We start from the raw sequence: 230686 nt of genomic DNA on the forward strand, positions 1-230686 counted from the left end.
TTGTATTGTGCTGCATTACCTTAAAGTTCGCCAGTGTCGACTGGGTATTCAATACAGTGTCGTTACGAAAGAATAATTGATGGTGATCGCTGGCGTATTCAATGTCGCAATTAAAGTATCTATGCGCTTCTTCACAAGGAGTTGGCCGGCTTAAACACACTTTTGTGGGCTGCCAATTTTTATCTGCAACGGTGCGCGCTACTTTGACGCAAAATGCCATTGCGGCTTCATAGCTTTGAATCGAGATTGCGTTTAGATCATTGGCGAAATTAAACCGCATCTCCACCATCTGATCATCATGTTCAATGAGTCTTGCGTTAGTGTTCCCTCCCATCAGCTTTTGATAACGAAGCATCAACTCAAATGCATCAGATACCGACTCCATTTGCAATAAGGCAAAACCAATCACTGGCAGCGCGCGAACGTCTACACTTTTTCCTACTTCAATGGCGATATTCAAGTGAGGACATAAGGCTTGTGCCTCTCGCCATAATACACTGACGTTGGCCTGAGGATAGCGGTTGTGCGCAGACGCGAGCGACTCCAACGAAATATTCGCTTTAGCAAAGAGCGGATGCAAAGCTAAGCCCTGCCACTTGAACGTTTCGGCCATCGCCGCAACCCACCACGCAGAAATTGTACGCATCTGAATGACCTAAAATAACAAATATACGTCCAATACTAACAAGCACAATCCTAATTTACAGCATATGTTAGTAGAGTAAATTTAATCAGGAGTTACTTATGGGCCACGTCAACGACAAAGACGGCTTTTCAAGCTTTAAGGAGTTTTACCCTTATTACTTACAAGAACATAAAAACAAAGTATGTAGACGCTTGCATGTTATTGGCAGCTTTATTGTCTTAGCGATTCTGGCCTATGCCATTGCCACCAGCCAATATATGTTGTTGTGGTTTATCCCCTTCGCTGGATACGGCTTTGCCTGGGTAGGTCATTTCTTTTTCGAGAAAAACAAACCTGCGACCTTTACATACCCGCTGTATAGCTTCATTGGTGATTGGGTGATGTTCAAAGACATCCTCACTCGCAAAGTACCTTGGTAAGGAGTCACAATGAAAGACCAAGTATCGCCGCAAGAATGGCAAGCGCGAGTCGAGTTAGCTGCGGCTTATCGCCTCATCGCACATTTCGGCTGGGATGACCTTATATTCACCCATATCTCTATGCGAGTTCCAGGCACGAAAGACCAGTTTCTAATTAACCCTTACGGCATGATGTTCCATGAAATCACAGCCTCATCTCTCATCCGTGTGGACCAAGACTGTAATATGCTTCACCACAGCGACTACCCAGTTAACCCTGCAGGCTTCTTGATTCATAGTTGTATTCATGAAGCGCGTGACGACGCACATTGTATTATTCATACACATACCTCAAATGGGGTGGCAATTTCCGCTTCTAAGCATGGATTACTGCCTATTTCACAGCAAGCAGTCGTAGTCCATAGCGGGTTGAGTTACCACGATTACGAGGGTATTGCGCTCAACCCAGAAGAGAAGGCAAGACTTGTGAATGATTTAGGGGCAAATAACTTTTTTATATTACGAAATCACGGACTACTCACGACAGGGGCAACCGTGGCGGATGCATTTCTATTTATGTATGCATTGGAATCAGCATGCGCAGTGCAAGTGCGTACATCGCAAGACCCTGAACAATTAATTCATGTACCACAGCCCATTATCGACGGCATAAAAGGACAAACAGCTGCGGTTACAAAAGGGTTAGGTGGTGCGCTTGCGTGGCCAGCCTTACTGCGCCTACTCGATGCCAAAAACCCAGGGTACGATAGCTAATAAAGGTGGCATACAGCAGTATAGAAAAAAGCCCGTGATTAAACGGGCTTTTTTGACTTAATTACGCGCTTCTTAATTCTCGTCGTAGGATTTTACCTACTGTCGATTTCGGCAGCTCATTTAACACGTGAATGTGCTTTGGAACTTTGTAGTTTGTTAAGTGTTCTCTACAAAAATCCTGAACGTCTTTGGCATCCACATCTTCTTTTAGCGTGATAAATGCGTGCACCGCTTCACCTGTGCGCTCATCTGCTTTACCCACAACCGCAGCTTCAAAAACCGCAGGGTGGCTAACCAGTACTTCCTCAACTTCATTGGGGTATACATTAAAACCGGACACAATAATCATATCTTTGAGACGATCAATGATTTTGATTGCTCCATCAGGCAAACGAATCCCGACATCACCGGTTTTAAAATAACCATCAGGCGTCATTGCTTTTGCAGTTTCATCAGGACGATTCCAATAACCGGTCATAACCTGAGGCCCTTTAACCACGATTTGCCCGCTTTCACCGTCTTCTACTGGTTTGTCGTCTGCATCCCATAACTGCACATCCGTATCACGAATAGCAAATCCAACGGTGCCGATCTGCTCGTCACCGGGTTTGTTAAACGTCACCACGGGTGATGTTTCTGATAGGCCATAGCCTTCAGAAATTGTGCAACCCGTTACCTTCATCCACATGTTCGCAGCCGTTGTTGTTAATGCCGCACCGCCGGATACCGTGAGATGCAAATTCGAGAAATCCAATTCTGCAAAAGATGGCGTCGCACACAAACCCATAAACAGGGTATTGATACCTGCAAAGGCTGTGAACTTGTGATCTTTGGCAGCGGCAACGAAACCTTCCAAATCCCTTGGATTAGGGATCAGCACAGTGTGGTTGCCGTAGCCCGTTGAAATCAGCAAACTCAACGTAAACGCATAGATATGATACAGCGGCAATGGGCAGACAAACACTTCGCTCATCTCGTTGCAGCGATCAGCAAATGCCTCTTTGGTTTGAAAGGTGTTCGCTAACAGGTTGAGATGTGTCAACTGAGCACCTTTCGATACACCTGTTGTGCCGCCGGTATATTGCAACACCGCCACATCATTCAAAGCAGCTTGAGAACGAGGGTAGCTAATTCCTGCCCCTTGCTCTAACGCATTGCTAAACAGAATACACTCGCCATCAATAGGGTCGGTATGCCCTTTAAGCAAATCTGCGGCGCCAGTGCAAATCACATGCTCTATTGATGTATCCGCAATTACATTGTGCAATTTAGGATACAAATCAGAGAGAATCACGATAGCTTTAGCGCCCGAATCGTTAAATTGATGCTGCATTTCACGTTCTGTATATAGCGGGTTCGTGTTAACTAACACCAGCCCCATTTTTAATGCTGCGTAAACAGCGATTGGGTATTGGTTAATGTTTGGAAGTTGCACCGCCACACGGTCACCGGCTTGCAGTCCAATGTGGTGAAAATAGCCCGCCAGATTATCCGCAAATTCATCAATTTGTTTAAAACTTAAGGTTTGACCAAGGCAGGTAAACGCGTCGTGTGAAGCGTAACGCGCTGCCGCTTGGTCAATAAAGTCAGCCAAATTCTTATATTGTTGTAATTGTTCAATCATATTGACTCCAACTAGTGTGTTACTGGTCGGAAAAGTCATAGCATGCCTTTGGTTTGATATAGCGAGGGGTAATTCCTTGCTCTTTGGCTGCCGCTAACATCACTTGCTCAATCCAACCGGCGTCCATAATGTTGACATAATTTCCGTCCGCGTCGAAATTAATATTAGCACCTTGCACAACCATAAAGGTGTCTGTGATTTCGCTGTTACTTTCTGGTGTGTGAAACGTATGAATAGAGCCACCTGGCTCAAACAGGTAACTTCCCGCTACTTGCTTATCTTCTGGGTATTCAATGTAATGCCAGCACCCACTCATGGTGTACAAATGCACGACCCCTGTATGAAAGTGCTTCGGCAATGTAACACCTGGCTCAAACTGCACGCGCAGCACCCAAAGGCCATTTTCGACATCCAATACCAATGGATAAAGGTGTACGCCCGGTAGAGCGTCTTTGATAATTTGTTGTTCGTTTGTGTGCACACATAGAAGGTGCTCCAAATGATTTGCCATTTCTGGTAATGCCATAGTGTGTTCCTCTACTTGCTGTATATTTTGACACCTAAATATAGGCGCTTTTATTATGCTGAGTTGTTCGCTTCAGCGCATGTTCGCCCTGAAGATTAATCAGGCTTAAACGGGGTTAATTCTCCGTTACGCCACGGCTCGATGATGACTTTAATATGGTTATTTTTTCCCAAGAGCGTGTTAAATGCATCTGGTACACCATCCATCCCAACCGTCGCTGTGCACATACGCTGCCAAGGCACTGCGCCAGAAGCGATTAATGACAGAGATTGAGCGAATTCTTCTGGCGTGTAGTAATAAGAGAAGTGGATATCCATCTCTTTCACGGTAGCAAAGCCAAAGTTAACCTGCGTCATTGCGGTATGGATACCTGTAATAACCAATGTCGCTTTTGCTGGAGCTCGCTCTATAAAACTATTAATAAGCTGATGAATGCCAACACATTCAAAAATGACTACACGTCTGCCATTGGCAATCTTTGCAGCCAGAGCCACTTCATCCTCTGCACTGGGGTCAACTGTCACACTAGCACCGAATTCGTTAGCGATTTCGCGATTATTAACTTGTAAGTCAGACGCGACGATATCTGTTAACCCTACGTGCTTTAATGCTGCAATGGTTGCCAAACCAATTGCACCGCACCCAGCTACCAACGCGACACAATCTGTGGTCACATTCGCACGATTGACTGCATGCATGCCGACAGCGAGAGGTTCTGTCACAGTCGCTGCCAGTGATGACAGGTGTGCTGGCACCTCAAGTAACAAATCAGCATCCACGATAAAGTATTCGGAATATGCGCCATGAATGCCAGGTGTAACACCAACCCCTGCACCACCTTGGCTCAACAGCATAGGCACACACGTTACTCGGGTTCCTTCAGAAAAACGCTGTTGCGTGTCAGGTCCATAGCTCACCACTTCTGCACAGAACTCATGACCCAGCATCATCGGTGTGCTAGCCATAAGCTCTTTTGGCATTACGCCTAGTTTGTCATAGATATCAGCAACTTCCTCTCCATGACGAACAATGTGTAAATCAGAACCGCAAATACCACACGCTAGACTTTTTACTAAGACTTGCCCCGGACCAGGTGTTGGAATATCAATTCGCTCATTCTCAAGTTGGCCGTTACGGACAACCACTGCTGCCATTTGACTCATAGATGCTCCTAAAGCCCATGTCACATTGGGTGAACTAAGGCAATGCTAAAACTAATCTGACTTAACATACTAGTTACAACGGTGTAGGATCATCTTGACAAAATACGACAACCATATGACCAATTAAGACAACCGAGCAAATGACTATGCAAATAGTAATACCGCTTTTTATACGGCCGACTTCACAAACTGACTTGGAGGCATGCCTGTCCAGCGCTTGAAGCTGCGGCTAAAAGCTGAAAAGTCAGCATAGCCCAAGTTCAGCGCTAAAGTGGTCATAGTCATGTTGTTCATCTTTAAGGTGCGCATTGCGATTTCCTTGCGCGTATCTTCGAGTAGTTGACGATAGGTAATACCTTGCTCATTGAGTAAGCGTTCCAACTTCTTTGGGTGCATACCTAAACTAGCCGCAATGTTTTCTTTACTGCAGTCACCAGTAGGTAGAAGTACATTAATAGCGTGGCGCACTAATCGAGAGTTATCGACGAAGGCCAGTTGTCGCTGCTGGAATTGTTTTTCGATGATGTTGTTGAGCAAGTTTTCAGGTTGACTAGGAGTGAGGGACAATGTGTCTGTATCGAAAACTAGGCTGTCATGCATGCAACCTGTTTTGACTTCACAACCGTAAATAGTCGCTAGGCGAATCGCAACATGCGCCGGTAATTGTTGGCGTAAACAAATCCTGTGGGCATGCCAGCGATTACCAACCATATCGCCAATAACACCTTTAAGCAGTCCCAAGCTCATTTGCACAAGTTGTGCATACTGTTGCCTGTCGTTTACACGCATATTCAAAACCAGTTCGCATAAAGGTGACTCATCCTTGATCAGCGTCAGCTCGGCGCCTTGCGCATGCATATCAGCAAACTTTTGCGCGCACGTAAGAGCAGTTCCAATATTGGCTTGTTGTGCCATGTACGCGCCGACAAGACCAATTGTAGCCAAGCCTTGTTCACGACTAACTCTCGCCCCGAAACAAGGTTCGTTTAGGGTCTCTGCGCTTAACTCAAGTAATTTGGCAACGGTTGAATATGGCACCATCAAATCTGGATTTGCATTTTGCCCAGGTAAAATGTTGACGCGCTCCATCAATGAATAAGGTGCTTCTCCTAGCTGCTCAACGAGCTCTGTAAAGCCATCCAACGCCCCCATTCGAACATAATATTGCATTAAGACCCCCTTATTCATTTTGGTGCAACTGCACCATCTAGTCGCATTATGACACCTAGCTGTCTTAATATGTCAAGAATTAACACCAACCTGTTACTAGTATGTTAAATATCAACCTATAACTCAGGGGCTAACACTACATGGATATAAGGACATACATGTGGGTATTGGCTCAAAGGCAAGTGAAATGAAAAATGCATTTATCACCGGTGCAGGTGGATTTATCGGGCGTCATCTTGTTGCTGATTTGCTCGAAAAGAACATCACTGTAAAGGCGCTGTTATTGCCTACAGAGGCGATACCTGAATCATGGGATGGCGCTGTTCAGATCATTCGTGGAGATATTAGGAATCTGACTGATTTAGCGGATGAAATTGGTGAGTTTGATACGTTATTTCACCTTGCCGCGATCGTTAGCGACTGGGGTGGCAAGCAAGAACATGTAGACATCACCGTTCATGGTACAGAGCAAGCAATTGCATTGGCACTGAAACACAACGCCCGTTTTATAGTCACTACGAGCATCGCCGCATTTGGCTCCAAAATGGGCAGTGGTTTATTAGACGAGACGACTGAACGTGGCGCACCTGCTTCAAACTATGAGTACGTCAAACAATTACAAGAGGATGTGACGTTAACAGCAGTCAAAGAACACGGGCTGCATGCAACTTTGATTCGCCCTGCCAATGTGTATGGCGTTGGCAGTGTATGGGTCAATCGATTTGTCGACAAATTATCTAAACAAGAGCCCGCGTTAATGGGTGATGGTAACTGGGATGCAGGACTTGTGCATGTGCGTCACGTTGTTCAAGCTATGCTGCTAGCTGCCCAATCGCCAACGCTTCCCTCCGGTGAAGTGTTTGTGATTGCTGATAACCCTGGTGTCACATGGAAACAGTATCTTGAAACGCTGGCCACAACACTGGATTTGCCCAAAGCCAAATCAATACCTAATTGGTTAGCACGCGGCTTAGCACCGGTTCTCGAAGGAATTGGTAAATTAATCGGTCAAAAGAATCCGCCACTGGTGACTAATTTAGCTTATCGGCTGACTGGTGTAGAGAGTATTTTCAGTAATGAAAAAGCCAAAAGTCTGCTTGGATATGAACCAAACATTTCGCTAGAACAAGCGATGCAAGAAATTAAAACCCACTTCGAACAGCGCTAAGTAGCAGAGCGTTTTTTGCCACCCGATTGGGTGGCATTTTTTTAGCTTTAAACTTTTTGAATTTAGTTTTCCACAACAACCTTACCCATAGCCTTGCCACTTGCCAACCGTGCGTGGGCTTGCCCAACTTCTGTGAGGGTAAAGCGCTGTTCATCAAGTACCGGTTTCAAAGCACCCGCATCCACAATTGCCGCTAGCTCTTTGAGTATTTCGCCATGCTCTGCACGCTTAGTATTATGCAACATGGGGATTAACATAAACACGACGTGCAAAGATAAGCCTTTAAAATGTGCGGTGCTTAAGTCAAGTTCAACAAGCGACACTGTAGAAGCAACTTGACCATTCAGTGCAGCGGCTTCGAAAGAGTTCGACATATTCGCGCCGCCTACCGAGTCGAATACGACATCAAAACCCTTTCCATCCGTGTGTTTGGTAACATAGTCATCGACAGATTCGGTTTTATAGTTAATAGCGATTACGCCCAGTTGCTCAATCAAAGCGAGCTGCGCTTCACCGCCCCCCGTCGAATATACATTCGCACCAAAATGGTTTGCCAGCTGCAAAGCCACATGACCCACCCCACCAGAACCACCATGTACCAGTACATTTTGGCCTGCTTTGGTGCCAGCACGCACCAAACCTTCATATGCAGTGATCCCAACAAGTGGCAACGCAGCCGCTTCGCGCATTGATAATGTCTTTGGCTTAAGAGCGATAAGTTGTGTATCGACCACCATGTAATCGGCTAACGAGCCCTGCAAGTCAGCCAAGCCCCCCGCGCAACCATATACCTCATCACCGATACTAAACTGAGTTACTCCCTCCCCAAGGGCTTCTACTGTTCCTGCAAAGTCCATACCTAGAATAGCTGGCAGCGCGGGGGCGATAGGTAAATCAGTGCCCATTTGCCTGATCATCGTGTCTACAGTATTCACACTACTGGCGGCAACTTTGACGCGCACATGTCCGGGCTTCAACTCTGGCATTGGTTGCTCTGCAAGTTCGAAATTTTCTGTACCACCGAATTGATTGATCACCATTGCTTTCATATTTGTTTGCTCCTCGTTTGCAATGGAATTAGTTTATTTATAAAGTTAATGAATGATAATAGTGATTGATAATGAATCAGTTTAAGGATTTTCCTTATAATGAACATCGAGCATTTACAGCTTTTTGTCCGTGTTGCTGCGCTCAGTAACATTAGCCAAGCAGGCAAGGAGCTGGGACTGTCGGCGGCCGTATCCAGTGCCCAATTGAATAAATTGGAACAGGATTTAGGTGTAAGACTTATTCATAGAACCACCCGCAAAGTTTCGTTAACCGAAGATGGTCATGCGTTTCTTCCTTACGCGGAAGACGTGCTGGCAAGTTTGGAGGCAGCAAAAGCGGCGGTGGGTGTGGGAAGCACCATGCCTAAAGGCAACTTACGCATCTCGGCGCCTGCATCTTTTGGGCGCATGCATTTAGTGCGTGCAATAAAAGAATTTATGAGCCTTTACCCTGATATTTCTGTGGACATGCGTTTGAGCGACAACATTATTGACCTTGTGGAAGGCGGGTTTGATGTGGCCATACGCGATGCGGCATTGAATGATTCATCTCTCATCGCAAGAAAGTTGGCTAAAGATACACGCTTAGTTGTTGCCTCTCCTCAATACATTGCTCAATACGGCGTACCAAAAACCCCCGAAGGCCTAATGGAACATCGCTGTCTCACACTCATTGGGCTTGATACTTGGCGCTTTACGGACGATAAAAAACCAATAAATATCAAAGTGAAGGGGCAATATCGCGTTGATAATGGCGAGGCCGTGCGCGACGCCTGCGCGCAAGGTTTAGGGGTCACAATTAGCTCACAATGGTGCGCCTACAAACACCTAGAAAGCGGCGAACTCGTGCCGATTTTAACGGACTACCCGCTCGCGTCGGATACTTCGATTTGGGCCGTTTATCCAAGCTCTCGTCAGTTAGCCGCTAAAGTGCGCGTCTTTATAGATTTCTTAACCGACTACTTTGGCGACACCCCCTATTGGGAGCAAGAGTAACCATGCGGGGCTTTACGGCACTAGGCTAATTCATCCTTGCCTGCGATTAGGTAATGATTACTTACTGATCCGGTCGTTCTTGCTTGCAGATGCGGTTGATACTCGGGGTCATTCATAAAGTTAATAGCGGCTTGCTTTGATGGCCACTCAATCACAATTCGCATGCCCACAGGCTCACCACTTCCTTCTAGTTGCTCGTGCTCAACTGTACGAGCAAGGTACTTGCCACCGTGTTTTGTTATCAATCGATTTGCTACAGCAACATACGGCTCTACCCAAGTTTGTTCTGTTGGGGTCACATCTAATACGGAGTAAAATATCATAGTGCATTCCTTCTTTATTTAACGGTTACATTGTGGTGAATTCGATTAATTTAACGCATGTAGGGTTGGATAATCTTATCGAGCACCAGAGCGAGTTGCTCACACTGAGCCAAATTCTGCCCCGCTGGATGCGGTTCACAAAAACGTTGTGTGTCGTTGTCATAATACCTGCCCGACGCATCTGCAAACTCATCAGACTGTGCTGCACGGCAAAGAATATCGGCGCCAACACGTAAATCGCCGCCTTGAATTCCATAGGCTTGCTTCACCATTTTACTACCGAGTAAAGATTTGGGATTCACGGAAATAACGCTCGGTTGATTTCCCGACTGCTTGCTCTGATTGTCAAACTGATGCGCTATAAATCGACTCCACATAATCAGTGCGAGTTTACTTTTGGCGTACACTTCGCCGTCACTCGCCCCGCTAATATGTGCCAGTTCTTGCGGGTCCAAAGGGGCCTGTGCTGCGGACGCTACATTAATAACACGACTTTGCGCGCTCATCATTGGTCGTAACAAGTGCGTCAATAAATAAGGAGCGATGGTGTTAACAACAAAGCGAGCATCTAATCCATCACTCGCAGGACTAACTGGCTTTGCATACACACCCGCGTTGTTTATCAATACATCCAATGAGTTACAGTGCTCTTTTAGCGTGTCAGCGAGTTCTTTAACCTCATTGAGGTTACTCAAATCAGCGCGCACACATTGCCAAGCCTGTGTAGGAAATTCTTCTTTTAATTGCGCATTAAGGTCTTGCAACTTTTGTTCACTGCGACCGTGAACGAGCACAAAATGCCCTTCCTCGAGCAACCGTTTGATGGTCACCAGACCAATCCCGTCCGTTGCGCCAGTCAACAATATCGTTTTCTGCATTTACCCAGCTCCCATAACTATCTTTCGACACACATTGAGATAGGCACACTATATCAATTGGTAGATTATTTATAATTAGAGCAAACACTGAATCAGTTTTTACTTATTTTTGATAAAGATTGTGAAGTAAGGGTCAACCGCCCTAGGGACGTTTAACGCGTTTCACCAAGCGTGTGATCTCTTCGATGACCATGTCAGGTTCGTTATTTTGAGGGTAGTGGTAGCTTTTGTCAGTGAGTACAGCCCGCCCCTGAGGAAAAGACTTTGCCCATTGAGAGTGCAGCTCTCCCCACATTTTTCGTGCTTCATCAGTAAAGAACAATAACGGTGGATCATCGTATTTTTTCACTGAAGCAATTACTGTAACGGGGATATCTGGGATAGCGGGATAATCAGGCAAAGGACGTTTTGCCCAAAAATCTAAATACTGATTGGACATGCCACCGCGCATGTCATCTAATTTTACTTGGGCAATTTCTTTCTCGGCCTGCACCAGATCGATAGCGCGCATAATATCCACATCGTGCTCAGATGCAGGCTCAACTAGCATGAGCGCAGCAACGTCTTGCGGGTAACGTGCTGCAAAAACGCGAGCAATGTAAGCGCCATAAGAATGTGCGACATAAACCACAGGTTTATCAACCTTGAGTGCCTGCAATAAGGCTTTAGCTTCGTCAGCGTATTCTTCACTGCTGTAGTTTTTTTCGATGGCTGCCGAGTGACCATTTCCCAGACGTGAGTAACGGATTACGCGATACTGCTTAGCCAATGCGGGATAAATACTGTGCCAGTCATCCATACCCGCAGAGCCCCCAGCTTCGAGGAGTAAGATGGGGCCTTCACCACCTGAGTCTTGGTATTCCATTTCGAAATTGTTTATTAATACCTTTGCTGGTTGCGCTGCATTGAGCGCTGAAACAAACATCAACAAAATGCTAAACACGACGACTTTCATAAAAATCCTTGTTAACTACAAATCGGCATGACTAACAAGCATATTTTCATGCCGGATGAATCTGTTTTGGTTCGCGAAGCACAAGCACAATCGCAAAAATCAACAACAAGTAAACACTGACTGAGCTGCCAGAGCCACTTTTACTGACAACTTTGGCTACGTTTTCTTCTTTTACCCGCTTTTCGAATTGACTGAGTTCAACATCGAGGTTTGTGATCATATCAGCAAATGCTAATTCAAAACCCTCGTACGACTTGTCCGACAGGGTTTGGGCAATATCCACTGCAGTCGTACTTTCATTTAATTTGCTCAAACCTGGAGCACGTAACAACATTTTTCGGCTTTTCACATCAAACACAGCAGTATCAACGAATGTCTGCACGGTATTTTCATTACCCTCAATCACGTACATACCAACAATGGTCAGGTACCAAATCGCAGCCTTATTCTCGTATGTGTTTGCCACCTGGTCATAGGACACCAACGCCATGACATCGACGTCATACAATCTCGCCACTTGTTCCAACGTTGTAAACCCCTTCCCTCCTTTAAGGTAAGTATCTGGGATCACTTCGATGCGATTGATGTATTCGTGCTGTAAAAAAGATTGTTTCACTTTATTGAGCAATTCGATTTTATTTTGATTGTGAAGCGCATTTGATTGCCAGTTATCGGAAGGGACGAATGCCAAACCAACGTTAACAGGCAAGCTTAAAACAGGCACTTCGGGTGAGTGCTGAGCACGATCACCTTCGTTGGGGTAAAGATAGTCGACGAGGCTACTGGATTGGGTTGAACTTTGGGTGTTTTGACTCATCAATGCACTACAGGAGGCTAATAAAGTAGTACATAAAACTATTAATAACGAACGAATAAACATACAAATTCCTTTTACATTAGAGGATTACAACAGGTTTGACCAGAGCATTTCCCCTTGGTTCCCATTTAGCAATACAACAATGAATTATCGGGATAATCATACTTTTTTATAAGGTGTACGGAAATGGAAAGTACTGTCCATAAAACGCTGTGTTTTAGGCGCAAAACAACTTCAACACAAACGTAATTTTTAACACAAACTATTGAACTTCATGCATAAAATTATGTGCTAAAATTTATTTATTGGCCACTAAAAAGTGCATACCGCTTCAATGGACAAACTCATACAAACACGAAAAATAACCCAACAAGAAAAGCGCAGGCGTGTGCTGCGGAACCCATCGCGCACATTGGCTCAATTCAACCTCACGGTTTTCAAATTGTTGCTGATTCCAAAACTGGGCGCATTGTCCAATATTCGCAAAATATAACTCACTTTTTCGCTTCTCACGAGCAAGCTCAAACGCCCCTCAATACTCGCTTAGATGATTGGATAGGCACCTTTGACAACAATTCAATAGCCAGTGCTTTGACTCAGGAGCGAGGCGTTAAATATGTATTCCAAGGTGGGATCATTTCCCCAAGCCAATGGGAATGCTTCGCCTTCATGACAGGCCCATACATCAGTTTAGAATTCACACCTGAAGGCTCCAAATTATCAGCAGAATGTATCACCGCTTACATCAGCGATTTGATGGAAGACATCCATCACAGTGAAAATTTTGAGAATATGATGCAGCGGGTCAGCATGCGACTACAAAATCTCATAGGATATGACCGCGTGATGGTGTATCGCTTTGCTCCTGAAGGCTCGGGAGAAGTAATCGCAGAAGCTGTGTCACAAAGAGAACACCCCAAATTTTTAAACTTACGATTTCCCAAAGAAGATATTCCTGAGCAGGCGCGTAAGCTCTACCTAAAAAATGCGGTACGAATTCTCTCAGATGTAGACAGCGAACCTGTCCCCCTTGTTCCAAACCTTCTTCCATGCGGTGAACCTTTGGACCAGTCCAACTCGACTATTCGCTCCTTGTCGGAAATGCACCGAATTTACTTAAGGAATATGGGCGTGAAGGCCACGGTGACCCTTTCACTTATTACTGAGGGTAAACTTTGGGGCTTGCTAGTTTGCCATCACAACGAAACGCGCATTCCTCCGCATCATATTGACCTCGACGTGCAAACACTCATGGTGAACATAGCTGCGATTCTTAATGGCTTCTTAACCCCGCGGCTGGAAGTAGATGCCGTAAAGTATTATGCCGAACAGCGTGCTGAAATCAGTCATGTATTTGCACGGCTCAACATAGATAGTTTAAGTAAAGAAAACTTTCATAAATTACTGACGATGCTATACCAAGCAACGGATTATGACTTTATCGGCGTCGGCTTTGACAATCATTGCCATGTCATAAGTGAGCAAGGGTACGTCAAGCTCAGTGATAAAGGCTGCAAGCAAATATTATCTTTCATGAGTCTTCCAAAAGCAGGAGAAACAAGTTTCCACAGCGATGCATTGATTCAGCAGTCGCAGACCATAGATGGGCTTGAGTCGATGGCGGGGATTAACCTTGTTTTCTCAGCACTGCGCAAAGATATTTTTGTTTTTCTTGGTCGGTTGGAAATTGAAAAATCCATTACTTGGGCGGGCAAGCCTGAAACCGTCAATATCGTGGTGAAAAACGGAGAGCGATTTTTAGAACCTCGAAGTTCTTTTGCGCTATGGCGAGAAAACCTCTCTGGACAAAGCGCGCAGTGGATTGATAAAGATAGAAAACTGGCCACGCATCTCATGCGACTTTATCACGACTTTGTTGCCGCGAAGCACACTGAATTTTTAGTCAATAGCTTGGAATACAAAGGCTTTCACGATGAATTGACTGGGCTTGCCAATAGAGCTTATATCAAAACCGCGTTCGCCGAGCTTTCACTAGTAGAGCCGGTTCAGTTCGTTACGCTTTATTATATTGACCTCGATAGTTTCAAAGACATAAACGACACCTTAGGGCACGACTTTGGGGACCGGCTGTTAATTGAAGTGACCAGGCGCTTAAAACTGATAATGAGTGACAGCGACACACTGTTTCGAGTTGGAGGAGATGAATTTTTAATCGTAATGACAAGTGCTAATAAGCAGAATTTAAAGCAAATTTACGGTATCACCCAAAGAATACTGGAACAAATTACCTTGCCTTACACATTTTACGAGCAGCTTATTTCTAGCACCGCATGCATTGGTGTTCTAGCCGATAGCATCAAGCACTTTGATATTAATGAGGGATTAAAAAAGATAGATATCGCCTTGTATAAAGCAAAAAGCCAAGGCATAGGCAACACACATGTATTTGATGAAAGTGACCAAACATCCTACTTGCGAGAAATCACTCTCAAAAACGACTTTGAGCACCATGTAACTCAAGGCGATGTGCTGGTGTATTTCCAACCTCAACTCAACGAACATAGAGAAGTAATCGGATTAGAGGCGTTAGCTCGGTGGCACCATGATGAGTTTGGCTTCATCAACCCTGAATACTTTATAGATTTAGCTGAACGCAATCGGCTTATCTTCGAGTTAGGTACTAAAATTTTTGATACGGCCATTGCTACATTTGCTGAGTTACGCAGCGATTCCCCTAGTTCGTCGTTGAAAAGTATTTCTGTCAACATAACACCTACACAGTTAATCGACTGTAGATTACAACCTACCTTCGAAGAAATTTGTAAACGCTACGGGGTAAACCACACGCATGTCATTTTAGAAATAACTGAGTCGGTATTTTTAAACGATATGGATAAAGCCGTCACCTCGATGGCTAACTTCAAAAAGTCTGGCTTCAAAATTTCATTAGATGATTTTGGTTCAGGTTACTCGTCATTAAACTATCTTTGTAACTTACCCATCGATGAAGTAAAAATTGATAAGGTATTCATTCAAGATGTAAATGACGATCGGTCGCTCAAGGTTATGCTTGAAGGCATCATACAAATCTGCAAAAAGTTGAACTTCTCAGTTGTCGCGGAAGGTATAGAAACGAGCGAGCACTTTGATTTGTTAAAGAATCTTGAGTGCGAAATTTTTCAAGGTTATTTATTCAGTAAACCACTCCCCTATGATGTACTGCTTATATTCCTAAACGATACAGATGCAAATAAGCAGCAATCGATGAAAGAGGATAAATAATGGTGGCGGAACAAAACTTATTACTTCACATTCGCCAAGCAACAAAAGCACTCCATGAACAACTCGATTCATGTTACCCATTTATCACGATGCAATCCTCCGAGATTAATCCCAATTCTTACCGTACTATGCTCGAGATACTTTATTTTTGGCATCAAAAAGTATCACCTCACTTATCGGTTTCATCAGAGTTTCTACGTCTTGGTGAAACAAACTTCCTCTGTTGCCGCAACGATTAGAGTCCGATTTGGGTTACACAATAAGCACGAGTAGTCACAACCAATATTCACTGCCTCATGCGAGCATAAGCTACAGTATTGGAGTTTTGTATGTATTTTTGGGATCGGCAAATGGTGCTTGCCACATACTTAAAACTTTAAAGGACAAAAATGCGAACGTACCGCATCTTTATTTTATAAATCAGGCCCGACGCATCCCGCTTTGGAGAGAGTATTCAACCCAAATAGCGTCGTACGATCTCAGTCAAAAGATAGAGCAAACAGCAATGCAAAAAGGTGCATGTGATGCCTTTAATCTATTGCTTGAACTAACAAAAGTGCAAACTTCCATCGTTACTGAGTAACTTATTTTAGTCATTATCGGATAAAAATATTCTTTACTAACAACACGCTATCGTTTCTTCATTTCATTCTTAGAAATTACAGTTTTGGCGCTCTGTCCCTCACACCGAATCGTACAAAAAACAAACTATTGCAATTCACCTTAAATTTTGGCTCAATGAGGCACGACAGAATTTTTATCTTTGACGATCAGGAAAACTGTTATGGCACGTAAAGAGAAGTTAGTATTTCGAATGATGGTGTCTCATGCGCTCAACGAAGCAACTAATGAAGTGTCACTTGAGCACATAAAGCTCAATTGTGGCATCTCAGATACAGAACTATCACCGATTATCGATGAGCTCGAACTCAATAATGTCATCGAACGCCGTGAGAATGGATCAATAACCATCAGCCCTGATCTTGGTTTCCAATCTAGCGAATAACCTACTTGTACATAATTACTCGCCAAAACTGGCTTTGTTTCTGCCAGACTTTTTAGCAATGTACAGTGCCTTATCTGCCATAACAAACACCTCTCGTGCGTTTGTTGATTCATCCGGCACTGTGCACACAGCACCGACGCTGATAGTCACTTGCTGATACTTGGATGCTTCGTGCTCTATGTTCAGGGCGACGACTTTACCCAGTAAGTCGGACACCCATTGCTGAACCTCAGTAATGCCCATATGCGTTAAAATAATCGCGAACTCCTCCCCTCCGTATCGCGACACTAACTTGTTGGTTGCGCTGCAATGAGCTACTGTTTGCTCAAGTAAATGAGCGACTTTTTTTAAACACATATCGCCCTGGTCATGACCATATAAATCATTGAATTGTTTAAAGTAATCTATATCACACAAAATAAGCGTAAAGGGCTGTTGATTCTGAGCTGTGTATGCGATTTGCGCATCGAAGAATGTGTCAAACTTTCTGCGGTTGGCTACGCCGGTTAAGGCGTCAGTATGGGCAATTAATTCCAGCTTTTTATTCGCCGCTTTCAACTGTTGAGTTCGTTCATTTACTGTGTGCTCTAACGACACTGTGTGATCTTGAATCTTTCTCGCCATCTCTTCGATGGCAACACTGAGACGCCCAACTTCCCCATCTTTGTGCACAGATAGACGCACGTCATAATTACCTTTGGCTATATTCTCTACTTCACTCGTCAAATCTGCGACAGCCTGAAGTTTAGGCGATATTGTTTTTGAGATAATCAGGTAACAAATAAACAGCGATATCACAATAGAAGCCGCATGAAGATAGGTAAAATGCAACATGCCGGCCTCAATTGAAGCCATTTGCGTAGTCAACACAACAACCCACCCTGCCGCTTCAATATACTGATAACTCGCTATATGGCGCGCTGGGGTCGCCGTACCGGAGTGTTGCACTGTGTATGTTGTAATGCCACTAAACTCGCCTTTATTGTTTTGTGCTATCGCTCTTTTGAGCTTTTCTAGCGGTTGTGCAATAACAGGCTCTCCCGTCTGCGCATCTTTAATTACAAACGCACTTTGCCCTTGTAGTTGGGAATGCACTACAAACATTCCCTTCATATCGATTACATACGGGGTGAAACTAGCATTAAGTTGCAGCTCATCGAGCGCCCTTTTCACAGCCTCAAAACTGTAGAGTTGGTCATATTCATTTTTGAATGGTGACACCCCCACAACCCAGTTCCATGGTGCGAACTCTGTAAGCCAAATTGATTTATCAACAACCCCAAACTCAGGTAATGCAACTTGAAATTCATAAAAGCCATTTTTGATAGCACACTCTTCAACCATAAAAGGAAATCGAGTTTTGTCAGCACCTAAGAGCGAAGTGTTTGGGTGAGCAACCAGAATAGGATGGTTTAAGTCGGTACAGTCGATTGCGACCAAATAACCACTGTGTTCGAATTCGAGACTGGCAATATAGGATGCAGCCAATGCCTTAGCGTCGCTTTGGGATAATTCTCCTGTCACATAGCGTTTAAAAATCCGCTCCACTACTTGAATACTGGATTCAGATACCCCCTTTAGATAGCTCTCTACAGAGACTTGAACAGAACTTTCTATTAAGCCATTTAAGACTTGTGTTGTTTGTTCAAGCTCTTTTATTTTTTGACTTTTTAGCTCGACGTATAACATTTGATGAACAAGCATACCGCCTAAGCCAAACACTAAAATAATAGCCACGAGTATCCTTCGCAGCAGCCTGTGCCGAAACGAATTTTTAGTGATGGAAGAAGTGCGCTTTGACTCACCAGAGTGCGGCATAGTTAAACCTTTCACAATGGATATGCATGAAGCCTTTACACGGCCATTGGACTAAGCTTAGACCACGGAGTCGTCTGCGGCTAGAACATAAAGTTAATAGGGACAGTAAGTTGCGAACATATATGTAACCCATGTACTGCAGGTTACTTTGAGTGATGTTTCAGTCTGCAACCACCAAATTTTAGGCATACAAAAATGTCAGGAACATTTTTGAACGGCCGCAGGTCGGCCCATAGGGTAAGTGCAGGGATTGCACGCATAAAAAAACCCTAGCCAATCGGCTAGGGTTATCAAATATCCTGCGCTATGTAATAAGCAAAGGGCTTATTAATCACCCTTATTTAATAAAATACTTGAATTAATTCGCTGGGCCGCCGTCGAGGATTATCCATTTAGCGCCTAGAATTCCTCTAGCCGCTGCCGATGCCTCTGAATATTTACTGTTCCCTGCACCAAAAGTCACATTTTCCTTCACATTTAGCATACTCCATTTTTGCAAAATGGCATCGTAGTTCGATGTGCTTAATGTAACACCACGGAACATATCACGCATTCCAGTTTGAAGTTCACTATGCGGCGAGCCGTAGATATTGGATACATCCCAGTTGCTAATATCACCATTGAAACTTGATGCATCAGCAAACATCTCACTCATGTAGCTGACATTAGACACATTCCATCCACTAACATCACCGTTGAAGCTGGTTGCGCCAGAGAACATTTCTATCATTGAGGTTACGTTTGGAAAACTCCAATTATTAAGACTTTGATTAAAACTGGATGCTCCTGAAAACATTCTTTCAATAGAGTTCACTTTAGTCATATCCCAATTATTGATATTTTGGTTAAAGCTCTCTGCGTTAAAAAACATGTCCTCAGCAATCTTTAGCTGCGATGTATCCCAATCGCCAATATATTTATTGAATTTAATGGCTCCTTTAAACATGGCCTGCATTGTGCCCACATTTGACACATCCCAGTCACCAATATCTCGGTTAAAAGACACCGCACCTTCAAATAAGCTGGACATATAAATAACTTGAGACACATCCCAACTACCAACACTGCCATTAAATGAGACTGCGTCTCTAAACATACCACTCATTTTCGGACTGGATACATCCCACAATCCTAAATCTTGGTTAAATGATGACGCCTCAGAAAACATCTCTTCCATGTCTTCAACATTTGAGACAACCCAATCTCCGATGTATTGATTGAATTTTGTGTTGCGATAGAACATACGCTTCATGTTGGTGACGTTTGATACATCCCAATTGCCAATATCTTGATTATATTCGGAGTTTGCAAACATCCCCTCCATATTAGTGACATTGGATACATCCCATTCACCTATGTATTGCGTGAATGCGCTGGTAGCGTGAAACATATACTCCATATTCGTGACATTCGAGACATTCCAACTCCCGATAGGTTGATTAAAGCTGCTATTGTTGAACATTCTATTCATGTTCGTCACTTTAGAGACGTTCCATCCACCAATATCTTGATTGAAGTTCTTCGTACTAGCAAACATAGAATCCATATCAGTGACATTAGACACATCCCAACCGCCAAGATCTTGATTGAAAACCTTCGAACCAGTGAACATGAGGCCCATATCGGTAACATTTGAGACATCCCAGTTACTAATGGATCGATTAAAGTTGGAAAATGCGAACATCCTTTGCATATTCTCAACGCTAGAGACATCCCAATCACCAATGTTTTGATTGAATGCTGTAGTAGAGGAAAACATTAGGCTAGTGTCTTTTACGCTAGATACATTCCAGCTACTGATATCTTGATTAAAGAACTCAGCAAAATAAAACAGACCTGACATATTCGTTACATTGGACACATCCCAATCACTGATGTCTTGATTAAAAGGTAACCCACTGAATAAAAAAGCCATATTGTTAACGTTAGAGACGTTCCAATCTTCGATGTTAGGAATGGCACGTAGCTCATCGTAGTTGTCACTTTCGAACTTATACGCACCAGCGAACATGTAGCTCATATCAGATACGTCGGTAAGGTCAGGTATATCAGTTGCGTTAACGACCAGATTATATGTATCTTGAAAACTTGAGTGCATTGATTTCCACTCAATATCCCCCCATTGCTCCACAGAAAGAAGCTTCCTATTATCACTTTCGAATCGTTCAGAGCCAGCACGCCTTTGCTCTTTCGCCATATAAAAGTGTGGAAAGTCACCGCTTATTGAAACGGTATATACACCGCTTGAGTCGTATGAGTGCGTAATATCGCCGGTTACATTGTGATCAACATGCCCATCACCCCACTCTACGCTGTAGTTAAAACCTGTTCCCTCTGTGTCAATTTTTATCTGGTAATCTTCACTCACACCGAGCTGTTGGGTGTCCCAAATTGTTATAAAAGGTTTAGGTTCAAAAACAACAACAGTACGAGACTTGCTAGACTGATTACTTGCGTTGTCTGTTGCAGTGTAAGTAACAATATAGCTACCTGCTGTAGCCGTATCGACCTGACCAGATATGGTAACAGTCACATTACCATCAACTGCATCGGTGGCCTCTGCGCCTTTTTCAATATAATCTTCGCCTAACACAACGCGCATTTCTGACGGACCATTAAGGCTAATTTCAGGACCCGATAAATCCGATACTTGAACTTGCCTTGTCACGGATGCAGTATTACCCGCAGCGTCAGAGGCAGTATATGTAACGGTGTAATCACCCAAATTGCTTGAGTCTATCGCTCCCGTGATACTTACAGCTACCGTTCCATCCACATTATCGACTGCGGTTGCTCCTTGCTCACTGTAAGTCTCTTGATAATCCAGGTTGACAACAGACGGGCCAATTAATGTGATGACAGGCGGAGTTGTATCAGGTGTTGAAGATGAACCACTGCCGCCACACCCCACGAGTGAACCAATTACGGCAAACATGGCAACGGACTTACTAAAAGTACGAAGATGCATATAACTAACTTCCTTGTCTGAAAGAATGAAAAAACAAATATTCAATTAATAATATCTTGATGTAAAACCCTAACATGCATCATGAATGACTGTCATTCAGAATAAGTTAACTAGCTGGAAGTGAATGAACTTATCGCTGACAGGTTATGCCCGACGTTAAAACTTCTTTGAGCATATTCGCCACTGTAAATTGCTACAGCAACGCAGCATTACGAGTTCTACTCATTAAATAATACCTAGAGTATTTTTGAATGTTCGCAGGTCAGCTCGGTGGCTGGCCAGAAGAGCAAGTGCAGGGATTGCACGCATAAAAAACCCCAACCAATCGGCTAGGGTTATCAAATATCCTGCGCTATGCAGAAAACAAAGGGCTTATTAATCACCCTTACTCTATAAAATACTTGGGTTAATTCGCTGGGCCGCCGTCGGTGATTATCCATTTAGCGCCTAGGCGCTCTCTTGCTGCTACATCTGAATATTTACTGTTTCCTGCGTCAAACTTTACGTTTTCATTGACGTTTTGCAAGCTCCACCCTCGTAATATCGCATCATAGTTCACTGTTTTTAGTGTTACACCTGCGAACATTTCTTCCATAGACTTTATACTTGTGACGTTCCATCTCCCAATGTTTTGGTCGAAAGCCGAATTATCCTTAAACATACGTACCATAAATTTAACATTTGAAACGTCCCAACTTCCTATATCTTGATTAAATGCTGTATTGTTCTCAAACATATATCTCATATGGGTGACACTGGAAACGTCCCAATTCCCGATAGCACTATTAAATGAATTGGCCGTGTAAAACATTCCTACCATACTAGTAACGTTAGATACATCCCAATCGCCTATATATTGATTAAACTGCTCTGCTTGGCTAAACATCCATGCCATATGAGTAACGTTAGATACATCCCAATCGCCTATATATTGATTAAACTGCTCTGTTCCGCTAAACATGTGAGCCATACGGTTGACATTAGAGACGTCCCAATCGCCTATGTCTTGGTTAAACCGCTTAGCATCCGCAAACATGGCATCCATATCAGTAACATTGGAGACGTCCCAGTGCCCAATTGCTTGATTAAACTGCTCGGTTTCCGAAAACATGGCTTCCATATCAGTAACATTAGACACGTCCCAATTACCTATTTCTCGGTTAAACTGCTTTGCTCCCGAAAACATGGCTTCCATATAAGTAACATTAGACACGTCCCAGTCGCCAATATAACTGTTAAAGGCTGAAGTAGACTCAAACATAGCCGCCATATGAGTCACGTTCGATACATCCCAATTACCGATATTCTGATTAAACAGCGTTGTATGCCCAAACATACCTGTCATCCCAGTGACATTTGAGACATCCCAGTTGCCAATGTCTTGATTAAACAGCGTTGCAAATCTAAACATAAGTGACATGTCAGTAACATTTGATACATCCCAGTTGCCAATGTCTTGATTAAATAAACGTGCTCGCCTGAACATGTAGCTCATATCCGTGACATTGGATACGTTCCAACTACTAATATCTTGGTCGAATTGTGTTCCGCTAAACATACTGGCCATATTGGTCACACTCGACACATCCCAACGCTCAACGTTAGGAATATAAGACAATGAACTGTTATTACCAAACATTCCTTCCATGCTGATAACATTCGATAAATCGGGCATGTCTGTCGCATTGATAACTAGATTGCTTGCTGCCCAAAAGCTATATTCCATTGAGCTCCATTTAATATCGCCCCACTGCTCTATAGAAAGAAGCTTTCTACTGTCACTACTGAGAGGTCCCATAGATAAATGTGGGAAGTCGCCGCTTATTGAAACTGTGTATACACCGCTTGAGTCATATGAATGTGTAATATCGCCGGTTACATTGTGATCAACATGCCCATCACCCCACTCTACGCTGTAGTTAAAACCTGTTCCCTCTGTGTCAATTTTTATCTGGTAATCTTCACTCACACCGAGCTGTTGAGTGTCCCAAGTTGTTATAAAAGGTTTAGGTTCAAAAACAACAACAGTACGAGACTTGCTAGACTGATTACTTGCGTTGTCTATTGCAGTGTAAGTAACAATATAGCTACCTTCTGTAGTAGTATCGACATGACCAGATATGGTAACAGCCACATTTCCATCAACTGCATCGGTGGCCTCTGCGCCTTCTTCAATATAATCTTCGCCTAACACGACGCGCATTTCTGACGGACCATTTAATGTGATGACAGGCGGAGCTGTATCAGGTGTTGAAGATGAACCACTGCCGCCACATCCCACGAGTGAACCAATTACGGCAAACATGGCAACGGACTTAATAAAAGTACGAAGATGCATATAACTAACTTCCTTGTCTGAAAGAATGAAAAAACCAATATTCATTAATAATATATTGAAGTGAAACCCTAACATGCATCATGAATGACTGTCATTCAGAATAAGTTAACTAGCTGGAAGTGAATGAACTTATCGCTGACAGGTTATGCCCGACGTTAAAGCTTCTTTGAGCGTATTCGCCACTGTGCAGTGCTACAGCAACGCAGCATTACGAGTTCTACTCATTAAATAATACCCAGAGTATTTTTGCATGTTGGTAGGCCAGCTTAGGTCAGCTCGGTGGCTGGCCAGAAGAGCAAGTGCAGGGATTGCACGCATAAAAAACCCCAGCCAATCGGCTAGGGTTATCAAAAGTGGTACCAGTGGGCGGACTTGAACCGCCACGCCCGAAGGCAACGGATTTTGAATCCGTCATGTCTACCAATTCCATCACACTGGCATCTTTTTTCTTTGACCTTCTCAGCGAGAAGATAAAGAAAAACCACTTCAGAGCAAAGGCTTTGTTTATCTGCCCTCATCTCTATGCCCTGCATTATACAAAGAATGTTTAGCGCGGCAAGCGTTTTATGTTAGAAATCTGTCAACTGCCCACTATTCGAACAAATCCAGACTTTTTATGGGGTTTATGCTCACTTACTCATCGCATCGTATAGGCACCTAAAGTGAAATAATCGCCTTTGCCAATCGCCTTTGTTACACTGTCGCCGATTTTGATTGAGAGAAAACTAACCATGTCGTCTTCGAAACCTTTATCTGCTGGCTTTGGTCGCCGCCTTGCGTCCCTCATCTACGATGGTCTTGTCGTCATCGCTTTTGCCATGCTTACAACGGTTGTTTACCTTCTATTGGTTCAAGGTGCCGTGTCTCTCGGGTGGGTTGCCCTAGGCGACGCCCAAGATGTTGCCGACCTCATTCAGCAAAACACTGTCTTATATGTCTTACGTGACGTGCTACTAGTTATCGTAAGCATTTGCTTTTTCGGCTACTTTTGGAGCAAGAGTGGTCAAACTATTGGCATGCGTGCTTGGCGCTTACAGGTTCGCCGTGTAGATGGTTCACTACCAACCTTTTGGCAAGCTGCATGGCGCAGTTTAGCGTCACTGTGCGGGCTTGGAAATTTGCTGGTTTTAGTGGATTTTAAAAATCAGCGAGCACTGCAAGATCACCTTTCCGGCTGTCACGTAGTCACTCTGTCCAAAGAAGATAATAAGCAAATATATCGCTCTCTAGATTAATGAATCTTCGCGCTGAGCGGCCAACTAGTCGCTCACGCTATCTTCTATTAGGCCTTCGTCCTCACTCACCCTATATAAGTAACCCATTCACACAAAGCAAAGAGGCTGTTATGCAGGCTTAATGCTCACAAAACGGCATATGCCATGATGTATCTGCCATGCTCTGATGTTTTAAACTCGTTATGAAGTAATTGGGCTCATTTTGCGTGAATGTATGAGCCCCAAAGTGCGGTTTTTAGTTTCGGCGCTTAAGTAGATAACTTGCGAACACAATGAATAACACGCTCGGCAGTACGGCGCCTATAAACGCAGGTATCTGGTACACAGAGACTATCGGCCCGAAAATGCGATCGGTGAGGTGGAATACAATACCGGTGATCACGCCCATGACGATACGTGCACCCATGGTCACTGTACGCAATGGACCAAAGATGAAAGATAACGCCACCAACAACATGACTCCCAAGGCTACGGGCTGCATTATTTTACGCCACAATGCGAGTTCATACGTGGATGTGTCCTGGTCGTTCTGACGTAAATACTGCAAATAGGACCATAATCCAGTGAACGATAAAGTTTCAGGCTTAACAGATACAACACCGAGTTTTTCAGCGGTTAATTCTGAGCGATAAAACATCTGCTTTTGCTGTTGCTCAGTGACTTGCTGCTCGTCCATGTCTAACGTGCGTACACCTTGAAGTAACCATCCACCCGGTTGATTAAAGGCTCTATCTGCGAATGTAACTTGATCGAGCTGCAACTTGTCATCAAAATGGTACATGCGTACACCATTAAGTTGGCCCTGTTGATCGACGTCTTCGATATTAATAAACACGTCGCCGTCCTTCGCCCAGACGCCCTGTTGTGCACTAAACACATCACCACCGAAGATAGCGTTAGAGCGAAGTTGCTTTGCTGTTTGTTCAGCTCTAGGCACTCCCCACTCGGCAACGGCCATCATCACGAGTGCCATTACAATGGCGGTTTTCATCACCGAAGTGATCACTTGCAAACGTGACATACCCGCAGCTTGCATAACCACCAGCTCACTGTTTGAGGCGAGCGCCCCTAAACCTGTAAGGCCACCGATCAAAGCTGCCATAGGGAAAAACACCACAATGTCACCTGGCATGCTATAGAACGTATAAAGCATTGCATCCATCAAATCGTAACTGCCACGACCAACAGATTTAAGCTGCTCAATAAATTTGATTAAGGTGCTAATGCCGACCAATACGAGCAAGGCAAACCCAGTGGTTTGCATGATACTGCGACCTAGATACCAGTCGAGAGTTTTCATCATACTGCACTTCCTCGACGCAAGAATGTCGCTCTGAGCCAAGCACCCACAGGTCGACCTTTAATAATCAAAAATGCACCAATAAATAGAGCACTCAAATGCACCCACCATAATCCAGCAGATACTGGGATCTTACCGTCTTCTAGTGCGAATTCAGCTGCTTTGAGCAAGATGAAATAACCTAGGTACAAGCTGATTGCTGGAACAAGTTTGGCAAATTTGCCCTGACGCGGATTAACCACACTCAAAGGCACCGCAATTAGCGTCAATAACGGAATAGACAATGGGATAGCCATACGCCATTGCAACTGAGAAACCGCTTCATTGGTATCTTGCTTCAACAATTCAGAAGTCGGCACAGCCTCTAATTTGCGGCGTTGATGTTCAATGGCTTGTTCGCGAATTTGCACTTGATAAGTATCGAATTCAGTACGCTGAATATCCAATGCATCATCTTTCACTTCAACGCGCTGACCATTACTCATAATAAGCTGCTGCTCGCCGTTGTCGCGTTCTTCAACCCGCCCCATATCAGCGTATACTATTTGCGATTTCTGCGGGCCTTCACCACGTTGTAATTGCGCAACAAAAACACGATTGAGTGAGCGACCACCATCATCAATGTTATGGATAAACACCACGGCTTTTTCATTACCCGTTTCTTGGAATCGACCAGCTCGCAGCGCACTGAGTCCGGCTTCAGCCTCTGCGCGCTCTTTCAATTGATATTCTTTTTCACTGGCCCACGGTGCAAGGTACAATGTCATTGCTCCAGCCAGAATTGCCAGTACGGTACTCGAAATAAGCGTAACTCGCACCACATACCATTCACTCACGCCGCAGGCTTTGAGTACTGTCATTTCGCTATCTGCATAGACACGACTGTACGCAAGGATAATTCCCAGAAAAATACTCAAAGGGAGAATAAGAGAAGCGAGTTGCGGCAGCTTAAGTGCCACCACAGAAAGCACAAGTTTTGCGGGGATACTTCCTTCAGAAGCATCACCTAATATCACGACGAACTTTTGACTTACAAATATCGTCATGAGTGTAAGAAAAACAGCCACCTGCGACTTAAAAACTTCAGCGGTTAAGTATCGAAAAATCAGCAATGTCCGCCCCTAAAAACGTCGTCTTTCACTGGCATAGTGGGAAAATTTGAGTAAACTAGTTATTTTAGTCACTTTATTATATGCCAAGCGCATTAAATATCATACCTAAGGTATGCAATTGTCTACACTTTAGTTTAGTGGATAATGAATTGCGCAAATAGTTCACTGGCAAATTAAAAGTACTTTCACAGCGACTTCATGGTAAAAATTAATGAAGAGCTGATATTTCCTCAATTAGGAGTCACAATGGAATTTAGCGTAAAAAGTGGTAGTCCAGAGAAACAGCGCAGTGCCTGTATCGTAGTCGGTGTATACGAGCCACGCCGTCTATCCCCCATTGGCGAACAGCTGGACCAAATCAGTGAAGGCTATATTTCTAATCTATTGCGTCGCGGTGATCTCGAAGGTAAGCCGGGCCAAACGTTATTACTGCACCATGTGCCAAATGTGCTAAGTGAGCGCGTGCTACTTGTGGGCTGTGGTAAAGAACGTGAACTGGATGACAAACAATACAAACAAATCATCTCCAAAACGATCAACACGCTGAACGAAACAGGTGCGATGGAAGCCGTTTGCTTCTTAACCGAACAACACGTTAAGAGCCGCGACACGTATTGGAAAGTGCGTCAAGCTGTTGAAACAACACAAGATTGCTTATACACCTTTAACGAGCTAAAAAGTAAAAAGAGCGACCCACGTCGCCCTCTACGTAAAATTGTATTTAACGTCCCTACTCGCCGCGAATTGCCTATCGGTGAAAGCGCCATTGAGCATGGTCTAGCAATCGCGTCAGGTGCTAAATTATGTAAAGACGTTGCCAACATGCCACCCAATATCTGTAACCCGCGTTACTTAGGTGAGCAAGCCAAGTCACTGGAAACAGAATTCGATAAAGTCACCGTAAACTTGGTTGGCGAGCAAGAAATGGAAGAGCTGGGTATGCATTCCTACCTCGCTGTTGGCCGTGGCAGTGCGAACGAATCTGTAATGTCGGTTATTCATTACAATGGAGGTGTTGAAGATGCTGCACCAATCGTACTTGTGGGTAAAGGTTTGACATTCGATTCAGGCGGTATTTCTATCAAGCCAGGCGAAGGCATGGATGAAATGAAATACGACATGGGCGGTGCAGCGGGTGTTATCGGCACCATGCGTTCGATCGCAGAGATGAACCTGCCGATTAATGTGATTGGTGTACTGGCTGGTTGTGAAAACATGCCGGGCAGCAATGCGTATCGTCCAGGCGACATCCTCACAACGATGTCAGGCCAAACTGTGGAAGTGCTCAACACGGACGCCGAAGGCCGTTTGGTACTATGCGATGCGCTCACCTATGTAGAAGCATTCGAACCAGACACAGTAATCGATGTGGCAACTCTAACAGGTGCCTGTATCATCGCACTGGGCGCGCACGCGACAGGCATGCTTTCAAATCATAACCCACTGGCGCATGACCTATTAAAAGCCGGTGAGCAAAGTGGCGACCGTGCATGGCAACTTCCATTATGGGACGACTATCACGAGCAACTAGAAAGTCCGTTCGCTGATTTCACCAACTTAGGTGGTCGTGCTGCGGGAACTATCACTGCGGCATGTTTCTTGTCTAAATTCACCAAGAAATATAACTGGGCGCACTTGGATATCGCTGGGACTGCATGGCGCAGCGGCGGTAAAAACAAAGGAGCAACAGGCCGACCTGTGCCTATGCTTACCCAATACTTGATTAATCGCGCTGGTGTTTCAGAAAGCCCGCAAGACTAATCTTCGCAAGAAACTCATAGAGTGAACGATAAGCCCCTTTTTTAAGGGGCTTATTCATTGATGCAAACTGCCGATTGTGTCAAAATTGGCGGATTAACGAGCCGCGTAGAGGACGCAATGCACGCGTTATTTTACCTGCTAGAACATGCTGATGAGCCGGGCAATCAAGTGCCGGCTCATTTTGATCTTGGCGCTCGCCTTGCGGCTGAGCAATATCGCCAAGGCAAAAGAGTGTTTATTTTTGTTGATAATCGTGACGATGCACATCTGATCGACCAGCATTTATGGGCGTTTGACGCCGACAGCTTTGTGCCTCACAACCTTCAAGGCGAAGGTTCCCGAGGTGGTGCCGCCGTGGAGATTGGCCAAACGCCGCCAGTCGCCAAGCGCACTGTGCTAATTAATTTAGCGTCAACAGTGCCGGATTTCATCCGCCGCTTCGACACCATTTTAGATTTTGTGCCTGCCGATGAGCAGCGCAAACATGCGGCACGAGCAAAATACAAGCAGCTTCGCGACATTGGCGCGCAGCTAAGCACACAAAAAGTTTAGACAGAATTTAGTGAAGGTCCTGGGCAATGGATAAAACCTACAATCCGCAAGATATTGAACAATCTCTCTACCAAGAGTGGGAAGAAAACGGTTACTTTAAACCAAGTGGCGAAGGCGACTCGTACTCGATTATGATCCCGCCTCCAAACGTCACTGGTAGCCTACACATGGGCCACGCGTTCCAGGATACCATCATGGATACCCTAATCCGCTTCAAGCGTATGCAAGGCAACAACACGCTTTGGCAAGTGGGTACTGACCACGCAGGTATCGCAACACAAATGGTTGTAGAGCGTAAGCTTGCCGCTGAAGAAGGTAAAACACGCCACGACTTGGGCCGCGATGCATTCATCGATAAAATCTGGGAGTGGAAAGAGCAATCAGGTGGCACGATCACCAAGCAGCTTCGCCGCCTAGGTGCATCAGTGGATTGGGATCGTGAACGCTTCACCATGGACGAAGGTCTATCAGAAGCAGTAAAAGAAGTATTTGTTCGTCTTTACAAAGATGACCTAATCTACCGCGGTAAGCGCCTAGTTAACTGGGATCCAAAACTACACACGGCCATTTCAGACCTAGAAGTAGAAAACAAAGACAAGCAAGGCCACATGTGGAACTTGCGCTACCCGCTTGCCGACGGCGTTAAAACGCAAGACGGTAAAGACTACATCGTAGTTGCAACTACGCGCCCTGAAACTATGCTAGGCGACACAGGTGTTGCAGTAAACCCTGATGATGAGCGTTACCAAGACCTTATTGGTAAAGAAATTCTATTACCTATCGTTAATCGTCGTATTCCTATCGTTGCCGATGAGCATGCGGATATGGAAAAAGGCACAGGCTGTGTGAAAATCACTCCTGCGCACGACTTCAATGATAACGAAGTAGGTAAACGCCATCAATTGCCGATGATCAACGTATTCGATAAAGATGCGGCGATCTTAAGCGTTGGTGAAACCTTCACATTCGACGGTAAGCCACTTGAATTTGATGCGCCAATTCCAGAGCGTTTCCATGGTTTAGACCGCTTCGATGCACGTGCCAAAGTTGTGGAAGAGTTTGAGCAAGCTGGTTTGCTTGAGAAAATCGATGACCATAGCCTAACCGTACCTTACGGTGACCGCTCAGGTGTAGTTATTGAGCCACTACTGACCGACCAATGGTATGTGCGTGTTGCACCACTGGCTGAGCCTGCAATTAAAGCGGTTGAAGACGGTGATATCCAGTTCGTACCGAAGCAATACGAAAACATGTACTTTGCATGGATGCGTGATATCCAAGATTGGTGTATCTCGCGTCAGTTATGGTGGGGTCACCGCATTCCAGCTTGGTACGACAACGAAGGTAACGTGTACGTTGGCCGCGATGAAGCAGAAGTGCGCCGTGACGATAACCTAAGCGACGATGTCGCACTAAGCCAAGATGACGACGTACTTGATACGTGGTTCTCATCGGCATTGTGGACTTTCTCTACACTAGGCTGGCCAAACAACCTTGAAGACCTAAAAGTATTCCACCCGTCTAACGTGTTGGTCACCGGCTTTGACATCATCTTCTTCTGGGTTGCGCGCATGATCATGATGACCATGCACTTCATCAAAGACGAAGACGGCAAAGCACAAGTACCATTCAAAACCGTGTATGTGACTGGCCTTATCCGAGATGAGAACGGCGACAAGATGTCGAAGTCTAAAGGTAACGTCCTAGACCCACTCGACATGATTGACGGTATCGACCTTGAAAGCCTTGTGACTAAGCGTACTGGCAACATGATGCAGCCACAGCTGGCGAAGAAGATTGAGAAGAACACCCGTAAGACATTCGCCGATGGTATTGAACCACACGGTACAGATGCGTTGCGCTTTACCCTTGCGGCAATGGCATCAACAGGCCGTGATATCAACTGGGATATGAACCGTCTTGAAGGTTACCGTAACTTCTGTAACAAGCTTTGGAACGCTAGCCGCTACGTGCTAATGAATACAGAAGAGCAAGATTGTGGCTTCAATGATGCACAGCGTGAATACTCGCTTGCAGATCGTTGGATCCAAGGTCAATTCCAGCAAACAGTGAAAACCTTCACTGAGCACTTGGACAACTACCGTTTCGACCTTGCTGCTAATACGATTTACGAGTTCACTTGGAACCAATTCTGTGACTGGTACCTAGAGCTGACTAAACCAGTATTATTCAAAGGTAACGAAGTACAGCAACGTGGCACACGTCATACGCTTATCACTGTATTGGAAGGCCTACTTCGCCTCATGCACCCGTTGATGCCTTACATCACAGAAACAATCTGGAAGCGTGTAGCACCGATTGCGGGTATTGAAGCTAACACCATCATGCTGCAAGCGTTCCCGCACTTTGATGAGAGCAAAGTCGATGCCACCGCAATGGCTGATCTTTGAATGGGTAAAACAATTCATCGTCGCTATTCGTAACATCCGTGGTGAAATGGACATTAGCCCAAGCAAGCCACTGAATGTGCTTCTTGCTCATGCCGGTGATGAAGATATTCGTCGTCTGGAGCAAAACCGTAACTTCCTAAGCTCGCTTGCTAAGCTAGAAGAAGTAACAGTGCTTGCCAGCGCGGATGAAGCACCTGCATGTGCAACGGCGATGGTTGGCAAACTTGAAATCATGATCCCAATGGCAGGCTTGATTGATGTTGAAGCTGAACTTGCTCGTATCGCCAAGCAACTTGATAAAGCGCAAAAAGGTTTAGAGCAGGTGGAGAAAAAGCTTGCGAATGAAAAGTTCGTAAGCAACGCACCTGAAGCGGTGCTTGAAAAAGAAAAGTCTAAGCTTGCTGAATTCAGTGACGCGAAAGCGAAACTACTTGAGCAAAAAGCAAAAATCGAAAGCTTGTAATAAAGCCATTTGATGACACTAAAAAACGCGAGCCTGGCTCGCGTTTTTTATTAGTACTTATCGTTTAATACCAATCCGCTTAAGGATGTGACCCTACATTACGACAAAGCTATGGCGTGCTAGTAAGGCGGAAATTTTTGTATGTAGTTATTCTCGGCTTTGACTCCTGCGCCGCTCTACCACCTACATCCATGTAGGCGTACAGAGAAAGATTTCAACGCAATTAGCGCGTCATTGAACTCGCTAGATTGACCAGATATTTATGCGGGTTGGTATAAGTCAGTGCAATGGTTTAAGCTCGTCAATCAGCGCATCTAATTTACGAAGCTCTGAGCCATAAAACACGTTCACTTCTTTTAAGTAAAGTGCCCGAGCAGAAACGGCAATGAGTAATGTTGAAATCCCACCAAAAATAAGTACTTCGAGAGGTAACCCTATATAAACAGGCGAACCATCCGCGATTAAGTCATTTAAAAAATACACCCCCCCAGTACTCGAGAAAAACTCAACGAGCAATGCGACGTACAGACCTGGGTAGATGACTCTGTAAATGTTGCCATAGTGTCTTTTCGCGCGTTCCATATAGGCTCGATAACCTTGAAGGTAGTCGTAGCAAGACATTGCTTTATCCAGCTCGGATAACTCCTTGATTTGGGCCCGACCTAATAAAAACACACCGAAGAAGGTGAAACCCAGTGCCAACGCGAGATAAAACATACCGAACAAAGGCAATAAGCAAAATGATAAAATTGCCCCTAACCCCATCCATTTGTTGTTGAGCTGATATTTAATACATAACTGATGTAATAAATCCTGTGACTCAGATTCTTTGCGATGCAAATACTCGGATAACGTACTTTGTTCTTCGTAACTTGCTTGCTGCCAAATCTCTTCGATGCTTTTAGTCATTTTTATCAAGCTCCTTTGCCACATTATCTTTTAAGCGTTTCACCCTCACAGCAAGACTGTTAGCATTTCCCCCTACCACGGCGGCGATTTCCTCGTATGAAAACCCCTCTAGATACATTACCAATAATGCCCTATCCACTTGCTGCAGTTTTCTTAGCCCCTTATAAAGAAGGTCTAAAGCCTCAATACTGTGCGAGACTTGATGTTCTCCTAAATCTATCTCATCAAGTTGTGATGTTTGCTTCTTATCACGGTTAAACGTTAAACATACATTCAGTGCAACTCGGTAAATCCACGTGCTCCAGCTTGCCTCACCTTTGAAGTTTTTGTGGCTAATGAATACTTGTAAGCAAACTTCCTGCATCAAGTCGTCTAAATCAGCTTGATTGTCACTGTAGGCGCGGCAAAGCTTGAACAAAATGCTTAGGTAGGGTTCAATTTTCAGACTGTAAAAATATTCGGGCATAGCGCGTTTTTATTGGTGTTTTTATAGTTAGTAGCAACAGAATGTAAAATCTTACATTCTGTTTTGAAAAAAGCTCGACACACCCAAGCGGCTTCTCTTTGATTTACTATCAATCAGATTTCATCAATACAAACATGTGATAACCAAATTCACTCGCATACTCAGTGCAAATAGTGATTTCTCGCTTAATTGCTTTTAGCGCTGCTGAATCGGGCATGCTCGGCTCTAGTGCCATTACGCGTTCACGCAAAGGGCCATAATAGCTTTGCCAAGCATGCTCGCTCTGAGGAAAGTGAGCAACCAAACGGTATCCTAACTGTTGCACCTGTGCAATACGCTCATCAACACTCACCATATCTGGGTACTCGCGTTGCCAAAAATCGATCGCTTCCTCACTGGCTGAGTCGCTTTGCCATACAAGGTCGCTAATCACAAGGTAACCATCATTCTGCAGCAAGGGACGCCACTGACGCAGCGCCTTTTCAACACCCATGATATACGCACTGCCTTCAGACCAAATCAGTTCAACACTGCCTTGAGCTATAGGTAGCTCAGTCATACTCGCACATAGGGTTTCTAGCCTGTTTGCCATCGAAAGCTGTTCGAATCGGCTGCACAGAGCATCTAAAGCCGCCTGCTCGTTGTCTACTGCAAGAATTGCAGCCTCAGTATGATTAGCAAGCACTTCGGTTGCTAAACCTTTGCCACAGCCAACTTCTAAAATACGCTGCGTATGCTCAGGTACAAATGCTAATGCCTTTTTGGTATCGGCTTCACTGCCGGGTGCCCAGCGTTCGAGTGCCGAAGACTGTCATAAAGTCAGCCATATATTGTTCATGTTCATTCATATCTTTTGATAACCATTTCAAGCGCAGCGCTTCTTTTTCGCTGAAGCCCTGCGTTATTAACCAATCTAAATGCGCATCGGGCGCGCTGCACTCCAATTCTTGGTGCCAATGCGTAAGGTCGCCTTGACCTAACATTGCACTGAGTAGCGCATGCGCCTGCTGCTTTTGCTTTATTTCTTCATCAAGGGTAATGAGCCGACTTTGCAACAACTGCTTGTCTATTTTGGCATCAAGACACGCTTTGCATTCCTTGAGCGTAAGTCCGCCAGCATGTAGCTGAAGAACCAAACGCATTCGCTGCAGGTCTTTGTCGCTGTATATGCGGTAACCATTGTCCAATCGAACACCCGATATCAGTTGCAGCTTTTCATAATGCAACACGGCGGTGCGAGATAGCCCTAACGCAGCTGCAAATTCAGAGATTTTATACATGCGTTGCCCATGTATGATTGAAGATGGTTAAGTACTTTAAAGTGTAAGGCAGTAGACAGGTCAAGTGAAATAGTGGTGGCTATTCACATTTGTATCGCTTGTGCATATCAGCGACAACGTTTCTCAGTAGACTTTCTAATTTATCCAAATCGATATCACTGAGCTTATTGATATAGAGACACGACTTAGCATGCTTTGTCTTCCCTAATGCCGCGACTTCCTCATTAAAATGCTCAAATCCCTGCATGATGTACAAAGAAAGGTTGCTTTTGCGTGGAGAAAACCCGGTCATCAGCCATGTATACTCGCCCTTAGAGTTAGAATAGCTATAGCGACCAAAGCCAATAATGGAATCCCCCCACATTACGGCTTCACGCCCTGTCACCTTAATAAACAAATCAAGCAATACAAGTGCATCCGCCTTTCTAACAGGGTGTTCGATGGTTTCGAGAAATGTAATTACATCAGCATCATTTGGTCGCGTTTTAAGTTCACTCAAAGTCGTACTCACAAAACAATTTGGTTAATTGTAATTTCTAATTACTTTATATCTAGCCCAGTGCAGATTTTACGATATGCATTTGCTTCTGTGCCTCGGCGATAATGTCATCGGCACTTTGCTGTTCACCAAGAAACACCGTAACCCCAGCATGTGCAATTCCAGTATAGGTAACACCTTGAATTACATATTCTCGGACGATAGCCGATTTGATTTTATCCGCTATATCAACAACGCTTTCTCGCGCTTTATGCTGATTAGGGTTTAAGCCCTCGACTAAGACAGCGAATTCTCCATTACCCAAACTAGCAATACTGTCTGCTTCACGCATTATTTGACGTAAGCGTTCAGCCACTTCAATAAGGTAGGCGTCGCCTGCAGCGTGACCAAAATCGTAGGCGATCGTCTTAAACTTGTCAGTGTTGATATAGATCACCCCACCGGAACTTTGGTAACGCTTACTCAATTGCAAAGCATGGGTTAATCTATCGAAGAAATAGCGACGATTTAACAAACCTGTGAGAGGATCAGTGGAAGCAGCGTGTTTTAATAGCTCTTCTAAATTTCTTCTTTTCGTAATGTCGGTAGATACGCCGAGAATACCCACTATTTTTTCAGGTTCAGCAACACTGTATAAAGGTGTTTTGACTTCCCAATATACCGCTTCCCTACCATCAGGATAAGAAACGGTTACTTCCTCCTTGGTGCGCTCTCCCAATAATACTTGTGAGTCAGAATCGCGAATATTTTTGACCGTATCAGCAGGAAAGAAATCGTGGTCGCCAAATTGTTCTAACGTATCTTCAGTGCACCCAAACAAATCAAGTGTTTGTTTGTTAGCATAAACATATAAAGAGTGTTCATTTTTGATGTATACGTATGCTGGTACATTATCAAGCGCAAATTTGAGTTGCGCTATTTGCGCAGCAAGTTTGATCCGGCTTTTCCTCATCCACAACTATCAGCTCCTAGCAAATACTTTGATTTTGATAGTGAACCATAATGTGCAATTCCTCAAGGTGAGGCCGTGAAACAATGTAATCCATAGCCAACAAGTTGGGAGTTGAGAAGCAGGTGATCTTGGGTTGTTCGGCGCTTGATAAGACAAGTTGAAACCTGTCTTTATTTCATCCACAAAAAAGCCAAGCAAAATGCAGGCATTGAGCTTGGCTTTCAACGCTTATAATAGCTGGCTATTAAAAGCTGTAGTTATATTGTGCACCGAATAAGTATGCATTACCTTCTGACTCAAAACCCCACTGTTGTTGGAAGTTATCGCCTTCAACAAAGTTTTGTGTCTTACCACGAAGAATACTTGCACCTAGGTCTACACTTGATACGTCATCTAGCTGCCACTCGGCACCGAACGACAACCAAAAACGATCTGTGTCTGGGATAGAAATCGAAAGGTGCTGTTGTGATACCGGTGATTCATCAAAAGCGATACCTGCACGCAGTTTCCATTGCTCATTTAGCTGATAGTCACCGCCCACTGATACACGAATTGCATCTGAGAAATCTTCAGTTTTTGAGAATACGGGTGTTTCACTCACTGGCACGAATGCTTCCAATTTATCGAAGCTGCTCCAGCCAGTCCAAAGCACACTGTAGTGTAAACCATACTCTTTCGTTAACTGGTGTGAACCAGAGAACTCAGCGATAGCAGGAAGCGTTAGCTCTAATGTACCAGGAAGAGTCTGACCTTCAAGACCACCTAACGCTGCTGGTAATTGATTGCTGTATTCACCATCAAATGTTAGGTCAGTTTCACTGCGGTAGTGGAAACCAAAACGGTTGTGTGCATCAAGGGTGAAAGCCACACCCGCATTCCAACCAAACCCTGAATCATCGCCTTCAAGATGCGCAGCTTGCAAACTATTAGGAGCACCAAATGGATTTGCACCTAATGTACGTATTACTTTCGCATCTGCATAAACGTGGTTTAAACCAAGAGCAACCGTCCATGCATCATTTAACTGATAAGAAACAGACACATTTGAGTTAATAGTTACAATTTCTGTTTCACCGGCGATTTGGCCCGCAGCATAGTCACCGTTAAACTCAGTTGCTAAACCAAAGTTTGAAAACACACCAAAGCCAACATTCACTTGCTCGTTTACAGGCATAGTGAAATAACCGGCAGGGATCACTGCACTTGGCGCAATGCTGCTGTCGTTTAACACGCTAGCATCAAGACCATTGTTTGTGCTTTCACCCTCTAAGCTTACATCTGGCAATACATAAATTGCCGCAACTGACAGCTGTGCTTTATCGAATTGTGACATAAGGGCTGGGTTACGAGCGACGACTGACGCGTCATCAGCAACTGCAGCTTCACCCGCATACGCACGGCCAAGACCTGAAACATTTTGTTCCGCTAGTTGGAAGGCAGCGGCAAAAGATTCTGTTGATAGTAGCGCCAATGATGCCGCTAGTAGTGTCTTTTTGAATTGCATACTTCAATCTCATTGTTGTCTTTTTTAACCTGCATACACTAGCCTATTTAATGCTAAAAAGCTGTTAATTATGGTTAACAACGCGTAATTTAAGCGCAAAGTTGCGTAATTTTTAGTTAAAAACACAACTGGTATGTCCTCACCACACCCACTTGATAATAATTCTTATTAGCATTGACTAACCAAATCATCCCTTTAAACTAACCACATATCTAATTAAGGGAATAACGCATGTTAATAACGATTTTACTCATTATGGTCGCATTGCTGTTTTGTGCGATGGGTGCGTTCTGGTTTTTAAAAGCGAATTACTGTGCGTGTCATCGTCAAGGACAATGTGACAATCCCGTAACACACTATTGGTTGGCAGCGATGCTTTGCCAAATGGTCAGCTTTGCAAGTTGTTGCATCGCGTTGCATACCGCTTACGGCACTTTTCTATGGATGGTATTAATCACAAGTTGTATGGGGGGAGTGATCTAGGAGCGAAGCTCAGCAATAAACAAACGTGTACTAAGGCAACAAATGTTCTTTTAGTAGGCGAGATAAATTAAGTTCGAACTCGGCTCCTTGCGTGCTACCGACAATTTTAACATCGTCCTTGCTCACACTTAAGTCCACATCTTTGGCAGTAATGTGATGTCTGTGCAGGGTGTTATAAAATACGCGAACCTTGGGCTTTATCGGATTATCTTCATTTCCCTGCACCACCATTGCCAGTCGCTCGTTGGTTAGGCGCACTAAGGTACCAACAGGATGAATTCCCACACACTTAATAAAACGTTGCACTAACGCTTGGTCAAACGCACTCTTTTGCGATAGCAAAAAGCGCAGAGCAACTAACGACTCCTCACCTTTTTTATAAGGTTTGTCAGCTATCATGGCTGAATACACATCAACGATGTTGAGAATTCGCGCTTCGCGAGAGAGTTTATCTCCATCAATCCCACGTGGATAACCACTGCCATCAATTCGCTCATGATGATTGACTATCATCTCCAGCATCATGTTGGTAATGTGCTTTTGACCTTTTAGCATACCAAGGCCCAGCGCAACATGGCGGCGTACTGCCTTGAGCTCAAGGTCCGTTAGTTTCCCTGGCTTGGTCAATATACCCTGAGGCACTTTTGCCAGACCAATATCATGCAACAACGCAGCTAAAGCCATCTGCCTGACTTTATTAATCTCATACCCTAAATAGCGAGAGAAAATTGCGGTGAGAATGGCGCAATTGAGCATGTGGCGCCAAGTATAACTCTGCTTATCGCGCAACAAAGTCAGCGCGGCCATCGCATCTGGATTGCGAAACACCGAATCAACGATAGCATCAGCAACCTCACTCAACAGCTCCATATTGACTTGCATACCCGATGTCAATTCATGATACATCGTGCGCAATTTCACCATACTTTGCTCATAACAGGTATTCGCTATGAGAAATTCTTGTTCTAAAGTGGCCTGCGCTAAGTCTCGATTACTTAATTTTGGTTTCGCTGCTACACCTTGTTCTAACGATGTAGTGTGCTCTTTATTAGTTTGTTTTGCAGGTTGCAAATGCCGCGGGATGGGTACATCACTTTGAGAAAAGTCAATGATCAGTTCCTCAACCCCTTCTTTAACTAGGCGTTGAATGATAGCTGGTTCGCGGACCATACCACGCGTTTTGATTTTGATTGATGCACCTTGAGATTGCCTATTTACCCGTTCAACAAACATACCGGGCTTTAACTCACTAATAGGTAAGGAGATCAACATAAGAAGAAGTGTACAGAAACTAAAAAATGAAGTTGGAAATTACCATTAACTAGTAATAAAAGTCTAGAAAAGGTGGTTAAAACCACCCTTTAGTCTTGGAAGTAAGTACCCCAACCGTCATATTCAACGTTATTTTGCTCAGCAATAGACACTAACTTATCAACGTCTTCAATGATTGCCTCAGCGTTTAATTCACATTCAACAACGACGTCAAAGCCCCAGATTGTGCCGCCCTCTTCCAGCTCTAACTCTGCTGGTTCCTCAACATCATAACCAAGCTTGAACGCAGCCAGCGCCGCATTTTCCAATGCCGCAAAGTCTTCACATACGAAATGATGCTCAACTTCATACAGTAATTCAGGGTTTGAACCGTCTTCTAATAACGACTCAACAATCTCTTCGCTTATCTCGCGCCAGTTTTCCATCTAGGTTCTCTCATTCAATTGCGCCAACGTTTCATTCATAACTTCATGAAAGTGATCGGCATACTGACGGGCACTCATAGAAGCATCAAGCAATTGTGGCGCTAACATTTTGATGTAAATAGTACCATTATCCCACCGATTTAGCTTAATGCATTTATTCGTATCGCTCATAATTACGGGAATTACAGGTATGTTGGCATTTATCGCGGTATGAAATGCCCCCGTTTTAAACGGAAGCAGACCACGGCCGTAGCTTCGCGTACCCTCAGGAAACATCCATAACGACAAGCCACCTTGCTTGAGCTTTTCGGTCGTTTTATTGATGGTCGCCATGGCTTTTTTACGATTCGCACGGTCGATCAAAATATTGCCCGATAACCAATATAGTTGACCAAAAAACGGGATCCACTTCAGGCTCTTTTTACCAAGGCTGACTGTATTTCGCTGCAGTGCACCCGGTAGGAAGAAAATATCGTAATTGTTTTGATGGTTGGCTATATAAACGGCTGGTTCACCACTGACAATCGCTGGGTCTTTTTCAATAACAACTTTGACCCCCCACAAAGGTGACATGCGAGCATACCAACTACCAATCACGCGCACGTTGTCGCCATGAAAAGGTCGCACAATACACAGTACAAACCCTGCAAGAAAACTAAATGGTATAAATACTGCGACTACTAATAAACGTAACAATGCCAGCACAACAAACTCTCCACATCGACAATGCAGGGCATTATACATAGGCATGTTGGTTTTAGCGAACACTTGTAAGCTACGGTACTAATGCGCCCAAAAAACATATCGAATCGAGTGCATATAGGAAAAAATTACCAAATTAGGACTCTCCTGTCTCGGTAAAAAAATCGATGATAGACATCGATTTAATTTCCCTAAATTGGGCATAAAAATTCATTTTAATAGGCTACACTTTGGTTAAATAAAATACTTCATCTAAGAAAGTTGTTGGATGTGACTAATTCTTTTGACCTAGAGTCAACACTTTTGACCTATCAAGGAGCACATAATGGCAAAATGCCCAATCATGCACGGTGGCCTAACCAAAACAGAAAAGTCCAATACAGACTGGTGGCCAAACACCCTTAATCTCGACATTCTCCATCAACACGATACCAAGTCGAATCCATACGGCAACGAATTTAATTACGCCGAAGAATTTAAGAAAATCGACCTTGAAGAACTGAAATCCGATTTAAAAAATTTAATGACCGACAGCCAGCCTTGGTGGCCGGCAGATTGGGGTCACTATGGTGGCTTAATGATTCGTATGGCGTGGCATGCAGCCGGATCATATCGTATCGCGGACGGTCGTGGCGGCGGTGGCACAGGTAACCAACGATTTGCCCCACTAAACTCATGGCCAGACAATGCCAACTTGGACAAAGCCCGTCGCCTATTGTGGCCGATTAAGAAAAAATATGGCAATCGCTTGTCTTGGGCCGACTTGATGATTCTAGCAGGCAACATGGCTTATGAATCAATGGGATTAAAAACCTTTGGCTTTGCCGGTGGTCGTGAAGACATTTGGCATCCAGAGAAAGACGTCTATTGGGGGGCTGAAAAAGAATGGCTAGCACCCAGTGACGAGCGCTATGAAAGCGTTGATAAGCCAAACACGATGGAAAACCCTCTCGCTGCCGTGCAGATGGGTCTCATTTACGTCAACCCCGAAGGTGTCAATGGCAATCCTGATCCTCTAAAAACAGCACAGCAAGTTCGCGAAACGTTTGCGCGTATGGCGATGAATGATGAAGAAACCGCTGCATTAACGGTCGGTGGTCACACTGTTGGTAAAACCCATGGTAATGGTGATGCTGATTTATTAGGCCCTGAGCCAGAAGCCGCAGACATTAGTGAGCAAGGGTTGGGCTGGAACAACCACCAAAAACGCGGAGTTGGACGTGATACGGTGACATCGGGCATTGAAGGCGCGTGGACCACTTACCCAACAAAATGGGACAACGGCTATTGTCATTTGCTGCTGAGCTATGAGTGGGAATTGAAAAAGAGCCCTGCAGGTGCATGGCAGTGGGAACCTATCGACATCAAAGAAGAAGACAAACCTGTTGATGTTGAAGACCCAAGCATTCGTCACAACCCAATTATGACTGATGCCGATATGGCCATGAAGATGGATCCGAGCTATCGCCAAATCATTGAGCGTTTCCAGCAAGATTTTGACTACTTTTCAGATGTCTTTGCTCGCGCTTGGTTTAAGCTCACTCACCGTGATTTAGGACCAAAAGCACGTTACATGGGTGCGGATGTGCCTAATGAAGATCTCATTTGGCAAGACCCTATCCCTAAGGTGAACTACATTCTCAGCAACAAAGAGATTGAGGATTTAAAAGCAAAACTGCTGAACTGCGGTATTGCCCCTGCGGAGCTCATCAATACAGCTTGGGACAGTGCGCGTACTTATCGCGGTTCTGACCATCGTGGTGGCGCGAATGGTGCCCGAATTCGTTTAGCACCGCAAAAGGATTGGCAAGGTAATGAACCAGAACGTTTAAATCGCGTGCTATCCGCCATTGGCAAAGTGCAAAAAGAACTGAGCAAACCTATCAGTATGGCTGATTTGATTGTGCTCGGTGGCAGCGCCGCAGTAGAACAAGCTGCGCGCGATGCCGGTGTGTCCATCACAGTGCCCTTCTCACCAGGTCGCGGGGACGCAACAGCCGAAATGACAGACGCGGAGTCATTTGCACCACTGGAACCTCTTGCAGATGGCTACCGCAATTGGTTGAAGCAAGAATACGCGGTATCTGCTGAAGAGATGTTACTTGATAGAACGCAGCTTATGGGCTTAACAGCACCAGAGATGACTGTTCTGGTCGGTGGCATGCGAGTGTTAGGCACCAACCACGGCGGCAGTAAACACGGTGTGTTTACCAATCGTGAGGGACAACTCACCACCGATTTCTTTGTCAATCTAACTGACATGGCCTATCGCTGGGAGCCTAACGGCGATGGTACTTACAACATTGTTGAGCGTGATTCAGGCAACACAAAATGGACTGCTACGCGCGTAGATTTGGTATTTGGCTCCAATTCAATTCTCAGAGCCTATGCCGAGTTCTATGCACAAGATGACAATAACCACCGCTTTGTTCATGACTTTGTAAAGGCATGGGTAAAAGTAATGGACGCTGACAGGTTTGACTTGTAAGCAAGATGAAACCATGCACTAAGCCGGAACCATAAATGTTCCGGCTTTTTTATGTACTGCATAATTCACGTCCACGCTATATCTGTAATACACCTTGAATAGCGCATAACTTAATCGAATAAGAAATTTAGCTTCTCGCACTGGATTTATGGACTCATTTCGTGTACAAACACTACATGCTCGTGCTTAGAAAATTAGATTGTTTAATCTAATAACTACAATAAACAATAACTTTCTAAATAAACCTTTCTCTTGATGCGTAAATCAGGGATGAAAACGTCATTCTAGTCGGCAGTGTTACTTGCACCAAATTCGCTACCTGACCGTTCTTATGAATTACACCGCTAAGCACCCAAAACAAAATTCTGTGCCTTGGTTGTTACCTATAACAACCGAGCACTAACTTTTTGGGCTTACCCACAACGCCTGTGCGGTCAGCTTATTCGTCGTCATAATAATCATTAGGAAAGCAATATATGAAATCGACAGATTCTTATTTCCCCATATTGAAGCGTTCTACAATCGCAGTCGCTGCGGTATGTGGCTCGTTACTTTCAGTCAGCCAAGTAGTAATTGCTGAAGAAAATGCCGGCGCTCAGGACGCCAATATCGAAACAATTAGCGTCGTGGGTTCGCGCCGTATCGGCCGTACAATTAGTGACTCTCCCGTGCCTATCGACGTGATTGATGCAGCATCGATTCAAGCGACAGGTTTGACTGAAACCAACATGATCCTCAATACCTTGCTGCCAAGCTTCAACTTCCCTCAGCCTTCGATTACCGACGGTACTGACCACGTCCGTCCTGCACAGCTACGTGGTCTTGCACCGGACCACACTCTGGTGCTGGTAAACGGTAAGCGTCGCCACACCAGCGCATTATTGAATGTCAACGGCTCAGCAGGTCGTGGGTCATCAGCGGTAGATTTGAATGCAATCCCTGCCAATGCCATTAAGCGCATTGAAGTATTACGTGACGGTGCAGCTGCGCAATATGGTTCTGATGCCATTGCAGGCGTCATTAACATCGTGCTTAAAGACAATGATGAAGGCGGTGAGCTATCAGCTACTTATGGCGCAAACGTCACAAAAATGGACGGCGTGCCTGATTTAAAAAGCGTGAGCACCGATGCTAACGGTGATCTTGCCTTCACCACTGGTGGGGATCGCAAACGTACAGACGGTCAAACACTTACTGTACGCGCCAATACGGGATTTGCGTGGGGTGATGATGGGTTTGTTGCTGTGGCAGCCGAGTATCGTGACCGCAACGCGTCAAATCGCGCAGACTTCGACCCGCGCGAGAACTATGCGCGCCAAGAAGATGGCAGCATCGACCCACGTGAGCTAACCGTCAATCGTTATAATCACATCTTTGGTAACGGCGCTGTTGAAGATATGGCGCTGTTCGTAAACGCCGGTAAATCTATCAACAATGACCTAGAATTCTATGCCACTGCAGGCATGAGCAGCCGTGATTCTGAGGGCTCAGGTTTCTATCGCCGCGCGTCAGACTCGCGCAACATTTTGGCGATTTACCCAGACGGCTTCCTACCCGCTATCACCACTGACATTAAAGACCAATCACTAGTAACCGGTCTAAAAGGTGTGTATGGAGAGTGGAATTATGACGTGTCATTTAACTATGGTGGCAACGAACTTGAGTACGGTGTCGTCAACACACTGAATACCTCGCTAGGCCCAACAAGCCAAACGGAATTTGATGCTGGTGCGTTAGAATACGACCAATACATTCTTAACTTCGATGCCTCGCGCTTAATCACCGTTGATGCCTTCGCCAGCGATATGAACCTTGCATTTGGTCTTGAGTTTCGTGAAGAAAATTACAAAATCACCGCCGGTGAAGAGAATTCGTACATTCAAGGTACCTTTGGTCCTGGTGGCACAGAGACCGACCCGGTTGATGGCCCATTCGGTGCAGCAGGTGCACAGGTATTCCCTGGTTTTACGCCAGAATCGGCAGGTGACAACGACCGAAATAACTGGAGTGCCTATATCGATTTGGAAGCGGATGTGACAGATATCTGGAACGTTGCGATTGCAGGTCGCTACGAAGACTACTCTGATTTTGGCAGTACGTTTAACTGGAAATGGTCAAACCGTGTCACTGTAACGGATGATTTTGCACTACGAGGCTCTATTTCAACTGGCTTCCGTGCGCCATCATTACAACAACAATACTTTACCTCTATCTCGACGGTATTTGTCGACGGCGTGCCAACAGAAACAGGCACCTTTGCACCTTCTAGTGACGTTGCCCAAGCGCTAGGTAGCCCAGGTCTGGATGCGGAAGAGTCTGAAAACTACAGCCTCGGTTTCACATACTCACCCACTGCCGACTTTAACTTGGCCATCGACTTCTACCGTATCGATATAGACGACCGCATCGTGTTATCGAATAACCTGTCCGGTGATGCGATTGAAGCACTACTCGCAGGCACAGGCGCAACACGTGCTCGCTTTTTCTTGAACGCGATAAACTCACGTACCGAAGGTGTTGATGTCGTGACGTCATATACGCTGCGCACCAACGACTACGGCAGTGTGTTATTCAACGCGGGTTTAAACTTTAACGACAATGAAGTCACTGACATTTTGCCACCACCTGACGTGCTACAAGGCGCCGGATTTGACCAAGATAACTTGTTCTCTGACGTGGAACTTCGCCGCTTTGAAGTGGGTTCACCAAAGAGCAAAATCAACTTAAGTGCGAGCTGGAGCTATGATGCTTATAACGTCACCCTACGCACAACACGCTATGGTGAAACGCAAGACCCCAGCTCAATCGCTGAGCGTAACGAGGTCATACCTGCAGAGTGGATCACTGATTTAGACACTAAGATGATGCTCACGGATAATTTCGATGTATCCCTCGGTGTGAACAATCTATTTGATGTATACCCTAAGCCTACGCGTGAGCTAGTGGATGATGTAACGACTTTCTCGAACATCTTCCCGTACTCAGGCTTCTCACCTTACGGCTTCTCAGGCCGATATGTGTACGGTAAAATTAGCTATACCTTTTAGTAAAAAAGCCCCAGCACATGCTGGGGCTTTTCCTAAATAAGCTCATTAATGAGCATGGCAGCTATTACAAACATCATGAATGCAACGGCTATATCTATCCCTTGTCGCACTTTCACTTTTGACAATAGCGGCGCTAATTTGGCAGCCCCAACAGAAAGCGAATAAAACCACACGAATGACGCAGCAATTGTGCCCACTGCAAATGAAGTGCGATCGAGCCCTTCAAATTGCCCACCGATGGATCCCAATATCACTACGGTATCCAAGTACAAGTGCGGGTTTAGTACGGTAACCGCTATGGCTCCGAGCGCTACAGCGGTCATGCTACGCATGGCAATTGCTGTATTTTGAGATTGCGGTTCGGCTCTAGAAAATGCACTTTTCAACGACACCAGTCCATAAAAGGTTAAGAAGACAATCCCTGCTACTGTGATTCCAGTAAGCAAAGTTGCATTGCTTGCTACCAACGCGCCCCCGCCAAAAATGCCTAGCGAAATAAAGAACACATCCAACAAAGAACAGATTGTCGCTGTTGTTAAATGATGATTGCGATTGATCCCTTGATTCAACACATACGCATTTTGCGCGCCGATGGGAATGATCATACTTAAGCCAAGGCCAAAACCCTGAAGCATCAACAAAAAGTTCAACTCAGTAATCCTACAATTCTTTTAATTATCATCAACACAGACAGCTATATTTGTATCTGCCTCCTTTTCTTCTTGTTCACGCTCTTCCGCAGACAGTGTTCGATAAGCCCGCGTGACAGGAATAATAATCTGTAAAAACAATGCCGAGCCCCATACTAAATTACCCACAATAGCTGGCACATAAGGAATTATTAATAGAGTAACAAGGGCAAGGAACACCCCCAAAAGTTGCACGCTTGTAGTCGCAAAGCGGTGCGCCACGCGCGGTTCAATTATGTGTTTTATCCACAATAGTCCGAGCAAATAGCTAGCAAGGCCAATGCAACCAATCACACCGTACTTATATGGGTAAGGGTCTAGGAATCCAACTTTTACCTCGCCAGCCAAGGCAACCCCCATCATAACCGCGGAAGCCATGACAATGAGATGTGCCAGCCACCAACTAACCATACTTTTCTTAGAGGTGTCTTTAGGTTTGCCATTGCCGACAAAATCAAAATAAATCCAACAGGTCACAAATACGGCAATTCCACCGATTATGAAGTTGAACAACACACTGGGAGAGACCTTATAAATACCTTTTTCTGAGAGTGTAATTACCAATTTGAAAAAGCCTTCGCCAACAACAATAAGCAGTAACAGTGAGAAACGCTCAGCCATGTGACCCATGCGAGGAATAAAACGAGGGCTTTCCAACACTCCCAACTTTGGCAACATATAAGACAGTTGAATACACACTACGCCCGCAGCAAATAACCAATAGCTGTATGGCGCTGGCAGGAATGCACTGATGGCAAACACCACGCCCAATATTAAAAAGTTATGGCAAGCTCTATCCGCTAAGCAGGTTTCTTCTACACCTAAACGTTTGGTACGGTAGTACAAATAAGCGGTAATTAATCGATTAGCGGCGTAGGCCAACGCGAAATATACCCAGCCTTTCGCATGTATTGATGGAATTGATGCCGCCATCACCATAGATGTGACTATCTGCATTGCCATTATCAAACGGTGATTTATATCTGTGCTGACGTATAAAGAGTTAAATACACTAGAATCTCCCCAGGCATACCAAATTGCAGTAAATAGTCCCAGAAAGACAAAAAAGCCTTGTGGGCTTAGGTGGTCACTTAAGTAGTTGCCAAGGAGAAATATAATGACAACGTGGATGAGGTCATAAAATAGCTCGACCCAGTGCACGTGGTCATGAGCATGTTTAAGATCTTGATGATGTTGTGGCAAACGCCACATCGGATGTTTTTCTAAGGCCATAGTAATTCGAGCTCTGATTGTTGCCATCAGTTGGCGTGTTTTTTCAAGTATGGAACAACGAGCAAAATTCGCTGTAGACCACCTGCACATTTAACTATGTACCCAATAACAAAACAATCAAAGGCTTAAATTTATTATTTATTCAGGCGCAGTAACTTATTTTATTCTCAGCTCATAGCAAAAGAGGGCTGGCGCCCTCTTTTTATTCTTCTGTAGCTTCTACCACTTCGGGTTCAGGTGTACTCCCTGAAAGCTCCACTTCGCAGCCATCAACACGCTGCAAACCGCGCGGTAACTTATTACCACGACGACCACGCTCACCATGATAGTGCTCTAGATCGCTCGGCTTTAATGTCAGCTTACGCTTACCCGCGAGCAAAGTAACACTGGCGCCGTCTGGTACAACTGCAAGCAATTTCACATATTCCTCACGCGCTTGGACCTTGGCACTTGGAATAGAGATGATCTTATTGCCTTTGCCTTTCGCTAATTTAGGTAAATCACGCAGTGGGAACAACAGCATCCGCCCTTCGCTTGATATCGACATACAGTAGTCAGTCGCAATATCATTCACAGCAATTGGCTGCATTAACAAGCCGCCTTTTGGCAAGCTCACTAATGCCTTACCGTTTTTGTTCTTGCTCACTAGGTCATTGAATTCAGCGACGAAGCCATAACCCGCATCACTGGCCATTAATAACATTTGTTCATTATCGGCCATGACTGCATATTCAAGGCTCGCACCTGCGGCAATGTTGAAACGACCAGACATAGGCTCACCTTGGCTTCGAGCCGACGGTAAACTATGTGCATCGGTGGCAAACGCACGACCGCTTGAGTCTAGGAACACGGCAGGTTGGTTACTGCGGCCTTTGGCACTGGCTTTGAACTTATCACCCGCACGGTAACTGAGGCCTTCAGAGTCAACATCATGACCTTTGGCAACACGCGCCCAGCCTTTTTCTGAGAGCACAACAGTGACAGATTCAGATGGGATCAGATCTTTCTCGCTCAGCGCTTTCGCTTCTTCACGCTCAACAACAGGAGAGCTTCGGTCATCACCGTACATTTCGGCCGCTTCTTGAATCTCTTTTTTCATCAAGGTCGACATACGGCGCTCTGAACCCAACGTCATTTCAAGCTTGTCGCGCTCTTTGGCAAGTTCATCCTGCTCGCCGCGAATTTTAATTTCTTCTAACTTAGCTAAGTGACGAAGTTTTAAATCTAAAATAGCTTCTGCTTGGGTTTCCGTTAAACCGAAACGTTCCATCAATACAGGCTTAGGCTCATCCTCATTACGGATGATGGCAATCACCTCGTCGATGTTGAGGAAGGCGACCATCAAGCCTTCTAAGATGTGTAAACGCGCCAGCACTTTGTCTAGGCGGTACTGTAAACGGCGACGCACGGTATCACGACGGAACACTAACCATTCATTCAAGATACTGTGTAAATCTTTCACTTGTGGTCGACCATCAAGGCCAATCATGTTCAAGTTTACGCGGTAGTTCTTTTCCAAATCTGTGGTCGCAAACAAGTGCGCCATTAACGGCTCGACTTTGATGCGATTTGAGCGCGGAATAATCACGATACGCGTGGGGTTTTCGTGGTCAGATTCATCACGTAAATCAGCCACCATAGGCAGTTTTTTTGCTGTCATTTGGCTGGCGATTTGCTCGAGCACCTTGGCACCTGAGCACTGGTGCGGCAACGCAGTGATCACCACCTCGCCTTGCTCAACATGGTATTTAGCGCGCATTTTCAGCGAGCCTCGACCTGTGGTGTAAATCTTCTCGATATCCGCTTTTGGCGTAATAATTTCCGCTTCAGTTGGGTAATCTGGCGCTTTAACTATCTCTAGTAGTTCTTGAAGTTCAGTTTTAGGTTTGTCCAGCAACAAACAACATGCTTCGGCCAATTCGCGCACGTTGTGCGGTGGAATGTCCGTTGCCATACCTACGGCAATACCGGTTACGCCATTGAGTAGGATATGCGGTAAACGCGCGGGTAACACCTGCGGCTCTTTCATCGTACCGTCGAAGTTAGGTGTCCAATCAACTGTACCTTGACCGAGTTCCTTGAGCAGAACTTCAGAGAACTTCGACAAACGAGCTTCGGTATAACGCATCGCCGCAAACGATTTAGGGTCATCCGCAGCACCCCAGTTACCCTGACCATCCACCAGCGGGTAGCGGTAAGAAAATGGTTGTGCCATGAGCACCATGGCTTCATAACAGGCACTGTCACCATGCGGGTGATATTTACCGAGCACGTCACCTACGGTACGCGCAGATTTCTTGTATTTTGCCGCAGCCGATAGACCCAGCTCACTCATGGCATACACAATACGGCGCTGAACTGGCTTCAAACCATCACCAATGTGCGGTAGCGCGCGGTCCATAATCACGTACATGGAATAGTTTAGATAGGCGTCTTCAGTGAAGCGCCCCATAGTAAGCTGTTCTATGCCTTGTTGCGACAAGGTCGTTGTTTGTGTCATTGCTTCTTATCCAAACTTACTTTTTATTATATTGGATGCGATAGACAGCGTTCGCGAAGTCGTCTGAGACGAGCAAACTACCGTCTGGCATTTGCACCATAGCTACCGGGCGTCCGAAGGTTTCTTCGTTCTCCATAAAACCCGTAATAAAGGGTGTGTAACCGGTTACTTTGTCGCCTTCAACGTTTGCAACCATGACGCGATAACCCGCCTTTTTAGAACGGTTCCACGAGCCATGCTCAGCGACGAACAATTGGTTTTTGAACTTGCTTGGGAATTGTTCACCGGTATAGAAGTGAATCCCCAGCGGCGCTACGTGCGCACCCAAATTCAAAGCTGGCTGAACGTAATCGGTGAGTGCTTTACCTTCACCAAATTCAGGGTCAGCGATAATACCGCCATGGAAGTATGGGAAACCAAAGTGTTGTCCAGGCTCGGTGATAACATTGATTTCACACGGTGGCATATCGTCACCCATCATGTCACGACCATTGTCGCTGAACCACAGGTTGCCCGTTTTTGGGTGGTAATCAAAACCTACTGAGTTGCGCACTCCTTTGGCGATAGTAGATACTTTTTTAGTATCCATATCCAAAGAATAAATCAGGCCAAATTCTGGATCTTCGGCACAAATGTTACATGGCACGCCCACAGGGATAATCAAATCACCTTGTGGTGAGAAACGAATAAACTTCCAGCCGTGGTGGCTTTTATCAGGCAACTGGTCAAACACCACTTCCATTTGTGCTTTATCAAGGTTTTTGTCGATGTCTTTAAAGCGCACAATACGCTGCACCTCAGCAACATAGAGATCGCCGTCTTTGAAGGCGATGCCAGAAGGCATATTAAGGCCTTCAGCTATAAGCACTTTGCGCTCCGCTCGACCGTTGTTGTCAGCGTCGATTAACGCGTGTACCTTGCCCGCCTTTCGCGAGCCCGCATAAACGATACCTGAGTCAGACAACGCTATCTGACGCGCATTTTCAACATCCAATGCATACGGCTCGATAGTAAATCCTTCAGGTACCACTAGACGCTCAGTGATATCAGCAGCGTGAGTACTACCAACGAATGCTAAGCCAATCAAAGTACTAAGAATTTTATTACGCATGTTAACCCTTTTAAATCTTTAACGTGCACAACACGACGCATGTGTGGGCACGAGTTATTTTGCAGCACCCTGACTAAAACAGCTTTCACACTCAGGATGCTCTGTTTGATTATTATTACAGTTCGACTTCGGCCTTGTCGCCGTGATCTCTAGCCACTGACGACGATCGCCAGAGCGTTTTTTCGCAAGAAGCATGTCCATCACTTCGATCGTTTTTTCTATCTCATCCAAAGTAAGTTGTACGAGACGACGGGTATTTGGATCCATGGTTGTCTCACGTAATTGCAATGGGTTCATTTCACCCAAACCCTTAAAGCGCTGCACGTTTACTTTGCCACGCTTTTTCTCGGCTTCAATGCGATCGAGTACCCCAGTTTTTTCGTCTTCATCGAGGGCATAAAACACTTCTTTGCCGACATCAATACGGTACAGTGGCGGCATCGCCACATATACATGGCCTTGGCGCACAAGTGTTGGGAAGTGCTTTACAAATAACGCACATAACAAGGTAGCAATGTGTAATCCATCCGAGTCAGCATCGGCGAGGATACACACTTTGCCATAGCGCAGCCCGCTTAGGTCTTCGCTATCTGGGTCAATACCCAGAGCGACAGAAATATCATGGACTTCTTGCGACGCCAAAATTTGCCCTGACTCGACTTCCCACGTGTTGAGGATTTTACCGCGCAGCGGCATGATTGCTTGGAAGTCACGATCTCGTGCTTGCTTTGCTGAACCGCCCGCAGAGTCACCCTCTACAAGGAAAAGCTCAGTACGGTCAATTTCGCTGCTGCTACAGTCAGTGAGTTTGCCCGGCAGTGCAGGACCTTGTGTGACCTTCTTACGCACCACTTTTTTGGCCGCGCGCATCCGACGCTGCGCGTTACTGATACACATCTCAGCCAGTAATTCGGCAACATCGGTATGTTCGTTTAACCACAAGCTAAATGAATCTTTTACCACGCCAGAAACAAACGCAGCGCTTTGACGCGAAGACAGCTTTTCTTTGGTTTGCCCAGCGAATTGTGGGTCTTGCATCTTAACTGAGAGTACATAGGAGCACTTGTCCCAGATATCTTCGGGCGTTAAGCGCACACCGCGAGGCAATAAATTGCGGAATTCACAGAACTCACGCATGGCCTCTAGCAGACCTTGGCGCAATCCATTTACGTGCGTACCACCTTGCGCTGTTGGGATCAGGTTTACATAACTCTCTGTAATTGACTCACCACCTTCAGGTAACCAAAGTAGCGCCCAATCACACCCTTCAGTGGCACCACTAAACTCACCTGTGAACGGCTCACTCGGTAGAGTTTCATATCCCTTAGTGGCGTCTTTTATGTAATCTTTTAGGCCCGCTTCGTAGTACCACTCTTGCGTTTCTTTGGTTTGCTTGTTGACGAAGCGAATACGCAAGCCAGGGCAAAGCACCGCTTTCGCTTTGAGTACGTGATTGAGTTTGCTCAAAGAGAAGTTGGCGGAATCAAAATAGCTAGCATCAGGCCAAAAACGTACCGAAGTACCTGTGTTGCGTTTACCAACTGTGCCAGTTACTTCAAGGTCTTGTACTTTGTCGCCATTGGCAAAGGCGATGTCATACACTTGCCCATCGCGACGCACAGTGACTTGCACGCGGGTAGATAACGCATTTACAACGGAAATACCTACACCATGCAAACCACCTGAAAATTGGTAGTTCTTGTTCGAGAACTTACCACCGGCATGCAGCTTAGTGAGGATCAATTCAACCCCTGGAATACCTTCTTCAGGATGAATATCCACCGGCATACCACGGCCATCATCAATCACTTCTAGAGAATTATCTTCATGAAGTATCACATCAACCTTGGTGGCATGACCCGCAAGGGCTTCATCCACACTGTTATCGATAACCTCTTGACCAAGGTGATTTGGGCGGGTGGTATCTGTATACATGCCCGGACGGCGTTTTACTGGGTCCAGACCATTTAATACTTCAATCGCTTCGGCGTTATAGTTCTGTTGGCTCATATTCTTATTCGTAAATAGCCTTTATTATTGAGGGTCTGTTGACCCCAGAGTGATATTCAAGAATCGCGCGATGGCGCCAAAATAGCGCTCAAATCCTACAAAACGGTGATCGCCTCCCGGCTCCACCACCTGCTGACAGTTTTGGTAATAGTCAACAGCCTGCTTATAGGGTAACACTTCATCACCTTCTTGTTGTAACAAAAACAATAGCTCGGGGGAAGATAATTGCTTTAAATAAAGTTGCTCCAGCGCAAGCAAATGCGTTTTATCGAGCACGTAATGAATGTCTTGGTACGGGTTGTATTGCTCGCCGAGATAATCCACGAACATCGTAGATGGATTAACCGCTGGATTGACCAACACCGCGGGTAAGTGGTGCTTCTGTGACAAGTAGGTTGCATAAAAACCACCGAGCGAACTGCCAATCAACGCAGTCTCTTTATCAATGATTGATTCCAGCTGTTCTATTGCTGTGGCGGGGTTATGATGTAAACGTGGCACCACGTATTCTCCAGACCACAGGTCTAGATACTCGCCTAGCTGCACCGCCTTTTGTGATAATTCCGAACTGTTAAAGCCGTGAATATAAATTAGTTTTGTAGCCATTTTACCTGTGTCGTCAATGTGCCAGACTCGTCGATAAGTACTGTTCGATAGGCAGGCCCAAGCTGCTGTTGCTGCCAATCACGGGTGTGTTTGGTAAATTGAATGGATGTGGCTGGCGTACCGAGGATTTGAACACCTTCATAGTTCAACTCGTAATTGTTGTGCGCATGACCATGAACCACCGCTTTAACGTTGTGGTGCTCACTGTTGATCAATTCGAGTAATTGCGCGCCATTATCAAGAATGTGCTTATCAATATAACCCGCTACCGGCATAGGGTGATGATGACCGATGAGGATTTGAGCAACCTGGGTATTCTTCAAGCTGATGTCGATGTCAGATAAGTGGGCTGGTTGAATCCACCCTGCTGGCGTCGTGCCTTTGGTATTAATGAGCAACACGTGGGCAAACGGATGAACTATGTGCTTTGCCGCCTTTATTTGCCCGTTGCTGATACTGTGTAATTGCGCTATTTCATCGTGATTGCCAGGCACCCAAAAAACAGGGCACGAGAGCTCACTTTGGTTGATGAGTTCGGCAAACACTTGGTATGACTCAACGCTGTGGTCCTGAGTAAGATCGCCACCGAATACCACAAAATCAAAATTCTCTCGCGCCATCGCTGTCAGTGTTGCACGCAAGTTCTGCGCACAATTTACATGGAAGTATTCACCATCTAAGTCAGCAAACAAATGGCAATCCGTAAAGTGGCCAAAATATAAAGGCTTGGCCTTTGAAAATTCGAATTGATTAAACCAAGTCACTGCCACAATCCCAATCCAGCACGGCTTCGCCGTGGGTCATACAGAACGTTAGCCAGTCATGCAGAAACGCATTCACCTGATATTTTTCATCTTTTTGATGCATCTTCGGGTTTGGGTAACCATATGCTGGTTTAATGCGTTTGTGATAATCAGGGTGCACCACCTCAGCAACCCGAGCATCGTGGTATATACGCACATTCATCGGCGGCGTAAACATGCCGTCAATGGCCCCTTGCACTTGGGTGATGCAAATATCTGTTGTGTACTTGGCCGTGTGCTCAATCTTTACCTGATAACGTTCGTGGGTAATATCCAACAATTTCGTCGCGCCCACGCGCTGCTCTTGCGGCAAAATACGAATCACATTGGTGTAATTGCGCTCACACAAAGTCAGGTATTTTGGTAATGATTGAATGTATCCGGCCTTTCTAACCACCCTTGTCACTCTTTATTCCACTGCTGTTGTAGTCGCTGCTCGTTAAGTGCTAACCATTGTAGACTAATGACCGTAGCCGCGTTATCGATTTCACCTGATGCGAGTCTATCAAGCGCTTCATCAAGGTCCATCACATGCACTTTTATATCTTCGCCCTCTTCGTCTAGACCATAAACTCCACCCACATCTGTGTTGCTTAAATCTGTCTGCGCCAAATAGAGATAGAGTCGTTCTGTTGTGCCGCCTGGGCTTGATAAATAAGACAACATAAATTCCAATTCGCCCAACTCAAGACCTGCTTCTTCTTTGGCTTCTTTGCGCACAACATCAGGGTAATCTTCACTGCCATCAGCCATTCCTGCAATGCACTCCAATAACCAAGGATTGTCTTTGCTAGCGAGTGCACCAATTCGAATTTGTTCAATCAACACAATGTGTCGAGTTTTTGGATCATAGGGCAAAACGGCCACAGCATGACCACGTTCAAGGATTTCACGTTGAATCGTTTGGCTACGGCCGCCGGCAAATAATGCATGGTTAAATCGGTACAAATCTATTTTAAAGAAGCCTTGAAAGACTCTTTGCTTACTCTCAATTTCAACATCATTACTTTTGAAACTGTTGATTTTATTCATATAAAACAAGCCGATTACGTAAATTAACAAAAACAAGAATAAACGCTACCGTTTACCCTTCCGCAAAATATAAATTCTGTTACACTTAAGCATACCTTATTTACGCTTTTACTTTTCAAAAGCGTGCCTAAACACGGTAACATGCAGATAATTCGCTACAAATTCTAAGGACTGTACTGATAATGAAAAAGACACTGTTGACTACCTTGCTTGCGCTAAGCTTTAGCTCTTACAGTCATGCCGAAGACCTATTACAGGTTTACCAAATTGCCCTTGAAAACGATCCGGTTGTTCTTAAAGCTAAGGCAACTGCAGAAGCACAACAGCATAACACAGACCGTGCTCTAAGCGCTTTGTTACCGCAAATTGGTTTCACTATGGGCTACACCAAGTCTGACAGTGATGGTTTCGACATCGATTCAGATACAGGCATGTTGCTCGATGTGAACACTGAACGTGATACATTCACGCGTAACATCAGCCTAAACCAAGCTATTTTCGATTTAAACGCATGGCGCTCACTGGACATTGCCGACAAACAAGCTCTGCAACAAGAAACTGCGTATAACCTAGCTCAGCAATCTTTGATTGTCCGTGTTGCACAAGGTTACTTCGATGTGCTGAGCGCAATCGATACGCTTGAATTTGTACAAGCAGAAAAGCGTGCAATTGAACGCCAGCTAGAGCAAACAAAACAGCGCTTTGCGGTGGGCTTAACTGCAATTACCGACGTACACGAAGCTCAAGCACAGTTCGACAACTCAGTTGCCCGTGAAATCGTCGCAACAAATGACGTTGAAACAGCGCGTGAAACATTGCGAGAAATCACAGGTAAGTATCACGCGAAACTCGATACGTTGAATACAGATACATTTTCAACAGTGAGTCCGAGTAAAGCGAATAATGATTTCGTTGAATCAGCTAAAGCGAACAACTTAGAGTTACAAGTTTCAAAAGCAACTGTAGATATTGCTAAACAACAAATCGATTTAGCGCAGGCAGGTCACTACCCTAAACTAGTGCTTAATGCATCATACGGCGACTCGCTAACCAATACTGAAATCGGTGTTTCTGGCAACACGATTAACCGTGATTATATCCCTCGCGAAGACCAAGCAAGCATTGGCTTAAACTTCAGCTTGCCGATCTACTCAGGTGGCGCAACGGTTGCCTCTACAGATCAAGCGCGCGCATTGTACGTTGCTGCCAGCGAAGACTTAGAAGCAACACTTCGTAGCATCACGCGCCGCACAATCACATCATACAACCAAGTTGTGTCAGACATCGCAACGTATAAAGCGCTTGAACAAGCTGTAATCTCAGCAGAGAGTGCATTGCAAGCAACAGAAGCGGGTTTTGAAGTGGGCACGCGTACTATTGTTGACGTGTTGATCAGCACACAAAACTTGTATAACGCGAAACGTAACTTAGCTAACGTACGTTATCGCTATGTAGTTTCGACGCTGTCATTGAAACAAGCAGCAGGTACGCTAACAGCACAGGATCTTGAAGCTATTAACCAAGGTCTGACGCCACAAAACTAACCAATTCGGTAAGTTTTAACCCTATTCGCTAAGTAAAACAGCGACCTCCAAAGCCAGCTTAATGCTGGCTTTGTCGTCTCAATGACGTATACTGAGCGCCATTAGTAACGTTAAAACTTACGCTCGTGGTAAACAAAACTTCCTTCCAACTCGCCTTTTTTGCTCCGAAGTATTGGCCTAGCTGGCTCTCTATTTTTCTTCTGTACACATTGAGCTGGTTACCGCAGTCATGGCAATTAGCAATGGGTAGAGCGCTCGGCCGGCTGGTACACCGTTTTGTGAAAAAGCGTCGCAAAATCGCTGAAGTTAACGTGGCGCTTTGTTACCCAAGTATGAGCAAAGAAGAACAAGCCAAGTTAGTGTTACACAACATGGAAAACACCGGCATGGCGATTTTTGAAAGCGCTATGGCATGGTGGTGGCCGCAATGGCGTATCAACCGCATAGTGGGTTCAATCACCGGGTTGGAACACATAGATAGCGCCAATAACGAAGGATGCGGTGTATTGTTGATGGCACCCCACTATTTACACCTAGAAATGTCTTCACGCATTATGGGCACGCAACGCCAAGCCGTTGGCTTTTATAGACCACACAACAATGCATTGATGGACTACTTCACAACGAAAGGTCGGTTGCGCTCAAACAAATACCTTGTGGGTAAACGTGATGTCAAAGGCTTGCTCAAAGCTATCAAAGACAAAAATTTCTGCTATTACCTGCCTGATCAAGACTATGGCAGAAAACGCAGTGTGTTTGCCCCTTTCTTTGCAGTAGAACAGGCTGCGAGCACCACGGGCACACTCATATTTGCCTCGGCCAGCTATTGCAAAACTCTCAGTGTTGAGAGCCGCCGAGATGAACAAGGCAAATACCATATAGCTATTCAGCCTGCGTTGGAAAATTTCCCAAGCGGAGACGAGGTTGCAGATGTCACTGCGGTGAACAAACGCATGGAAGACGCAATCAAAAAGTCACCTGAACAATACATGTGGCTGCATCGTCGCTTTAAAACGCGTCCAGATGAGAACGCCCCCTCGTATTACCGATAAAGTAGTCAGTTACAACAACTCCATCTATGCTTAATAATAATAAAAAGGAAGGCACCGCAATGTGGTTTTGGATCAAGCATTTATCTTTGGCATTTATTTTAATATTTGCCGCAGCCTATTTTCTTCTGGGCGACGGCCCTATGTTCAAAATTCAAGAAAATAATGCTGCCGCGTCTGGCTTATCGCAATTTTATGCCAACATTAAAAATTCTGTGCGTAATGCTACGGAGCGCGAAAAGTATGTGATTGATTTGGGTGAGCCAACTGATGACTTAACGGCGTTATTGGAACAGCGTCTGGGCAAAGTACAAGAGACGGATATTCGCTGGAAAGGAACGGTCAAAGCACGCCGTTTTAGTGCCGGCGCAACACTAAAAAAAGCGATGAGTGATTACGCAAAAGAAGAAGGCGTAGCATTTTACTGGTATCTAGGTAAAGACTATGTAGTTAAGCACCCGTTCCGTGTTGATGACTCCTTTGTGTCGACGCTCTATCAAGTTGGTCAAGCGATCGACAGTGATTTTGAGTTCGAGGTGCAAACCTTTTACTGTAATCGCGAGCGCGCAGCCATCATCACTGAGCGCCCTTCACCTTACATTAGAGAAAACTGCCTCAAGGTTTCACGTTCTTAATGCTCAGTTGGGAGGCACAAATACGCTTCCCATACTTGTTGCACCGATGAAATCTCTTCTTCAAGCTCCACTTTTGCCATTACTTTATCTTGATTACGTAAGCTTAGGACATGATACAAACCGCGATAATGACAATAGGCATGGATCAATTGCTTAGCTTGTTCTTCGCTGATACAGCCACACTGTGCCGCCATTTCTAGAATGCGGATATTGTCGGAGTAAGTCACTAATTCTGGGAATTTTCTAGCGTTTGCAAGCACGAGGTACTGCGTTATAAATTCGATGTCCGTCATGCCTCCAAATCCTTGTTTTAAGTCGAACATCATTTCACTGTCTTGACTTAAATGGACACGCATTTTCTCACGCATTTGCACTACGTCATTTAGCAACTCATTATGGTCGCGTTTTTGTGTCAGAACGTGTTTGCGAATTTCATCAAACCGATTGGCGAGATCGTCAGTGCCATAAATAACACGAGCTCGAGTGAGCGCTTGATGCTCCCATGTCCACGCTTGTGTTAATTGATAATGTAAAAAGCTTTCAATGTTAATAGCCAATAACCCTGATGCTCCCTCTGGACGAAGACGCGTGTCTAATTCGTACAAGATCCCCGAACTCGTGCGAGTGTTAAACAGGTGCATCAGGCGTTGAGCGAGTTTTAAATAAAACTGCCGAGCGGATATTTGCTTTTCGCCATCAGTGGTCGTATCGCCCTCATGGTTGTGCACAAACACCAAATCCAAGTCTGAGTCATAGCCCAGCTCTAAACCTCCCGCTTTACCATAGGCTATAACCGCGAAGCCCTTATTCTCGATATCGGTGCCTTCAGGGCACCCAAAACGTGCAACCATTTGTTGCCACGCAAGGTTTACCGCTTGCTCAACAATCGCTTGAGCGAGCGCTGTAAGGTGATCACTGACTTTCATCAGTGCCAACACACCAGTGGCATCAGCGGCGGCAATACGTAATTGCTGAGTTTGCTTAAACTGGCGAAGCGCTTCCATTTGCAGCTCTAAATCATCTTCGTCGATGCGCAAGAAGTATTGACGAACTTCACTGGCATACGCATCCAAAGGCAATGGTTTGTACAAAGCCGCTGGGTCAATCAAATCATCCAGTAAGATAGGATGATGGGCTATTTGCTCACCAATCCAACGGCTATGGGCACACAAACGCACCAGCTGTTGCAAAGCCCCTAAATTTTCCAGCAAGAGCTCAAGGTACGCTGTTCGCGACATGATTTTGTCGAGGACATTGGTCACCAACGAAAACACTTCTCCACTGGCATGCACTTTTTGTAGTTGTGCCAGTACTTGCGGCATCAACTTATCGAGGGTGTCTCGCCCACGTTTACCAATCGGCTTTTTACTGACTCTGTCTTTGAAGTGACTTAGCGGGTTTTGCCAACTTTGCCGTTGCTGTGCATCTACCATCACATCACTCAGCGCCTCACTGTCGCCATGCTCCCACGCCAACACATAGCTCGTTTGCACCGGCGCACTCTGCTCCGGTTCAAAACCTATTACATGTTCAAACTCTTCACGAATACGGGCCATTGCTGCATCGATTTTGACCCTGCAAGCTTGCTCAGACTCCTCACCTAATAGATAACTGAGCCTGCACCAACCAAGGTCATCAACTGGAAGTTGTTGTGTTTGCTCATCATTAAATATCTGCAGGTACTGCTCAACGGTACGTAGCAGTGCATAGTCATGCCATAGTTGTTGATATTGAGTCTGATTGAACACTCCAAGCCCAGTTAGCGCCATCAATGCCGCATGCAAACCTTGCGTTTGCAACTTAGGCTCTCGCCCACCCCGAATCAGTTGTAAAGCCTGCACCACAAACTCAACTTCACGAATACCACCAGCGCCTAATTTGATGTTATCGACCAGCCCTTTGCGGCGAACTTCTTGTGCTATCAATGATTTCATTTTACGCAGAGATTCAATCACCGAAAAATCAATGTAACGTCGGTATACAAATGGACGCAGCATTTGGTAAAAATCATCTTGATGTTTGGTTTGCGGCCCAATTAAACGCCCTTTAAGCATGGCGTAGCGTTCCCACTCTCTCCCTTGCTCTTGGTAATAATCTTCCATCGCCACAAAGCTCATTACCAGTGGGCCACTATCCCCAAATGGTCGTAAACGCATGTCAACACGAAACACGCGACCGTCCACTGTATGCTGGTCCAAAGCGGCAATGACTTTTTGCGCCACTTTAGTGTAAAACACCTGCGCTTCGATACTGCGTCGCCCCCCCTGAGTGGACACCATGCGCGGATAGGTAAAAATAAGGTCGATATCAGAGGAGTAGTTAAGTTCAAAACCACCCAGTTTGCCCATCCCTAAAATCATCATCGGCATAGGTGTTCCTTGTTCATCCAAAGGTTCACCATTGACCTTGCTCACTTCAGCATAGGCCCAACAATTTGCAGCATCAATCAGTGCATCACTTAGTTCTGATACATACCGCATGGAGTCAGCGATCTCGTTATCGCAAACTAAATCCAAGTACGCGACATGCAGCCAATACTTTTGACGATACAATCGCAACTCACGAAAACATGTTTTTTCATCTATGTCGGCCAGGGGCGCCGAAAAAACCTGGCAGGGTGTGTTTGACTGCTGCTGTTCATTCTCTAACAGCCACTCACCCCACTGAGGATGAGCACTTAACACCTTGTAGGCAAAGTCACTGAGCGACAATAGGGTTACCAAAGCAACACTAAAATCCTGATGATGATAAATTTCTTGAAAGCGTGTTTCACCAAGTTGTTGTAATGACGTGGGAATACTCTTTGATGCTGGCATGAATAGCTCTCTTTTAAGTTACGGCCAACCGTACTAGAATGAATACAAAAGTTACTCTAATGTTGCCAGTATGACGTATTTTTCCTTGTCAAACGAGTCCCTGTATACCTTTGCGATTAGCTTTGTGGCGATTGCGTTAGTGCTCTTTGCGTTACGCATATACACACAGGTCAAAGCCCGCCAAGCACTCGATGTTGAGTTAGCACATAGAGATAATTTTGCATTGGGGATCAGTTACGCCAGTTATCTTCTATCCTTGGTACTGGTGATTGGCTATTTGATTGACGATTTCTCCCTCGCTGTTATGAAACAAACACCTTGGAAAGTCCCGCTGCTACTGGTGTTAATGTTACTGTTCGTCAAAGTGGGCCAAGCAATCCATCGAAAATGGATACTCAGTCGCTTTAATGAAGAAAAAGCTATTTTAAAGCAAAATGTCTGCGCTGCTTTGGTCGATTCAGGCATGTTATTGGGAAATAGTATTGTTGTTATTGGATTAGTTAACTGGTCGCAAACCAATAGCCTATACTCTCTATTGGTCGTGTTCGTTAACTTTTTAATGATTCAGGGAATATTTGCCCTCGACAGCAAGGTTCGCGAAGCGCGATTTGCTAAATTTAACCAAGGTGCTTCCTTGCAAACAAATTTCAATTTAGAGAATACATCCATCGGGATTCGCTACGCAGGAAAGTCATTGGGGTTAGCGTTGGCCTTGTACGCTGGGCTTGCAAGTGCGGAGTATTACAGCGGTAAGATGGTGGAAAATGTCTTTACATTGGCAGTTCACTGCGGTTTTATGTGGTTAGCTGTAAAAGCCATGACTCGAATTGTTTTAAAGATTGTGCTTTTCAAAGTAAACACGGGTGTAGAAGTCGACCAACAAGACAATGTGGGAATTGCAGCCGTGGTTTTTTGTGTTTATTGCGCAATGGGCTACTTATTAATTCAATTTTTTACCTAAGAATGAGGTAGTGAATGGACTTAAGCAACTTTCTATTAATAGATAGCGATCCGCTTCTGAGCCGTGCCTTTTGTGCGCAGGTGAATAGCGAGGAGCTAATTGTTGCCGGTGCAAACACGCGTCATATGGTAAAGCTCATGTTTGATCACAATGCTAAAGACTACTGCTATTGTGATTTTGAAAACGAAATAAGCGTAGCAGAACTCTCTAGTTACATGTCTCGCCATCACAAAATTGAAGGCGTGTTAATATTTGCTGAAATCTACGAGTCCGCCGGCAACACTCTCAAATGGATCATTGACTCCTTGCATGAGAATCGTGTTCTCATTGTTAAACATCCAACGCATTATGAGTTCAAAAAATTAGACACCGTGTTTCGCAAGAACCACTTAAGCTGCAATCAAGACCCCGAGACACTTGCGCATTTAGGCGACTAGTTTAGACTGTCGGCAAAGCCCCGATAGAGCAAGTTTATGAGAATTCCACACATTTATGAGCCAATGCCATTGAGCTTAGGTACCGACGTTGAATTGGGTGACGATGCCGCAGGTCATGTCGGTCGCGTACTGCGTATGCAAAGCGGCGATCAGGTTAGCTTATTTAATGGCGAAGGTGGCCAATACCTTTGCGAAATAGTGCAGACGAGCAAAAAACAAGTCATAGTAAAGCCAATAGAGTTCAGTGAATTCGAATGTGAATCGCCACTGTCAATTCACCTCGGCCAAGTCATTTCTCGCGGCGATAAAATGGATTTCACTATTCAGAAATCGGTCGAGTTAGGCGTGAGTGAAATCACCCCTCTTTTCAGTGAACGTTGTGGCGTAAAACTCGCCGCAGATAGACTCGAGAAAAAGCATCAACAGTGGCAAAAAATCGCGATTGCTGCGGCAGAACAATGTGGTAGAAACCGCATCACGACCATTCACCCACCCATTTCCTTAGAACAGTGGCTGGCTCAATCAAGTGATGAAACTAAGCTTACGTTGCATCCACGTGCTGAACACAGTATCAAAACACTCGCGGCGCCGAGCACTGGTGTGCGCTTTCTAGTGGGTCCAGAAGGCGGGTTTACTGACGAAGAAATCGCTGCAAGTCACAGTAATGGCTTTACTGATATTCGCCTAGGCCCTCGAGTTCTTCGAACAGAAACAGCGGCATTAACGGTCTTAAGTGCATTGCAATTAGAGTTTGGTGATCTAGCTAATTGATTTTTTAGCGCGCCAACCCCATAACACAATTAGATATTTATTAAGCGAGCAAAGCAATGGCAATAAAACTCGGCATAATTAGCGACCCAATCTCTGGATTTAACATCAAAAAAGACACTGGCTTTGCCATGATGTTAGAAGCGCAAAAACGTAACTACGAACTGTATTACATTGAAATGGATGATTTGTTTTTACGCCAAGGCCAAGCGTATGCACATGCTGCTCGCGCGCAGGTGTTTAATGACGTAAATAAGTGGTATGAACTTGAGCCACAGCAAGATGTTGCACTTGCCGATCTTGATATTATTTTGATGCGCAAAGACCCGCCATTTGATACTGAATACATTTATGCGACCTATATTCTTGAGCGCGCTGAAATGTCGGGAACGCTGGTCGTAAACAAGCCTCAGAGTCTGCGTGATGCCAACGAAAAACTGTACACCGCATGGTTCAGTGAATTTACACCTGACACACTAGTCACTCGCTCAGCAAAACAGATTCGCCAATTCTTAGCCGAACATGGTGACATTATCCTTAAACCACTCGATGGTATGGGTGGCGCGTCGATTTTTCGTGTAAAGCATGATGACGCCAATATCGGTGTCATTATTGAAACGCTCACCGAACACGGCAGTCGCTTCGCTATGGCTCAAAATTACATCCCAGCGATCAAAGACGGTGACAAACGCGTATTGGTTGTTGATGGCGAAGTCATCCCTTATTGCCTTGCACGCATTCCACAAAATGGCGAAACAAGAGGTAATTTGGCAGCAGGTGGGCGCGGTGAAGTGCGTCCGTTGAGCGATGATGAACGCCGTATTGCAGAAGCGCTAGCACCGACGCTCAAAGCCAAAGGCTTGTTGTTTGTCGGGCTCGACATCATCGGCGACAAGCTGACTGAAGTGAATGTAACAGCGCCTACCTGTGTTAAAGAAATTGAGGCTGAAACCGATATTTCTATTACAGGCCAATTTTTTGATGCCTTGGAGCGCAAGCTCAAAGACGCCTAATAAGAGGTTTATGCCTATGCAATCATTAACAAACCACTTTTTGGTGGCGATGCCATCACTACAAGACCCGTTTTTTAAGCATGCAGTGGCGTATATTTGTGAACATAATGACGATGGTGCAATGGCGTTGGTGATCAATCAACCTATTGATGTCACAGTCGGTGAGCTGCTGGATAAAGTTGAAATTGATAACGATAAATCAGTACAAGCTGCTGACTATCAAGTCTTTGCCGGTGGCCCGGTGAAAACTGACCGGGGTTTTGTATTGCATACCCCGAAACCCGGCTATTCATCATCGCAAAGCCTTAGTTCTGATATTATGATCACCACGTCCAAAGATGTGCTAGCAAGTCTAACCACGAGTGATGCACCACAGGATTTTATCATTACGCTTGGGTATTCCGGCTGGTCAGAAGGCCAACTAGAGAAAGAGTTGTTAGAAAACTCTTGGCTCGTTATCGAGGCAGACCCAAAAATCATATTTAATACACCCATTAATGAGCGGTGGCACAAAGCCTTAGCCTTAGTGGGTATAGATGCAGACAGGCTAAGCCTAGAAGCAGGACACGCATGAGTAATTCAACAAAAGAAGTCGGTCAACGCAGCGTAATGGGCTTTGACTTTGGCACCAAAAGTATTGGTGTGGCCATTGGCCAGGAACTCACGGGCACAGCCAGTGCACTAAAAGCTGTGAAGGCCAAAGACGGCATACCCAATTGGGAAGATATCAAAACTATGGTGCGGGAGTGGCAGCCTGATTTACTGGTTGTTGGCTTACCATTGAATATGGATGGCACTGAGCAAGATTTGACACATCGTGCGCGTAAGTTCGCAAATCGCTTGCATAATCAAACAGGTTTGCAAGTACAGACTCAAGATGAGCGACTCACAACCGCGGCAGCGAAAGAACAATTATTTGCTCAAGGCGGCTACAGAAACCTTCGCAAAGATAATATAGACAACGCATCAGCTGTGCTTATTCTTGAGAGCTTTTTCGCTCATACTCTGGGCTATTAACTACAGTAATCTTTGTTAAATCAGGAATAAAGCCTGCTTCTTTGTAGGCTTTGCTAATCCTTCCCTGCTGACGCAATATAGCCAGTCCCTTTTGTAATGCGAAAAAGGCCCGCTCCCCATGAGGGTGCTTCTTCGAGATCACAAAATGACGACTGTCTTCAATTAATACGACCAAATTTGGATTCGCTTTAAGTGCGATGTTCTCAAGTTGATAATAGTTGTCGTACTGAGGCATCATCGGCATCAACATAAAATCGACCCACTGCATCGACACCATACGCGCCTGTGCCAGCCACTCGTCTTCTCGCACTAACTTTTTCAGCGGCAATTGCTCAAGCGTCTGCCAATCGCTGCGCCAACGTGGTGTCGAGACCGCGCTGAGCGACTGGAAATCTTCTAGGCTGAGGCTTTGTTGTACCCTCGTGTTATCTGGATGACTGTATACTCCTGCGTAATACTCACCCACTCTGATCACAGGGTCAGAAATATAAACATGTTCCGCAATAGCTTGTGCATCTTTTTGCCAATAACTATCGAAGCTAATCAGTAGTTTCCCCTGCTCTAGCATACGGGTATTACGAAAGTTAATCTTGCCGCTGTGGTACTTAAAACGCGGTTCAAACCCACCTAATTGCAACGCTTGTTGCGCTATGATCATATCAACAACGTCACGTCGAATACGTTTGGTGGAAAACTCAGAGATGGATAAAGGCGAGCGACCATCTAAAAATGCCACATAATCTGTGAGCACATCGTCGCGAATGTAGATATCAACCTTGGGCTCAGCAGCCTTAGTGATGGGTATAGCAAAGAGGATAAGCAACAGGCAGAGCATTGCTCTGCCTGCCACACTTAGAGACTTATTCGTCAATGTCGCCGTCGTTAAGACCATCAACAGTAACACCTTGCAAAAAACCAGAACCCTGCTGCTCGTTATTGCGCAGTTTAATCATCAAGCGTAAGTCATTTGGTGAGTCAGCATGATGCAGTGCATCTGCATAGTTGATACGCTTTTCTTGATAATGTTTGAATAAGGCCTGGTCGAAGGTCTGCATCCCCATCTCAGTAGATTTTGACATCACTTCTTTAATCGAACCAATTTCACCTTTTTTGATTAATTCAGACACCATAGGTGAATTTAGCAATACTTCAATTGCCGCTACTCGACCTTCACCATCAGATGTTGGAATTAATTGCTGAGCGATAATCGCGCGCAGGTTCAATGCTAAGTCATACTTAAGCTTTTCGTGCTTTTCTTTTGGCACAAGGTGCATGATACGGTCGATTGCTTGGTTAGCGTTGTTGGCGTGCAGTGTAGCCACACACAAGTGACCCGTTTCTGCAAAGCTCAACGCATATTCCATCGTCTCTTGCGAACGAATCTCACCGATAAGAATCACATCAGGTGCCTGACGTAACGAACTTTTCAGCGCCGCCTCAAAGCTTTCAGTGTCTAGGCCGACCTCACGCTGAGTAATGATACTCTTGTTGTGCTCGTGGACGAATTCGATTGGGTCTTCGATTGTTAAAATATGCCCTTTTTGATGGCGGTTACGATAACCCAATAACGCCGCTAATGAGGTCGATTTACCCGTACCAGTACCACCTACGAACAGTACTAAACCACGTTTTTTCATGATGACATCTGTCAACACCGAGGGTAAACCCAAGGCTTGAACATCAGGAATGGTCGTCACGATACGACGAATAACCATCCCTGCCTGGTCACGTTGCCAAAAGGCGGAAATACGGAAACGGCCTTCGTCAGTTGCAATCGCAAAGTTACATTCTTTTGAATTGTGAAACTCGTTGATTTGCTTGTCGGTCATTGCTGACTCAACCATGGTAAGCGCTTCATCATCGCTTAAGACATAATCGTCAAGTGGCGTCAGTTCACCATTTATTTTTGCACTCACAGGAAGGTGAGTGGAAACAGAATAAGTCTGATGCCTCAAGGACAATCATCTGCTCTAGATAGTTTGATAACGGCTGTAACATCTTTAACCTATTCTACTACTGGCTTGAAGCGCCAAATTGTGATTTATCGTGTGCTTTTGCTTGCGCTGACTGCGTACTGATAAGCCCGCGGTTAAGCAAGTTTTGTAAACACTGATCCATTGTTTGCATGCCATGTGCTGCACCCGTCTGGATTGATGAATACATTTGCGCAATTTTATCTTCACGGATCAAGTTACGGATCGCAGGTATACCGATCATGATTTCATGTGCCGCGATACGACCACCGGAAATCTTTTTCAACAGTGTTTGTGAAATAACCGCCCGCAGTGATTCAGAAAGCATAGAACGTACCATGTCTTTTTCTTCACCTGGGAATACGTCGATAATACGGTCGATAGTTTTTGGCGCTGAGGTGGTGTGCAGCGTACCAAATACAAGGTGACCGGTTTCTGCGGCAGTCATCGCGAGTCGAATTGTTTCCAAGTCACGAAGCTCACCCACCAGAATAACGTCGGGGTCTTCACGCAATGCGCTTCGCAGCGCCGCATTAAAACTGTGGGTATCGCGGTGAACTTCACGTTGGTTAATCAAACTTTGTTTGTTTTGATGCACGAATTCTATGGGGTCTTCAATCGTCAAGATATGGTCATGACGTGTATTGTTGATGTAATCAACCATCGCAGCCAAGGTCGTTGATTTACCCGAACCTGTAGGCCCTGTAACCAGCACTAGACCACGGGGGTTATCTGAGATGCTTTTAAAAATCTCTGGCGCGCCCAAGTCCTCAAGCGTCAGTACCTCATTCGGGATGGTACGAAATACAGCAGCAGGACCGCGGTTAGTGTTAAATGCGTTGACACGGAAACGTGCAAGGTTTGGCACTTCAAACGAGAAATCCACTTCGAGATTTTCTTCGTATTCTTTGCGCTGTTTATCGTTCATAATGTCGTAGACAAGCCCATTTACTTCTTTGGCTTCCAGCACAGGTATATTAATGCGGCGTACGTCACCATCGACACGGATCATCGGCGACACACCAGCAGAAAGGTGTAAATCCGAGGCCTTGTGTTGGACACTAAAGGCCAGTAATTCGGTAATATCCATAATAGGACTCCACAACTAACTGATAACTTTATGGTTACAATAGCAGAACGACTCGATGCCGCCTATGACAGAATAGCCCAAGCGGCAAAAAAATGTGGGCGTGATTACAAAGACATCAATTTAATTGCTGTATCTAAGAAAAAACCCTTAGAAGATATTTTAGCGGCTTTTGCGCATGGTCACCGAGAATTTGCAGAATCCTATGTGCAAGAAGGAGTTGAAAAAGTACTCCTACTTAAAGAACATAAGAATATAGTATGGCACTTTATCGGTCCGATTCAGAGTAACAAGACCAAAGCCATCGCTGAAAACTTCACTTGGGTGCAAAGTATTGACCGTGAAAAAATAGCTAAACGCTTGAACGAGCAACGTCCAACAAACCTGAAACCACTACAAGTGTTAATTCAAGTTAACATTGATAATGACGAAAATAAGTCCGGGTGCAGTGTTGAAGAACTCCCCAAGCTCGCAGAATTTATTCATAACTGCCGTCAACTTGAGCTTCGTGGCTTAATGGCAATCCCCGCAAAATCGGTCAGTTTCGATGAGCAATTTCAATCTTTTGCGCAATTACGCGCTTGCTTTGATAAACTAAAGACCCAATATCCACAACTAGATACCTTATCTATGGGTATGAGTGCAGATGTGGATGCGGCGATTGCCGCAGGCTCAACGATGGTTCGCGTTGGCACTGCCATCTTTGGTGAGCGTCAACAATAATTAAATTGAGTCGCACATTCGAATAACACAACAATTTGAGGATTCTATGTCACAAAAAACCATCGCGTTTATCGGTACTGGAAATATGAGTTACGCCATTATTGGCGGTATGGTAAAGAGTGGGTTTGCCAAAGAGCAAATCATTGCCACCAATCGTAATCAGGAAAAACTCGCGAAGGTCGCTGCTGACTTTGGTGTACAAACCACCTCAGACAATATTGAAGCGCTACAAAAAGCAGATGTGATTGTGCTGTCTGTCAAACCTCAAATGATGGCAGAGCTGGCACAAACCTTCACCGACGCTGGCGTTGATGTGAGCGACAAAGTCTTTATTTCGGTGGCTGCGGGCATCACCGTAAAACGTCTTCAGGAAATGCTTGGCCAACCAGTGAAAATGGTTCGCTGCATGCCAAATACACCGTCTCTGCTTGGTCGCGGTGTGTCAGGCTTATTTGCCCATGGTACCGATGAACAAGAAAACCAGTTCATCCAAGAAGTATTCGAAAGTACCGGCATTGTAGTCTGGGTAGAAGAAGAGTCACAAATCAATGACATTATTGCCGTGACCGGCTCTTCACCGGCGTATTTCTTCCTGTTTATGGAAGCTATTGAACAAAAAGCCATTGAGTTAGGCTTTAGCGCAGAGCAAGCTCGTACACTGGTTCAACAAACAGCACTCGGTGCGGCTGAAATGGCGCTATCACAAACAGATATTAGTATTGCGCAATTACGTGCAAACGTAACATCAAAAGGTGGCACAACCAACGCGGCGGTTGAACACCTTAAAGCCCAAGGCTTAATTGAAGACGTTGCGGGTGCAATGGATGCGTGTATTGCACGTGCCCAAGAAATGGAAAAAGAAATTTAATTTTTACTGAGGCTTACTAAATGAATGCCATGCATTTTCTAGTTGGAATAGTGTTTGATCTATTCCTTATGGTTGTCTTATTGCGTTTTTGGTTACAGGCTGTGCGCGCTGACTTTTATAACCCATTGAGTCAGTTTGTGGTGAAAGCCACCAGCTTTGCCGTGAATCCACTGCGTAAAGTGATCCCTGGTTTAGGCGGATTAGATCTTGCTTCCCTTGTGCTGGCATTCATCGTTGCTTTTGCGAAAGTCGCCACATTACTTTTGTTGTTTAGTAATGCTTTCAGCATACAAGTAGTGCTGATTTCTGGCGTATTTACGCTCGTGAAAGAAGCGCTACAGCTGCTATTTTGGGTGCTTATCATCCGCGCAATCCTGAGCTGGGTGAGCCAAGGCTACAACCCTGTTGAAGCAATTTTCCACCAATTAACTGAACCTATGCTACGCCCTATCAGAAAAATCATTCCGCCAATCGGTGGCTTAGATTTGTCGATTCTAGTTCTGATTATTGGTTTACAGTTCTTACAGTTTTTATTAATGGATTTAATCGCATAATCACGCTGGGCAAGCACTCGCTTGCCCACTTTCTGATACAATTAAAGAGTTCCACTCACAAAGGAGTAGCTGCTATGAAAGCTTTGCTAACTGGTCTTTTTTTAATTGCTCTGTGGGCATTACCAAGCCACGCTGAACAGCCTAGCGAGCAAGGTGGCCAATATAAAAATCTTGGCAACTGGCAAGTGCACTATATTGCTTTCCCTTCAACATCTATTCCAGCTCAGGTAGCTCGTAGCTACAAGCTTGAACGCGCTGGCGATAGAGCGCTAATTAATATTTCTGTTTTACAAGACAACGAAGCCCAAGCTGTTGAAATCAACGGTGTAGCAAAGAACCTTGTAGGACAAACTGAGAAACTGAAGTTTCAAGAAATCAAAGAAGGCGAGAGCATTTATTACATCGCGCAAATGCGCTTTGATAACGAAGAAGTGTACCGCTTCGAAATTACCTTAACGCAAGGTAATACCGTTGAAGTACTGCGCTTTCACCAAAAACTATACGAAGATTAAGGCGAATTCATGACAACTTGGGTGCTTGCAACAGGCAACAAAGGCAAGGTTGCCGAGCTTAGCGCGCTATTGAGCGATTTGGATATTAGTATCAAACCGCAAAGCGATTTTAATGTCCCTGACGTAGCTGAAACAGGCACTACCTTTGTAGAAAACGCCATTATTAAAGCACGTCACGCCAGTGCACAAACAGGGTTACCAGCCATTGCTGATGATTCGGGTTTGATTGTTGATGCACTTGATGGCGCACCGGGTGTGTATAGCGCTCGTTTCGCAGGCGCTGGCGCAACAGACGCCGACAACATTGATAAACTGCTACAGCAAATGCAAGGGCAGTCAGTGCGCAGCGCACGTTTTTGTTGTGTGTTAGTGCTAATGCGCCACAAAGATGACCCATTACCACTTATCTGCCAAGCAACGTGGGAAGGTGAGATCACCGAATCTCGCAGTGGCTTGGAAGGATTTGGTTATGATCCAGTATTTAAAGTCGCAGGTATGGACAAAACCAGTGCAGAGTTAACCAAGGAAGAAAAGAACGCCATTAGCCATCGTGGTCAGGCGTTACAGCTGCTACTTTCGCAATTGCAGGGTTAACACGTGACCCTGCCTCCTCTTAGTCTTTACATTCACATTCCGTGGTGTGTGCAAAAGTGCCCCTACTGTGATTTCAATAGCCACGGTCAAAAGGGCCAAAAAATTCCCGAGCAAGAATATGTTCAACATTTGCTGAGTGACTTACGCAATGACGCACACTTGTGTTCGGGTCGTCCAATCAAGAGTATCTTTATTGGTGGTGGCACACCGAGCCTACTGTCTGGTGAAGCGATGCAAACCCTGCTCGATGGTGTGCGCAAGCTAACTCCCCTAACTGATGATGCTGAGATCACCCTTGAGGCGAATCCCGGCACAGTAGAAACTGGGCGCTTTAGTGAATATGTGCGGGCTGGCGTCAACCGCATTTCCATTGGTGTGCAGTCAATGCAAGAGGATAAACTCAAAGCACTGGGACGCATACACAGCAGTGATGAAGCAAAGAATGCCGCTCAACAAGCTCATGAAGTAGGCTTGCGCAGTTTTAATCTAGATTTAATGCACGGCTTACCGGGGCAAAGCATTGGTGATGCCCTGAGCGACCTACGCCAAGCCATTGCCTTGAATCCACCGCATTTATCTTGGTATCAGCTGACCATTGAGCCCAACACCCAATTCTACTCCAAACCGCCAACACTGCCGGAAGATGACACCCTGTGGCAAATTCAAGAGCAAGGCCAAGCTATGCTACGCGAGGCAGGATATGACCAATACGAAATATCTGGTTACGCAAAACCTGGCCATCAATGTCAACATAACTTGAATTATTGGCGTTTTGGCGATTATATAGGCATTGGTTGTGGTGCTCATGGCAAAATAACCAAGCCTGATGGCACCATAATGCGTACCGAAAAGGTCAAACACCCGCGCGGCTACATGGATTTAACCAAGCCTTATTTATATCGTGATTGGACCGTCAGTGAAGAAGAGCGTCCATTCGAGTTTATGATGAATCGTTTACGCTTGGCAGAACCCTGCCCAATAGATGATTTCCAAAAATTCACTGGGCTACCCCTGAGTCACATAGAACAACAACTAACAGATGCACAGCAACAGGGACTGCTGAGCCGCAATGACACTCATATTTGTGTCACAGAACGTGGCCATCGTTATTTAAACGAGCTGTTGGAAATGTTTGTATAACAACTAGGAATAACAATAATGAAAATGACCGGCTTACTTCTTACTTCGGTATTACTTTCTCCATTTGCACACAGCGAAGAAGCTAAGCCCGTCATCAACGGCTTTGGCAATTACTTTGATGTACCAAAGCATGCGCCCATCGCTGCGGATACCCAATTTAAAATAGTCTTCGATGTTGCCCCTGCAGCAAAAGCCGGCCAACAAAATAATCACATAAATTCCTTGGCGCGCTTTATCAATATGCATGTGGCGCATGGCGTTAAGCCAGAGAATATCGAGCTAGCTCTTGTGGTACATGGCGATGCCTCGGTGGATGTACTTGCCAATGAGTACTATCAACAACGCTTTGATGCTCAGAATAAGAATCAGGATTTAATCACCCAGTTATTGAAATACAACACGGTGGTGTATGTGTGTGGTCAGTCGGCGACATATCATCAAGTGAAGCCAGAGCAACTGATACCCGGAGTACAAATGGCGCTTTCAGCGATGACGGCCCACGCTCAGCTGCAACAACAAGGCTATACACTGAACCCATTTTAACAATGCGCGTGACTGCGCACAGAAGTAACCCATTAATTTTGTGGTGCGCTTTGCACCACACAACTACAACAAGCGAAAGGATAGGTAATAAACTATGCGTAAGCTAACACTTATCGCGGCTACAATCAGTGCCGCACTTTTGGCAGGCTGTCAAAATACGCAAAGCACAAGCGCGACAGCAGAAGCACCAGCAACGGTGCAACAAGTAGTGCAAAGCGAAGTAGAAAAAGCCAATGCGTTTTTCGAAGAAGTATTTATGCGTAACGTCATGCGCAGCCCGACTTACCAAACCTATATGGGCATTAAAACAGATTACGATAAGTGGGATGACGAAAGCGAAGAGCGCGCATTAGAAGACCTAGCCCTTACTAAGGCCGACCTTGAAACGCTAAAAACCATTAACCGTTCAGCACTTGATGCAACCACACAAGTTAGCTACGACCTGATGCAGCAGAACCTTGAGCAAAATATTGCTGATTTCAAATGGCGCTACCATAACTACCCAGTGAACCAAATGTTTGGTACTCACTCTATGGTTGCCGCGTTCTTAATCAACCAACACACTATTAGCAACGTTGAAGAAGCAAATGCCTACATATCACGTTTAAACGGTGTACCTAAGCTTTTCGAACAACTCAAAGAAAATTTAAAAATACGTGCGAAAAAAGGCATTATTGCACCTAAGTTTGTCTTCCCACACGTCATTGAAGCAAGTCAAAACATTGTCAAAGGCGCCCCTTTTGAAGGCGATACAGATTCAACGCTTCTCGCTGATTTCAAACGTAAAGTGAGTAAACTGGAAATATCACCTGAGCAAAAAGAAGCACTGATTGAAGAAGCGACTTTAGCTTTAAAAGTATCGGTAAAACCTGCATACAGCAGTTTAATTAACTTCTTAAAACGCCTAGAGCAAGTAGCTGATAACCGCGATGGGGCGTGGAAATTTCCAGAAGGTAGCACTTTCTACAACACCATGCTGGAGCGCACCACAACGACAGACCTAACCGCTGATCAAATCCATGCAATCGGTCTTTCTGAAGTCGCACGTATTCACGATGAGATGCGAGCTATCAAAGAAAAGGTTGGCTTCAAAGGCGACCTTAAGGCGTTCATGGAATTCATGAAAACTGACAAGCAGTTCTACTATCCAGACACTGAAGCAGGTCGTGACGCATACCTTGCAGAAGCTGTGCGCGTAATTGACGATATGAAAGGCCGCCTAGATGAGCTGTTTATCGTTAAACCTAAAGCAGATCTAAACGTAAAACGCGTTGAAGCGTTCCGCGAGAAATCAGCAGGTAAAGCCTTCTACCAGCAGCCAGCTCCTGATGGTTCCCGCCCAGGCATTTACTACGCAAACCTTTACGATATGGAAGCGATGCCAACGTATCAGCTAGAAGCACTTGCATACCACGAAGGTATTCCGGGTCACCACATGCAACTGGCTATCTCACAAGAACTTGAAGGAATTCCAAGTTTCCGTAAGTTTGGTCGCTTCACAGCCTACACCGAGGGTTGGGGACTTTACTCTGAGTTACTACCTAAAGAAATGGGCCTCTACCAAGACCCGTACTCTGATTTTGGTCGTCTAGCCATGGAGCTATGGCGCGCATGTCGTCTTGTAGTTGATACCGGCATCCATGCTAAGCGTTGGACTCGCCAAGAAGGTATCAATTTCTATGTAAACAACACCCCTAACGCAACATCTGACGCAGTGAAGATGGTTGAGCGTCACGTGGTAATGCCTTCACAAGCCACCGCTTACAAAATCGGTATGCTGAAAATTGTTGAGCTACGTGAAGAAGCGAAAAAAGCGCTCGGTGATAAGTTCGATATTCGTGAGTATCATGATGTAGTGCTTAAAAATGGTCCTGTGCCATTGAACCTACTTGAAGAAATGGTTGCTCAGTGGGTTGCTAAGAAGCAAGCTGCTTAACACGACTCCAAGTTAAATTAAACGCCGGTCCAAGACTGGCGTTTTTGTTTATAAGATTTAAATTATTGTTGAGCGGGCTATTGTCTACCGCGCCACATGACAATACCTGAAATCACAAAAAACACCGGAAGCAAACACAGCAACAACCACATAAACTGCACTATCGGCCCAGCAAAATCACCGATATGAAACTTGTATTTGAAATTCCAAACCTGAGTAGCCGCATTAGCATTCGCGCCATCGTAGAAATTAATAATCTCAGCGCTATATGGGTTCACCCACACCCAACTATAGGCGTGACTTTCCGAGGGCTGCTGCAAGCGCAGCGCTAATGGTTTATGTTCACCCTTCGGAAAATAAATACGCTGCAAATGGGCATCGGGGAACACAGTTAAACCCACTTCAATTGCTTGTTGTAACTGCCATTGTCCCGCTGCTTCAAGGTCATCAATACGAGGACGAGACTCTACCTCACCTGACATCAAAGCATTCACCACTGCTTGAGTGGGCGCTTTCCAATTAAAGGCGATGCCTGAAAACGCAATCAGCAGCAAAGGCAAAGTCGCATACACCCCAAGCACGTGGTGCACCTGACGGTTAATGACCTTCGCTTTGGCGCGCTTGTTGATTTTCAAACGTTTGAGTCTGTGTTTGGGCTTCACCCACATGTAAAAACCAACCAGCATCACCACAATAAAGCCCAATGCCATAGTCGAGACTATATTTCGTAATGGCATCTTGCCTTTATCATCACGCCAGAGCAGCCAACGGTGTAAGCCCATAGTAAATCCATACAAGGTGCTGTAATAATCATACTGATACAGTACCTGCGCTGTGCTCGGGTCTATGCTAGCGTAACTGCCATCGGACAATTGCGCCTGCCACGCCCAATGTGGGTTCTTCTCCATGCTCACTAGATTCACATCAAGACCCGTTTGCTCCTTAACGCGCGTTCTGAGCGTTTCGCTGTCAATCATAAACTCTGTTGATTGAGCGCGCCACAACTGTGGATTAAATGCCAGCTGGATGTCCTTGGCATATATGAGTACTGCACCAGAAACAGACATAATGACAAGGAAAACACTGATCACCAGGGCAAAGGTCAGGTGTATTTTTCGGGCGAGGCGTTTCAAACCACAAATCCATTTAGCAAACTTGCGGACAATACTAAATGATAATCAGTATCATTTAAACCATTTATCGTTATTTAACGGTTATCTATACGAGTTAGGAAGCTTACAAAACTTCCCTGACAATGGGTTATGTGCGCATAATTAACCTTATTAAAGCGTTGGGGATGCACATGACAACAGATAACAAACCTGTGTACTACTATGGCAAAACACGCGCTCAGCGAGCCCTGAAGTTTATAGCTATGGCTACTGTGTCATTGCTTTATATTGTCATTTTATTTGGTTATGAACACTACACAGGCGAGCAACTCCCGCAGGACTTTCGCAGCGAATGCATTTGGGCATTTTGCATCAGCGCCTTAGTATTTTTTTTCGTGGCTCTTTGGCATATTAAGCATCCAGCAAAATTTGAGGCCATACTTACCCCACAGCGGCTTATTGTGCGTTACCCTAGCCAAGATACGTGGAGTTTTAATGTTGCTGTTGCCGATATAAAGCGATTTGAACATCGGCAATCGCTTAGCCACGCGGGCAAAAGTATAGGGCAACAAGGCATTGTGCTAATTGATGGTACTTTCCACCACATTAGCATGAATTATGACTTAAATATCAACGAACTATTTAAACATGTACGCAAAATTAAAGCGGATATAACTTATCCCAAAAAGGTTAATACGCGCGTTGAGGGGCTATTGGAGCGGGACTATAAAAAATAATCGTTCAGTGCGATGAAAAGACTTTGCTGGGGTAATTGCAAAGGCAGCGTGTCGATATTGGGCAAACATTATTACGTAACATTCAAAGGGAGGTTATTTATGAGTAAACAAATTACAGGTGGCTGCTGTTGTGGTGAAGTCACTTTCACAGTTGAAGACGATTTTAAAATGTTTTTCTTTTGTCATTGTGAGCAATGCCGAAAACTTACTGGTTCAGCGCATGCATCTAACCTATTTACCGCACCTGACAATATCGAGTGGACTAAAGGACAGGATAAAACCAAGCGTTACGAGCACCCTACTCGCGCGTTTGCCCGTGTTTTTTGCACCCATTGTGGTTCTGGGCTGCCCTTTTTGACTCAAAACGGAAAATTTCTCATTGTTCCTGCGGGCAGTTTAGATGAAGAACCCACTAAATCGCCTGACGCGCAAATCTTTTGTGATGAGCAAACGCAGTGGCATCAAAGTGGATTGGCGGCAAACAAAGTTGCTGGATTTCCAAAGTAACCGCTCAGGTAAATAATATCGCCATAAAAAACAGGAAAAGACATTGAGATATCAAGGAAAGTTGACGAATTGGCAAGATGATAAGGGCTTCGGTTTTGTTGAACCTAATGGCGGTGGGCAACGCAGTTTTGTGCATATAAAGTCTTTCACGCAGCGCAGCCGCAGACCAATGAACGGCGACATTATTGCCTATGAGCAAATCAAAGAGCGTAATGGCAAATTCAAGGCGGTCAATGTCAGTCTAGCCAGTGATAGAAAGCGACAAACAAAGACAAAAAGTGGCCATAAATCGGGGAGTTTTGCAGGCGTTGTGGCAGCCATATTTTGGCTATCGCTAGGCGTCTTGGTGTTATTGAACTGGCTACCGATTGAGATTGCATATCTTTATGTTGGCACCAGCGTTATCACCTTTTTTATGTATGTATTCGACAAGTCAGCAGCCAAAAAAGGCCGTTGGCGAACACCAGAAGTTCAACTGCATGTTTGGAGTGTGATAGGTGGTTGGCCCGGCGCACATTATGCACAAAGCAGGCTACGCCATAAATCCAGTAAAAAGGCGTTTAGGCAGGTGTATTGGCTGACCATCGTCGTTAACCTATGTGCATTTGCCTGGCTGTTAACCGTGCAAGGGCAAACATTACTCGCCACAGTCATTGGCTAGTGGCTTCAGAAGCTAACAATGATGCAAACGCCAACGAACAAACTCAAAATAGGTCTGCACATTTAAGTAGTGAGCGCGTGCATTAAAGCACATGAAATGGTGGGCGAGTCAGCCTGTTTATCACGGGATTGGCGTCGCTATTTTTGCTTTGTGCAAAGCTTGTGTGTAGCCAACCTATTTATTTTTTCTTCACTAGCAACCACTCACCAGCGCCAGTATTCCACATATACAATCTTCCTAGCTAGGCTTTAGTAGAGAAGTTTATTGGCTTTACCAATTCGGTGCACATGGGTCAAAGTTGGGATTCAGCTGAGAGCACATAAGCTTCTTGAACCACATATTCCATCGTTTGTAGCTCACCTAGTTCCTTAATCTTTGTGAACATGTCTCGCGTACGGCGCTCATTTTGCAACATCAATAGCTGCGCTTGTGCAAAATCTTGATTCAGACGCATAAGCGCACTTCCTTTTTCCTGTACCCGCTGCAACAACACGTCATCATTGAAGTGTTCATACATTCGCTCCTGAATGGCCAAACCAATAAGCTTGGAGAGTGCGGTGTTCTCCCCGTCTCTAATCGCTGACCAACTTGAATACAGACTTCTTTAATATCCAGCCGATTTAAGCCCGCCCCCTTGCATAGCGCCATGATCTCGTTATAAGGCATATTTGTCGACGCGGCCATCAAGCCCATGACTGTCATTTGTTGGCCGATGTCAGATTGTACTGGAGTCGCACGCACCGCCTCTTCAAATAGGGCGAAATGCTCGCCCCAAAGCTCGTCGTAAACGGGGGAAAGTGCAGCCTGTCGCAACGCAGAAATGGCCATTTCTTCACGTTGATGATTAATATGGTCAATCGCGGATAACAGCCAAAATGCACCGTTTTGCCCATGTATTTCAGTGCCGCGGGCAAAGATGCTCGGCGCACATTCAGCGTCTGAACTCAAACATGAAAGCATCAAGTCGTAGTACACCACTTGATTACTGGGGTTATCGTTTGCTAATTGTGCCAGCGTCTGTGACTTCCTCTTTGGCGTCAGCTCAGCAACACTGCTGTACGCCCACTGGCTGGCTAATGCATTGGATTGCTTAAACTGCTGAACAAAATCAACATCTTTGGCTTGCAGTATCTTTTGTTCGAGTGCTGCATTAACGCCATCAGCCTTGTCACATAGGCGTATTTCATGTGTTTGAGCAGACTCCTTGCTTGCAAAGTCCAAGTTGGCCGAGGCTGCTTCGACTCTCTCCTGCGCTTCGCTCTCTTTGTCTGTAAATGGAACAGTGAGTTTTGGGGGTTCCGCTACAGGTGTTTGTTGCGTCTGCAAGCCACTTGTTATATCTGTACCCAGCCAAAACACGAACAATACAGCACCTATAAGCAACGCCAAAGTACCGACGACGAACTTCCTTGTCATATTCCACACTCCACTCAGTATTATGCGCTTTAAAGCTCAGCAATTGAGGTCTTACTCACTTTCACGCTACCCCAATTTGTACCTTTAATCTACCAAGTAATATTCAATAGTGCTCACCACCCTGACTTTTTTAAGGTGAGGCGAGTTGGAATCTCTATCGAAAATACTAAATTGGCCTTGGCGCGCAGATTTTATCTTGCCCAGTGTGGAATCAGAATCAGATGCAAACTTTTGTGCCACCTCGCGAGCATTGTGTGTTGCTTGCTCTATCATTTGCGGCTTGATGTCATTCAGACCTGTGAACAAATATTCGATACGATTAGTATAACGGTCACCGCCAACAGCAATGCCCTGCTTAGCTAACTCACTGATTTGGCTGCTGGCATGGCGTACCTTTGTTGGGTCATCACTGTACACCGACATATTCGCACTCACTAAATAGCGCAGGCCAATCTGCTCGGGGCCATATTGCTGAGCCTTTTTATCGATAACGGTAACTTGGCCAACGGATATTTCATCCTCATTGAAGCCGTGCAGCTTCAAAAAGGCCACCACCGCATTTTGCTTTTCTTCCAACGCACTGGTGACTTCATCCAGTTGATTACCCGCCTCAGTGAACACGATGGGCCAAATTGCCGTGTCTGCTTCTACTTGAATTTCGGCCAATCCTTTTACTTCGACAGTCCTGTCCATGGCTTTAAATTCGATGATGGCGCTGTTAATCAAAATGCCAATTGAGGCAAGCCCCAACGCCAGTAAAAATGCAGGTAAAATATTGATGTGCGTTATACTTTTGTGCATTGGTGCTTCCTTTTTGCAACAAGTGTGAGACTATGATTCGGTATTCAGTGTACCAAAAAGAGTGAGCTATGAGCGTAAAACGCATTAGTCAGTTCTTCAACCCCAAATCTATCGCCGTTGTTGGCGCATCAAATAATGCCTCCCGTCCGGGTTATATTGTCATGCGGAATTTGCTTCAAGGGGGCTTTAATGGGCCAATTATGCCCGTTACCCCCAAATACAATGCCGTGCACGGGGTACTTGCCTACCCAGACATTGCTTCGTTACCGCAAACACCCGATATCGCGATTATCTGCACCAACAAATCAACCATTTTGCCACTTATTTCCGCCCTTGCTGAGCAGGGCTGTAAAAATATCATCGTGATAGCTGCAGGATTAAACGAACAACAAAAAGATGCCCTCTCCATACACTGTAAAACACACAAAGTGAACTTATTAGGCCCTAACTGCTTGGGCTTGATGATCCCCCACTTAGGCGTCAATGCCAGCTTTTCTCATACCGTAACGCGCCCAGGCAAGGTCGCCTTTATCTCCCAGTCGGCGGCGGTATGTTCCACCATTTTGGACTGGGCCCAACACAAAGACATCGGCTTCTCTTATTTTATTTCTGTGGGCGATTGCGTCGATATCGATTTTGGTGAACTGCTGGACTTTTTGGGGCGTGATTCGAAAACCAAAGCCGTACTGCTATACATAGATAATCTCAAAGACATTCGGGGCTTTATTTCCGCGGCGCGCGCAGCTGCCTTCTCTAAACCTGTGATTGTGATTAAAACCGGTCGCACAGAGGCTGGTGCAAAAGCGGCACATGCCCACACCGGCGGCGCCAGTAGCTCGGACGCGGTGTATGATGCGTTGATTCAACGTGCAGGGATGCTTCGCGTAAACGATTTACGTGAGCTTTTCGCCGCCACGCAAACGCTGGCTTTGCACCCCAAACTACTCAAAGTTGAACCTTTATGTATTCTCACCAATGGCGGCGGCCCTGCGGTGATGGCTGTTGATAGCCTAGTGCAAAGCTCTGGTAAGCTATGTGAGTTAAGTGAGCACACACTGACAGCGTTAAACCATGTCATTCCACAATCCGATAGTACCGATAACCCAGTTGATATCTTTGGCGACTCCGCGCCTGAGCGCTACCAAAAAGCACTCAAAATATTACTCAATGCACCAGAAGTTGAAAATTTATTAATTATTCACACTCCTTCAGCCTTAGCACCCAGCACTGAATACGCCCGAATCATCGTCGAGACCTTATCGAAAATTGATGTCCGTAAGCGACCGTTTGTAATGACCAATTTCATGGGTGAGGAAGCCGCATACGAAGCACGCAAAATTTGTGCTCAAGGAGGTATCCCCACCTATCGCACCCCTGAAGGCGCGGTGGGTGCATACATGCACCTTATTAACTATCGCCGTAACCAAAAACACCTAACACAAACGCCTGAATCGATTGTTGATGAACTCAACATTGACCACAAGGCAGCACAAGCCAGCATTGCAGCTCATTTGAGCCGTAAAGAGAATTACTTAAGTACTCACCAAGCGGCGCCTATTTTGGCTCATTACGGCATCGAAACAGTTACAACTTACATTGCCACTACACCAAGTGAGGCTGCGGAAGTCGCCGCAGAGTGCGGCTTCCCTGTGGTGTTAAAGCTTATTAGCCCTGACATTGCCAGTAAATCGGAAGTGGGTGGTGTCGTGCTTAATCTCAGCGACGAGCACGAAGTAGAGCAAGCCGCGTTTGCTATCTTACTGCGCATCAACAAGGTCTATCCTGACGCTCGTATCGATGGCTTTTCAATCCAACCCATGGCACCGCGGGCGGGCGCGCATGAGTTAAGAATTGCGATTAAAACCGACCCACAGTTTGGGCCGGTTATTTTACTCGGTGAAGCAGGCAGCGCCCTTGATTACTCCCAAGCAGCTGTCGCATTACCGCCTTTGAACATGAACTTGGCGAAGTACCTGATTGCTAATGCCCAAGACAAAGGCGTGCTCAAAGAACGCACCTTGCCGGATAAAGTCGACAAATACCGTTTATGTGCGCTGTTGACGCGTGTTTCGCAACTGATTGTCGACCAACCTGACATTTCTAGTCTAGAGCTCAACCCTCTTCTGGCAACACAAGGACAATTTTTGGTGCTCGATGCCTGTATTGAAATCACAGCCTATCAGCGCCTCTCTTACCGAAAACGTTTGGCGATTCGCCCCTACCCTAAGGAGTGGGAGAAGACCATCACTCTCAAAGATGGGTCGCAGGCTCTATTACGTCCTATTCGCCCCGAAGACGAACAGGCGCACAAGCGATTCGATGAATCTCTCAGTAAAGAAGACAGATACAGCCGCTTCTTCGGTGAGATGCCGCAATTTACGCATGATCAACTCGCGAAGATGACACAAATTGATTATGACCGAGAAATGGCGTTTATCGTCAGCAAAAAAATTGACGGTGAAGATGTGACATTAGGAGTATCACGCGTGTTAATGGACCCAGATAACCTCGTCGCCGAATTTGCGATTGTTGTTGGCTCAAACCAACAAGGACTGGGGCTTGGCCGGATTTTGATGAATGCAGCGATAGATTATTGCCAGCGCCAAGGGGTGGGCAGTATTGAGGGGATGACGCTGTTTGAGAACTCAGGCATGATAGAACTGGCACGTAAGTTAGGGTTTACTATCAAACGTGACTTTGAGGAAGGAACCATACATATGAGCAAACAGCTAAATTGAAGAAACTATGAAAACACTAAGATTAAAACTAGCGGATGTATTTGACGCTCGAGGTCAGTCAAAACGTTGGGGCTATTTGTTCGATGGCTTCTTAATGATCCTCATTTTTGCTAACGTTATCGCTATTGTCATAGAGTCAGTGCCACACATTGCACAACAACACATGCGTTTCTTTGTGTATTTTGAACTTGTTTCTGTGGCTATTTTCACAGTGGAGTACCTTGCCAGGGTATGGGCAAGCGTTGATTTGGACTGCTTCAAAGACACCAATTACACCCACACCCAACGACGCCTTCGTTACATAGTGTCACCACTTGCGTTAATCGATTTATTGGCTATTTTGCCTTCGCTGCTAACCTTCTTCGTGTCATTCGATTTACGTTTTTTACGCGTTTTACGATTGTTGCGTATTTTCAAGCTCACCCGTTATTCGCGAGCAATGCAATTGATGCTAAACACGATTCGCGAAGAAGCAAGTTCGCTCACTGCTGCGTTTTTCATCATGACGGTGATCTTAATCATCGCTGCAAGTGGCATTTATTTGCTAGAACACGATATTCAACCGGATAAATTTGGCTCGATCCCCGCAGCTATGTGGTGGGCACTTATCACTCTGACTACAGTAGGTTACGGCGATGTAGTGCCAGTGACGATGCTCGGTAAGATATTCGGTGGCATTATAACAATTCTCAGTATGGGCATGGTCGCGATTCCTACCGGTATTCTCGCCTCGAGTTTCTCTGACCAGCTGAGGCAAAGACGCAGAACCTATAGCGAAACTGTATATCAACTCATGGAAGATGGGGTGATTTGTCACGATGATCGTACTCACCTAGAGGAGTTAAGACTCGAACTAGGATTAAGTACCCAAGAAGCCGCACAAATCGAAAAACAAGTGCGCACAACACACCCAGTGTTAAAACGCTTCTGTCCGCAGTGCGGCCATCACTTAGAGTAATACGCGCGTTTACGCTTCCACCAGCAATTGTGCGATGTTATCACCGTGGCACGGTGCGTGAACTGCTTCCCCTTGCATTAAATTACAACCTAGACTCAGCAGTTTACGCTGTTGAGTCGCACTCTGTACTCCCACAGCAATGACATCAATGCCCATAGCAGAAAAAATAGCCATATAACGTCGAACCTTAGGATTGACGCTATTGTGGTTACAAATTTCAGCCGTAATCGTCTCGCCCAGCTTCACCTGCCCAAACAGCTCTTCCGCAAACTCAGGAATGCATAAGTCTTCGATGTCTTCTATGTGTAAGGAGACCCGCACACCTTCGCTTACGAGATCTTGCAACACCCTTTTACAACGCTCTTCCATACGTTGCCAATCCTTTACTGTTATCTCCAGGGTTAGGTAAGGCAACGGGAAGTCATAACTGTGCAGTAAGTGAATGACATCGCCCATGCTGCCAGGCTGCGAAAATTCGCGACCACTGATGCTCAAACACAGACTTAACATAGGTTGCTGACGATGCCATACCCGACACTCTATCACCGCTCGCTCAAGGGTTTGGATAAGCAGCTTGGTCCATAATTCAGGCTTGCGAATATGTGGTAAGAACTCTTCTGGAGGCACAAGGTTATCTCCCTTTTGCCAGTACAAAAGCACAGAAAAGGCGCTAAGATGCGACCCGTGCATCCCATAAACACCTTGATACATATTAATAAAATCAAATTGCTCACACGCTTTGATCACATCTCGTTCGGTGTCAATGCTACGTTGCACCGCAGCATTTATTTCTCCTTGAAAGAAGTGGCATTGATTCACACCAGAACGTTTCGCCTGATATATAGCAAGATCTGCGCATTTCAATAATTCTTCGCTCGAACGCGCGTCTTGTGGGAATAATGATACCCCTAAACTCACCGTGACACTGTGCTCCATCATGCGCTGTTTAAAGGGCTGCACGAGCACATCTCGTACTTTTGTAAACACCGTTATAACTTGCTCGACGTCATCAATATCTTCCAACAGCAAGGCAAATTCATCACCATGAACACGCCCCAAACTATCTTGCGCACGCACTGTTCTTTGTAGTCGGTAGGCTAAGCTCAATAACAACTGATCGCCACTATCAAAACCTTTCTTATCGTTGATTGCTGCTAAGTTAGTCAGGTTGATAAGAATTAAGGCGCAACCACTGCGATTGCGTGCAGCTTGTTCCAGCGCGTGTTCTACTCTGTCCATAAACAAGGCGCGGTTTGGAAATCCAGTTAAACTATCGTAGTGGACGCGTTCACGCTTACTTAGTAATGCACTTTTCGGTTCACTGATGTCAGTCATCATCACAATGAAGCTGGTCGCATGTTGTTCGTTGTCAGCTACAGCACTCATTTTTAGCAATACAGGTACATGTTCACCATTTTTAATAACCACGACCTCTTCGCATTGATAATGCTCCCCCACCCTTAAGCCACTGAGGATACGCAAGTAATTAATTCGGGTATTTTTCGACAACCCTAACGTTAAACGGCGTGAAGAACGACAACTCGGTGTGTAATTGAAATGTTGTCGCAACGCCTTATTGGTCGCGGTGATGCGCAATTTGTGATCGAAAATGATGACCCAATCACTGGTTTGTTCAAATGCAGCGCCAAATAATCGGGCATTTTCTTCAAACACCAATTCACGTGTCATGTTGGTGTAGGTGCCTGCAACCTTGATAGGATGCGCCCCATCCCACTCCATCACCTTGCCAAAGTCTTTATACCAGCGCCATAAGCCAGAGCGGTGACGCAAACGATAAACGCAGTTGAAGTACCCTTTATCGGTTGAAAGGAATTCCAACCATTCAATCCTGAATTTTTGCCGCTCGTCAGGATGAATTAAGGCAAGATAATCATCAAGTTGGCAATGCTCATAATCATACCCCAACTCTTCACGTAAACGCGGTTGATATATTTTACTGTCATAGCTATGCCAATCCCATACCCCAGAATGGCTGCCTTCTAGTGCCAATTTCAAACGTGCCGCTGATTCTTGGCTTTGCTTATGCGCCGCCATCAGCATGCGCTGCATAAAGTTGCGACGATACAGCCATGCACTAAACAAACTAATGATGATAATAATATAGAGAGTAATGTATCCAGGTGAACTCCAAGGCGGATACGCGACATGTATAGCGAGTCTAGCTGGCGTGGTGAGCTCTCCTGTGAGCGGGTCTTGCGCCCACACTTTAAGTATATGCTCGCCGGGGTTTAGCTTTGAGAAAACAACTCTATTGTTATCTCGGGTAAAACTCTTTTGTGAGCCATCCAATTGGTATTCATAAATAATTCTATCTTGGTAATTAAAAGCCATCGCACTGAATGAAATTTCCAAGCCCACATCATCATGCGCTAAATACACCTGCTTCAGCGGTCCTAATACCGGCCTTTGTAGCTCTTTATACATCAGTTCAGCGGAGGTGAAATTAACTTGTTGCAGCAAGGGTTGATTTGGTTTGTTTTGCTCCGGATAAAAAAGCGTCGCACCATGAACGGAACCGAATAACAAGCGACCATCAATTAAGTCACTCACAGAACTTGGGTTAAACTCGTTGGTTTCGAGCCCCTCTTCTTGGGTGTAGTGCATGAAGTGTTCGGTCATTGGATTAAAGCGCCACAAACCTGTGTGACTACTCATCCATATTTGGCCCTGTCGATCGCGCACTAAATCGTACATCAGGTTACTTAAACCACGCCGTTGCAAATCCAAATGTTTAATAAATTCAAAAGTAGAGGCGTTAAGTGCGACCAATCCGAAGTTAGAAAACGACAACCACAGTACATTGTTATTATCTATTGCATATCCATTGAGATTGATGGCTAGATTTTCATTTGTTTTCGGTACCTCAAATAACAGCTCTAAACTGCGCGGCTCTGGGTCAAAGCGCATTAAACGGCCGTTTGCGAAAAATATTGGCGAGTTGGGTTTATCTGGTAAAGGTGCACTGAACCCCAGTGCCGAAAAGGGTGCGTAGTTAGCTAAATCGCCTTCAAGTGGGGTTAGCGTTGTCGATTCAATATCATATTGGAAATAGCCATGATTCTGATTAACACCGTATAAAGCTCCGTCTTCACTTACGTACAGTCCATGTAGCCACCCTTCCAAGAACCCCTGCATTTGTGGGTCTCGTGTAACTAACTTGCTTAATTGCTGTGACTGCAAATCATAAATAAACAAACCACGAGTGGTATTCATCACCAACTGCTGTTTATGCAAGATTAAGGTGAAAATACTAAATACATTATCAAGCTCATCACTTAAGAAATTTTTAAATTTCACTTCACTGTTCAAGCTAGCAACATCAACAAGCGTCAACCCATTGTGAGTGCCCAAAAACACAGTATCGGCATTTTGCGCTGTGCTCCACACGTTAGTATGAGATAACCCATCGCCTTTGAGTGTATCTGGCGATAAGTTACTAAAAGCAAATTGTTTATTCGGTAAGAAGAATGCCCCATCGCGTTTGGTTCCCACCCACAAATCGCCTTGTGGTGTTTGCTTCACTGTGGTGATACTGGCGTCAGATAAACTGAATGGACTGTTATCGAGTTGACGATGACGCTCCAAAGCATGGGTGTTAATATTATATACAAATAGTCCTTTATCCGTTGCCAGTAACAACGATGATTTATCTCTGCGTACTACCTGCCATATATTGAGATCGGGCAGTAACGTTTGCGCGGAGAATTCGCTATCTGGCTCAGCAAAACGTTGCGCAATATCGGTAATATCAACCTGATAAAGACCTTTGACCGTGCCGACAAGGAGCGTGCTGTCATCTGCCAAAATGAAGGATTTCACGTTGTCTTCATGTATGCCCTGAACGTGACTCGGTAGATGTTGCAAACGCCTCACAGACTCGGTATTCAAATCATATACATAGGCGCCACGGCTGGTCCCAACAAACACATAATCTCGATACCGAAAGAGTGTACGAACGAGCGCTCTACTTTGCGCGTTACTGACTTTGAAGAGGCTAGTGACTCTGCCACTAAGAGGGTTGAGCAATGCTACGTCTTCGCCACGCCCTAACAGCATCTTATTTGGTGCAATAGACAACATTGAAAAAATGGCTGTGGCAAAACTACTGTCCGTTTCTTCATCAGGCACGAGTACTTGTTCGAGTAAACCGGCCTCAACGCGATATCTAAACAAACCACTGAGAATAGATGAAACCCAAATATCCCCGCTTTTATCGATATACAGAGTGTCAATCATGGCATCTTCAAGACGCACAATGTCGCTCGATACAGGTTCAATAGTGTAGCCGTCATACTTATTTAAGCCTCTCTCTGTGGCAACCCACAAAAAGCCCTGCTTATCGATAACAAAATTGCTGACTGTGTTGTGAGAAAGTCCCTCGCTGACAGACAGTCGTTGGACTTTAGCCCATGCATTGTTGTGCATCACTAAGACGCAGAACAGCAACACGAGCAGCCTAGCCATGAGCAACCTCATCAAAGCGATAAGGAAGTATTTTTCGCCCTTGGTTTTGGTAAGTTAATAGCTTACTTGTTAATGCGCTAGGAAGCGTTTGGGGCACAGGAATGAACCCCAACTTGGTGTAGAATTCTGTGAGATGTTGATAAATAAAGCTATAAATTGGCCCCGTGTGTTCGGCACAAATTTGCCGAATAAGTGCGCTAGCTTGTCCTTGGTTACGGTGCTGAGACGCAACGTACACGCCACATAAAAAAGAATTATTATCAATGTTGGCGACTCTAGCCGCCGCAATAATCGTGTTGTTACAACGAGTCACCCATACTTGGTCTTGCTTTGTAGCTCTCCCTCTCGCGCCAACTTCATCATAAAATTTGTTGACCAAGGGTGTTGCAAGTGGCGGAAGTCGTTGTACCAACACAGATGTCATCGCGCCGCACTCATCATCGCAAGATAGTGCTCAAATTGTTGTTTCAAATAACCTTGCTCAGATATGGGGCGAATATTGATGGCCTCATAAACTTTGTCACGCCCATTCTTCCCGCGCATAATTTGATACGCCCAAAACGACGCTTCGTAATCTAGCTGAATACGGTATTTGTCTTCTCTGGGAAGGTGGCACAAATTGTAACTCATGGCTTTCACACTATTTATCTACGAATACACCACATACTATACCAGAAGCGCTTTTGATTGAATGCACACAAATGGCTTATGATAAAGATAGTATTTCACAACCTATTTTCCTAGAATAGGAAAAAATATAGACTGATTCATATATGTTTTTTCGTAAACTTAAAGTCGCATCGCACATACCCAGCGTATAGTGCTTAATAAGGATATAACAATAACTTACAGGTAGTTATGCAACAATCAATTAGCCGATTAAGGCTGTGTGTTATCACCTTGATATTAGTGTTAGCTGCATCGAATCACGCTCAGAGCTTTGAGCGCCCGAGTGTGTCTTTTAATAAGCCAATGGATACTGCACAAGCCAGATACGTCATAGATTTAATGACACGCGTATATGATCAGCTAGGTTACACGTTAGACATAGTTGATTATGCTCACCCGCAAGCATTAGAAGCGGCAGACCAAGGCATATTTGATGGCCAATTAGCGCGTATTGCCAACATCGAATCCCAGTACGAAAATCTGCTCAGAGTTAACTATCCACTGTTCAATTTTGAGCTTTTCATCCTCACTCGTTGCCAAGAGTGTGGCCTCGAAGAGTTAAATAGCATCGCCATGCGTAATGGCTATCCAGTGACTGAACAATACCTGGATGAACATCATTATCAAGGCCAGCGAATAAAAATTGAAAACGTCGCAGCGCAATTAAACCTGCTTGCCCAGAAACAAGTGGATGGAGTTGTTTTGTTGGATTTTCACCTGCAAAGTGAGATGAATTCAGGTATTGATTCACGCTTCCAGCGCCACCATCTAGCCAATTACTATAGTTATCACTATGTCCACAAACGACATGAACAGAGAATTCCGAAAATTCTGGCGGCATTAAAACAGTTAGAAGAACAAGGTGTGGTCAGTGAGCTCAAGGAAAAGTACGGTTTATAGGTCTAATTCACCTTGCTGAGATAGCGGAGGTGGAGCAGCTTGCTCTTGTTGTTGCTTTTGCAAAAAGCGTTTGTAACGTTGATGACACAACATACTGACGTGTCGCTTTTGCTCATCTGAAAACTGATTCCAGCCAAAGCGCTCTTCGCGAGAGCGATAACACCCCCGACAATAACCTCGATTATTGACTTCACACACCCCTTTGCAGGGGCTATCAATGGAAAATATTTCTAGCTGCTGCATCGGCACTTCTCACATAACCCTGTATTAACGTTAATGCGAGTCGCACCGAATTGCCAGCTAAAAATGGTCCTTACTGGTCCATCTCTTCCTTACGCAATACAGGTTTAGCATAAATAGCCATAACGAGGTCGCGTAAATGGTCAGGGATTGCGCTCATGCGTCTATCAAATTCTTTTACATCTTGGGATTCTGAATTAACGATGGCTTCGGCGTGTTGCGCCGCAATATAGTTCCCTGGGTGCAAATAAAACGACTCAAGGATTTGTTTATCGATAGTTTTAGCCAGATCTTCCGGTGTATCACAGTCATGATTGATCGGCTGCCCAAATGCTAAATGCACGTGCCCCTTGTCGGTGGTAAAACCATCAACAATGCTTTCAATATCCTCACCTGCTTGTTTCACATATTCACCATGGTGTTTCTTATGGTACAGCTCTTTAGCCTTCGCTAATGCACATGGTTCATATTGATAAGAAATTGAAACTGGAACAATTTTTAGCTCACGCACATAATCGGCAAATTCTTTCTTTTGCTTGCGCCCGTTTAGCTGCAACATTTTAAGTAAGGCTGGATCTGTTTGGTCGAAACCATCTTTAGTGCGCCCTTCTCGTTGCGCTATCCAAATACTGTGGCCGTCTGCTAGCGAGTCATATATGTATGCCGACAACTGCGTCAAAGCACGAAGCATTTCTTTTGGTGCTTTCGCTGAACGCTTCACGATGAAGCTTTTATTTAGACGCATCAACTCCGTGATATAGGGGATCTGTAGCAGGTTATCACCAATGGCAATACGTACTGTGTTCATATCGTATTGATGTAATCCAAAATTTACCAGCGCAGGGTCGAGTACGATATCTCTGTGGTTGGAAATAAACAGGTAAGCCTGATTCTTGTCCAATTCATCTAAACCTGAAAAGGTGACTTGGGATGTCGTGTTATTGATAATGCGCTCAAGGTAATGCACGACTTCCAGCTGCACTTGGCGCACCGTCTTAACTGAGCCCCATTTTCGTTTGAGTCCAGAACGCACAAGCGGGCGCGATAAAAAATGCACTTTCGCCAGCCAACTCGGCAAGTTATGCTTAGCTATCAAGTCTACAAACGCATTGTCGGCAATTAGCCTCGCAACCGCATCTGCTACTTCGTCATCATTGTAAGGTCTTATATCTGCATACTTATCCACGGCGTTCACCTTATTACTACAGGCAAAAAAACGGCGCTTATTGTATCGCGCCGTTGAGTTATTCGCTAAGTTTATCAACTCTTACCAGTGGACGGTACCATATTTGGTTGAAATTTAAGCCAAACTAAGCGCAACAGAAGTAATGCTAAAATGACTGCAGAACCCTGCGACAGCCAATGCGGTAGCACTTCATTATGATGCCCAGCCAACGGAATAACCTCAATACTGTATTCACCGACCAAAAAGTCAGTTAAGAAACCAAACAACAAGGCAACGCCAATCACGGCACTCAGATATGCAACAATTGCTCTGCGCCCTAACTCTTTACCGACCACACCCAAGGTTGCAATGTTTGTTGCGGGGCCGGCAAGCATAAACACCAATACTGAACCCGGTGACACACCCGCGAGCAACAAACCTGCAGCAATTGGTGTTGATGCTGTGGCACAGATATACATAGGAATACTGATCAACACCATCACAGTCATAGCGAGTAGGCCACTGCCCCACTGACTGAGATAAGATGTAGGAACATAGGTTTGTACCAAAGCTGCGAAAAAGAGACCAATCATTAACCATACTGCCGTGTCACTGAGCAACTTTGTAGCGCTAAAATGCAATGCCCGTTTAAGTTTAGCCAGTGCTGATTCTGTAGGCAGCGAGTTTGCTTTGGTGCTACAACAACTGCTTTGCTTTGCGTCCACTTTCGGTGTGCAACAGCTCGAATTCGATTCCGATATATTCGTTGCTTGGTCGGGCTGTTGTGTGGCTGTGTCCGCGTTTGAAGCACTTGCACAACACGATGTGGGCACGGGCTCTTGCTCCTCAGAACGACTCGAGCAACAAGTTTCAGCGCGCGATTGAGATGCACAACTGCTTGGTTTTTCTTGCGTGGTCTGAGCCACAGACCCTTTTTGTTCCGGCGCGCTTTCTTTGCCCACCAGCAACCCCGCGGTAATAGCACTACAGATGGCCGCTATTGGCCTGATCACCGCCATGAATGGCCCCAGTAGCACATAGGAAACCGACACCGAATCAACGCCTGTTTCAGGGGTCGACACTAAAAATGAGGTCGTGGCACTTTTTGACGCACCTGCCCGTCTGAGACCCACAGCCGCAGGGATCACACCACAAGAACACAGTGGCATTGGCGCACCAATTAACGCCGCTTTAACGGTTGTCCAAAATCCTTCTTTGCCGAGGTGTCGATGCAAAAAGTTTGCAGGTAGATAGACGTTCAGCAACCCGGCTAACGCTAAGCCGAGCATCAGCCAAGGTGCAGACAGTACAAACAGTTGCCAAAAGTTAATGATTAAGTCCATCGATATCCTCCAACGCAGTCAATATTGAACAATGCTCAGCCGGAGCTGTGGTACCACAGCAGTCTTTCGCGAGTTGAGATAACGACGCATGAAAACGTTGCAACTCAGCAATGCGTTCAGCCACCACATCACGCTTACGCAGGGTTAACTCTTTGACTTCTTGGCAGCTATGCTGCGCCTTTTCGAAATTGATTTTCAATAACTCAGCCACTTCTTCAAGGCTAAAACCAACGTCTTTAGCGCGACGAATAAAATTGAGCTGCGCTACATGCTTATCTGAATATTGACGATAGCCACTGTGATTTCGCTGTGGCTCGCTTAACAATCCTTGTTGTTCGTAATAACGCAACGTATCTGTGCTCATAGATACCTTTTTCGCTAATTCACCTATTCGCATATTTCATCCTTTTCGGCTGTTTTCGCTTCGATAAATTGATTATAAACCTTAGAGTAGACTCCAAGGTCAAGGATTTAATTTTGCTCTCAAGCACGGTCCATGAAAAACTAGACGCAAGTTTGAATATTGGAAAACGTCATGAAAATAGTCATGTTGGATATGGACACTTTAGGAGATAACTCTCTCGCCCCTATTGAATCTCTTGGGGAGTTTATCGCTTACCCACTTACCGATTCGCAAGAAGTGGTACCACGCCTTAAAAAAGCGCAAGTAGTGATCACCAACAAAGCAAAAATTAATCGTGAACACATGTTGGCACTACCAGACTTAAAGCTCATTTGTGTCGCAGCAACAGGCACCAATAATATAGATATCGCAGCAGCGAATGAGCTCGGCATCAGCGTGTGCAATGTGGCTGGTTATTCAACCTCGAGTTTAATTCAACACACTTTCACTATGATGTCGCTTCTATTAGGTAACATGCATCGCTACATCCAAGATACAGCTCAAGGCGCATGGCAACGCAGCGAGATGTTTTGTCGCTTGGATTACCCGATCAACGAACTGGCTGGAAAAACGCTGAGCATTGTTGGCTTTGGCGAACTAGGACAAGGGGTTGCCAAGGTAGCCAGCGCATTCGGTATGGAAGTACTCATCGCTGAACGCCAAGGACAAGCACCACGAGCAGGACGCGTGAGTTTCGAAGATGCACTACAGCGTGGTGATATTGTTTCTATCCATTGTCCTCTAACGGCCGACACCACAGGGCTTATCAATAAACAGACACTGGCAACGATGAAACACTCTGCGGTGCTCATCAATACCGCTCGCGGACCAATCATTAATGAAGCCGATTTGGCTGATGCACTGACAAACGATGTCATTGCGGGGGCAGCACTTGATGTACTCAGTGAAGAGCCTCCGCAATCGAGCAACCCGCTTATCCAGTATCGAGGCGACAATTTGCTTTTGACTCCGCATACTGCATGGGCTTCATCACAAGCACGAGATCGGTTAATCGCCCAATTGGCACTTAATATTCGTGCCTATACAAGTGGTAAAATTCGCAACCAAGTTAGTTAAATACACTAAAATTTTCCTAAAAAAGCTATACCAAGCTTTTTATGAAACAGTTAACTTATTGAAATATTTAAAATTTAAATTATTGGCATTGAACTTGAAAAGTAGTGGGTAAATAGACCAAACAACTAAAACGGAATCTAAAATGAAAAAAGTATTACTTTGCGCCCTTGTAGCCCTACCTATGTTGGGTGGTTGTGTTATTTCAGTGAACGATGGTGAAGCAGATGCTCATTGGGGTTCAAGTGATTGGCAAAAACAACAACGTGATAACCGCGAATTCATTACCAATCTAGACCTTAATAGTGCAGCCATGACAGTGAAAGATGCGCTTGGTACGCCAGATTTCAGCGAGTCTTTCAGCCATCAGGGTGAAACATACCAAGTGTTATTTTACGCCACACAAAGTGTAAAATCAGATGGTAAAATTAGTAAAAATGAATGCACGCCTTTGGTGTTTAAATCAGGCCGCTTGGTCAGTGTCGGTGAAAGTGCCTACCAAGCACTCGTAGGTAGCCTTTAATATTTATATATGAAAAAACAGCGCCTTGTGGCGCTGTTTTTTTATTCATATGAAGCAAAGCCATTGCGGCCGAGTTGCTTCGCTTTGTACATTGCTTTATCCGCTTGCTCCACCAACTCCATTTCGCAACTATCATCGCAACCATCAACAAAGGTAGTGGCCCCGATACTCACTGTAATACGATCGGCAACAGGCGAGTCTATGTGCGTGATGCTTAAATCGCGCACAACGTTACATAATTTATTTGCAAGCGCCATTGCGGTTTCATTCTCACTACCTGGTAGCACAGCGACGAATTCCTCTCCACCGTAACGAGCAACGAAGTCACTGCCACGTTGACAATTATTCACTAGAGCTTGCGCCACTCGTTTTAGACATTCGTCACCCTTCTGGTGTCCGTAATGATCGTTGTAGCGCTTGAAGAAGTCGATATCTATCATCAACACAGATAAAGGCAATCCGGCACGTGCACTGCGACGCCATTCTCGCGCAAAATGTTCATCGAAGTAACGTCGATTCGGGATTTCGGTAAGGCCATCAATGCTTGCCAACATTTCCAGCAAATCATTTTTTTGTTTAATGGTTAATTGATTCTTCACACGTGCTCGAACAATCGCGCTACCAAATGGTTTGGTTATGTAGTCCATAGCGCCTAGCTCTAGACCCTTCGCTTCGTCGTCATTGGAATCATTCGCAGAAATGATAATAACTGGAATAGCCTGTGTGCGTTCACCATGCTTCAACTGCTTAAGTGCCTCATAGCCATTCATTTGAGGCATGATGATATCAAGAAGAATGAGGTCGACCGTATTGTCTTCAAGCCAAGCGAACATCTCAATAGCACTGCTCACACAGTGAACTTGATATTTAGGAGTAAGGGTTTTTGTTAAAATTACTTGGTTTAATTCATCATCATCCACGACGAGAATTTTCGCTGACTTCATGAGCCTTCCTGTTTGCTATACCTTGTTCAACACCCATTACTAATCAGCAATATGTTGACATGTACGATTCAATTATTTAATCCGCTACTCGGGTCTGTTTATTTTTTCGGTTTACTTCATCTTCAATCTAAACGGCTGCATCTAAATTACAAAAAAGCAGTAAAGGTCAACAGACCCTAACATCAGTTTAGACTGGCCTGCCAGTGTTTACGTTATATTTGTCAGCCGTTTTTAGTGCGATGCTACAAAGATAATACCTAGCAGCTTAGAAGTGTTTGCTGAGTTTAACCTGAATATACCAGAGTGAATTTCAGACAACACCGAACTTCCATAAATCATACGCAAATTATATGCGTACACCAACTATGTTGTTGGTGTAGCTCAAAGTAATTCTGACTGCCCCTGCTATTTTAGGGCAAGAGCAGCCTTTCAAATTACAGATTTTCTTCTGCAAACGAAGCAAGACGACTGCGTACAACCCCATTGAGGTTAACGGTAGCACTGCCTTCAAAATCTTTGAATCGTTCGACAATATAAGTCAAACCTGATGTAACAGGAGTCAAATAGCTGCTGTCAATTTGCGCTAAATTCCCTGAACATATCAACTTAGTGCCACTCCCACATCGCGTGATGATAGTTTTCAATTGTGATGCTGTTAAGTTTTGGCTTTCATCAAGCAACACCACCGCATTTTGAATGCTACGACCACGCATAAAGTTCACAGACTTAAATTGGATATTGGCTTTTTCCATAATGTAGTTGCGACTGGAAATCGGGTTTTCATCACCTTTATGTAATACCTCTAAAGAATCAGTAATAGCAGCTAACCAAGGCGCCATTTTCTCCTCTTCCGTACCCGGTAAGAAACCAATAGATTCGGCTATTTCAGGCGTGTTTCGCGTGACGATAAGCTTATCGTAGGTTTTCTTTTCGATAATCATCTCTAACGCACATGCCAATGCCAATATAGTTTTACCACACCCAGCAGGCCCGGTAAGCAGCACCAGTTCCACATCAGGGTCGAGCAAGGCATCCATCGCCATCCCTTGATAGACATTTTTGGGTTTGATACCCCATGCACTGCGCGACATCAGCCGCTCTACCCCTAAATCTTTGAGGGTAATGTGCTCTTCATCATAACCCACAACACGCGCTGCAAAATGGCCACTGTCATCGAGTAGATATTCATTGGCAAACACATCCGGTACAAGGTTACGCGAGACATGGTGCAGCGCATCACGACCTTGCTGCTCTGTTTCACACTCGCCGACGTGCTGCCAAAAGTCACCCTCTACTTTTTTGTAGCCGGAAGTGAGTAAGGCTATGTCATCAATCAACTGGTCAGTACGATAATCTTCAACATAATGCAGCCCAGCACCTTTGGCTTTTAATCGCATGTTAATGTCTTTGGTGACTAACACCACTTTTGCCGTGCTGTATTGCTTTTGTAAGTACACGGCACAGTTAATAATGCGATGGTCATTTTCATTACCCGGCAAGCCAGAGATACTGTCCGCAAACAGGTGGTCGTTAACGATTATAAGCTTTCCTCGCGGTTGCTCTGGAGTGCGTTTATTGCTTGGCAATGTCACTCCCTGAAGCATTTGCTCTGGACTTGCATCGCGTAACACTTCATCCAAAGAACGAATCGCCACTCGCGCATCACGACTAACGTCACGTTTGCGGTCTTTGATATGGTCGAGTTCTTCGAGTACCGTCATCGGGATGATGACATCGTGTTCTTGGAAGGAGAGGAATGCAAGGGGTTCGTGGAGCAATACGTTAGTATCAAGGACGTACATCTTACTACTGTTAGCGTGGCGGTCTTTATCCATAGCGCAATCCTATTTGTCTTTATTATATCTGCACCTTTACGACTACAATGACAAGGTGGTGATGCCTTTAGGCATATTTCAAGTTTAGTCTATGAGCTGGAAAAGACGCTTTTATGACAATAAAAAATGTAAGAAAAAGTGCAAATTTACATTTGCAAAAATGACCGTCTTTTGCTGCTGTATATAATCTAAACAAGCGTTGCACTATTTATCAGTTTTAAGGTGATAATCGTAAATTAGCACGCTAATATAGCCGCCTTTTTTTGCTCGGGCACATGCGCCCTAGTTTTGGTATACAAAAAGTCGAGATTGAGCACGCAATGAATTTTTCCTTAGGCCAACGTTGGATCAGTGACACCGAATCAGATTTAGGATTAGGTACCGTAGTTGCATTGGAAGGACGCCAAGTAAACATATTGTTCCCCGCAAGTGGCGAAAGCCGCGTTTACGCGCAAGCGGAAGCGCCCGTCACCCGTGTGCTATTTAATCCCGGTGATGTAATACGCAGCGCTGACGAGTGGGAACTGACCGTTAGCCAAGTGACAGAAGAAAACGGCTTATATACCTATGTAGGTACGCGCGTTGATAATGACGAACCCACTGAACTAAAAGAAACGTTTCTCGATCACTTTATTAAGTTCAACAAGCCTCAAGACAGACTTTTTGCTGGCCAAATCGACCGTTTCGATTGCTATACTCTGCGCTACAATACGTGGCAACACAGATTCAATCGCGATCAATCACCACTAAAAGGCTTGATTGGTCAACGAGCGAGCTTGATTGAGCACCAGCTGCACATCGCCCGAGAAGTCGGTCAGCGTTTTGCGCCGCGCGTGTTACTAAGTGATGAAGTAGGTCTGGGTAAAACCATCGAAGCCGGCATGATTTTGCACCAACAACTACTGACGGGAAGAGCTTCTCGCGTCCTTGTGGTGGTTCCGGAGAACTTGCAACATCAATGGCTTGTGGAAATGCTGCGCCGCTTTAATCTAAAGTTTGCTATCTTCGACGAAGAGCGTTGTGCTGAAGCATTCGCAGACAGCCCGAACGTGTTTGAAACAGAACAGTTAGTGCTTACTAGCCTAGAGTTTTTAACCAAGAAAAAACGCTGGTTCGAACAAGCAACAATGGCGGATTGGGATCTCCTCGTGGTAGACGAAGCGCACCACTTGAGCTGGTCGGTAGATAAGCCAAGCACTGAATATTCACGCATAGAGGAATTAAGCCAAGACATCGCAGGCCTTATTCTCCTAACAGCAACGCCGGATCAATTAGGCCATCAAAGCCACTTTGCACGCCTAAAACTACTCGATCCAGATAGGTTCTATGACTACGACGCATTTGTTGAACAAGAGCGTCACTACAATGACATTGCCGATGCAGCCAATAGCATCATGCAAGAACAGGCATTAACAGAGCAACAAGCTCAGGTTTTGACAAACTTACTCGGAGCCCAAGGAGAAGCCTTGCTGGCTGATTTTAATGCCGGTGAGCAGCACGCCAAAGAACAGATTTTGGAGCAACTACTTGATCGCCACGGCACTGGGCGAATTCTCTTTCGCAACAGCCGCAGTGGTATCAGCGGCTACCCGCAGCGAATTTTGCATGCCTACCCAATGACCATGCCGAGCCAGTACAAAACGGCGATGAGTGTAATGGGTAACTTAGGCGGTTCGGCGCCAGTCGAACTCAGCGCTGTTCGCGCCCTATTCCCAGAAAAAATCTTCCAAGAATTTGAAGGCAAAGACGCAAGCTGGACGCAGTTCGACCCGCGTGTGCAGTGGTTAATCGACACCCTCAATGCTAATAAGCCCCAGAAGATGTTGGTGATCTGTGCCAAAGCAGAAACAGCCTTGAGCTTAGAGCAAGCCTTGCGTGAGCGTGAGGGTATTAAAGCCGCAGTGTTCCACGAAGGCATGAGCATTATAGAGCGTGACCGAGCTGCCGCATTCTTCGCTGATTTGGAAGACAGTGCCCAAGTACTGATTTGCTCTGAAATTGGTTCAGAAGGTCGTAACTTCCAGTTTGCGCATCATATGGCCTTATTCGACCTACCGCTAAACCCTGATTTGTTAGAGCAGCGCATCGGTCGACTTGACCGTATTGGCCAAACACAAGACATTAAAATACATGTGCCCTACTTCGAAGACAGCGCGCAGCAAACTCTGTTACGTTGGTACCACGAAGGTCTAAATGCGTTCGAGCACACGTCAACCACGGGCCATATGCTCAATCAGGAGTTTGGCGATGAGTTATTGCAATTATTGGCAGCAAAAGAATACCAAGATGAGTCATTAAGTGAGCTCCTAGAGCGCGTTAGCACGCGCTATCAAGCACTTAAGGCACAGATGGAATCAGGCCGTGACCGCTTGCTGGAATTGCACTCAAGTGGCCAAGGTAAGTCAGAGCACTTGGTGCAAGACATCAGCGCAATGGACGACGACTTCACCCTTCCTACATACATGATTAACGTGTTTGATACCTGGGGCGTAAATCAAGAAGACAAAGGTGAAAATAGCATCATCTTGAAGCCGACTGAGCACATGCTGGGCGCGAACTTCCCATTTCTAAAAGATGAAGGTATCAGTGTCACCTTTGACCGTGATACCGCGTTGGCACAAGAAGACTTACACTTCCTAAGCTGGGATCACCCCATGGTCGAAGGCGCCATGGACATGATTTGCGATGACGACTTTGGTACTGCGTCTGTAGCTTTGTTAAAAAACAAAAAGCTACCAGCAGGCACCTATTTTGTAGAGCTCATTTATATCGCTGAAGCCATGGCACCGAAGGCACTGCAATTAGGACGCTACTTGCCACCAACACCGATTCGCGTGCTGCTAGATAAAGGCGGCAATAACCTCGGTGAAAACGTGGCTTTTGATGCCTTCAACCAACAACTCAACGCTGTTGGCCGCCAGACAGCATCAAAACTCGTAAATGCCTTACAAAGTGCGATTCACCCGCTAATTGAACAAGGCAACGAACTGGCGCAAACCACCATGGAGACCTTACGCGTCAATGCCAAAACAGCGATGCATCAGGCTGTAGACAGTGAGCTTGAGCGTTTGACGAGCTTGAAGGAAATCAATCCAAACATTCGTGATGAAGAGCTGACTCACTTCCAGAAAAGTCGCACGCAAATGGATGAATACATTGATAAAGCCAAAGTAAAGCTCGACGCTATCCGCTTAATCGTTGTCAGCCACTAGGCATTTCATTAAAATGGCCGGCCTTAATTGATGAGGCTGGTCATGCTGTTAAACTACAATCCCCCGCGATTTCCTTACCTGAATATTATTTATCAAGACGATGATTCTGCTGATCCTTGATAAACCAAGCGGATTGCTGACCGTCCCAGGTAAAGACCCGAAACATGCAGACTGCTTAATCCGTCGCGCCAACTTAGTATTTCCGACTGCGAAAATTGTGCATCGCCTAGATATGGCCACATCTGGGGTTATCTGTTTAGCCTTAAACAAAGAAGCACATCGCAATTTGAGTATGCAGTTTCAAGAGCGCCACACAGCCAAAGAATACATAGCTATCGTCGAAGGTTACCTCGAGCCGAAGCAAGGGTCGGTTGATTTACCGCTGATTTGTGATTGGCCAAACCGCCCAAAGCAGATGGTGGATATGGAAAACGGTAAGCCTTCACTCACACACTACCAAGTATTAAGTACACTAAACAACGCCTCTCGTGTGCAATTAACGCCTGTGACTGGGCGCAGCCATCAATTAAGAGTACATATGCTGTCACTCGGTCATGTGATTTTGGGCGACAGACTTTACGCTCACCCCGAGGCGAAAGCGCGCGCACAACGCTTACAATTGCACGCTCATTGGTTGACGATTGCCCACCCAAGTACGGGAGAATCGCTTACCTTTACAGCGCCGTGTCCGTTCTAAGCACTGCGCAAAAAACTCAGGTCAATATCCGCTAAACTTTTATCTGTGTTGGCCGATGTAAACTCATGATATCTATAATTTCACGCTGGGTTCGTTGTGAGTTTTTATATGCGTAATTGGGTTTTTGCAATCAGTGTTATAGCCACTTTGTCAGGCATTGTGCCTGCAACCGATGCGCACGCAATGAGCTTAGATGAACCTGTGAGTTTGCTGGCACAGGGAGAGGAATTTGAAGTCGTGCACCGCCCTTACATGGCACCGGTTCACCGCGGTACCTTGATTTTTTTTGCTCCCCTACTGGACCCCGTTGGCGCCAAAGCTGGCTTTACTCAGTTGCGCAACGCATTAAGTCACAAAGGCTACGACAGCTATTTGGTGATCACCCGCGCAAGCTTTACTATGTCAGATGTTGAAGACGTCGCAGCTGCAGCTGAAACTCCAACAGCGCCAGCCGATGAAAATTCAGCACCGGCAGACACTGAGACTCCCGCACAAGCGAATGCCCCTTCAGCGTCAGAGCAAAGCTATGTGCCGCCCTTTCAAGTACCTACACAAATTGTGGATTTAGATACGTACAAAAGTCAGTTACTCGCACAACTCGAATCCGTGATGGAAAAAGCACAGGAATCTGAAAAGCCGATTAGTCTATTTGCGGTTGGCCAGAGTGCAGGTCTACTGAGTGAGTATTTCACCGAATATCCAGATTTGCCTTTGCAGGCGATTGTAGCATTTAACACTTATTTGCCAGATCCAGAGCGCAACCGACACATCAGTGCCAACTTCTCAATAATCGCGCCTGCGGTATTTGATATCAGAGACACTCATGCTTCAAATTGGTCACAAGCGCTTGTGGAGCAAAGTAATATGTGGGCGCAAAGGAATCAGAAACTCGACTATCGCCAGGTTAACTTACTTGATGAAATTGATAATCCGCAGCAAACAGCACGGATATCACAAGAAATCGACGGCTTTTTACGCCGCCTTTTTTAAATATTCATACGCTGCCTGAATATCTTGGCTTTTCTTCTGTGCTAATTTCATCATGTGCTCAGGCAAGCCCTGAGAAACCAGTTTATCTGGGTGATGTTGTGACATCAGTTTTCGGTAAGCTTTTTTGACCGTTCGTTCGTCAGCACCTTCTTCCAGACCAAGTATATTCAACGCCTGAGCACGACTCATACCGCTGCTCGCTGTGTTTTGTGAGCCTCGACTATGGCTCCCTTGTTGATGAAAGCGTTGCTGCTGCTGGCGAAAAGCAAACTCAGCTTGATAGCGTTTTAAAATAAAACTGAAGTGGGTTTTGCTCACTCCCAATCCTTTAGCAACTTGCTCTAACAACGCTTTTTCTTGAGGTGCTAAATGGCCATCACTAAACGCCATTTGAATTTGAATTTCGAGAAATAATTGAATCAGGTCAAAACGCCCGGCAAAATGCTCTCGGAACTCACGCAGCGTGCTGTTCATTGAAAAATCAGCTTCTTTACCGGCTCGAAAGGCATGTTGAGCTTCCTTTTTATCCTCGCCAGTCAGCCCCATTTCATCCATAAATTGAGTAGCGGCGCGAATATGTAGTTCATTTACACGCCCGTTAGACTTGGCAATGTGTCCCATAACGGCAAAGCAACTGGAAAAAAATAAAGCTTGTCGTTGAGAGATGGATTCGTTATCAAAAAAACCGCGGAAGCCGCCCGCTTTATCGAAGTCTTGCTTCAGACTTTTATCGAACATGTGGCCGATAAATAAACCTAACAAAGCACCAAATACCTTGCCGAACATAAAGCCGAAACAGGCACCGAGAATTTTACCCCACATTACTGCTTTTTCCTTGATCTGACCGAGCCCTCTCATAGTGACCAAAAATACGCTAAGTAACAAGGGCTTTAGCACGGCTTTAAGATATTGCCGTGAAGATAAAAATGGCCATTTTGTCAGCACATGGCAGATGTAATTAATACAAAATTGCTTTATTATGTCATGCTTAGTTCCAAGGGCTATTCACCCCTTGATGTATGGATTTTTATTGTTACCTAAGTATTTGCACACGCAAATAACAGATATGACAAATACTGTGAGTGCAGCAAAGCAATTACGCTTTATTAGGTGACAGGTTAAGGGCAGCGAGCAAAGTAATCGCTGCAAACAAATTTAGCAAAGGTTTGCCAAACCTCATGCTATTGGCAAGTAAGCTAAGGTGAGTCGATGAATAAATTATGGGGCATGATAGCGATAGCCCTATATGGAACCCAAGCCAGTGCCGCATCTTCGGCGACTGAGCAGCAAGCGGATGCCAACAACCAAATCAATTCAACGGTTAATGCCGTTGCTTTTCCTAATGATGCAAGCAATGCCCCACACTGCCTTGATGTGTCTCGCCAAGCAACATGGTTAGCACCCGATCTGCCATTTGGCACAATTGAAATAGTGGCCGACGACGTAGAGTTAATCGGCCAAGACAGCGCACATTTTGTGGGTGATGTGGATATCAGTACCCGCACGATGAGTTTATCCGCACAATCGGCGTTAATTGATAAACAACAAGGTTTACTGAACGCAAAAGGGCCGCTGACTTATCAAGATGGTGCCGCCATTATTACCAGCCGTGGTTTAAAAGCAAACCTAGATGATTCCAACGTTAATTTGCTCGGCGCTGATTATAAACTAACGCAACAACAGGGTCGCGGTGGCGCAGAGCAACTTCAGGTTTCTGAAGAGGGATTGTTTTTAACGAACGCCAGTTTCACGACCTGCCCTGTCGACAATGAAACGTGGTCGATCAGTGCCAACAAAATTATTCTTTCTCAAGAGGAAGGATGGGGTGAAACCTATGGCACAACATTACGTATCTACGACACTCCCGTGTTGTACTTGCCGTATTTTACTTTTCCAATTAACGATCAAAGAAAAACGGGCTTTTTAGCACCTCAGCTATCAAGTTCAAACCGCTTTGGTCTAGAAACCGTAACGCCGTATTACATCAACCTTGCTCCCAATTACGACCTGACTTTGACACCGCGCTACATGTCTGAAAAGGGCTTGCAGCTGCAATCAGAGTTTCGCTATCTGACTAAAACTAGCCAAGGTCTCTTGGGATTGGAGTATTTAGATTCCGACGACTCTGATCCTGAGCTAGGAAGTCGCTATTTGTATCATTGGACACAACAAAGCTATTTTAGTGACTCATGGCGCGCCGGCGTTGATATTACTAATGTGAGTGATGACAACTACCTGACGGATCTGAATTCCAATTACGCCACAAAAACCGACACGCATTTGGCGCGTTCAGCCATTTTAACGCACTTAGGCGAGCGTTGGCGTACCGATATCCAGGTGCAAGATTACGAAGTACTGGGCGATCACTTAGAATCTTACACTGCTTTGCCTCGTGTACAGTTTTCACAAATTTTACCCTACCAACTAGGTTGGTTTGATGCGTCAATTAACGGTGAAGTGAGCCATTTTCGTAATAGCACGCGAGCAATAGACGAAGCCACTCGGATTCACTTAGAGCCGAAATTACGTTTCAGCGAAGAGCGCTATGCGTGGTCATTTTTATCTGAATTAAGTGTGTTGCACACATATTACGACCAACAAGGTGATTTAACTGGCACGACGTATGAAGAATCGGTGAGTCGTACACTGCCTAAGCTACGTTTATACAGCCAACTAAACTTCGAACGTGATACCAGCTTATTTGTTGATGATGGTATCCAGACATTCGAACCGCAGATTCAGTATTTGTATACACCGAACAAGGACCAAAACAATATTGGTCTGTACGACACGACCAAACTGCAAGACGACTTTTTTGGTTTGTTCCGTGATCGTCGTTTTTCCGGTGTTGACCGTATTGCGGCTGCAAACCAAATCACTTTGGGTGCCACAACACGCGTATTCGACAAAAGTAATGAAGAAGTTTTCAACTTAAGTGCAGGTCAAATTTTCTATCTATCAGAGTCGGCAAAGCCAACAGCACAAGACTTCGCAACAGAAACAACCTATAACTCATTGTTTGCCAGTGAAGCCATGTGGCATTGGCACCGCCGTTGGTACCTTTCTGGGGGTATCCAATATGACATCGATGGTAGTCAAATGATCCAATCTCATCTGACGCTCGATTACAAAGGTGACGATAACGAGTTAGTCCAATTGAACCATCGCTATGCAAACGATGTCTCAGGGAATACAATTGAGCAAGTCGGTATGTTTACCAGTGTGCCCATAAACGACAATTGGCAATTTGTTGCAAGCTATCATCGCGACATCGAGTCTGGTCGTAGTATCGAGGTCATCTCTGGGGTACAGTACGAATCATGCTGTTGGGCCATTCAAGTAACAGGCCGCAGGCAAATTGAAACGGACTTGAATCAAAGTATTAACCAAGAACAAGCGGTCTTCGACTCGGGGATCGGCATCAAATTTGTCCTAAAAGGGCTTGGAGGCAAAAGCAGTTATGATGCACAACAGATACTCAAAGAAGGCATTTTTGGCTATCGTCGCCCCTATTTCCTTACCAATTAAAGCAATAAGAAATATGAATTTAAAACAGATTTTAGCTACCAGTTTACTTGCCCTTGGCCTATGCCAAAGCGCAATTGCAAAACCACAAATGATTGACCAAGTAGTTGGTATCGTAAACGAAGGTGTGATTCTACAAAGTGAAGTTGACACCATCGTTAATCGCGTTAAAGCGCAAGCCGAACTAAGCGGCCAAGAATTACCAAGCGACAGTGCACTTCGTGTGCAAGCAATTGAACGTTTGATTGAACAAACCTTATTGCTGCAAATGGCAGAACGTATGGGTATGGATATTTCGGATGGTCAATTAGATGGCACACTTGCCAATATGGCGCGTGAGCAAGGCGGTACTATCGCCGATATGCGTCGCTCTGTCGAAGCTTCTGGTGAGAATTTTCAGCAATTCCGCGAAGACATGCGTAAAGAAATCACGACCCAACAGGTACTGCGTGCGAATGTCGACCGTCGTATTTATATCAGCTTACAAGAGATTGATAACCTGCTGAAAATCATGGATCAGCAAGGTGGTAACAGTGAAGAGTACGACATCGGCCATATTCTTATCGATATTCCAAGCGGTGCGACTGCAGAAGAAATTGCCAGTGCGCAAGATCGTGCGACCCGAGTCATTGAGATGTTGGGTGAAGGCCAAGAATTTAAGCGCATTGCCATTGCTTCTTCGAGCGGTTCAAAAGCACTGGACGGTGGCCAACTCGGTTGGATGAGTACTAACGAAATGCCATCACTTTTTGCTGAAGCTGTAAAAGGTAAGAAGAAAGATGACGTTATCGGTCCACTGCGCAGTGGCGCGGGTTTTCACATCATCAAAGTACAAGATGTACGTGGTCGCCAAGTTGTAGAGACTGTAGAAGTTCGTTCTCGTCATATCTTACTTAAGCCATCCATTATCTTAAGCGAAGACAAAGCACGTTCAATGCTTGAAGGCTTTGTTAAAGATTTACGAGCAGGGTCGGCAGATTTCGCTGAGCTTGCAAAAGAATACTCAGAGGACCCTGGTTCTGCACTGAAAGGGGGTGAATACGATTGGACGGATCCAACGACTTATGTACCCGCCTTCCGTGACACACTTATGTCTCTCGAAAAAGATGAGAATCAGTGAGCCGTTTCGTTCAACATTCGGCTGGCACATTGTACAGCTATTGGACAAGCGAGTAGCCGACAAAACGGATTTGGCGAAACGAAACCGCGCGCAACAAATGTTGTACAACCGTAAGTTCAAAGAAGAAAGCTTTGCGTTCCAGCAGGAAATACGTGAGCAAGCGCACATCGATATTTTCGCTGAGGAATAACAGTTATGACAATGCGTATCGCAGTCACACCGGGTGAGCCGGCAGGCGTTGGCCCTGATTTACTTATCGAGTTAGCGCAATCTGGTTGGGATGCGCAATTGGTTGCGATTGCTGATGCGCAATTATTACGTCAACGCGCAGCTGTTTTAGGGTTAAATTTGACGCTTGTTCCATTTGATGACCAAGCAGATGCACAACCCACGCCACCTGGCACTTTGTATTTGCATCAAGTTGATCTAGCGACTGAGGTCGTCGCAGGTGAATTGAATGAGCAAAATGGCGAGTACGTGCTCGACACCTTGCGCATCGCTTGTGAAAAAAACATGGATGGGACTTTTGATGCGGTGGTCACCGGCCCTGTACACAAAGGTATTATCAATAAAGCGGGGATTTCCTTCAGCGGTCACACTGAGTATTTTGCTCAGCAATCCAATACCCCTGATGTAGTGATGTTACTGGCTACTGAGGGTCTACGTGTCGCACTCGTTACTACTCACATTCCGCTGGCGTATGTGGCCAAAGCCATTACGCCTGAACGTCTTGAAAAAGTAATTGGTATTCTTGATCATGACCTACGCACCAAGTTTGGTTTGGCCTCCCCACGCATTCTAGTCTGTGGTTTGAACCCACACGCAGGTGAAGGTGGTCATTTAGGTCGTGAAGAAATCGATGTAATTACACCGACACTTGACGCGTTGAATGCACAAGGCATGAATTTAGTGGGCCCACTGCCTGCTGACACCCTATTCCAAGATAAATACCTCAATGATGCGGATGCCGTGCTCGCAATGTATCACGATCAAGGTTTACCTGTGTTAAAATATAAGGGTTTTGGTAATTCAGTTAATATCACCCTTGGCCTTCCATTTATCCGGACCTCCGTAGATCACGGTACAGCACTCGAATCTAGCGGCAACAGGCCAAGCTGATGCTGGCAGTTTTAGAGTCGCCTTGAGTGAGGCGATCAAACTGGCAAGCAAAAAAGCGCAGAGACAATGACAGATAAAGTACACTTAGGGCACCGAGCGCGTAAACGCTTCGGGCAAAACTTCCTCAATGATGACACCATTATTGACAAAATCGTAACCGCTATCGACCCGCGTGTGGGTGATAACTTGGTTGAAATTGGTCCAGGTTTGGGTGCAATCACTGAGCCTGTAACCGAGCTGACTGACCATCTGACGGTGGTTGAGCTCGATAAAGACCTTGCAGAGCGATTAATCCATCACCCATTTATGGCACCAAAATTAACGGTGCATCAGGGTGATGCCATGAAGTTCGACTTCTCGAGCTTACTTAAAGGCGACAAGAAACTAAAGATTTTTGGTAACTTGCCTTACAACGTATCAACGCCGTTGTTATTCCACTTGTTTGACTACGTAGATGACGTTGAACACATGCATTTTATGTTGCAAAAAGAAGTTGTGAATAGAATGGTTGCTTCACCAGGCAGCAAAGCATTTGGGCGCTTAAGCGTGATGACACAGTATTATTGCCATGCCATCCCAGTCATTGAAGTGCCACCGACTTGCTTTAAACCGGCGCCTAAAGTCGATTCAGCAGTTGTAAGATTGGTGCCTAAAAACCCAGATCAACGCACAGCTAAAAGCACTAAATTGTTAAACACAGTATGTTTAGAAGCGTTTAACCAACGTCGCAAAACGTTAAGAAACAGCTTAGCCAATTTACTGGATGCTTCGCAGTTGGAAGCATTAGGCATCGACCCAAGTGTTCGTGCCGAAAGCCTTAGTTTGAAACAATTTATCGATATCGCGAATTGGTTATATGACAACAAGCAGTAGTTCAGACTCAGCCATCAAAGTTATGGTTGAGACGTTTTATGTTGAAGGCCAGTCTGAGCCAGAAAAAGATAAATACGTATTTGCTTACAACATTACGATTAAAAACCACAGTTTAAGCAGCGCTAAATTGCTCAGCCGTTATTGGTTGATCACCGATGCAAATGGCAAAGAAGTGGAAGTAGAAGGCGAAGGTGTTGTCGGCGAGCAGCCAATTATTGGCCCCGGCGAAAGTTACAGTTACACCAGTGGAGCTGTACTCGATACGCCGGTAGGTACAATGCAAGGTTATTATGTGATGCGCAGTGAATTCGGCAATGAGTTTCAAGCACCCATTGATGTTTTTCGCTTAAGCTGTCCAAATATTCTGCACTAAAATACCATGGCAAAATACGCTATTGGTGACCTTCAAGGTTGCTATCAAGAATTCGATGCGCTGTTACAGCGTATCGACTTTAATCCCAGCAAAGATCATCTTTATTGCGTCGGTGACATCGTTGCTCGTGGACCTGACTCGCTGTCTTGTTTGCGTCGCCTTTACGATATGGCGCACGCAGTAACCATAACGCTGGGTAATCATGATTTACACTTACTGGCAACGGCATCTCTAAATAAGCAACCGAATCCAAAAGACAAACTCGGGCCAATTTTTGCCGCACAAGACAAAGCTGAGCTCCTTTTATTTCTTCGACAGCAACCCCTCGCGGTGTGGTTGGAAAAGCACAACACGTTAATCAGCCACGCAGGATTGTCACCGATGTGGTCTTTAAAACAAGGTTTAAAGTGGGCAAAAAAAGCGCAAAAATGCTATCAAGGCGAAGATGCGCACTACTATTTTGCCAATATGTATCAAAATACCCCCGCTGTTTGGCAAGAAAGCGACAGCGAGATGGATAAGTTTATCTATACTATCAATAGCTTTACTCGAATGCGTTTTGTAGACGAGCAAGGTAGATTAAATTTAAAGGAAAAAGGGACACCAAGCCAGTGTGATAGTTTATTGCCCTGGTTTAATCACCCCCATCGGGCGAATGATGATTTCGACATCGTATTCGGACATTGGGCGGCATTAGAAGGACAAACAGGAAGACAACGACTTTATGCGTTAGATACTGGATGTGTTTGGGGAGGGGCTATGACCTGCATGAACCTCAAAACCAAGAGTAAAGTATTAGAGCCAAGCAGAATTACAACGTAATTAGCTGCGAATGTTGCAAAAAGTTGTTACATTTTATCAATAGATGCCTTAACTTTTCCGGCCATTGGTCGATAAGTTACGTAATTATAAGTAGTTAGGAAACTCTATGAAGCTTACTGTGAGTCAACGTATCTGGGGTGGTTTTATTTTCATCACCCTACTGCTGCTAGCCATTGGCGGCAATTCACTGATCCGTATCGCCAACATTGATAACTCTACGCAAAGCGTAAATCAATTATCATTACCTGCTTTAGAAAAAAGTTCTGAATTACAGATTGAATTCACTTTGATGAGTAAAGCGGCAATTGGTGCTTATTACAGCGATGACGCTGCGGAACTCACTGAGCTTGAGCAAAAGTACCGAAAAGAGCAAAAAGCGTTTGATAAGTCGATGTCTGAATTGCGAACTGTTGTGCAAAACGAAGCCAAGCTCGCAAACATGGCCAGCAGCGTTGAAAAAGCCTACACCGAGTTTGAACCTCAGGTCGATCAGCTGTTTAGTAATAAGAGCCGTGCCTTAACGCTAAGAAAAACGCTACGTGAACAATTCGACACCATCGATTTGAACGTTGAAGATGCAGTATCAGTTGTGCTCGACATTTCTGATTCTAGACGGTCTTGAGCAAGACGATGCTCGTGCCTATCAAGCAGTCACACAACTCGAGAACAACCTTACTTCAATAGCAACGACCAGCAATGACATTCTGACAGTTAACAATGCACAAACCCTAGACATTGTGAAAAACGATCAATTGTTTTATTTGGGCGAATTAGAACGCTCTATGGCCTTAATTGGCCCCGCTGTTGCAGCAAAAGATTCTGGCTTATTAGATGATTTAACCAATTATGTTGGCGCCATTACAAACACAGTGAAAGGTTCTACTTCGTTAGCGAATAACAAAGCTGAACTACTTGCTACAATTGAGAAAACCAAAGCAAACCTAGCGTCTTCTGAAGCAACTAACGACAAAGCATTAGCCTCATTAACAACGCTTGTTTCACAAGTGAAAGACATGGCATTTGCCCAGCAGCAAGGTGTACGTAAAGACGTAAGTAAAGCAAATTTATGGACTTGGTTAGGTATGATTTTGGCGACTATCATCGCGATTATCGTGGCCTTCTTTACAGTGAGCCGTATTACTAAGCCTCTAAGCGAAGTGAACCGTGTGCTGAATATTGTTGCTTCTGGCGATATGACACAGCGACTAGACGACACTGCTCAAGATGAATTTGGCGAGCTTGCGAAAAGCTGCAATACCCTAATCGACAGTCTACGTCAGTTGATTCAAGGCATTATCTCACGTTCAACCCAACTTGCTGCAGCTTCTGAACAAACATCTACTATCACAACTGAGTCAAGCCAAGCTATTCAGTCTCAGCGTGCGCAAGTAGAACAAGCGGCCACAGCAACGACTGAAATGAGCAGCACATCACAAGCGGTTAATGAAAGCGCGCAGCTTGCACTGAATGAAATAAAAAATGCGGATAGCGAAGCGAATCGCGTCAAAGGCATTTCTAATCAAAATAAAGCGACCATTGAACAACTGGCTATCGAAGTAGATAACGCATCTCAGGTTATCAACCAGTTACATCAAGACAGCGCCTCTATCGGTGGCATTCTTGATGTGATTCGTGGCATCGCTGAGCAAACAAACCTCCTTGCACTCAACGCGGCAATTGAAGCAGCACGTGCAGGTGAACAAGGCCGAGGTTTCGCTGTGGTAGCGGATGAGGTGCGCTCACTTGCAAGCAAGACGCAAGAGTCGACACAAGAGATTCAAAATATGATTCAATCACTGCAAAATGGCGCACAGGCGGCCGTTGAAGCGATGTCCAAGGGTCGTCAGCAAGCTGAATCATGTGTGGAACAAAGTGAGCACGCCAGTGCCGCGCTGGACTCAATCACCAACGCAGTTGCAGCAGCGAATGACGTCAGTGAGCAGATTTCCTCTGCCGCGATGGAACAGCAACAAGTGTCACAGGAGATCAGTGAGCGCTTGGAGCAGATTGTTTCTATTGCAGAGCAAACTGCAGAAGGTGCGAATCAAACCTCTGAATCGAGCTCTGAGGTGGCAAAACTGGCTGAGGAGTTACGCCAATCAGTCGATCGCTTCAAAGTGTAATAGACACAGAAACAGCAAAGGCCGCATCACGCGGCCTTTTTTTTAAAATTAACGACAAAAACTAAAGGCGTGTCGCCTGCCCCGTTTGCTCAATCTCAACGTGTTGCGCTATCTCACTTTTAATCAACAATCCACAACGCACGTTAGCTTCAGTTTGCGTAACGGCATAAGTGTTGACACCAACTTGTGGCACATCAAAAACACCGTACCTGCACCTTAGCTGGGCCTTCGCTAATGGTTCTTGTGTCTTTATTTGAACACGGTAGCGACTAAGCCCTAATAACTTTGATTTATTGGGCTCTAACGCATAGCTGTAGTGCAGTTCAGGGCTTGCATTCAACTCTTGGATGACTTGCTTTTTAGCTTTATGCAATATTGCTTCATCCATATTAACGTCTCCTAAGCCATAGAATGAGTTAATCACAGTGTTAGCATTGAGGTATTCACGCGTATACATAAACCAGTGTAAGGTGTTTTGATGAAGCTTGATTCGGTACTCTGTAGGCAGCTCTTTACTCAACGCATAAGCGCTCTGCAAGTGATGCCCATATTGATGCCAATCCTCTACGAAATAATAGTATTGCGTTTTGAACCAATGATTTAAAGATTGTTCGGCATTATTCTTAGTGTGTTCATCGAGCTTATTCAAAAGTGTTCGTACCACATTGAAATCTTTATCTGAGAGTGCAGTTTGAATCTGTTCCCCTATAGATAAAAAGCCCCTTTTAATCGTGCCATTATCAACGCCATCAAACATCTTCTTTCTTTGCACGGTACGCAACCACGAAGCTTCAATGGGTTCCCCATTCAACATCGCAGGCTCAAATTGCCACATTTTGATTAACCGCTCGAAGTCGTCCGCATCAAACCTCACTTCAGAATGAGACAACACCTCAACATCAGTGACTTCCCCTTGTTTGTCTATAACAAAAGACAAGCTTGCCCAGCTTTCGGTACGAGAACCATCGACTCTGTCGAATGGCTTTATTGGCCACGCCTTAATCAGTTTTGCAGGTGTACTTTCGTTTGCAGCGAGCGCCGTTGTATAGCCACCTAGTAGGGCAATCACGGGAAGTGTGCTAATGATTTTACGTCTATTCATCCTTGACCTTTGTCGATTTGAGTTTGTCCTATAGCCCAGTTCTTTGCTACAGTCATTTGAGCTTGCTAATAAGGAAAATAATATGAAAAACAAGCTCTTTGCATTAGTTATGGCGACTGCACTCGCGCCATTATCAATCTGGGCCAACACTACAGTAGTGCATAATATAAATGGGTACACCCCTACAAACAACGGAGACTTAGCAAAATTTCAAACTCTGGTGTTTAAAGATGGTCGGGTGATCAACCGCGGCACTGAGTCTCTTGTTAGCAGCTATCCTGATGCAACGGTCATTGACGGCCAAGGAAAAGTGCTTCTTCCTGGCCTAATAGATGCCCACGGTCATATTATCGGACTTGGGCAAAACTTGATGCGTCTTGACCTTCGCGGCACAAATTCCGTTGAGGAAATCGGCGAAAAACTCAAAACATTCGCGGCACACGCTGACCAAGAGTGGATCATTGGCCGCGGCTGGAACCAAGAAAACTGGCCAGTAAAAGAATTCGCTACCGCAAAAGACTTAGATAAATATGTCAGCGACAAGCCTGTTGTATTATCGCGCATTGATGGTCATGCAGTGTGGGTAAATAGCAAAGCGATGGAACTTGCAGGGTTAAAATCAGACACTCAAAGTCCTGATGGTGGTGAAATTATTCGCACTGAAAATGGTATGCCATCGGGTGTATTTATTGATAAAGCTGAAAACTTAATTACTACGGCCATCCCCAAAACCTCCATGAAGAGTCTGTCCACTGCTTTAGATAAAGCGGGTGAGCATCTATTGAGTCTGGGCATAACCAGTGCTCATGATGCAGGTATCGATAGAGATACTTGGCAACTGTATAAAGACCGCGCAGAAAAAGACACACTACCCGTGCGCATTTATGCCATGCTCAGTGCCGCAGATCCGCAACTAGAATCCATGCTCAAAGCAGGCAAGGTTCACGATAACCAAGACATGTTGTCGATACGCAGCGTCAAAGTGTATGCAGACGGCGCACTAGGCTCGAGAGGGGCTGCTTTGTTGGCAGATTATGCTGATCGAAAAGGCCACAAAGGCTTGATGCTAGAGAGCCAAGAGCAGCTTCAAGATATCTTTAAACTGTGTTTTACCCATGGTTTCGCAGCACATACCCATGCTATCGGTGACCGTGCGAATAGAGAAGTGCTCGACGCCTATGAAGCGGTGTTTAAAAGTACTGGCGGCAAGCTATTGCGTAATCGTATAGAACACGCACAAATTGTCGATCCCAGTGATATTCCTCGTTTTAAAGAGCTTAAGATCATTCCATCAATGCAGCCTGTGCACGCGACATCAGATATGCATATGGCCCAGCAACGCCTAACAGATACGCAATTACAAGGCGCATATGCGTGGCAAACATTCTTAGCACAGGGCTCACGGGTCGCTGCGGGTTCAGACTTTCCTGTTGAACTGGCTAATCCATTTCATGGTCTTTACAGCGCGATTACCCGTCAAGACCATCAAGGTCAACCAGAAGCAGGATGGCGACCAGAAGAATTGCTCACACGCGAACAAGCACTCCGTGCCTTTACCCTGGATGCCGCTTACAGCGCGCAACAGGAGTTTAAATTAGGCAGTCTTGAAAAAGGTAAGTGGGCTGACTTTATCTTGGTGGACACGGATATCATCAGCGCACCGGTTCAAGATATTTGGCAAACACAGGTATTACAAACTTGGCTGGGGGGAACTAAGCGTTATGAGCGCGATGCCCCAGCGTCGCAATGAGTAAGCTTTAATTTGTGTAAGTGGTATAAATTAACCAACGCCAGCAGCGCGTTGGTTAACGCCACTGGCCAAGCTTCAATAGCTAACCCATAAAAAGTAAATGCCACACACCCGGCAAGATTAAACCATCGCAGTTTGTACACATCACTCATCGCCAGAGAAGTAACCAATAAAGCTGAAGCGAAATAACCTAAATATTCCCAACTCATTTGTCCTCTCCTTCTGTTTCAGTTAGCATTAATAAACCGCTGTAAATTACCAGTTATACACTGGGTTTAAGCGGACTATGATAATAAAAAAGCCAATTCACACCGCTAGGCAATAAACCGACACAGTAAACACGGGAAAGGTTACCCTTAAGGAAAGCCCTGCATTTATGTGCGAATTGACGTAAAAACACGCTAGAGTGTCATGCTAGCGTCATGTAGTTGTAACAAAAAGGACAATTGTCCCAGCAGGCTTTGACAATGTTTCAGTATCATTTTTCGACCGATCTCGTTGAGCAACTTCTCAAGTTCACTGGCAACCATTACCAACAAGAAAAAAAAGAAGTTTTACTTCACCAAGAATCAGCCATTGCAGAAGCTTGTATTAGTGCGCAGTGGTACTGTGTCATTCAGCTATGACGTAGGTAATGGCCGACGCCTTCTGCTGGGTCAATTAGACTGCAACAATACCCTAATTGGTGAAATCGAAGCGCTTAATAACCAACCCTGTATTTATACGGTGACGTGTTTTAGTGATGTCAGCTATGACTTAATTGAATTGAAACATTGGCGCCAAGTACTATTGGAAAACCCACAGCTGAGTTTGTACACAGCGCAAACGATTGCAGCAAAGTTCCAAGAAAATCAGAAGGTAAACTTAGACAAGTTGCTTCTACCGCTTAGTTACAATATTGCCAAAGATTGTCTCATGAGGGCGCAAAATACAAATCCAACGTTACTTCGTGCCTACCCTACTGTCAGTGCCGAGGCCGAGCGTTTTGCCACAACAGAGCGTGCTTATCGTCGTGTAGTCACTGAGCTTGTGGACAAAGGGCTGATTGTTCGCTCAAAAGACGGCTTACAAACCATAGACGAAGAGGCGTTGAGTGAGTTTGTTGATAGCTTTATCTGAGCTAGCTGGCCTAATACCAGCCCGCACAAATATCTGCTCAACCTAGCGAGTTCAATGACACGCTAACTGCGTTGAAATTTTTCTATGTAGAATCACTACATACAAAAAATTCCGCCTTACTAGCACGCCATAGCTCTGTCGCTATATAGGATCACATCCTTAAGCGGATTGGTATGATACCAATTCGCAAAAATACTTAATCATTTTGAGGGTTCAAAATAGATCACTTAATTACGCGCATTGGTTTGGCATAAAAAAAGCAGCGAATGCTGCTTTTCTAAAGTGAATTGGTTAGATAAACAAATCCTTGATATTGGCAAGATCAGACTTGCCCTCTTGTAGCTCTTCAGGTGTTAAACCTGATAATTCGTGCGGGAACACCAACCACTCATCTGAATTGTGGATGTAGTAGTCTGGTTTCATCGGTACTTTAGTGTTCTTCGGCTTGTAATATGGGCAGGCTACACGCACATCTTTAGGCATGTTTAAACGCATCAGTTCCGAAAGCTTCTCTTTTAATGCATAGATACTGCGACCAGAATCAAACACGTCATCAACAATAAGCAAAGAGTTGTCAGCGTTCGCATTTTCAATGATGTAATGCAAACCGTGAACTTTGATCTCTTTAGATTGTTGACCAATACCATAATAAGATGAGGTACGAACTGCAATGTGGTCTGTTTCGATACCTTTAAAATCGTAATACTCTTGCACTGCGATACCAATAGGTGCACCACCGCGCCAAATACCAATGATGAAGTCTGGACGGAAGCCGTCTTCGTATACTTGCGCCGCTACGCGGAACGAGTCTTCCAGTAATTGCTGTGCGGTAATATAACGCTTATCTGACATAGGATTGCCCCTAATATTAATACGGCTGAAATGCCTCAGTGATCGGTACCGCCATCTCACGATGGTCGAAGGCGGCCGATCTTACCTTATTTCTGGACTAATTGCTCTAATGTCTTTTTAAAATTGAATGCCTGTGCATTTGAAGACTCAGAGCAAGCTGGTTAGTCCTTCAGTTCTGCTTCTACAGGTGGAAGAATGAGGTTTAGTAAAATACCAAAAATAGCACAAAGGCTCACACCTTGGAGTGCAAACTCATTGCCGCCAATTTGCATTCCGCCGATGCCCAGTACAAGGATCAACGAAATTATCACGAGATTACGTGGCTCACTGACATCAATATGCGCTTTGAATAACGTCTTTAAACCCACAACGGCAATCGAACCGAATAGCAAAATCATGATCCCCCCATCACAGGTACAGGGATAGTTTGTAGTACAGCTCCCATCTTACCGATGAAGGCAAGTACCACAGCAATGATAGCTGTCCATGTCATTACGCGTGGATTAAAGTTTTTGGTTAACATCACAGCCCCTGTAACCTCTGAGTAAGTGGTGTTGGGTGGACCACCCACACTGGCAGCGAGTGTTGTCGCAATACCATCGCCCATTAAGGTACGGTGCAAACCCGGCTTTTTAAGAAAATCCTTTCCTGTAACATGGCTTATCGCCATCATATCGCCGATATGCTCGATTGCCGGGGCAATCGCGACAGGTATCATAAATGCGATCGCTTGCCACTTAAACTCAGGGGCGGTGAATGCGGGAGCTGCAACCCAAGATGCTTCTTGTACAGCGTTAAATTCCACGACACCCAAGAACAATGCACTTATGTAGCCTACGAATACGCCAGCAAGAATAGGCACTAATCGCCAAATTCCCTTACCGAACACTGCAACTAATAGTGTTGCACACAATGCTGCCATTGAAATCCAAATAGCATGGTCATAAGCCACTAACTGTACTGAGCCATCGCCACTTTTACCCATCGCCATGTTTACTGCAACAGGAGCCAAAGCCAAACCGATCACCATTATCACTGGACCTACGACTACCGGTGGAAGTACGCGGTGTAGCATGTCAGTCCCCTTTAGACGTACTAACACGCTCAATACCATGTAGGCGCCGCCTGCTGCCATTAATGCCCCCATTGTTGCCGCAGTGCCATAAAGTTGATTACACGCGATAATAGGCGCAATAAACGCAAATGAAGATGCCAAGAACACAGGCACTTGACCACGGGTAATCCACTGAAATGCCAAGGTTCCTAAACCCGCAGTAAATAACGCAACATTCGCATCTAAGCCCGTAAGCAAAGGGACCAATACCAAAGCACCAAAGGCTACAAACAGCATTTGTGCCCCGGTTAAGATTGTTTTGGGAGAAAACGCAGCGCTCATCAAACAGTACCGAAGATTTTGTCACCCGCGTCGCCTAATCCTGGCACAATGTATCCTTTTTCATTTAAGTGACTGTCTAAAGAAGCGGTGTAAATATCAACATCTGGGTGGGCTGCTAAGGTCTTGTCTACGCCTTCAGGCGCTGCAACAAGCACGATAACTTTGATATGTTTACAGCCAGCCTTCTTCAACATATCCAACGTCGCAATCATTGAGCCACCGGTTGCTAGCATTGGATCAATAACCAAGCTCAGGCGCTCGTCGATATTACCGACTAATTTCTCAAAATATGGCACTGGCTCGAGTGTTTCTTCATTTCGCTCTAAACCAACAACACTTACTTTTGCACCAGGTACGAGATGTAACACACCATCAAGCATGCCTAAACCGGCACGTAATATTGGCACAACAGTAATCTTCTTCCCTTTAATACTCTTTACTGTCAGCTCATCTCCTTGCCAACCTGTAATTGTTGTATCTGCTAACTCTAAATTCTTTGTCGCTTCATATGTCAACAATGTGCCAACTTCCGATGAAAGCTCGCGAAAACTTTTTGTGCTGATACCTTGTTGGCGCATTAAGCCAAGCTTGTGTTGTACGAGAGGGTGATCGATTACGTGAATTGCCATAGATAAGCCTAGTTAAAATATTTGCGCTATTTTAACTAGTATAGGGCGGGAACTGAATTAGAAATAAAAGCGAAAACAAAAAAACCACGGTAATTACCGTGGTTTTTACAATTTTAATGCGGTTATAGGCCCGCGCGCTCTTTAATAGCTGCTACTAGAGGAGAGTCGCCATAACCATTACTGGTGGCCCAATTAAGGTCTGCACCGTCTTCTAGGGAGCTTTTTGGCAAGCTTTTAATAATATACTCACCTGTATCCACAGCTTGGCTAGCCAAGGCGTGACGCACAAGATTGTTACCATTACATTGAACGCTGTCTGCAATATCACGAAGTTTGATACGTGCGTCGCCCAAAGTTTTACGTAATCGATTTTTATCATTAGCAGCAATGTACTCACAAATACTCACTGCCAAGCGGTCATTAGCACTCGCTGGAGCCGTGTATAAAACACTGCCTGCCAACACTGCCGATGCGATAGCCACGGATAATAATTTCATTAGTTGCACCCTTTAATACTTTTTCATTACAAAGTAGACTTACAGTTTACCAACTAAATCAAAAATTATCAAATCTCTCACACTTCCTTACTAAGTGTGACAAATTCGTAATCATAGGGATTTTTATCATCTTTTCGGTACTGTTCGCGTGACTCACAACGCCACACACCTATGGATTCATAATCGGGAAAACGCGTATCCCCTTCCACTTCAAGATCGATAAAAGTTAAGTATAAAGTACTAGAAATGGGTAAACATTGCTCATAAATATTGCCGCCACCAATGATCATCACTTCGTCAACGTCACTCACACAAGCAAGTGCTTCTTTGACTGAAGTTACCGTTTGCGCCCCTTCAAATTGATATTCTGCGTTGCGACTAATGACTATATTTTTGCGACCAGGTAACGCTCTACCAATCGATTCGAGTGTTTTTCGCCCCATGATAACGGGCTTACCTAGGGTGACTGCTTTAAAGTGCTTAAGATCAGCAGGTAAATGCCATGGCATATCGTTATCTTTACCAATAACTCTGTCATGCGCCATCGCAGCAATCATAGAAACTTTCACTTTAGGTCCTTATTTATACACAAAAAAAGGGCGCAAGCGCCCTTTACATTATTCTTAACGTTCGTAGATGACTTCAACGTCGTAATCGTCATCATCCCAATCGTCCCAATCGTCGTCATCTTCTTTTTCTTTCGTTGCATGACGATGATAAGTATCCCATTTAAATTCGACTTCTTCTTCAACCTGTTGTTGTTCGAATTTGTCTTTTGGCATCGACTCAAGTAACTGCATGATATCTTGACACAATTCTTGTGTATTCAATTTACTTGCAGCACTGATTTTATAAATATCGTGATCAATACCCATTTCTTCAGCAATGCGCGCACAAATCTCTTCGACTTCATCTTGTGGCAACAAATCAATCTTGTTGAACACCAACCAACGCGGTTTATCAGCAAGCTTTGGGCTGTATTGATGAAGCTCATTAATGATTGCAAATGCATTGTCTACAGGATCTGAACCGTCAACTGGCAGCACATCGATAATGTGTAATAACACTCGACAGCGCTCAAGGTGTTTCAGGAATCGAATACCCAATCCAGCGCCGTCTGATGCGCCTTCAATCAAACCAGGAATGTCTGCAATAACAAACGATTGTCCAGATGCAGGACGTACAACACCTAAGTTCGGCACAAGTGTGGTAAACGGATAGTCTGCTACTTTAGGTTTTGCAGCTGAGACACTGCGGATGAAAGTTGATTTACCCGCATTTGGTAAACCTAATAGACCTACATCAGCAAGTAGCATCAATTCTAATTTAAGGTTGCGTACTTCACCTGGCGTGCCGAGTGTCTTCTGGCGAGGTGCACGGTTTGTGCTCGACTTAAAGCGCGTGTTACCCAAACCATGGAAACCACCTTTAGCCACAACTAACTTTTGACCGTGTTTGGTCAAATCACCGAGGCTTTCTTGGGTGTCTACGTCAGTTACACGTGTTCCCACAGGCACTTTAAGAACTAAGTCTGTGCCTTTCTTCCCCGTACAGTTACGGCTTTGACCGTTTGTGCCACGCTCAGCGCGGTGAAAACGCTCAAATTGATAATCGATTAGGGTATTTAAGTTATCGTCTGCTTCTAAGTAGACGCTGCCGCCGTCACCGCCGTCGCCGCCATCCGGGCCACCGTCTGGTACGTATTTTTCGCGTCGGAAAGAGACAACACCACTGCCACCATCTCCCGCTTCTGCACGGATTTCGACTTCATCAACAAATTTCATCTTTATTCACTTAGCGGATCTGCGATTGAATGTTTCTATTATATCAATTGCTTCGCATTAATGCCCACGATCAATGCATTTAGATTTCAGCAATTGAAAACAAAAAACCCCGCAGGTGCGGGGTTTTTCAGTAAGTCTGTTAACTGATTACTCAGCTACGATGCTCACGTATTTACGGTTTAAAGGACCTTTTTGTTCGAACTGAACTTTACCAGTTGCAGTTGCGAATAATGTGTGGTCTTTACCCATACCTACGTTTGAACCTGCGTGGAACTTAGTACCACGTTGACGTACGATGATGCTACCCGCTAGAACTGATTCGCCACCGAAACGCTTAACACCTAGGCGTTTGCTTTCTGAATCACGACCGTTACGAGTACTACCAGCTGCCTTCTTATGTGCCATCTTTCTGTACCTCTAAATTAAGCGCTAATGCCAGTGATTTTAACTTCAGTGAACCACTGACGGTGGCCCATCTGCTTACGAGAATGCTTACGACGTCTAAATTTAACAATCTTAACTTTCTCGCCACGACCGTGAGAAACAACCTCAGCTGTTACTTTGCCACCGTTTACGAACGGTGTACCGATCTCGATTTTCTCACCATTAGCAACTAAAAGTACTGTGTCAAATTCAACTGCTGCACCAGTTTCAACGTCTAGTTTCTCTAGACGAATCGTTTGACCTTCAGTCACACGGTGCTGTTTACCACCACTTTGGAAAACCGCGTACATAATTAACTCCGTCTGTGCGCCCTCAAATCGACGCAACTAAATATTCTTCAATAGGGCGCGAAGTCTACGCTAAAACACCCTTATTGACAAGCGTATTTTTCAATTAATTGATTGAAAAAATGGCGCCGACGAGGACATAAAAAAATTTTCCTTATTTTATCTTTTTTTAACCGCTTGCCAAGGGGATTAAGCACTTTTTAGACAATTAATTTGCCTTTCATTATTTTTTTACTACGAAACCAATAAAAACGTCGGTTTCGTGCGAAAGAGTCGAGCAATGCTGAAAATTCATGTACAATTCACCGCGCAATTCCCCGAACAATCGACGTGGCACGGAACGGAGTTAAATGGATATAAAAGCTATCCAGACGCTTATCGATGATGATATGAACAGCGTCAACAAGTTAATATATGCACAAATGCAATCAGACGTTGCACTGGTTAATCAGCTAGGGCTCTATATAGTCAATAGTGGTGGTAAGCGTGTTCGTCCTATGCTTGCTTTGCTAGCTGCCCGCGCTCTGGGATACCAAGGTGACAAGCACATTACCCTGGCAACGATCGTTGAATTCATTCATACCGCTACCTTACTTCATGATGATGTCGTCGATGAGTCAGCTCTACGCCGTGGTGAACCAACTGCTAACGCCGAGTTTGGCAACGCAGCAAGCGTCCTAGTTGGCGACTTCATTTATACTCGTTCTTTCCAACTTATGGTTGGCCTTGGACAAATGCGTATTATGGACATTCTAGCCGATGCTACAAACGTGATTGCCGAGGGCGAAGTGTTACAGCTGATGAACTGTAACGACCCAGATACCACCGAGCAGAGCTATATGCAGGTGATATATTCGAAAACTGCAAAGTTATTTGAAGCTGCAACGCAATTAGCCGCTGTCATTACAGAACAGAGCAGCGATATCGAAGAAGCCATGCGTTTATACGGTATGCACTTAGGTACCGCATTCCAACTGGTTGATGATGTATTGGACTACAGCGCTGACGCTGAAACTCTGGGTAAGAATATTGGCGATGATTTAGCAGAAGGGAAACCTACCTTACCGCTTATCTATGCCATGACAAAAGCACAGCCTGAACAAGTCGCTCAGATCCGCTCAGCAATTGAGCAAGGCAATGGCCTTGAACATCTCGATGATATTCTTGAGACACTCAAACAAACAAAGGCGCTGGAAATCACGATGGAGCGCGCCCAGCAAGAAGCTGATAAAGCCATTGCGGCGCTATCTTTCCTTGCTCCGAGTGCTGAAAAAGATGCGCTCATCGCACTTGCGAATATCGCAGTTAAGCGCGATCACTAAGCTTCACTGATAAGTGAGCACAAAAAAGGCCAGCTGTTGCTGGCCTTTTTCGTTACTGTCTTTTCACCCATTACGCCATCGCGTTCTGAAGCTTTTTCATTGCGCTTTTCTCTAGCTGACGTACACGCTCTGCTGAAACATCATATTTCTGTGCCAACTCTTGCAATGTTGCCTTTTCATCAGCCAACCAACGAGACGTCACGATATCTTGTGAACGCTCGTCTAGCGTTTTAAGCGCTGAGAATAAACGAGTATGCGATTGCTCTTGCCACTGCTCTTGTTCGACTGACTCTGCCAAGTCTGAGCTATTATCAGTTAAGTACTGCACTGGGGAATAGGTTGTGCTAACGCCGCTATCATCGTCATCGTTAGTTAAGTCGAAGCCCATGTCCTGGCCGCTCATGCGCGATTCCATTTCACGTACTTCTTTTTCACTCACACCCAGCTCATTAGCAACTGTTGTTACTTCTTCTTGGTTAAACCAACCAAGACGCTTTTTGTTCTTTCGTAGATTGAAGAATAATTTGCGCTGCGCTTTCGTTGTCGCAACCTTAACAATACGCCAATTTTTTAATACGTACTCATGGATTTCAGCTTTGATCCAATGAACTGCAAAAGACACCAAACGTACACCGACGCTTGGATCAAAGCGTTTCACCGCCTTCATCAAACCAATGTTACCCTCTTGAATCAAATCAGCTTGAGGTAAACCGTATCCACTGTAACTTTTAGCAATGTGTGCAACAAAACGTAGATGCGACATGATCAACTGCTTCGCAGCGCTTAAGTCACCCTCTTCTTGAAGCCTAGTCGCCAACCGGCGCTCTTCCTCGGCCTCGAGCATAGGAATGGTGCTAACCGCTTGCAAGTATCCTTCGATGCTCGCGCTCTGCTGACCAACTGTTAATGCGAGTGCATTTAAATTTGTGCTCATTATTCACCTCGGATGATTTATTCTTCATCAAAATTTAGCACTCTAAAAGCGAGAGTGCTAAAGCATTGTAACCTTTGACTGCATGCATATCAAGAAGTTCTCAACACTTGACAAATAACACCTAACTTAATGTTTTAATTGAAAATAAATAAAAAATGAAACATTTAGAAATATTAAAGTTTAATTAAATTAGGTATTAATTTAGAGACAAGCTAGCAAAGTGGGTCTGAATAATTCGTGAACTTTAGCAGCCGATAATGAGCATAGCAGCTCATTATCGAAGTCGCTGATATTTACACCTTGTCAGGCTCGATTTCTTTGATATAACGGCGCACTGAAAGATACGAGCCACTGAAACCTAAGAATCACAGCAAGTGAAATTAAAATTAAAAACTCTTGCGCATTAAGACCTTGGAGAATGAAGTTTGATTGATATATGCCAGTCACTGTTTCTACTGCAGATTCTAACCACCACATCATGAGTAGGTTACAAATCAGTGCCACAAAGCCACCTACGACACCATACCAAATACCTGTCCATAAAAAAGGTGACTGAATGAAGCCGTTGGTTGCTCCAACAAGTTTCATCACCTGTATTTCAGTACGCTTATCCATAATCGATAAACGTATTGTGTTTCCTATGATCAAAATGACAGAGCTTAATAGCAACATTGCTATTGCAATGACACTTTCTTTTAATAAGTTGAGTATGGCATTTAGGCGTTCCAGCCACTCAATATCGAGCTTACCAAAATCAACCTCACGCTCCTGTTGCAACTTACGAAGTAACGCTTTAGCTGACTGCGGGTTTCGGTGGCGTTCAGTGGGCGTGACGAGAACGACATCAGGCAAAGGGTTATCGTCGAGGTAATCTAGGGCGTTGGCAAAGCCAGATACCTGCTTAAATTCTTCTAATGCTACATTCTTGCTTATATAGCGCACGTCTTCCACTTCACTAAATAATGCAAGACGCTTAACCAGAGATTGCGTTTGCTGCTCACTCATTCCTTGTTTTACAAACAAAGAAATTTCAGCTGCATTATCAAATCCACTGCTGACTTTTTGAACGTTTTTAACCACCAAATATAACGTAGATGGCAAGGTTAAACTCAACCCAAGTACTAAAATAGTCATCAAAGACGCTGTGGGCGTTCGCCACATTTCACCTAGACTTTGGACTCCTTGACGGATTGTATTAAAAACAGCGAAGTACTTACGCGCAAAAAAACCGTGCCCTTTGCGTTGGAACTCAGTTTCCCTACCTTTGAATAACAAACTCATAATGCGGGCTCCTGAGCTAGTGGATCCGTCAATAAACGGCCATTTTTCAATGTCAGACTGCGATACTTCATTCTCGCTATCAAGCCCAAATCGTGAGTTGCAATCAACACAGAGGTACCATGCTTATTGAAATCTTCGAACAGTCGCAAGATTTCCATCGACAGCTCGGGGTCAAGGTTACCCGTTGGTTCGTCCGCGAGTAAAATAGGCGGTGAATTGACAATGGCTCTGGCGATCCCGACACGTTGCTGCTCACCACCAGACAAAATTTGCGGGCTGCAACGCGCTTTATCTGCTAGGCCGACTTTGTCTAGCGCCGCAGACACACGTTTCTCTATTTGTTTACGATGTGCACCTTCGATGATCAGTGGTAAGGCAACGTTGTCGAATACAGAATAACGGTCGAGAAGACGGTGATTCTGGAAAATAATACCAATATCACGTCGTACATAAGGGATTTGGTTTTGTTTGATAGCACTTAAGTCGACACCATTAATTGCAACACTCCCCGTTGAGGGACGTTCCATCAAACTAATTAACTTGAGCAGCGTACTTTTACCTGCGCCACACTGTGGCCAGTTAGAAAAGCCAACTCACCTTTGCCAATATGAAAGCTGACCTTCTCTAACGCCATGTGCCCACCGGGGTAGGTTTTGCTCACCTCTTGGAATTTTATCATTATTATTATTTCCCAATGTGAAGTGCTAGTTATTGCTCACCACTAAATAGCGCTTCAATAAAGTCGTCGCTTTTAAATGTGCGCAAATCGTCAATACCCTCACCTACACCAATATAACGGATCGGTGTTTTAAACTTGTCTGCTATGGCAAAGATGACTCCACCTTTGGCAGTACCATCGAGCTTGGTTAAGGTAATCCCTGTCAAACCAACGGCTTTATCAAACAAATTAACTTGGCTAATTGCATTTTGACCTGTTCCAGCATCAATGGTCAACATCACTTCGTGAGGCGCATCGGGGTCAATCTTTTTCATAACTCGGGCAATTTTTTCAAGCTCTTGCATCAAGTTATCTTTGTTTTGCAAGCGACCCGCTGTATCTGCAATTAAGACATCTACATTACGTGCTTTAGCTGCTTGGAATGCATCAAATACTACCGATGCACTGTCCGCACCTGTGTGCTGTGCAATTACGGGAATATTGTTACGCTCACCCCACACTTGTAGCTGTTCAACAGCCGCTGCACGGAAAGTGTCACCAGCAGCAAGCATGACTGACTTGCCTTCATTTTGATATTGCTTGGCAAGCTTACCAATGGTGGTTGTTTTCCCCACGCCGTTTACACCGACCATTAGAATGACAAACGGGCCGTCCTTTTTATCAATTTCTAACGGCTTTTCTGCGGTTGCCAACATGTCAGCCATTTCTTGTTTTAACAAGTCATATAATGCATCACCGTCTTTAAGTTGCTTTCTATCTGCTGCATCCGTCAGGCTATCGATAAGCTTCACAGTGGTGTCTACACCTACGTCGGCAGTGAGCAATTGCGTTTCTAATTCTTCAAACAGTTCATCATCGATTTTCTTACCGACGAATAATGAAGCGAAACCAGAGCCGATATTTGATTTGGTTTTAAGCAGGCCTTGCTTTAAGCGAGAGAAGAAACCTGATTTTTTAGGGGTCTGTTGCTCTTGGGCTTGACGTTCTGCCTCTAGACGCGCTTCTTCTGCCGCCTGCTCTTGGGCCTGACGTTCTTCTTCTAGACGCGCTGCTTCCGCAGCTTGCTCTTGTGCCTGACGTTCAGCTTCTAGACGCGCTTCTTCTGCCGCCTGCTCTTGGGTCTGACGTTCAGCTTCTAAACGTGCTGCTTCAGCAGCTTGCTCTTGTGCCTGACGCTCTGCTTCTAGACGCGCTGCTTCAGCAGCTTGTTCTTGCGCCTGACGTTCAGCTTCTAATCGTGCTGCTTCAGCAGCTTGCTCTTGTGCCTGACGTTCAGCTTCTAGACGCGCTTCTTCTGCCGCCTGCTCTTGGGCCTGACGTTCAGCTTCTAAACGTGCTGCTTCTGCAGCTTGTTCTTGGGCCTGACGTTCTGCTTCTAGACGTGCAGCTTCAGCAGCTTGTTCTTGGGCCTGACGTTCTGCTTCCAGACGCGCTGCTTCTGCAGCTTGTTCTTGGGCTTGACGCTCAGTTTCTAATCGTGCAGCTTCAGCAGCTTGTTCTTGGGCTTGACGCTCAGCTTCTAGACGCGCTTCTTCTGCAGCTTGCTCTTGAGCCTGGCGTTCTGCCTCTTGACGCGCTTCTTCTGCAGCTTGCTCTTGAGCCTGGCGTTCTGCCTCTTGACGCGCTTCTTCTGCAGCTTGCTCTTGTGCCTGACGTTCAGCTTCTAATCGTGCTGCTTCAGCAGCTTGCTCTTGCGCCTGACGCTCTGCTTCTAATCGCGCTGCTTCGTCAGCTTGTTCTTGCGCCTGACGCTCAGCTTCTAAACGCGCGGCTTCTGCAGCTTGGTCTTGCGCCTGTCGCTCAGCTTCTAAACGCGCGGCTTCTGCAGCTTGTTCTTGCGCCTGACGTTCAGCTTCTAAACGCGCAGCTTCTGCGGCTTGTTCTTGCGCCTGACGTTCAGCTTCTAATTGCGCTTCATGCTCTTGTTGTTTCGCTTGCTCGTCTTTTTTACCTAAGCCAAACCACGATAAAAACTTACTTTTCTTAGCCATAATCTAAAACCGTAAAACTCATCTAACTTGCGCACTGAAACTGAAAAGGAGCCTTTGACTCCGTTAAGCAGCCACCATCATAACGATGATCGCTGTTGCTAGCCGCGAATATTATTTATAATTGCGCGTTATATTATCATTTTCCAAGCATATGGAAAAAGCATAAGTGAGTAAAACCATGCGCGGTAGAAAAAACCTACAAAAAGTGCCAATAGAGGCGCGGCACCTTCTGGCCAAATCAGAATTATTGGTGGTCAACATAGAGGAAGGAAGCTACCCGTGCATGACGTTGTCGGTTTGCGGCCAACAACTGACAGAGTCAAAGAAACCGTTTTCAACTGGTTAATGATGGATGTGCGTGACGCAAAAGTACTTGATTGCTTTGCTGGTGCTGGAAGCTTGAGCTTTGAAGCTCTGTCACGCTTTGCATCACACGCAACGATTATCGAACTAGACAATAGAGCAGCGCTGCAACTGAAAAGCAATGCCGAATTACTCAGTTTGGACAATGCTTCTATTATCAACACCGACGCCTTGTCTTTTGTCGGCACGGCAGCGACAGAACGATATGATTTAGTTTTCGTGGATCCACCCTTTAATAAGGGATTAGCTGGCCTTTGCTGTGAAAAGTTAGAAGCAAATGAGTGGCTTGAAAGCAATGCGCTCATTTATGTAGAGGTTGAAAATGATAATCAAGAATTTTGTGCACCGAGTAATTGGCACGTCTTAAAAGAGAAGAAAGCGGGTCAAGTTTGGTGCCGACTGTATCAGCGCAAATAATGTTTGCAGCTCGCTAAGGAGCTGCTTGAACAAGGTGTTACTCGATTTCAACACCAATGTTAGTCTGGCCGTCGGCAATAGCCAATTTGCGCAGCGCTTTAGCGTTGTCTTTATCTAGGCGTCCCATCTTTTCGACGAAATCAATCAACTCAGATAACACGCCAATTTCATATTCCATGAGCGGATGCTGATTCACATCTTTCGAAGTATACGTTTGTTCATCAAGTTCAAATTGGTACTCAACTAAACGCGCAACAGTGCCTTGTGCAATTTTGCACACATTAACGAACTCTTGATTTCTTTACTTTGCAAACCTTGTAACAAGGTCAATAAAGCTGTTGCTGCGTCAATTGCTGGGTATACACCAAAAACGTCAAAGTCATTTACTTCAGGTACGTTCGGCTCAACCTTTTCAACTAATTTTTCAATGCTAATTTTACTCTTTGGAAGAAGAATCTTCTCCCAACACAGCGCTAAAGCGTTAGTTAATACTTCCGCGTCACCAAATTCCAATGCTTCGCTAAACAATGCGTAGTTCGGCAGCATGCGTTCGAGTAACGCAGCCGCTAGCGAGGCCTTCTGAACTGTGTTCAAATCTCTGATACGCTGAAAGTTATTAGGCTTATTCATCATGCTCTTTCATACAGGACCAGCACAAATCAAAGGTTGCAGGATTCCACTGTTTACAGGAATCACACTGCCATTTTTGCGCTGATGATTTCGATTGGCGGTATTCTAGCAAGATTTCTTGAGCTACGGGCAGTTTTATGTTGTAAACCCAAACGCTCACAGAGGCTTCAGTGAAGGGGATTTCACCCAGCGCACCTTGCAGTGCTTCTCCTTTAAGTTGGCATTGTATTCCAGCATGTTCAAGCATGCCTTTTACAATGTTGGCCTCGACGCTGTGTTCTGCGTTGAAGGCCTTGACCCAAGCAAAATTCATTAAGAATCGCTTTGCAATTGCTTCTGGGCGTAGTCAAACTTAAGTTTGTATTCCATCATTTTTTCTTGGGCTTGCTCGAGCTCATCTTTTAATTCCAGATGTTCCGAACGTAAGCTATCGAATGCCTGACGGGCCTGTTTAGAGTCATTATCGATACGAGAGCGTAAACTTTCATTACGTTGCTGCTCATCACGATGACGAGATACTAACTCTTCGACCTTGCCTTTTAAGTTTTCAATTTCATTCGCTTCATCAGCGACACGTGCCTGAGCTTGCTCGAGTTCAGTAGTTAGAGCGGCTTTTTCATCACCCAATTGCTGATTCTGTTGTGCTAATTCATTAAGGTGTTTTTCAAGTTGAGTATGCTGTTGCTGCCACTTTTCTTGTTCTTTTAAAAACTCGGTTTGTTGCTTTTTACCTTGTTCAACTAACGCTTTTTGATGCTGCTCTGCTTGTTGCGCTATTTGCGCCTGAAGCTCATCAATTTTTGCTAGTTGCTCCTGCAAAGAAGCGACCTCTTGTTGAGAGTGTGTATACTGCTGCTCCAAATCCTCTTGTTGGATATGATAAGAAGCAACTTTTTCTTCCAGTGCTGAGTTCGCCTGCTTTTGCTCGTCCAAGTCAGATTTAGACTGAGCAAGCTGCTTGCTCAAGTCTTCACCCATTTGCTTCAAACGCTGAACCATCATTTGCTGGTTTTCACCTTGTTCTGATGACTCATTTAATTGTGCAGATAGATCTGAAAGTTGTTGGTTTTGGCGGCTGACTAATTGCTCATAATGAGCAAGCTGCTCAGCATAAGCTTCATTCTCTTTTTGTAAGTCGTCTAATTGTTGCTTAGCCTGTTCACTGCCTTGTTGTTGCTCAGACATTTCTTTAAGCTTTTCTTGCCATGCTTCGTTGCTTTGTCTTTGCTTTTCTAGGGCTTGCTTAAGAGATTGATTCTCTTTATCTAAGGCATTCTTTGCATCTCGTAATTCAGATACTGTCGAATGCAACTCATCGTGTTCACCCTGAGAATTGAAATGATTGCTTTCTAACTCAGTGATTCTATGCTTAAGCGCTGCTAGTTCATGTTGTTTTTGTTTTAATTGAACATGCTCATCGGCATACTGTGCATTTTCTTGCTGTGCTTCTAGTAGCTGTCTATTTTGTTTTGCATAACGCTCTTTTAGTGCAGCCAGCTCACCTTGCAATTCCTCAAACTTGAGCACCTTGTTGTGATTGGTCTTGATTGCTTGCTAATTGCGCAGCGATAAGTGCAACGCTCAATTGCTGACTTAGCTGTGACACCAATTGCCCCAACTGAGGATTGCTTGAAGAATTAGCCAGGGCTTTCGTTAACTGCTCTGGCTCAACATGAAATAAATCTGCACAGCGCTGTGCGAACTCGTGCGCCAATTTATCTGGTGCCTCATCGTGGTGAGGCTTACCATTGTTGATAGCCATTGTTCCCCCTATTGCATAAGCGCATTGCGTTATTTTTATGTTTCAACAAAGCACTTATAGGCATATACATATGCTTGATTAATCTCGCCTTTTACCTTAATTTTTAGGTAGGCGAGCCAAATTGTTAATATTAAGCCTGTAATTTGTAAAAATGTCTAGCTCATAGTTAACAATCTATAAGTATATACCTAAATAATGGAAAAAAGATGACATTAACAACCCCAGCACTGCTTTTTCCCGCTATATCTCTACTACTTTTAGCGTATACAAATCGTTTTTTGGTGCTAGCCCAATTAATCAGAGAATTAAATGCTAGAGAGGGTGAGCAAGTTAGGCCATTCGTCATTAAACAAATTGATAATCTTAAAAAAACGCATTCGCCTTATACGTACCATGCAAGGTTGGGGGGTTGCGTCATTTTTACTCTGCACGCTCGCAATGTTTGCACTGTTTATTAATGTCACATTAGTTGGCACGATTCTGTTTGGTGCGAGTCTGATTGCTCTCATCATTTCACTGCTCACTTCATTATATGAAATTCACATTTCATGCGATGCAATTGCGATTGAACTTGAATCCATTGGCCAAAAGAATAAATGAACACAAAGTCGTACCTATAACAGGTTCGGTACTTTTATTTTTAGGCTATACGCTTACATAATAATCTCTTAAACCCATCAAAATAAACTTCCCTCATAACCATTAACGCCTTATAAAACGAAGCATTAAACGTTCACGACTAACTAAGACAAATAGCTTATAAACCGTTTAACGACTTTTTCTATTTATTTTGGGAACAATGTAATAGTATTAGCAACGCATTTATAATACGACCTATATACTTACTTTAAGGGAATAAAAAGTGAGATTTGAACAACTAAAACAATTCTTAGCACTGGGTTCACTACGTCATTTCCGTCAAGCTGCAGAGCAAACAAATATCAGTACGTCTGCTTTAACTCGAAGTATTCAAACGTTAGAAGAAGAAGTAGGACATCAATTAGTCAAACGCTCGACCCGTTCCGTTGTATTAACGCTTGAAGGTGAAATGTTCCTGCAATTTTGCCAGAGCACCTTGGAAGATTATCAGAAGACCAAAACGCAGTTGGATAAAGTTAGCGGCAAATCAAATAACTTACTCGTTGTTGGCTATACAAATTATGCCAGTGCTGTCGTGCCTATTTCCTGTGGTCAATTTATGGCTCGTCATCCAGAAATAAAGATAGAAATGCAAATGCAAGAAAGTGACGCTTTGCATACTATGCTCAAGCGTGGCGAAATTGATGTGTTTGTCAGCGAATACACCCCCAATTCAAATAACGTGGACGTTCAGCTGCCAGACCAGTTACTGCTGTTTGCACGACGAGACCACCCACTCGCAAGCAAAGGCCACATAACAATGACCGACCTCGCCCCCTATTCATTGTTGGGATGCTTTTCTCAGAGTTTGCACTTGCAAGCAATGATTGATGAAGCTGCTCAATCTATGCATAAGTCCAGTGATATTCGCTTAGGTAGCATTGATGAAGTAATTAATTCAGTCCGCCAAGGGCAAAATATCGCTTTAGCTGCCATCGAACATTCAGGACAGATACATAGTCACGCTGACCTCGTACAGATTGCAACTAACTTTCAACAACCTAACCATGAACGTCTGGTAGTGAAAACTCACGCCCAAACAGCGCATCAAAGTCACGTTGATGAGCTACTCAATGTGATAACTCAAACAGCAAAGAGTCATGGCTTAAACGCCTAAAACATTCATTGAATTTTATGAAAAAAGCGTAACATAGACCTTTAATATGCCTTTGAATACAATTGTCTGTTCTCAAAGGCATATTTAAATTCTTTATTTAACGCGTTGAGAAAGTACTCACTGCTTTTGATTTTCGGCGGTATACTTGGCCACCCTTAATTACCCTTCGACCCATGTGAACACAGAATTGTTATTCGGCCGTATTCTTGATGATATTTACCAGCAAGGTTACGCTGTTATTGAGAACGCCCTCTCTCCTGCGATCATCGAGCAACTATATGTAGAAGCTGCGAACCAAGTTTGTGACTTTTTACCCGCAGCTATTGGCCGCCAGTCAGACCTTCAACTCAATGAAGAAGATCCGCAAAGATAAAACACTTTGGTTCAGTGGTGAATCTACCGCACAGAGAGATTATTTAGGTGTAATGGAGGCGCTGCGTACGCAAATAAACAGGCATTTTTACCTAGGTTTGTTTGATTACGAGTGCCATTTTGCATGTTACCAAGTCGGCGACTTTTATAAAAAACACTACGACGCATTCAAAGGTCGCTCGAACCGTGTGATGACTACAGTTCTGTATTTAAATACACCGTCAGAGGGCGGTGAATTAGTCATTTACCAACCGCGCTCAAAACAAGTTGCTCAACGTGTCGCGCCAAAAGCCGGTACACTCGTGGTGTTTGAAAGTGAACGCTTTATGCACGAAGTATTGCCCGCAAAAGAGGAAAGGTTTTCGATAGCGGGATGGTTCCGTAAAAACGCCTCCATCGGTGGTGTTATCGACCCACCAAAGTAAGCTGCAGCGCCAAGTAACTTGGCGCCACACCTCAAAGCAGGCTCACAGCCAAGCCTAAGAAAATAATTAAGCCAACATAATGATTATTTAGAAATGCACTAAAACATGCATCTCTATCACGATTGCGGCATAGATAAAGCTGTCGAATCAATAAGCATATGGCCAAGACTAAGCCCAGCCAGTAAGGCCAGAACAACGCCATCGTAACGCCAATATAGGCCATAATGGCAATAAATAAGGCATTAAGTAGTGCAACGATGGCCAAGTCGTATCGACCAAAGAGAATTGCCGTCGACTTCACTCCTATTTTCAAATCATCGTCTCTATCGACCATGGCATATAAAGTGTCATAAGCGACTGTCCACACTAGGTTGGCAAAAAACAACAACCAAGCTTGCATAGGCACCGTTTCTAAAATAGCCATATAGGCCATAGGAATCGCCCAACTAAACGCGGCTCCCAACACCACTTGTGGTAAATGAGTGTAACGTTTCATGAACGGATAGCACGCCGCTAAGCCAAGCGCAGCGAAAGACAAAGCAATGGTTTGCCAATTAAGCAGTAGCACTAACAAAAAAGCGATGACGATGAGCAACGTAAATAAGCTCAACGCCTCTCCTGCACCTACCTTGCCCGCAGCTAATGGTCGCGATTGAGTCCGCTTCACTGCTGTGTCTACTTTTCTATCCGCAAAATCATTGATAACGCAGCCTGCGCTGCGCATAACAAATACACCTGCCGCGAAAATCAGTACCAATTCAATTTCTGGCCAATCAGCTCCAGCTAACCATAATGCCCAAAATGTGGGCCAAAGAAGTAAGTATGTACCTATGGGTTTGTCCATACGCATCAGTTGCTTGTAATAGGGCCAATGCTGTGATTTCAGTGCTGCAAGTTTCATAGGTATGGGTAAGATCCGGGTAAAAACACTTCACATACCATGATGTGTTGATCAGTTAAGTCAAAACGACTGCGACGCCCCCACAAAGGTTGCTGCGGCAAGTTAAAGCTATCACATAAATCGGTAATATTTTGATTAGTGCTAAAGTCAGCGACCTGTAGTTGTTGACGACAAAGATGAGGGTCTCGAAATATCACTTCTCCCAAAGGCTGGGAACCCAAGTGAGACAAATCAACATTTGAATGTGGTTGTGAATATTCAGGGATCCAGCTTTGGGCATACACCATAGGTTTGTTATCACAAAACAAGATGACTTCTCGCACCCGCACGTGTGCAGATTGCTTGTCAAAAAGCTCGTTGTGATAGCCTTGCACTGGCAAAACCTGCTCACTTATAACCTCAACTGCAAACTGTTTACAATGAGTTTTAAGCCTTTTAGTTAGTGAGTTAGGCTCTATAAGCCAATCTAGAAGAGAATGGGCTACAGAAACGTTATCAACGTTTTGCCAATTTGCTTCCAGCGACAAAGGATAGGTAGGCAAAAGAACGACTCAATCATTAAATGTACACGGCGCGATCATACCACTGCTCCAGCTCACGCTAAAGTCATCTCCTTAAAGTTGTGCAAATACAGGGAGTTCTTTGGCCCACAAACTATACCTATGCGGAAATTCGCTTGTATTTACAATAAACCTAGACGATAAATCACCAAGCAAGCTAAGATAGAAATAACACAACTAATCAGAACTTACTGTCATTATGTCTTTAGCTTTTAAATCATTGGTCACGTTGATGTTGTTAGGCTTTTCCTTTGCGCCACTAAAGGCCTCAGCCGATGTTGGGTATTACGGATTCGAGCCAGATATCGTCGCTAATTACATCAGTCAATCTAGCCGTAAACTGGGATATGTTCGGGTAACCGTTGATTTAATGTTAGAAGACGTCAACAACATCACCGTTGTAGAACACCATATGCCATTACTACGCGATGCTATCGTTGAAATCTTGTCGCAAGAGCCTGAAGAGAAAATAAAAAGCTTAACTGGCCGAGAGGAAATTCGTCAAAAGTGTATTGACCGAGTTAAAAACTTACTACAACAAGAAACGGGCAAAGACATTGTTCGTGATGTGCTATTTACCAAATATCTATATCACTGATAGCTTTTGCAGTGAAGTAACCTGCAGATTTACAATAAAAAAACCAGCTCATTGAGCTGGTTTTTTTGGCTTACTTTCAACGAATTCTAAGGTTATTCCGTTTCTTCTTCAGCAAGTGACGCTACTTCACCTTCTTCAGGTTTGATAGTTGCTTTTAGTAGCAACATGTCTCGTAGCTTACCTTCAATTTCATTTGCAATTTCAACATTTTCCTTGAGGAACTTGATTGAGTTTGACTTACCTTGACCCACTTTAGAGCCATTGTAGCTGTACCATGCACCTGACTTTTCTATAAGCTTGTGCTTCACACCTAGGTCAATGAGCTCACCTTCTTTAGAAATACCTTCACCATACATAATGATGAACTCAGCCTGTTTGAATGGCGGCGCCACTTTGTTCTTAACTACTTTTACGCGCGTTTCGTTACCGACAACCTCATCACCATCTTTCACAGAACCTATGCGGCGAATATCTAGACGTACCGATGAATAGAATTTAAGCGCGTTACCACCTGTGGTCGTTTCAGGGTTACCAAACATGACGCCAATTTTCATACGAATCTGGTTAATGAAGATACACAAAGTGTTTGAACGTTTGATATTACCCGTTAGCTTACGTAGTGCTTGTGACATCAAACGTGCTTGTAAACCGACGTGGCTATCTCCCATGTCGCCTTCAATTTCAGCTTTAGGTGTCAAAGCCGCAACTGAGTCAACAATCACTACATCTACAGCACCTGAGCGCACTAGCATGTCACAGATTTCAAGTGCTTGTTCACCTGTGTCAGGCTGTGAAACAAGTAAATCATTTACGTTTACACCCAGTTTCTCGGCATAAACTGGATCGAGCGCGTGCTCTGCATCAACGAACGCACAGGTTTTACCTTGGCGCTGCGCTTGTGCGATCACTTGTAAAGTGAGCGTCGTTTTACCTGATGATTCAGGACCATAAATTTCAACTACACGACCCGTTGGCAAACCACCAATACCCAGTGCAATATCGATACCGAGTGAACCTGTAGAAATTGCTTCAACGTCCAAAGCTTGACTATCGCCTAGCTTCATAATCGAACCTTTACCAAACTGGCGCTCGATTTGTGAAAGGGCTGCACTCAAAGCTTTTTGTTTGTTATCGTTCATTATTCTCTCCAAAATCATTGACCGCTAAGTTCGGCTTTTGCTCGGTTAAAGACTTAGCTTAATGACATCTAGTATACTGTATGAAATTACAGTATCAAGCAGATTCTAAAATTTTTAATGTCATCTGTAATGCATGGTCTATTGCCTGCTCTCGTACATGTGCTCGATTGCCACTAAACACCTGCTTTTGCACCTCTAGCTGCTGATCAAAATAAACGGCGAACCACACCAGGCCAACTGGCTTTTCAGGGGTTCCACCATCGGGGCCAGCAATCCCAGAGGTCGCTATAGCCACATCAGCGGCCGCTGAATTAGCCGCACCAGTGGCCATTTCACTCACGGTTTGTTCGCTCACAGCCCCATATTGTTTGAGAGTTTGTGGACTGACCCCTAGCAAAGAGCTCTTAACTTCATTACTGTATGTAACCGCACCTTGTGCAAAATAACGCGAGCTACCAGGCGTGTCTGTGATCGCATAAGCAACACCGCCGCCCGTACATGATTCAGCGGTAGTGATCATCATCTGCTTATCCGTTAAAATACGCCCCAGTTGTGCAGCAAGGGTTTGCGTGTTCGCAGCTAACTTCTGTTTTGAATTCATAACCATCCTTAATCGAGTGAGTGCATGTCAGCTAGTCTCTACAGTGAAGATAATATAAAACAACAAACACCCATGATGCAGCAATACCTGCGCATTAAAGCTCAGCATCCTGATATTTTATTGTTTTATCGGATGGGTGACTTTTATGAAGTGTTCTTTGATGACGCCATACGCGCAGCAGAATTACTCGATATCTCGCAAACATTTCGAGGCAAAGCCGGTGGCGACCCCATCCCTATGGCGGGTGTACCATATCACGCGGTCGAGAATTATTTGGCGCGTTTGGTTCAACTCGGTGAATCTGTAGCCATTTGTGAGCAAATTGGTGACCCAGCTACCAGCAAAGGGCCGGTGGAGCGCAAAGTTGTGCGTATCGTCACCCCAGGTACCATCACCGATGAAGCCTTACTTAAAGAACGCCAAGATAATTTACTAGTCAGTGTCTACGAAGGTAAGAACGACCATTTCGGCGTGGCCTACCTCGACATTAACTCGGGGCGCTTTAACATCGTTGAATGTGCTGATATAGATGCGTTTAAATCAACGTTGCAGCGTCTCAATCCTGCAGAACTCCTCTACCCAGAAACCTTTGCTAATTTGGCGCTTATCGAATACCAAAACGGAACGCGCCGACGTCCAGAGTGGGAGTTTGACTTAGATACTGCACTCACTTCATTGTGCCAGCAATTTGGTACGCAAGACTTGATTGGTTTCGGAGTTCACGATGCAACATTAGGGCTTGTAGCAGCAGGTTGCCTACTACAGTACGTAAAGGACACGCAACGTACCGCTTTACCACACTTAAAGGCAATTAGCCTAGAGCAAGACGCGCAAGCCGTGGTACTCGACAGTGCAACACGAAAGAATCTAGAACTTACACAAAATCTCAGCGGAGGCATTGAAAATACCCTCGCTGCAGTGTTGGATAAAACGGCGACGCCGATGGGTTCACGCTTACTCAAGCGTCGTATTCATAACCCTATACGCTGTCGTGAAGAACTAAACTTACGATTGTCAGCTATCAGTGAGGTGATCGAAAATAACTGGCACATGGAACTGCAGCCCTTACTTCGTAACGTGGGTGATGTAGAGCGTATCGTTGCTCGTTTAGCGCTGGGCAACGCGCGTCCTCGCGACTTGTCTCGCCTTCGCTCGGCTTTACAAGTGTTGCCTGAACTACAAGATATCATCGGCACCAGTGCACAAAGACGCATGACGCAAATTAGCACAGCCTGCCAACCAATAGATGAGCTCGTCGACTTACTCGAGCGCGCCATCATTGATAACCCACCTGTGCTCATTCGCGATGGCGGTGTCATTGCCGAAGGTTACAACGATGAGCTCGATCATTGGCGCAATCTATCTCAAGGGGCCACCAACATTCTAAGTGAGCTCGAAGAACGTGAGCGTGAAGCAACCGGTATCAGCACCCTAAAAATTGGTTACAACAAGGTGCATGGTTTTTATATTGATATCAGCCGTGCCAACTCGCATCTCGTACCTGAGCATTATATCCGTCGACAAACGCTCAAAAATAACGAGCGCTATATCATCGCCGAACTTAAAGAGCATGAGGATAAAGTGCTGAAAAGCCAGTCTCAAGCGCTGGCGCTCGAGAAACAGCTGTATGAAGAGCTATTCACATTAATCTCGCCATACTTAGCGCAATTACAACATCTTGCTGGCGCACTCAGTGAGCTTGACGTACTAAACAACTTAGCCGAACGTGCACTGACGCTCAATTACTGTAAACCAGAGCTCAGCGAAAATGACACTATAAACATCAGTGAAGGCCGTCACCCCGTTGTTGAACAAGTGATGAAAGACCCCTTCATAGCCAACCCTGTGTCGCTTAATGCACAGCGCCGCATGCTAATGATCACGGGCCCGAATATGGGCGGTAAATCGACCTACATGCGTCAGACAGCATTGATAGTACTTATGGCTCATATCGGTAGCTATGTACCGGCCGCACAAGCGCACATTGGTCTTGTTGATCGTATTTTCACCCGTATAGGCGCTAGCGACGACTTAGCATCTGGTCGTTCAACGTTTATGGTAGAAATGACTGAGACTGCAACAATTTTAAATAACGCCACCCAGCATTCGTTGGTATTAATGGATGAAATTGGCCGTGGTACGAGTACGTATGATGGTCTTTCATTGGCGTATGCGACAGCGGATTATTTGGCGCACAAGATCAATGCTAAAACCTTATTTGCGACCCACTATTTCGAGTTAACAGAGTTAGCTGAGCAGGAGTCAGGCTTGGTCAATGTGCACCTCGATGCCATCGAGCATAACGACACCATTGCCTTTATGCACAAAGTCTTAGAAGGGCCCGCAAGCAAGAGTTTTGGTTTACAAGTAGCAGCCCTTGCAGGTGTGCCAAAAACGGTGATCAGCAACGCTAAACGTAAGTTGAAGCAACTAGAACAGCAACCGACTATAGGCAACGCAGCACAGGATGGACAAATGGACTTGCTAGCTGTTGAAGCACAGCCTAGCGCTGTTGAGTTGGAGCTGGAGCATATCAATCCTGATGACTTATCACCTCGCGAAGCACTTGATATCTTGTATAAGCTCAAAGCCTTAGCGAACTAAAAAACGCCGCCCAAAAGGGCGGCATTTTTGTGTAATCTTTATTGATTTACAGCTGCTCGAATAAGCTTTCAGTATTGAGGCCTTCATGTTGCAACATGTCTTTGAGTCTGCGCAAAGCTTCTACCTGAATTTGTCTCACTCGTTCACGAGTAAGGCCTATCTCACGACCTACGTCTTCAAGCGTTGAAGGTTCATAGCCCAATAAACCAAAGCGACGAGCAAGCACTTCACGTTGTTTAGGGTTTAGTTCGTCTAACCAGTGCACGATATGACTGTTAATATCGTTGTTCTGCACTTCACCTTCTGGACCACGGCCTTTTTCATCAGCAATGATATCCAACAACGCTTTGTCGTTATCGCCACCAATAGGTGTATCCACTGACGAGATTTTCTCGTTTAATCGCAGCATTTTTGACACGTCCTCAACAGGTTTATCAAGACGTTCTGCAATTTCTTCTGCGGTAGGTTCGTGGTCAAGCTGTTGTGTCAATTCACGCGCGGTGCGTAAATACACATTCAGCTCTTTAACAACATGGATGGGTAAGCGGATAGTGCGCGTTTGATTCATAATTGCACGCTCTATCGTTTGGCGGATCCACCAGGTGGCGTACGTTGAAAAACGGAATCCTCGCTCCGGATTCAATTTTTCAACGGCGCGAATAAGGCCCAAGTTTCCTTCTTCAATCAAATCAAGTAGGGCTAATCCACGGTTATTGTATCGTCTTGCGATTTTGACGACGAGTCTGAGGTTACTCTCAATCATTCGCTTGCGTGATGCTTCGCAACCACGTAATGCTTTGCGCGCAAAATAGACTTCCTCTTCCGCACTTAATAGCGGAGAAAAACCTATCTCGCCGAGGTAAAGTTGTGTGGCGTCAAGATTCTTGACGTTGTCATCCTTGGCGAAGATTTCATCCTCCGCACTATCTTCCTCAACTTCTTCTAAAAGCTCTTCTTTTGGTTCATCCAAAACTTCTAGATCATTACTGTTGTCATGCGTGGTTTCAAGTTTTGCGGTTCGACCCATCCGAGTACCCTCCCATGTAATCTGGAATAATTCCGTATACCCAAATTACTGCTGTTGCCCGTCTCGCTATGGTAAAAAATTAGCTGGGTTTACCGCTTTGCCCCTATATCGTATTTCAAACCGAAGTGCCGTTATAGAAGACTCAGTATTACCCATTTCCGCTATTTTTTGCCCAGCTTTGACATCCTGTTTTTCTTTCACTAGTAAACGCGAGTTGTGCGCGTATGCACTTAGATAATCATCGTTGTGTTTCACAATGATTAAATTACCGTATCCTCTTAGTGCATCCCCGGCATAAACAACCACACCATCTGCCGCTGCCAAAACTGACGTTCCTGTTTTATTCGCTATTTGCAATCCTTTGTAGCCGTTTTCACGGTTGGAAAAACCTTGAGTTATTTTTCCTTTGGTGGGCCATTTCCAGGTTATTTTGTTAGCGCTATCTGATGATTTGCTAACATTTTTTTTACTAGCTTGTTTCTGAACATACTCCCGTTGTATCGGCTTAGCAACTTCTTTCTTTACATTTTTATAAGGTTTTTGCTCTATTTTTCTAGGTTTTTTACTCGAATTAGTGTATCGTTCGGCCTTTTTCTTTTTTAGCCACTGAGATTCTAAGTAAATGAGTTGGTTAGGATAGATGGTGTAAGGTGGCTTGATACCGTTTATTTTCGCGACTTCGCGAACATCTTTCTTGGCACTGAAAGCAATGGCGTACAGGGTATCGCCTTTTTGTACTCGGTAGTGTTCGCCTTGAATATTAATTTTTCGTGAAACTTTTGCACGTTCAGTATCGAGTGATGACACAGGTGCAGGAGCATTTCTTGAAGAGCAGGCGCTGAGAACACATGTAGCCAGTATGATGATACTGGTATATTTCAGATGCATGCAGCGCCCTTCCATTAGCTAGCGATAAATTAAATATAAAACGATTGCGAGGCCAACTACAAGCCAACCTAATACTTCAACATATTGACGCAACTTTTCTTCCATTCTCGCGCCACCAAATTTCATCAATGCCGCAACCAAGAAAAAGCGCGCTCCTCGCCCCACAGCAGAAGCCAGCAAGAAGGGTAAAAACGCCATGTGTAGTAGACCAGCCCCAATCGTAAACACCTTGTAGGGGATTGGGAAAAGCCAGCTAAAAAGACAATCCATACTCCATAGTCTTTGAACCAAGTCAGAGCATGTTCGAACTTATCTTGCCAACCCATGGATGCGATAACAGGTTCAACAATCGGTTCAAAAAGCCAAAAGCCGAGCGCATATCCTAAGATCCCACCAATCACCGACGCTAAAGTTGTTAACAAAGCAAAGTACCATGCTTTATTCGTATTCGCCAGACACATAGGTGCCAACATTACATCTGGGGGAACAGGAAAAATAACAGATTCTGCGAAACTCATGCCTGCGAGGTATCGCTGTGCATGACGATGGCGTGCCCAACGCAATGCGGCATCGTACAAAGGGGTAAATAAACGCAAGGGGTTTCCTTAAATTATATCGCCAGGGACCAAAGGCACAAATCGAACATCGGCCATGACTTGTTGTTTAAACTCATTTTTTTCGCGAGTATACAGCATCAACTTTTGTTCGACATCTCCGATAGGAACGATCATCACACCACCATCGTCAAGCTGCTCAAGCAGTTGTTGAGGTACCGACGCAGCTGCAGCTGTAACAATGATCCCTTGGAATGGCGCCTGCGATGCCCACCCTTGCCAACCGTCTCCATGCTTCATTGTCACATTGTACAAATCCAATTGATGTAGACGTCTTTTCGCTTGCCACTGCAGGGCTTTAATACGCTCCACTGAATATACTTTGTCGAATAGTTGCGCCAGAATTGCACTTTGATAGCCTGAACCTGTGCCAATTTCTAGCACTTTAGATGTGACGCCATGAGCGCGCAAAATTGCGGTCATATGTGCAACGATGTAGGGTTGAGAAATAGTCTGCCCTTGCCCAATTGGTAACGCCGTATTTTGATAGGCTTTATGTTTGAGTACTTCATCAATAAATAAATGACGAGGTGTTTTCGCCATAACCTCGAGTACACGCTGATCGATGATCCCTTCTTGAGCTAACAACTGGGTCAATGAACCTGCGCTGCGTTGGAAGTTACTGATCATTATTTACTCCGCTAACCATTGCTTTAGGGGTTCAATACTCTCTTTCGCGGTCATATCCACACTCAGGGGAGTAACGGAAGCATACCCTTCGCGTATAGCTGCAAAATCAGTCCCCTCTCCTGCATCTAACTCTGGCCCAAGTGATCCATACCAGTATACTTTTCTGCCCCATGGGTCTCGTTGCGCGGTCATGGTTTCCGCTTTATGGCGTGCTCCCAAACGCGTTACCTTAATACCTTTGAGCTCGGTGTAAGGAACATCAGGAACATTGATATTCAAAATTTGGTCTTTGGGCAATGGGTGACTCTTGAGCTTATTAATAATATCCACAGTGACCTGCGCAGCTGTTTCAAAATGATTACACTCTCTACTTGCCAGAGACACCGCGATTGCCGGCAGCCCCATATGTCGACCTTCGGTGGCAGCTGCCACTGTGCCAGAATACAATGTATCGTCACCCAAATTAGCACCGTGATTTATGCCTGCCACCACTAAATCGGGCTGATCAGTAAACAACGCGTTCAATGCCACATGAACACAATCTGTCGGAGTGCCATTAACACTATAAAAGTCGTTGTCGAGTTGCTGAGCACGCAGTGGATTCATCAGTGTTAGCGAATTACTTGCTCCGCTACAATTTCTATCTGGCGCTACCACATCAACGGTGGCTATTCTTTTCAATGCATCATGCAAAACTGAAATGCCTTTCGCATGGACGCCATCGTCATTACTCAGCAGAATCTTCATCATCACTCCTTGCAATACTTTGTTCACTGGCACGGTAATTCACCAGCTCTCGCAACAATGCGGTCGCGAAACACCCTTTTTTTAGAGAAAAGCTTAATTCAATGGTATTTTCGTGGGGCATACTCACCGTTAAATTTTCTGGGTACAGACGCAGCATACGTCGCTCTGTTTTCAAGCCAATATCCGCTAATCCTAAACACCACTTGTTATACGGTTCAAGCCAAATCCGCTCTTCTTCAACTAAACCTTTGTCACCTTTACCTACCATAGGAGCTGAGAGCTCTATGTCTCCTTCCACCAGTCTGGTAATGTTCTCAGGTGTTATTGCGTCAGTAAAAAACGCATTGCTGCCACTTAACATAAACACTTCATGTTTCAGGGTTTTTGCAAGCCCATGCTCGGCAACGCGCAAGCTCACTAATTGGTTAAAAATATAAGAGCGTGCCGCAGAAATCACCATAGACCTTAGTTTACGGTCGCGAATGGCTTCGCCATTGAACATGCGCTCGGCCATTTCTAAATTATGCCCACCATGACCAAATCGCTGCTCGCCAAAATAGTTAGGCACCCCTTGGCGCACGGCGTTAATACGGCTCAACACCTCTAATGGCTCACTGACGTCGCGCAGCACAATAGTGAAGCGATTACCTTTATGACAACCAATACGTAACTTGCGACCATGGCGCACTTGTTTGGATACAAAAATGAAATCGTCGTTTAAGGCGCTAAAATCAACATTTTTCTTTATTGGTACTGGCACACTGAACCACTGAGAACACACACCTTGGCGGTCTTTTTGGCCTGCATAACTCACATCGCGGGGCGCTACATTGGCAAGTTTTGCGATAGCTTTAGCTACGGCAACCGTATTGATACCGCGCTTGATGATGTGTAAACACACATGCTCACCACTGCCATCAAGCTCAAACCCCAATTCCTCATCAACGATGAAATCTTCTGGATTTTGCTTAAACACGGCGGTGGCACTGGGTTGGCCATAAAGGTACTCAAGCCCTTCTAGGGGGTAAATATTAGTGGTCATGATTGCTGAACCAACACCGCTACCGCATGGGCAGCGATCCCTTCTTTGCGCCCAGTGTAACCCAACTCCTCAGTTGTTGTTGCCTTGACATTGACCTGCTCCATCGCAACCTGCATATCTTCTGCTAGACACGCTCGCATGGTATCAATGTGCGGACGCATTTTGGGGGCTTGCGCGACAATGGTTACATCGATATTACCCACCTTATAGTTTCTCGCGTGTACTTCACTCATCACTCGGCGCAACAATATACGGCTGTCGATACCTGCAAACTCAGCACTGGTATCAGGAAAGTGTTTACCAATATCACCGAGCGCCAGTGCTCCTAGAAGAGAGTCGCACAGCGCATGAATTGCGACGTCACCATCTGAATGCGCAACAAAGCCTTGGTCGTAATCAATTTTAACGCCACCTATGGTTAGTGGCCCTTCGCCACCAAAACGGTGCACATCAAAACCATGGCCAATTCTAATCATAAAAACTCCGTAACTTGTTGTGCTAATAGGAAATTAGCCAATTGCAAATCTTCAGGGGTCGTTATTTTAAAGTTATCGCTACGTCCACAGACCAAACGCACTTTGTGCTGAGCCCACTCCATCGCTGAAGCTTCATCGGTAATGGCAACCCCTTGGGCGAGCGCTTGGGTTAACGCTTGGCGCAATGCCTCATATGGAAAAAACTGTGGCGTGAGCGCTTGAAATAAGTGGTCGCGAGGCACAGTTTCATGCACGTAGTCATCGCCGCGTTTGATAGTGTCACGCACTTTAGCGGCTAATATGCCACCTTCACCACTTTGCAGACATTGTTTAACAAGGTTATTGATATCCGCAACATCCACGAGTGGACGCGCAGCGTCGTGTACTAGTACCCACTGTGGAGGATTATCAGCAAGTGCATCCAATGCCGCCAATACGGAATCAGCGCGCTCTTTACCACCGATCACTGTGTTTACTATGTTGGTGTTCAGGGCTAAAGAATGGAAATAATCATCCGTGGCGCTAATAGCCACTAAGATATGATGCACATCATCAACTCGAGAGAGTTTATTTAAGGTGTGTTCTAAAACGGTTTTACCTTGCAATTCAATATATTGCTTTGGCAGCTGCGATTGCATCCTGGAACCAACACCTGCGGCTGGGACGATAGCTACAATGCCATTTGGGTTAGTCATATAACTTCTTTATATCGTTATTTTGATTCATTTTGTTTACTAGGGAGAACGCGATAAAACACTTCATTAGGTTTTATCATTCCGAGCTCATGACGAGCGCGTTCTTCGACCCCTTCAAGATCAAGTTTGAGATCTTGAATATCTGCTTCAAGCAACTTGTTTCGCTTACTCAGTTGCTGGTTGGTTTGTATGTGAGACTCAACCGCTTTACTTAGGCGCGTGTAATCTTCTACACCATTGTGCCCAAACCACAGTAAATACTGCAGATAAGAGAGTAAGACAAACAAGCCAAGTTGAAATAAACGCATTAGCTATCCTTCATTGGCAGCGGTTGCTTAAAGTTTTTCCAATTAATCCGCGTAGTCAGGAGCATTTCTCTGAGGCTCAGCGTCCGCGGGGAACTCACTTTATTTTGCTGCCATCTATGCCCACAACATGCAGGCGTAAAATTCTTTTTATTTGGCACCAGTAACTGCGCGTGTAGAGCAACACTGAGGCGCGAATCTTTGTAATGCCCGTCTAAGTCAAACCAGCCAGCCTGATTACAGTGCACGCGATTACTACTGACCTGATCTAAGGTATCAATCGTAACGAATTGCATATGCCCTTGCGTAACGAGCAAGGGGACTAAGATCCCGACGTGAGCATTAGCACTGTAAAATGTGCGATTGGCGTCGCAATCAATACTGGGTGGCTTGGTAGATTGCTTCGCGATCCAACTGCCATTTTGCCCATCTAAGGTTAACGGGCAATGACCATGGACGATATGAAATGCAGCGCGCTCCACGTAATAAGGCAAACTATCTAACAAACGGGAAACTCGCTTGGGATCAGGTTGCGTGGCACATTGTTGACTCAAACGATGCAATTCACGGGCATAAAACGCATTACACAACTCGGCATACAGCACCCGCTGCTGGTCAAGTGCAAATAAGTCTGCTTGCTGCGATGATTCTTGCCGCACGTTGCCTCCCAATCGTTGTGCTTAAGTTTATACCATAGTTGCACAAAATTTGAGAAGCTACGCGCATACAAATAGCGCTATTGTGGCTGTATTCCTAGACGCGCAAATCCTGATTCCATAAATTGCACCACTTGCTTGCGCTTTTTACCTACCAAAAAGCTGCCATCCGCCAAAAACATAAAGTTTTGCCAATGTGCTTTAAACACATCAAAGCGAGTTTCAATGACGTCATCTTTGCTCAAACAAAAATACACTGTGGTGTTATCTTGCCAGTCTAAGTGAGCAAGAATTTCTTCAGGGATAGCCTTGCCATCTTCAAACGCACGCTCCCAAAAGACGTCATCGGCAGCAAAGTTTTGCGCTTGCTTAACCCAATCTGCGTCGGTGAAAAAGTCGGGATGATCTTTGTCACGGCTAATAAAGGTCGTCCACAGCACGGCTGAACGTACAGGCGTCATTGGTTTTATATGCGCCAATTGCTCTGTTGGGATTGTTAATTCTCGGTGCCTAAACACCCATGCCTTCGCGTATTCATCCAAAGATAAGTAATTCATTCGTGCTTATGCCTACTGCACCGCAATTTATGGCGCCTAGTATACCTTTCTAGAACCGCGCTGTCACAAGGCTAACTTGGTCAATACATGTAAATATGGCAGACTGGGGTCAGACCAGTATTAGGAGATGTGTCGTGCACTTTGATTCTACCCAAAACTACATCGCCAGCGCAGCCTTAAAGCAAGCCGTAAACGCCGCTATTGCGCTACAAAAACCGCTTCTCATAAAGGGTGAACCTGGCACAGGTAAAACCTTACTTGCTGAAGAGCTTGCCACCAGCCTGGGCAGCGAACTTATCCAATGGCACATCAAATCGACCACCAAAGCACAGCAGGGACTTTATGAGTACGATGCAGTATCACGTCTGCGCGACTCGCAACTTGGTGACGCGAAGGTGCATGACATCAGCAACTACATCGTAAAAGGGAAGTTGTGGCAGGCATTTATTAGTGATGAAAACCAACCTCGCCCGGTACTACTGATTGATGAGATAGACAAAGCAGATATCGAATTTCCCAATGACCTACTGCTCGAACTCGATAAAATGGAATTCTTCGTTTATGAAACGGGTGAGCGGGTGAAGGCAACACAGCGCCCTATCGTAATCATTACTTCAAACAATGAGAAAGAATTACCCGATGCGTTTTTACGCCGCTGCTTCTTCCATTACATTGACTTCCCAAACGCGCAAGAGATGCAACAAATCGTCGATGTGCATTACCCAGACATCAAGCAAGCGTTATTGAGACAAGCACTGGATGTATTCTTTGGCCTGCGCCAAGTAGACGGTTTGAAGAAAAAGCCTTCCACCAGCGAATTGTTAGATTGGTTAAAGCTGCTGATGGCTGAGGACATCGATCCTAAAGTACTGCATAACAGCGCGGAAAAAGGCGGATTGATGCCATTATTTGGTGCGTTATTGAAGAACGAGCAAGACGTGTCACTTATTGAAAAACTCGCTTTTATGAGTCGTCGTTAATGCTCATCGAATTCTTTTTCACGCTCCGCAAATATCGACTCCCAGTGAGCATCAGAGAGCTCTTGGATTTGCTTGGCGCCCTCAATGCGGGTGTGGTCTTCGCCGATACCGAGGCGTTTTATCATCTTGCTCGTACCGTGATGGTAAAAGACGAAACGCACTTTGATCGTTTCGACAAAGCGTTTGCTGATTATTTCCAAGGCATTGAAGACATCGACTTGTTAGAAGCACTCAAAAATGAGTATCAGCTGCCTTCTGATTGGTTGCGTAAAGAATTCGAAAAACACCTCAGTGCCGAAGAAAAAAAACAACTCGAGGCCATGGGGGGGTTGGACAAGCTCATGGAAGAATTGCGCAAGCGATTTGAGGAGCAACAAAAACGCCATGCCGGAGGCAATAAGTGGATTGGTACCGGCGGCACGTCACCTTTCGGCGCCTTTGGCTATAACCCTGAAGGTGTACGCATTGGCCAACCCGACTCTCGTCAACGGCGTGCTGTTAAGGTCTGGGATAAGCGCCAATATCGCAACCTCGATAGCGATGCAGACATCAGCTCTCGCACTATAAAATTAGCGCTGAAAAAGCTGCGTAAATTTGCTCGTTCAGGTGCCAGCGATACGTTGGATCTCGCCGAAACTATCCGTGCAACCGCTAAGCAAGGCGGGATGCTGGATGTGAAAATGGCGCCAGAGCGTCACAACGCCGTCAATGTCCTCATGTTATTTGATATTGGTGGCTCGATGGATGACCACATTCAATTATGCGAGCAGCTATTCAGCGCTGCTCATGGAGAGTTTAAACACCTAGAGTTTTTTTATTTTCATAACTGTGTGTATGAGCACCTTTGGCAAGACAATAGCCGCCGGTGGGATAAAGTCATTGACACCCATAGCTTGATGCAAAGGTTCGGTCGTGACTACAAAATTATTTTTGTCGGTGATGCCACCATGGGGCCCTATGAAATCGCCTATCCTGGTGGCAGTGTAGAACACTGGAATGAAGAAGCGGGTGCTGTATGGCTGCAACGCCTCACCCATCATTTTGATAAGGTGGTGTGGCTCAACCCACAACCTAAATCCCATTGGCGTTACTACCACTCTATTGAAATGATTGATCAACTCATGGCCAAGGGGGAGCAAAGTCGGATGTTCCCATTGACGCTCGATGGCATCAGCGCAGCGATAAAAGAACTCAGCTAGTAAATTTCGAAAATGGGCACTTAAAAATGTGCCCATTTTCTGGTCTACCACAGCTGCAATACAACAAACGCAACGCTGAAGCCTACCAAGTAGATTAAACCCACCCAAGTCAGCAGCTTTAACCACGAAGGTTGCTTAATTTGGGCTTGTTTGACTAAGCGCATGTTGAGCCACGCGAATACCGGTGTAGTAAGAAATGCTAAGGTCATCGCAAATGTGAGCATCTCTTTTAAATTACTTTTGAAGAACAAAATCACCGCCATTCCAGGCACAGCCTGCAGCAATAACCACACACTGAGTTTCTTTGGCAAAGGTAAACGAGGCAATAAGTTCGCACTGGCCGTTAAGGTGCGAGCGTACCCATCCAGCACAGTGAGAGTCGTTCCGAGCATACATAAGAACGCAACTGTCGCAATTAACCATCGAGACCACTCACCGATAGTATATGCATACATATCAATTAGTTGTTGTGCAAAAGCAACACCCGCCAAGGCGATTTCAGTCGATTTACCATGCTGAATCAATACCCCGAGAGCAAAGAATACCAAGGCCAACACCGCAGTCATGATGTAACCGAAATTAAAATCAAACAGCCCTGCACTATCTGTTACATCAACTGTTTTTTGTTTGGCTTGAAGCCATAATGAGTTGAGTACTGAAATCTCAATGGGAGCTGGCATCCACCCCATCATTACAATTACAAAGCTGAGACCCGCAAGAGTCATGATATCTGGCGTCTGATAATCATTTTGCGCCAGAATTGGGTCATGGCCGGTTTGCACTAAAACAATAAAAAATGCGGCCAAGGTACTTATGGCGAGTATGGCCATAATCCATTTTGAGGCTTTGTCCAAAGCGCGATAATGACCAAAAAGTAAAAGCACAGAACAGGCCACTAATAACAATACGCATAGCGCACTCAGACCTAACGCTCCGCCTATCACATAGTGCGCCAAGGCTGCTGTGAGGAGTAAGACCCCCGCAGTGTTGACAATACCGGCAATGATACTGAGCACAAAAAAACCATAAAAGTACACCGGCCCTTGCTTTTTATACCCATCTACAAGGTTCTCGCCTGTGGCCAAGGTGTACTCAACACCACATCGGAAAAAAGGATATTTGCAAAGATTTACAGCAATAATCAGCCAGGCTAATTGCCAACCGTATAAAGCGCCAGCTTGTGTTGCAGCGACCAAGTGAGATCCACCAATGGCCGCTGTTGCCATTAGTATACCGGGCCCCAACGCCTTTAAATACTGAGAATACTGCACAATTTAGATGCTCTTATTATTATTTATGTAAGCATCCGAGAGTATGTTAGATACCTTTTATTTTCAACTGGATAGTTAGTCTTTCTAAACTACAATTAAACATGAATGCTCTAGCTTAGATATTTATATTGATACTTAGCTTGTACCTATTTATAATCATTTTTCGATAGCAAGGAGCCCGATAATACAGGCTCCTTTTTTTGTTTGTGTGGGAGTCCAATGCGTTTAAAAAAATTGCTTTGCGCAACACTTTTAGGATTTGTGTGTAGCCTGAGTGTGCATGCAGCACCTACACAGGTTAGTGGCTTTGCTACCATTGGTGCGACATACACAGATTCCAAGCAACTGGCCTTTCGCAGTGATGTCTCCGTCGATCAAGGAAAAAGTGGCAATATCGACTTTGGCTCGCTGTCGCGATTAGGTATTCAATTCGACAAGAAGTTTAATGAACAATGGGGGGCAACGGGCCAATTCGTTTTGAAACGTCATGTTGATTACAGTTTTGATCAATTAACTCAGCTTGCTTTTATCAGTTACTCCCCCACTCCAAATTGGAAAATCAAAGCCGGACGCACTGGTTTAGATTTGTTTATGATGACGCCGTATCGAAATATCGGCTACGCCTACACAGAAACACATGCCCCCGTTGAATTCTATGGCTTAGTTCCGCATCAAAGCATCGACGGAGTTGAACTTTCGAGCACCCATGCAACCACTAATGGCACGTTTTCTAGCCGCTGGTATGCAGGTAAATCCAAAGACTATTTGTCCAACTTTGAATATGAGTGGGAATTAGAGCTTGATAGTATTCGCGGTGTTACCTTAGCGTACGAACACAATAACTGGCTATTTCGTGCCAATCATAGTCGAGCTGAAGTGGGCGGCAATGAGATATCGCATTACCCTATGCTGCGCCAAGCAGCGCAGAGCATTCCCGACGTAATTTGGCCTGAGTTACGTGCGCTAACCGATGAAATAGACCCCGTAGGTAGTGAATTAAGGTATTCAACACTGGGCCTAAAATACGATAACGGTGCCTATTACACGCAATCCGAGCTTGCTTATATCGATGCCTCGACCAACATATTAAACAATCTCATCAACGGCTATGTCTACTTCGGTAAGCGTTGGCAGACGTTCACTGCACAGCTTGGCTATTCATTTACTGAGGGCGATGAGTACGATACCGCTGCACCACGAATAAGAAATAACTTTACAGAACAAATCTATCAAGCAATTGACCGTGGCCTTAACTACTATGTTAACGATTAATCAACCGTTTCAGTAAGTGGACGTTACGATTTCCGTACTGATATGGCTCTCAAATTACAATTTGAATGGGTAAATTTAAAAAGTAACGACAATCAATTCATGCTACGTGTACAAGACACTGCAGAAAAAGAAAAGTTACTCGTGATCAGCGCCACATTGGATTGGGTCTTTTAATTATGAAGTTAATTCCCGTTTTCGCCGCAATCATGATAATGAGTAGTCACCCACTCAAAGCAGAGAGTGAGATTGCTGTGATTGTGAATCTAAAGAATCCAACCAATGAATTGACGACCAAACAACTCATCGATTTGTATATGGGCAAACTTATTGCTTTTCCCAATGGCGATCGCGCAGCACCACTGGATCTCCCTCAAGAATCTCAGCTACGAGAAGATTTTTATCAAACGCTCACAAAGAAACCGATCAGCAGTATCAATGCGTATTGGTCTAGAGTGAAGTTCAGTGGGCACGCTCAATCTCCACTGAGTTTACAAAATAGCGCCGAGGTATTGCAGCGAGTAAAAGACATTGACAATGCCATTGGCTATGTAAAGCTTAAAGACGTCACAGACGATGTGAAGGTGGTATACACTCTTGCTCAATAAGCATAGTTTGATTTTGCGCCTCGCTATGGTGTTGGTTTTAACCTCACTAATAGCAGGCGTAGTAGCTGTTAGGTATTACTATCAAAGTATTTATCAACAAGAGGTTGATAAGGCACAGCTCGCCATTGACCAGCTCCATAAAACGGTGTCTAGCACTGCATCAATCGCTGTGTACCTAAAAGACAAAGACCTCGCATTAGAAGTCGTTAACGGCCTTATAAAGAACGACGTTATCCTGGGTGCACAAATCAGTAGTGAAGACACTGTGCTTGCACAACAAGGCGCAAACGACGCTGTTCGAGGTCTGAGCTATGAACTCTTCAACCCTTTTTTTGAAAATGAAGTGGCAGGCAAAATAACACTCTCTCCCGCGCAGAATTTAATTGAATACAATGCGCGAAATATCGCTCAAAACAGCGCACTGTTATTAGTGGTCCACACTATAGTTGTGCTACTCATATTTATCGTGATTGCCTATTTCATCGTAACTAAACCAATGGGCCTGTTAAGTAAGGAGCTGATGCAGATTATTCCAGGTACGGCAAATCGTATCGATATTCCCTTCGCTCATAGCGACAGTGAAATTGGTGATATAGCAAAAAGTATCAACGATATGTTGCAAGATGCCGAATCGCATTTCAGTCAAGAGCGAGAATTACGAAAAGAAGTTCAAGAGCTTGGTAATCGTCTACAACTGCTTTTCGAGCACGCGTCTTCTGCAATGATCCTAGCAACTCGCAGCGGCAAAATAATGCTTTTCAACGCCTCAACTGCGGACTTGTTGAAACGCCTAAACATCACAATTAGCGGCAACCTCTACGAATTAGTTGAAAATGCCTTCATGGATGCCAACGCACTTAAACAACACATCTCCGATAACCTGAACAAGAATGATGTTGCCAGAGGTGAATACCAGCTTATTAATGATATAAATGGTGATGAAATGTGGGTCCACATACTGGTAACCCGCAGCTATGGGCAGGACAACACGTCTTACTTACAAATTTTTATTAACGACATTACCACGCGCAAGAATGAGCTTGCGCACCTAAGCCACACAGCCAGTACTGACAAACTTACTGGATTACTCAACCGAGCAGGTGCTGAACGTGAAATTGATGCTCGCCTGAGTGCACAACAAGCGCTCACACTCATGCTTATAGACCTAGATGGCTTTAAACCAATAAACGATATACATGGTCATGATGCCGGCGACATCATTCTTTGCCATGTTGCCAACCAACTACAAGATTCATTGCGCAAAGGCGACTTGTGTATCCGGTGGGGTGGAGACGAGTTTGTGGTTGTCGTAGAGTCCAAAGGTGCAGAATCAGCCATACAACTCGCCGAAAAGCTCAGGATGGCATTGAGCACACCGAAAAAGCTGGACAATGGTGAGCTAGTTACTGTCGGCGCCAGTATCGGCGTGGCGATGTCACCTGCTCACGGGGTCAATATAAAAGATTTAGTCAGTGCCGCAGACAAAGCCATGTATTCCATCAAACATCAGAATAAAAATGCCTCTGCTCTGGCGCCTATTTAATCCGTATTCAAAGCGTTTTGAGGAACTCAGGTTGATATAACTCTGCATCCGCTTCAAGATTAAATTTGTTTGCCAACACGTCAAGCTTTGCTTGCTCGATGGCGAGCTCTTCCATGGTGATGGTGTTGTCATCCAACTGCCAAAGTTGTCTGCAACCACTGTAATTAAACTGTAAAGCATGCAACGCTTCTACGTTGCCTTGCTCAGCTGCGGCCTTAACTTTAGCAAGCTTACGGGTGATCAAATTCAGTGCTTGTTTAAGGCGCCAAACATACGCTACTTCCGTGAAAAACGCATGATTTTGATAACGCTTTAAGAATAAACCAATGATAAATGTAGTAGCGATTACACCGATAAGATTCCAATAGAAATGGCTGCCACTTTCATTGGGCCAAGCAAGGATCAGTATTCTGGCGATGCCTAGACTGCCAACAATCAGTGCTGCAATACACGCAACAATCACGATATTAAGATGCTTTCTATATCGCTCTTTATCTATTTGTTCCAATTTCATAACCCACAACCATAACCTGAAAACGAAAAAGCGAGGGCATTATACCCTCGCTATAGACAAGAAAGTAGCACCTAGTGGCGCCCAATTTTTGCTCTAGATCATCACCAAGCTCACTAAGAAATATGCGATGAATGTCAGTACACCACCAAATAGTGCGTATGGCATTTGCGTCTTAACGTGAGTCAGTAAATCACATCCAGAGGCAATCGCCGACACCGCACTGGTATCTGAAATCGGCGAGCAGTGGTCGCCAAACACACCGCCACCCAAGATGGCCGCAAGTACCAGTGAAGGGGGAAGTCCTAGGGCTTGAATTAATGGCACACCAATTGGGATGAGTATCGCAAACGTCCCCCACGACGTACCTGTCGTGAATGAAATAACCGCGCCAGTTAAGAATAACATCGGCACAACTAACACCAGAGGTAAGTAATCACCCACTAAGGAGGCAACGAATACGCCGGTACCCAGCTCTTTTAAGCTTGAGCCAAGTGCCATCGACAACAACACGATGGCAACAAGAGGAAGTAACTCACCCATCCCCTTGAAACCCATGTCCACAAGTTCATGATGGCTAAAAAGCTTACTGAAAGTCAGTAATAGGTAAGCGACAACACACGATAGAATCGTTGCGTAAAGGACTGACTGGGAGCCACTACCTTGAGCGATATCGCCATTACCGGTCCAGTACATAAAGCCCACCATGGAGGTGATCAGCGTAAACAATGGGACCAACATAAAGCGCGCTTTGGTGCCTTTGTCAGCTTCTGCATGTTCGGTCACATCTATTTTCTCAAGCTTTCGTTCCGCTTCTTTCATCGGCCCGTGGACTTTATCTGAAATAATGGTGTAGGCAACTAACAACAGTGCAATGATAGCGTAGAAGTTATAGCCAATACTGCCCCATAATATAGAGACTGATGACTGTTCCAATTCATAGTTATCCAGCAAGCCTAGGATGTATGCTCCCCACCCGTTTAGAAGAATTAGAATACACACAGGTGCGCTGGTACTGTCGATAATGTAAGCCAAGCGTGCTCGGCTCATTTTAAATTTGTCGAATAATCCTCTAGATAGAATACCCGAAGTTAATACGCTGAGATTTGACTCAATAAATACAGCAACACCGGAAAACATGGTCAAAAATCCAACTTGGCGCTTGGACTTAGCCACCCCTTTTCCGATAAGCAAATTCACTGTCGCAGCCACACCACCCGATTCTCGGATATAAGCCAACAAAGCACCAATGAGCACACTAAAGAGTAACACTCGGCTGTTTCCTGGCGACGATGCAGTCTCAACAACACGCTCTATGGTATTGATAAAAGTGAAGAATAAGGTATTACCTTCGCCACTCAAAGCCAGTAAGAATTCAGATGACGCCACTGCAACAAGCAGGGCCATAATCACCTCTTTACGCCAAAAGACGATTGCTATCGCAATGATCGGCGGCAGTATGGAATACCACGACATGTTGTTATCCTTGTTATTATAAAGCTTGAATAGTCTTGCAAATGAGCATAGATTATTCAATCAATTTTCATTTATCTGTAATTTTTTAGTTATGCATCCACTCCCCTACTTCCCCTATGTGGGCCAGCAAATGCACGTTGAGGACTTAGCTATCAGCGAACTAGCCAAGCATGTCCCCACACCTTTTTATTGTTATTCTAGCGCGGCGATTGCAAGTAATTACAAGCGTTATAGCGATGCCTTTTCGGGGTTGGATAGCTTAATTTGTTATGCTGTAAAAGCCAACTCAAATCAGGCAATTTTGGCAACCCTCGCCCAATTAGGCGCGGGTGCAGACACAGTTTCAGAAGGTGAAAATCCGCCGCGCGCTAGCCGCGGGCATTAGTCCAGACAAAATCGTATTTGCGGGTGTGGGTAAAAGCGAGCAAGAAATTCAATACGCCTTAGAACAAGGTATTTTGCAGTTCAATGTTGAGTCTGAACCTGAGCTTGAGCGTATCAGCCGACTTGCAGCGCAAAGTAACACTACCGCACGCATCTCGATTCGTGTGAATCCTGACGTTGAAGCCAAAACACACGCAAAGATTACGACAGGCAAAGCGGAAAACAAATTCGGTATCAATATCGATTTAGCACCTGCTTTATATGCAAAAGCAGCCAGCTTACCTGGCATTGAAGTCACCGGCGTCGATGTACATATAGGCTCTCAACTTGTTGACCTGGAACCATTTTCTCACGCTTTTGCGAAAGTGGCTCAACTTGTGCGCGATCTTAAGGACAAGGGTATTCACATTAGCGTCATTGATATTGGCGGAGGTCTGGGTATTAACTATGGCGAGCACCATGACGAACCTGACATCGTTGCCTATGCCAAGCACGCGCAAACACACCTAGCTGAACTGGGTTGTAAGATTATTATCGAACCAGGTCGTTCTATGGTGGGCAATGCGGGTGTGTTAGTAACTAGAGTTGAGTACGTAAAAGTAGGCCAAGTACGTACCTTTTTAATTTTGGATGCGGCGATGAACGATTTAGTCCGTCCAAGCATGTACGATGCCTATCATCACATAGCGACTGTCGAACAAAAGCAAGCTACTGCCACTTACGATATTGTCGGTCCAGTGTGCGAAACGGGCGACACGTTTGCGAAAAACCGTGAAATCGGCGAATGTTCCGAGGGAGACTTAGTTGCAATCATGGGTGCTGGCGCATATGGCGCTGTCATGGCATCCCATTACAATTCACGCTTGAATGCCCCCGAAGTCCTCGTTAACGCTCAGGAATACAGTATTATTCGTGAACGTATCAATTTTGACGCACTACTTTCACTCGATACCCTTCCAAATTGGCTGTAACCTACCAGCCAAGCAACTTTTATCGTTATTTAACTATTTTTCAAACATATAGATGAATAATTAGCCGAGAGTAAGATTTACTCTCGGTCGTACCTTTACACCCATTAACATATATTTTATTTTTAATTTAAGGAATAACTAGAAAAAATTATTCTTGATTAATATCCGCAACACTTGTTTAATAGATGTACAACAATGGAAGTAGGCACAGTGTTAACAGGGTACAGGGTAATAGTCCAACCAATAAATAATTTATTATAAGGATGGGGATACGATGAAACGAAGCAAACCAAGCTTTACAATGAGCTCACTTGCGCAGGCAACCTACCGCGCAGTTCGCTCACCAAAAGCAGCAATTACGTCCACGTTAATTGCTGCTGCATTTGTGAGTGGTCCTGCACTAGCAGCACTCACTGGCAGTATTAAGGGTACAGTCATCGCGCAACAGACTGACAAGTCAATGGCCGGTGTAACCGTGACAGCAACTAGTAACGTGATGCCAAAAGCACGTACTACGGTTACGCGCGCTGATGGTAGTTATGACCTACCGCAGCTAAAGCCTGGCACGTATGAACTCACCTTCACTAACAAAGATGGTGCGAGTCAGACAATGACTGTACAAGTCTTGCTTGAGCAAACATCTAAAGTGGATGTTGAGCTCAGCATGGTGGGTGACAAAACTGAGATCATTGAAGTCTCAGGAAGCCGCCTTTATCGCCAAGGTAATTCTTCACTGACGAACTCGTTAGGTGAAGACGCAGTTAAGAATATCCCCATCGGTCAGGACTATCGTGACCTACTCAAACTTGTTCCGGGTGTTGAACTGTCAGAAAATGCAACACTAGGCCCATCTGCAGGTGGTTCAGGTGTCGATAACTCTTATGGCTTTGACGGTGTTAACGTATCATTGCCAATGTTCGGTAACTTAGCCTCTGAGCCATCAACTCACGATGTTGAGTTCGTAACGATGGACCGTGGTGGTGCGAAAGCTGTCGACTTTAACCGCTCAGGTGGTTTCGCCATCAATACAGTGTCTAAATCTGGTACGGATGAGTTCGAAGGGGGTATTGAATATAAAGTACAACCCAAAAGTCTCGTAGCCTCGCCAATCGGCGCTGAAAGTTATGAGTTAGATAAGAGCTGGTTAACTGCCAACCTAGGTGGCCCGCTGATTGAAGATACCTTGTACTTCTACACCTCGTACTATCGCCCAGAAGTGGAGCGAACGAACAAAGACACTGCTTATGGCGATGTCAAAGATTACAAAAGTGTGCGTGATGAATATTTTGGTAAGCTAACTTGGGCTCCGACAGACGATTTACTCTTTAACATTTCGCAACGTACTTCAGATAAAACCATTGAAGGTCGCTCAATAGGTGCCTATGGAGCCGATTCAGTTTCTGCTGGTGATAAAGCTGACCAAGATATCTTTACTTTAGATGGTTCATGGTTGATTACTGGTGCTACTACACTGTCATTCCAATACAGTACATTCGATTTAGAGACTGGCACAATACCTGACACTGTTTTATCTGTAGAGCCGTCTATTACAGGTCAACTTAATCTAAGTGACTTAACACAAATGGGCTACTTTTCAGTTCCATCTTTGCTAGACGCAGATTCTGGCTATACAGCCGAACAGATTGCTGCATTTAATGCAGGCGCGGCGGACTTAATAGCGCAATATGGTTACACCGAAAATGGGCAGAAAGTAGGTGGTGGTCAAGTTGGTGCATATCACCAGTTCGATAACAGTGATTTTTCACGAGAATCTTTCGAATTTGAAATTGATCATGAAATGAACTGGGGCGATGCCTTCCACTCATTGCATTTTGGTGCGCAGTGGTCATCAGGAAAAGAAATCCTAACTCGTCTCTCTAATGGTTGGGGCAGAATAAGCTATGTTGGCGGTTTAGATGAAAGTAAAGAAGCGGGCAGCGATGCGCCAGTTATTTACCGTGCTTACATCCAACAGATGAGTCTTGTTGGTGGCGGTGGTGCAGCAGTACCTGCAATCGTCTCTGAAAATGAGTCTATCAACATTGAATTTAATGACACCATTGAAATCGGAGACTGGACATACAACCTGGGTTTATTGGTGAGCCGCGATACCTATTATGGCCAAGGTTTAAAACCCAAATCTGGCACTGTTTCGGGCTATGAAGTCGCACCGGGTCACAAGTATGAGATGTATCAAACTGATTGGACTGACATGCTGCAACCACGTTTAGGTGTGAAGTGGAACTACGAAGGTGAAAACGATGTATTCGCAAACTTCGCCATCTACAACCCAGCAACAAGCTCACTCGCTCGTGCGGCCTCTTGGGACCGAAACACGCGTTCAGAACTTGATGTTGAATTCGACGCAAACGGCAACGTAATTTACGCTGAACCACGTGAAGGTTCATCAGGTAAATTCTTCCAAGAAGATATGAAGCCTCGCCGTATCAATGAGTTGACGTTAGGTACGACCAAGTATGTTGGCCAAGACCTAATTTTCCGCGCACACGTCCGCCACCGTAAGGGTATGCACTTTTGGGAAGATATGCCGAACAATGCACGTCTAACTGATTACTCAGGTCTAGACGTACCGGGTGTCCCTGATGATATCGCCGCTAAAGGTTTGTATATCGACAACCTAGACGAAGTACGTGCTGAAATCGGTGGTTCATCTTATGTTATCGCTGAGGTGGATGGTGGTGAAACCAAGTATTGGGAAGCAAGCTTAGAAGCAGAATACTTAGGTGACAACACCTACCTAAATGCTTCGTATGTTTGGAGCCACTATTACGGCAACTTCGACCAAGACAACACGACAGCAACCAATGATGCGAACACCTTCATCGGTTCATCTTGGTACGGTGATGGTCGCGGTCGCTACCCTTGGGATTACCGCTACGGTACGCTTTCAGGTGACAAACCACACAAGTTAAAAGTGTATGGTTACTACACCACGCCTTGGGAAGCGAACATTGGTGCCTACTTTGTGTTCCAGTCTGGTCGCCCTTGGGAGAAATGGCACGGTACGCCTTATGGTTACTCAAGCGACACCAGCCGCTATGCAGAACCTGCTGGCAGCCGTCGCAGTGCTAGCCACTGGCAGCTAGATTTGAACTACACGCAGGATATCAATATCTACGGCGACTTCGCTATGCAGTTCCGTGCCGATATCTTCAACGTGTTCGACCGTCAAACCGGGTATAACAATAACCCATACTTTGACGATGAGACATTCGGTGAAGCGCGCAGCCGTTACAGCCCGCGCCGCGTACAGTTGTCTTTCAACTTCGAGTTCTAAGCACCCCCAGACTAGCGCCCGTAAGGGCGCTTTTCTTTGGCCTTCACATTTCCTTATATCTTTGCAATCAGCAACTCACTGCCCTGTTTAACTCAACGAAATAATGTTATTTGTATCAAATAGATACATAATCCAAATTGGTTTGTATTAGCACGCCTAGGGTCTGTTGACCCTAATTAATTCTTACGTCTTTGATTAGCCTATAACGAAGATCTGAAAGGTATCCAATTGCAAAGAGCAGCAAACTTGAGTTGAAGTGTCCATCTAGCATAAGCATCCACATGCTCTCATCTTTTGTGACGCCTACGTATACGAATATCCATGTGGCCATGAACCAACAGACTTTTACGGTCCATGAGTACTCTCCTAAAAACCACTTTGATATCGATGACTTCTTAACACTTTTTTCCAAAATAAAACTTCCTTATTGTGAATTTTAGACCCGCAGTAATTAACGTTTTTAATGATTATCGACGAACCAAGTGTACCCAAAAAAAAGAGAAAACAATCACCATCTCTATGGCTATATTCAGTGCTTGTTTCAAGTAACGTCAGCACTGAAATAAATAATTAATTTCCTGTAAGGGAGGTCGTTATTGCGAGCAAAAAAAACGGCATCAAATGATGCCGTTTTGAATGAATACCCAGGCAGGGGTATCCTGTGTTAGCTGTTACTATGGCGATGTTGAAGAATCGCCTCATAAACGCGGGTGACAACTGAGCCATATTTCCCCGTTTCAAATTCTTTGCCTTTAAACTCAAACCGTGTGTCGCTGCCCACCACTTCACTGTGGCGAGCGTTAGTGAACAAAATAACTGCCAAGTCATATTCTGGGTCAATCACTGTGACCGTCCCTGTCCAGCCGGTATGACCATAGGCACGCGCACTTGCGTATGGGCCAAAGTGCCAGGTGCGTGCACCATTTCCGGCGCGACGCCATCCTAAACCGTAGCTTTCATCGGTTGCCGTCGGCTTAATAAATTGATCAATCACATTTGGTGAGACAAGTTGCACTTCACCATAACTTCCCGAATTTAGCAACATTTGTGTTAGTTTTGCGACACTTTCCACGTTCGCAAACAAACCCGCGTGACCTGCCACGCCCTCTAATGAATAAAAGGCTTTTTCGTCATGAACCTCACCTTGCAGCACATAATTGCGCACACCATCAAAATCGATACGCCCGCCTCGGGTATTGCCGTGGATCTCAGTCGCTGCTATTTGCGCAGTTGTGAAGCCTTTTTGCAAAGGATTAAAGGCCATCGTGTTGATGCCAAGCGGCCCATATAATTGCGTTTCAACGTAAGCATCTAGCGGCATGCCGGAGATTCGCTCTACGAGCATACCCAGTAACATGTAATCCACGTCACTGTATACGTGGCGCTGCCCGCGCATCATCTCGAACGGCACAGCATGGGTGATTAAGTACTTCGTCCATTCACTGTTGAGTGAGTAATATGCTTGCCCAAGGTGATTATCAACACGGTGAAAGTCCACAACCTCAGGATAGCCTGCTGTGTGAGTTAATAAGTCTTCCACCAAGCGTACATCACGCCCTTGCCCTGTATACTCTTTGATGTAATGACTGATGGGCTTACTGACATCGAGCAAACCTTTTGACACAAGGTGCATCAAGGCTAGATTCGTTGCAAACATCTTGGTGTTGGAAGCAATATCAAACAAAGTATCAGTCTGCATGGGTTGAGGGATTGCCAGAGTTTTACCACCATCCTCATATTTGCGTGCATGCCCGTACGCACTCAGTTTCACCATGCGGCCTTTGTAGACTACCCCGAGCACCGCACCAGGAAACCCTGCGGCCACTTCTTGCTCAATCAATTCATCTACAGAGGAGAAATCGATGCGCTCTTTATCAGTTCTGGCGAGCGTGGGTGCAGGTATGCGAATTCGTAACTGTGCATCTTCTGGATAAACGGACTTCACATACACAGTATTGGTGCCATCGTGCGTGCGCCTTGCTAGCGAATAGCGGTAAGTGTGCTCTTCCTGCAGCGGTTCGGCTATATTGATGGTCTCACCGTTGACGACAATCTCTGCACGCTGCGCATTAATGTTTTCAATAATGATTTCACCGCGCCCTTGGTAAGACTTAAAGCGGTATTTGTTGTTCACATCGATGCGGGAACTTGGGTTTTGCTGTGGATACTCAACAAGCAACTGCTCATTACCAAGCACCAAAATATGTGGCTTTGCCTTACCTAATTCTTGATACTGAGCGAACAGCTTTTCTGCCTTTTTAGGTTTGTAGCGTTTCAGCAGTGCAAACAAGACAGACGCAGTTTTGCCATCCGCTTGAGCATTCATTTGCCAGGGCAAGAAATGCGCTTGAAACGCGCTAAGCGTGTCCAAAGTTTGTTTATCAATTTGTGCGGTGACATCGATGCCATAACCATAGTCCGCCAGTGCTTGTTGCATCAAAGCGATTGAGGGCGGTGCCACGCTAAAATATTGCCAGTAAGATTCGACATCTTGCTGCTCATACCAAGCACCTATTCCCGCTTGATATAACTGATACCAAGGAAAGCGCGGACCTGGGTCACTTTTTCGCTCAGGCGCTATATCAGCGTGACCCACAACCTGTGTTGGGCCAATATCTGGATTACGAGCAAGAATGTCTTGGCTGAGCTCTATCAGCAGCTCGATTTGCTTAGGATCGTAATCAGGGAATACGCAAAAGCGCTGGCTACTGTTCGCCCCTATCTGCTCTTTAGGTTGCGAATAGCTGCACGTAGGCACATTAACTATTTCAATACCGATGGAATGGTCATTTAAGTCTGTTCTTCCCTGCCAATAGCTGCTGCCCGCATGCCAGGCTCTGTCTTGTTCATGGACAAGCTGAATAACTTCGAGCTCTTTGTCACCATAGCTAGGATCATTACTTTCAGGCACCAAATAATGTGAACTTAAACCTCCTTCCTCTACCAGCACTCGCTCAGACTTTTCATAATCGATAGCGGTATAGTGCATCACTAAAAATTTGATGCGCTTTGAATAGTTTTGCGATTGCTTAAATGTGTAGCCCGAACTACAACTGCTCAGCACGCTCACCAAAAAGGCGAACAATGTGGTCTTATAAAAGAAAGGCAAAAGATCCTTGTTCATATCAACCTGTAGTAAATTTACGTTCAACGTCACGCGAACAGCGCGATGTACCTACTTAAACCAGAATTTTCTATGCACTTACATGGCCAAACATGTCAAATGATGCAATTCATTACAGCTTTTTTGGTACACGCTCGATAATTGTACCCTTACAGTACAATAATATTTTATTTCATTCAAACTTATATGGATAAAATATATATTCCAAAATTTGTATTTATTCCTTCTACAGAATAGACTGTTAGCATTATTCAAATCGTTACCTTTACATCAATGTACCGATTTCAATGCTTTCAGGATGCAAGGTTACCTGAAATTTTTTATTCCTTTAGTTTGGAATATCAGGTTAAACTGTAGTTATTACGTTGTGTTAACATGTGTACCAAACATTTATGTACCCATGTGACAAAGAAACCTAACAAAAATTAAGCAACTTCTTATGTCGACATTTGTAAAAATTAAGGCACTGCGCCAATCTTTCTCGAGTAGCGAAGCTAAACTCGCTGAATTCACATTGAACTCAGCCAATGCTATTCGTGACTTATCATCTATTGAGTTAGCTAAAGTCGTAGGCGTAAGCCAATCAAGTGTAGTTAAGTTCGCGCAAAAGCTCGGATACAAAGGCTTCCCCGCATTTAAACTCGCTGTTATCGACGCCCTAAATTCAGAATCTCCCGCACCTAAACTACACGGCAAAATCACACTTAATGATAGTTTAGAGCAAATTGCGGAAAAGCTATTAAGCAGCAAAATGGCTGTGCTCAGTGAGACTAAGAACCTTAACGAAGCCCATTCGGTCGAACTAGCGGTATCTCTTCTTAAAAATGCACGCCGCGTGGCGATATGTGGTTTAGGTGGTTCTGCATTGGTAGCAAAAGACTTTGCCTACAAACTTCAGAAGCTTGGCATTGCAGCCATCGCCGAAGCGGATGGCCATGCACAACTGGCCTACGTCTCAACCCTAGGTAAAGACGACCTTGTCATTGCGATTAGTGAGTCGGGTAAAACCCGTGAAGTAGCAGAGGCTGCTCATCAAGCCCATGAAAATAACTGCCCAGTCATTGCAGTAACCAAATTTGGATCAAGTCCCGTTGCAGACGGTGCAACGGTGAATTTGTATTCAGTAGCAGAAGAAGAGTCAATTCGTTTGTCATCTATTCTTGCCAGAACAGCGCAGGACTTTGTCATTGATATTCTGTTCATTGCGCTAACCCAAGCTACGCGTCCGGGTCGCAAGCTTCTAGAGCATTCTAACGACGTGGTTAAAGCGTTTCGCGAGAATTAAAAAAAGGCCCGTTTCGGGCCTTTTTAACGATGGGAGATAACACTTCAGTTACTGGTACAGCAGGTATTTTTTGCGCATCGCAATAAATTCTTCAAGCCCTGCTTGCCATGCTTCCTTAATCTCAGCTTCCGATTGGCCGGCTTCGATGGCCTTGCGTAACTCGTCTGTGCCCGCAAGCTTATCCATAAAGTTAGCGCTGGTAAAAAATTCAGTATTTTGTTGTTTAAATTTATCGTGGGCGCTAATTAACCAACCTAAATCAAGTCCTCGCACTGGGCTTTGACGCAAGTCTAAGCCCTTGGCAATCTTATCTTTAAGTTTAGGGTTACTGGCAGCTCCAGCAATAGAACGAGGGGAAAACTCAAACTCGCCCAATGCGATTTCATCAAAACCCAACACTTGGAATGGAAAGTCCGTGCCGCGGCCAATACTGACGGGTGTTGCTTCAAAGAAACACAATGATGGATACAAGCCTATCGCTTGGTCGTTCGGTAAGTTAGGACTGGGTTTTATCGGTAGTGAATACGCCATATCGCGACCGTAGTTGGCTACCGGTATTACAGTAAGTGCGGGGACTAACCCTTCATCAAGCCATTTTTCACCAACAATCATTTTCGCCAACTCCCCCACAGTCATGCCATGAAGCACTGGAATTGGGTGCATACCCACAAACGACCGAAATTCACTCTCTAAAATGGGCCCGTCTACATAAGCGATATTTGGATTAGGACGGTCGAGCACAATAAATTCAGCGCCGGCTAGTGCACTTGCCTGCATCATATAATGCATGGAACTAATATAAGTATAAAAACGTACGCCGACATCTTGGATGTCAAAAATAACGACATCTACTTGACCCATAACATCTAAATTGGGCTGCTTATTCTTGCCGTAGATAGAGACAATGGGTAAACCGGTTTTGCTATCAATGCCAGAGTTCACATGTGCTCCGGCATCATGATCGCCACGAAAGCCATGCTCTGGTGCAAAAATGGTGGTCACTTTTACTTGTTTCGCCAACAAGACATCGACTAAGTGGCTATCTCCTACCATAGAGGTCTGATTGACCACTAACCCCACGCGTTTCCCTTGTAATTGCGCTAGGTACTTATCAAACTGGCTGGCACCAACTTGAATATCTGCCTGCTGCGCGTTGCAAGCGACTGTCATTAATAGCATTAGCGCACTAACAATTAAGGTTGAAGCGCGTTTAAGCATCGCCTTCGACCTCTTCGACTGCGGCACGAAGGAAACCTTTGTTGTGAACTAGCAGTTCTTTCCCTTGCTCAGCTGTTTTGCCTGTCAGCAGCATCAGGATTGCGAGCTTAGCACTTTGTTCGCTTTGTGCTAGAGCATCAACGGCCTCTTGTTCACTGCACTCTGTGGCTTGCATAACAATACGTACCGCTCGTGCTTTGAGCTTGTCATTACTGGCGTTCACATCAACCATAAGGTTGCGATATACCTTGCCTGAGCGGATCATACTCGCCGTTGTAAGCATATTCAGTACGAGCTTTTGTGCAGTGCCTGATTTCAAACGTGTTGAACCTGTTAAGGCCTCGGGGCCGACCACTGCAGCCAGTTGAATATCCGCCGCATTCAGAACTGCAGAATTAGGCGAGCAACTGATCCCCACAGTAACACAACCTTGTTCACGGGCGAAATTCAGCGCCGACACCACATAAGGCGTGCGGCCACTGGCAGCGATGCCAACCACGACATCGTCAGCACAAAGGTTGTGATGCTTTAAGTCTTCAACGGCTAATTCGGTGTTGTCTTCCGCACCCTCTACCGCCGTTTGAATCGCCTTTTTACCACCCGCAATGATCCCTACTACCTGATTTGGGTCAACACTAAAAGTAGGGGGACACTCCGCAGCATCGAGCACGCCCAAGCGGCCACTTGTTCCTGCACCGATGTAAATTAAGCGAGCCCCTTTACTGAATGCGTCGACAATGGCATCAACTGCTTTGGCGACCTCCGGAATGATCGCGCGCAATGCAGGTGCAACCTTTTGATCTTCATCATTAAGCTTACGAAGAATCGCCTCTGTCGGGAGGAGATCAATGTCTAAGGTTTCTGGGTTTTGCCCTTCTGAAACAATAGTGTTTAACTCCCGCAGAAGTTTAGAACGACGCTCATTTTGTAAACTCATTGATTTAATTCCACTTATTCTTACTTTTTGCCAAAATATAGGCACCATCTAAAGATGAGCCTTTTGCAGGCTGCACGAACTGTTGACACCTTGGTGCCAATAATGGGGCCGTATTGTGCGCTAAACCGCCCAACAATACCACCGGCAAGTCATAATCTGACCGCGTATCCAAGATTAAGCGTTCAACTGCTTGTCCATGGCGCGTTAGAATCTCACTTGCTAGATCACAGCCGGTCTGACATTGCCAAATAATCTGACTTAACTGTGCGTAATCTACTATTTGTGCCTCGCTGAGCCATTGGCTTAACTGTGCACGGTTACTACCAATTTTCGCCGCAACGTTTTCTAATACTTTGGGAAGTACCGTTTGCATATCAATGGCATGCATCAAGGCTTGCACTAACATCGCTCCCAATCGCGCGCCACTGCCTTCATCGCCAAGGGCAAAGCCCCAACCGCCCACTAAGTGCGTGCTACCATCATTCAGTAAACGCATACCTACTGAGCCGGTTCCCAGCGCCACGCAGGCAACGGGTTCGCCTAGATTGGCTCCTAAAGCTGAAGTCAGCGCATCGCTAACGACCTTTGGTTGTTTAAAGCCGTTGTTTTGTAACGCACAGACAAGTGCCTCTTTGGCTTGAGCATTGCCCGCCCCCGCAACACCGACTGCAATGTCGGTGTGCAAAGCCAACATATCATTAGCCGCTAATATATCTTGGGCATGCTCCACAATATTCTGGCAACTTCCTTGCAAATCATGGCTCAATGATGACCCAGTGCCGATGTTCTCTGATACAACCATACCGTCAGGATCGTATAAACGCAGCGCTGTCTTTGAGCCACCCGCGTCGATGGCAAGCACCCAGTTATTCATAACTCACCTGTTGCTTCATTGACTGAGATTCGCTTGCAGAAACAGCGTGTTTCTCTATCGCAGGTTTGCGGCCTATGGCGCACACAAACGTTGCCAACGCCGTACCAATACACAATTGCCATGTAAAACCGAGGTTAAATTGCCAGTGCTGAGGGAGAATCACACTTTGCACATATGGCTGCATCATTAAAGTGGCCACAAAACCCACGATTAAAGCAGCTAAAACCGACGTTTCACTGCCACGCTTTAAAAACAAAGTAGTGAAGTAAACGCCTAATAACCCTGAATATGAAAACACCATGACGCTGAGCGCAAACTTAAGCAGCGGCATTTGCGAATATTGCTGCCAGAAATAACACAGAATTGCCATCGCCCCTAAAGCGAATGACACACCCAACATGGCAAACCGCCCCACTACAACATAATGATGGTCGTCTTGCTCAGGTTTACGCTTTTCATGCCAGGGCTTATAAATATCTTGTACAACAACCGATGCCATGGAGCTAAGCCCAGAATTCAATGTTGAAATTGCGGCTGCAATGATGCCGATGGTCACCAAGCCTTTAACCCCAGCGGGAATTTCATTGAGCACATAGTGCATAAACACGGTTATTTTCTCGCCTTGAAACTGCCCCACATTCGAACCATCAACCGCTCCCATCATGATGTCTGGGCGCTGATAAAACACGAACAACAGTAAACCAATTACGATGAATAAAAACATGACCGGGATGACCATTGCGATACTGAGCAAAATTGCGCGACTGCCCGAACGTGCATCTTTACAGGTCAATACGCGCTGCGTCATGTCTTGATCTAAACCAAATGCGGCAATGTTTAACAATACAAACCCCGTTAACACCGACCACATATTGAAGACTCCAGAAGCACTGAAGTCCCAATCAAACTTGAATAGGGCAAGCTTAGAGCCCTGCTCAAGCCCGGGGTTTTGCAGTGCATCAACCACTGTGGAGAAATCTGCCGGAATTGCCAGCCACAAGCTGACAATCACGCATACCGCAGCACTGGTGTAGACGATACATTGAATAACATCTGAATAAATAACGGTGCGGATGCCGCCGAAAATGGTGTAGGCGATACCAATAACAACCAAAACCACTGTCGCAATAACGACACTGCTTGCAGCAATGTTGCCATACAGAATCATCGCCACAGCAATCGCCGCCATATACAAGCGGGCACCACTAGCAAACACACGCCCAAACAAATACATCAACCCCGCGCGACGCTTAGCTTTGGGGCCAACTTGTTGTTCTAACAATTCATAGACTGTGTACACTTTGTACTGATAAAAACGCGGGATCAGCACCTGCGCCACAATGATGGCGGCAATAAACGCACCGATATTCGTTGCTAAATAGGATAAGTCGCCTTGGTAGCCTTGATCTGGGCCACCGATAAAAGTCGCTGCAGATTGCGAGGTTGCTAACACCGACACTGCAACCATCCAAGTAGGCATCGCATTGCCACCAAGAAAATACTCTGCCGAAGTATTGGCTTTTTTGCGATTAAACCACCATGCGGTTAGGGCGATAAGTAAGGCATAGGCGCCAAACACAAGCCAGTCGAGGGGTTCATAATGTGCATTCATGTACTGTTCGTCTTCTTCTTGTTATTTTTGCGCAGCTAAACTAGGGAGCTGCCAATCTCTTTGTTTAAGCACATATTCCATGCGCGGCAAAATAACCATTAACGGCTGCTTATCCTTATCAAGCCAAGCTAATAACGCATCCATATCTGGCTCTGCCATTGCGGTACATCCAGCTGTAGGTTTGTCATTTGCACGCCATAGATGCATGAAAATACAGCTTCCAGCACCATCAATATTATCTGGGTTGTGGGCAACGATAATGCCTTTTTTGTACAGGTCATCTTGGCTGTGAATATCTCGGCGCATCGCTTCTGATGAGCCTTCAACAGCCTTTTCACCCACCACTTTAGTGTTCACCATTTGGTTGTAATACGCAGAGCCTTGCACATCAATACAGTAATCACCGGCATCCATTGCGTGATACTCAAGGCCCGTTTTTACCGACTCCAGATAGCCGAAAGCATCACCTAGCGCGAATACCCCCGCAGGTGCCTTACCGTCGCCCTCTACTTTTTGTTGGCCCAGCTGTGGTTGATGCATGCCAATCCCCCATGCCAGACCTGTACGGCCAATAACCACAGCACTGGGTTCGCTCACCGCTTGCCATTGATTGTCTTCATCGCGCTCAAACAAGGTCATTTCACCTTGAATATCGGTCCATGAGTCAGTAACAACGACCGCGAGCTGTTGATTGTTCGATGCGATTGGCTGTTCACTTGCAGTGACACTACTGCTAATTAGAGCGCTCATCAGTAGCATTAGGCTTTTTAGTTTGTTATTCATTGCCATACTCCGTTGGGAAGTTCGATAAGATCATCAATGTGCGTGATTCCTAACCCCGCGCTGTTATTAAGGCGAATCATAGGGCCAGAGAACATTGCGCCACCTTGCACTGGATCATATTGCCCAAGCGCAGGACCATCTAAATCAATTAAACTGATTTGCTGCGATTTTGCCGCCGCTAAATGGGCCGCCGCTGAAACGGCAATACTGCCTTCTAACATACAACCAATCATGCATGGGCAATCGTACGTTGCTGCAATATCGGCAATACGAATAGCACGGCTTAAGCCACCACTTTTCATCAACTTAATGTTGATGATATCGACCGCGCCACGCTCAAGTAAGGTCACCACTTGCTTTGGGGAAAAAGCACTTTCATCTGCCATGATTTTTGACTGCACGCGCTCACTGATATAGCGCAAACCGTCAATGTCATGCGCTTTCACTGGTTGTTCAACCAACTCTAGGGCTATACCTTGGCTCTCAATCGCTTGCAATGCGCGCACAGTTTGCTTGGCATCCCAACCTTGGTTAACGTCTAATCGTAAAGAGGCTTTGCTACCAACATGATCAGCAATCGCTTGTACCCGTTTAATATCTTGCTCAAGATCGTTACCGATTTTGATTTTGAGTACATCAAATTCCTTGTCGAGTGCGATATCACAGTCAGCGAGCATTTTTTCAACGCTGTCCACGCTAATCGTGACATCCGTTTTCAGTTCATTTTGAAAACCACCCAATGCCTGATACAGCGGCACGCCTAAATCTTGGCTCCACAAATCATAAAGGGCAATTTCCAGCGCTGCTTTGGCACTGCTGTTCGCAACCACGGCCCCTGCCAACCGATTACATAACGCATTGATATTACGTACATCCTGATCGATTAGTTGCGGTGCCAATACGGTATTGATGATGCTCAGCATTGATTGATGGGTGTCGCCAGTGATCACCGGTGTGCTAGGGGCGCTACCATACCCTGTTTTGCCGCAATGGGTGTCGACCATCACCACCAAATCTTCAATGCTGGAAACAGTGCGCAGTGCGGTTTTAAAAGGTGTGTGTAGCGGCACCGACATACGTGCAAAACGCACCGATTTAATTATCATTGAGCACCACCTTTACCGACTACTGCAATACGCTTGATTGCATAGGTACGGTCTAGGTACGAGGTTTTGCTGTTTAAATGCAAAGGCAACAAAGGCGTGACCGATACGCCGTTGAGCTCACCATCATAAAAACCACCATCGCTTTTGATATAGCCTAGGCCTTTTACATCATGAATTACGTAGGGCTGACCTTCATAATCGCCGATGTACATCATCACATGACCTGGGATATAAATGAGGTCGCCGACTTTCATTTTGCTCAGGACTTGGTGTTTTTCTGCTAGCGTAGCTGCTTTGTCAAAACGCCAGTTATGGCCATATTCGCCTGCGCCTTGCCACGATGAGTTACGCGGCATCATCACGCCAAAAGTCTTGTATATTTCACCAACAAAGCCCGTACAGTCGCGCGCATTGTAATCATGCCCCCAACCATAACGTTCACCCAAGAATTTAAATCCTTGTGCAATGAGGTTGTAACTCGTCAAGGGTAAGTAACCAATACTGACGTCACTCGAGCGTGGTAACAATGCGGGTTTAAACCCTAAGCTGCCATCATCATTACGTACGGGTAATTTCACGATGTAGCTGGCAAAACTATTTTGTCCATGAGTTAGATGGGCTATTTCTTCTTTAGGCATTAAGGGCAGGCGCACGCCCATATCCAACTGTACTTCGGAAACTCGAGGTTTGTTTGGTACAAAGGTGGTATCGACTTTATCACCCGTGACTACGATAAAGTCTTTGCTGTTCATGAAGTCATTAATGATGTCTTTGCCGCCAACTGCAATGGCCGACTTTTTCACCCATGCGGTGTAGTTGTATGCGGCAACTAAATACCATTGCTTGTCTGCGCTTTCGTGCAAAACTGCAACCGCTTCACCCGGGAAAGCGCCACTTTCTTGAAACCTGTCTAAATCTGCGTCCATTTCTGCGTTAAGTACACGGTCATCGGTTGGAAAGGTGCGTAACGACGTGCGATTCACCACCATACCAAAACGAACTTCATTAGTTAGCTTTACAGCTTCTTTATTGGTGTTGGCATGATAGCGCTCAAAATCGGCTTTCGTGAGTGCCGTGCCATCGACATAAAAACGTGGGCTGGAAGGTGTTGCGCTGGTTTTTTGTATTTGTTGTATTAGCTCATCAGCAGAAAGCTCCGTAGCAAAAGCCAATGGGTCAATCACATGTTTATCTGTAGCGATAAGTTCACGGTTAAATGCCTGAATTTGCGCAGTGCTCATCAGCGGTTTGTGGTCAGCGTGTTGTTTTAACCAAAATGCAGGCGATAGCATGACTTGCTGTACCTGAGGCACATCACTAACAAAGGGGGCAATATTCTGCTCTTGCACAGATTGCGCGATGCTTGGCGTTGCGCCGAATAATGCGCTAACTACTAAAACTGGTAATAAAGATTTACGGCTGTTATACATTCTTGGTCTCCGAGCGTGCCTCATATCTGAGTGGGTGAAGCGTTTCTAAGTTCCACCCTGGGGCCACTTAATTGCTCTATCCTAGCAAACTATTACGAAAACAAACACCACAAAGGAATAGTTTATTCTTTTAATTTTGACAATGTTTGAATTAACAATGATTCCAATTTACGCCCCGCATGCACCACACTCCTGTCACTTGCGCCTTCAACACTTACTTGCGCAGCAATAGTAAATGCACGTGGCCCAGCTTCAATCGGTAAGCACACCTGCGCTAACAGCACTTGCTCGCTTTGACCACGCGTTTCACTCGGGCCCCAACCAATTTTTTGCCATACGCGCCACTTGCCTTGTGTATTGCTATCAAGCCAATCGAATGCCTCATTCGCTTGTTTATCAGCGAACGCCTGAGCGATAGCGTGATGTAATGACACACCAATGCCTTTACTCATACCTCCGATGGAATCAGGAAGACCATAAAACAGTACTTCAATATCCTCTGGGTGCAAATTAGGGTGTGCCGTTGAGGATTCACTCTGATGCATGCTCAAACGTTTGAGCCACTCAGCTTGCGCCAGCGTGGTCATGGGTTTGTTACCCGTTAATCCACAGGTGTCACAGCGATATGTTTGGTAGTCGGGGTCATCGCTGGCCTTAGCATAATATGGCGCAGCCACGGCTATATTCTGTTGATACCAATTTAGATCACTGGGTGTGAATACTTCATTGGCATAGGCTCCACTAAAATGAAGGCGAGGATCATTGATTTTCAGCCATTTTTCGTGGAAAAGACCCGTCAGGTAACCGCGTGTTGCGAGGTTGGCAAAGTAAGTCGCAATGGCATTTGAATTACCATCTGCCCCACCTTCTTGTTGATAACTATGTACACTCGTGATGAGGTCGGCCACGGCGATATCCCCAGCTCTAGCTAGTGCACCAACATTGCCTTTGGCGCGCATGTGGCTAATCGCCCCAGTAATAGCCATTACTTTAGAACTACTCCACGGCTCGTAAACCTGCGCCTGAGTCTGGTTAGCGAAGTATCGATAATGTGGCACTCCCTGCGTATCTTGCACTGTTTCAATTACAAGAATACGGCCTTCCTCAGGTGCGATATCGAAGTAGTCCCACTGTGCATCAAGGCGTTCAACCCACCCATCCATCTCATATTGAATTTGCGTGGCGCTTTTACCAAAGCCGTCTTTCGTGGGCAAGGCACAACTAATATTTCGGTCACTCATATCGGACGGGGTTGGTGGCATCGCCAACATCACTGCGTCCATATAGGCTTTTTCGTTGGGATCCAGCACTTCCTCTGCGTGGAGTGCTTCGACACTAAGTAACGGATATGCTATGACCAGTGGCAACAAATATTTCATATTATTATTTATTTTAGAATATTTTATTTAAATGTAACACAGCTTTAAATTTGCGCAAATACAGATAAAGGATGAATGTTGATGCATGTCATTAGCAATCACTCGACGAAGAATAGAAATGGGGGAGTGGTAACTGCTCAGCGACGCGAAAGTAATAACTCATTACGTCAACTGATTCAAAGTAGAAAAGCCACCTATATTCCAAATAGGTGGCTTAATTGTGTATGACCCAATTTAATTTTCTTTAACTTAAGGTTAGTCTCCAGTATTTGCGTTAGCACTGGCGCTGGCTGACGCTTGAGAACAATCCAGCGCCAAGCTTCCACTTCCCACTATTTCCAACAGGTCGTCAGTACCAGGTAGATTCTCATAATTGACCATCATTCCCATAGTAACAGAAGATCCTCCCAACGCACTTGCAGAGGACGTCGCTGCAGCTTGCGCATATACTGCGATTGACTCAGCCGCATTCGCTATTTGCTGCGCGGCATCCGACGCAGTGTCGAAGCTAGTTACTATCGGTAACGAACCAGAACCTAGAACAGGCAAATCCCATTCAAACGTGAGCTGACCGGCGGCTTGAGCTTGCGCTGATGCTTCAGCCATCGCATAAGCGAAGGAAGTTGCCATTGCGTCCGCATACACTTGAGTAAGGGCACTGGATTGAACATTAAACACAGTACCGCTGGCAGCAGTCATATATGTAGAAAACGCCTCGATGTTTGCACCTTGTACGTAAAATGAAGAGCCGCTCAATGATATGCCACCACCTGTTGCGCTACCTGAGCCAGAGCCGCTGCCATCGGATCCGCCTTCTGATCCAGATCCAGCCTCACTTTCAGTTGAACCTTCTACTCCAGCAACAGCTGAAGCAGTTGCTTGCGTACCCACTTTAACATTGATCTCTATGACTGTGAGATCAATCGTAAAATTAATCCCTTGAAATACGCTCATGTAAGCTAGCGCAATCATCTCAGCAGTGGCCTGCGCTTCTGCATTTGAGAATGACTGTGCTTGCGAACTTCCATTCGCATCAGAGGTTGCAATTTGGGCGAAAAGCGTGCCACTGCCCATAGTCGCATTTAGTTCGACTTGATGCACAGCGCCGTTATTACCGTGCCTTATCATATCGAGTGTTACTTCTCCGGCGTAGCTTATGTCTATGTAAGAGGAAGCTTCTGACATTGCAGCTGCTAAGGCATCGGCTGAAACATCGCTCGTTGAATCATTCGCGGTGTCCATAGCGGTATTTAAGCAGGAATCCGCTCCTATAACGCTATCTGCTACCGAAGTCGTTGTACTACCTTGCGTATTTTCTCCAGGCTGACCTGCCCATGCGCCTGTATTTAACAGAGAACTTACTAAAACAAAAATCATTGTCTTATTCATTGTGGCTTTTCCTTGTTCGTTCGTGTTGACAAAAATGACTCAAGATTGAGCCATCTAGTTATCAATTTTTTGTAACTTCAAGGTAAAAATTTTGTTGCAATTATAGTTCTATTGTAGAGGGCACCTAAGATCAAATAGGAATAAACATATGAGTAGTTTCCAATTAAAATACACCACAATTTATTATTACCTGACATTTCAGCTAGTTAACACCAACACTAAAATCAGTACACTAGATATAAATTATTGCATTTATCGTTACAATAATTTCAACAATCGAAATGGGGTTATCAAGAGTTCAAATACTAAAGGCTTAACGCGCTAGCTATTGATTGGCGCCAGTCAAAGTGTGTCGCGCTCTAACTGGCAATCTGCGTAGCAATGTCACTCGCATTGACTCTCGATGCTGGCACCTTTAGGGCAAGATGATAAGGTAAATCTTGATGCGAGCGTAAAGAGCAATACGGAATTACGATAGAGGTTATGTGACAGTGCATTTATTGAAACTCAAGCTCAAAACCAATGCTCATGGTTTCTTCTTACTTCCAAAAAAGTGCCAGACACAAGCCAAGATCAGAAATCAACGAACGTTCGCGGTTCGTAATCTCTTGCGTCGCTAAATTTCAGGCATAATAAAACCAACGCTCAATGGTTTCTTCTCACTTCCCAGAAAAGAAGTGGCGGACGCAGGCCAAGATTGGAAATCAACGAACCTTCGAGGTTCGTAACCTCTTGCGTCACTGTATTTCAGGCATAAAAAAACCAACTTTCGTTGGTTTCTTCTCACTTCCTTTAAAAGAAGTGGCGGACGCAGGAGGATTCGAACCTCCGACCGCCTGGTTCGTAGCCAGGTACTCTATCCAGCTGAGCTATGCGTCCGTTATGTCTTTGAACTGTTGTTCTGATTTGTCACTTGAATTATGGCGGACGCAGGAGGATTCGAACCTCCGACCGCCTGGTTCGTAGCCAGGTACTCTATCCAGCTGAGCTATGCGTCCGTTACATAAAAAAGTGACTAATAGATAGTAGACCATCTTGAAGGAAGATGGCGGACGCAGGAGGATTCGAACCTCCGACCGCCTGGTTCGTAGCCAGGTACTCTATCCAGCTGAGCTATGCGTCCATATCTATCAACAAAGAATAGCCATTTATAAAATAAATGGCGGAGAAGGAGGGATTCGAACCCTCGATAGGGCTACAAACCCTATACACCCTTAGCAGGGGCGCGCCTTCAGCCACTCGGCCACCTCTCCGTCTTTGTGGGGCGTATAATAAAGGGTTGAGCAAATATGTCAAACACTTTTCTATTAAAATCAGTCTGTCTGCTCATAGATTGTGCATACGGCCCAAAAAGACATAAAAAAAGGCCCTTTTGAGCCATTTTTCGATGTTTAAAACTTAGTTTTATGAGCAATAGCTATTTGCTTGACGACTGCTCTAGTTTCTTCATTTTCTCTTCTAAGTCTTCACTTATTTCATTCAAAAATTGATCACGATAACCCAAGCGTTCAAATTCCATAATGCAGGCTCGGTAATAAGCTTCACGCTTATCATCAGTAGGAATGTCGGGTAAGAGCTCTTCGTTGTTCATATTGTGTCTCCCCATTCTTTTTATTGTACTCCAATTGGGCACAATTATAGTCTACACATACAGCTTTCACAGTAAAGAATAGATTGCTAAATTTAACTTAACAAGAATAAATTACAATAAAATCATATAGTTGTAATTATTTTGGGTAATTTTCAAGGTGAATTTGAGACTAGACGTGGGACTTTTTGAGAGATATCGCACAGTGATGCTCATAAAAAACGCGGCTATAAGCCGCGTTTTTTAAGGTGATTAATTGTTACGGTCTTATTCCGGTCTCATATGCGGGAATAAGATAACATCTTTAATCGTCGGTGAGTCAGTGAATAACATCACTAAACGGTCAATACCGATACCCTCACCTGCTGTTGGCGGTAAACCATACTCAAGTGCACGAATGTAATCGTCGTCAAAGTGCATAGCTTCATCATCACCCGCATCTTTTTCTTCAACCTGACGCGCAAAACGTGCCGCTTGATCTTCTGCATCATTAAGCTCAGAGAAACCGTTTGCTAGCTCACGACCACCAACGAAGAATTCGAAGCGATCAGTAACAAATGGATTTTCATCGTTTCGACGAGCCAGTGGCGATACTTCCCACGGGTACTCAGTGATAAACGTAGGTTGAATTAACTTGTGCTCAGCCGTTTCTTCGAAGATTTCACACATGTACTTACCCGCACCCCAAACACACTTTTCTGGGATCTTCACGTGTACTTGCTTAGCGTATGCGATAAGTTGTTCCATGTGATTTTCTGGGTCTGCAAATACCGCAGCATCAAACTCTGGGTTGTACTTCATGATTGCGTCTGCCATGCTCAAACGCGTAAACGGCTGGCCGAAATCGTACTCAACGCTGTCTACCACTTCACCTTCAGCATCTTTGGTGGTGTTTACAATCGTTGTTGTGCCCAACACATCTTGTGCCACTGTACGTAGCATGTCTTCAGTGATGTTCATTAGATCATTGTAATCTGCGTACGCTTGATAGAATTCAATCATTGTGAACTCTGGATTGTGACGCGTTGAAAGACCTTCATTACGGAAGTTGCGGTTAATTTCAAACACACGGTCAAAACCACCTACCACTAAACGCTTTAGGTATAGTTCAGGCGCGATACGTAGGTACATGTCGATATCGAGCGCATTGTGGTGAGTCACAAATGGACGCGCTGATGCGCCACCAGGGATAACCTGTAGCATAGGCGTTTCAACTTCCATGAAATCACGTTCCGCTAAGAATCGACGAATACCTTCGATGATTTTTGAGCGTATACGGAACGTCTCACGCGTATCCATATTAGTGATCAAATCAACATAACGCTGACGGTATTTCGTCTCTTGGTCTGAAAGGCCGTGAAACTTCTCTGGTAACGGACGCAGTGACTTAGTCAGTAATTCATAGTCTTGCATATCAACATACAAGTCACCTTTACCTGACTTATGAAGTGGACCAGCCACACCAATGATGTCACCGATATCAAGCTGACCATATTTTTCTTTGAGGTCTTTTTGCACGTCTTTTGATGCATATGCCTGAATACGACCTTTCATATCTTGTAGCACAAGGAAAGGACCACGCTTCGCAAGAATACGACCCGCAACCGCTACCTGATGATCAAGTTCAACTAGCTCTTCTTTCGATTTTTCACCAAACTCAGCTTGAAGATCAGCAGTGTAGTGTTTTCGACGGAAACTATTTGGGTGACCGTTAGCACTACAATTCTCACGAATCGCGTCGAGCTTTGCACGACGCTCTGCAATTAATTTGTTTTCGTCTTGGATTTGATCTGTCATTTTTTAGCTCTATAAATTTGGCGTTTTACTTACAGGCCTGATTTCAGGCTTGCTTCAATAAACTTGTCGAGGTCACCATCAAGCACAGCTTGGGTATTACGGTTCTCAACACCTGTGCGCAAGTCTTTAATACGCGAGTCATCCAGAACATATGAGCGGATTCTGAGAACCCCAGCCAATGTCTGATTTCGCATCTTCTTGCGCTTGCTTTTCAGCATTTTGCTTTTGCAGTTCGAGCTCAAATAATTTCGCTTTCAGCTGCTTCATCGCTTGGTCTTTGTTTTTGTGCTGCGAGCGGTCATTCTGACACTGCACCACAGTGTTGGTCGGCAAGTGAGTAATACGAACCGCAGATTCTGTACGGTTAACGTGCTGACCACCGGCACCCGACGCGCGATAAACGTCGATTCGTAAGTCTGCCGGATTAATATCGATTTCAATGTTGTCGTCGATTTCTGGATACACGAATGCAGATGCAAACGAGGTATGACGACGACCACCTGAATCAAATGGACTCTTACGCACAAGACGGTGAACACCTGTTTCGGTGCGCAACCAGCCGTATGCATATTCACCCGAGATTTTTACGGTTGCGCCTTTGATACCTGCAACATCACCGTCGGTCGCTTCAACGATTTCAGCTTTAAAACCTTTGGCTTCAGCCCAACGTAGGTACATTCGCAATAACATGTTGCACCAATCTTGCGCTTCCGTACCACCTGAACCTGATTGTAGGTCTAGGTATGCATCATTGCTGTCTTGGTCGCCGCTGAACATACGACGGAATTCAAGCGTCTCTAAGTGCGAGTTTAAATCTGCCAGCTCAGCTTGTGCTTCAGCAAAAGTTTCTTCATCTTCTGCTTCAACAGCCAGTTCCACCAGCCCTTCAACGTCGTCAGTACCACTGTCGAGTTTCTCGATAGTTTCAACAATCGCTTCTAAGCTCGATTTCTCTTTACCTAACGCCTGCGCCCTTTCAGGCTCATTCCATACCGCCGGATCTTCGAGTTCGGCATTCACTTCTTCTAAACGCTCTTTCTTGTGAGCGTAGTCAAAGATACCCCGAAGAAGTTCAGTACGTTCGCGAATTTCCTTGATTTGGTTAATCACAGGATTCACTTCAAACATGCAATGTTACTCCGCAAAAAATAGACTCGCGTCGGTTCAAAATTGACGCGTCAATAAAAGCGCCCGATTTTAACAAAAATTTACTCGCTTTATTAGCGCTTTTATACGAATAAGTACAAATTTATTGCAAGGCACAACAGGATTGTGTTCAACCTCGTTTTTGCATCTCATGGACGATAAGCTGCAATGAAAATTGACCTCTAAACTCATTAATGTCGAGCTGATAGGCAAGATGCACAAACCGTACTTGAGTATCAGGCCATTCACGCACGTTAATATTGAAGGCAATTGCATCCACAACGCGACCACTTTGATGGCGCAGCACGAGTTTAAGGTGTTTTTCCCCACCACACGCTGTTGCAAAACTTCAAACGTATGTTCGAAAACAGGTTCAGGGAAATGTTGACCAAACGGGCCAGATTGGCGCAATAGCTCTGCAAACTCCAGCGTAAAGCAATCGTTAGGTAATTCACCGTCCGTGAGCAATACACACTCTTTTGCTTCATCTGTCAGTACCTTGGCCACTTCCTCACAAAACACCCGCTGGAATTCATCAAATCGCGCTTCAACGATACTTAAACCCGCGGCCATAGCATGGCCGCCAAATTTGACGATAAGCCCAGGGTTCATAGCATCAATGCGGGCAAGTACATCACGCATGTGCACGCCTTCAATCGATCGGCATGAGCCCTTTAAATGACCATTATCGCCTGCTGCAAATATGGCCGTTGGACGATGATGTTGTTCTTTAAGTCGCCCAGCGAGAATACCAATGACGCCTTGATGCCAATCTTGTTGATACAAGCACAATGCATCGGGTGTTTGTGTGTTGCCCAAAGATAACTTAGCGAGCGCGGCTTGTGCCTCTTGCTGCATGCCTTGCTCTATTTCCTTGCGCTCAGCGTTAAGTCCATCAAGCTCATTGGCAATTCGTCGTGCATGATTAATATCAGGCGAGAGTAAGCACGCTATGCCCAGACTCATATCATCTAAACGCCCAGCTGCATTTAAGCGAGGAGCAAGCGCAAAGCCAAAATCACTGGCGTTTAAGCGAGCTTGATTGCGCTTGGCAACTTCAATTAATGCCTCAATACCCGGACGCGTTTTACCACCGCGAATACGCGCAAGACCTTGATGGACCAATGTACGATTATTGGCATCCAACGCCACCACATCAGCAACGGTGCCAAGTGCGACCAAGTCTAGCAAGTTGCCTAAGTTTGGCTCTGTTTGAGCATGACGTTCAAACCAGTTGGCTTCTCTTAATGTATGGCGAAAGGCGATAAGTAAATAAAACGCCACGCCGACACCGGCAATTGATTTGGAGGGAAATTGGCAGTCATGACGGTTTGGGTTAACTATAGCGTCAGCATTAGGCAAACTCTCCCCTTGCAAGTGATGGTCTGTAACCAATACTTTGATACCCGCCTGTTTGACGCGAGCAATACCGTTGATACAAGAAATGCCACTGTCGACCGTGATCACTAAATCAGGTGCTAAAGCCACAATATGCTCAGCTAACTCGACACTTAAGCCATAGCCAAAATTGAACCGGTCTGGGACCAAATAATCGAGCTGTTTAAAGCCGAACATGCGTAAACCATGCATAAGCGTGGCGGTACTGGTGGCACCATCGGCGTCAAAATCACCAACAATCAACACCTTTTCTTGCTGCGTGAGACTCTCTAGCAGTAATTGCGCGGCAACATCAATATCACGAAACAATCGAAAGTCGTGCAACGTCGCCACACTGTTATCAATATGAATAGGATCCTCGACTCCTCGAGAGGCATAAATTTGGCGGATCACTGGATGTAATTGGGGATTTAGGTGGGAGTCATCCACTCGGTTACGAGCGACAATGGTTGTTTTCGCCTGCAAGGCTAAGCTCCATAAAAATGTAAAAAGGCCTGTTGCTAACTTCGGTTTTGTCCGAAGTCGGCAACAGACCTTATCGGTATTCTAAATTATGATTTCTGATTTAGTTGCTCAATGGCCTTACTGATTGCTGCGGCTGGCTGATAACCAGGAATCATGCTGCCGTCAGACAAAATAATCGCCGGCGTGCCGCTAATACCAAAGCTTTGACCTAGTTGATAATGTTCAGCAACGGGTGCATTACACTGTTCAATTTTTTCTGGTTTTGAACCTGCTTTAGCATCGGTCAGGGCTTGTTGCTTGTTGTCTGCACACCACACATTCATTAGATCTGTATAACCCGAGCCAGATAAACCGCCGCGTGGGAAAGCAAGGTACTGAACAGTGATACCCGCATCTAGGTAATCTTCTAATTCGCGATGTAGCTTGCGGCAATATCCACAGGTAATGTCTGTAAATACTGTGATTTTGCCTTTTTCATTGTCCGCTTTGTAGACGATCATAGAATCTTCATATTCTTTTACGCCTTCGAGGCGCACGTCACTCAATGCCGCTTCCGTTAGATTCTTGCGCTGTTCTAGGTCGATCATTGTACCTTGCATAAGGTAACGGCCGTCTGTACTCGCGTAAAATACACCTCGGTCAGTGATGACCTCTTGCATACCAGGTACCGGGCTTGGGCTTACACGTTTAACTGTAATACCCACTGATGCTAATTTACTTTCCACTGCGCCTTGTTCTTGTGCAACAACGGGAGCTAGTTGCCCTTCAGTGGCATTACTTTCAGCCCAGAGGTTATAACTAGCAAAAGCACTCACACCTGCTAGGGCCAATCCAAAAACTAATTTCTTCATAATTCTTATCTCTAAAACTACTTGCATCTACTTTAGTAGACCGCACAATCGCAATAAAATTCTCGCCCGAGCTTATCACACCAACACACTTATTCCCCATAACAGTGGTCAGTTAAACTCAACCTCTACGTCCACACTTTTCGCCCTTAAGCTACGCTCTAGGGTGGTGGGCTTGATGCACCGACTTTAACCTTTCATTAGCCACATGCGTGTATATCTGGGTCGTTGATAAATCACTGTGGCCGAGCATCATCTGCACAACTCTCAAGTCAGCCCCATGATTAAGCAAATGCGTTGCAAAAGCGTGACGCAAAGTATGCGGCGATAGATCTGATTTGATGTTCGCCAACATAGCATAGTGTTTAATGCGATGCCAAAATGTTTGCCTTGTCATGCCAACGCCGCGTTTAGAAACAAATACGAAATCGGTAGCATGCTTTACAAGCGCGGGACGTGAAAACTTAAGGTACCGCGCAAGCCAATCTAATGCCTCTTCTCCCATAGGCACCAATCGCTCTTTGCCGCCTTTCCCCTTAACAAACACGACCGCTTGGTTTTGGTTCATGTGCTCCATACGTAATCCGATAAGCTCACTTACGCGCAACCCTGTCGCATAGAGGAGTTCCAACATTGCTCTATCTCGCAGCCCCATAGGTTCTTCAACATTAGGCGCATTGAGAAGCGCTTCTACGTCAGCTTCACTGAGTGTTTTTGGCAATGATTGCCCTGCTTTGGGTCGCGAGATCGTTTCCATGGGTGAAATACGTAGCTGCTTGTCACGAATCAAATGCTGATAGAAACGCTTTAACGCACTGATGCTGCGTGCTGTACTACGCGGACTCAAGCCTTGATCAACGCGATACGCGAGATATTGCTCAACGTTGTGCGCCTCCACCACATGTAACTCCATCGGCGCAATAAAGTCACTGAACTTGGTCAAGTCAGTGCGATAGGCTGACAAGGTGTTGTCGCTGGAACCACTTTCAAGAAACAAAGCATCAAGAAACAATTCAATGTGCTCGTGATTCGCAGGATGGGGCTGAGGTTTGCTCACAATTTTCCATGTGTTAGTTAGACTAAAACCATCATATCAGATAGATACTCACGGCACGATACGTTAGACTTCGCCCTATGAATGACTAGTAATGCGACAACAATGAAGATTGGCTTATTTTACGGTTCAACTACCTGCTACACAGAAATCGCTGCAGAAAAAATCCGCGATATTATCGGTGCTGACGTTATAGACCTATTCAATATCAAAGATGAACCGCTCAAAACAGCTGAAAATTATGACTTCGTCATTTTTGGTATTTCAACCTGGGACTTTGGTGAAATTCAAGAAGATTGGGAATCACACTGGGACGACATCAAAGATGTGAATCTTTCAGGTAAAGTAATTGCGCTGTTTGGTATGGGCGACCAACAAGGTTATGGCCAATGGTTTCAAGATGCCCTAGGCATGCTGCATGATGAGATTGCCCCACAGGGTGTTCAATTTTTAGGCTGCTGGCCAAACGATAACGAATATGAATTTGAAGCTTCAAAAGCGTTAACTGAAGATGGCGCTCATTTTGTGGGTCTTGCACTGGATGAAGACAGCCAATATGAAAAAAGCGATGAGCGCATCGCCACTTGGGTTGAGCAAATCATGACTGAGTACGCGGATTTGGAAGACTAGAAACTTTTTCCTTTCAAGCATATAGTGGGGTTAAACATCAAAGGACTGAAGCATGATGAAAAAGCATTTCCTTTTAATCCCAGCTATGTTGATTTTAAGCGCCTGTGCCAATGTAAGGTATGACACTGGTTCGAAGCCAGATATCAATGCCCGCAGCTCTCGCCATCAAGTGCAGGAGTACAGCAATCTAGAAATTGCACGCCTTAACGCTGAATTTTTACGACCTGTGTATGCCTCGTCTTGCACTAGACAATCTCTGGACACGATTGTACGGGCGTTGAAAAAAAACACATACGCGGTTGGAGGAAATGGCTTAGTCGTTGAAGATTGTTACAACAAGGTCGTGCCAGGATGCGATAAGTTTATAGAATGCCAGGGCTCAGCCTACGACGTGCCAGAATCTAGCGACACAAGTCGTTTTTAAAATCGCAAATAAAAGTCTTTACACAAACGTCTGTAATCGTCACTGTAATCATCGCCTGTATGAATCACTAATTCTTGCTTTTCTAGCTTTCTTTCATCCCAACTAAATTGCATCAACCAACGACTCACAGGCTTCCTGTGCGTTGTTCTCACTTCACACAAGCGCGATAAATACGCGCCATGTTCAGAAGCTAAAGAGGTAAACTTTTTGCCCTGTTCTGTCGGCAAAATGACAGCGAGCTCACTACTGGAGCTCCCTACACGTTGCCACAATCCTATTAAATCGATAAACGGCAACGAATCTGTGTGGCGGGCAAAATTGCGCTTTGTATCCTGCGCTTTAAGTGCATCTTCAAAATAAGGGGGGTTAGATATGACTAAGTCAAACGCTTCTGTACTTTGGAATTGCAATGCATCCACATGTTCAGTTTGAATATCTGTCCATGGGCTGGCAGACACATTTTGCGCAGCCTGAGTGATGGCATCGAGTTCAATATCGATTGCAGTAAGCACTGCCTCTGGTTGGCGCTGTTTGCACATCAAAGCGAGTAATCCGGTGCCTGTTCCCACATCCAAAATACGGCGTTTATTGCTGACGTCTGCCCATGCACCCAGCATAATGCCGTCCGTAGATACCTTCATCGCGGTGTTACATTGAGCAATAGAAAACTGTTTAAACTGAAAACCTGCCACTTTAGACCTTTGTGTTTGCGTATTCGACACGTATAATTGCATCTAATTGTCCTTCATTTTGACTCCTTTATGCAATTTGCCGATTTTGATCTCGATAACGAGCTACTTAATGCCATTGACTCACTTGGATTTAGTCAACCCACCAGCATTCAACAGCTTGCTATTCCAGAAGCCCTTGAAGGCCGTGATGTGCTTGCCAGTGCGCCAACAGGTACAGGTAAAACAGCGGCGTTCTTGATCCCAGCAATTCAATATTTGTTGGATCACCCGCGTCGTAACCCTGGCTTTGCTCGCGTTCTGATCATGACCCCAACCCGTGAGCTAGCTTATCAAGTGCATGAACAATGCGAAAAGCTTGCAACGCACACTCACCTAAAAATTGGTGTGGTTACTGGGGGGATAAACTACGGCTCGCATAAAGACATTTTTGAAAAGAACAACGATATTCTAATCGCGACGCCTGGGCGTTTGATGGAATACCTCGACACGGAAAACTTCCACGCTGAAGATGTTGAATTGTTGATTCTTGATGAAGCAGATCGCATGTTGGACATGGGTTTTCGCAAAGAAATGCTACGTATCTGTGAAGAAGCGAAAAACCGTCGCCAATGTATGCTGTTTTCAGCAACCTTGGAAGGCGACAGCGTTGAAAAATTCTCAGACCGAATTCTCAATGACCCTGCAAAGTTAGAAGCAACACCGTCACGCCGTGAGCGTGGCAAAATTTTGCAATGGCTTCACCTTGCAGACGACTATGCTCACAAGCTCAAACTGCTCGTACACTTATTGCAGCAAGAAGATGTTGAAAAAGCGATTGTCTTCGTAAAAACCCGTGAACGCTTAGAATCACTCGTTGGTGAGTTATTTACTCACGATATCAAAACGACGTGGTTACGTGGTGAAATGCCTCAAGACAAACGTATGGCTGCCATGGCAAGTTTCCACAGCGGCCGCACGAATATCCTCATTGCAACAGACGTAGCGGCGCGAGGCATTGATGTAAACGATATCAGTCACGTATTCAACTTTGACATGCCGCGAAGTGCAGATGTATATGTTCACCGCATTGGCCGTACCGCCCGTGCTGGCAAAAAAGGAACTGCTATTTCACTTGTGGAAGCACATGAAGTTGCGATGGTAGGCAAAATTGAACGCTACACTGATCAAGTGTTAAAACGTCGCAAGATTAAAGGTCTTGAGCCGCAGCACAAAGAAGCGAAGTTGCCGCCGAAGAAGAAAAAAGACCCAGCAAAAATTCGCGCTAAGCGTAAAAAAGCCAAAGCAAAAATCAAAAAGAGTAAATAAATGAATAGAAAAGCCGCTCATTGAGCGGCTTTTTTGTGATTGCTTAGATTATTTAAACACGTCTTCTACAGCAACAACCTTGATGTTTTTGCTTGGAATCGCCAGTTTATAGCTTTCGATTTGTTTGTCTTCGGCAATCAAATCAGCTGGCTTTTCGGTGTTGTACTCAAGTGGCGACACCTGCTCTTTTGCTAAGCGCTGCTTCATGTCTTCACCATCACCGCTGACAAACACGTAATGAATGTTATCGGTTTGCAAGTTTTCACGAATAACGCGATTTACGTCTTCAACCGTCAAAGACGCCAGTTGTGAACCAACGTAATCAGCAAAGTTATCAATACCGTAAAACTCGCTATCTAAGGCATAACCTAACTGGCGATTTTGGCTAGCAACTAACTGCGGCACAAAGTTCACAAGGAAGTTGCGCGTGGCATTGAAATCAGCCTCACTCATGCCTTCATTGATAAGCTTATCCAACTCAAACAGTGCCGTACGTGTCGCAAAATGCGCATCATTGTTTGAACGCAGTGGACGCAACCACACTTGGAAGATTTGCTCTGAACGACCTAAGTTAGCATCAGGCTTGGTTTGGAACATACCACGCGGGAAGTATTCAATATACGCATAATCACCGTAGTTCATACCACGCACTTGGCGAATACGTTCGAACAGTTTTGCATTTGAATTACGGTGTTCACCCAAGAACGAACGCACTAACCACAGTGCTGTCCAATCTTTGCTTGAACGGGTCGTATCGATTGGGAAGCCAAACGACACTGCGGTAGATTTCGCATTCTTTTCTACGATTGTTGCATGATGGCCCACGAGTGCGGGGGCATCAGGGATGCTTAATCGCGCTGTGTCACCCGCTGGCAGTGATTGCAAATCTGTCATCATTTGCGCTTTTACATCATCGGGTAAGGCACCAATTAGACCTAAATGCAAATTACGCTGTGTAAAGTTTTGCGCATAGAAAGCTTTTACATCATCAAGAGTAAGCGCTTCTAAGTCAGACAAATCACCATAGTTGTAGTTTGCGTATGGGTGGCCTTGATAGAGTTCTGCGTAAAGCACTTCTTTACCTAGTTCTTCGTCATTTGACGCTTTTAAACTTGATGTAATACCGTCAATCAATTCTTTTTTCAAACGGGCAAAATCATCTTCACGGAAACCTGGATTAAGGAGCTGATCACTCACCAAGTTATACCATTGCTCGGCGTTATCTTTGTGAATACGGCCACGCAATGAAATCATTTCCTTATCGATTTGGTAACCAAAGCTACCAGCGATTGGGTAAAGCGCTTTTTGGATTTCTTTGTAGCTCATTGATTGGCTACCACCTTTGGCAAGCATCGCCGCTGTAAGTGCTGCTAAGCCTTTTTTGCCTTGTGGATCTGCCGCTGCACCAGTGTAGAAAAGCCAATTCACATCAACTAAAGGCGAGCTGTTGGTCTTATCAAGTACGCTAAACAACTGCTCTGTTGGTGCACTGTTTAACTGAGCAACCAAGCTATCTAGTTCGACTTCTTTGTCGAAACCTGCCACTTTTTCTTGTGCAGACATCGTCACCGTCGTACGGCTACTGTCTGTGAAATACTGATTGGCTATGGCGCGAATGTCTTCACTCGTAACGCTATCCGCACTTTGATATAAAGCGTTAATCACTTCCGGATCACGTTCAAAATGCATGTAACTCGCAAGTGTTGACGCAATGGCTTGAGATGAATCTAGGCTATTGATAAAGCTATACTTAGCATTAGACTTGAGCGCTGCTAATTTACTTTCATCCACCAGTTCAGTGCGAGCTTTGGCGTAGGTTTCATTCACTGCATCTCGTACAACGGCTAAATCAGCTTCATTGTCCACTTTAACAAACACATGCAGTAAACCGGGATCTTTGGTTTCTGGGTTGTAGGTGAACATTTGCGAAGCAATTTGTTTTTCTACCACCAGCTGTTGATACAGTTCTGAGTTTTCAGAGAAATATAACTGCGACAACAAATCAAGCGCAGCACGGTCTTTCGTATTTGGGTTCCACTGGGTGCCTTTGTATGACACGAGTAACCAATGGCCAGGTAACCCTTCGTATTGCTCATGAACATAACGCGCAGCTGTTTGCTTTGGCTCAACAGGGATATCGGCTTGGTAATCACCGCGCTGCCAATTTCCCCAATGCTTCTTCACCATTTTAATGGTTTCTTGAGGATCAACATCCCCCACAATTACCAGCGAAACATACTCAGGTTTGTAAAAGCGTTCAAAGAAGGATTTACCATACGCACTTTGATCAGGCATGGCTTCAATGTCTTCAAAAAAGCCCATAGTGGTGTGTTTGTAGGTGTGCTTGTCGAATGCCTCGTTGCGAACTGAAGAGAGTAATTTACGAATTGGGCTGGCATTATTCTTAAGATACTCGCCCTTCACCGTTAACGCCTCGGTGCGGAATTGCTCTTCACTGTACGTCAAGTTCTGGAATACATCGGCTTTTACTTCTAACACCTTATCCAAATGTTGCTTAGAGAAGTTTAAGTGGTAGTTGGTGTAATCATTGGTAGTGTAAGCGCGGTTATCAACACCTGAGTTTTTCATAATGTCGGCGTACACGTCTTCTGGGAATTTCTCAGAGCCTTTAAACATCATGTGCTCAAAGAAGTGTGCAAAACCTGTTTTACCGGCTTCGATTTCATTGCGTGAACCTACAGAAACAGGAATTTGCAGCGAAACCACATCAGGATAATCGGTTTTCACAACCATCACGCGCAAGCCGTTGTCGAGTTCCTCTAACACATAATCTTGCGAGAACACTTTATTACTTTGTTGCGCCACTGCCGCAGAGGCCGTGCCTGTTTGTGTTGTTTGCGTGCTTTGGCAACCACCGAGCGTAAGCGCCAGTGCAATACCCGAAGCAATAACTGATAGTTTCATTATTCCTACCCTTTGTTGTTCATTTAATTTTGATTCTTGTCGATTTCATTATGCAATAAATTCATTCGTGGGGCGTTAGTCATGCGATATTTTTGCTGTAAACAAATGTGTCTATCCGTAAATGCACCCAATATGCGTACTTTCAGTACCCTCTGAACATGAATGCAATTCAAGTTCGTTGAGTAAGTTTCATAACAAAAAGCTGTTTAGACGTCTAAATGGCTGTTATAGTTATTTCATTAACTGCATATGGGAATGAGGATCATGGCGCTAACACTGCAAGAGAAAATTGAGGATGCCCGTCAAGGGGTGTACCTCATAGGTACGACACCGCCAAAATTTGACACCGACGACATTAAGCTACAAGCAATTGCTGAGAAGCTACTTGGCCGCTTGCATGAAATCGAATACGACGGCGTGGTTGTCTACGACATTCAAGATGAAAGCAGTCGAATCAGCGCGCCAAGGCCGTTCCCATTTAAAGAAACCATCGACCCACGTCGCTACAGTCGCCTGCTGCGCCGATTATCGCACCTTGATGTGATCACATACAAAAGCGTTGCACAACGCAGTGCAGCTGAATTTAATCAGTGGCTAGACGCAACTCACGAGGAACATAACCTAAATAACCTTGTACTGGTTGGCAGCCCTTCATCAACGGGCGACGTAAAGCTCAGTTTAAACGATGCCTATAAGCACATCTGCGAACATGACCATAACTTCTTTTTGGGTGGAGTCACCATTGCTGAGCGCCATGCAAGTAAAGGCAATGAGCATGAGCGTCTATTAACTAAGACTCAACAAGGTTGTAAGTTTTTCATTTCACAGGCTGTATATAACGCCCAAGCGACCATAGATTTAATCACCAGCTATGCACGTAGCTGCCGCCAGCAAGGGATTGAACCAAAACGTATTATCCTTACCTTTACGCCCTGTGGTGGTGAGAAAACATTGGAGTTTATGCAGTGGCTAGGTATTTCCGTCCCAGAAGCAACCAAGTACCGTATGCTTGATGCCGAAAATACGTTAAGTGAATCGGTGCGTATCTGTCGTGAAAATCTGGATTTAATTCTACGCAGCTGTGCGCACTTAGATGTACCACTGGGTTTAAATATTGAATCTTTGACGAACCGTAAAGAAGAAATCGATGCGTCTATCAATCTCTATCGCTTGCTTAAAGCAACCATGGAATTGAGTTTAGCAGAGCGCCAAATAGCCTAACTTCCCGCCCTTCATTTTCTTTTGCTCTACGTTGCGCTACCTAATTAGGTGGCGCTTTTTTTATTTCCCCTCTATTTAAACGCTTTAGCAACTTACTGCGTCTAACTCCAATAAAAAAGGACTTAACAATGTACGTTGCAAAACTAATTAGACTCTCAATACTATTAATAACAATACTTTCTTTGCAGGTATGGGCCAGCTCTCATTCAACTGCTATAAACGCTCTAGAACCTACACTCACACCTCAACAAATGCATGAAGACATTGATAAATGGTGGCAGTGGACCAAAAACACCCACCCAAATCTGTCTTTACGTATAGCGGATATCAATACATTTGAAAATAATTTAAAGGAGCTGAAAAGCAAGCTTAACTCGCCCTTGAGTGTAAACGATTTTCTCGCACACATTAGTATTTTGAACGGCCAGTTCAATGACGGACATATGAATATCATGGTCCCAAGTCAGCGTCGTCTGGTGGAACAAATCACTGAGGAAAAAAATGGATTATTCCCATTTGAAGTAAATATAGAGGATGGTTTAATTTCAATAAGCGGCAAACTGGGTGGCGACAAAAGTATTTACGAAAACGCACGCATTGTTGCTATCAATAACCATCCTATCGAGTCGATATACACTCAGTTGATGTCGCGAATGTATGGAGACACAGTGGCCCACAAAGAGGCTTTGCTAAGTAGCAAGTTTGCTTTGTATTACTGGTTGTTCATTGATAAAAGCAAGGATTTTGTTATTACGTTTAGTGATAAAACACGTCCACTAAATTTGGTTGTTGGCGCATCGAATAACAAGCCCTTAAGCTTGCAATCCTCTACTTTCGAAAACACGTTTAAGTTTGAAATGTTAAACCCTGATGAAGCCAAAATGACCATCAATGAATTCTGGTGGCATGACAAGCAAGCATTCTATGACTTTACTCAAGACGCATTCACAAACCTGCAAGCTCACAAAATTAAACACCTGATCATTGATGTCAGCCTTAATCGTGGTGGTGATGATGATATGTGGAAGAAAGGGCTACTCAATTATATCGCCGACAAACCGTATAGGCACACAAGCTTCTACCAGAAAAAAGTGATCGCTGAACATCAAGACGAAGGGGAAGAAATTGGTGATGTTATTAGCAAGAGTTACCAAAAGTTCGAACCCAGTGGTATCGATAACCCTCTCTATTTTGGCGGGAAAGTCAGCGTACTTGTAGGGGTTAACACATACTCTTCTGCTATTTTGTTTGCCAATACAGTCCAAGATCATGGATTTGCTCGAATCATAGGAGATGCCACTGGCGGATACAGTTGGCAAACAGGTGGGATTCAATTTTTCACTTTGCCCAACTCAAAGCTACGTGCTGTCAGCCCCCGCTTTTATTTAGCGCGCCCAAGTGGGGAAGGTGAAAACCAAGTAGTAGAACCCGACACCACTGAATAAACGCTTTTGCAGGCTCTCGCACCGTCAATGCAGTGCGGGGGCCTACGAATTGAGCCTATTACTTTTTACGCCATTGACCATCAATTTTGACCATTTGACCCGGCGATGTCTTTTCAATCGCTTTCGCACCCGCGAGTGTTTCCACTTGCTCTAGCGTAATGCCGTTTTTCTTAGCTAAAGATTGATACTTCGCTTTGCGCTTTGCATTAATATCTTCAATCAACTGTTGTGCATCCGCATTGCCTTTGACTAATTCAAGATAACCGCTGCTCGTTTCGCCGACGATGCCTTGAGATTTCGCGTCATCCAAAGTGATAGCAAATGCATTGAAGGTCAACATCGCTGCTGTAAGTAAACTAGTCCATTTGATCATTTTCATAGTGCCCCCTAAAACAACTCACTGTCATCGCTAAATAATTCGTCCAATTCTTTATCTACTTTTACGCGGATCTCGTGATCTACTTTCACGTTCAAATTGATGGTGATAGGTTCTTTAGCCTCAACTTCAACCTTGTGAGTACAACCAGATAGGCCGCCCATAAAAGTACTCGTTAATACTATCGCCACCAGCAGTGGTTTGCTCATTGGCTTACTCCTTTGCTTGATACTCTTGCTCCACTTTCTTTGTGATTTCATCACTTAGACGGAGCGCTTTAAACAGGGTATAAATGTTTTCTTCGTGATTGTAGTTAAAATTAACGGCTTGCTTATGATCAGGATTTTCCCCTTTAATTCGCATTGCCATTGTTAACCAGCCATCACGTTTCAAATTCACGTCTGCTTGGATGTCATGTATGTCTAGATTTTCTAACATGCCAAGCATAGGGCCTAATTGTTCTTGCTGCGACTTAACAGCATTAAAAGCGGCGTTATTATCTATCGTCAACTTGCCAGGTTGCTGAGAATAAATACGTCCATCCTCAACACTGACTCCTTCGTTATCAAAGCGCAAAGGTAATGAAGCACCGAGTATCCCTTTGAATGCGATCCCTTGCTGGGGTTCCAATGCAACGAGCTTGCTGGCATCGATACCGTTTAATGTGACAATAGTATTAGGGCGTTGCTTTTCAAGCCCTGTTACATACATCTTATTCAGAGCAACGCTACCACCCAATGCACTTGCTGTTACATCAGCCAGATATATATCGTCTTTTAGCCCAACCAGCCCTTTAACTTGCGTCAACACTGGACCTGCTCGTACCTCATCTATAGTAAAAGTAGATTCTCGCAGATGAAGTTGGCCTGAATTCCATTTTCCTTGTGGTTTGACCGACAAACTTTGTACAAGATAATTTTGGTATAAAATGTCAGCGTCAGTGATATCAAGCTGCCAGTCAAATTGTTGTAACTTGGCATCCCCACTTGCACTCAATGAAACTTGCCCTTCACCAAGCACCACATCAGCATTGAGCTGACGTACAACAGGCATGAAAGCGCTCAAATCGGTGTTATTTATTGTCAGACTGACAGGTGCATTGTTGCTATCAAAGTTATGCTTCGCTAAGGCGTTGATACCTTGCCATTGCAATAGGTGAGAGCCCTCGATTGCTCGTGCAACAGTGACATTGCTGTCGATTTTAATGTCAGAGAACAGAAGTGAATCGTAACGCAACCTAGCGATTGTACTTTGCGCTTTCACCTGGGCAGATTTGCGCCCTATTCCTATGTCTCCTGTAATATCGTAAGTTTGGCGTAAATTTTCAACCAATGTTCCGTAGCCATTCAACAGCGTAAAATGCGTGTTCACTCGCCCTTCAATGGTGCCCTCAGCTGTTAATTTCAAATCAACATTGGCTGTCATTTCACCTGCATCAAGCCCTTGAGCTGTTATTTGTTCAGCACGCACTCGTGCTGAAAGCACGCTTTTACCTTGGAGTTGATAAACAAAGTCACCTTCACTTTGCAGTTCATTCACTGTCACGCCGATATCCGTTGGTACGTTGAACTGGCCTTCGTAGCTTCCCGCGATATTGGTATTTGAATATTGCCCCTGGCTGGTGAAACTGCCGTATTGGTTTATCTTTGCCTCAAGCGCATATTCACCTTCAAAACTAAGCACCTGCCAATTTAGCTGGCTTTGCTTTGCCAGAACACTGAGGGATTCTTTTTCTGCTTGGGTACTAATAGCTAATGATGGCATCCTCACATTACCCAATAAATCCAACGTCATAGGCTCAGCCGCATTTACATGCCATTTGGCGCCGCGCAAGCCACCAAGATATTGTGTGTTTTGCGCTAATTTAGCGCATTGTGGCAATGCCACTTCGGTAGTTAGTGCGCTGGTATCAAGTTGAAATACATGCATATCATTTGACTGCAATGCGATACGCCCAGCGCTACTTGCCACCCAAATACAGTTATCACCAGAATCGAAATTTACTCGCGCTGAAGTATGGATCTGCGCGTCAACGCGATTGCCCCAAAACTGCCCCTTAAGGCCTAAGTTAGTCACCCAAGCCTGCCAAGGTAGCTCTGCCTGATACAAAGATTGCGCCTGTTGTAATAACACCTCGGTAAATGCATCGCTCATGCTTATATCAACACTTATCACATCCGCATCGAGCGCCCATTCCCCATTCACATCTCCTGCAACCACAAAATGATTGAGCCTTTGCTCATCAATTGAAAATTGCATCGCTCTGGCAAGACCCGGATAAGAAATTGATGCTGACTCAATATGCAATAGCGGGCGTTTGATGGGGAGTAATAAAGCTAATGGCGCATTCTGCCATTGGGAGTCGGCACTATTAGACTGCGCTAATGTAGTCGCGACCACCGTCGCCTTTTCTATTGACAAGGCATCGAAGGTCAAAGAGATCCCTTCGAGAGTTAAAGAATGTCCCTCATATGATAAACAGAGCCGATTAGCCTCAATGGCGAACAACCCTTCGCCCCATTGCCAGTCTGCACAGGTCAATTGCGCGTCGTAGTGATCCAAATAATGTTTTGCCACAGCATGGGTAATTTCAGTGCGGTACACATAGGATACCCCTACAGTGACGGCTATCACACAGATGATAATCAGCAATGAGTATATGACTTTGCGCAGCATAGCCTTCCTTAAGCCTGCAACATTGATTCAATACTAACACGGTAAAACTGAATCTGCCGCGAATAAAAAAGGCTGCAACGGCAGCCTTTTTCAATTTAGAATTCGCTCAGGTTGCGAATTAACCAACCTGCTTACGTGCATTGCGGAACATACGCATCCACGGGCTGTCTTCTTTCCACTCGTCTGGGTGCCATGAGTTCGCCACTGCGCGGAATACACGCTCAGGGTGTGGCATCATCACTGTTGCACGACCATCAGTAGACGTAATACCTGAAATCGCCTCCGGTGAACCATTCGGGTTCGCAGGGTATTGCATTGTTGGGTTACCGTAGTTATCTACGTATTTAACCGCAACAGTGCCTGAGTTCACAGCCGTTTGAATCGCCGCAGCATTTGCAAACTCTGCACGACCTTCACCGTGTGAAACAGCGATTGGCATACGAGAACCAGCCATGCCGTTAAAGAAGATAGACGGGCTTTGCTGTACTTCAACAAGCGTAGCGCGCGCTTCAAAACGCTCACTTTGGTTCGTTACAAAACGTGGCCAATGCTCAGTGCCTGGGATTAGCTCGCGTAATGTAGAAAGCATCTGACAGCCGTTACATACACCTAGGCTGAACGTGTCTTGACGTTCAAAGAAGGTCTGGAACTGATCGCGTGCCATGTCGTTGAATAGAATTGACTTAGCCCAACCTTCACCCGCACCGAGTACGTCACCGTAAGAGAAACCACCACACGCCACTAGACCTTTGAATTGCTCCAGTGTTAAACGACCTTCAAGGATGTCACTCATGTGTACATCGATTGCAGCGAAACCAGCGCGGTTAAACGCAGCCGCCATTTCAACATGAGAGTTAACACCTTGCTCACGCAAGATAGCCATCTTCGGCTTAGCGCCTGTTGCAATGTAAGGTGCCGCAACATCTTCGTTGATGTCGAAGCTCAGCTTCACATTGAGGCCAGGGTCATTTACGTCAGCTTTTGCATCATGCTCTTGCTGTGCACATGCTGGGTTGTCACGTAGTGACTGCATTTGATATGTGGTTTCAGCCCATGCTAGACGAAGCTCAGTACGACTGTTATCAACAATAGCAGTACCTCCGCGGTTGATGATGAGCTGATCCGCATCATTCAACGTACCAATTTCATGGCTTAATGCCGCAAGGCCGTTGTCAGCAAGTATTGCTTTAACAGCTGCTAGGTCGTCGTTACGAACCTGAATCACAGCACCGAGTTCTTCGTTGAATAGCACTTCTAAGTCAGAACCAGCGAGTGCGTCTAGTTCTAGCGTAACGCCAGTGTGACCAGCGAACGCCATTTCCGCAACAGTTACGAATAGACCACCGTCTGAACGGTCATGGTAAGCCAATAGTTTCTCTTCGCTTACAAGTGCTTGCATTGCGTCGAAGAAGCCTTTTAATAGCTCAGGGCTATCTACGTCAGGCGTTTTGTCACCTAGCTGCTTGTAAACCTGTGCCAAGCTTGATGCACCCATACGGTTTTGGCCTGCGCCAAGGTCGATAAGGAGTAACGTTGACTCGCCTTTGTCGGTACGAAGCTGAGGCGTGACTGTTTTACGAATGTCTTCAACACGACCAAATGCTGAGATAACCAGTGAAAGAGGTGCAGTCACTGCTTTATCTTCACCGTTGTCTTGCCATGTAGTCTTCATCGACATTGAGTCTTTACCTACAGGGATAGTCAGGCCAAGTGCAGGACATAACTCTTCACCTACCGCTTTAACGGCTTCGTAAAGACCGGCGTCTTCACCTGGGTGACCCGCTGCCGCCATCCAGTTTGCAGATAGCTTAATGTTGTTCAGTGAACCAATATCAGCACAGGCGATATTTGTGAGTGACTCTGCTACGGCTAGACGAGCAGACGCACCAAAATTTAGAAGTGCCGCTGGTGTGCGCTCACCCATTGACATCGCTTCGCCGTGGTAAGTGTCATACGCCGCAGCTGTAACCGCACAGTTGGCCACTGGCACCTGCCAAGGACCTACCATCTGGTCGCGAGCAACTAAACCAGTTACAGAGCGATCGCCGATAGTGATAAGGAAAGTCTTTTCCGCGATTGCAGGAAGACGAAGCAAACGTTGAACCGCATCTTTTACGGTAATCTGCGCCGTATCAAGAGCTTCACCTTGCGCTTGCTTTGACGTTACGTCGCGGTGCATCTTAGGTGCTTTACCCAAAAGTACGTCAAGCGGCAGGTCAACAGGGTTGTTGCCGAAGTGTGAGTCAGCTACGCGTAGGTGACGCTCTTCAGTGGCCGTACCAATCACTGCGTATTGCGCACGTTCACGCTTACAAATTTGCTCGAAACGGTCGAAGTTTTCTTCGGCAACAGCTAGCACGTAACGCTCTTGAGATTCGTTACACCAAATTTCGTGTGGTGCCATACCCGGCTCGTCGTTTGGTACGTTACGAAGTTCGAAGATACCACCACGGCCACCATCGTCTACAAGTTCTGGGAAGGCGTTTGATAAACCACCTGCGCCTACATCGTGGATAAACGCGATTGGGTTTTCGTCGCCTAACTGCCAACACTTGTCGATAACTTCCTGACAACGACGCTCCATTTCTGGGTTTTCACGCTGTACAGATGCAAAGTCTAGGTCTTCGTTTGATTGACCCGATGCCATTGATGAAGCAGCACCGCCACCAAGACCAATGTTCATCGCTGGACCACCCAGTACGATTAGCTTAGCGCCAACAGGGATTTCACCTTTTTGTACGTGCTCAGTACGGATGTTACCCAAACCACCGGCGATCATAATTGGCTTATGGTAACCACGAACCTCTTCACCATTGTGGCTATTAACGAGCTCTTCGTATGTACGGAAGTAACCAAGTAGATTTGGACGACCAAATTCGTTGTTGAATGCTGCGCCACCTAATGGGCCTTCGATCATGATATCAAGCGCTTCAACGATACGGCCTGGTTTGCCGTATTTGCTTTCCCACGGTTGTTCAAAACCTGGGATGCGTAAGTTAGATACACTGAAACCTACAAGACCGGCTTTGGGCTTAGAACCACGACCTGTCGCACCTTCGTCACGGATTTCACCACCAGAGCCTGTTGATGCACCAGAGAAAGGAGAAATAGCCGTTGGGTGGTTGTGTGTTTCAACCTTCATCAAGATTTCGATATTTTCTTGATGGTATGTGTACTCACCTACGAAATCAGGGAAGAAACGACCTGCAACAGAGCCTTTCATTACCGCAGCGTTATCTTTATAGGCAGATAACACGTTGTCGCTGTTTTGCTCGTAGGTATTTTTGATCATTTTGAACAGTGATTTAGGCTGCTCTACGCCGTCGATTGTCCAATCAGCGTTAAAGATTTTGTGACGGCAGTGCTCAGAGTTAGCCTGCGCGAACATAAATAGTTCGATGTCGTTCGGATTACGACCTAGCTTTTGGAAGTTCTCAACTAGGTAATCAATTTCGTCGTCTGCCAGTGCAAAGCCCTGCTCAACGTTTGCTGTTGCAAGTGCTTCACGACCACCGCCTAGGATGTCTACTGATGACATTGGGCGTGGTTCGTCATGAGTAAATAACGCGCTTGCATCTTCCATCGAGCGATGTGTCGCTTCTGTCATGCGGTCATGTAGTAGCGCTGCTACTTCATTGACTTCACATACACTCAAGTTACCTTCAACATAGTATGCAATACCACGTTCAATACGGTGTACTTGTGCTAAACCACAGTTATGTGCGATGTCAGTTGCCTTTGATGCCCAAGGAGAAATAGTGCCTGGACGTGGCGTAACTAAGATCAGCGTACCTTGTGGCTCGTGCTCTTGGATATGAGGACCGTAAGTAAGCAACTTTTCAAGCTTGGTTTGCTCGTCTGCACTTAACTCAGCTGTTAAATCAGCAAAGTGCATAAACTCAGCATACACATCAGTTACAGGTAGGTTAGCTTGCTTACATTGAGTAAGTACTTTTTGAACGCGAAAATCGGAAAGTGCTGGCGCACCACGCAGGATTAACATAGGTAATATCATCCGGGGTTAAGGATTGAACGACAGTTGCCGCGCATTATACTTATTTTCGCCTAAAATGCGAGTTAAAGGGATGACAACAAGGACGATTGTCCGCATTTTATGAGGTTACACTTTTTGCCCCAAAGTAGAGATGACGCAAGGCCTTGGTTTTGTTATAAGAGTAGTTACCTAAGCAAAAGGGGCACGCAGTGAGAATATTTGGGTTAGCACTGGCTTTACTGGTTATTTTAGGTTGTTCAGAGCCGCAAAAACCAACACAACTTGAGCATGTTTATCAAACCAAAACACTTCGCGTGGGCACCCTCGCGGGTGCCAGTAATTACTATCAAGGCACCCAAGGTGAACAAGGGTTTGAATATGAGCTCGCGCAAGAATTCGCCGACTACATGGGTGTTGAATTAGATATCGTGCCCTTTTTTTCACTCAACGACATGTTCCAACGCCTAGATAACGGCTCACTCGATTTAATCGCTTCTGGCATTGGCTACTCTCCTATTCGTGCCCAGCAATATCGGTTTGGCCCCAGTTATCGCACCATCAGCCAAAAGCTTGTTTATAAGCAAGGGCGTAAACGTCCGCGAGGCTTCGAAGACCTAGAGGGTAACTTAACAGTGCTCGCCCGCTCCAGTCATTCACAAACCTTGTATCGGGTGCAAAAGAAATACCCGACCCTGAGCTGGAATGAAACTGATGAATTAGATGAATCCGAATTACTCCAAGCGATTATCGATGGTGATATCGATTACACGCTCGCAGACTCACACACCTTGGCACTATTTCGTCGTTATCATCCAAATCTTAGTATTGGCTTCTCAGTGACACAAAATGACCCCATTGCATGGGTTATGCGCCAAGACAATGATGACTCCCTGTATGCCCTAATGATTGAATTTTTCGGTGACGTAAAAGAAAACAACCGCCTCTATGCCTTGGAAGAAAAATACTTCGGTCACGTTCGTCAGTTCAATTACGTTAACACGTTAGCATTTATCGAAGCGGTTGCAGATACGCTACCAACCTATGCTCCTTGGTTTAAAGATTATGCCCAAGAGCTGGATTGGCGCTTACTAGCTGCGTTGAGCTATCAAGAGTCCATGTGGGATCCTAAAGCCAAATCACCGACAGGCGTACGCGGCATCATGATGTTAACCTTGCCCACAGCGAAACAAGTCGGGGTGAAGAATCGTCTCAAGCCAGAGCAAAGTATTGATGGCGGAGCCAAATATTTACGCTACTTGATTGAGCGCGTGCCTGATCGCATCCCCCAACCAGATCGTACTTGGTTCGCGCTTGCAGCCTATAATGTAGGATGGGGTCACGTAAATGACGCACGTATCCTCACCCAACGAGATGGGGCGGATCCCGACAAATGGGCAGACGTTAAAAAATACCTACCGCTGCTTGTGAAGAAACGTTATTATCGAACAACAAAGTATGGTTATGCGCGTGGAGATGTTGCCGTAACCTACGTAGATAATATAAGGCGCTACTACGACACATTAGTCTGGCTCGATGAGAACCAAGCACTCGATGTTGCCGAAGCTAGTGCCAAGGAAGAATCAGCAGGAATGCCATAAAACTGTCACTTATTCGTGTTTTGATGGCAGCTCTCCCCTCTCACTTTCAAGGAGAAGTAGTATGTTGAAACGTCGAAGAACGCATAACTTTAAACGTCGTGCCATATTTTCGGGTTCTAAACGTAGAAGAGTGTTAAGAAAAGACACTCATAATAAAATACTCTGGCGTCGTCGCCTGTTTGCTGCCCAGCAAATGGAAGAGCTAGAGCAACTGAGCATGGTAGAGGTTTAATCCCTCTGCGTGCTCTGCTGGCGCGCTTTTTTCTTTTCTTTATGTTCCTGTCTTCTGCGCTTAAAAAAAGCCGATAATTGTTCAGCACATTGCTCAGCTAGCACACCTGATGTGACTTCCAATTGGTGATTTAAACGCGGCTCTTGCACCAAATTCATGATTGAGCCGGCCGACCCCGTCTTTAAATCAGTTGCACCAAATACCAAACGCTTAATGCGGCTATGCACTAACAGGCCCGCACACATTGAGCAAGGTTCAAGTGTTACATACAAGGTACAATCAATAAGTCGATAATTATTAAGAGCCTTACCAGCATCACGAATAGCCATCATTTCAGCGTGAGCGGAAGGGTCGTTAAGCGTGATGGATTGGTTCCACCCCTGGGCTATAAGCTCATCGTCTTTAACGAGTACTGCCCCGACAGGAATTTCGTCAATCGCTTCAGCACGTTGCGCGCATTCTAAGGCCTTTTGCATCCAATACTGATCGTCAAACTTCGTCATATATGCTCAAATAGCTACAATAAAGTCGCGATTATATCGCGAAAAGCGGTAATTTTATAAGTATCACCATAGCCTGCACGGGCTAAATTAAGATATAATTCGCCGCTTTTTTTGTTCTATGGATACCGAAAACGGGTAAGTCATGAAGTTTCCTGGTCGCCGAAGACACAAACATTATTTTCCAGTGGAAGCTAAAGATCCACTAACAAACCAGATCCACGCTGAGTCTCGGCTCAAGCGTAGCTATATCGTGGGCATTGATCAGATCGTGGTCGATATCGAAGCGAAGGTCGATCTTGCCTTTTTAGATGAGTTCGGTTTGCGTCGCGGTATGTCTCAGGTCATTGACAGTGACACCACTAATGCCTTGTATGACCGTCTAAAATTGAACGACATGGTCGATTACGAGTTTGCAGGTGGCACCATAGGCAACACCATGCACAATTATTCTGTGCTTGCCGATGATCGCTCAGTATTGCTTGGTGTGATGAGTGAAAACATCAAAATCGGTAGCTACGCTTATCGATTCTTGTGTAACACCTCTAGCCGCGTCGATCTCGACTATCTGCAACCTGTGGATGGTCCCATTGGTCGTTGCTTTACGCTTATTGATGAAAGTGGCGAGCGTACCTTCGCAATCAGCGCGGGGTTAATGAACCACCTTCGTCCTGAATCAATTAGCCAAGAGCTTATCGAAAACTCATCGGCTTTGGTGATCAGCGCCTACTTAATGCGTACGCAAGGCGCCGAAACCATGACCGAAGCAACGATGCAAGCGGTTAAATACGCCAATGATGCAGGTGTTCCTGTCGTACTCACGCTCGGCACCAAATTCCTTATTGAGCAAGACCCAACGTGGTGGGCTGAGTTTGTAGATAAGCATGTTGATATTCTTGCGATGAATGAGGAAGAAGGTCAGGCAATCACAGGTTTTGAAGATCCCTTACTCGCTGCTGATAAGGCACTTGATTGGGTCGATCTGTGATCTGTACCGCTGGTGAGCGCGGCATGTTTATGGCTGGTTACATTGATGAGCAGTTTAAACGAGAAACTGAGTATCCGCTGCTTCCAGGTGCAATCCCTGACTTTAACCGCTATGAGTTTTCACGAGCGATGCGTAAGCAAGACTGTGAGAACCCCATTAAAGCGTACAGTCATACAGCGCCGTTTATGGGTGGCCCAGATAGCATCAAAAATACCAATGGTGCCGGTGATTGTGCCCTAGCTGCAGTGCTGCACGATATCAGCGCTAATGAATACCACAAACGCAATGTACCAAACTCAGCGAAGCACCATCACGAAGCAATTACCTACTCTTCTCTTGCTCAGATCAGTAAGTATGCAAACCGTGCAAGCTTCGAAGTACTGGTTCAACATTCTCCACGCTTAACCCGTGGCCTACCCGAGCGAGAAGATTGCTTAGAGCAGGCTTACTGGGAACAGTAATCAGTCCTTGTGAATCATTATATTAAGCCGCTTTTATAGCGGCTTTTTTGTTTATGGCTATCTTTAAGACTGATTCATGCTCTAAACGGTACAAATGCTTTTGCTAAGTAAATTGGTGGAAAAGTTACGCGCGAACCGTAGTTTGATTGCTGTAATGGTAGTTCTTGGTTTGATAATTTGCGGCGCTTGTATTGCGCTCGTTCCGTCTGACTTAGGCTTTGACCTTATGGGACCCCTCGTCATCTTTCCTTGGGGCCTTTTCTGCATTGCCTTTATTCGGAGACCTTCTGCCCCAGAGGTTGTTTTCTTCGCTGTATTTGCACTATGCGGTCTTGCTTGGCCATTGCTCTAAGCCTAAGCTGACAGAGAACAATAAGCATCCTATTGTTGAACAGAAGGAAGCGAGAACAAAGATAAATAGAAACCCAATCGGCACAAAGCAAAAAACCCGTCGTATTTCTGCAACGGGTTTCTTTAATTAGGCGAAGTAAGACCGAAGCACAGCTTCGCAGCTCACGGAGGTGAGGCCAGGGGTGACCGAGGTAACCAAGCTACAGGGACATATTGTTGAAACCACGTTTAATCAGGGACTTGTTAAATCGGGTATGAGACTTTGAGCGGCCATATTTGTAGGTCGGTGTTTACCCCGACAGTGGTTTGGCATGCAGTCATAAACACTAGAAAGCAAAAAACCCGCTGCATTGCTGCAACGGGTTTCTTTAATTAGGAGCCTGGTGATGACCTACTTTCACATGGCAAATGCCACACTATCATCGGCGCAGTTCCGTTTCACTTCTGAGTTCGGCATGGGGTCAGGTGGGTCCAGAACGCTATTATCACCAAGCAAAGTTGGTTACTAATCGCTATCGCAATCAGTATTAATTCGGAAAGCTTTATAAGTAAATGTCTACTTCAGTCTTTAATTTCTAACTTCTAACTTAACAGTCTCACACCATTTTGGCGTTGTATGGTTAAGCCTCACGGGTAATTAGTACAGGTTAGCTTAACGCCTCACAGCGCTTCCACATCCTGCCTATCAACGTTGTAGTCTTCAACGGCCCTTTAGTGGAGTCGAACTCCAAGTGAGAACTCATCTCGAGGCTCGCTTCCCGCTTAGATGCTTTCAGCGGTTATCGATTCCGAACGTAGCTACCGGGCAGTGCCATTGGCATGACAACCCGAACACCAGCGGTTCGTCCACTCCGGTCCTCTCGTACTAGGAGCAGCCCCTCTCAATTCTCAAACGCCCACGGCAGATAGGGACCGAACTGTCTCACGACGTTCTAAACCCAGCTCGCGTACCACTTTAAATGGCGAACAGCCATACCCTTGGGACCGACTTCAGCCCCAGGATGTGATGAGCCGACATCGAGGTGCCAAACACCGCCGTCGATATGAACTCTTGGGCGGTATCAGCCTGTTATCCCCGGAGTACCTTTTATCCGTTGAGCGATGGCCCTTCCATTCAGAACCACCGGATCACTATGACCTACTTTCGTACCTGCTCGACGTGTCTGTCTCGCAGTTAAGCTGGCTTCTACCATTACACTAACCGTACGATGTCCGACCGTACTTAGCCAACCTTCGTGCTCCTCCGTTACTCTTTGGGAGGAGACCGCCCCAGTCAAACTACCCACCAGGCACTGTCCGCAACCCCGATTCAGGGGCCAACGTTAGAACATCAAACATACAAGGGTGGTATTTCAAGGATGGCTCCACGGTAACTGGCGTCACCGCTTCAAAGCCTCCCACCTATCCTACACATGTAGGCTCAATGTTCAGTGCCAAGCTGTAGTAAAGGTTCACGGGGTCTTTCCGTCTAGCCGCGGGTACACAGCATCTTCACTGCGATTTCAATTTCACTGAGTCTCGGGTGGAGACAGCGTGGCCATGGTTACACCATTCGTGCAGGTCGGAACTTACCCGACAAGGAATTTCGCTACCTTAGGACCGTTATAGTTACGGCCGCCGTTTACCGGGGCTTCGATCAAGAGCTTCGTCCGAGGACTAACCCCATCAATTAACCTTCCGGCACCGGGCAGGTGTCACACCGTATACGTCATCTCGCGATTTAGCACAGTGCTGTGTTTTTAATAAACAGTCCCAGCCACCTGGTCACTGCGACTCTCAAGTGCTTACGGAGCAAGTCCTTCACACTCAAGAGCGTACCTTCTCCCGAAGTTACGGTACTATTTTGCCTAGTTCCTTCACCCGAGTTCTCTCAAGCGCCTTAGTATTCTCTACCTGACCACCTGTGTCGGTTTGGGGTACGATTCGGTATAAACTGAAGCTTAGAGGCTTTTCCTGGAAGTATGGCACCAACAGCTTCCACTCCGTAGAGTGTCGTCTCGTATCTCAGCCTTAAAGAATCCCGGATTTTCCTAAGATTCAAGCCTACATACTTTCACACGGACAACCAACGCCGTGCCTGCCTAGCCTTCTCCGTCCCCCCATCGCATTTATACCAAGTACGGGAATATTAACCCGTTTCCCATCGACTACGCCTTTCGGCCTCGCCTTAGGGGTCGACTCACCCTACCCTGATTAACATGGGATAGGAACCCTTGGTCTTCCGGCGTGCGGGTTTTTCACCCGCATTGTCGTTACTCATGTCAGCATTCGCACTTGTGATATGTCCAGCATGCCTCCCGGCACACCTTCAGCCACTTACACAACGCTCCCCTACCCCGCGAGCAAAGCTCGCAGCCGCAGCTTCGGTGGTATGTTTAGCCCCGTTACATCTTCCGCGCAGGCCGACTCGACTAGTGAGCTATTACGCTTTCTTTAAAGGGTGGCTGCTTCTAAGCCAACCTCCTAGCTGTTTTAGCCTTCCCACATCGTTTCCCACTTAACATACACTTTGGGACCTTAGCTGGCGGTCTGGGTTGTTTCCCTCTCCACGACGGACGTTAGCACCCGCCGTGTGTCTCCCGGATAGTACTCATTGGTATTCGGAGTTTGCATGGGGTTGGTAAGTCGGGATGACCCCCTAGCCCAAACAGTGCTCTACCCCCAATGGTATTCGTCCGAGGCTCTACCTAAATAGATTTCGGGGAGAACCAGCTATCTCCCGGTTTGATTAGCCTTTCACTCCTAGCCACAGGTCATCCCCTAACTTTTCAACGTTAGTGGGTTCGGTCCTCCAGTTGATGTTACTCAACCTTCAACCTGCCCATGGCTAGATCACCGGGTTTCGGGTCTATACCTTGCAACTCAACGCGCAGTTAACGCTCGCTTTCACTACGGCTACCCTAATCGGTTAACCTCGCTACAAAATATAAGTCGCTGACCCATTATACAAAAGGTACGCAGTCACCCTCGAAGGGCTCCTACTGCTTGTACGTACACGGTTTCAGGTTCTATTTCACTCCCCTCACAGGGGTTCTTTTCGCCTTTCCCTCACGGTACTGGTTCACTATCGGTCAGTTGGGAGTATTTAGCCTTGGAGGATGGTCCCCCCATATTCAGTCAAAGTTTCACGTGCTCCGACCTACTCGATTTCACTTATAAGACATTGTCGTGTACGGGACTATCACCCTGTATCGTGCCACTTTCCAGAGGCTTCCACTAACACCAAATAAGCTTAAGGGCTGGTCCGATTTCGCTCGCCGCTACTTTCGGAATCTCGGTTGATTTCTTTTCCTACGGGTACTTAGATGTTTCAGTTCTCCGCGTTCGCCTCTTACACCTATGTATTCAGTGCAAGATACCTGTAAACAGGTGGGTTTCCCCATTCGGAAATCCTGGCCTCAAGCGCTTTTTACTAGCTTGACCAGGCTTATCGCAAGTTAATACGTCCTTCATCGCCTCCAACTGCCAAGGCATCCACCGTGTACGCTTAGTCACTTAACCATACAACCCAAAAGGGTGTGTATTTCAAGGACTGTTTAACTTCGCCAGAAGTTAGAATACTAAAGTAGACGCACAATCAACTTTCGTTGACTGGCATATTTCTTTACTTATTGAGAACTCTAAATCATTCAAATTGAACAATTCAAAGTTTTTATCAGCTTTCCAAATTTTTAAAGAGCAAAATATTACCTACCGGCCTAGCCAGTAAGTAACAATCATCTGTGTGGACACTGCGAACAAATTAGTTCTAAATCGTATAAGGAGGTGATCCAGCCCCAGGTTCCCCTAGGGCTACCTTGTTACGACTTCACCCCAGTCATGAATCACTCCGTGGTGAACGTCCTCCCGAAGGTTAGACTATCCACTTCTGGAGCAACCCACTCCCATGGTGTGACGGGCGGTGTGTACAAGGCCCGGGAACGTATTCACCGCGACATTCTGATTCGCGATTACTAGCGATTCCGACTTCATGGAGTCGAGTTGCAGACTCCAATCCGGACTACGACGCACTTTAAGTGATTCGCTTACCCTCGCAGGTTCGCAGCACTCTGTATGCGCCATTGTAGCACGTGTGTAGCCCTACACGTAAGGGCCATGATGACTTGACGTCGTCCCCACCTTCCTCCGGTTTATCACCGGCAGTCTCCTTAGAGTTCCCGACCGAATCGCTGGCAACTAAGGATAGGGGTTGCGCTCGTTGCGGGACTTAACCCAACATCTCACAACACGAGCTGACGACAGCCATGCAGCACCTGTATCAGAGTTCCCGAAGGCACCAAACCATCTCTGGTAAGTTCTCTGTATGTCAAGTGTAGGTAAGGTTCTTCGCGTTGCATCGAATTAAACCACATGCTCCACCGCTTGTGCGGGCCCCCGTCAATTCATTTGAGTTTTAACCTTGCGGCCGTACTCCCCAGGCGGTCTACTTAATGCGTTAGCTTTGAAAAACAACTCCGAAAAGTCGAGCTTCTAGTAGACATCGTTTACGGCGTGGACTACCAGGGTATCTAATCCTGTTTGCTCCCCACGCTTTCGTACATGAGCGTCAGTGTTGACCCAGGTGGCTGCCTTCGCCATCGGTATTCCTTCAGATCTCTACGCATTTCACCGCTACACCTGAAATTCTACCACCCTCTATCACACTCTAGTTTGCCAGTTCGAAATGCAGTTCCCAGGTTAAGCCCGGGGCTTTCACATCTCGCTTAACAAACCGCCTGCGTACGCTTTACGCCCAGTAATTCCGATTAACGCTCGCACCCTCCGTATTACCGCGGCTGCTGGCACGGAGTTAGCCGGTGCTTCTTCTGTAAGTAACGTCACAGCTAGCAGGTATTAACTACTAACCTTTCCTCCTTACTGAAAGTGCTTTACAACCCGAAGGCCTTCTTCACACACGCGGCATGGCTGCATCAGGCTTGCGCCCATTGTGCAATATTCCCCACTGCTGCCTCCCGTAGGAGTCTGGACCGTGTCTCAGTTCCAGTGTGGCTGATCATCCTCTCAAACCAGCTAGGGATCGTCGCCTTGGTGAGCCATTACCTCACCAACTAGCTAATCCCACTTGGGCCAATCTAAAGGCGAGAGCCGAAGCCCCCTTTGGTCCGTAGACATTATGCGGTATTAGCCGTCGTTTCCAACGGTTGTCCCCCACCTCAAGGCATGTTCCCAAGCATTACTCACCCGTCCGCCGCTCGTCATCTTCTAGCAAGCTAGAAATGTTACCGCTCGACTTGCATGTGTTAGGCCTGCCGCCAGCGTTCAATCTGAGCCATGATCAAACTCTTCAATTAAAAGTTTTTTGAATCCGAAGATTCGGCGCTCATTGAATTCTGATTTTGATTCTTTCGAATCGAATTGACTGTGCTGAAACAAGTAAACTTGTTTCCGTTGGTCACTCAGTTCAATTGAGACTCTAAATTTGTTTGCGTCATCTAGCGAACTAGAATCTGCTGTTAGAACTCAACCTGTACGAGTGCCCACACAGATGATTGCTTCATATTTTTAAAGAACGTTTCGAGACTCTTTCGCGTCTCGAGGGCTGTGCATTCTACTCAACCCTGATTTGTTGTCAACACTTAATTTTGAGAATCTTTAAAGTTTTTCAAAACCCAGTTTTACTTGACTCAACCTTCACTTCGTATTGCTTGTTTGTAAGCAGTCCGCCGTGTCGGTGGATGCGCATTATAGGGAGATTCGATTTTGACGCAACCCCTTTTTTAAAGAAAATTGCTAAAAATGGATCGTTTGCACAAATTACACACAAAACACATTAAAAAAGGCCATTTCTTCATCAGAATATGGCCTTTCTAAGTGATTTAATTACTTGTTGGGTTACAAAATAGACACTGTATATTGATAGATACTCACGCCCCATACGATCGCAGCTATTAATAATGAGAGCGTCACCGCCGCAGATGCCATGTCTTTTGCTCGACCTGACAAAACGTGCAGTTCCGTCGATACCCTATCTGTTAATGCCTCTATTGCTGAATTAACCAGTTCAACAATCAATACCAGCAGTAATACACAAACCAGTGCAGCCCACTGCAACATGTCTTTGGCAATAAAGAAAGATAAAGGAAATAAGATGAGGGCCAATAGCAATTCTTGGCGAAATGCGGCTTCTTCTTTAATTGCAGCTCTTAACCCTTGAAATGTACAACGTAGCGCTTTGAATAAACGCCCCACTCCTTGGCCGTTGGGTTTATTAGAAATATTCTGCATCACACACCTATTCGTTGGGCATAAAAAAGCCCCTGAGTAAGGGGCTAGTTATTGGATTAGGCTACACCGTATTGATCACGGTATGCTTTTACCGCGTTTAGGTGTTCATCCATATCACCTTGTTGCTCAAGGTAAGTAATAAGGTCAGCAAGTTTGACTATTGAAACAACCTGCGTATTGAAGTCACGTTCAACTTCTTGAATAGCAGACAACTCAGCTTTACCTTTCTCTTGACGATCTAGAGCGATAAGGACACCCGAAAGGTCTGCACCATGTGCGGCGATGATTTCCATTGACTCACGAATCGCCGTACCCGCTGTGATTACGTCATCAACAAGCATCACTTTGCCTTTGAGTTCAGAACCCACTAGGTTGCCACCTTCGCCGTGTTCTTTCTTCTCTTTTCGGTTAAAGCAATACGGCACATCTTTATCATGGTGATCTGCAAGCGCTACTGCGGTAGTCGTGGCAATAGGAATACCTTTATACGCTGGGCCGAATAACAAATCATATTCAATGCCAGCATCTTCCAGCGCCGCAGCGTAAAAACGACCTAATTTAGCTAAGTCTTTACCTGTGTTGAAAAGGCCGGCATTGAAAAAGTAAGGACTTGTGCGCCCAGACTTAAGAGTAAACTCACCAAACTTTAAAACCTGTTTTGAGAGTGCGAATTCAATAAACTGCTTTTGATATTCTTTCATTACTTTGCTCGTCAACGTTAGAGATTAAGCTAGAGTCTGCTTTTGGATATCGATAATTTCGCGAATAGAGTGTTTAGCTAATGTTAGCATCTGCTCTAATTCGTCGAATGAGAACGGTTCGCCCTCTGCCGTACCCTGCACTTCGATGATTTTACCTGTTTCAGTCAGAATCACGTTCATATCTGTTTCGGCGTCGGAATCTTCTAGGTATTCTAAATCTGTGATTGGCTCACCTTTATAGATACCAACAGAAATTGCCGCAATCATGTGCTTAAGTGGGTTTGTGTTGATCATGCCTTTAGTGCGCATGTAAGTGAGCGCGTCAACTAAAGCAACACATGCGCCACTGATAGATGCCGTGCGCGTGCCGCCATCTGCTTGGATAACGTCACAATCAACAGTGATAGTGTTTTCACCCAACGCTTTTAAATCAACCGCAGCGCGCAAAGCACGAGCGATTAAACGTTGAATTTCCATGGTGCGTCCACCTTGCTTACCACGCGCAGCCTCACGGTCATTACGAGTATGGGTTGAACGTGGCAACATGCCATATTCAGCGGTTACCCACCCCTTGCCTTGGCCTTTCATAAAGCGCGGCACACCTGAAACAACACTCGCCGTACATAAAACTTTGGTGTTTCCAAACTCAACTAACACCGAGCCTTCTGCATGCATGGTGTATTGGCGAGTAAAGGTCACTGGGCGAATCTGATTAGGTGTTCTTTCACTTGGACGCATTCACTATCCCCTTAAATAAAAAATTTCGTACATTATATGTGTTCGCCCGCAGCTATGCCACGGCACTTTTATGAAATTGCCCATTTTTGCTGGAAAATTCTGCTAGAGCTCACATTTTGTTAAGGTATAATCTTAGCGAACCATCTATTAGACATTTAGGAAATCATTCATGATTCACAGCATGACCGCGTACGCTCGCCAAGAAATCAAAGGCGACTGGGGCACCGGAACTTGGGAGATCCGCTCTGTAAACCAACGTTATCTGGAAACTTTTATTCGCGCCCCTGAACAATTTCGTGGTTTGGAGCCTGTTATTCGTGATCGCCTGCGTAAAAACTTACAACGCGGCAAGGTCGAAGTATTTCTTAAATTTGCAGCCAACCCAGCCCATGTGGGTGAACTAAACATCAACGAATCGTTAGCATCGCAACTCGTGAAAAGCGCGCAATGGGTGCAAGCCCAAAGCCAAGGCGATATCAATCCGGTGGATATTCTTCGTTGGCCTGGCGTAATGGAAGCCCAAGAAATGGACATGGATGCGGTTCAAGGTGAATTACTTTCTGGGTTGGATATGGCCATTGAAGAGTTCAAAGCGGCTCGTGCAAGTGAAGGTGAAAACCTTGAGCAAATGATCAGCTCACGTCTTGAATCTATTTTGGAGCAAGTGGCGATTGTTGAATCACACATGCCAGAAGTAGCAAAATGGCAACGTGAAAAGCTGCAACAAAAACTAGATGAGCTGCAAGCTGAAATTGATGACAACCGCCTTGAGCAAGAACTGATTTATCTTGCGCAAAAACAAGATGTGGCTGAAGAATTAGACCGCCTTAAATCGCATGTAAAAGAAACCCATAAAATCCTTAAAAAAGGTGGCGCATGCGGTCGACGCCTTGATTTTCATGATGCAAGAGTTTAACCGCGAAGCGAATACGTTAGCGTCAAAATCAATCAACACTGAAGTGACGAACGCCGCTGTTGAGTTAAAGGTGTTAATTGAGCAAATGCGTGAGCAAATTCAAAATATAGAATAATATCCATTTGAGTCCAAACACTTCCGCTAGAGCCCAGTCATACTGGGCTTTTTCATCGCTGACTGTCTGAAAAATTTCCAAAAATCAGCACACAAAAATTCGCAATTAGCCTGTTTCTAGCTAGGTACATATAGTTAATATTTTTTCAAATTGAATCTTTATTACTGAGCAGCGCTATGCCAAAGCCAATTTTGCTGCCTGTTTCCACATAAATGCAGGCATGGTATTTCGCAATTTCCAAGTGATGTTCATCGGTTGACTACCTGTATGTGATACATATTCAACTTCACCGAAATTAACAAATCCCATAGTCTTACCAAATTCATCTTTAGATTTCTCACGAACAAAGAGGAACAGGCGTTTGCCTATTTCTTTATGGGTTACATACTCCAACCCTTTGCCGTGTTCCGGTCTTGCCGAATTTTGGCTTTGCCAGTGGAAGAGATCTTCGTTTATCGCATAATCGTGATACATAGTAGTCGGTGAAAACTGTTTTTCATTTTTATTCAGAGTGACAAACAACAATTCGATATTTTGATCTTTGATGTTAAATACACCTTCTCTTGAATTTGGCTGCTTCCCAAATGTAGTAGCACCAAAACCAACGAGTATCTGCTCTCTGGCATATCTAGCATGTAGCTTTATTGGGTGATTACCCATCATTGGCATTGTTTCTTGTTTATGATGTATACGGTCAATTAACAAAGTGGTTAAACTCGCCAATTCCGCTTTTAACCACTGATGTTCAAGTCTGTTTAAGCTATCGTTTATATCTTTAAAGCCTAGCTTTTCACCTGATTGTTGCCAGAAGTCATAATGCAACATGAGTTGGTGTGAATTTGAAATTATCAAACCTTCAGTAGCGAAGCGATGTAAGTTGTTTAAGTATTCATGATCATCGCACACTAACAGCCTTGTCTTTACCATTCGAGCGAAGTAACGCACAAGTTCTGGCTCTGGATCATTTAACAAACCTGCCTCTAAACAAAGCTCAGTCCAGCTTAGTTTTTTATACAACGCTTCAACTTCAACTTGTGGGTATACCTTAATGAAATTTACCAAATTCATTTCCAAGGTTGAGTCGCGAGAAAACGAGTGTGCTAATCCAATTAATCGTTGTTTACTGAGTGTCGCATTTTTGATGTTGCGCAGCACAACGTCTTGAGTATGTTTTGATAGCTCTATACGGCACCCTAGCGGCGCATGAGGGAATCCATTTTTAATTTCATCACTAATGGCGCCATCGGTTTTCCCCACCAGTGCTCGAAACTTATGGGCAAAATCATAATCAGCATTAGCGTTACCTACAAAATCCAACACGGTGCAAACTTCTTTGTCATCAGCTAAACGCAAGCCACGTCCTAGTTGTTGCAAAAAGATAGTCAAACTTTCTGTTGGTCTCAAAAACAACAGCGTATCTACCTCAGGTATATCAACACCCTCATTAAAAATATCAACAACGAACAAAATGTTGATTTCACCACCTCGGAGGGCTTGCTGCTTTTGACCTCAATCTTGACTGTTATCACTGGTTAAATAGTCACACTTAATACCTTTGAGCAAAAATTGCTTACACATATATTCCGCATGCTCTTTGCTAACGCAGAAAGCCAAAGCTCGCATGTTACTTATTGAAGTAATTAGTTCATTTAGGGTTTGGTATATTTTGTCTACCCGCTGTTGGTTATGAGTATACAAGTTCGTAAGCTCTGCAATATCGTAGCGCCCACGACTCCAACTGATACTGCGCAGATCAGTATCATCATCGACACCAAAATATTGAAACGGGCATAAATGGCGGCGATTAATCGCTTCTGGTAAACGTATTTCTGCAGCTATAACACCGCAAAAGTCATCAAGAATATTAGAACCATCGTGCCTTTCCGGCGTGGCCGTCAAGCCAAGTAAAATCTGCGGTTCAAATCTGGCTAAAATGCTTCGATAAGAACTGGCAGCGACGTGATGCACTTCATCTATAACAACATAGTCATAATAGTCTGCGGATAAGTTTAAATCGTGGAGTTGGTTATTCAGTGTTTGCACTGACGCAAACAGTTGCTCATAACGCTCGGGTTTATAATTACCTACCCACAACTCACCAAAACTGGCGTTTTTTAACACACCGTGATAGGCCAATCTCGCTTGCTTTAAGATCTCCTCGCGATGAGCAACAAATAAAAATTTCGCATAAGGTTTGTTTTTAATGAATCGGGCAAAATCAAAAGCGGATATTAACGTTTTACCAGTGCCAGTTGCTGCTACGACTAGATTTTTAAACCGCTTATGTAAAGAACGCTCTACTTCAAGTTGCTCGAGGATCTCTTGTTGGTGAGTAAATGGTTTAATCTCAAAATAATGCGCCGATGGCTCATTTATGCCATCGCCAATACGTGCTTGTTTTAATGCAGTGGTTAGCTTTTCTTTCGCTTCTAATTCGCCGTCAAACAACTCAAATTCGGATGAGTTCCAATAGGTTTCAAATGTATTAATTGAGCGGTCAATAATATGCGGAATTTCTTGCGAGGTGATTTTTAGGTTCCACTCTAAGCCACTCGTTAAGGCTGAATGAGATAAGTTGGAAGAACCAATATAGCCTGTATTAAAACCGGTATTTCGTAAAAACAAATAGCTTTTAGCGTGTAGTCGTTCGCGCTTTGTATTGTAGCTAAGCTTAACTTCGGTATTTGGTAATGATGCTAAAAACTCAACAGCTTTTGAATCGGTAGCGCCCATATATGACGTGGTGATCACCTTTAACTTGCGACCACTACGAGTAAACTCTTCAAGCTCGTTGCGGAATATTCGAATGCCCGCCCATTTGATAAATGATACTAACCAATAGATTGTATCTGACGATAATATCTCACGTTTTAATTCGCTCTCTAACGACAAGCCAGCATTGCTGCCGCAAAACAACTCACTTTGGGTAAGGCCTGTTAACGGGAATATATCTTCAACGTACTTTTTAAGATCGGCGGCAACGGGGTTTTCTATTTCGTATATAGCGGTGAGTATTTTGCCCTGACCTTCAAGTAAGTTTTCATCAAAAAACTCGTCATCCTGAAGTCTATCTTTAAGCCATAGAATTAGTTGATTAGACAATTCAATTTGACGCTGAAGTTGATCATCTCCTGATGGTAAGCAATTAACAGCATATTCAATAATTCGACTCAAGAAACGAGACAACCAAATTGACGCCTCAGACTGTTCCAGAATTCGTTCCCCAATGTAAAATCACTCGTGATCAAGGTGGTCTGAAATGAGACTAGTAATGAGTTGTTCGTAAATTCCAGATTGGTTCATAAACAAAGCTTATTATTCCTTTAACGAGAGCAAACCATACACCTAAAGAAGATTGATTTATATATCATGAGATTAGTTGACCTATCCTGCTAAATAACATTCGGGTTAAGCAATTCCTTATCTCCGAGATCTCACAGTTATAGCTAAGAGCTAAGAACTGGCCTCGCGTTAGCGGGGCTTTTTTGTATCAGCTCGAATAGCTGAGATACGCCCCTCCCCTACAAAGCTATAAACCAACCGCCAATATTTTACATTATAAAAATAACGAATTTAATTTTAAATCAAAACTAAATCATGAGATTTAAATTAACCAAACATGAATAAAAACTTTTCCAGCACTTTATCATTAGTGCAACAACAATGAAAAATAAACAATAAAAAACAACACCTTGCCAGCATAAATCTCAATTAAAAAATTACAACACACTTAATACAAAATGGCACACAAATTAAATTGACCATTACTGTTGATTATTAAATAACTAAATAACACCGAAAGAATAATAAACATTCGGTCAATAATAAAAACTCATCAACAGAGAAGGTCTAATGAAAGCCAAATCATTCCTAAAAAAAGCATCTATCGCGCTAACAGTTGCAGCTGGGTTATCCATTGCTACATCTGCCAATGCCATGAAGTTAAAACAACAAAACTTACAAGAACTGACTTCTGCTTCGCAAAACATCATTGCCGGTGAAGTTATCAAAGTCACCGATGGCTTCGATAACAAGCGCCCATACACTGAAATCACCATCAATGTCAGCAGTGATGCCAAAGGCAAATTAAAAGAAGAATCAACCTACACTTTCCGTCAATTTGGCTTACTTGAGCCGCGCTCTATGGGCAATGGCAAAGTGTATTTAGGTGTAACGCCTGATGGCTTCGCGAAATGGCATGAGGGCGAAAACGTCATTGCGTTTATGTACAAGCCTGCCTCTATCACTGGCTTCCAAACCACTGCGGGTATGGCCCAAGGTAAATTCGTGGTCCGTGATGGCAAAGTTATCAACCAATTCGCTAACTCTGGCTTGTTTGAAGGCATGGACACCGCCAGCTTCTCGGATGAAGAGCGCAACATGCTCACTAATCCAGAAGCGGTGAAGGTGGATGTATTTATGAACCTTGTCGGTAAACTAGCAGGAGCACAGTAATAATGAAATTCTCTAAACTTGCTGCGGGTATCGCACTGGCCACTCTTTCTGCTGGTACATTGGCGGCTGGCCCACTCTATATTCACGATAAAACCATGCAGCCCTACAAATGGGATACAAGTAAAGGCGCTATTCCTGTTTGGACGGATGGCGGGATGCTGGTTCAAGATAAAGACGGTAACGACGTTGAATCGTTTACCGTGCTTAAAAAAGGCACCAAGTACAACCTCAACATTACCCTAGCTGATGGTACGGTGATCCCTAAAAACACGGTACTCGATCGCGACTACACCTTGTTAACGGTTGACCGAGCGAACGAAATCACAGCCCATGCCATTGCCCAGTGGTCAAATGTCGAAACGGCAACGCTAGAAATGGCCGTGGCGGGTACGATTGCTGGCAAAACGGGTATATCGGATATCACTGCCGCAAACGCCAATGAAATTTATGGCGCCGAAAATGGTTACGGTTTTTGGGTCATCTATGACACGGACGGCTCGGTGGTAGAAGACGTATTTGGGGTACCAAAACAATCTGTTTTAGGGATGGCCTTCCCTGAATGGGCTGATGAAGAAACCGGTGAGATTCTCGAAGCGACGGCAATCATGAACGGTTGGGCAGTTGCGCCTAATGACGACGGCAGCAAAATTGCGGGCGTATTCACCCATGAATTTGGCCATGCTATCAACCTGTCACACACGCAAGTAAATGGCCAACTAGCCTATTTAAGTTCAGCAGCCAATAAGCTTTATCCGGGCGTACCCGGTTGTGGTGTAAACCCGATAGGTGGCGGTGACCCAGCAATGATTGAAACCATGTACCCTTACATTGATCACTACAATGCTGGCGCGGTTAATCAAAGTACCATCGAGCACCCTGATGATGTGGCGGCGATATCAAACCTGTATCCAAGTGCGCATTACGCCAGCTCACGCGGTTCTATTAGCGGTGTGCTACGCCTTAAAGACGGTCGAACAGAATACAGTGGTATCAACATCGTAGCGCGAAACGTTAACAACCCACTTTTTGATGCCGTGTCAGATATGTCGGGCTCTGCCACACAAGGTAAAGTTGGTCCGGATGGACGATATACAATTCGCAATCTGACGCCGGGTGAGCAATACGTATTGTATGTAGAGCCTATTGTCGCTGGGGGTTTCCCAACCACACCTCAACCTTTACTTTCAACACCAGAATATTGGAACGCAAACGAAAGCAGCGACCCGCTCGTTGACGAAGTGTGCGAGCAGACTCCTATCATCGCCGAGGCAGGTGTCACCAAAGAAGCAGACTTTACATTCAACGGATACATGAAGGGTGTTCAGGTAACGCCATTGTCTTCAGTGGTATTGAGTGATTTGTCCAAAAATGGCCGAAAAGCGGTGGGCACAGCCGGCACTCGCGCTGTGATGTGGGATGTTAACAACGGCTTTGAAGTCCTTCCCAATCGCTATGTGGGAGCGGAATCATACCTAAGCCGCAATGGTAAGCATGTATTGGTGCAGCACGACCAAGATGGTAACGGTATTATGGAGCCCACCGTTTGGTCTGCGAATGAAGATTTGTCGGTTGGCTACCTTGGGCAAAGCCAATGTAACGTTTCCACCAGTTTCGCAGGAGTCAGGATCAGTGCCCTAGGCTCGGCCATGGATGATTCAGGCTCAACGGTTGTAGGTCTGGGTTACCAAGACCTAAACGGTAATGGCAACTGTCAGGAATATTTTTCAGGTGAAATGAAGCCCTTTATTTGGGATGAAAAGCGCGGTATTCGTGAACTAGACACCAGCAGCGTGAACTGGAACCGAACCTTGTATGCATTTGCACATGGTTTATCTGGCAACGGTAAAGTGGCGCTCGGTCAAGTTAACTACAATCAGGCTGTTGCTTGGGTTGATGATGGCCCAATGCTCAATCTAACTGACGCGTTCAAAGCGAAGCAGGCTAAGGTCTCCAACTTCGATGGAAGCCGTGTAGCCTTGACCAGTAACTATGGCGTCCAACTATGGGATTCACGCCAAGGACTGAGCGAAGATGCCGTAACCAACATCGGTTCATTGCCATGGTGTGAAGACATTCAATATATTTTCTACTCATGGAATCTATGTAACGAACTTTCACCAGAGGAAATAACAGCGTCTTACGGTGCAGTACCAATGACGGTAAGTGACTTGAGCGACGACGGCAAAGTTGCCATTGGCCGCGCCGGTGGCAGTCGATTTGGCTATTATGGCGCTCTTTGGGTTGAGGATATTGGTTGGCTTGAGCTGAGCCGCTTCCTACGAGAGCAAGGTGCTGCAGAACTCGGTAAATTGTCGATGAGCAACCCGATTGCGCTAAGCGGCGACGGCAGCAAAATGCTGGGTGTGGCAGGCGGAATGTCTTGGTATATGGATATGAGCCAAGTGTATGTGTGTGACAACAATGAATCTGTACTCACTGGGTTCCCACGGGGGCTGCGCGAAGCGGTGGCGAGCGGCGCTAGAGTCGGACGATGTGGCATGATTCAGTAACTCAATAGCCATAAGAGTTTTACTAAGCTATTGAGTCAAATACCAAAAGGACTCAAATTTTTGAGTCCTTTTTTTGTGTAGTGAACTCGGATTCATAATGAGAACCCGCTGTTTACTTCTTCTAAGTAAAAGTTGTGGAAGCTTATACTCAATCAACTTCAGCCAATCATTGCTTCCTCATTCCTCATATATACAACTCAAGAAATCACAAAATTTAATATAGGACTTAAGACCCATATTAAATTAATAAAAAATGAATAACTGATGACCTAAAGCACAAGGTTAAAATTTTGAATATTCACTCTAAAATTAAAAAACCCCGTAAAACTCATTACTAAACAATAAATTAAAACCATAAAAATCAGATAGATAAAAACACACACCAACAACCCAATACACAACTACACACTTTCAACACAAAATGGTACACGTAATAAATTGACCTCTCACATTGGTTATTAAATAACTAATAGCCGCCGAAAATATAATTAAAAGATCGGCTTATATAAAAATCATCAACGGAGAAGGTCTAATGAAAGCGACATCCATGCTTAAAAAAGCATCTATCGCGCTAACAGTTGCAGCTGGGTTATCCATTGCTACATCTGCCAATGCCATGAAGTTAAAACAACAAAATTTACAAGAACTGACTTCTGCTTCCCAAAACATCATTGCCGGTGAAGTTATCAAAGTCACCGATGGCTTCGATAACAAGCGCCCATACACTGAAATCACCATCAATGTCAGCAGCGACGCCAAAGGCAAATTAAAAGAAGAATCAACCTACACTTTCCGTCAATTTGGCTTACTTGAGCCGCGCTCTATGGGCAATGGCAAAGTGTATTTAGGTGTAACGCCTGACGGCTTCGCGAAATGGCATGAGGGCGAAAACGTCATTGCGTTTATGTACAAACCTGCCTCTATCACTGGCTTCCAAACAACTGCAGGCATGGCCCAAGGTAAATTCGTGGTCCGTGATGGCAAAGTTATCAACCAATTCGCTAACTCTGGCTTGTTTGAGGGCATGGACACCGCCAGCTTCTCGGATGAAGAGCGCAACATGCTCACTAACCCAGAAGCGGTGAAGGTGGATGTATTTATGAACCTTGTCGGTAAACTAGCAGGAGCACAATAATAATGAAATTCTCTAAACTTGCTGCGGGTATCGCGCTAGCCACTCTTTCTGCTGGCGCTTTGGCCGGCGGCCCATTGTATATTCACGAAAAAACCATGCAGCCTTACAAGTGGGACACCTCTAAAGGTGCTATTCCTGTTTGGACTGATGGTGGCCAGGTTATTAAAGACAAAGATGGGAACGACGTTCAATCTTTCACTGTGCTAGAGCAAGGCACCACTTTCAATGTTGATATTACCCTACCGGATGGGACCGTATTACCTAAGTATGTTGCATTAGACCGTGACTACACCTTCTTAACCATTGCGCAAGCTAATGCGGTAACCGCTGATGCCGTTGCACAATGGTCGAATGTAGAAACATCCACACTTGAAATGGCTATTGCTGGTACTATCGAAAGCCAAACAGGCATCAGCGATGTGAACGCATCTAACGTAGACCAAATCTATAACGCTGAAAATGGCTATGGCTTCTGGGTTAACTACGACACTGACGGCGCTATCTTAGAAAATTACTTCGGTATTCCTCGTGACCAAGTTCTCGGTATCGCCTTCCCTGAATGGGCGGATGAAGAAACCGGTGAGATCACCGAAGCAACGGCGCTGATGAATGGTTGGTACATCGATATCAACGATACTGAAGGCAAGATGGTTCAAGGCGTATTTACCCACGAATTCGGTCACGCGATGAACATGTCTCACTCGCAGGCTAACGGTCATTTCACCTACATTGCGACTCCTTGGTATGCAATGCATGATGGTGTCGAGGGTTGCGCAGGAACAAATGTCTACACACGCCGTGGTCAAGCTCCTACAGACAGCATAGAAACCATGTTCCCATTCATCAACGTTCGCGGTGTTGAAGGTATCGAGCAAGGTACTGTCAATGTTCGCGACGACATCGTGAATATTTCAGATCTCTACCCAACAGCCGACTACAGCACGAAGTACGGCACAATCAAAGGTAAACTGTACACCAAAGAAGGTGTTGAATATTCGGGCATGAACATGGTTGCTCGTAACCTAGACAACCCAATGTACGACGTAATCACCCAACAAAGCGGTAACATGACGCAAGGTCGTGTTGGCCCTGATGGTTCATTCACTATCAATGGTCTTACTCCAGGTGGGCGTTATGCTCTGTATATGGATCCAATCAGAGCTGGCGGCTACCCAACTACTCCAACCGACATTATTTCTGTCAATGAATATTGGAACGAAGGTGAAAGCGCTTCTCCGGCTCTCGATAATGTCTGTGATATGACAGAAATCGTCGTTGCAGGCGGGGAAGCAAAAGAAGTGGAGATGTACTTCAACGGCTATAAAAATGGTATTCAATACACGCCACTTGTAGCTGCATGGGTAAGCGATCACTCAAAAAATGGTAAAAAAGCGTTTGGTATGACTCAAGGTGGTACGCCATTCATTTACGATAGCACCCAAAATACCTTCGAAACTTTGGTTACACCCGACGGCTTTGCAACACTTAAAGCGTCAAACATGGCGATGAACAAAACCGCAACAAAAGCAGCTGTCATCGCAGATATAGACGGCGATGGAGTTGGCCAAGGTGCCGTATGGGATATTCGCTCAAACCATGTATCTGTACTCGAAGACCCGAGCAACAATACGTGTTCGCTAGGCAGCCAATCTGGCGTAAGCTCTCACTCAATATGGGATATTGATGCAGCAGGGCATACCGTTGTAGGTAACTCGCGCAAACCAAATACCGGTGGCACCGAGTGTTTACCTGGTCAAGGAGCGTACTCATACGGTGTACCGACTGTATGGGATACAAAAACAGGTAAAGCCTCTTTACTCACTGACGGTCTGGAGTGGGTAGAAAACTCTTGGGGAGGTATCCAAGTTCTGATTAATGGCGAACGCACAGAAGCTTGGGTGCGCGCAGATAGAATTTCAGGTAATGGTCGAACAGTGACAGGTTCCGGCAATAACAACAACACCCAATTAGCATGGGTGGATGGCAAATTACATGATATTTATAAAGATTACGGCGCGTTAAATTCCTCAGTCATTTCATATGACGGCGAACGCGTCGCATTTGGTGCGCAACAAGGATTTGGGCGCCGCGCATTTGGTGAAGGCGTCAAAGTATGGAATACACAAACAGACGAGATTACCAACCTTGGCGGTCTGCGTTGGTGTGAAGACGTACCGTATTTCTATTTCAATAGAAACTTCTGTGCCTCACCGTTTAACATGACTCATGAAGAGATCGCTGAAACGGCTGGTTTACCTTTGAACATGGTACTTGATGCGAGTGATGACCTGTCAGTAATCACAGGGCGCGTGCTTATCAATGGCATGCCAGCAGGCTCGTCTATTTACCTAGAAGGGATTGGCTGGATGACCGGTGAAGAGTTCTTTGGTAAACAAGGTGTTGTAGAAGCCACCAACTTAATGACGAATGGCATATTTGGTGTCAGTGCAAACGGCTCAGAAATGATGGCGGGTGTTGTAGGACTTCCAACTCCGCTTACTATCGAAATAGATGCAAACAAAGCGTTTGTGTGTCGTTACGGTATGAACCAAGAATTGAGCTTCCCTAAACAAGTAATTGAGGCAGTGAAAGATGGCGCTGAGTTTGGTCGTTGTGAACACTTAGATGACACTTTCTAACCAGTAAATACAAATTGCTCCCGCAAAAGATGGCCCATTCAAAGCCATCTTTTTTTGGATTATAAACAGACCAAGACGCACATACAGCAATTACTACAAACAACATATAGATAAACAAAAAATTAACAACAACTCATTTTATAAACAAAATAACCTGCAACTCACATTAATGAGGGTGAACTAATTTGGGAACCTTTATTCCCATCAAGAATAAAAGAAAGAAAAACACATCAATCAAAACATATAAAAATGAATAAAATGAATAAATATTCATTTATGATTTTTTACTGAGATGTAGCAAAAACTGAATAAAAACTCTAATTTCACACCTACAAAGAACCCTTGAAAACAAACAAAAAACGAATGAAAACAAAAATATAAAAAGCAAAAAGACAAATACCCGCAAACCTCCCTCATCGACATATATGCACCCAGTACAAAAGTGTACAAATAATAAATTGAATAATAATTCGATTTGTAAAATCTTAGAGGGACTGAGTGTTAATGATCAGTGAACAAAAAAAACAATCATCAACGGAGAAGGTCTAATGAAAGCGACATCCATGCTTAAAAAAGCATCTATCGCGCTAACAGTTGCAGCTGGGTTATCCATTGCTACATCTGCCAATGCCATGAAGTTAAAACAACAAAACTTACAAGAGCTCACTTCTGCTTCCCAAAACATCATTGCCGGTGAAGTTATCAAAGTCACCGATGGCTTCGATAACAAGCGCCCATACACTGAAATCACCATCAATGTCAGCAGCGACGCCAAAGGCAAATTAAAAGAAGAATCAACCTACACTTTCCGCCAATTTGGCTTACTTGAGCCGCGCTCTATGGGCAATGGCAAAGTGTATTTAGGTGTAACGCCTGACGGCTTCGCAAAATGGCATGAGGGTGAAAACGTCATTGCGTTTATGTACAAACCTGCCTCTATCACTGGCTTCCAAACAACTGCAGGCATGGCCCAAGGTAAATTCGTGGTCCGTGATGGCAAAGTTATCAACCAATTCGCTAACTCTGGCCTGTTTGAAGGCATGGATACAGCCAGCTTCTCGGATGAAGAGCGCAACATGCTTACTAACCCAGAAGCAGTGAAGGTGGATGTATTTATGAACCTTGTCGGTAAACTAGCAGGAGCACAATAATAATGAAATTCTCTAAACTTGCTGCGGGTATCGCACTGGCCACTCTTTCTGCAGGCGCTTTGGCCGGCGGCCCATTGTATATTCACGAAAAAACCATGCAGCCTTACAAGTGGGACACCTCTAAAGGCGCTATCCCTGTTTGGACGGATGGTGGTCAGGTTATTAAAGACAAAGATGGTAACGACGTTCAATCTTTCACTGTGTTAGAGCAAGGTACTAAATTCAATGTTGATATCACCCTACCTGATGGCACCGTATTACCGAAAAATGTGGCATTAGACCGTGACTACACCTTCTTAACCATTGCGCAAGCTAATGCGGTAACCGCTGATGCCGTTGCACAATGGTCGAATGTAGAAACATCCACACTTGAAATGGCTATTGCTGGTACTATCGAAAGCCAAACGGGTATTGTCGATGTGAACGCATCTAACGTAGACCAAATCTATAACGCTGAAAATGGCTATGGCTTCTGGGTTAACTACGACACTGACGGCGCTATCTTAGAAAATTACTTCGGTATTCCTCGTGACCAAGTTCTCGGTATCGCTTTCCCTGAATGGGCGGATGAAGAAACCGGTGAGATCACCGAAGCAACGGCGCTGATGAATGGTTGGTACATCGATATCAACGATACTGAAGGCAAGATGGTTCAAGGCGTATTTACCCACGAATTCGGTCACGCGATGAACATGTCTCACTCGCAGGCTAACGGTCACTTTACCTACATTTCAAGACCTTGGAGCCCAACGTATGATGGCGTTCCGGGCTGTGGTGATACGAATATGTACACAGGTCGCGGCCAAGCACCGATTGATGGCATTGAGACTATGTTCCCATTCATCAATGTGCGCGGCGCTGAGGGCGTGGAGCAAGGTACTGTCAATGTTCGTGACGACATCGTGAACATTTCAGATCTCTACCCAACAGCAGACTACAGTACAAAATACGGCACAATCAAAGGTAAGCTTTACACTAAAGAGGGTGTTGAATATTCGGGCATGAACATGATTGCTCGTAATCTAGACAACCCAATGTACGACGTGATCTCCCAGCAAAGCGGTAACATGACGCAAGGTCGTGTTGGTCCTGATGGTTCATTTACTATCAACGGTTTGACTCCAGGCGGTCGTTACGCACTGTACATGGAGCCTATCCGCGCCGGTGGGTACCCAACAACACCTACTTCACTAATATCAGAAGCTGAGTATTGGAACGCCAATGAAAGCTCATCTCCAGCAGCAGATAATGCATGTGAACGCACAGAAATTGTTGTAGCTGGAGGCGAGACCAAAGAAGTAGAGATGTTCTTCAATGGATATACTGATGGTATCCAGTACACACCTCTCATACAGGCATTCGTTACTGAGCATTCTAAAAATGGTAAGAAAGCGTTAGGCACAACAGGTGGTGGCATCCCATTCCTATATGACAGTGTACAAAACACCTTCACTACGCTTGCAGGTCCAGATGGCTATGCGCTATTGAGCTCAACTACCGCTGCTATGAATAAAACAGCAACCAAAGCCGCCGTTATCGCTGATTTAGATAACGATGGTATCGGCCAAGGTGCGGTATGGGACCTTCGTTCTAACAAGCTGTTTGAACTGGAAGATCCTTCAAATAACACTTGTACGCTGGGCAGCCAACAAGGTGTGAGCTCTCAGTCAATTTGGGATATCGATGATGAAGGTAAGCTCATTGTAGGTACTTACCGCAAACCTACATCTGGTGGCGAAGAATGTGCCGAAGGTGCGGGCGGCAGCTCATATGCTGTGCCAACGGTATGGGACACAACGACTGGCAAAGCAACAGAACTAGCTGGTCTTGAATATGTGCCTTCGCTGTACGGCTCTCGCATTGATGTACTCGTGAATGGTGAACGTAGAGAAGTATGGATGCGTGCCGATCGTATGTCAGGTAATGGCAAAGTCATAACGGGTACTGGCAACAGCCAAGGTCTAGTGGCGTGGGTTGATGGCGAGCTTCATGACATCAGTAGTATGTATGGCGCACGTGATATTGCCGTAATTAGCCAAGATGGCGGAAAAATTGCGTTTAATACCCTTGTTGGCGAAGGTCGTAATCGCAAATATGACGGCATCAAAGTGTGGAATACCCAAACAGATGAGCTTGAGGTTCTAGGTAGTATGCGTTGGTGTGATGATATTCCGTACATCCAACGATTTGTTAACTTCTGTGAAGCACCGTATAACTTTGACCATGAATACATATCGTCAGTTGTCGGTGAACCAAGCATGATCCCACTTGATGCAAATGAAGACCTGTCAATCATCACTGCACGTTACAATGGTGGTAGTGCAATTCACATGGACGGTCTTGGCTGGATGACAGCTGCTGAGTTCTTCGGTCGTCAAGGCGTTGTTGAAGCTAAAAACCTGTTAACTGATAACTGGTTTGCCATGAGCGCCAATGGCTCAGAAATGATGGCTAACTTAGCCGGTGCAGCCATCAGTATTGAGATCGATGCAAACAAAGCATTTGTTTGTAAAGACGGCGTAAATCAGGAGCTAAGCTTCCCGAAACAAGTTTTAGCCGCTGTTAAGCGTGGTGCTGAATTTGGTCGTTGTGAGCACTTAGACGATAAGTACTAAACACTGTCCCAGGTAGTCAAAGATAAGGCCCAGCATTGGGCCTTTTTTTATTTCTTCTTATTGTTATCAGCCTTTTAAGATGGACGATTTACCTAACTAGACTACGCTTATGTAAATATGGAGTTCTCCTTAAGCCTCGCAAATCACGTACCTAATATGGGTTATTTAAATTAGTTGATGCTTTAGGAAATTTTCTTGTGCTAGCATGAGGTACGGAGCACTTACTTGTGTAGCAGTATTAATCGAAGAAGTGATTGCCTATGAAAAATTATGGTGTACCGAGTGAAGAACACGCACGCTTAGAAGCCTTACAACTTCTCCAACTTCTTGATACGCCCGCTGAGGAGCGTTTCGACAGAATCACCCGTATCGCAAAACGTATGTTTGGTGTGCCAACGGTTCTTATCACACTCGTTGATTCAGATAGGCTCTGGTTTAAGTCAATCCAAGGGCTGGATGTTCATGAAGCACCGCGCTCACAATCATTATGTGCATGTGCAATAACAGAAGAGCTCCCTCTCATTGTTCCTAACACACTAATGGATGAAAGGTTCGCGGATACACCTCTCGTAACCAGCTATCCCAACATTAGATTCTACGCAGGATGTGCATTACATTCACCAAACAACCACCGCATTGGTACCCTTTGCCTC

The 230686-nt window shown here is 45.1% G+C and carries 179 protein-coding genes, 5 tRNA genes, 3 rRNA genes and 20 pseudogenes (2 of these 207 cut by a window edge); 84 read left to right on the top strand and 123 right to left on the bottom strand.

Translation table 11 applies throughout. The annotated features are described in order from the left end of the window. Nucleotides 1-646, bottom strand: partial view of an AraC family transcriptional regulator gene (locus tag ACH19P_RS13415; protein ID WP_462159038.1) — the 5' portion only. 326 nt of this gene lie to the left of the window's left edge; the window shows 646 of its 972 coding nt (coding positions 1-646); the start codon lies at nt 644-646; the stop codon falls past the left edge of the window. Between the two features lie 98 nt (nt 647-744). Here ACH19P_RS13415 and ACH19P_RS13420 point away from each other — a divergent pair, with 98 nt between their 5' ends. After that, nucleotides 745-1065 (top strand): Mpo1-like protein, encoded by a 321-nt coding sequence (locus ACH19P_RS13420; protein ID WP_462159040.1) that lies wholly within the window; start codon nt 745-747, stop codon nt 1063-1065. A gap of 9 nt (nt 1066-1074) precedes the next feature. Then, nucleotides 1075-1818, top strand: a complete 744-nt coding sequence (locus ACH19P_RS13425; RefSeq protein ID WP_462159041.1) for a class II aldolase/adducin family protein — start codon at nt 1075-1077, stop codon at nt 1816-1818. A gap of 61 nt (nt 1819-1879) precedes the next feature. Here ACH19P_RS13425 and ACH19P_RS13430 read toward each other — a convergent pair whose 3' ends face one another. The 4 genes from ACH19P_RS13430 to ACH19P_RS13445 form a co-directional block, all read right to left on the bottom strand. After that, nucleotides 1880-3442, bottom strand: a complete 1563-nt coding sequence (locus ACH19P_RS13430) for an AMP-binding protein (protein WP_462159042.1) — start codon at nt 3440-3442, stop codon at nt 1880-1882. A 19-nt stretch (nt 3443-3461) separates the two neighbouring features. Continuing rightward, nucleotides 3462-3968 (bottom strand): 2,4'-dihydroxyacetophenone dioxygenase family protein, encoded by a 507-nt coding sequence (locus ACH19P_RS13435; protein ID WP_462159043.1) that lies wholly within the window; start codon nt 3966-3968, stop codon nt 3462-3464. A gap of 95 nt (nt 3969-4063) precedes the next feature. Next, a complete protein-coding gene (locus ACH19P_RS13440) occupies nt 4064-5131 on the bottom strand; it encodes an alcohol dehydrogenase catalytic domain-containing protein (RefSeq protein WP_462159044.1) in 1068 nt (355 codons plus the stop codon). A 168-nt stretch (nt 5132-5299) separates the two neighbouring features. After that, a complete protein-coding gene (locus ACH19P_RS13445; protein ID WP_462159045.1) occupies nt 5300-6301 on the bottom strand; it encodes an AraC family transcriptional regulator in 1002 nt (333 codons plus the stop codon). Nucleotides 6302-6488: 187 nt separating this feature from the next. Between ACH19P_RS13445 and ACH19P_RS13450 the strand changes: the two genes are divergently transcribed. Then, nucleotides 6489-7469: an NAD-dependent epimerase/dehydratase family protein gene (locus ACH19P_RS13450; RefSeq protein WP_462159046.1), complete on the top strand. Its 981-nt coding sequence runs from the start codon at nt 6489-6491 to the stop codon at nt 7467-7469. A 62-nt stretch (nt 7470-7531) separates the two neighbouring features. Here the strand turns inward: ACH19P_RS13450 and ACH19P_RS13455 are convergent, their stop codons facing one another. Beyond that, complete coding sequence (locus tag ACH19P_RS13455) at nt 7532-8518, bottom strand: zinc-dependent alcohol dehydrogenase family protein (RefSeq protein ID WP_462159048.1); 987 nt, start codon at nt 8516-8518, stop codon at nt 7532-7534. A 99-nt stretch (nt 8519-8617) separates the two neighbouring features. On the opposite strand from ACH19P_RS13455, the gene ACH19P_RS13460 reads away from it, so the two are divergent. Further along, entirely contained in the window at nt 8618-9514 is an 897-nt protein-coding gene (locus ACH19P_RS13460; protein WP_462159049.1) for a LysR family transcriptional regulator, read from the top strand. Nucleotides 9515-9534: 20 nt separating this feature from the next. Here the strand turns inward: ACH19P_RS13460 and ACH19P_RS13465 are convergent, their stop codons facing one another. The 4 genes from ACH19P_RS13465 to rhlP form a co-directional block, all read right to left on the bottom strand. Then, nucleotides 9535-9837, bottom strand: a complete 303-nt coding sequence (locus tag ACH19P_RS13465) for a DUF1330 domain-containing protein (protein WP_462159050.1) — start codon at nt 9835-9837, stop codon at nt 9535-9537. Nucleotides 9838-9887: 50 nt separating this feature from the next. Then, nucleotides 9888-10715, bottom strand: coding sequence for an SDR family NAD(P)-dependent oxidoreductase (locus ACH19P_RS13470; RefSeq protein WP_462159051.1), 828 nt, complete (start codon nt 10713-10715; stop codon nt 9888-9890). A gap of 142 nt (nt 10716-10857) precedes the next feature. Continuing rightward, nucleotides 10858-11670: an alpha/beta fold hydrolase gene (locus ACH19P_RS13475; RefSeq protein WP_462159052.1), complete on the bottom strand. Its 813-nt coding sequence runs from the start codon at nt 11668-11670 to the stop codon at nt 10858-10860. A 46-nt stretch (nt 11671-11716) separates the two neighbouring features. After that, the gene (gene rhlP / locus ACH19P_RS13480) at nt 11717-12550 is read right to left on the bottom strand and encodes a rhombotarget lipoprotein (RefSeq protein WP_462159053.1); all 834 of its coding nucleotides are present in this window, start codon (nt 12548-12550) and stop codon (nt 11717-11719) included. A 225-nt stretch (nt 12551-12775) separates the two neighbouring features. On the opposite strand from rhlP, the gene ACH19P_RS13485 reads away from it, so the two are divergent. The 3 genes from ACH19P_RS13485 (at nt 12776) to ACH19P_RS13495 (ending at nt 16736) form a co-directional block, all read left to right on the top strand. Further along, entirely contained in the window at nt 12776-15730 is a 2955-nt protein-coding gene (locus ACH19P_RS13485) for a bifunctional diguanylate cyclase/phosphodiesterase (protein WP_462159054.1), read from the top strand. Further along, nucleotides 15730-15969 (top strand): biliverdin-producing heme oxygenase, encoded by a 240-nt coding sequence (locus ACH19P_RS13490; protein ID WP_462159055.1) that lies wholly within the window; start codon nt 15730-15732, stop codon nt 15967-15969. Before ACH19P_RS13485 ends, ACH19P_RS13490 begins: the two co-directional genes overlap by 1 nt. 545 nt (nt 15970-16514) lie before the next feature. Continuing rightward, entirely contained in the window at nt 16515-16736 is a 222-nt protein-coding gene (locus tag ACH19P_RS13495; protein ID WP_462159056.1) for a hypothetical protein, read from the top strand. Between the two features lie 15 nt (nt 16737-16751). Here ACH19P_RS13495 and ACH19P_RS13500 read toward each other — a convergent pair whose 3' ends face one another. The 4 genes from ACH19P_RS13500 to ACH19P_RS13515 all read right to left on the bottom strand — a co-directional run bounded on the left by ACH19P_RS13500 (nt 16752) and on the right by ACH19P_RS13515 (nt 24299). Continuing rightward, nucleotides 16752-18473: a sensor domain-containing diguanylate cyclase gene (locus ACH19P_RS13500; RefSeq protein WP_462159057.1), complete on the bottom strand. Its 1722-nt coding sequence runs from the start codon at nt 18471-18473 to the stop codon at nt 16752-16754. A 439-nt stretch (nt 18474-18912) separates the two neighbouring features. Further along, the gene (locus ACH19P_RS13505) at nt 18913-21522 is read right to left on the bottom strand and encodes a BspA family leucine-rich repeat surface protein (protein ID WP_462159058.1); all 2610 of its coding nucleotides are present in this window, start codon (nt 21520-21522) and stop codon (nt 18913-18915) included. A gap of 406 nt (nt 21523-21928) precedes the next feature. Beyond that, complete coding sequence (locus ACH19P_RS13510) at nt 21929-23905, bottom strand: BspA family leucine-rich repeat surface protein (protein ID WP_462159060.1); 1977 nt, start codon at nt 23903-23905, stop codon at nt 21929-21931. Nucleotides 23906-24214: 309 nt separating this feature from the next. Next, nucleotides 24215-24299 (bottom strand) — tRNA-Leu (locus tag ACH19P_RS13515). 292 nt (nt 24300-24591) lie between these two features. Here ACH19P_RS13515 and ACH19P_RS13520 point away from each other — a divergent pair. Continuing rightward, entirely contained in the window at nt 24592-25095 is a 504-nt protein-coding gene (locus tag ACH19P_RS13520; RefSeq protein WP_462159061.1) for an RDD family protein, read from the top strand. Nucleotides 25096-25330: 235 nt separating this feature from the next. Here ACH19P_RS13520 and lptG read toward each other — a convergent pair whose 3' ends face one another. Further along, nucleotides 25331-26398: an LPS export ABC transporter permease LptG gene (gene lptG / locus ACH19P_RS13525; RefSeq protein WP_462159062.1), complete on the bottom strand. Its 1068-nt coding sequence runs from the start codon at nt 26396-26398 to the stop codon at nt 25331-25333. Then, nucleotides 26395-27507: an LPS export ABC transporter permease LptF gene (lptF, locus tag ACH19P_RS13530; RefSeq protein WP_462159063.1), complete on the bottom strand. Its 1113-nt coding sequence runs from the start codon at nt 27505-27507 to the stop codon at nt 26395-26397. The genes lptG and lptF overlap by 4 nt, the downstream gene beginning before the upstream one ends. Nucleotides 27508-27753: 246 nt before the next feature. Here lptF and pepA point away from each other — a divergent pair, with 246 nt between their 5' ends. The 3 genes and pseudogenes from pepA to ACH19P_RS13545 all read left to right on the top strand — a co-directional run bounded on the left by pepA (nt 27754) and on the right by ACH19P_RS13545 (nt 32694). Beyond that, a complete protein-coding gene (gene pepA, locus ACH19P_RS13535) occupies nt 27754-29268 on the top strand; it encodes a leucyl aminopeptidase (protein WP_462159064.1) in 1515 nt (504 codons plus the stop codon). A gap of 117 nt (nt 29269-29385) precedes the next feature. Then, complete coding sequence (locus ACH19P_RS13540) at nt 29386-29820, top strand: DNA polymerase III subunit chi (RefSeq protein ID WP_347390579.1); 435 nt, start codon at nt 29386-29388, stop codon at nt 29818-29820. Between the two features lie 26 nt (nt 29821-29846). Next, a pseudogene (locus tag ACH19P_RS13545) lies at nt 29847-32694 on the top strand (valine--tRNA ligase). A gap of 279 nt (nt 32695-32973) precedes the next feature. Here ACH19P_RS13545 and ACH19P_RS13550 read toward each other — a convergent pair. The 7 genes from ACH19P_RS13550 to ACH19P_RS13580 all read right to left on the bottom strand — a co-directional run bounded on the left by ACH19P_RS13550 (nt 32974) and on the right by ACH19P_RS13580 (nt 38304). Beyond that, nucleotides 32974-33603: a hypothetical protein gene (locus tag ACH19P_RS13550; protein ID WP_462159065.1), complete on the bottom strand. Its 630-nt coding sequence runs from the start codon at nt 33601-33603 to the stop codon at nt 32974-32976. Then, the gene (locus ACH19P_RS13555; protein WP_462159067.1) at nt 33596-34069 is read right to left on the bottom strand and encodes an RNA polymerase sigma factor; all 474 of its coding nucleotides are present in this window, start codon (nt 34067-34069) and stop codon (nt 33596-33598) included. The genes ACH19P_RS13550 and ACH19P_RS13555 overlap by 8 nt, the downstream gene beginning before the upstream one ends. 109 nt (nt 34070-34178) lie before the next feature. Further along, a complete protein-coding gene (locus ACH19P_RS13560; RefSeq protein ID WP_462159069.1) occupies nt 34179-34754 on the bottom strand; it encodes a class I SAM-dependent methyltransferase in 576 nt (191 codons plus the stop codon). A gap of 88 nt (nt 34755-34842) precedes the next feature. Further along, nucleotides 34843-35349, bottom strand: a complete 507-nt coding sequence (locus ACH19P_RS13565) for a MerR family transcriptional regulator (RefSeq protein WP_462159070.1) — start codon at nt 35347-35349, stop codon at nt 34843-34845. Between the two features lie 79 nt (nt 35350-35428). Next, nucleotides 35429-35848: a DUF1801 domain-containing protein gene (locus tag ACH19P_RS13570; RefSeq protein ID WP_462159071.1), complete on the bottom strand. Its 420-nt coding sequence runs from the start codon at nt 35846-35848 to the stop codon at nt 35429-35431. Nucleotides 35849-35900: 52 nt separating this feature from the next. Beyond that, nucleotides 35901-36800, bottom strand: coding sequence for a sensor domain-containing diguanylate cyclase (locus tag ACH19P_RS13575; RefSeq protein WP_462159361.1), 900 nt, complete (start codon nt 36798-36800; stop codon nt 35901-35903). 244 nt (nt 36801-37044) lie between these two features. Beyond that, complete coding sequence (locus tag ACH19P_RS13580; RefSeq protein ID WP_462159073.1) at nt 37045-38304, bottom strand: outer membrane protein transport protein; 1260 nt, start codon at nt 38302-38304, stop codon at nt 37045-37047. A 231-nt stretch (nt 38305-38535) separates the two neighbouring features. Between ACH19P_RS13580 and ACH19P_RS13585 the strand changes: the two genes are divergently transcribed. Further along, a complete protein-coding gene (locus ACH19P_RS13585; RefSeq protein WP_462159075.1) occupies nt 38536-38787 on the top strand; it encodes a hypothetical protein in 252 nt (83 codons plus the stop codon). Between the two features lie 30 nt (nt 38788-38817). Here the strand turns inward: ACH19P_RS13585 and ACH19P_RS13590 are convergent, their stop codons facing one another. The 3 genes from ACH19P_RS13590 to ACH19P_RS13600 form a co-directional block, all read right to left on the bottom strand. Then, nucleotides 38818-40059 carry an HD-GYP domain-containing protein gene (locus ACH19P_RS13590; protein ID WP_462159076.1) on the bottom strand — a complete coding sequence of 414 codons (1242 nt, stop codon included), beginning with the start codon at nt 40057-40059 and terminating at the stop codon, nt 38818-38820. Between the two features lie 89 nt (nt 40060-40148). Further along, complete coding sequence (rraB, locus tag ACH19P_RS13595) at nt 40149-40484, bottom strand: ribonuclease E inhibitor RraB (protein WP_462159077.1); 336 nt, start codon at nt 40482-40484, stop codon at nt 40149-40151. Beyond that, a complete protein-coding gene (locus tag ACH19P_RS13600) occupies nt 40485-41189 on the bottom strand; it encodes a 1-acylglycerol-3-phosphate O-acyltransferase (protein WP_462159078.1) in 705 nt (234 codons plus the stop codon). Between the two features lie 322 nt (nt 41190-41511). Between ACH19P_RS13600 and katG the strand changes: the two genes are divergently transcribed. Together katG and ACH19P_RS13610 are read left to right on the top strand one after the other, a co-directional pair. After that, on the top strand, nt 41512-43674 hold the full coding sequence (gene katG / locus ACH19P_RS13605; protein ID WP_462159079.1) for a catalase/peroxidase HPI: 2163 nt from the start codon (nt 41512-41514) through the stop codon (nt 43672-43674). Between the two features lie 476 nt (nt 43675-44150). Beyond that, complete coding sequence (locus ACH19P_RS13610; RefSeq protein WP_462159080.1) at nt 44151-46721, top strand: TonB-dependent receptor plug domain-containing protein; 2571 nt, start codon at nt 44151-44153, stop codon at nt 46719-46721. 32 nt (nt 46722-46753) lie between these two features. Here ACH19P_RS13610 and ACH19P_RS13615 read toward each other — a convergent pair whose 3' ends face one another. The 9 genes and pseudogenes from ACH19P_RS13615 to ACH19P_RS13655 all read right to left on the bottom strand — a co-directional run bounded on the left by ACH19P_RS13615 (nt 46754) and on the right by ACH19P_RS13655 (nt 56705). Beyond that, entirely contained in the window at nt 46754-47371 is a 618-nt protein-coding gene (locus ACH19P_RS13615) for a LysE/ArgO family amino acid transporter (RefSeq protein ID WP_462159081.1), read from the bottom strand. A 21-nt stretch (nt 47372-47392) separates the two neighbouring features. Beyond that, nucleotides 47393-48670, bottom strand: a complete 1278-nt coding sequence (locus ACH19P_RS13620) for a low temperature requirement protein A (RefSeq protein ID WP_462159083.1) — start codon at nt 48668-48670, stop codon at nt 47393-47395. A gap of 175 nt (nt 48671-48845) precedes the next feature. After that, nucleotides 48846-51143, bottom strand: a complete 2298-nt coding sequence (gene parC / locus ACH19P_RS13625) for a DNA topoisomerase IV subunit A (protein ID WP_462159084.1) — start codon at nt 51141-51143, stop codon at nt 48846-48848. Nucleotides 51144-51159: 16 nt separating this feature from the next. Continuing rightward, entirely contained in the window at nt 51160-52254 is a 1095-nt protein-coding gene (locus ACH19P_RS13630) for a PQQ-dependent sugar dehydrogenase (protein WP_462159085.1), read from the bottom strand. Nucleotides 52255-52369: 115 nt separating this feature from the next. Then, nucleotides 52370-54264, bottom strand: a pseudogene (parE, locus tag ACH19P_RS13635) (DNA topoisomerase IV subunit B). A 24-nt stretch (nt 54265-54288) separates the two neighbouring features. After that, entirely contained in the window at nt 54289-54870 is a 582-nt protein-coding gene (locus ACH19P_RS13640) for a YqiA/YcfP family alpha/beta fold hydrolase (protein ID WP_462159086.1), read from the bottom strand. After that, on the bottom strand, nt 54855-55634 hold the full coding sequence (locus ACH19P_RS13645) for a metallophosphoesterase (protein WP_462159087.1): 780 nt from the start codon (nt 55632-55634) through the stop codon (nt 54855-54857). The genes ACH19P_RS13640 and ACH19P_RS13645 overlap by 16 nt, the downstream gene beginning before the upstream one ends. Then, nucleotides 55621-56079, bottom strand: a complete 459-nt coding sequence (locus ACH19P_RS13650) for a DUF1249 domain-containing protein (protein ID WP_462159088.1) — start codon at nt 56077-56079, stop codon at nt 55621-55623. The genes ACH19P_RS13645 and ACH19P_RS13650 overlap by 14 nt, the downstream gene beginning before the upstream one ends. After that, nucleotides 56076-56705 carry an NUDIX domain-containing protein gene (locus tag ACH19P_RS13655; protein ID WP_462159089.1) on the bottom strand — a complete coding sequence of 210 codons (630 nt, stop codon included), beginning with the start codon at nt 56703-56705 and terminating at the stop codon, nt 56076-56078. Before ACH19P_RS13655 ends, ACH19P_RS13650 begins: the two co-directional genes overlap by 4 nt. Before the next feature lie 182 nt (nt 56706-56887). Between ACH19P_RS13655 and tolC the strand changes: the two genes are divergently transcribed. From tolC to ACH19P_RS13670, 3 genes are all read left to right on the top strand, one after another. Further along, a complete protein-coding gene (gene tolC / locus ACH19P_RS13660) occupies nt 56888-58249 on the top strand; it encodes an outer membrane channel protein TolC (RefSeq protein ID WP_462159091.1) in 1362 nt (453 codons plus the stop codon). 125 nt (nt 58250-58374) lie between these two features. Beyond that, the gene (gene lpxL / locus ACH19P_RS13665; protein WP_462159093.1) at nt 58375-59301 is read left to right on the top strand and encodes an LpxL/LpxP family Kdo(2)-lipid IV(A) lauroyl/palmitoleoyl acyltransferase; all 927 of its coding nucleotides are present in this window, start codon (nt 58375-58377) and stop codon (nt 59299-59301) included. A gap of 59 nt (nt 59302-59360) precedes the next feature. Continuing rightward, the gene (locus ACH19P_RS13670; protein ID WP_462159094.1) at nt 59361-59933 is read left to right on the top strand and encodes a TcpQ domain-containing protein; all 573 of its coding nucleotides are present in this window, start codon (nt 59361-59363) and stop codon (nt 59931-59933) included. On the opposite strand, the gene glnE is transcribed toward ACH19P_RS13670, so the two are convergent. Continuing rightward, nucleotides 59930-62749 carry a bifunctional [glutamate--ammonia ligase]-adenylyl-L-tyrosine phosphorylase/[glutamate--ammonia-ligase] adenylyltransferase gene (gene glnE, locus ACH19P_RS13675; protein ID WP_462159095.1) on the bottom strand — a complete coding sequence of 940 codons (2820 nt, stop codon included), beginning with the start codon at nt 62747-62749 and terminating at the stop codon, nt 59930-59932. The genes ACH19P_RS13670 and glnE overlap by 4 nt on opposite strands. A gap of 70 nt (nt 62750-62819) precedes the next feature. Here glnE and ACH19P_RS13680 point away from each other — a divergent pair, with 70 nt between their 5' ends. Genes ACH19P_RS13680 through ruvX form a run of 6 tightly spaced genes read left to right on the top strand, consistent with a single transcriptional unit; the run spans nt 62820 to nt 66945 of the window. Then, entirely contained in the window at nt 62820-63710 is an 891-nt protein-coding gene (locus tag ACH19P_RS13680; RefSeq protein ID WP_462159096.1) for a DUF350 domain-containing protein, read from the top strand. 14 nt (nt 63711-63724) lie between these two features. After that, on the top strand, nt 63725-64147 hold the full coding sequence (locus ACH19P_RS13685) for a hypothetical protein (RefSeq protein WP_462159098.1): 423 nt from the start codon (nt 63725-63727) through the stop codon (nt 64145-64147). A gap of 36 nt (nt 64148-64183) precedes the next feature. Further along, the gene (gene rsmE / locus ACH19P_RS13690; RefSeq protein ID WP_462159099.1) at nt 64184-64918 is read left to right on the top strand and encodes a 16S rRNA (uracil(1498)-N(3))-methyltransferase; all 735 of its coding nucleotides are present in this window, start codon (nt 64184-64186) and stop codon (nt 64916-64918) included. A 56-nt stretch (nt 64919-64974) separates the two neighbouring features. Next, complete coding sequence (gshB, locus tag ACH19P_RS13695; protein WP_462159100.1) at nt 64975-65928, top strand: glutathione synthase; 954 nt, start codon at nt 64975-64977, stop codon at nt 65926-65928. Nucleotides 65929-65944: 16 nt separating this feature from the next. Further along, nucleotides 65945-66502, top strand: coding sequence for a YqgE/AlgH family protein (locus ACH19P_RS13700; RefSeq protein ID WP_462159101.1), 558 nt, complete (start codon nt 65945-65947; stop codon nt 66500-66502). Then, a complete protein-coding gene (gene ruvX / locus ACH19P_RS13705; protein ID WP_462159102.1) occupies nt 66499-66945 on the top strand; it encodes a Holliday junction resolvase RuvX in 447 nt (148 codons plus the stop codon). The genes ACH19P_RS13700 and ruvX overlap by 4 nt, the downstream gene beginning before the upstream one ends. Here the strand turns inward: ruvX and ACH19P_RS13710 are convergent. The 3 genes and pseudogenes from ACH19P_RS13710 to ACH19P_RS13720 form a co-directional block, all read right to left on the bottom strand. Further along, a complete protein-coding gene (locus ACH19P_RS13710; protein ID WP_462159103.1) occupies nt 66905-67837 on the bottom strand; it encodes a hypothetical protein in 933 nt (310 codons plus the stop codon). The genes ruvX and ACH19P_RS13710 overlap by 41 nt on opposite strands. After that, nucleotides 67806-68943 (bottom strand): annotated as a pseudogene (locus tag ACH19P_RS13715) (PilT/PilU family type 4a pilus ATPase). The gene ACH19P_RS13710 and the pseudogene ACH19P_RS13715 overlap by 32 nt, the downstream one beginning before the upstream one ends. Nucleotides 68944-68958: 15 nt before the next feature. Next, the gene (locus ACH19P_RS13720) at nt 68959-70008 is read right to left on the bottom strand and encodes a type IV pilus twitching motility protein PilT (RefSeq protein ID WP_462159104.1); all 1050 of its coding nucleotides are present in this window, start codon (nt 70006-70008) and stop codon (nt 68959-68961) included. A gap of 30 nt (nt 70009-70038) precedes the next feature. Between ACH19P_RS13720 and ACH19P_RS13725 the strand changes: the two genes are divergently transcribed. The 8 genes from ACH19P_RS13725 to ACH19P_RS13760 all read left to right on the top strand — a co-directional run bounded on the left by ACH19P_RS13725 (nt 70039) and on the right by ACH19P_RS13760 (nt 76875). After that, complete coding sequence (locus ACH19P_RS13725; protein ID WP_462159106.1) at nt 70039-70728, top strand: YggS family pyridoxal phosphate-dependent enzyme; 690 nt, start codon at nt 70039-70041, stop codon at nt 70726-70728. A 22-nt stretch (nt 70729-70750) separates the two neighbouring features. After that, on the top strand, nt 70751-71596 hold the full coding sequence (gene proC / locus ACH19P_RS13730) for a pyrroline-5-carboxylate reductase (protein ID WP_462159362.1): 846 nt from the start codon (nt 70751-70753) through the stop codon (nt 71594-71596). A 20-nt stretch (nt 71597-71616) separates the two neighbouring features. Next, nucleotides 71617-72150 carry a YggT family protein gene (locus ACH19P_RS13735; protein WP_462159108.1) on the top strand — a complete coding sequence of 178 codons (534 nt, stop codon included), beginning with the start codon at nt 71617-71619 and terminating at the stop codon, nt 72148-72150. A gap of 74 nt (nt 72151-72224) precedes the next feature. Further along, nucleotides 72225-72662, top strand: coding sequence for a DUF4426 domain-containing protein (locus ACH19P_RS13740; protein WP_462159109.1), 438 nt, complete (start codon nt 72225-72227; stop codon nt 72660-72662). Nucleotides 72663-72671: 9 nt separating this feature from the next. Beyond that, the gene (locus ACH19P_RS13745) at nt 72672-73256 is read left to right on the top strand and encodes an XTP/dITP diphosphatase (protein WP_462159110.1); all 585 of its coding nucleotides are present in this window, start codon (nt 72672-72674) and stop codon (nt 73254-73256) included. 3 nt (nt 73257-73259) lie between these two features. Then, on the top strand, nt 73260-74396 hold the full coding sequence (gene hemW / locus ACH19P_RS13750; protein ID WP_462159112.1) for a radical SAM family heme chaperone HemW: 1137 nt from the start codon (nt 73260-73262) through the stop codon (nt 74394-74396). 24 nt (nt 74397-74420) lie between these two features. After that, nucleotides 74421-74939 (top strand): DsrE family protein, encoded by a 519-nt coding sequence (locus tag ACH19P_RS13755; RefSeq protein WP_462159363.1) that lies wholly within the window; start codon nt 74421-74423, stop codon nt 74937-74939. A gap of 94 nt (nt 74940-75033) precedes the next feature. Continuing rightward, the gene (locus ACH19P_RS13760; RefSeq protein WP_462159113.1) at nt 75034-76875 is read left to right on the top strand and encodes a DUF885 domain-containing protein; all 1842 of its coding nucleotides are present in this window, start codon (nt 75034-75036) and stop codon (nt 76873-76875) included. 77 nt (nt 76876-76952) lie between these two features. Here ACH19P_RS13760 and ACH19P_RS13765 read toward each other — a convergent pair whose 3' ends face one another. Then, nucleotides 76953-78008, bottom strand: a complete 1056-nt coding sequence (locus ACH19P_RS13765) for a PepSY-associated TM helix domain-containing protein (RefSeq protein WP_462159114.1) — start codon at nt 78006-78008, stop codon at nt 76953-76955. Nucleotides 78009-78178: 170 nt separating this feature from the next. Between ACH19P_RS13765 and ACH19P_RS13770 the strand changes: the two genes are divergently transcribed. The 3 genes from ACH19P_RS13770 to ACH19P_RS13780 all read left to right on the top strand — a co-directional run bounded on the left by ACH19P_RS13770 (nt 78179) and on the right by ACH19P_RS13780 (nt 79892). Then, entirely contained in the window at nt 78179-78724 is a 546-nt protein-coding gene (locus ACH19P_RS13770) for a hypothetical protein (protein WP_462159115.1), read from the top strand. A 99-nt stretch (nt 78725-78823) separates the two neighbouring features. Continuing rightward, entirely contained in the window at nt 78824-79231 is a 408-nt protein-coding gene (locus ACH19P_RS13775) for a GFA family protein (RefSeq protein WP_462159116.1), read from the top strand. A gap of 43 nt (nt 79232-79274) precedes the next feature. Continuing rightward, nucleotides 79275-79892, top strand: a complete 618-nt coding sequence (locus tag ACH19P_RS13780; protein WP_462159117.1) for a DUF1294 domain-containing protein — start codon at nt 79275-79277, stop codon at nt 79890-79892. A 292-nt stretch (nt 79893-80184) separates the two neighbouring features. On the opposite strand, the gene ACH19P_RS13785 is transcribed toward ACH19P_RS13780, so the two are convergent. From ACH19P_RS13785 to ACH19P_RS13795, 3 genes are all read right to left on the bottom strand, one after another. Further along, a complete protein-coding gene (locus ACH19P_RS13785; protein WP_462159119.1) occupies nt 80185-80346 on the bottom strand; it encodes a hypothetical protein in 162 nt (53 codons plus the stop codon). Further along, a complete protein-coding gene (locus ACH19P_RS13790) occupies nt 80337-81308 on the bottom strand; it encodes a hypothetical protein (RefSeq protein ID WP_462159120.1) in 972 nt (323 codons plus the stop codon). The genes ACH19P_RS13785 and ACH19P_RS13790 overlap by 10 nt, the downstream gene beginning before the upstream one ends. An 84-nt stretch (nt 81309-81392) precedes the next feature. After that, nucleotides 81393-82109, bottom strand: coding sequence for an SIMPL domain-containing protein (locus tag ACH19P_RS13795; protein WP_462159121.1), 717 nt, complete (start codon nt 82107-82109; stop codon nt 81393-81395). A 68-nt stretch (nt 82110-82177) separates the two neighbouring features. Here ACH19P_RS13795 and ACH19P_RS13800 point away from each other — a divergent pair, with 68 nt between their 5' ends. Further along, complete coding sequence (locus tag ACH19P_RS13800) at nt 82178-84847, top strand: bifunctional acetate--CoA ligase family protein/GNAT family N-acetyltransferase (protein ID WP_462159122.1); 2670 nt, start codon at nt 82178-82180, stop codon at nt 84845-84847. Between the two features lie 7 nt (nt 84848-84854). Continuing rightward, a complete protein-coding gene (locus ACH19P_RS13805; protein WP_462159124.1) occupies nt 84855-85805 on the top strand; it encodes an ion transporter in 951 nt (316 codons plus the stop codon). 9 nt (nt 85806-85814) lie between these two features. Here the strand turns inward: ACH19P_RS13805 and ACH19P_RS13810 are convergent, their stop codons facing one another. Genes ACH19P_RS13810 through ACH19P_RS13820 form a run of 3 tightly spaced genes read right to left on the bottom strand, consistent with a single transcriptional unit; the run spans nt 85815 to nt 90920 of the window. After that, complete coding sequence (locus ACH19P_RS13810; RefSeq protein ID WP_462159125.1) at nt 85815-90290, bottom strand: diguanylate cyclase domain-containing protein; 4476 nt, start codon at nt 90288-90290, stop codon at nt 85815-85817. Further along, the gene (locus tag ACH19P_RS13815) at nt 90283-90714 is read right to left on the bottom strand and encodes a GNAT family N-acetyltransferase (protein ID WP_462159126.1); all 432 of its coding nucleotides are present in this window, start codon (nt 90712-90714) and stop codon (nt 90283-90285) included. Before ACH19P_RS13815 ends, ACH19P_RS13810 begins: the two co-directional genes overlap by 8 nt. Beyond that, nucleotides 90711-90920, bottom strand: a complete 210-nt coding sequence (locus ACH19P_RS13820; protein WP_462159128.1) for a DUF3283 family protein — start codon at nt 90918-90920, stop codon at nt 90711-90713. Before ACH19P_RS13820 ends, ACH19P_RS13815 begins: the two co-directional genes overlap by 4 nt. A gap of 228 nt (nt 90921-91148) precedes the next feature. On the opposite strand from ACH19P_RS13820, the gene ACH19P_RS13825 reads away from it, so the two are divergent. Further along, on the top strand, nt 91149-91859 hold the full coding sequence (locus tag ACH19P_RS13825; protein WP_462159129.1) for a hypothetical protein: 711 nt from the start codon (nt 91149-91151) through the stop codon (nt 91857-91859). Here the strand turns inward: ACH19P_RS13825 and ACH19P_RS13830 are convergent. The 4 genes from ACH19P_RS13830 to zntR all read right to left on the bottom strand — a co-directional run bounded on the left by ACH19P_RS13830 (nt 91854) and on the right by zntR (nt 95004). After that, entirely contained in the window at nt 91854-92102 is a 249-nt protein-coding gene (locus ACH19P_RS13830; protein ID WP_462159130.1) for a DUF1289 domain-containing protein, read from the bottom strand. The two genes, ACH19P_RS13825 and ACH19P_RS13830, sit on opposite strands and share 6 nt — an antisense overlap. 70 nt (nt 92103-92172) lie before the next feature. Further along, nucleotides 92173-93285, bottom strand: a complete 1113-nt coding sequence (locus tag ACH19P_RS13835) for a 1-acyl-sn-glycerol-3-phosphate acyltransferase (RefSeq protein ID WP_462159131.1) — start codon at nt 93283-93285, stop codon at nt 92173-92175. A gap of 74 nt (nt 93286-93359) precedes the next feature. Next, nucleotides 93360-94607, bottom strand: coding sequence for an SO_0444 family Cu/Zn efflux transporter (locus tag ACH19P_RS13840; protein ID WP_462159132.1), 1248 nt, complete (start codon nt 94605-94607; stop codon nt 93360-93362). Beyond that, a complete protein-coding gene (gene zntR, locus ACH19P_RS13845; RefSeq protein ID WP_462159133.1) occupies nt 94591-95004 on the bottom strand; it encodes a Zn(2+)-responsive transcriptional regulator in 414 nt (137 codons plus the stop codon). Before zntR ends, ACH19P_RS13840 begins: the two co-directional genes overlap by 17 nt. Before the next feature lie 138 nt (nt 95005-95142). On the opposite strand from zntR, the gene ACH19P_RS13850 reads away from it, so the two are divergent. Beyond that, nucleotides 95143-96087, top strand: a complete 945-nt coding sequence (locus ACH19P_RS13850; protein ID WP_462159134.1) for a D-2-hydroxyacid dehydrogenase — start codon at nt 95143-95145, stop codon at nt 96085-96087. Between the two features lie 142 nt (nt 96088-96229). Then, entirely contained in the window at nt 96230-96607 is a 378-nt protein-coding gene (locus ACH19P_RS13855; RefSeq protein WP_462159135.1) for a DUF3192 domain-containing protein, read from the top strand. Nucleotides 96608-96648: 41 nt separating this feature from the next. Here ACH19P_RS13855 and ACH19P_RS13860 read toward each other — a convergent pair whose 3' ends face one another. Together ACH19P_RS13860 and ACH19P_RS13865 are read right to left on the bottom strand one after the other, a co-directional pair. Further along, a complete protein-coding gene (locus ACH19P_RS13860) occupies nt 96649-97551 on the bottom strand; it encodes a diguanylate cyclase (RefSeq protein ID WP_462159136.1) in 903 nt (300 codons plus the stop codon). 434 nt (nt 97552-97985) lie between these two features. Further along, on the bottom strand, nt 97986-99386 hold the full coding sequence (locus ACH19P_RS13865) for a PhoH family protein (protein ID WP_462159137.1): 1401 nt from the start codon (nt 99384-99386) through the stop codon (nt 97986-97988). 320 nt (nt 99387-99706) lie between these two features. On the opposite strand from ACH19P_RS13865, the gene rapA reads away from it, so the two are divergent. The 3 genes and pseudogenes from rapA (at nt 99707) to ACH19P_RS13880 (ending at nt 104285) form a co-directional block, all read left to right on the top strand. Continuing rightward, nucleotides 99707-102598, top strand: a complete 2892-nt coding sequence (gene rapA, locus ACH19P_RS13870; RefSeq protein ID WP_462159138.1) for an RNA polymerase-associated protein RapA — start codon at nt 99707-99709, stop codon at nt 102596-102598. Nucleotides 102599-102640: 42 nt separating this feature from the next. Next, nucleotides 102641-103295: pseudogene (gene rluA, locus ACH19P_RS13875) on the top strand (bifunctional tRNA pseudouridine(32) synthase/23S rRNA pseudouridine(746) synthase RluA). A 108-nt stretch (nt 103296-103403) separates the two neighbouring features. Then, nucleotides 103404-104285, top strand: a complete 882-nt coding sequence (locus ACH19P_RS13880) for a DUF3530 family protein (RefSeq protein WP_462159139.1) — start codon at nt 103404-103406, stop codon at nt 104283-104285. On the opposite strand, the gene djlA is transcribed toward ACH19P_RS13880, so the two are convergent. Further along, complete coding sequence (gene djlA / locus ACH19P_RS13885; protein WP_462159140.1) at nt 104268-105107, bottom strand: co-chaperone DjlA; 840 nt, start codon at nt 105105-105107, stop codon at nt 104268-104270. The genes ACH19P_RS13880 and djlA overlap by 18 nt on opposite strands. A 387-nt stretch (nt 105108-105494) precedes the next feature. Between djlA and lptD the strand changes: the two genes are divergently transcribed. From lptD to ACH19P_RS13920, 7 genes and pseudogenes are all read left to right on the top strand, one after another. Continuing rightward, nucleotides 105495-107813: an LPS assembly protein LptD gene (lptD, locus tag ACH19P_RS13890; protein WP_462159141.1), complete on the top strand. Its 2319-nt coding sequence runs from the start codon at nt 105495-105497 to the stop codon at nt 107811-107813. A 13-nt stretch (nt 107814-107826) separates the two neighbouring features. Next, nucleotides 107827-109120 (top strand): annotated as a pseudogene (gene surA, locus ACH19P_RS13895) (peptidylprolyl isomerase SurA). Between the two features lie 5 nt (nt 109121-109125). After that, a pseudogene (gene pdxA, locus ACH19P_RS13900) lies at nt 109126-110119 on the top strand (4-hydroxythreonine-4-phosphate dehydrogenase PdxA). Further along, a complete protein-coding gene (gene rsmA, locus ACH19P_RS13905; protein WP_462159143.1) occupies nt 110116-110922 on the top strand; it encodes a 16S rRNA (adenine(1518)-N(6)/adenine(1519)-N(6))-dimethyltransferase RsmA in 807 nt (268 codons plus the stop codon). The pseudogene pdxA and the gene rsmA overlap by 4 nt, the downstream one beginning before the upstream one ends. Next, nucleotides 110906-111295: a Co2+/Mg2+ efflux protein ApaG gene (gene apaG / locus ACH19P_RS13910; protein ID WP_347393854.1), complete on the top strand. Its 390-nt coding sequence runs from the start codon at nt 110906-110908 to the stop codon at nt 111293-111295. Before rsmA ends, apaG begins: the two co-directional genes overlap by 17 nt. 6 nt (nt 111296-111301) lie before the next feature. Then, nucleotides 111302-112117 carry a symmetrical bis(5'-nucleosyl)-tetraphosphatase gene (locus ACH19P_RS13915; RefSeq protein WP_462159144.1) on the top strand — a complete coding sequence of 272 codons (816 nt, stop codon included), beginning with the start codon at nt 111302-111304 and terminating at the stop codon, nt 112115-112117. A 106-nt stretch (nt 112118-112223) separates the two neighbouring features. Continuing rightward, nucleotides 112224-114240 (top strand): annotated as a pseudogene (locus ACH19P_RS13920) (HAMP domain-containing methyl-accepting chemotaxis protein). Between the two features lie 61 nt (nt 114241-114301). Here ACH19P_RS13920 and ACH19P_RS13925 read toward each other — a convergent pair. After that, nucleotides 114302-115342, bottom strand: coding sequence for an energy transducer TonB (locus tag ACH19P_RS13925; protein ID WP_462159145.1), 1041 nt, complete (start codon nt 115340-115342; stop codon nt 114302-114304). 82 nt (nt 115343-115424) lie between these two features. On the opposite strand from ACH19P_RS13925, the gene ACH19P_RS13930 reads away from it, so the two are divergent. Further along, nucleotides 115425-117092 (top strand): amidohydrolase, encoded by a 1668-nt coding sequence (locus ACH19P_RS13930; RefSeq protein ID WP_462159146.1) that lies wholly within the window; start codon nt 115425-115427, stop codon nt 117090-117092. On the opposite strand, the gene ACH19P_RS13935 is transcribed toward ACH19P_RS13930, so the two are convergent. Further along, the gene (locus tag ACH19P_RS13935) at nt 117062-117301 is read right to left on the bottom strand and encodes a uroporphyrinogen decarboxylase (RefSeq protein ID WP_462159147.1); all 240 of its coding nucleotides are present in this window, start codon (nt 117299-117301) and stop codon (nt 117062-117064) included. The two genes, ACH19P_RS13930 and ACH19P_RS13935, sit on opposite strands and share 31 nt — an antisense overlap. A gap of 258 nt (nt 117302-117559) precedes the next feature. Here ACH19P_RS13935 and ACH19P_RS13940 point away from each other — a divergent pair. Then, nucleotides 117560-118211, top strand: a pseudogene (locus ACH19P_RS13940) (Crp/Fnr family transcriptional regulator). 291 nt (nt 118212-118502) lie between these two features. Here the strand turns inward: ACH19P_RS13940 and ACH19P_RS13945 are convergent. From ACH19P_RS13945 to rplU, 8 genes and pseudogenes are all read right to left on the bottom strand, one after another. Beyond that, nucleotides 118503-119063 (bottom strand): phosphoribosyltransferase, encoded by a 561-nt coding sequence (locus tag ACH19P_RS13945; protein ID WP_462159148.1) that lies wholly within the window; start codon nt 119061-119063, stop codon nt 118503-118505. A gap of 161 nt (nt 119064-119224) precedes the next feature. Continuing rightward, a pseudogene (locus tag ACH19P_RS13950) lies at nt 119225-120459 on the bottom strand (uracil-xanthine permease family protein). Then, nucleotides 120459-121088: a uracil phosphoribosyltransferase gene (gene upp / locus ACH19P_RS13955; RefSeq protein WP_462159149.1), complete on the bottom strand. Its 630-nt coding sequence runs from the start codon at nt 121086-121088 to the stop codon at nt 120459-120461. Before upp ends, ACH19P_RS13950 begins: the two are co-directional and overlap by 1 nt. A 122-nt stretch (nt 121089-121210) precedes the next feature. Next, entirely contained in the window at nt 121211-121585 is a 375-nt protein-coding gene (locus ACH19P_RS13960) for a DUF3718 domain-containing protein (RefSeq protein WP_462159150.1), read from the bottom strand. A gap of 77 nt (nt 121586-121662) precedes the next feature. After that, nucleotides 121663-122142, bottom strand: coding sequence for a type 3 dihydrofolate reductase (gene folA / locus ACH19P_RS13965; RefSeq protein WP_462159364.1), 480 nt, complete (start codon nt 122140-122142; stop codon nt 121663-121665). A 66-nt stretch (nt 122143-122208) separates the two neighbouring features. Further along, entirely contained in the window at nt 122209-123369 is a 1161-nt protein-coding gene (gene cgtA, locus ACH19P_RS13970) for an Obg family GTPase CgtA (RefSeq protein WP_462159151.1), read from the bottom strand. A gap of 147 nt (nt 123370-123516) precedes the next feature. Further along, nucleotides 123517-123774, bottom strand: coding sequence for a 50S ribosomal protein L27 (gene rpmA, locus ACH19P_RS13975; protein WP_347390504.1), 258 nt, complete (start codon nt 123772-123774; stop codon nt 123517-123519). 17 nt (nt 123775-123791) lie between these two features. Beyond that, nucleotides 123792-124103, bottom strand: coding sequence for a 50S ribosomal protein L21 (rplU, locus tag ACH19P_RS13980; protein WP_105199571.1), 312 nt, complete (start codon nt 124101-124103; stop codon nt 123792-123794). Between the two features lie 347 nt (nt 124104-124450). On the opposite strand from rplU, the gene ispB reads away from it, so the two are divergent. Then, the gene (gene ispB / locus ACH19P_RS13985) at nt 124451-125422 is read left to right on the top strand and encodes an octaprenyl diphosphate synthase (RefSeq protein ID WP_462159152.1); all 972 of its coding nucleotides are present in this window, start codon (nt 124451-124453) and stop codon (nt 125420-125422) included. Between the two features lie 70 nt (nt 125423-125492). On the opposite strand, the gene rpoH is transcribed toward ispB, so the two are convergent. The 4 genes and pseudogenes from rpoH to ftsY form a co-directional block, all read right to left on the bottom strand. Beyond that, nucleotides 125493-126356, bottom strand: a complete 864-nt coding sequence (gene rpoH / locus ACH19P_RS13990; protein ID WP_462159153.1) for an RNA polymerase sigma factor RpoH — start codon at nt 126354-126356, stop codon at nt 125493-125495. 293 nt (nt 126357-126649) lie between these two features. Further along, nucleotides 126650-127637 (bottom strand): annotated as a pseudogene (gene ftsX / locus ACH19P_RS13995) (permease-like cell division protein FtsX). Beyond that, nucleotides 127634-128316 (bottom strand): annotated as a pseudogene (ftsE, locus tag ACH19P_RS14000) (cell division ATP-binding protein FtsE). The pseudogenes ftsX and ftsE overlap by 4 nt, the downstream one beginning before the upstream one ends. Nucleotides 128317-128345: 29 nt before the next feature. Then, nucleotides 128346-130307, bottom strand: coding sequence for a signal recognition particle-docking protein FtsY (gene ftsY, locus ACH19P_RS14005; protein WP_462159154.1), 1962 nt, complete (start codon nt 130305-130307; stop codon nt 128346-128348). Nucleotides 130308-130535: 228 nt separating this feature from the next. Here ftsY and rsmD point away from each other — a divergent pair. Continuing rightward, a pseudogene (gene rsmD, locus ACH19P_RS14010) lies at nt 130536-131087 on the top strand (16S rRNA (guanine(966)-N(2))-methyltransferase RsmD); the annotation flags it as partial. A gap of 37 nt (nt 131088-131124) precedes the next feature. On the opposite strand, the pseudogene ACH19P_RS14015 reads toward rsmD, so the two are convergent. The 4 genes and pseudogenes from ACH19P_RS14015 to ACH19P_RS14030 all read right to left on the bottom strand — a co-directional run bounded on the left by ACH19P_RS14015 (nt 131125) and on the right by ACH19P_RS14030 (nt 133479). Then, nucleotides 131125-131720, bottom strand: a pseudogene (locus ACH19P_RS14015) (YjaG family protein). After that, nucleotides 131710-132030, bottom strand: coding sequence for a putative signal transducing protein (locus ACH19P_RS14020; protein ID WP_462159155.1), 321 nt, complete (start codon nt 132028-132030; stop codon nt 131710-131712). Before ACH19P_RS14020 ends, ACH19P_RS14015 begins: the two are co-directional and overlap by 11 nt. Then, nucleotides 132030-133244 carry a hypothetical protein gene (locus tag ACH19P_RS14025; RefSeq protein WP_462159156.1) on the bottom strand — a complete coding sequence of 405 codons (1215 nt, stop codon included), beginning with the start codon at nt 133242-133244 and terminating at the stop codon, nt 132030-132032. Before ACH19P_RS14025 ends, ACH19P_RS14020 begins: the two co-directional genes overlap by 1 nt. Next, a complete protein-coding gene (locus tag ACH19P_RS14030) occupies nt 133231-133479 on the bottom strand; it encodes a hypothetical protein (protein ID WP_462159157.1) in 249 nt (82 codons plus the stop codon). Before ACH19P_RS14030 ends, ACH19P_RS14025 begins: the two co-directional genes overlap by 14 nt. Nucleotides 133480-133685: 206 nt before the next feature. Here ACH19P_RS14030 and ACH19P_RS14035 point away from each other — a divergent pair. From ACH19P_RS14035 to ACH19P_RS14045, 3 genes and pseudogenes are all read left to right on the top strand, one after another. Further along, nucleotides 133686-134079: pseudogene (locus ACH19P_RS14035) on the top strand (DUF2721 domain-containing protein). A gap of 262 nt (nt 134080-134341) precedes the next feature. After that, nucleotides 134342-135235, top strand: coding sequence for a LysR family transcriptional regulator (locus tag ACH19P_RS14040; RefSeq protein WP_462159158.1), 894 nt, complete (start codon nt 134342-134344; stop codon nt 135233-135235). Between the two features lie 175 nt (nt 135236-135410). Further along, nucleotides 135411-136032 (top strand): annotated as a pseudogene (locus tag ACH19P_RS14045) (2OG-Fe(II) oxygenase). 31 nt (nt 136033-136063) lie between these two features. Here the strand turns inward: ACH19P_RS14045 and ubiA are convergent. Together ubiA and ACH19P_RS14055 are read right to left on the bottom strand one after the other, a co-directional pair. Further along, a complete protein-coding gene (gene ubiA / locus ACH19P_RS14050) occupies nt 136064-136933 on the bottom strand; it encodes a 4-hydroxybenzoate octaprenyltransferase (protein WP_462159159.1) in 870 nt (289 codons plus the stop codon). Beyond that, complete coding sequence (locus ACH19P_RS14055) at nt 136930-137475, bottom strand: chorismate--pyruvate lyase family protein (protein ID WP_462159160.1); 546 nt, start codon at nt 137473-137475, stop codon at nt 136930-136932. Before ACH19P_RS14055 ends, ubiA begins: the two co-directional genes overlap by 4 nt. 250 nt (nt 137476-137725) lie before the next feature. Between ACH19P_RS14055 and ACH19P_RS14060 the strand changes: the two genes are divergently transcribed. Then, on the top strand, nt 137726-138091 hold the full coding sequence (locus tag ACH19P_RS14060) for a flagellar basal body-associated protein FliL (RefSeq protein WP_462159365.1): 366 nt from the start codon (nt 137726-137728) through the stop codon (nt 138089-138091). Between the two features lie 92 nt (nt 138092-138183). On the opposite strand, the gene recA is transcribed toward ACH19P_RS14060, so the two are convergent. Together recA and ACH19P_RS14070 are read right to left on the bottom strand one after the other, a co-directional pair. Beyond that, a complete protein-coding gene (gene recA / locus ACH19P_RS14065; RefSeq protein WP_462159161.1) occupies nt 138184-139230 on the bottom strand; it encodes a recombinase RecA in 1047 nt (348 codons plus the stop codon). A 94-nt stretch (nt 139231-139324) separates the two neighbouring features. Next, the gene (locus ACH19P_RS14070) at nt 139325-139831 is read right to left on the bottom strand and encodes a CinA family protein (protein ID WP_462159162.1); all 507 of its coding nucleotides are present in this window, start codon (nt 139829-139831) and stop codon (nt 139325-139327) included. A gap of 24 nt (nt 139832-139855) precedes the next feature. Between ACH19P_RS14070 and mutS the strand changes: the two genes are divergently transcribed. Further along, nucleotides 139856-142435 carry a DNA mismatch repair protein MutS gene (mutS, locus tag ACH19P_RS14075; protein ID WP_462159163.1) on the top strand — a complete coding sequence of 860 codons (2580 nt, stop codon included), beginning with the start codon at nt 139856-139858 and terminating at the stop codon, nt 142433-142435. Between the two features lie 46 nt (nt 142436-142481). Here mutS and rpoS read toward each other — a convergent pair whose 3' ends face one another. The 11 genes and pseudogenes from rpoS to ACH19P_RS14130 all read right to left on the bottom strand — a co-directional run bounded on the left by rpoS (nt 142482) and on the right by ACH19P_RS14130 (nt 150072). Continuing rightward, a complete protein-coding gene (rpoS, locus tag ACH19P_RS14080; protein ID WP_462159164.1) occupies nt 142482-143462 on the bottom strand; it encodes an RNA polymerase sigma factor RpoS in 981 nt (326 codons plus the stop codon). A 66-nt stretch (nt 143463-143528) separates the two neighbouring features. Continuing rightward, the gene (locus ACH19P_RS14085; RefSeq protein ID WP_462159165.1) at nt 143529-144350 is read right to left on the bottom strand and encodes a peptidoglycan DD-metalloendopeptidase family protein; all 822 of its coding nucleotides are present in this window, start codon (nt 144348-144350) and stop codon (nt 143529-143531) included. A gap of 18 nt (nt 144351-144368) precedes the next feature. After that, nucleotides 144369-144946 (bottom strand): annotated as a pseudogene (locus ACH19P_RS14090) (YqaA family protein). 9 nt (nt 144947-144955) lie between these two features. Beyond that, a complete protein-coding gene (locus ACH19P_RS14095) occupies nt 144956-145594 on the bottom strand; it encodes a protein-L-isoaspartate(D-aspartate) O-methyltransferase (RefSeq protein ID WP_462159166.1) in 639 nt (212 codons plus the stop codon). Nucleotides 145595-145597: 3 nt separating this feature from the next. Next, nucleotides 145598-146341 carry a 5'/3'-nucleotidase SurE gene (surE, locus tag ACH19P_RS14100; protein ID WP_462159167.1) on the bottom strand — a complete coding sequence of 248 codons (744 nt, stop codon included), beginning with the start codon at nt 146339-146341 and terminating at the stop codon, nt 145598-145600. Then, nucleotides 146322-147383 carry a tRNA pseudouridine(13) synthase TruD gene (gene truD / locus ACH19P_RS14105; RefSeq protein WP_462159168.1) on the bottom strand — a complete coding sequence of 354 codons (1062 nt, stop codon included), beginning with the start codon at nt 147381-147383 and terminating at the stop codon, nt 146322-146324. Before truD ends, surE begins: the two co-directional genes overlap by 20 nt. Beyond that, nucleotides 147380-147859 (bottom strand): 2-C-methyl-D-erythritol 2,4-cyclodiphosphate synthase, encoded by a 480-nt coding sequence (ispF, locus tag ACH19P_RS14110; protein ID WP_462159169.1) that lies wholly within the window; start codon nt 147857-147859, stop codon nt 147380-147382. Before ispF ends, truD begins: the two co-directional genes overlap by 4 nt. Further along, nucleotides 147856-148554, bottom strand: coding sequence for a 2-C-methyl-D-erythritol 4-phosphate cytidylyltransferase (ispD, locus tag ACH19P_RS14115; RefSeq protein ID WP_462159170.1), 699 nt, complete (start codon nt 148552-148554; stop codon nt 147856-147858). Before ispD ends, ispF begins: the two co-directional genes overlap by 4 nt. Nucleotides 148555-148571: 17 nt before the next feature. Then, nucleotides 148572-148862, bottom strand: a complete 291-nt coding sequence (ftsB, locus tag ACH19P_RS14120; RefSeq protein WP_462159171.1) for a cell division protein FtsB — start codon at nt 148860-148862, stop codon at nt 148572-148574. After that, the gene (locus ACH19P_RS14125; protein WP_462159172.1) at nt 148862-149518 is read right to left on the bottom strand and encodes a hypothetical protein; all 657 of its coding nucleotides are present in this window, start codon (nt 149516-149518) and stop codon (nt 148862-148864) included. Before ACH19P_RS14125 ends, ftsB begins: the two co-directional genes overlap by 1 nt. A gap of 77 nt (nt 149519-149595) precedes the next feature. Then, the gene (locus ACH19P_RS14130; protein WP_462159173.1) at nt 149596-150072 is read right to left on the bottom strand and encodes a DUF2947 family protein; all 477 of its coding nucleotides are present in this window, start codon (nt 150070-150072) and stop codon (nt 149596-149598) included. 134 nt (nt 150073-150206) lie between these two features. On the opposite strand from ACH19P_RS14130, the gene ACH19P_RS14135 reads away from it, so the two are divergent. Then, on the top strand, nt 150207-151052 hold the full coding sequence (locus ACH19P_RS14135) for an AAA family ATPase (protein WP_462159174.1): 846 nt from the start codon (nt 150207-150209) through the stop codon (nt 151050-151052). Continuing rightward, nucleotides 151052-152251: a vWA domain-containing protein gene (locus ACH19P_RS14140; protein ID WP_462159175.1), complete on the top strand. Its 1200-nt coding sequence runs from the start codon at nt 151052-151054 to the stop codon at nt 152249-152251. Before ACH19P_RS14135 ends, ACH19P_RS14140 begins: the two co-directional genes overlap by 1 nt. A gap of 44 nt (nt 152252-152295) precedes the next feature. On the opposite strand, the gene ACH19P_RS14145 is transcribed toward ACH19P_RS14140, so the two are convergent. Next, nucleotides 152296-153477, bottom strand: coding sequence for an NRAMP family divalent metal transporter (locus ACH19P_RS14145; protein WP_462159176.1), 1182 nt, complete (start codon nt 153475-153477; stop codon nt 152296-152298). A 264-nt stretch (nt 153478-153741) separates the two neighbouring features. Here ACH19P_RS14145 and ACH19P_RS14150 point away from each other — a divergent pair, with 264 nt between their 5' ends. Genes ACH19P_RS14150 through ACH19P_RS14165 form a run of 4 tightly spaced genes read left to right on the top strand, consistent with a single transcriptional unit; the run spans nt 153742 to nt 156942 of the window. Continuing rightward, nucleotides 153742-154794: a hypothetical protein gene (locus ACH19P_RS14150; protein WP_462159177.1), complete on the top strand. Its 1053-nt coding sequence runs from the start codon at nt 153742-153744 to the stop codon at nt 154792-154794. A gap of 42 nt (nt 154795-154836) precedes the next feature. Beyond that, nucleotides 154837-154968 (top strand): hypothetical protein, encoded by a 132-nt coding sequence (locus tag ACH19P_RS14155; RefSeq protein WP_462159178.1) that lies wholly within the window; start codon nt 154837-154839, stop codon nt 154966-154968. 2 nt (nt 154969-154970) lie between these two features. Continuing rightward, on the top strand, nt 154971-155399 hold the full coding sequence (locus ACH19P_RS14160) for a type 2 periplasmic-binding domain-containing protein (RefSeq protein ID WP_462159179.1): 429 nt from the start codon (nt 154971-154973) through the stop codon (nt 155397-155399). Beyond that, a complete protein-coding gene (locus tag ACH19P_RS14165; protein ID WP_462159180.1) occupies nt 155389-156942 on the top strand; it encodes a sensor domain-containing diguanylate cyclase in 1554 nt (517 codons plus the stop codon). Before ACH19P_RS14160 ends, ACH19P_RS14165 begins: the two co-directional genes overlap by 11 nt. A gap of 7 nt (nt 156943-156949) precedes the next feature. Here the strand turns inward: ACH19P_RS14165 and ACH19P_RS14170 are convergent, their stop codons facing one another. Then, nucleotides 156950-157456: a DUF3087 domain-containing protein gene (locus tag ACH19P_RS14170; RefSeq protein WP_462159181.1), complete on the bottom strand. Its 507-nt coding sequence runs from the start codon at nt 157454-157456 to the stop codon at nt 156950-156952. 93 nt (nt 157457-157549) lie between these two features. Then, complete coding sequence (locus ACH19P_RS14175) at nt 157550-158929, bottom strand: Na+/H+ antiporter NhaC family protein (RefSeq protein ID WP_462159182.1); 1380 nt, start codon at nt 158927-158929, stop codon at nt 157550-157552. A 91-nt stretch (nt 158930-159020) separates the two neighbouring features. On the opposite strand from ACH19P_RS14175, the gene ACH19P_RS14180 reads away from it, so the two are divergent. The 3 genes from ACH19P_RS14180 to ACH19P_RS14190 all read left to right on the top strand — a co-directional run bounded on the left by ACH19P_RS14180 (nt 159021) and on the right by ACH19P_RS14190 (nt 163582). Further along, nucleotides 159021-159314 (top strand): hypothetical protein, encoded by a 294-nt coding sequence (locus tag ACH19P_RS14180; protein WP_462159183.1) that lies wholly within the window; start codon nt 159021-159023, stop codon nt 159312-159314. Further along, nucleotides 159259-160284, top strand: a complete 1026-nt coding sequence (lysA, locus tag ACH19P_RS14185; protein ID WP_462159184.1) for a diaminopimelate decarboxylase — start codon at nt 159259-159261, stop codon at nt 160282-160284. Before ACH19P_RS14180 ends, lysA begins: the two co-directional genes overlap by 56 nt. A 274-nt stretch (nt 160285-160558) precedes the next feature. Then, the gene (locus ACH19P_RS14190) at nt 160559-163582 is read left to right on the top strand and encodes a carboxypeptidase regulatory-like domain-containing protein (protein WP_462159185.1); all 3024 of its coding nucleotides are present in this window, start codon (nt 160559-160561) and stop codon (nt 163580-163582) included. Nucleotides 163583-164246: 664 nt separating this feature from the next. Here the strand turns inward: ACH19P_RS14190 and pbp4b are convergent. Beyond that, the gene (gene pbp4b, locus ACH19P_RS14195; protein WP_462159186.1) at nt 164247-166706 is read right to left on the bottom strand and encodes a penicillin binding protein PBP4B; all 2460 of its coding nucleotides are present in this window, start codon (nt 166704-166706) and stop codon (nt 164247-164249) included. Between the two features lie 439 nt (nt 166707-167145). Here pbp4b and ACH19P_RS14200 point away from each other — a divergent pair, with 439 nt between their 5' ends. Continuing rightward, the gene (locus tag ACH19P_RS14200) at nt 167146-167991 is read left to right on the top strand and encodes a MurR/RpiR family transcriptional regulator (RefSeq protein ID WP_462159187.1); all 846 of its coding nucleotides are present in this window, start codon (nt 167146-167148) and stop codon (nt 167989-167991) included. Between the two features lie 48 nt (nt 167992-168039). Here the strand turns inward: ACH19P_RS14200 and ACH19P_RS14205 are convergent, their stop codons facing one another. From ACH19P_RS14205 to xerD, 19 genes and pseudogenes are all read right to left on the bottom strand, one after another. Then, complete coding sequence (locus ACH19P_RS14205) at nt 168040-169209, bottom strand: exo-beta-N-acetylmuramidase NamZ family protein (RefSeq protein ID WP_462159188.1); 1170 nt, start codon at nt 169207-169209, stop codon at nt 168040-168042. Continuing rightward, the gene (murQ, locus tag ACH19P_RS14210) at nt 169202-170146 is read right to left on the bottom strand and encodes an N-acetylmuramic acid 6-phosphate etherase (protein ID WP_462159189.1); all 945 of its coding nucleotides are present in this window, start codon (nt 170144-170146) and stop codon (nt 169202-169204) included. The genes ACH19P_RS14205 and murQ overlap by 8 nt, the downstream gene beginning before the upstream one ends. A gap of 4 nt (nt 170147-170150) precedes the next feature. Further along, the gene (locus tag ACH19P_RS14215) at nt 170151-171020 is read right to left on the bottom strand and encodes a glucosamine kinase nucleotide-binding domain-containing protein (RefSeq protein WP_462159190.1); all 870 of its coding nucleotides are present in this window, start codon (nt 171018-171020) and stop codon (nt 170151-170153) included. Next, nucleotides 171013-172632 carry a sodium:solute symporter gene (locus ACH19P_RS14220; protein WP_462159191.1) on the bottom strand — a complete coding sequence of 540 codons (1620 nt, stop codon included), beginning with the start codon at nt 172630-172632 and terminating at the stop codon, nt 171013-171015. Before ACH19P_RS14220 ends, ACH19P_RS14215 begins: the two co-directional genes overlap by 8 nt. 21 nt (nt 172633-172653) lie before the next feature. Continuing rightward, nucleotides 172654-173415, bottom strand: a complete 762-nt coding sequence (locus ACH19P_RS14225) for a L,D-transpeptidase family protein (RefSeq protein WP_462159192.1) — start codon at nt 173413-173415, stop codon at nt 172654-172656. Beyond that, a complete protein-coding gene (locus ACH19P_RS14230) occupies nt 173412-174521 on the bottom strand; it encodes a dipeptide epimerase (protein ID WP_462159193.1) in 1110 nt (369 codons plus the stop codon). Before ACH19P_RS14230 ends, ACH19P_RS14225 begins: the two co-directional genes overlap by 4 nt. Next, nucleotides 174518-175951 carry an SH3 domain-containing protein gene (locus ACH19P_RS14235; protein WP_462159194.1) on the bottom strand — a complete coding sequence of 478 codons (1434 nt, stop codon included), beginning with the start codon at nt 175949-175951 and terminating at the stop codon, nt 174518-174520. Before ACH19P_RS14235 ends, ACH19P_RS14230 begins: the two co-directional genes overlap by 4 nt. A 122-nt stretch (nt 175952-176073) precedes the next feature. Beyond that, on the bottom strand, nt 176074-177330 hold the full coding sequence (locus tag ACH19P_RS14240; RefSeq protein WP_462159195.1) for a hypothetical protein: 1257 nt from the start codon (nt 177328-177330) through the stop codon (nt 176074-176076). Nucleotides 177331-177585: 255 nt separating this feature from the next. Then, the gene (locus tag ACH19P_RS14245) at nt 177586-178719 is read right to left on the bottom strand and encodes a hypothetical protein (protein ID WP_462159196.1); all 1134 of its coding nucleotides are present in this window, start codon (nt 178717-178719) and stop codon (nt 177586-177588) included. A gap of 802 nt (nt 178720-179521) precedes the next feature. After that, nucleotides 179522-179598, bottom strand: a tRNA-Arg gene (locus ACH19P_RS14250). 42 nt (nt 179599-179640) lie between these two features. Further along, nucleotides 179641-179717 (bottom strand) — tRNA-Arg (locus ACH19P_RS14255). 48 nt (nt 179718-179765) lie between these two features. Beyond that, nucleotides 179766-179842 (bottom strand) — tRNA-Arg (locus ACH19P_RS14260). A 37-nt stretch (nt 179843-179879) separates the two neighbouring features. Continuing rightward, nucleotides 179880-179972 (bottom strand) — tRNA-Ser (locus ACH19P_RS14265). A 164-nt stretch (nt 179973-180136) separates the two neighbouring features. Beyond that, the gene (locus ACH19P_RS14270) at nt 180137-180310 is read right to left on the bottom strand and encodes a hypothetical protein (RefSeq protein ID WP_462159197.1); all 174 of its coding nucleotides are present in this window, start codon (nt 180308-180310) and stop codon (nt 180137-180139) included. A 264-nt stretch (nt 180311-180574) separates the two neighbouring features. Then, nucleotides 180575-182104, bottom strand: a complete 1530-nt coding sequence (gene lysS, locus ACH19P_RS14275) for a lysine--tRNA ligase (RefSeq protein ID WP_462159198.1) — start codon at nt 182102-182104, stop codon at nt 180575-180577. Nucleotides 182105-182133: 29 nt separating this feature from the next. Next, a protein-coding gene (prfB, locus tag ACH19P_RS14280; protein ID WP_462159199.1) for a peptide chain release factor 2 occupies nt 182134-183232 on the bottom strand; the annotation gives its coding sequence in 2 pieces (ribosomal slippage) (nt 182134-182265 and nt 182267-183232; 1098 coding nt in all). A gap of 148 nt (nt 183233-183380) precedes the next feature. Beyond that, nucleotides 183381-185113, bottom strand: a pseudogene (gene recJ, locus ACH19P_RS14285) (single-stranded-DNA-specific exonuclease RecJ). A gap of 86 nt (nt 185114-185199) precedes the next feature. Then, nucleotides 185200-185964, bottom strand: coding sequence for a bifunctional protein-disulfide isomerase/oxidoreductase DsbC (gene dsbC / locus ACH19P_RS14290; protein ID WP_462159200.1), 765 nt, complete (start codon nt 185962-185964; stop codon nt 185200-185202). A 151-nt stretch (nt 185965-186115) separates the two neighbouring features. Continuing rightward, nucleotides 186116-187021 (bottom strand): site-specific tyrosine recombinase XerD, encoded by a 906-nt coding sequence (gene xerD, locus ACH19P_RS14295; protein ID WP_462159366.1) that lies wholly within the window; start codon nt 187019-187021, stop codon nt 186116-186118. A gap of 99 nt (nt 187022-187120) precedes the next feature. On the opposite strand from xerD, the gene fldB reads away from it, so the two are divergent. Next, a complete protein-coding gene (gene fldB / locus ACH19P_RS14300) occupies nt 187121-187645 on the top strand; it encodes a flavodoxin FldB (RefSeq protein WP_462159201.1) in 525 nt (174 codons plus the stop codon). Between the two features lie 52 nt (nt 187646-187697). Then, a complete protein-coding gene (locus ACH19P_RS14305; RefSeq protein ID WP_462159202.1) occupies nt 187698-188069 on the top strand; it encodes a hypothetical protein in 372 nt (123 codons plus the stop codon). Here ACH19P_RS14305 and ACH19P_RS14310 read toward each other — a convergent pair. Continuing rightward, nucleotides 188066-188803 (bottom strand): tRNA1(Val) (adenine(37)-N6)-methyltransferase, encoded by a 738-nt coding sequence (locus ACH19P_RS14310; RefSeq protein WP_462159203.1) that lies wholly within the window; start codon nt 188801-188803, stop codon nt 188066-188068. The two genes, ACH19P_RS14305 and ACH19P_RS14310, sit on opposite strands and share 4 nt — an antisense overlap. A 27-nt stretch (nt 188804-188830) precedes the next feature. On the opposite strand from ACH19P_RS14310, the gene srmB reads away from it, so the two are divergent. Then, nucleotides 188831-190066, top strand: a complete 1236-nt coding sequence (srmB, locus tag ACH19P_RS14315) for an ATP-dependent RNA helicase SrmB (RefSeq protein ID WP_462159204.1) — start codon at nt 188831-188833, stop codon at nt 190064-190066. A 48-nt stretch (nt 190067-190114) separates the two neighbouring features. Here srmB and ACH19P_RS14320 read toward each other — a convergent pair whose 3' ends face one another. Continuing rightward, nucleotides 190115-192991 carry a M16 family metallopeptidase gene (locus tag ACH19P_RS14320; protein ID WP_462159205.1) on the bottom strand — a complete coding sequence of 959 codons (2877 nt, stop codon included), beginning with the start codon at nt 192989-192991 and terminating at the stop codon, nt 190115-190117. A 264-nt stretch (nt 192992-193255) separates the two neighbouring features. Between ACH19P_RS14320 and ACH19P_RS14325 the strand changes: the two genes are divergently transcribed. Together ACH19P_RS14325 and ACH19P_RS14330 are read left to right on the top strand one after the other, a co-directional pair. Beyond that, the gene (locus ACH19P_RS14325) at nt 193256-194212 is read left to right on the top strand and encodes a methylenetetrahydrofolate reductase (RefSeq protein WP_462159206.1); all 957 of its coding nucleotides are present in this window, start codon (nt 193256-193258) and stop codon (nt 194210-194212) included. 443 nt (nt 194213-194655) lie between these two features. Next, a complete protein-coding gene (locus ACH19P_RS14330; protein ID WP_462159207.1) occupies nt 194656-195657 on the top strand; it encodes a S41 family peptidase in 1002 nt (333 codons plus the stop codon). A 58-nt stretch (nt 195658-195715) separates the two neighbouring features. On the opposite strand, the gene ACH19P_RS14335 is transcribed toward ACH19P_RS14330, so the two are convergent. From ACH19P_RS14335 to purL, 4 genes are all read right to left on the bottom strand, one after another. Further along, nucleotides 195716-196036 carry a YdbL family probable chaperone protein gene (locus ACH19P_RS14335; RefSeq protein ID WP_462159208.1) on the bottom strand — a complete coding sequence of 107 codons (321 nt, stop codon included), beginning with the start codon at nt 196034-196036 and terminating at the stop codon, nt 195716-195718. 8 nt (nt 196037-196044) lie between these two features. Continuing rightward, a complete protein-coding gene (locus ACH19P_RS14340) occupies nt 196045-196197 on the bottom strand; it encodes a YnbE family lipoprotein (protein ID WP_462159367.1) in 153 nt (50 codons plus the stop codon). A 49-nt stretch (nt 196198-196246) separates the two neighbouring features. Continuing rightward, complete coding sequence (locus tag ACH19P_RS14345; RefSeq protein WP_462159209.1) at nt 196247-198709, bottom strand: intermembrane phospholipid transport YdbH family protein; 2463 nt, start codon at nt 198707-198709, stop codon at nt 196247-196249. Nucleotides 198710-198827: 118 nt separating this feature from the next. Next, on the bottom strand, nt 198828-202712 hold the full coding sequence (gene purL, locus ACH19P_RS14350) for a phosphoribosylformylglycinamidine synthase (RefSeq protein WP_462159210.1): 3885 nt from the start codon (nt 202710-202712) through the stop codon (nt 198828-198830). Nucleotides 202713-202912: 200 nt separating this feature from the next. Here purL and mltF point away from each other — a divergent pair, with 200 nt between their 5' ends. Together mltF and ACH19P_RS14360 are read left to right on the top strand one after the other, a co-directional pair. Next, nucleotides 202913-204301: a membrane-bound lytic murein transglycosylase MltF gene (mltF, locus tag ACH19P_RS14355; RefSeq protein WP_462159211.1), complete on the top strand. Its 1389-nt coding sequence runs from the start codon at nt 202913-202915 to the stop codon at nt 204299-204301. A gap of 61 nt (nt 204302-204362) precedes the next feature. Further along, nucleotides 204363-204533 (top strand): hypothetical protein, encoded by a 171-nt coding sequence (locus ACH19P_RS14360; protein ID WP_462159212.1) that lies wholly within the window; start codon nt 204363-204365, stop codon nt 204531-204533. On the opposite strand, the gene tadA is transcribed toward ACH19P_RS14360, so the two are convergent. Continuing rightward, complete coding sequence (gene tadA / locus ACH19P_RS14365; RefSeq protein ID WP_462159213.1) at nt 204530-205036, bottom strand: tRNA adenosine(34) deaminase TadA; 507 nt, start codon at nt 205034-205036, stop codon at nt 204530-204532. The genes ACH19P_RS14360 and tadA overlap by 4 nt on opposite strands. A 142-nt stretch (nt 205037-205178) precedes the next feature. On the opposite strand from tadA, the pseudogene ACH19P_RS14370 reads away from it, so the two are divergent. Continuing rightward, nucleotides 205179-206482: pseudogene (locus tag ACH19P_RS14370) on the top strand (inosine/guanosine kinase). A 729-nt stretch (nt 206483-207211) separates the two neighbouring features. On the opposite strand, the gene rrf reads toward ACH19P_RS14370, so the two are convergent. The 6 genes from rrf to rph form a co-directional block, all read right to left on the bottom strand. After that, a 5S ribosomal RNA gene (rrf, locus tag ACH19P_RS14375) occupies nt 207212-207326 on the bottom strand. A 123-nt stretch (nt 207327-207449) separates the two neighbouring features. After that, nucleotides 207450-210334: ribosomal RNA gene (locus ACH19P_RS14380) — 23S ribosomal RNA — on the bottom strand. Nucleotides 210335-210591: 257 nt separating this feature from the next. Beyond that, nucleotides 210592-212124 (bottom strand): 16S ribosomal RNA (locus ACH19P_RS14385). The 16S, 23S and 5S rRNA genes sit together here, the layout of an rRNA operon. A gap of 541 nt (nt 212125-212665) precedes the next feature. Then, complete coding sequence (locus ACH19P_RS14390; RefSeq protein WP_462159214.1) at nt 212666-213058, bottom strand: diacylglycerol kinase; 393 nt, start codon at nt 213056-213058, stop codon at nt 212666-212668. Between the two features lie 56 nt (nt 213059-213114). Next, nucleotides 213115-213759 carry an orotate phosphoribosyltransferase gene (gene pyrE, locus ACH19P_RS14395; protein WP_462159215.1) on the bottom strand — a complete coding sequence of 215 codons (645 nt, stop codon included), beginning with the start codon at nt 213757-213759 and terminating at the stop codon, nt 213115-213117. A gap of 24 nt (nt 213760-213783) precedes the next feature. Further along, nucleotides 213784-214497 carry a ribonuclease PH gene (rph, locus tag ACH19P_RS14400; RefSeq protein ID WP_462159216.1) on the bottom strand — a complete coding sequence of 238 codons (714 nt, stop codon included), beginning with the start codon at nt 214495-214497 and terminating at the stop codon, nt 213784-213786. 169 nt (nt 214498-214666) lie between these two features. Between rph and ACH19P_RS14405 the strand changes: the two are divergent. Further along, nucleotides 214667-215528 (top strand): annotated as a pseudogene (locus ACH19P_RS14405) (YicC/YloC family endoribonuclease). A 174-nt stretch (nt 215529-215702) separates the two neighbouring features. Here the strand turns inward: ACH19P_RS14405 and ACH19P_RS14410 are convergent. Further along, nucleotides 215703-218831 (bottom strand): annotated as a pseudogene (locus ACH19P_RS14410) (DUF3427 domain-containing protein). Between the two features lie 549 nt (nt 218832-219380). On the opposite strand from ACH19P_RS14410, the gene ACH19P_RS14415 reads away from it, so the two are divergent. The 7 genes from ACH19P_RS14415 to ACH19P_RS14445 all read left to right on the top strand — a co-directional run. Next, nucleotides 219381-219983: a hypothetical protein gene (locus ACH19P_RS14415; RefSeq protein WP_462159217.1), complete on the top strand. Its 603-nt coding sequence runs from the start codon at nt 219381-219383 to the stop codon at nt 219981-219983. Nucleotides 219984-219985: 2 nt separating this feature from the next. Beyond that, nucleotides 219986-222493 carry a zinc metalloprotease gene (locus ACH19P_RS14420; RefSeq protein WP_462159218.1) on the top strand — a complete coding sequence of 836 codons (2508 nt, stop codon included), beginning with the start codon at nt 219986-219988 and terminating at the stop codon, nt 222491-222493. Nucleotides 222494-223025: 532 nt separating this feature from the next. Then, the gene (locus tag ACH19P_RS14425) at nt 223026-223628 is read left to right on the top strand and encodes a hypothetical protein (RefSeq protein WP_462159219.1); all 603 of its coding nucleotides are present in this window, start codon (nt 223026-223028) and stop codon (nt 223626-223628) included. A gap of 2 nt (nt 223629-223630) precedes the next feature. Continuing rightward, nucleotides 223631-226267 (top strand): zinc metalloprotease, encoded by a 2637-nt coding sequence (locus tag ACH19P_RS14430; RefSeq protein ID WP_462159220.1) that lies wholly within the window; start codon nt 223631-223633, stop codon nt 226265-226267. Nucleotides 226268-226815: 548 nt separating this feature from the next. Beyond that, on the top strand, nt 226816-227418 hold the full coding sequence (locus ACH19P_RS14435) for a hypothetical protein (RefSeq protein WP_462159219.1): 603 nt from the start codon (nt 226816-226818) through the stop codon (nt 227416-227418). A 2-nt stretch (nt 227419-227420) separates the two neighbouring features. Beyond that, nucleotides 227421-230033, top strand: a complete 2613-nt coding sequence (locus tag ACH19P_RS14440) for a zinc metalloprotease (RefSeq protein ID WP_462159221.1) — start codon at nt 227421-227423, stop codon at nt 230031-230033. A gap of 260 nt (nt 230034-230293) precedes the next feature. After that, nucleotides 230294-230686: the start of a sensor domain-containing diguanylate cyclase gene (locus ACH19P_RS14445; RefSeq protein ID WP_462159222.1), read on the top strand. 579 nt of this gene lie beyond the right edge of the window; the window shows 393 of its 972 coding nt (coding positions 1-393); it begins with the start codon at nt 230294-230296; its stop codon lies beyond the right edge, outside the window.

The organism is Pseudoalteromonas sp. GB56, from assembly GCF_054923835.1.

Excerpts from the sequence above, each read along its gene's own strand:
- ACH19P_RS13825 (WP_462159129.1), top strand. The coding sequence starts at position 91,149 with ATGCAACAATCAATTAGCCGATTAAGGCTGTGTGTTATCACCTTGATA.
- ACH19P_RS14200 (WP_462159187.1), top strand. The coding sequence starts at position 167,146 with ATGTCGACATTTGTAAAAATTAAGGCACTGCGCCAATCTTTCTCGAGT.
- glnE (WP_462159095.1), bottom strand. The coding sequence starts at position 62,749 with ATGCCAGCATCAAAGAGTATTCCCACGTCATTACAACAACTTGGTGAA.
- ACH19P_RS14415 (WP_462159217.1), top strand. The coding sequence starts at position 219,381 with ATGAAAGCCAAATCATTCCTAAAAAAAGCATCTATCGCGCTAACAGTT.
- ispF (WP_462159169.1), bottom strand. The coding sequence starts at position 147,859 with ATGATTAGAATTGGCCATGGTTTTGATGTGCACCGTTTTGGTGGCGAA.
- rapA (WP_462159138.1), top strand. The coding sequence starts at position 99,707 with ATGAATTTTTCCTTAGGCCAACGTTGGATCAGTGACACCGAATCAGAT.
- ACH19P_RS13945 (WP_462159148.1), bottom strand. The coding sequence starts at position 119,063 with ATGTCAGATAAGCGTTATATTACCGCACAGCAATTACTGGAAGACTCG.
- ACH19P_RS14130 (WP_462159173.1), bottom strand. The coding sequence starts at position 150,072 with ATGAATTACTTATCTTTGGATGAATACGCGAAGGCATGGGTGTTTAGG.
- rsmE (WP_462159099.1), top strand. The coding sequence starts at position 64,184 with ATGAGAATTCCACACATTTATGAGCCAATGCCATTGAGCTTAGGTACC.
- ACH19P_RS13720 (WP_462159104.1), bottom strand. The coding sequence starts at position 70,008 with ATGGATATTACCGAATTACTGGCCTTTAGTGTCCAACACAAGGCCTCG.
- ACH19P_RS14325 (WP_462159206.1), top strand. The coding sequence starts at position 193,256 with ATGGCGCTAACACTGCAAGAGAAAATTGAGGATGCCCGTCAAGGGGTG.
- ACH19P_RS13460 (WP_462159049.1), top strand. The coding sequence starts at position 8,618 with ATGAACATCGAGCATTTACAGCTTTTTGTCCGTGTTGCTGCGCTCAGT.
- ACH19P_RS13585 (WP_462159075.1), top strand. The coding sequence starts at position 38,536 with ATGTTAATAACGATTTTACTCATTATGGTCGCATTGCTGTTTTGTGCG.
- ACH19P_RS13930 (WP_462159146.1), top strand. The coding sequence starts at position 115,425 with ATGAAAAACAAGCTCTTTGCATTAGTTATGGCGACTGCACTCGCGCCA.
- ACH19P_RS14140 (WP_462159175.1), top strand. The coding sequence starts at position 151,052 with ATGCTCATCGAATTCTTTTTCACGCTCCGCAAATATCGACTCCCAGTG.
- surE (WP_462159167.1), bottom strand. The coding sequence starts at position 146,341 with ATGAAGATTCTGCTGAGTAATGACGATGGCGTCCATGCGAAAGGCATT.
- ACH19P_RS13855 (WP_462159135.1), top strand. The coding sequence starts at position 96,230 with ATGAAAAAAGTATTACTTTGCGCCCTTGTAGCCCTACCTATGTTGGGT.
- rpmA (WP_347390504.1), bottom strand. The coding sequence starts at position 123,774 with ATGGCACATAAGAAGGCAGCTGGTAGTACTCGTAACGGTCGTGATTCA.
- ispD (WP_462159170.1), bottom strand. The coding sequence starts at position 148,554 with ATGACTAACCCAAATGGCATTGTAGCTATCGTCCCAGCCGCAGGTGTT.
- ACH19P_RS14270 (WP_462159197.1), bottom strand. The coding sequence starts at position 180,310 with ATGAACAACGAAGAGCTCTTACCCGACATTCCTACTGATGATAAGCGT.
- purL (WP_462159210.1), bottom strand. The coding sequence starts at position 202,712 with ATGTTAATCCTGCGTGGTGCGCCAGCACTTTCCGATTTTCGCGTTCAA.
- ACH19P_RS14175 (WP_462159182.1), bottom strand. The coding sequence starts at position 158,929 with ATGTCGTGGTATTCCATACTGCCGCCGATCATTGCGATAGCAATCGTC.
- ACH19P_RS13725 (WP_462159106.1), top strand. The coding sequence starts at position 70,039 with ATGGTTACAATAGCAGAACGACTCGATGCCGCCTATGACAGAATAGCC.
- ACH19P_RS13680 (WP_462159096.1), top strand. The coding sequence starts at position 62,820 with ATGACGTATTTTTCCTTGTCAAACGAGTCCCTGTATACCTTTGCGATT.
- ACH19P_RS13790 (WP_462159120.1), bottom strand. The coding sequence starts at position 81,308 with ATGACAAGGAAGTTCGTCGTCGGTACTTTGGCGTTGCTTATAGGTGCT.
- rsmA (WP_462159143.1), top strand. The coding sequence starts at position 110,116 with ATGACAGATAAAGTACACTTAGGGCACCGAGCGCGTAAACGCTTCGGG.
- ACH19P_RS14145 (WP_462159176.1), bottom strand. The coding sequence starts at position 153,477 with ATGGCAACAGCGGCCATTGGTGGATCTCACTTGGTCGCTGCAACACAA.
- ftsB (WP_462159171.1), bottom strand. The coding sequence starts at position 148,862 with ATGCGTTTATTTCAACTTGGCTTGTTTGTCTTACTCTCTTATCTGCAG.
- dsbC (WP_462159200.1), bottom strand. The coding sequence starts at position 185,964 with ATGAAGAAATTAGTTTTTGGATTGGCCCTAGCAGGTGTGAGTGCTTTT.
- ACH19P_RS14345 (WP_462159209.1), bottom strand. The coding sequence starts at position 198,709 with ATGCTGCGCAAAGTCATATACTCATTGCTGATTATCATCTGTGTGATA.
- ACH19P_RS13685 (WP_462159098.1), top strand. The coding sequence starts at position 63,725 with ATGGACTTAAGCAACTTTCTATTAATAGATAGCGATCCGCTTCTGAGC.
- parC (WP_462159084.1), bottom strand. The coding sequence starts at position 51,143 with ATGACACAAACAACGACCTTGTCGCAACAAGGCATAGAACAGCTTACT.
- ACH19P_RS13850 (WP_462159134.1), top strand. The coding sequence starts at position 95,143 with ATGAAAATAGTCATGTTGGATATGGACACTTTAGGAGATAACTCTCTC.
- cgtA (WP_462159151.1), bottom strand. The coding sequence starts at position 123,369 with ATGAAATTTGTTGATGAAGTCGAAATCCGTGCAGAAGCGGGAGATGGT.
- truD (WP_462159168.1), bottom strand. The coding sequence starts at position 147,383 with ATGACCACTAATATTTACCCCCTAGAAGGGCTTGAGTACCTTTATGGC.
- ACH19P_RS14335 (WP_462159208.1), bottom strand. The coding sequence starts at position 196,036 with ATGAAAATGATCAAATGGACTAGTTTACTTACAGCAGCGATGTTGACC.
- ACH19P_RS13450 (WP_462159046.1), top strand. The coding sequence starts at position 6,489 with ATGAAAAATGCATTTATCACCGGTGCAGGTGGATTTATCGGGCGTCAT.
- ACH19P_RS14205 (WP_462159188.1), bottom strand. The coding sequence starts at position 169,209 with ATGCTTAAACGCGCTTCAACCTTAATTGTTAGTGCGCTAATGCTATTA.
- ACH19P_RS13520 (WP_462159061.1), top strand. The coding sequence starts at position 24,592 with ATGTCGTCTTCGAAACCTTTATCTGCTGGCTTTGGTCGCCGCCTTGCG.
- ACH19P_RS13795 (WP_462159121.1), bottom strand. The coding sequence starts at position 82,109 with ATGCACAAAAGTATAACGCACATCAATATTTTACCTGCATTTTTACTG.
- ACH19P_RS14440 (WP_462159221.1), top strand. The coding sequence starts at position 227,421 with ATGAAATTCTCTAAACTTGCTGCGGGTATCGCACTGGCCACTCTTTCT.
- ACH19P_RS13880 (WP_462159139.1), top strand. The coding sequence starts at position 103,404 with ATGCGTAATTGGGTTTTTGCAATCAGTGTTATAGCCACTTTGTCAGGC.
- ACH19P_RS13540 (WP_347390579.1), top strand. The coding sequence starts at position 29,386 with ATGCACGCGTTATTTTACCTGCTAGAACATGCTGATGAGCCGGGCAAT.
- ACH19P_RS13475 (WP_462159052.1), bottom strand. The coding sequence starts at position 11,670 with ATGAAAGTCGTCGTGTTTAGCATTTTGTTGATGTTTGTTTCAGCGCTC.
- ACH19P_RS13735 (WP_462159108.1), top strand. The coding sequence starts at position 71,617 with ATGAATGCCATGCATTTTCTAGTTGGAATAGTGTTTGATCTATTCCTT.
- ACH19P_RS13745 (WP_462159110.1), top strand. The coding sequence starts at position 72,672 with ATGACAACTTGGGTGCTTGCAACAGGCAACAAAGGCAAGGTTGCCGAG.
- pbp4b (WP_462159186.1), bottom strand. The coding sequence starts at position 166,706 with ATGAACAAGGATCTTTTGCCTTTCTTTTATAAGACCACATTGTTCGCC.
- ACH19P_RS13555 (WP_462159067.1), bottom strand. The coding sequence starts at position 34,069 with ATGCCCGAATATTTTTACAGTCTGAAAATTGAACCCTACCTAAGCATT.
- ACH19P_RS14160 (WP_462159179.1), top strand. The coding sequence starts at position 154,971 with ATGAAGTTAATTCCCGTTTTCGCCGCAATCATGATAATGAGTAGTCAC.
- ACH19P_RS14435 (WP_462159219.1), top strand. The coding sequence starts at position 226,816 with ATGAAAGCGACATCCATGCTTAAAAAAGCATCTATCGCGCTAACAGTT.
- tadA (WP_462159213.1), bottom strand. The coding sequence starts at position 205,036 with ATGACGAAGTTTGACGATCAGTATTGGATGCAAAAGGCCTTAGAATGC.
- ACH19P_RS13565 (WP_462159070.1), bottom strand. The coding sequence starts at position 35,349 with ATGTATAAAATCTCTGAATTTGCAGCTGCGTTAGGGCTATCTCGCACC.
- ACH19P_RS14060 (WP_462159365.1), top strand. The coding sequence starts at position 137,726 with ATGTTGTTAGGCTTTTCCTTTGCGCCACTAAAGGCCTCAGCCGATGTT.
- ACH19P_RS13440 (WP_462159044.1), bottom strand. The coding sequence starts at position 5,131 with ATGAGTCAAATGGCAGCAGTGGTTGTCCGTAACGGCCAACTTGAGAAT.
- ACH19P_RS14095 (WP_462159166.1), bottom strand. The coding sequence starts at position 145,594 with ATGATCAGTAACTTCCAACGCAGCGCAGGTTCATTGACCCAGTTGTTA.
- ACH19P_RS13740 (WP_462159109.1), top strand. The coding sequence starts at position 72,225 with ATGAAAGCTTTGCTAACTGGTCTTTTTTTAATTGCTCTGTGGGCATTA.
- ACH19P_RS13590 (WP_462159076.1), bottom strand. The coding sequence starts at position 40,059 with ATGTTGATCTCCTTACCTATTAGTGAGTTAAAGCCCGGTATGTTTGTT.
- ACH19P_RS13760 (WP_462159113.1), top strand. The coding sequence starts at position 75,034 with ATGCGTAAGCTAACACTTATCGCGGCTACAATCAGTGCCGCACTTTTG.
- ACH19P_RS14150 (WP_462159177.1), top strand. The coding sequence starts at position 153,742 with ATGCGTTTAAAAAAATTGCTTTGCGCAACACTTTTAGGATTTGTGTGT.
- ACH19P_RS14340 (WP_462159367.1), bottom strand. The coding sequence starts at position 196,197 with ATGGGCGGCCTATCTGGTTGTACTCACAAGGTTGAAGTTGAGGCTAAA.
- ACH19P_RS13655 (WP_462159089.1), bottom strand. The coding sequence starts at position 56,705 with ATGAATAAAATCAACAGTTTCAAAAGTAATGATGTTGAAATTGAGAGT.
- ACH19P_RS13505 (WP_462159058.1), bottom strand. The coding sequence starts at position 21,522 with ATGCATCTTCGTACTTTTAGTAAGTCCGTTGCCATGTTTGCCGTAATT.
- ACH19P_RS13550 (WP_462159065.1), bottom strand. The coding sequence starts at position 33,603 with ATGACTAAAAGCATCGAAGAGATTTGGCAGCAAGCAAGTTACGAAGAA.
- ACH19P_RS13865 (WP_462159137.1), bottom strand. The coding sequence starts at position 99,386 with ATGGATAAAGACCGCCACGCTAACAGTAGTAAGATGTACGTCCTTGAT.
- ACH19P_RS13640 (WP_462159086.1), bottom strand. The coding sequence starts at position 54,870 with ATGGCTACAAAACTAATTTATATTCACGGCTTTAACAGTTCGGAATTA.
- ACH19P_RS14230 (WP_462159193.1), bottom strand. The coding sequence starts at position 174,521 with ATGATAATTAAATCGGTGCGTTTTGCACGTATGTCGGTGCCGCTACAC.
- rhlP (WP_462159053.1), bottom strand. The coding sequence starts at position 12,550 with ATGTTTATTCGTTCGTTATTAATAGTTTTATGTACTACTTTATTAGCC.
- ispB (WP_462159152.1), top strand. The coding sequence starts at position 124,451 with ATGGATATAAAAGCTATCCAGACGCTTATCGATGATGATATGAACAGC.
- zntR (WP_462159133.1), bottom strand. The coding sequence starts at position 95,004 with ATGCGAATAGGTGAATTAGCGAAAAAGGTATCTATGAGCACAGATACG.
- ACH19P_RS13580 (WP_462159073.1), bottom strand. The coding sequence starts at position 38,304 with ATGCAATTCAAAAAGACACTACTAGCGGCATCATTGGCGCTACTATCA.
- upp (WP_462159149.1), bottom strand. The coding sequence starts at position 121,088 with ATGGCAATTCACGTAATCGATCACCCTCTCGTACAACACAAGCTTGGC.
- ACH19P_RS13755 (WP_462159363.1), top strand. The coding sequence starts at position 74,421 with ATGACCGGCTTACTTCTTACTTCGGTATTACTTTCTCCATTTGCACAC.
- ACH19P_RS13960 (WP_462159150.1), bottom strand. The coding sequence starts at position 121,585 with ATGAAATTATTATCCGTGGCTATCGCATCGGCAGTGTTGGCAGGCAGT.
- ACH19P_RS13800 (WP_462159122.1), top strand. The coding sequence starts at position 82,178 with ATGAGCGTAAAACGCATTAGTCAGTTCTTCAACCCCAAATCTATCGCC.
- murQ (WP_462159189.1), bottom strand. The coding sequence starts at position 170,146 with ATGAGTTTACAAAATGAGCGTCGTTCTAAACTTCTGCGGGAGTTAAAC.
- ACH19P_RS13575 (WP_462159361.1), bottom strand. The coding sequence starts at position 36,800 with ATGAGGAAAAGCCGGATCAAACTTGCTGCGCAAATAGCGCAACTCAAA.
- ACH19P_RS14220 (WP_462159191.1), bottom strand. The coding sequence starts at position 172,632 with ATGAATGCACATTATGAACCCCTCGACTGGCTTGTGTTTGGCGCCTAT.
- ACH19P_RS14020 (WP_462159155.1), bottom strand. The coding sequence starts at position 132,030 with ATGAATTTTGCTTGGGTCAAGGCCTTCAACGCAGAACACAGCGTCGAG.
- ACH19P_RS13785 (WP_462159119.1), bottom strand. The coding sequence starts at position 80,346 with ATGCGTCTGAATCAAGATTTTGCACAAGCGCAGCTATTGATGTTGCAA.
- ACH19P_RS14310 (WP_462159203.1), bottom strand. The coding sequence starts at position 188,803 with ATGCAATTATACGTGTCGAATACGCAAACACAAAGGTCTAAAGTGGCA.
- ACH19P_RS13490 (WP_462159055.1), top strand. The coding sequence starts at position 15,730 with ATGGTGGCGGAACAAAACTTATTACTTCACATTCGCCAAGCAACAAAA.
- ubiA (WP_462159159.1), bottom strand. The coding sequence starts at position 136,933 with ATGAAACTTGCAGCACTGAAATCACAGCATTGGCCCTATTACAAGCAA.
- ACH19P_RS14235 (WP_462159194.1), bottom strand. The coding sequence starts at position 175,951 with ATGTATAACAGCCGTAAATCTTTATTACCAGTTTTAGTAGTTAGCGCA.
- tolC (WP_462159091.1), top strand. The coding sequence starts at position 56,888 with ATGAAAAAGACACTGTTGACTACCTTGCTTGCGCTAAGCTTTAGCTCT.
- ACH19P_RS13925 (WP_462159145.1), bottom strand. The coding sequence starts at position 115,342 with ATGAATAGACGTAAAATCATTAGCACACTTCCCGTGATTGCCCTACTA.
- gshB (WP_462159100.1), top strand. The coding sequence starts at position 64,975 with ATGGCAATAAAACTCGGCATAATTAGCGACCCAATCTCTGGATTTAAC.
- pyrE (WP_462159215.1), bottom strand. The coding sequence starts at position 213,759 with ATGAAAGAATATCAAAAGCAGTTTATTGAATTCGCACTCTCAAAACAG.
- rplU (WP_105199571.1), bottom strand. The coding sequence starts at position 124,103 with ATGTACGCGGTTTTCCAAAGTGGTGGTAAACAGCACCGTGTGACTGAA.
- ACH19P_RS13610 (WP_462159080.1), top strand. The coding sequence starts at position 44,151 with ATGAAATCGACAGATTCTTATTTCCCCATATTGAAGCGTTCTACAATC.
- ftsY (WP_462159154.1), bottom strand. The coding sequence starts at position 130,307 with ATGGCTAAGAAAAGTAAGTTTTTATCGTGGTTTGGCTTAGGTAAAAAA.
- katG (WP_462159079.1), top strand. The coding sequence starts at position 41,512 with ATGGCAAAATGCCCAATCATGCACGGTGGCCTAACCAAAACAGAAAAG.
- recA (WP_462159161.1), bottom strand. The coding sequence starts at position 139,230 with ATGAACGATAACAAACAAAAAGCTTTGAGTGCAGCCCTTTCACAAATC.
- ACH19P_RS14085 (WP_462159165.1), bottom strand. The coding sequence starts at position 144,350 with ATGCATCTGAAATATACCAGTATCATCATACTGGCTACATGTGTTCTC.
- ACH19P_RS13620 (WP_462159083.1), bottom strand. The coding sequence starts at position 48,670 with ATGGCAACAATCAGAGCTCGAATTACTATGGCCTTAGAAAAACATCCG.
- ACH19P_RS13770 (WP_462159115.1), top strand. The coding sequence starts at position 78,179 with ATGACAACAGATAACAAACCTGTGTACTACTATGGCAAAACACGCGCT.
- ACH19P_RS13820 (WP_462159128.1), bottom strand. The coding sequence starts at position 90,920 with ATGAGTTACAATTTGTGCCACCTTCCCAGAGAAGACAAATACCGTATT.
- ACH19P_RS13670 (WP_462159094.1), top strand. The coding sequence starts at position 59,361 with ATGTGGTTTTGGATCAAGCATTTATCTTTGGCATTTATTTTAATATTT.
- mutS (WP_462159163.1), top strand. The coding sequence starts at position 139,856 with ATGTCAGCTAGTCTCTACAGTGAAGATAATATAAAACAACAAACACCC.
- ACH19P_RS14390 (WP_462159214.1), bottom strand. The coding sequence starts at position 213,058 with ATGCAGAATATTTCTAATAAACCCAACGGCCAAGGAGTGGGGCGTTTA.
- ACH19P_RS13470 (WP_462159051.1), bottom strand. The coding sequence starts at position 10,715 with ATGCAGAAAACGATATTGTTGACTGGCGCAACGGACGGGATTGGTCTG.
- ACH19P_RS13935 (WP_462159147.1), bottom strand. The coding sequence starts at position 117,301 with ATGAGTTGGGAATATTTAGGTTATTTCGCTTCAGCTTTATTGGTTACT.
- ACH19P_RS13810 (WP_462159125.1), bottom strand. The coding sequence starts at position 90,290 with ATGGCTAGGCTGCTCGTGTTGCTGTTCTGCGTCTTAGTGATGCACAAC.
- ACH19P_RS14215 (WP_462159190.1), bottom strand. The coding sequence starts at position 171,020 with ATGAATAACTGGGTGCTTGCCATCGACGCGGGTGGCTCAAAGACAGCG.
- pepA (WP_462159064.1), top strand. The coding sequence starts at position 27,754 with ATGGAATTTAGCGTAAAAAGTGGTAGTCCAGAGAAACAGCGCAGTGCC.
- ACH19P_RS13465 (WP_462159050.1), bottom strand. The coding sequence starts at position 9,837 with ATGATATTTTACTCCGTATTAGATGTGACCCCAACAGAACAAACTTGG.
- rpoH (WP_462159153.1), bottom strand. The coding sequence starts at position 126,356 with ATGAGCACAAATTTAAATGCACTCGCATTAACAGTTGGTCAGCAGAGC.
- ACH19P_RS14320 (WP_462159205.1), bottom strand. The coding sequence starts at position 192,991 with ATGAAACTATCAGTTATTGCTTCGGGTATTGCACTGGCGCTTACGCTC.
- ACH19P_RS13510 (WP_462159060.1), bottom strand. The coding sequence starts at position 23,905 with ATGAATATTGGTTTTTTCATTCTTTCAGACAAGGAAGTTAGTTATATG.
- ACH19P_RS13915 (WP_462159144.1), top strand. The coding sequence starts at position 111,302 with ATGGCAAAATACGCTATTGGTGACCTTCAAGGTTGCTATCAAGAATTC.
- ACH19P_RS14245 (WP_462159196.1), bottom strand. The coding sequence starts at position 178,719 with ATGAATAAGACAATGATTTTTGTTTTAGTAAGTTCTCTGTTAAATACA.
- ACH19P_RS14360 (WP_462159212.1), top strand. The coding sequence starts at position 204,363 with ATGTTGAAACGTCGAAGAACGCATAACTTTAAACGTCGTGCCATATTT.
- rpoS (WP_462159164.1), bottom strand. The coding sequence starts at position 143,462 with ATGGGTCGAACCGCAAAACTTGAAACCACGCATGACAACAGTAATGAT.
- ACH19P_RS14420 (WP_462159218.1), top strand. The coding sequence starts at position 219,986 with ATGAAATTCTCTAAACTTGCTGCGGGTATCGCACTGGCCACTCTTTCT.
- ACH19P_RS13430 (WP_462159042.1), bottom strand. The coding sequence starts at position 3,442 with ATGATTGAACAATTACAACAATATAAGAATTTGGCTGACTTTATTGAC.
- ACH19P_RS13805 (WP_462159124.1), top strand. The coding sequence starts at position 84,855 with ATGAAAACACTAAGATTAAAACTAGCGGATGTATTTGACGCTCGAGGT.
- ACH19P_RS14070 (WP_462159162.1), bottom strand. The coding sequence starts at position 139,831 with ATGAATTCAAAACAGAAGTTAGCTGCGAACACGCAAACCCTTGCTGCA.
- lptG (WP_462159062.1), bottom strand. The coding sequence starts at position 26,398 with ATGATGAAAACTCTCGACTGGTATCTAGGTCGCAGTATCATGCAAACC.
- ACH19P_RS13775 (WP_462159116.1), top strand. The coding sequence starts at position 78,824 with ATGAGTAAACAAATTACAGGTGGCTGCTGTTGTGGTGAAGTCACTTTC.
- ruvX (WP_462159102.1), top strand. The coding sequence starts at position 66,499 with ATGAGTAATTCAACAAAAGAAGTCGGTCAACGCAGCGTAATGGGCTTT.
- ACH19P_RS14180 (WP_462159183.1), top strand. The coding sequence starts at position 159,021 with ATGCATCCACTCCCCTACTTCCCCTATGTGGGCCAGCAAATGCACGTT.
- ACH19P_RS14430 (WP_462159220.1), top strand. The coding sequence starts at position 223,631 with ATGAAATTCTCTAAACTTGCTGCGGGTATCGCGCTAGCCACTCTTTCT.
- ACH19P_RS13700 (WP_462159101.1), top strand. The coding sequence starts at position 65,945 with ATGCAATCATTAACAAACCACTTTTTGGTGGCGATGCCATCACTACAA.
- ACH19P_RS14305 (WP_462159202.1), top strand. The coding sequence starts at position 187,698 with ATGATGAAAAAGCATTTCCTTTTAATCCCAGCTATGTTGATTTTAAGC.
- ACH19P_RS14170 (WP_462159181.1), bottom strand. The coding sequence starts at position 157,456 with ATGAAATTGGAACAAATAGATAAAGAGCGATATAGAAAGCATCTTAAT.
- ACH19P_RS13860 (WP_462159136.1), bottom strand. The coding sequence starts at position 97,551 with ATGAAGTCAGCGAAAATTCTCGTCGTGGATGATGATGAATTAAACCAA.
- ACH19P_RS14190 (WP_462159185.1), top strand. The coding sequence starts at position 160,559 with ATGAAACGAAGCAAACCAAGCTTTACAATGAGCTCACTTGCGCAGGCA.
- rraB (WP_462159077.1), bottom strand. The coding sequence starts at position 40,484 with ATGGAAAACTGGCGCGAGATAAGCGAAGAGATTGTTGAGTCGTTATTA.
- srmB (WP_462159204.1), top strand. The coding sequence starts at position 188,831 with ATGCAATTTGCCGATTTTGATCTCGATAACGAGCTACTTAATGCCATT.
- ACH19P_RS13840 (WP_462159132.1), bottom strand. The coding sequence starts at position 94,607 with ATGGACTTAATCATTAACTTTTGGCAACTGTTTGTACTGTCTGCACCT.
- ACH19P_RS13455 (WP_462159048.1), bottom strand. The coding sequence starts at position 8,518 with ATGAAAGCAATGGTGATCAATCAATTCGGTGGTACAGAAAATTTCGAA.
- ACH19P_RS13815 (WP_462159126.1), bottom strand. The coding sequence starts at position 90,714 with ATGACATCTGTGTTGGTACAACGACTTCCGCCACTTGCAACACCCTTG.
- apaG (WP_347393854.1), top strand. The coding sequence starts at position 110,906 with ATGACAACAAGCAGTAGTTCAGACTCAGCCATCAAAGTTATGGTTGAG.
- ACH19P_RS14425 (WP_462159219.1), top strand. The coding sequence starts at position 223,026 with ATGAAAGCGACATCCATGCTTAAAAAAGCATCTATCGCGCTAACAGTT.
- ACH19P_RS14330 (WP_462159207.1), top strand. The coding sequence starts at position 194,656 with ATGAATATCATGGTCCCAAGTCAGCGTCGTCTGGTGGAACAAATCACT.
- djlA (WP_462159140.1), bottom strand. The coding sequence starts at position 105,107 with ATGTGGGGTAAAATTCTCGGTGCCTGTTTCGGCTTTATGTTCGGCAAG.
- ACH19P_RS13420 (WP_462159040.1), top strand. The coding sequence starts at position 745 with ATGGGCCACGTCAACGACAAAGACGGCTTTTCAAGCTTTAAGGAGTTT.
- ACH19P_RS14155 (WP_462159178.1), top strand. The coding sequence starts at position 154,837 with ATGGCTCTCAAATTACAATTTGAATGGGTAAATTTAAAAAGTAACGAC.
- lptD (WP_462159141.1), top strand. The coding sequence starts at position 105,495 with ATGAATAAATTATGGGGCATGATAGCGATAGCCCTATATGGAACCCAA.
- ACH19P_RS14030 (WP_462159157.1), bottom strand. The coding sequence starts at position 133,479 with ATGGCTATCAACAATGGTAAGCCTCACCACGATGAGGCACCAGATAAA.
- folA (WP_462159364.1), bottom strand. The coding sequence starts at position 122,142 with ATGATTGCTGCGATGGCGCATGACAGAGTTATTGGTAAAGATAACGAT.
- fldB (WP_462159201.1), top strand. The coding sequence starts at position 187,121 with ATGAAGATTGGCTTATTTTACGGTTCAACTACCTGCTACACAGAAATC.
- ACH19P_RS13710 (WP_462159103.1), bottom strand. The coding sequence starts at position 67,837 with ATGGTCTTAACGACGGCGACATTGACGAATAAGTCTCTAAGTGTGGCA.
- rph (WP_462159216.1), bottom strand. The coding sequence starts at position 214,497 with ATGCGTCCAAGTGAAAGAACACCTAATCAGATTCGCCCAGTGACCTTT.
- ACH19P_RS13495 (WP_462159056.1), top strand. The coding sequence starts at position 16,515 with ATGGCACGTAAAGAGAAGTTAGTATTTCGAATGATGGTGTCTCATGCG.
- ACH19P_RS14240 (WP_462159195.1), bottom strand. The coding sequence starts at position 177,330 with ATGAAATATTTGTTGCCACTGGTCATAGCATATCCGTTACTTAGTGTC.
- ACH19P_RS13830 (WP_462159130.1), bottom strand. The coding sequence starts at position 92,102 with ATGCAGCAGCTAGAAATATTTTCCATTGATAGCCCCTGCAAAGGGGTG.
- ACH19P_RS14225 (WP_462159192.1), bottom strand. The coding sequence starts at position 173,415 with ATGAATAACAAACTAAAAAGCCTAATGCTACTGATGAGCGCTCTAATT.
- ACH19P_RS13435 (WP_462159043.1), bottom strand. The coding sequence starts at position 3,968 with ATGGCATTACCAGAAATGGCAAATCATTTGGAGCACCTTCTATGTGTG.
- ACH19P_RS13630 (WP_462159085.1), bottom strand. The coding sequence starts at position 52,254 with ATGCGTAATAAAATTCTTAGTACTTTGATTGGCTTAGCATTCGTTGGT.
- ACH19P_RS13425 (WP_462159041.1), top strand. The coding sequence starts at position 1,075 with ATGAAAGACCAAGTATCGCCGCAAGAATGGCAAGCGCGAGTCGAGTTA.
- ACH19P_RS13445 (WP_462159045.1), bottom strand. The coding sequence starts at position 6,301 with ATGCAATATTATGTTCGAATGGGGGCGTTGGATGGCTTTACAGAGCTC.
- lysS (WP_462159198.1), bottom strand. The coding sequence starts at position 182,104 with ATGACAGATCAAATCCAAGACGAAAACAAATTAATTGCAGAGCGTCGT.